The sequence below is a fragment of the Photobacterium sp. ABD4_091 genome (assembly GCF_056160145.1).
The window spans coordinates 1,471,941-1,702,626 of the sequence record NZ_JBSWWQ010000001.1 but is presented as its reverse complement, the minus strand read 5'-3'; the positions used below and the strand labels follow the sequence as shown (position 1 = coordinate 1,702,626).

The 230,686-nt window shown below is 53.0% G+C and carries 194 protein-coding genes, 16 tRNA genes, 12 rRNA genes and 3 riboswitches (2 of these 225 only partly in view); of the genes, 120 read left to right on the top strand and 102 right to left on the bottom strand.

Going from position 1 to position 230,686, the window contains the following annotated elements; translation table 11 throughout:
• Positions 1-223, bottom strand: the beginning of a protein-coding gene (locus tag ACXAGQ_RS07955) for a class I adenylate cyclase (protein WP_475253072.1). It extends 2,336 nt beyond the left edge of the window; only the first 223 of its 2,559 coding nucleotides appear in the window; it begins with the start codon at positions 221-223; the stop codon falls past the left edge of the window.
• Positions 224-634: 411 nt separating this feature from the next.
• On the opposite strand from ACXAGQ_RS07955, the gene hemC reads away from it, so the two are divergent.
• Genes hemC through ACXAGQ_RS07935 form a run of 4 tightly spaced genes read left to right on the top strand, consistent with a single transcriptional unit; the run spans position 635 to position 4,740 of the window.
• Positions 635-1,567, top strand: a complete 933-nt coding sequence (hemC, locus tag ACXAGQ_RS07950) for a hydroxymethylbilane synthase (protein WP_475253070.1) — start codon at positions 635-637, stop codon at positions 1,565-1,567.
• A complete protein-coding gene (locus ACXAGQ_RS07945) occupies positions 1,567-2,334 on the top strand; it encodes a uroporphyrinogen-III synthase (protein ID WP_475253068.1) in 768 nt (255 codons plus the stop codon). Before hemC ends, ACXAGQ_RS07945 begins: the two co-directional genes overlap by 1 nt.
• Positions 2,327-3,556: a uroporphyrinogen-III C-methyltransferase gene (hemX, locus tag ACXAGQ_RS07940; protein ID WP_475253066.1), complete on the top strand. Its 1,230-nt coding sequence runs from the start codon at positions 2,327-2,329 to the stop codon at positions 3,554-3,556. Before ACXAGQ_RS07945 ends, hemX begins: the two co-directional genes overlap by 8 nt.
• Positions 3,553-4,740, top strand: coding sequence for a heme biosynthesis HemY N-terminal domain-containing protein (locus tag ACXAGQ_RS07935; protein WP_475253064.1), 1,188 nt, complete (start codon positions 3,553-3,555; stop codon positions 4,738-4,740). The genes hemX and ACXAGQ_RS07935 overlap by 4 nt, the downstream gene beginning before the upstream one ends.
• A gap of 347 nt (positions 4,741-5,087) precedes the next feature.
• Here the strand turns inward: ACXAGQ_RS07935 and ACXAGQ_RS07930 are convergent, their stop codons facing one another.
• From ACXAGQ_RS07930 to ACXAGQ_RS07920, 3 genes are all read right to left on the bottom strand, one after another.
• Positions 5,088-5,561, bottom strand: a complete 474-nt coding sequence (locus ACXAGQ_RS07930; protein WP_475253062.1) for a hypothetical protein — start codon at positions 5,559-5,561, stop codon at positions 5,088-5,090.
• Between the two features lie 82 nt (positions 5,562-5,643).
• Positions 5,644-6,414, bottom strand: a complete 771-nt coding sequence (locus ACXAGQ_RS07925) for a class I SAM-dependent methyltransferase (RefSeq protein ID WP_475253060.1) — start codon at positions 6,412-6,414, stop codon at positions 5,644-5,646.
• A gap of 60 nt (positions 6,415-6,474) precedes the next feature.
• On the bottom strand, positions 6,475-9,606 hold the full coding sequence (locus tag ACXAGQ_RS07920) for an ABC transporter substrate binding protein (protein ID WP_475253058.1): 3,132 nt from the start codon (positions 9,604-9,606) through the stop codon (positions 6,475-6,477).
• A gap of 137 nt (positions 9,607-9,743) precedes the next feature.
• On the opposite strand from ACXAGQ_RS07920, the gene asnC reads away from it, so the two are divergent.
• Complete coding sequence (asnC, locus tag ACXAGQ_RS07915) at positions 9,744-10,205, top strand: transcriptional regulator AsnC (protein ID WP_107300322.1); 462 nt, start codon at positions 9,744-9,746, stop codon at positions 10,203-10,205.
• Between the two features lie 82 nt (positions 10,206-10,287).
• Here asnC and hemB read toward each other — a convergent pair whose 3' ends face one another.
• The 11 genes from hemB to ACXAGQ_RS07860 all read right to left on the bottom strand — a co-directional run bounded on the left by hemB (position 10,288) and on the right by ACXAGQ_RS07860 (position 18,846).
• Positions 10,288-11,337 (bottom strand): porphobilinogen synthase, encoded by a 1,050-nt coding sequence (gene hemB / locus ACXAGQ_RS07910; RefSeq protein WP_475253056.1) that lies wholly within the window; start codon positions 11,335-11,337, stop codon positions 10,288-10,290.
• A 49-nt stretch (positions 11,338-11,386) separates the two neighbouring features.
• Positions 11,387-12,184: a 3'-5' ssDNA/RNA exonuclease TatD gene (gene tatD / locus ACXAGQ_RS07905; protein ID WP_475253054.1), complete on the bottom strand. Its 798-nt coding sequence runs from the start codon at positions 12,182-12,184 to the stop codon at positions 11,387-11,389.
• A gap of 63 nt (positions 12,185-12,247) precedes the next feature.
• Entirely contained in the window at positions 12,248-13,189 is a 942-nt protein-coding gene (locus ACXAGQ_RS07900) for an ABC transporter permease (protein ID WP_475253052.1), read from the bottom strand.
• A 3-nt stretch (positions 13,190-13,192) separates the two neighbouring features.
• Positions 13,193-14,170: an ABC transporter permease gene (locus ACXAGQ_RS07895; RefSeq protein ID WP_475245718.1), complete on the bottom strand. Its 978-nt coding sequence runs from the start codon at positions 14,168-14,170 to the stop codon at positions 13,193-13,195.
• An 86-nt stretch (positions 14,171-14,256) separates the two neighbouring features.
• The gene (locus tag ACXAGQ_RS07890) at positions 14,257-15,813 is read right to left on the bottom strand and encodes an ABC transporter substrate-binding protein (RefSeq protein WP_475253050.1); all 1,557 of its coding nucleotides are present in this window, start codon (positions 15,811-15,813) and stop codon (positions 14,257-14,259) included.
• Positions 15,814-15,914: 101 nt separating this feature from the next.
• The gene (locus tag ACXAGQ_RS07885; RefSeq protein WP_475253042.1) at positions 15,915-17,633 is read right to left on the bottom strand and encodes an ABC transporter ATP-binding protein; all 1,719 of its coding nucleotides are present in this window, start codon (positions 17,631-17,633) and stop codon (positions 15,915-15,917) included.
• A 577-nt stretch (positions 17,634-18,210) separates the two neighbouring features.
• Positions 18,211-18,287 (bottom strand) — tRNA-Pro (locus ACXAGQ_RS07880).
• A gap of 45 nt (positions 18,288-18,332) precedes the next feature.
• A tRNA-His gene (locus tag ACXAGQ_RS07875) sits at positions 18,333-18,408 on the bottom strand.
• 9 nt (positions 18,409-18,417) lie between these two features.
• Positions 18,418-18,494: transfer RNA gene (locus tag ACXAGQ_RS07870), tRNA-Pro, on the bottom strand.
• 157 nt (positions 18,495-18,651) lie between these two features.
• Positions 18,652-18,727, bottom strand: a tRNA-His gene (locus ACXAGQ_RS07865).
• A 42-nt stretch (positions 18,728-18,769) separates the two neighbouring features.
• Positions 18,770-18,846: transfer RNA gene (locus ACXAGQ_RS07860), tRNA-Arg, on the bottom strand.
• A 290-nt stretch (positions 18,847-19,136) separates the two neighbouring features.
• On the opposite strand from ACXAGQ_RS07860, the gene ACXAGQ_RS07855 reads away from it, so the two are divergent.
• Positions 19,137-19,547, top strand: a complete 411-nt coding sequence (locus tag ACXAGQ_RS07855) for a c-type cytochrome (RefSeq protein ID WP_475253040.1) — start codon at positions 19,137-19,139, stop codon at positions 19,545-19,547.
• 82 nt (positions 19,548-19,629) lie between these two features.
• Here ACXAGQ_RS07855 and rep read toward each other — a convergent pair whose 3' ends face one another.
• Entirely contained in the window at positions 19,630-21,645 is a 2,016-nt protein-coding gene (gene rep, locus ACXAGQ_RS07850) for a DNA helicase Rep (RefSeq protein ID WP_475253038.1), read from the bottom strand.
• Between the two features lie 187 nt (positions 21,646-21,832).
• On the opposite strand from rep, the gene ACXAGQ_RS07845 reads away from it, so the two are divergent.
• The 4 genes from ACXAGQ_RS07845 (at position 21,833) to ubiK (ending at position 27,073) form a co-directional block, all read left to right on the top strand.
• Positions 21,833-22,399 (top strand): TetR/AcrR family transcriptional regulator, encoded by a 567-nt coding sequence (locus ACXAGQ_RS07845; protein ID WP_222939658.1) that lies wholly within the window; start codon positions 21,833-21,835, stop codon positions 22,397-22,399.
• 34 nt (positions 22,400-22,433) lie between these two features.
• The gene (locus ACXAGQ_RS07840; RefSeq protein ID WP_475253036.1) at positions 22,434-23,540 is read left to right on the top strand and encodes an efflux RND transporter periplasmic adaptor subunit; all 1,107 of its coding nucleotides are present in this window, start codon (positions 22,434-22,436) and stop codon (positions 23,538-23,540) included.
• 12 nt (positions 23,541-23,552) lie between these two features.
• Positions 23,553-26,672, top strand: a complete 3,120-nt coding sequence (locus tag ACXAGQ_RS07835) for a multidrug efflux RND transporter permease subunit (RefSeq protein WP_475253034.1) — start codon at positions 23,553-23,555, stop codon at positions 26,670-26,672.
• Between the two features lie 131 nt (positions 26,673-26,803).
• The gene (gene ubiK, locus ACXAGQ_RS07830; RefSeq protein ID WP_317525318.1) at positions 26,804-27,073 is read left to right on the top strand and encodes a ubiquinone biosynthesis accessory factor UbiK; all 270 of its coding nucleotides are present in this window, start codon (positions 26,804-26,806) and stop codon (positions 27,071-27,073) included.
• 123 nt (positions 27,074-27,196) lie between these two features.
• Here ubiK and ACXAGQ_RS07825 read toward each other — a convergent pair whose 3' ends face one another.
• A complete protein-coding gene (locus tag ACXAGQ_RS07825; RefSeq protein WP_475251115.1) occupies positions 27,197-28,633 on the bottom strand; it encodes an IS1182 family transposase in 1,437 nt (478 codons plus the stop codon).
• A 123-nt stretch (positions 28,634-28,756) separates the two neighbouring features.
• On the bottom strand, positions 28,757-30,241 hold the full coding sequence (gene ilvC, locus ACXAGQ_RS07820; RefSeq protein ID WP_475253032.1) for a ketol-acid reductoisomerase: 1,485 nt from the start codon (positions 30,239-30,241) through the stop codon (positions 28,757-28,759).
• Between the two features lie 131 nt (positions 30,242-30,372).
• On the opposite strand from ilvC, the gene ilvY reads away from it, so the two are divergent.
• Complete coding sequence (gene ilvY, locus ACXAGQ_RS07815; RefSeq protein ID WP_475253030.1) at positions 30,373-31,251, top strand: HTH-type transcriptional activator IlvY; 879 nt, start codon at positions 30,373-30,375, stop codon at positions 31,249-31,251.
• Between the two features lie 20 nt (positions 31,252-31,271).
• Positions 31,272-32,477 (top strand): Rossmann-fold NAD(P)-binding domain-containing protein, encoded by a 1,206-nt coding sequence (locus ACXAGQ_RS07810; protein ID WP_475253028.1) that lies wholly within the window; start codon positions 31,272-31,274, stop codon positions 32,475-32,477.
• 197 nt (positions 32,478-32,674) lie between these two features.
• Here the strand turns inward: ACXAGQ_RS07810 and ACXAGQ_RS07805 are convergent.
• From ACXAGQ_RS07805 to ACXAGQ_RS07770, 8 genes are all read right to left on the bottom strand, one after another.
• Positions 32,675-32,751: transfer RNA gene (locus ACXAGQ_RS07805), tRNA-Asp, on the bottom strand.
• Positions 32,752-32,793: 42 nt separating this feature from the next.
• A 5S ribosomal RNA gene (rrf, locus tag ACXAGQ_RS07800) occupies positions 32,794-32,909 on the bottom strand.
• 85 nt (positions 32,910-32,994) lie between these two features.
• A 23S ribosomal RNA gene (locus tag ACXAGQ_RS07795) occupies positions 32,995-35,882 on the bottom strand.
• A gap of 270 nt (positions 35,883-36,152) precedes the next feature.
• A tRNA-Glu gene (locus ACXAGQ_RS07790) sits at positions 36,153-36,228 on the bottom strand.
• A 67-nt stretch (positions 36,229-36,295) separates the two neighbouring features.
• Positions 36,296-37,848: ribosomal RNA gene (locus ACXAGQ_RS07785) — 16S ribosomal RNA — on the bottom strand.
• 417 nt (positions 37,849-38,265) lie between these two features.
• Positions 38,266-38,381: ribosomal RNA gene (gene rrf / locus ACXAGQ_RS07780) — 5S ribosomal RNA — on the bottom strand.
• Between the two features lie 84 nt (positions 38,382-38,465).
• Positions 38,466-41,353: ribosomal RNA gene (locus tag ACXAGQ_RS07775) — 23S ribosomal RNA — on the bottom strand.
• A gap of 328 nt (positions 41,354-41,681) precedes the next feature.
• Positions 41,682-43,234, bottom strand: a 16S ribosomal RNA gene (locus ACXAGQ_RS07770).
• A 393-nt stretch (positions 43,235-43,627) separates the two neighbouring features.
• Between ACXAGQ_RS07770 and ACXAGQ_RS07765 the strand changes: the two genes are divergently transcribed.
• On the top strand, positions 43,628-44,167 hold the full coding sequence (locus tag ACXAGQ_RS07765) for a gamma carbonic anhydrase family protein (protein WP_475253026.1): 540 nt from the start codon (positions 43,628-43,630) through the stop codon (positions 44,165-44,167).
• Positions 44,168-44,170: 3 nt separating this feature from the next.
• Here the strand turns inward: ACXAGQ_RS07765 and ACXAGQ_RS07760 are convergent, their stop codons facing one another.
• From ACXAGQ_RS07760 to tsaC, 4 genes are all read right to left on the bottom strand, one after another.
• Positions 44,171-44,434: a DUF1488 family protein gene (locus tag ACXAGQ_RS07760; protein ID WP_475253024.1), complete on the bottom strand. Its 264-nt coding sequence runs from the start codon at positions 44,432-44,434 to the stop codon at positions 44,171-44,173.
• A gap of 8 nt (positions 44,435-44,442) precedes the next feature.
• Positions 44,443-45,264 carry a shikimate dehydrogenase gene (gene aroE / locus ACXAGQ_RS07755; protein ID WP_475253022.1) on the bottom strand — a complete coding sequence of 274 codons (822 nt, stop codon included), beginning with the start codon at positions 45,262-45,264 and terminating at the stop codon, positions 44,443-44,445.
• A gap of 94 nt (positions 45,265-45,358) precedes the next feature.
• Positions 45,359-46,264 carry an oxygen-dependent coproporphyrinogen oxidase gene (hemF, locus tag ACXAGQ_RS07750; RefSeq protein WP_475253020.1) on the bottom strand — a complete coding sequence of 302 codons (906 nt, stop codon included), beginning with the start codon at positions 46,262-46,264 and terminating at the stop codon, positions 45,359-45,361.
• Positions 46,265-46,274: 10 nt separating this feature from the next.
• The gene (tsaC, locus tag ACXAGQ_RS07745; protein WP_475253018.1) at positions 46,275-46,832 is read right to left on the bottom strand and encodes an L-threonylcarbamoyladenylate synthase type 1 TsaC; all 558 of its coding nucleotides are present in this window, start codon (positions 46,830-46,832) and stop codon (positions 46,275-46,277) included.
• Between the two features lie 199 nt (positions 46,833-47,031).
• On the opposite strand from tsaC, the gene purE reads away from it, so the two are divergent.
• The gene (gene purE, locus ACXAGQ_RS07740) at positions 47,032-47,520 is read left to right on the top strand and encodes a 5-(carboxyamino)imidazole ribonucleotide mutase (RefSeq protein ID WP_475253016.1); all 489 of its coding nucleotides are present in this window, start codon (positions 47,032-47,034) and stop codon (positions 47,518-47,520) included.
• Entirely contained in the window at positions 47,520-48,635 is a 1,116-nt protein-coding gene (locus ACXAGQ_RS07735; protein ID WP_475253014.1) for a 5-(carboxyamino)imidazole ribonucleotide synthase, read from the top strand. The genes purE and ACXAGQ_RS07735 overlap by 1 nt, the downstream gene beginning before the upstream one ends.
• 112 nt (positions 48,636-48,747) lie before the next feature.
• On the opposite strand, the gene ACXAGQ_RS07730 is transcribed toward ACXAGQ_RS07735, so the two are convergent.
• The 4 genes from ACXAGQ_RS07730 to ACXAGQ_RS07715 are packed head-to-tail and all read right to left on the bottom strand — an operon-like array spanning position 48,748 to position 52,050.
• Complete coding sequence (locus tag ACXAGQ_RS07730; RefSeq protein ID WP_475253012.1) at positions 48,748-49,323, bottom strand: DNA topoisomerase family protein; 576 nt, start codon at positions 49,321-49,323, stop codon at positions 48,748-48,750.
• 40 nt (positions 49,324-49,363) lie between these two features.
• On the bottom strand, positions 49,364-49,837 hold the full coding sequence (locus ACXAGQ_RS07725; protein ID WP_475253010.1) for a DUF494 family protein: 474 nt from the start codon (positions 49,835-49,837) through the stop codon (positions 49,364-49,366).
• A 2-nt stretch (positions 49,838-49,839) separates the two neighbouring features.
• Positions 49,840-50,937: a DNA-processing protein DprA gene (dprA, locus tag ACXAGQ_RS07720; protein WP_475253008.1), complete on the bottom strand. Its 1,098-nt coding sequence runs from the start codon at positions 50,935-50,937 to the stop codon at positions 49,840-49,842.
• A gap of 6 nt (positions 50,938-50,943) precedes the next feature.
• Complete coding sequence (locus ACXAGQ_RS07715) at positions 50,944-52,050, bottom strand: LysM peptidoglycan-binding domain-containing protein (RefSeq protein ID WP_475253006.1); 1,107 nt, start codon at positions 52,048-52,050, stop codon at positions 50,944-50,946.
• 264 nt (positions 52,051-52,314) lie between these two features.
• On the opposite strand from ACXAGQ_RS07715, the gene def reads away from it, so the two are divergent.
• The 5 genes from def to ACXAGQ_RS07690 all read left to right on the top strand — a co-directional run bounded on the left by def (position 52,315) and on the right by ACXAGQ_RS07690 (position 58,207).
• Entirely contained in the window at positions 52,315-52,836 is a 522-nt protein-coding gene (gene def, locus ACXAGQ_RS07710) for a peptide deformylase (RefSeq protein WP_475253004.1), read from the top strand.
• 29 nt (positions 52,837-52,865) lie between these two features.
• Positions 52,866-53,810: a methionyl-tRNA formyltransferase gene (gene fmt, locus ACXAGQ_RS07705; RefSeq protein ID WP_475253002.1), complete on the top strand. Its 945-nt coding sequence runs from the start codon at positions 52,866-52,868 to the stop codon at positions 53,808-53,810.
• 97 nt (positions 53,811-53,907) lie between these two features.
• Complete coding sequence (gene rsmB, locus ACXAGQ_RS07700) at positions 53,908-55,188, top strand: 16S rRNA (cytosine(967)-C(5))-methyltransferase RsmB (RefSeq protein ID WP_475253000.1); 1,281 nt, start codon at positions 53,908-53,910, stop codon at positions 55,186-55,188.
• A 188-nt stretch (positions 55,189-55,376) separates the two neighbouring features.
• The gene (gene trkA, locus ACXAGQ_RS07695) at positions 55,377-56,753 is read left to right on the top strand and encodes a Trk system potassium transporter TrkA (protein ID WP_475252998.1); all 1,377 of its coding nucleotides are present in this window, start codon (positions 55,377-55,379) and stop codon (positions 56,751-56,753) included.
• Positions 56,754-56,761: 8 nt separating this feature from the next.
• Positions 56,762-58,207: a TrkH family potassium uptake protein gene (locus tag ACXAGQ_RS07690; RefSeq protein ID WP_475252996.1), complete on the top strand. Its 1,446-nt coding sequence runs from the start codon at positions 56,762-56,764 to the stop codon at positions 58,205-58,207.
• Positions 58,208-58,290: 83 nt separating this feature from the next.
• Here the strand turns inward: ACXAGQ_RS07690 and trhA are convergent, their stop codons facing one another.
• From trhA to ACXAGQ_RS07675, 3 genes are all read right to left on the bottom strand, one after another.
• Positions 58,291-58,950, bottom strand: coding sequence for a PAQR family membrane homeostasis protein TrhA (gene trhA / locus ACXAGQ_RS07685; protein ID WP_475252994.1), 660 nt, complete (start codon positions 58,948-58,950; stop codon positions 58,291-58,293).
• 135 nt (positions 58,951-59,085) lie between these two features.
• The gene (locus tag ACXAGQ_RS07680) at positions 59,086-59,874 is read right to left on the bottom strand and encodes a sporulation protein (RefSeq protein WP_475252992.1); all 789 of its coding nucleotides are present in this window, start codon (positions 59,872-59,874) and stop codon (positions 59,086-59,088) included.
• 163 nt (positions 59,875-60,037) lie between these two features.
• Positions 60,038-60,715, bottom strand: a complete 678-nt coding sequence (locus tag ACXAGQ_RS07675) for a FadR/GntR family transcriptional regulator (RefSeq protein ID WP_475252990.1) — start codon at positions 60,713-60,715, stop codon at positions 60,038-60,040.
• A 347-nt stretch (positions 60,716-61,062) separates the two neighbouring features.
• On the opposite strand from ACXAGQ_RS07675, the gene ACXAGQ_RS07670 reads away from it, so the two are divergent.
• From ACXAGQ_RS07670 to ACXAGQ_RS07650, 5 genes are all read left to right on the top strand, one after another.
• Positions 61,063-61,239 (top strand): hypothetical protein, encoded by a 177-nt coding sequence (locus ACXAGQ_RS07670; protein WP_475252988.1) that lies wholly within the window; start codon positions 61,063-61,065, stop codon positions 61,237-61,239.
• 142 nt (positions 61,240-61,381) lie between these two features.
• Positions 61,382-61,648 carry a YihD family protein gene (locus ACXAGQ_RS07665; protein ID WP_475242984.1) on the top strand — a complete coding sequence of 89 codons (267 nt, stop codon included), beginning with the start codon at positions 61,382-61,384 and terminating at the stop codon, positions 61,646-61,648.
• 252 nt (positions 61,649-61,900) lie between these two features.
• The gene (gene ccoG, locus ACXAGQ_RS07660; protein WP_475252986.1) at positions 61,901-63,325 is read left to right on the top strand and encodes a cytochrome c oxidase accessory protein CcoG; all 1,425 of its coding nucleotides are present in this window, start codon (positions 61,901-61,903) and stop codon (positions 63,323-63,325) included.
• A gap of 110 nt (positions 63,326-63,435) precedes the next feature.
• A complete protein-coding gene (locus ACXAGQ_RS07655; RefSeq protein WP_475252984.1) occupies positions 63,436-64,425 on the top strand; it encodes a serine/threonine protein kinase in 990 nt (329 codons plus the stop codon).
• Positions 64,426-64,497: 72 nt separating this feature from the next.
• Positions 64,498-65,100 (top strand): DsbA family protein, encoded by a 603-nt coding sequence (locus ACXAGQ_RS07650; protein ID WP_475252982.1) that lies wholly within the window; start codon positions 64,498-64,500, stop codon positions 65,098-65,100.
• 81 nt (positions 65,101-65,181) lie between these two features.
• On the opposite strand, the gene ACXAGQ_RS07645 is transcribed toward ACXAGQ_RS07650, so the two are convergent.
• On the bottom strand, positions 65,182-66,711 hold the full coding sequence (locus ACXAGQ_RS07645) for a YifB family Mg chelatase-like AAA ATPase (protein ID WP_475252981.1): 1,530 nt from the start codon (positions 66,709-66,711) through the stop codon (positions 65,182-65,184).
• A 417-nt stretch (positions 66,712-67,128) separates the two neighbouring features.
• Between ACXAGQ_RS07645 and ilvG the strand changes: the two genes are divergently transcribed.
• From ilvG to ilvA, 5 genes are all read left to right on the top strand, one after another.
• Complete coding sequence (gene ilvG / locus ACXAGQ_RS07640) at positions 67,129-68,775, top strand: acetolactate synthase 2 catalytic subunit (protein WP_475252979.1); 1,647 nt, start codon at positions 67,129-67,131, stop codon at positions 68,773-68,775.
• Complete coding sequence (ilvM, locus tag ACXAGQ_RS07635; protein WP_039468244.1) at positions 68,775-69,023, top strand: acetolactate synthase 2 small subunit; 249 nt, start codon at positions 68,775-68,777, stop codon at positions 69,021-69,023. Before ilvG ends, ilvM begins: the two co-directional genes overlap by 1 nt.
• Before the next feature lie 20 nt (positions 69,024-69,043).
• Complete coding sequence (gene ilvE, locus ACXAGQ_RS07630; RefSeq protein ID WP_475252977.1) at positions 69,044-69,979, top strand: branched-chain-amino-acid transaminase; 936 nt, start codon at positions 69,044-69,046, stop codon at positions 69,977-69,979.
• Between the two features lie 66 nt (positions 69,980-70,045).
• The gene (gene ilvD / locus ACXAGQ_RS07625; RefSeq protein ID WP_475252975.1) at positions 70,046-71,887 is read left to right on the top strand and encodes a dihydroxy-acid dehydratase; all 1,842 of its coding nucleotides are present in this window, start codon (positions 70,046-70,048) and stop codon (positions 71,885-71,887) included.
• A gap of 6 nt (positions 71,888-71,893) precedes the next feature.
• Positions 71,894-73,447: a threonine ammonia-lyase, biosynthetic gene (gene ilvA, locus ACXAGQ_RS07620; RefSeq protein ID WP_475254697.1), complete on the top strand. Its 1,554-nt coding sequence runs from the start codon at positions 71,894-71,896 to the stop codon at positions 73,445-73,447.
• 25 nt (positions 73,448-73,472) lie between these two features.
• On the opposite strand, the gene ACXAGQ_RS07615 is transcribed toward ilvA, so the two are convergent.
• The 27 genes from ACXAGQ_RS07615 to ACXAGQ_RS07485 all read right to left on the bottom strand — a co-directional run bounded on the left by ACXAGQ_RS07615 (position 73,473) and on the right by ACXAGQ_RS07485 (position 97,769).
• A complete protein-coding gene (locus ACXAGQ_RS07615) occupies positions 73,473-73,874 on the bottom strand; it encodes a helix-turn-helix transcriptional regulator (protein ID WP_475254695.1) in 402 nt (133 codons plus the stop codon).
• Positions 73,875-74,101: 227 nt separating this feature from the next.
• Positions 74,102-74,482, bottom strand: coding sequence for a helix-turn-helix transcriptional regulator (locus ACXAGQ_RS07610; RefSeq protein ID WP_475252973.1), 381 nt, complete (start codon positions 74,480-74,482; stop codon positions 74,102-74,104).
• Positions 74,483-74,793: 311 nt separating this feature from the next.
• Positions 74,794-76,626, bottom strand: coding sequence for a glutamine--fructose-6-phosphate transaminase (isomerizing) (gene glmS / locus ACXAGQ_RS07605; protein WP_475252971.1), 1,833 nt, complete (start codon positions 76,624-76,626; stop codon positions 74,794-74,796).
• 18 nt (positions 76,627-76,644) lie between these two features.
• Entirely contained in the window at positions 76,645-77,412 is a 768-nt protein-coding gene (locus ACXAGQ_RS07600; protein WP_475252969.1) for a DeoR/GlpR family DNA-binding transcription regulator, read from the bottom strand.
• 188 nt (positions 77,413-77,600) lie between these two features.
• On the bottom strand, positions 77,601-78,959 hold the full coding sequence (glmU, locus tag ACXAGQ_RS07595; RefSeq protein WP_475252967.1) for a bifunctional UDP-N-acetylglucosamine diphosphorylase/glucosamine-1-phosphate N-acetyltransferase GlmU: 1,359 nt from the start codon (positions 78,957-78,959) through the stop codon (positions 77,601-77,603).
• 205 nt (positions 78,960-79,164) lie between these two features.
• Positions 79,165-79,587, bottom strand: a complete 423-nt coding sequence (locus ACXAGQ_RS07590; protein ID WP_475242961.1) for a F0F1 ATP synthase subunit epsilon — start codon at positions 79,585-79,587, stop codon at positions 79,165-79,167.
• A 17-nt stretch (positions 79,588-79,604) separates the two neighbouring features.
• Positions 79,605-81,011: a F0F1 ATP synthase subunit beta gene (gene atpD / locus ACXAGQ_RS07585; protein ID WP_107300832.1), complete on the bottom strand. Its 1,407-nt coding sequence runs from the start codon at positions 81,009-81,011 to the stop codon at positions 79,605-79,607.
• 32 nt (positions 81,012-81,043) lie between these two features.
• Positions 81,044-81,910 (bottom strand): F0F1 ATP synthase subunit gamma, encoded by an 867-nt coding sequence (gene atpG / locus ACXAGQ_RS07580; protein ID WP_475252965.1) that lies wholly within the window; start codon positions 81,908-81,910, stop codon positions 81,044-81,046.
• A 44-nt stretch (positions 81,911-81,954) separates the two neighbouring features.
• On the bottom strand, positions 81,955-83,496 hold the full coding sequence (gene atpA / locus ACXAGQ_RS07575; RefSeq protein WP_475252963.1) for a F0F1 ATP synthase subunit alpha: 1,542 nt from the start codon (positions 83,494-83,496) through the stop codon (positions 81,955-81,957).
• 16 nt (positions 83,497-83,512) lie between these two features.
• Positions 83,513-84,046, bottom strand: coding sequence for a F0F1 ATP synthase subunit delta (gene atpH / locus ACXAGQ_RS07570; protein WP_475252961.1), 534 nt, complete (start codon positions 84,044-84,046; stop codon positions 83,513-83,515).
• Positions 84,047-84,062: 16 nt separating this feature from the next.
• Positions 84,063-84,533 (bottom strand): F0F1 ATP synthase subunit B, encoded by a 471-nt coding sequence (atpF, locus tag ACXAGQ_RS07565; RefSeq protein WP_475252959.1) that lies wholly within the window; start codon positions 84,531-84,533, stop codon positions 84,063-84,065.
• A 49-nt stretch (positions 84,534-84,582) separates the two neighbouring features.
• Positions 84,583-84,840 carry a F0F1 ATP synthase subunit C gene (atpE, locus tag ACXAGQ_RS07560; protein WP_005302247.1) on the bottom strand — a complete coding sequence of 86 codons (258 nt, stop codon included), beginning with the start codon at positions 84,838-84,840 and terminating at the stop codon, positions 84,583-84,585.
• Between the two features lie 67 nt (positions 84,841-84,907).
• The gene (gene atpB, locus ACXAGQ_RS07555) at positions 84,908-85,693 is read right to left on the bottom strand and encodes a F0F1 ATP synthase subunit A (RefSeq protein ID WP_039468196.1); all 786 of its coding nucleotides are present in this window, start codon (positions 85,691-85,693) and stop codon (positions 84,908-84,910) included.
• 8 nt (positions 85,694-85,701) lie between these two features.
• Positions 85,702-86,091, bottom strand: coding sequence for a F0F1 ATP synthase subunit I (locus tag ACXAGQ_RS07550; RefSeq protein WP_107300836.1), 390 nt, complete (start codon positions 86,089-86,091; stop codon positions 85,702-85,704).
• Between the two features lie 178 nt (positions 86,092-86,269).
• Entirely contained in the window at positions 86,270-87,157 is an 888-nt protein-coding gene (locus tag ACXAGQ_RS07545) for a ParB/RepB/Spo0J family partition protein (RefSeq protein WP_475254694.1), read from the bottom strand.
• Positions 87,158-87,171: 14 nt separating this feature from the next.
• Positions 87,172-87,966: a ParA family protein gene (locus tag ACXAGQ_RS07540; protein WP_475252957.1), complete on the bottom strand. Its 795-nt coding sequence runs from the start codon at positions 87,964-87,966 to the stop codon at positions 87,172-87,174.
• Between the two features lie 16 nt (positions 87,967-87,982).
• Positions 87,983-88,603 carry a 16S rRNA (guanine(527)-N(7))-methyltransferase RsmG gene (gene rsmG, locus ACXAGQ_RS07535; RefSeq protein WP_475252955.1) on the bottom strand — a complete coding sequence of 207 codons (621 nt, stop codon included), beginning with the start codon at positions 88,601-88,603 and terminating at the stop codon, positions 87,983-87,985.
• Between the two features lie 9 nt (positions 88,604-88,612).
• The gene (gene mnmG / locus ACXAGQ_RS07530; protein ID WP_475252953.1) at positions 88,613-90,502 is read right to left on the bottom strand and encodes a tRNA uridine-5-carboxymethylaminomethyl(34) synthesis enzyme MnmG; all 1,890 of its coding nucleotides are present in this window, start codon (positions 90,500-90,502) and stop codon (positions 88,613-88,615) included.
• A 433-nt stretch (positions 90,503-90,935) separates the two neighbouring features.
• Entirely contained in the window at positions 90,936-91,379 is a 444-nt protein-coding gene (mioC, locus tag ACXAGQ_RS07525; protein ID WP_475252951.1) for an FMN-binding protein MioC, read from the bottom strand.
• A gap of 175 nt (positions 91,380-91,554) precedes the next feature.
• Positions 91,555-92,922, bottom strand: coding sequence for a tRNA uridine-5-carboxymethylaminomethyl(34) synthesis GTPase MnmE (gene mnmE / locus ACXAGQ_RS07520; protein ID WP_475252949.1), 1,368 nt, complete (start codon positions 92,920-92,922; stop codon positions 91,555-91,557).
• A gap of 137 nt (positions 92,923-93,059) precedes the next feature.
• Entirely contained in the window at positions 93,060-94,667 is a 1,608-nt protein-coding gene (gene yidC / locus ACXAGQ_RS07515) for a membrane protein insertase YidC (RefSeq protein WP_475252947.1), read from the bottom strand.
• A gap of 2 nt (positions 94,668-94,669) precedes the next feature.
• Positions 94,670-94,927, bottom strand: a complete 258-nt coding sequence (gene yidD / locus ACXAGQ_RS07510; RefSeq protein WP_317524633.1) for a membrane protein insertion efficiency factor YidD — start codon at positions 94,925-94,927, stop codon at positions 94,670-94,672.
• On the bottom strand, positions 94,894-95,250 hold the full coding sequence (gene rnpA / locus ACXAGQ_RS07505; protein ID WP_039463498.1) for a ribonuclease P protein component: 357 nt from the start codon (positions 95,248-95,250) through the stop codon (positions 94,894-94,896). The genes yidD and rnpA overlap by 34 nt, the downstream gene beginning before the upstream one ends.
• Positions 95,251-95,263: 13 nt before the next feature.
• The gene (rpmH, locus tag ACXAGQ_RS07500; protein WP_004411068.1) at positions 95,264-95,398 is read right to left on the bottom strand and encodes a 50S ribosomal protein L34; all 135 of its coding nucleotides are present in this window, start codon (positions 95,396-95,398) and stop codon (positions 95,264-95,266) included.
• Between the two features lie 186 nt (positions 95,399-95,584).
• Positions 95,585-96,322, bottom strand: coding sequence for an amino acid ABC transporter ATP-binding protein (locus ACXAGQ_RS07495; protein WP_475252945.1), 738 nt, complete (start codon positions 96,320-96,322; stop codon positions 95,585-95,587).
• Positions 96,319-96,990, bottom strand: a complete 672-nt coding sequence (locus ACXAGQ_RS07490; RefSeq protein WP_475252943.1) for an amino acid ABC transporter permease — start codon at positions 96,988-96,990, stop codon at positions 96,319-96,321. Before ACXAGQ_RS07490 ends, ACXAGQ_RS07495 begins: the two co-directional genes overlap by 4 nt.
• Before the next feature lie 89 nt (positions 96,991-97,079).
• A complete protein-coding gene (locus tag ACXAGQ_RS07485) occupies positions 97,080-97,769 on the bottom strand; it encodes an amino acid ABC transporter substrate-binding protein (protein ID WP_475254692.1) in 690 nt (229 codons plus the stop codon).
• A gap of 373 nt (positions 97,770-98,142) precedes the next feature.
• On the opposite strand from ACXAGQ_RS07485, the gene dnaA reads away from it, so the two are divergent.
• The 5 genes from dnaA to ibpA all read left to right on the top strand — a co-directional run bounded on the left by dnaA (position 98,143) and on the right by ibpA (position 105,194).
• Positions 98,143-99,573 carry a chromosomal replication initiator protein DnaA gene (dnaA, locus tag ACXAGQ_RS07480; protein ID WP_475252941.1) on the top strand — a complete coding sequence of 477 codons (1,431 nt, stop codon included), beginning with the start codon at positions 98,143-98,145 and terminating at the stop codon, positions 99,571-99,573.
• Position 99,574: 1 nt separating this feature from the next.
• Complete coding sequence (gene dnaN, locus ACXAGQ_RS07475) at positions 99,575-100,675, top strand: DNA polymerase III subunit beta (RefSeq protein ID WP_475252939.1); 1,101 nt, start codon at positions 99,575-99,577, stop codon at positions 100,673-100,675.
• 4 nt (positions 100,676-100,679) lie between these two features.
• The gene (recF, locus tag ACXAGQ_RS07470; protein ID WP_475252937.1) at positions 100,680-101,759 is read left to right on the top strand and encodes a DNA replication/repair protein RecF; all 1,080 of its coding nucleotides are present in this window, start codon (positions 100,680-100,682) and stop codon (positions 101,757-101,759) included.
• Positions 101,760-101,778: 19 nt separating this feature from the next.
• Positions 101,779-104,193, top strand: coding sequence for a DNA topoisomerase (ATP-hydrolyzing) subunit B (gyrB, locus tag ACXAGQ_RS07465; protein WP_475252935.1), 2,415 nt, complete (start codon positions 101,779-101,781; stop codon positions 104,191-104,193).
• A 560-nt stretch (positions 104,194-104,753) separates the two neighbouring features.
• On the top strand, positions 104,754-105,194 hold the full coding sequence (ibpA, locus tag ACXAGQ_RS07460) for a small heat shock chaperone IbpA (protein ID WP_039463476.1): 441 nt from the start codon (positions 104,754-104,756) through the stop codon (positions 105,192-105,194).
• Between the two features lie 594 nt (positions 105,195-105,788).
• On the opposite strand, the gene ACXAGQ_RS07455 is transcribed toward ibpA, so the two are convergent.
• The 3 genes from ACXAGQ_RS07455 to glyQ form a co-directional block, all read right to left on the bottom strand.
• Positions 105,789-107,039 carry a valine--pyruvate transaminase gene (locus tag ACXAGQ_RS07455; RefSeq protein ID WP_475252933.1) on the bottom strand — a complete coding sequence of 417 codons (1,251 nt, stop codon included), beginning with the start codon at positions 107,037-107,039 and terminating at the stop codon, positions 105,789-105,791.
• 356 nt (positions 107,040-107,395) lie between these two features.
• Positions 107,396-109,465 carry a glycine--tRNA ligase subunit beta gene (gene glyS / locus ACXAGQ_RS07450; protein WP_475252931.1) on the bottom strand — a complete coding sequence of 690 codons (2,070 nt, stop codon included), beginning with the start codon at positions 109,463-109,465 and terminating at the stop codon, positions 107,396-107,398.
• A gap of 9 nt (positions 109,466-109,474) precedes the next feature.
• Positions 109,475-110,386 (bottom strand): glycine--tRNA ligase subunit alpha, encoded by a 912-nt coding sequence (gene glyQ, locus ACXAGQ_RS07445; RefSeq protein WP_039463466.1) that lies wholly within the window; start codon positions 110,384-110,386, stop codon positions 109,475-109,477.
• A gap of 285 nt (positions 110,387-110,671) precedes the next feature.
• On the opposite strand from glyQ, the gene ACXAGQ_RS07440 reads away from it, so the two are divergent.
• The 3 genes from ACXAGQ_RS07440 to ACXAGQ_RS07430 all read left to right on the top strand — a co-directional run bounded on the left by ACXAGQ_RS07440 (position 110,672) and on the right by ACXAGQ_RS07430 (position 112,643).
• Entirely contained in the window at positions 110,672-111,361 is a 690-nt protein-coding gene (locus ACXAGQ_RS07440) for a YiaD family glycine zipper/OmpA-like lipoprotein (RefSeq protein WP_317524619.1), read from the top strand.
• A gap of 92 nt (positions 111,362-111,453) precedes the next feature.
• A riboswitch (yybP-ykoY riboswitch) is annotated at positions 111,454-111,557 on the top strand.
• 93 nt (positions 111,558-111,650) lie between these two features.
• Positions 111,651-112,208 (top strand): TMEM165/GDT1 family protein, encoded by a 558-nt coding sequence (locus ACXAGQ_RS07435; RefSeq protein WP_475252929.1) that lies wholly within the window; start codon positions 111,651-111,653, stop codon positions 112,206-112,208.
• Between the two features lie 174 nt (positions 112,209-112,382).
• The gene (locus ACXAGQ_RS07430; RefSeq protein WP_475252927.1) at positions 112,383-112,643 is read left to right on the top strand and encodes a hypothetical protein; all 261 of its coding nucleotides are present in this window, start codon (positions 112,383-112,385) and stop codon (positions 112,641-112,643) included.
• A 60-nt stretch (positions 112,644-112,703) separates the two neighbouring features.
• On the opposite strand, the gene tusA is transcribed toward ACXAGQ_RS07430, so the two are convergent.
• A complete protein-coding gene (gene tusA, locus ACXAGQ_RS07425; protein WP_317524616.1) occupies positions 112,704-112,952 on the bottom strand; it encodes a sulfurtransferase TusA in 249 nt (82 codons plus the stop codon).
• A gap of 139 nt (positions 112,953-113,091) precedes the next feature.
• Between tusA and ACXAGQ_RS07420 the strand changes: the two genes are divergently transcribed.
• Both ACXAGQ_RS07420 and ACXAGQ_RS07415 read left to right on the top strand, forming a co-directional pair.
• Positions 113,092-113,274: a hypothetical protein gene (locus ACXAGQ_RS07420; protein WP_044622220.1), complete on the top strand. Its 183-nt coding sequence runs from the start codon at positions 113,092-113,094 to the stop codon at positions 113,272-113,274.
• Between the two features lie 146 nt (positions 113,275-113,420).
• Positions 113,421-114,362, top strand: coding sequence for a LysR family transcriptional regulator (locus ACXAGQ_RS07415; protein ID WP_475252925.1), 942 nt, complete (start codon positions 113,421-113,423; stop codon positions 114,360-114,362).
• 53 nt (positions 114,363-114,415) lie between these two features.
• On the opposite strand, the gene acuI is transcribed toward ACXAGQ_RS07415, so the two are convergent.
• From acuI to fadB, 3 genes are all read right to left on the bottom strand, one after another.
• Entirely contained in the window at positions 114,416-115,396 is a 981-nt protein-coding gene (gene acuI / locus ACXAGQ_RS07410) for an acrylyl-CoA reductase (NADPH) (protein WP_475252923.1), read from the bottom strand.
• 175 nt (positions 115,397-115,571) lie between these two features.
• The gene (gene fadA / locus ACXAGQ_RS07405) at positions 115,572-116,738 is read right to left on the bottom strand and encodes an acetyl-CoA C-acyltransferase FadA (protein ID WP_475252921.1); all 1,167 of its coding nucleotides are present in this window, start codon (positions 116,736-116,738) and stop codon (positions 115,572-115,574) included.
• A gap of 27 nt (positions 116,739-116,765) precedes the next feature.
• Complete coding sequence (gene fadB / locus ACXAGQ_RS07400; RefSeq protein WP_475252919.1) at positions 116,766-118,928, bottom strand: fatty acid oxidation complex subunit alpha FadB; 2,163 nt, start codon at positions 118,926-118,928, stop codon at positions 116,766-116,768.
• 441 nt (positions 118,929-119,369) lie between these two features.
• Between fadB and ACXAGQ_RS07395 the strand changes: the two genes are divergently transcribed.
• The 25 genes from ACXAGQ_RS07395 to thiH all read left to right on the top strand — a co-directional run bounded on the left by ACXAGQ_RS07395 (position 119,370) and on the right by thiH (position 142,221).
• Positions 119,370-119,993, top strand: coding sequence for a YigZ family protein (locus ACXAGQ_RS07395; protein WP_475252917.1), 624 nt, complete (start codon positions 119,370-119,372; stop codon positions 119,991-119,993).
• A gap of 43 nt (positions 119,994-120,036) precedes the next feature.
• Complete coding sequence (locus ACXAGQ_RS07390) at positions 120,037-121,494, top strand: TrkH family potassium uptake protein (RefSeq protein WP_475252915.1); 1,458 nt, start codon at positions 120,037-120,039, stop codon at positions 121,492-121,494.
• A gap of 19 nt (positions 121,495-121,513) precedes the next feature.
• Complete coding sequence (hemG, locus tag ACXAGQ_RS07385) at positions 121,514-122,038, top strand: menaquinone-dependent protoporphyrinogen IX dehydrogenase (protein ID WP_475252913.1); 525 nt, start codon at positions 121,514-121,516, stop codon at positions 122,036-122,038.
• Between the two features lie 332 nt (positions 122,039-122,370).
• Positions 122,371-123,923, top strand: a 16S ribosomal RNA gene (locus ACXAGQ_RS07380).
• A gap of 71 nt (positions 123,924-123,994) precedes the next feature.
• Positions 123,995-124,071: transfer RNA gene (locus ACXAGQ_RS07375), tRNA-Ile, on the top strand.
• A gap of 44 nt (positions 124,072-124,115) precedes the next feature.
• Positions 124,116-124,191: transfer RNA gene (locus ACXAGQ_RS07370), tRNA-Ala, on the top strand.
• A gap of 273 nt (positions 124,192-124,464) precedes the next feature.
• A 23S ribosomal RNA gene (locus tag ACXAGQ_RS07365) occupies positions 124,465-127,352 on the top strand.
• Between the two features lie 84 nt (positions 127,353-127,436).
• Positions 127,437-127,552 (top strand): 5S ribosomal RNA (gene rrf / locus ACXAGQ_RS07360).
• A 383-nt stretch (positions 127,553-127,935) separates the two neighbouring features.
• Positions 127,936-129,488 (top strand): 16S ribosomal RNA (locus tag ACXAGQ_RS07355).
• A 92-nt stretch (positions 129,489-129,580) separates the two neighbouring features.
• Positions 129,581-129,656: transfer RNA gene (locus tag ACXAGQ_RS07350), tRNA-Glu, on the top strand.
• A gap of 1 nt (position 129,657) precedes the next feature.
• Positions 129,658-129,733, top strand: a tRNA-Lys gene (locus tag ACXAGQ_RS07345).
• Positions 129,734-129,763: 30 nt separating this feature from the next.
• Positions 129,764-129,839, top strand: a tRNA-Val gene (locus tag ACXAGQ_RS07340).
• A gap of 30 nt (positions 129,840-129,869) precedes the next feature.
• Positions 129,870-129,945 (top strand) — tRNA-Ala (locus ACXAGQ_RS07335).
• Positions 129,946-130,227: 282 nt separating this feature from the next.
• A 23S ribosomal RNA gene (locus ACXAGQ_RS07330) occupies positions 130,228-133,115 on the top strand.
• A gap of 84 nt (positions 133,116-133,199) precedes the next feature.
• Positions 133,200-133,315: ribosomal RNA gene (rrf, locus tag ACXAGQ_RS07325) — 5S ribosomal RNA — on the top strand.
• Positions 133,316-133,357: 42 nt separating this feature from the next.
• Positions 133,358-133,434: transfer RNA gene (locus ACXAGQ_RS07320), tRNA-Asp, on the top strand.
• A gap of 36 nt (positions 133,435-133,470) precedes the next feature.
• A tRNA-Trp gene (locus ACXAGQ_RS07315) sits at positions 133,471-133,547 on the top strand.
• A gap of 442 nt (positions 133,548-133,989) precedes the next feature.
• Positions 133,990-134,066, top strand: a tRNA-Trp gene (locus ACXAGQ_RS07310).
• Between the two features lie 270 nt (positions 134,067-134,336).
• Positions 134,337-134,400, top strand: a riboswitch (Fluoride riboswitch).
• Positions 134,401-134,483: 83 nt separating this feature from the next.
• Complete coding sequence (locus ACXAGQ_RS07305) at positions 134,484-135,851, top strand: voltage-gated chloride channel family protein (protein WP_475252911.1); 1,368 nt, start codon at positions 134,484-134,486, stop codon at positions 135,849-135,851.
• 110 nt (positions 135,852-135,961) lie between these two features.
• Positions 135,962-136,059: riboswitch (TPP riboswitch) on the top strand.
• Positions 136,060-136,177: 118 nt separating this feature from the next.
• On the top strand, positions 136,178-138,100 hold the full coding sequence (gene thiC, locus ACXAGQ_RS07300) for a phosphomethylpyrimidine synthase ThiC (RefSeq protein ID WP_475252909.1): 1,923 nt from the start codon (positions 136,178-136,180) through the stop codon (positions 138,098-138,100).
• On the top strand, positions 138,100-139,329 hold the full coding sequence (thiE, locus tag ACXAGQ_RS07295; RefSeq protein ID WP_475252907.1) for a thiamine phosphate synthase: 1,230 nt from the start codon (positions 138,100-138,102) through the stop codon (positions 139,327-139,329). The genes thiC and thiE overlap by 1 nt, the downstream gene beginning before the upstream one ends.
• Positions 139,330-139,339: 10 nt before the next feature.
• Positions 139,340-140,101: a HesA/MoeB/ThiF family protein gene (locus ACXAGQ_RS07290; RefSeq protein WP_475252905.1), complete on the top strand. Its 762-nt coding sequence runs from the start codon at positions 139,340-139,342 to the stop codon at positions 140,099-140,101.
• A gap of 7 nt (positions 140,102-140,108) precedes the next feature.
• Entirely contained in the window at positions 140,109-140,327 is a 219-nt protein-coding gene (gene thiS / locus ACXAGQ_RS07285; protein WP_317524683.1) for a sulfur carrier protein ThiS, read from the top strand.
• Complete coding sequence (locus ACXAGQ_RS07280) at positions 140,328-141,098, top strand: thiazole synthase (RefSeq protein ID WP_475252903.1); 771 nt, start codon at positions 140,328-140,330, stop codon at positions 141,096-141,098.
• Positions 141,099-141,108: 10 nt separating this feature from the next.
• On the top strand, positions 141,109-142,221 hold the full coding sequence (gene thiH, locus ACXAGQ_RS07275) for a 2-iminoacetate synthase ThiH (RefSeq protein ID WP_475252901.1): 1,113 nt from the start codon (positions 141,109-141,111) through the stop codon (positions 142,219-142,221).
• 105 nt (positions 142,222-142,326) lie between these two features.
• Here the strand turns inward: thiH and ACXAGQ_RS07270 are convergent, their stop codons facing one another.
• Both ACXAGQ_RS07270 and ACXAGQ_RS07265 read right to left on the bottom strand, forming a co-directional pair.
• A complete protein-coding gene (locus ACXAGQ_RS07270; RefSeq protein ID WP_475252899.1) occupies positions 142,327-144,114 on the bottom strand; it encodes an aminopeptidase P family protein in 1,788 nt (595 codons plus the stop codon).
• Between the two features lie 155 nt (positions 144,115-144,269).
• Positions 144,270-145,217, bottom strand: a complete 948-nt coding sequence (locus ACXAGQ_RS07265) for a LysR substrate-binding domain-containing protein (RefSeq protein ID WP_475252897.1) — start codon at positions 145,215-145,217, stop codon at positions 144,270-144,272.
• A 122-nt stretch (positions 145,218-145,339) separates the two neighbouring features.
• On the opposite strand from ACXAGQ_RS07265, the gene ACXAGQ_RS07260 reads away from it, so the two are divergent.
• Complete coding sequence (locus tag ACXAGQ_RS07260) at positions 145,340-146,536, top strand: multidrug effflux MFS transporter (protein WP_475237724.1); 1,197 nt, start codon at positions 145,340-145,342, stop codon at positions 146,534-146,536.
• A gap of 115 nt (positions 146,537-146,651) precedes the next feature.
• Here the strand turns inward: ACXAGQ_RS07260 and ACXAGQ_RS07255 are convergent, their stop codons facing one another.
• Positions 146,652-147,551: a DMT family transporter gene (locus ACXAGQ_RS07255; protein ID WP_475252895.1), complete on the bottom strand. Its 900-nt coding sequence runs from the start codon at positions 147,549-147,551 to the stop codon at positions 146,652-146,654.
• 266 nt (positions 147,552-147,817) lie between these two features.
• On the opposite strand from ACXAGQ_RS07255, the gene rmuC reads away from it, so the two are divergent.
• From rmuC to ACXAGQ_RS07215, 8 genes are all read left to right on the top strand, one after another.
• A complete protein-coding gene (rmuC, locus tag ACXAGQ_RS07250; protein ID WP_475252893.1) occupies positions 147,818-149,365 on the top strand; it encodes a DNA recombination protein RmuC in 1,548 nt (515 codons plus the stop codon).
• Between the two features lie 98 nt (positions 149,366-149,463).
• Positions 149,464-150,219, top strand: a complete 756-nt coding sequence (gene ubiE / locus ACXAGQ_RS07245; RefSeq protein WP_475237730.1) for a bifunctional demethylmenaquinone methyltransferase/2-methoxy-6-polyprenyl-1,4-benzoquinol methylase UbiE — start codon at positions 149,464-149,466, stop codon at positions 150,217-150,219.
• Between the two features lie 7 nt (positions 150,220-150,226).
• Complete coding sequence (locus tag ACXAGQ_RS07240) at positions 150,227-150,838, top strand: ubiquinone biosynthesis accessory factor UbiJ (protein WP_475252891.1); 612 nt, start codon at positions 150,227-150,229, stop codon at positions 150,836-150,838.
• A complete protein-coding gene (ubiB, locus tag ACXAGQ_RS07235) occupies positions 150,838-152,472 on the top strand; it encodes a ubiquinone biosynthesis regulatory protein kinase UbiB (RefSeq protein ID WP_222551609.1) in 1,635 nt (544 codons plus the stop codon). The genes ACXAGQ_RS07240 and ubiB overlap by 1 nt, the downstream gene beginning before the upstream one ends.
• Before the next feature lie 68 nt (positions 152,473-152,540).
• Complete coding sequence (gene tatA / locus ACXAGQ_RS07230) at positions 152,541-152,798, top strand: Sec-independent protein translocase subunit TatA (protein WP_475252890.1); 258 nt, start codon at positions 152,541-152,543, stop codon at positions 152,796-152,798.
• 3 nt (positions 152,799-152,801) lie between these two features.
• Entirely contained in the window at positions 152,802-153,143 is a 342-nt protein-coding gene (gene tatB / locus ACXAGQ_RS07225; protein WP_475252888.1) for a Sec-independent protein translocase protein TatB, read from the top strand.
• Between the two features lie 11 nt (positions 153,144-153,154).
• Complete coding sequence (gene tatC / locus ACXAGQ_RS07220; RefSeq protein WP_475252886.1) at positions 153,155-153,907, top strand: Sec-independent protein translocase subunit TatC; 753 nt, start codon at positions 153,155-153,157, stop codon at positions 153,905-153,907.
• A 136-nt stretch (positions 153,908-154,043) separates the two neighbouring features.
• Positions 154,044-155,375, top strand: a complete 1,332-nt coding sequence (locus tag ACXAGQ_RS07215) for an IS4 family transposase (RefSeq protein WP_475252884.1) — start codon at positions 154,044-154,046, stop codon at positions 155,373-155,375.
• A gap of 42 nt (positions 155,376-155,417) precedes the next feature.
• Here the strand turns inward: ACXAGQ_RS07215 and ACXAGQ_RS07210 are convergent, their stop codons facing one another.
• Entirely contained in the window at positions 155,418-156,791 is a 1,374-nt protein-coding gene (locus tag ACXAGQ_RS07210) for a hypothetical protein (protein ID WP_475252882.1), read from the bottom strand.
• A gap of 316 nt (positions 156,792-157,107) precedes the next feature.
• A complete protein-coding gene (locus ACXAGQ_RS07205) occupies positions 157,108-158,472 on the bottom strand; it encodes a YjiH family protein (RefSeq protein ID WP_475252880.1) in 1,365 nt (454 codons plus the stop codon).
• A gap of 767 nt (positions 158,473-159,239) precedes the next feature.
• On the opposite strand from ACXAGQ_RS07205, the gene ACXAGQ_RS07200 reads away from it, so the two are divergent.
• Positions 159,240-160,232, top strand: coding sequence for a hypothetical protein (locus ACXAGQ_RS07200; RefSeq protein ID WP_475252878.1), 993 nt, complete (start codon positions 159,240-159,242; stop codon positions 160,230-160,232).
• A gap of 339 nt (positions 160,233-160,571) precedes the next feature.
• Here ACXAGQ_RS07200 and ACXAGQ_RS07195 read toward each other — a convergent pair whose 3' ends face one another.
• From ACXAGQ_RS07195 to ACXAGQ_RS07170, 6 genes are all read right to left on the bottom strand, one after another.
• Positions 160,572-161,030: a hypothetical protein gene (locus ACXAGQ_RS07195; protein ID WP_475252876.1), complete on the bottom strand. Its 459-nt coding sequence runs from the start codon at positions 161,028-161,030 to the stop codon at positions 160,572-160,574.
• Positions 161,031-161,032: 2 nt separating this feature from the next.
• Positions 161,033-163,078 (bottom strand): hypothetical protein, encoded by a 2,046-nt coding sequence (locus ACXAGQ_RS07190; RefSeq protein WP_475252874.1) that lies wholly within the window; start codon positions 163,076-163,078, stop codon positions 161,033-161,035.
• Positions 163,075-164,823: a hypothetical protein gene (locus ACXAGQ_RS07185; RefSeq protein ID WP_475252872.1), complete on the bottom strand. Its 1,749-nt coding sequence runs from the start codon at positions 164,821-164,823 to the stop codon at positions 163,075-163,077. Before ACXAGQ_RS07185 ends, ACXAGQ_RS07190 begins: the two co-directional genes overlap by 4 nt.
• Complete coding sequence (locus tag ACXAGQ_RS07180; protein ID WP_475252870.1) at positions 164,816-166,141, bottom strand: tyrosine-type recombinase/integrase; 1,326 nt, start codon at positions 166,139-166,141, stop codon at positions 164,816-164,818. The genes ACXAGQ_RS07185 and ACXAGQ_RS07180 overlap by 8 nt, the downstream gene beginning before the upstream one ends.
• 96 nt (positions 166,142-166,237) lie before the next feature.
• Entirely contained in the window at positions 166,238-167,596 is a 1,359-nt protein-coding gene (gene gorA / locus ACXAGQ_RS07175; protein ID WP_475252868.1) for a glutathione-disulfide reductase, read from the bottom strand.
• A 175-nt stretch (positions 167,597-167,771) separates the two neighbouring features.
• Positions 167,772-168,611: a 23S rRNA (adenine(2030)-N(6))-methyltransferase RlmJ gene (locus ACXAGQ_RS07170; RefSeq protein WP_475252866.1), complete on the bottom strand. Its 840-nt coding sequence runs from the start codon at positions 168,609-168,611 to the stop codon at positions 167,772-167,774.
• Between the two features lie 210 nt (positions 168,612-168,821).
• On the opposite strand from ACXAGQ_RS07170, the gene prlC reads away from it, so the two are divergent.
• Positions 168,822-170,864 carry an oligopeptidase A gene (gene prlC, locus ACXAGQ_RS07165; protein ID WP_475252864.1) on the top strand — a complete coding sequence of 681 codons (2,043 nt, stop codon included), beginning with the start codon at positions 168,822-168,824 and terminating at the stop codon, positions 170,862-170,864.
• A gap of 343 nt (positions 170,865-171,207) precedes the next feature.
• Here the strand turns inward: prlC and gppA are convergent, their stop codons facing one another.
• Together gppA and rhlB are read right to left on the bottom strand one after the other, a co-directional pair.
• On the bottom strand, positions 171,208-172,698 hold the full coding sequence (gppA, locus tag ACXAGQ_RS07160; protein WP_475252862.1) for a guanosine-5'-triphosphate,3'-diphosphate diphosphatase: 1,491 nt from the start codon (positions 172,696-172,698) through the stop codon (positions 171,208-171,210).
• A gap of 15 nt (positions 172,699-172,713) precedes the next feature.
• Positions 172,714-174,021 carry an ATP-dependent RNA helicase RhlB gene (gene rhlB / locus ACXAGQ_RS07155; protein ID WP_475252860.1) on the bottom strand — a complete coding sequence of 436 codons (1,308 nt, stop codon included), beginning with the start codon at positions 174,019-174,021 and terminating at the stop codon, positions 172,714-172,716.
• A 113-nt stretch (positions 174,022-174,134) separates the two neighbouring features.
• Here rhlB and trxA point away from each other — a divergent pair, with 113 nt between their 5' ends.
• The 6 genes from trxA to fre all read left to right on the top strand — a co-directional run bounded on the left by trxA (position 174,135) and on the right by fre (position 180,279).
• Complete coding sequence (trxA, locus tag ACXAGQ_RS07150) at positions 174,135-174,461, top strand: thioredoxin TrxA (RefSeq protein WP_107298891.1); 327 nt, start codon at positions 174,135-174,137, stop codon at positions 174,459-174,461.
• Positions 174,462-174,657: 196 nt separating this feature from the next.
• Positions 174,658-175,923 carry a transcription termination factor Rho gene (gene rho, locus ACXAGQ_RS07145; RefSeq protein WP_317524705.1) on the top strand — a complete coding sequence of 422 codons (1,266 nt, stop codon included), beginning with the start codon at positions 174,658-174,660 and terminating at the stop codon, positions 175,921-175,923.
• A 224-nt stretch (positions 175,924-176,147) separates the two neighbouring features.
• Positions 176,148-177,179 (top strand): hypothetical protein, encoded by a 1,032-nt coding sequence (locus ACXAGQ_RS07140; RefSeq protein WP_475252858.1) that lies wholly within the window; start codon positions 176,148-176,150, stop codon positions 177,177-177,179.
• 165 nt (positions 177,180-177,344) lie between these two features.
• Entirely contained in the window at positions 177,345-179,201 is a 1,857-nt protein-coding gene (gene ubiD / locus ACXAGQ_RS07135) for a 4-hydroxy-3-polyprenylbenzoate decarboxylase (RefSeq protein WP_475252856.1), read from the top strand.
• 94 nt (positions 179,202-179,295) lie between these two features.
• Positions 179,296-179,559: a 2Fe-2S iron-sulfur cluster-binding protein gene (locus tag ACXAGQ_RS07130; RefSeq protein ID WP_475252854.1), complete on the top strand. Its 264-nt coding sequence runs from the start codon at positions 179,296-179,298 to the stop codon at positions 179,557-179,559.
• A gap of 9 nt (positions 179,560-179,568) precedes the next feature.
• On the top strand, positions 179,569-180,279 hold the full coding sequence (fre, locus tag ACXAGQ_RS07125) for an NAD(P)H-flavin reductase (protein WP_475252852.1): 711 nt from the start codon (positions 179,569-179,571) through the stop codon (positions 180,277-180,279).
• Positions 180,280-180,379: 100 nt separating this feature from the next.
• Here the strand turns inward: fre and ACXAGQ_RS07120 are convergent, their stop codons facing one another.
• Both ACXAGQ_RS07120 and ACXAGQ_RS07115 read right to left on the bottom strand, forming a co-directional pair.
• The gene (locus tag ACXAGQ_RS07120; protein ID WP_475252850.1) at positions 180,380-181,255 is read right to left on the bottom strand and encodes a carboxylate/amino acid/amine transporter; all 876 of its coding nucleotides are present in this window, start codon (positions 181,253-181,255) and stop codon (positions 180,380-180,382) included.
• Between the two features lie 172 nt (positions 181,256-181,427).
• Complete coding sequence (locus ACXAGQ_RS07115; protein WP_475252848.1) at positions 181,428-181,850, bottom strand: universal stress protein; 423 nt, start codon at positions 181,848-181,850, stop codon at positions 181,428-181,430.
• Positions 181,851-182,147: 297 nt separating this feature from the next.
• Between ACXAGQ_RS07115 and ftnA the strand changes: the two genes are divergently transcribed.
• The 4 genes from ftnA to ACXAGQ_RS07095 all read left to right on the top strand — a co-directional run bounded on the left by ftnA (position 182,148) and on the right by ACXAGQ_RS07095 (position 185,266).
• Positions 182,148-182,675 carry a non-heme ferritin gene (gene ftnA, locus ACXAGQ_RS07110; protein ID WP_475252846.1) on the top strand — a complete coding sequence of 176 codons (528 nt, stop codon included), beginning with the start codon at positions 182,148-182,150 and terminating at the stop codon, positions 182,673-182,675.
• 78 nt (positions 182,676-182,753) lie between these two features.
• A complete protein-coding gene (uspB, locus tag ACXAGQ_RS07105) occupies positions 182,754-183,092 on the top strand; it encodes a universal stress protein UspB (RefSeq protein WP_475254690.1) in 339 nt (112 codons plus the stop codon).
• Positions 183,093-183,256: 164 nt separating this feature from the next.
• Positions 183,257-184,444 (top strand): BaiN/RdsA family NAD(P)/FAD-dependent oxidoreductase, encoded by a 1,188-nt coding sequence (locus ACXAGQ_RS07100; protein ID WP_475252844.1) that lies wholly within the window; start codon positions 183,257-183,259, stop codon positions 184,442-184,444.
• Positions 184,445-184,726: 282 nt separating this feature from the next.
• Complete coding sequence (locus ACXAGQ_RS07095) at positions 184,727-185,266, top strand: DUF3332 domain-containing protein (protein ID WP_475252842.1); 540 nt, start codon at positions 184,727-184,729, stop codon at positions 185,264-185,266.
• 82 nt (positions 185,267-185,348) lie between these two features.
• On the opposite strand, the gene ACXAGQ_RS07090 is transcribed toward ACXAGQ_RS07095, so the two are convergent.
• The 3 genes from ACXAGQ_RS07090 to ACXAGQ_RS07080 all read right to left on the bottom strand — a co-directional run bounded on the left by ACXAGQ_RS07090 (position 185,349) and on the right by ACXAGQ_RS07080 (position 188,046).
• Positions 185,349-185,921, bottom strand: coding sequence for a TetR/AcrR family transcriptional regulator (locus tag ACXAGQ_RS07090; RefSeq protein ID WP_475252840.1), 573 nt, complete (start codon positions 185,919-185,921; stop codon positions 185,349-185,351).
• An 18-nt stretch (positions 185,922-185,939) separates the two neighbouring features.
• Positions 185,940-187,376 (bottom strand): coniferyl aldehyde dehydrogenase, encoded by a 1,437-nt coding sequence (locus ACXAGQ_RS07085; protein WP_475252838.1) that lies wholly within the window; start codon positions 187,374-187,376, stop codon positions 185,940-185,942.
• A gap of 88 nt (positions 187,377-187,464) precedes the next feature.
• Complete coding sequence (locus tag ACXAGQ_RS07080) at positions 187,465-188,046, bottom strand: tRNA-uridine aminocarboxypropyltransferase (protein ID WP_475252836.1); 582 nt, start codon at positions 188,044-188,046, stop codon at positions 187,465-187,467.
• Here ACXAGQ_RS07080 and ACXAGQ_RS07075 point away from each other — a divergent pair.
• Positions 187,969-188,190 (top strand): hypothetical protein, encoded by a 222-nt coding sequence (locus tag ACXAGQ_RS07075; protein WP_475254768.1) that lies wholly within the window; start codon positions 187,969-187,971, stop codon positions 188,188-188,190. The two genes, ACXAGQ_RS07080 and ACXAGQ_RS07075, sit on opposite strands and share 78 nt — an antisense overlap.
• Here ACXAGQ_RS07075 and ACXAGQ_RS07070 read toward each other — a convergent pair.
• Complete coding sequence (locus ACXAGQ_RS07070; protein WP_475252834.1) at positions 188,140-189,183, bottom strand: COG3650 family protein; 1,044 nt, start codon at positions 189,181-189,183, stop codon at positions 188,140-188,142. The two genes, ACXAGQ_RS07075 and ACXAGQ_RS07070, sit on opposite strands and share 51 nt — an antisense overlap.
• Positions 189,184-189,252: 69 nt before the next feature.
• On the opposite strand from ACXAGQ_RS07070, the gene ACXAGQ_RS07065 reads away from it, so the two are divergent.
• The gene (locus tag ACXAGQ_RS07065; RefSeq protein ID WP_475252832.1) at positions 189,253-189,711 is read left to right on the top strand and encodes an EVE domain-containing protein; all 459 of its coding nucleotides are present in this window, start codon (positions 189,253-189,255) and stop codon (positions 189,709-189,711) included.
• A gap of 72 nt (positions 189,712-189,783) precedes the next feature.
• On the opposite strand, the gene ACXAGQ_RS07060 is transcribed toward ACXAGQ_RS07065, so the two are convergent.
• Together ACXAGQ_RS07060 and ACXAGQ_RS07055 are read right to left on the bottom strand one after the other, a co-directional pair.
• Positions 189,784-190,584, bottom strand: coding sequence for a Cof-type HAD-IIB family hydrolase (locus ACXAGQ_RS07060; protein WP_475252830.1), 801 nt, complete (start codon positions 190,582-190,584; stop codon positions 189,784-189,786).
• A 94-nt stretch (positions 190,585-190,678) separates the two neighbouring features.
• Positions 190,679-191,620, bottom strand: a complete 942-nt coding sequence (locus ACXAGQ_RS07055; protein ID WP_475252828.1) for an alpha/beta fold hydrolase — start codon at positions 191,618-191,620, stop codon at positions 190,679-190,681.
• Positions 191,621-191,827: 207 nt separating this feature from the next.
• Between ACXAGQ_RS07055 and rhtB the strand changes: the two genes are divergently transcribed.
• Both rhtB and ACXAGQ_RS07045 read left to right on the top strand, forming a co-directional pair.
• Entirely contained in the window at positions 191,828-192,445 is a 618-nt protein-coding gene (gene rhtB, locus ACXAGQ_RS07050) for a homoserine/homoserine lactone efflux protein (protein ID WP_475252826.1), read from the top strand.
• Between the two features lie 77 nt (positions 192,446-192,522).
• Positions 192,523-193,773: an EAL and HDOD domain-containing protein gene (locus ACXAGQ_RS07045; RefSeq protein WP_475252824.1), complete on the top strand. Its 1,251-nt coding sequence runs from the start codon at positions 192,523-192,525 to the stop codon at positions 193,771-193,773.
• On the opposite strand, the gene ACXAGQ_RS07040 is transcribed toward ACXAGQ_RS07045, so the two are convergent.
• On the bottom strand, positions 193,751-194,590 hold the full coding sequence (locus tag ACXAGQ_RS07040; RefSeq protein WP_475252822.1) for a LysR family transcriptional regulator: 840 nt from the start codon (positions 194,588-194,590) through the stop codon (positions 193,751-193,753). The genes ACXAGQ_RS07045 and ACXAGQ_RS07040 overlap by 23 nt on opposite strands.
• 152 nt (positions 194,591-194,742) lie before the next feature.
• Positions 194,743-196,338 (bottom strand): AbgT family transporter, encoded by a 1,596-nt coding sequence (locus ACXAGQ_RS07035; RefSeq protein ID WP_475252820.1) that lies wholly within the window; start codon positions 196,336-196,338, stop codon positions 194,743-194,745.
• 551 nt (positions 196,339-196,889) lie between these two features.
• Between ACXAGQ_RS07035 and ACXAGQ_RS07030 the strand changes: the two genes are divergently transcribed.
• Both ACXAGQ_RS07030 and ACXAGQ_RS07025 read left to right on the top strand, forming a co-directional pair.
• The gene (locus ACXAGQ_RS07030) at positions 196,890-197,612 is read left to right on the top strand and encodes an SDR family oxidoreductase (protein ID WP_475252818.1); all 723 of its coding nucleotides are present in this window, start codon (positions 196,890-196,892) and stop codon (positions 197,610-197,612) included.
• A gap of 154 nt (positions 197,613-197,766) precedes the next feature.
• Positions 197,767-198,771: an acyltransferase gene (locus ACXAGQ_RS07025; protein WP_475252816.1), complete on the top strand. Its 1,005-nt coding sequence runs from the start codon at positions 197,767-197,769 to the stop codon at positions 198,769-198,771.
• 31 nt (positions 198,772-198,802) lie between these two features.
• Here the strand turns inward: ACXAGQ_RS07025 and ACXAGQ_RS07020 are convergent, their stop codons facing one another.
• Positions 198,803-199,135: a DUF2500 domain-containing protein gene (locus ACXAGQ_RS07020; RefSeq protein WP_475252814.1), complete on the bottom strand. Its 333-nt coding sequence runs from the start codon at positions 199,133-199,135 to the stop codon at positions 198,803-198,805.
• Positions 199,136-199,365: 230 nt separating this feature from the next.
• Between ACXAGQ_RS07020 and ACXAGQ_RS07015 the strand changes: the two genes are divergently transcribed.
• The 5 genes from ACXAGQ_RS07015 (at position 199,366) to ACXAGQ_RS06995 (ending at position 202,825) form a co-directional block, all read left to right on the top strand.
• A complete protein-coding gene (locus ACXAGQ_RS07015) occupies positions 199,366-199,731 on the top strand; it encodes a DUF4145 domain-containing protein (RefSeq protein ID WP_107298915.1) in 366 nt (121 codons plus the stop codon).
• Positions 199,732-200,694: 963 nt separating this feature from the next.
• Positions 200,695-201,321, top strand: a complete 627-nt coding sequence (locus ACXAGQ_RS07010) for a lysoplasmalogenase (RefSeq protein WP_475252812.1) — start codon at positions 200,695-200,697, stop codon at positions 201,319-201,321.
• 80 nt (positions 201,322-201,401) lie between these two features.
• Positions 201,402-201,722: a putative signal transducing protein gene (locus tag ACXAGQ_RS07005; protein ID WP_475252810.1), complete on the top strand. Its 321-nt coding sequence runs from the start codon at positions 201,402-201,404 to the stop codon at positions 201,720-201,722.
• 97 nt (positions 201,723-201,819) lie between these two features.
• Positions 201,820-202,065: a YecH family metal-binding protein gene (locus ACXAGQ_RS07000; protein ID WP_475252808.1), complete on the top strand. Its 246-nt coding sequence runs from the start codon at positions 201,820-201,822 to the stop codon at positions 202,063-202,065.
• 169 nt (positions 202,066-202,234) lie between these two features.
• On the top strand, positions 202,235-202,825 hold the full coding sequence (locus ACXAGQ_RS06995) for a YhgN family NAAT transporter (protein WP_039468363.1): 591 nt from the start codon (positions 202,235-202,237) through the stop codon (positions 202,823-202,825).
• 46 nt (positions 202,826-202,871) lie between these two features.
• Here ACXAGQ_RS06995 and ACXAGQ_RS06990 read toward each other — a convergent pair whose 3' ends face one another.
• Positions 202,872-203,138 (bottom strand): DUF1145 domain-containing protein, encoded by a 267-nt coding sequence (locus tag ACXAGQ_RS06990; protein ID WP_446512973.1) that lies wholly within the window; start codon positions 203,136-203,138, stop codon positions 202,872-202,874.
• Positions 203,135-203,740, bottom strand: coding sequence for a 16S rRNA (guanine(966)-N(2))-methyltransferase RsmD (gene rsmD, locus ACXAGQ_RS06985; protein ID WP_475252806.1), 606 nt, complete (start codon positions 203,738-203,740; stop codon positions 203,135-203,137). Before rsmD ends, ACXAGQ_RS06990 begins: the two co-directional genes overlap by 4 nt.
• A 144-nt stretch (positions 203,741-203,884) precedes the next feature.
• On the opposite strand from rsmD, the gene ftsY reads away from it, so the two are divergent.
• From ftsY to glpD, 9 genes are all read left to right on the top strand, one after another.
• On the top strand, positions 203,885-205,216 hold the full coding sequence (gene ftsY / locus ACXAGQ_RS06980; protein ID WP_475252804.1) for a signal recognition particle-docking protein FtsY: 1,332 nt from the start codon (positions 203,885-203,887) through the stop codon (positions 205,214-205,216).
• 3 nt (positions 205,217-205,219) lie between these two features.
• Positions 205,220-205,891 carry a cell division ATP-binding protein FtsE gene (gene ftsE / locus ACXAGQ_RS06975; protein WP_475252802.1) on the top strand — a complete coding sequence of 224 codons (672 nt, stop codon included), beginning with the start codon at positions 205,220-205,222 and terminating at the stop codon, positions 205,889-205,891.
• The gene (gene ftsX / locus ACXAGQ_RS06970; protein WP_475252800.1) at positions 205,878-206,804 is read left to right on the top strand and encodes a permease-like cell division protein FtsX; all 927 of its coding nucleotides are present in this window, start codon (positions 205,878-205,880) and stop codon (positions 206,802-206,804) included. Before ftsE ends, ftsX begins: the two co-directional genes overlap by 14 nt.
• A gap of 122 nt (positions 206,805-206,926) precedes the next feature.
• Positions 206,927-207,787: an RNA polymerase sigma factor RpoH gene (gene rpoH, locus ACXAGQ_RS06965; RefSeq protein ID WP_475252798.1), complete on the top strand. Its 861-nt coding sequence runs from the start codon at positions 206,927-206,929 to the stop codon at positions 207,785-207,787.
• 473 nt (positions 207,788-208,260) lie between these two features.
• Entirely contained in the window at positions 208,261-208,590 is a 330-nt protein-coding gene (glpE, locus tag ACXAGQ_RS06960) for a thiosulfate sulfurtransferase GlpE (RefSeq protein WP_475252796.1), read from the top strand.
• 85 nt (positions 208,591-208,675) lie between these two features.
• On the top strand, positions 208,676-209,506 hold the full coding sequence (gene glpG, locus ACXAGQ_RS06955) for a rhomboid family intramembrane serine protease GlpG (RefSeq protein ID WP_475252794.1): 831 nt from the start codon (positions 208,676-208,678) through the stop codon (positions 209,504-209,506).
• A 268-nt stretch (positions 209,507-209,774) separates the two neighbouring features.
• A complete protein-coding gene (glpT, locus tag ACXAGQ_RS06950) occupies positions 209,775-211,145 on the top strand; it encodes a glycerol-3-phosphate transporter (protein ID WP_475252792.1) in 1,371 nt (456 codons plus the stop codon).
• 167 nt (positions 211,146-211,312) lie between these two features.
• A complete protein-coding gene (locus ACXAGQ_RS06945) occupies positions 211,313-212,074 on the top strand; it encodes a DeoR/GlpR family transcriptional regulator (protein ID WP_475252790.1) in 762 nt (253 codons plus the stop codon).
• 227 nt (positions 212,075-212,301) lie between these two features.
• Positions 212,302-213,816, top strand: a complete 1,515-nt coding sequence (glpD, locus tag ACXAGQ_RS06940; RefSeq protein WP_475252788.1) for a glycerol-3-phosphate dehydrogenase — start codon at positions 212,302-212,304, stop codon at positions 213,814-213,816.
• A gap of 91 nt (positions 213,817-213,907) precedes the next feature.
• On the opposite strand, the gene ACXAGQ_RS06935 is transcribed toward glpD, so the two are convergent.
• Positions 213,908-214,321 (bottom strand): flagellar basal body-associated protein FliL, encoded by a 414-nt coding sequence (locus ACXAGQ_RS06935; RefSeq protein ID WP_475252786.1) that lies wholly within the window; start codon positions 214,319-214,321, stop codon positions 213,908-213,910.
• A 169-nt stretch (positions 214,322-214,490) separates the two neighbouring features.
• Here ACXAGQ_RS06935 and ACXAGQ_RS06930 point away from each other — a divergent pair, with 169 nt between their 5' ends.
• Positions 214,491-215,036: a chorismate lyase gene (locus ACXAGQ_RS06930; protein ID WP_475252784.1), complete on the top strand. Its 546-nt coding sequence runs from the start codon at positions 214,491-214,493 to the stop codon at positions 215,034-215,036.
• Positions 215,033-215,887 carry a 4-hydroxybenzoate octaprenyltransferase gene (gene ubiA, locus ACXAGQ_RS06925; RefSeq protein WP_475252782.1) on the top strand — a complete coding sequence of 285 codons (855 nt, stop codon included), beginning with the start codon at positions 215,033-215,035 and terminating at the stop codon, positions 215,885-215,887. The genes ACXAGQ_RS06930 and ubiA overlap by 4 nt, the downstream gene beginning before the upstream one ends.
• Before the next feature lie 136 nt (positions 215,888-216,023).
• Here the strand turns inward: ubiA and plsB are convergent, their stop codons facing one another.
• Positions 216,024-218,474, bottom strand: coding sequence for a glycerol-3-phosphate 1-O-acyltransferase PlsB (gene plsB / locus ACXAGQ_RS06920; protein ID WP_475252780.1), 2,451 nt, complete (start codon positions 218,472-218,474; stop codon positions 216,024-216,026).
• Positions 218,475-218,753: 279 nt separating this feature from the next.
• On the opposite strand from plsB, the gene lexA reads away from it, so the two are divergent.
• From lexA to ACXAGQ_RS06890, 6 genes are all read left to right on the top strand, one after another.
• Entirely contained in the window at positions 218,754-219,371 is a 618-nt protein-coding gene (gene lexA, locus ACXAGQ_RS06915) for a transcriptional repressor LexA (RefSeq protein WP_475237832.1), read from the top strand.
• 82 nt (positions 219,372-219,453) lie between these two features.
• The gene (locus ACXAGQ_RS06910) at positions 219,454-220,254 is read left to right on the top strand and encodes a class I SAM-dependent methyltransferase (RefSeq protein ID WP_475252778.1); all 801 of its coding nucleotides are present in this window, start codon (positions 219,454-219,456) and stop codon (positions 220,252-220,254) included.
• Positions 220,255-220,537: 283 nt separating this feature from the next.
• The gene (gene coxB, locus ACXAGQ_RS06905) at positions 220,538-221,683 is read left to right on the top strand and encodes a cytochrome c oxidase subunit II (protein WP_475254688.1); all 1,146 of its coding nucleotides are present in this window, start codon (positions 220,538-220,540) and stop codon (positions 221,681-221,683) included.
• A gap of 14 nt (positions 221,684-221,697) precedes the next feature.
• A complete protein-coding gene (ctaD, locus tag ACXAGQ_RS06900) occupies positions 221,698-223,308 on the top strand; it encodes a cytochrome c oxidase subunit I (RefSeq protein ID WP_475254687.1) in 1,611 nt (536 codons plus the stop codon).
• Positions 223,309-223,379: 71 nt separating this feature from the next.
• The gene (locus ACXAGQ_RS06895) at positions 223,380-223,922 is read left to right on the top strand and encodes a cytochrome c oxidase assembly protein (protein WP_475254686.1); all 543 of its coding nucleotides are present in this window, start codon (positions 223,380-223,382) and stop codon (positions 223,920-223,922) included.
• A 9-nt stretch (positions 223,923-223,931) separates the two neighbouring features.
• The gene (locus ACXAGQ_RS06890) at positions 223,932-224,834 is read left to right on the top strand and encodes a cytochrome c oxidase subunit 3 (RefSeq protein WP_475254685.1); all 903 of its coding nucleotides are present in this window, start codon (positions 223,932-223,934) and stop codon (positions 224,832-224,834) included.
• 51 nt (positions 224,835-224,885) lie between these two features.
• On the opposite strand, the gene ACXAGQ_RS06885 is transcribed toward ACXAGQ_RS06890, so the two are convergent.
• Positions 224,886-225,092 (bottom strand): DUF2909 domain-containing protein, encoded by a 207-nt coding sequence (locus ACXAGQ_RS06885; RefSeq protein ID WP_187459952.1) that lies wholly within the window; start codon positions 225,090-225,092, stop codon positions 224,886-224,888.
• 29 nt (positions 225,093-225,121) lie between these two features.
• On the opposite strand from ACXAGQ_RS06885, the gene ACXAGQ_RS06880 reads away from it, so the two are divergent.
• From ACXAGQ_RS06880 to ACXAGQ_RS06855, 6 genes are all read left to right on the top strand, one after another.
• Positions 225,122-225,799 (top strand): SURF1 family protein, encoded by a 678-nt coding sequence (locus ACXAGQ_RS06880; RefSeq protein ID WP_475252776.1) that lies wholly within the window; start codon positions 225,122-225,124, stop codon positions 225,797-225,799.
• On the top strand, positions 225,796-226,344 hold the full coding sequence (locus ACXAGQ_RS06875) for a cytochrome oxidase (protein ID WP_475252774.1): 549 nt from the start codon (positions 225,796-225,798) through the stop codon (positions 226,342-226,344). Before ACXAGQ_RS06880 ends, ACXAGQ_RS06875 begins: the two co-directional genes overlap by 4 nt.
• Positions 226,345-226,356: 12 nt before the next feature.
• The gene (locus ACXAGQ_RS06870; RefSeq protein WP_475252772.1) at positions 226,357-227,385 is read left to right on the top strand and encodes a COX15/CtaA family protein; all 1,029 of its coding nucleotides are present in this window, start codon (positions 226,357-226,359) and stop codon (positions 227,383-227,385) included.
• Positions 227,386-227,434: 49 nt separating this feature from the next.
• Positions 227,435-228,355 carry a heme o synthase gene (gene cyoE / locus ACXAGQ_RS06865; protein ID WP_475252770.1) on the top strand — a complete coding sequence of 307 codons (921 nt, stop codon included), beginning with the start codon at positions 227,435-227,437 and terminating at the stop codon, positions 228,353-228,355.
• Between the two features lie 170 nt (positions 228,356-228,525).
• Positions 228,526-229,875, top strand: a complete 1,350-nt coding sequence (dinF, locus tag ACXAGQ_RS06860) for an MATE family efflux transporter DinF (RefSeq protein ID WP_475254683.1) — start codon at positions 228,526-228,528, stop codon at positions 229,873-229,875.
• A 105-nt stretch (positions 229,876-229,980) separates the two neighbouring features.
• Positions 229,981-230,373, top strand: coding sequence for a 3D domain-containing protein (locus ACXAGQ_RS06855; protein ID WP_475252768.1), 393 nt, complete (start codon positions 229,981-229,983; stop codon positions 230,371-230,373).
• 180 nt (positions 230,374-230,553) lie between these two features.
• On the opposite strand, the gene nfuA is transcribed toward ACXAGQ_RS06855, so the two are convergent.
• Positions 230,554-230,686, bottom strand: partial view of a Fe-S biogenesis protein NfuA gene (gene nfuA, locus ACXAGQ_RS06850; protein WP_107298944.1) — the 3' portion only. Its footprint extends 446 nt past the window's final position; 133 of the gene's 579 nt are visible here — the last part of the coding sequence; its start codon lies off the right edge, out of view; the stop codon is at positions 230,554-230,556.

The window sequence follows — 230,686 nt, the reverse complement described above, 5'->3', positions numbered from 1 at the left end:
CAATTAACTGTTGCTGCTGCTCGGAGGCAGTAAAAGACGCAATCCCCACCGGAACATCCTGATCAAGATAGCCAGGCACCGCCGGGTGATTATAGTGAAGTAGAACCGGTAACAGGTTAAATACCTGTACAGACTGAGGCGTCATAGCGGCACGCGCCCGCTCGAGTCTTAGCTCGTTGAGCTGATCCAATCTACCTTTAAGCGTTTCAATATAGTTCTGCAAATTACTCTTCCAAGAGCTACCAGCTTGAGAGCGGCCCAAATCTTGTCATTAAAGCGGTTGAGATGGCTCGAACCAGGAGTAAAAACGTGATCAATCTAACAGTTTTTGTATTAACCGTAAAGATAGTGGCGTTTTATGACAAATTATGAATGGACTGAAATGTTGCCAGCTGACCTTTCCGTAGTCGCCTTCCCTGAAGCTAGTACAAGTTCACCAAACCGCCACTTTACGATCGGTTATCTGTATGTTGCCAAGGACATATGTGACCAATATCACATTAATTGCAGCTTATAGCAAGACAATATTGCCCCAACGCACTGAGAGCCACACACCAATTACCATCACAGCCCAGTAGTGGTAGGATTAGAAGCAATAATGACAGTGCCCAACTAAATATATGGATCCGATCCTATGACCGATACCCCAATCCGTATTGCCACCCGCAAGAGCCCATTGGCTATGTGGCAAGCCGAATTTGTCAAAGCTGCCTTGGAACAAGCCCACCCGGGCCTACAGGTTAAACTGGTTCCTATGGTCACCAAAGGCGACATTATTCTCGATACCCCGCTCGCCAAAGTGGGCGGCAAGGGGCTATTTGTCAAAGAGCTGGAAGTAGCGATGCTGGAAGGCCGCGCCGATATTGCCGTGCACTCGATGAAAGACGTCCCGGTAGAGTTCCCGGAAGGGTTGGGGCTGGTCACCATCTGCGAGCGCGAAGACCCGCGTGATGCATTCGTGTCCAACCAATACGACAACCTGGAGCAGTTGCCAGCAGGCGCCGTGGTCGGCACCTCGAGCCTGCGCCGCCAATGCCAGCTGCGCGCCCAGCGCCCTGACCTCGTTGTCAAAGATCTGCGCGGCAACGTCAATACCCGCCTGCGCAAATTGGATGACGGTGAATATGATGCCATTATCCTGGCCTGCGCCGGCCTCAAGCGCCTGAAGATGGAAGACCGTATCCGTGATGCCATCGCACCGGAAACCAGCCTGCCGGCTGTCGGCCAGGGCGCGGTTGGTATTGAGTGCCGCCTTGATGACGAGCGTGTCCGCCAGCTGCTGGATGCCCTCAACCACCGTGACACAGAGACCCGTGTACTGTGCGAGCGCGCAATGAACAACCGCCTGCAAGGGGGCTGCCAGGTACCAATCGGCAGTTACTCGCTGCTAGAAGGTGATCAGATCTGGCTTCGCGCCCTCGTTGGCGAGCCTGACGGCAGCCAGATTGTCCGCGGTGAGATCCGTGGCCACCGTAATGATGCCGAGCAGCTCGGTGAGCAGCTCGCCGACCAGCTACTGGCCGACGGTGCCAAGGCAATCCTCGACGAGCTTTACGGCAACGCCTGATGACCATACTGATCACCCGCCCGGCACCCGAATGCCACCAGCTAACCCAACAGCTGACCGCTGCGGGGATCAGTGCTATTGCCCAGCCCCTGCTGGAAATCCAGCCGGGGCAGCAACTGCAAGACCTCCCCAATGCCCTCTCACAATTGCAAAATGGCGATTTCCTGATTGCCGTCAGTGTTCACGCCGCCAACCTAGCGCACAATTACATGATGTCGGTAGGTGCCAGCTGGCCAAAAAACGTGCATTATATAGCGGTCGGCCAGAAAACCGCCGCGGCGCTGCAAGACTATACAGGGCAAGCTGCCCTGACCCCGTCCGAGCGCTGCGACAGTGAGGGGCTGCTGGCCTTACCGGTATTGTCTGATGTGGCTGGGCGCCGAGCGCTCATTCTGCGGGGCAATGGCGGGCGCGAATTAATATACCAGCGCCTTTGCCAGAGTGGGGCCGATGTCTCCTATTGCGAGACTTACCAGCGCAGCTGGATTCCGCTTGATGGCCAGGCCCTTAGCCTGAAGTGGCAGCAGGACGATGTTGACACCCTGGTGGTGACCAGTGGTGAGCAACTAGACCGGCTGGTCAAGCTCATACCAGACAGCGCCAAGGCTTGGTTTCTTAACTGCCAGCTATTCGTACCAAGCCAGCGAATCGCCGATCAAGCCCTCGGGCTTGGTTTTCGTTTAATTTCCAATGTGGGAAGTGCGGCCAACGGCCCACTGTTCACGACCCTAAGCAAAATAGGCACAATGGGAAAATCGGATGACTGATAAAAAAACCAATAATGAAAACCCTGCAGATAAACAACAATCCGCAGCGAACAATACTAATAAGCAAGGACAAGCCAATGCCAAGGCACAAGCGCCCAAGCCTGCCGCTGACAAGAAACCTGCCCCAGAGCAAAAGCCTGCTGCTGAAAAACAGGTAAAAGCCGAGCAGCCAGCCAGCCAGCCGAGTGAAAAGCAGGGCGGCAGCAAAACCGGTGCGATTGCCATCGCCTTGGTCATTGCATTAGGTGCTGGCCTTTACTATCACGGCCACCAGCAGACCCTAGCCCAAAACGGCCAAATGGCCGCCCTGAAGCAGGAAATTTCCCAGCTTCAATCCCAGCTCCAGTCATCCCTAAAGATTTCACAGCAAGAAACACTCAACCAGGTAAACAGCAGCCTGCAGCGTACCGAGACGTCTATCGAGCAGCAGGATAAATCAATCACCGGCTTGCAAATGGCACTGGCTGAAATGAAAGGCCGACGCCCGAATGACTGGCTGCTGGCTGAAGCGGATTACCTAGTCAAGATGGCAGGCCGCAAGCTGTGGCTTGAGCACGACACGGTCAGTGCCACGATTTTGCTGGAATCTGCCGACCACCGCATTGCCGAGCTCAACGACCCGAGCCTGACCCCTATTCGCCAGGCAATGCACACTGATATCACCGCGCTGAAAGCTGTCGCCCGCGTTGACCGTGACGGCCTTGTCCTGCGCCTGACCAGCCTGCAGGAAGAAATTGGCAAGCTGCCACTGGCCAATGCCATCCTGCCAGAAGCGGAAGCGGTCGAGACCACCGAAGTCTCAGCATCGGTAGACGACTGGAAACAGAACCTGAAGACCTCGCTGAAAAACTTCAGCGATCACTTCATCACCTACCGCCAGCGTGACGGCAGTGTGATCCCGCTACTGACTCCAAAACAAGACTTCTACCTGCAAGAGAACATCAAATCCAAGCTGGAAACCGCGATCAAGTCGGTTTACCGCGAGCAGGGCGAGCTGTACACCTCCTCGCTGGCAATGGCCAAAGACTGGGCTGAACAGTTCTATAACATGGAAGATCCTGCGGTTCAGAGCTTCATCGAAACGCTAGAGGCATTGGGCCAAGAGAACATCGAAGCCGACTACCCTAGCAAGCTGCAGTCTCAAGCGCTGATCACCGATACTATCAGCGAGCGCCTACGCCAGCAGGTGAAACCGCTTAGCACAGAGGAGAACCCGGCATGATCAAACTGCTATTGCTGGTTGCCGCACTGATCGCCGGTATCGTTGTCGGCCCAATGCTGGCCGGTAACCAAGGTTACGTGCTGATCTCCGCAGCCAACCAAACAGTGGAAATGAGCCTGACTACCCTGATCATCTTGGTGGTTGTCCTGTTCGGTGCTTTTTTCCTACTGGAGAATATCCTCAAGCGTCTGTTCTCGCTGGGTAGCTCAACCCGAGGCTGGTTCTCGGGCCGCAAGACCCGCAAAGCACGCCTGCAAACCTCAGAAGGCCTTACCAAGGTTATCGAAGGTGACTGGAAGCAAGCAGAAAAGCTGGTTGTAAAATCAGCCAAGCACAGTGATGCCCCGCTGCTAAACTACCTGGCTGCTGCCGAAGCCGCACAAGGCCAAGGCGATGCCAGCCAGCGTGACGAGTACCTGAAACTGGCGGCTGAAATTGATGGCCAGAGCCTGGCCGTTGCCCTGACCCGCGCCAAGCTCCAGTATCGCCAGCAGCAATTCGAACAAGCTGTTGCCACTTTGCAGGACATCAAGCGCGATCACAGCCGCAACCCGGTACTGCTGACCTTACTAAAAGACTGCTACATCCGCCTGGAAGACTGGAAACCTCTTCTAGCCCTGCTGCCTCAACTGGAGAAAGCCGGGGTGGTCGATGCGGAAGAAGCGGCCAAGCTCGAAGCGAAAGCCGAGTGCGGCATCATGCACCATATTGCCAAGCAGCAAGGCAGCGAAGGTTTGATGGGGCACTGGAACAGTCTGGGCCGCAAAACCAAGGCACGCCCTGATCTGGTCGCATGCTTCGTCAAGCTAATGAGTCAGTACAACGCCGACAGCGAAGCGTATACCGTGCTGCGTGATGCGCTGAAAAAGAGCAATGACGAATCGCTGATCAACCTTGTCCCGGCCCTGAAGCTGGCTGACAACCACCCAGCCATTGTTCGCCTGCAGGACTTGCTGCGCTATGACAGCAGCAACCCGAGCACCCACAGTGCACTGGGCCAGTTGTTCATGCGCGAAGGCAAGCTGGAAGAGGCCAAGGAGCATTTCGAGAAAGCTATCGCCCTACGCAGCGATGTCGCTGACTACGGCTACTTAGTTGAGGTGATGGAGCAACTGGATGACAAGCAAGGCGCTGCCGAGCTATCCCGTCAGGCGCTGACATTGGCGCTACCAGCCAAAAGTTAACAAAAAAGCAACATAACATTTTGCAAACAAAAAGCACCCGAATGGGTGCTTTTTTATACTCAAAAGCAATGATTTATGTGTCCTAATACAGATATTTGTTTCTAATTGTTAACAGGCGTTTCAACCTATATCCATCCCATTGCTAGCATTTTGTAAACAGGTTTCAATAGGGCTCCCGTTGCTCAACAGATGGATACCTAACTATGGATATGCTTCCTTGGTTGATCGTTTCTGGCATCATTGTTTCTGTGATCACCTGCCTAATGACTGCAGTACTGATCAAAGAATCATAATTGCCCAGAACAAAAAAACCTCCGCCAGGAGGTTTTTTTATATCTGTCATACGGTCAAATCGATGCTTGCGCCTTCTCCAGCGCCTTGTGGTAGCGGCGGGTTGCCTTCATCGCTTTCTTGAGCTGCTTCTTCTGCTTTTTCGCCAGTTTCTTCAGCTTCTTAAGCTGCTTGGCTTTTTTCTTGGCCTCTTTCCGGCTCGCAGCCACTGCCGGGTGCGTGGCAATCACCGGCGCTGGCGTATCCAGCTCGGCCGCGACGGCAGCAACCTGTGCAGCTCCCCTTGGCAAGGGCGCAACCTTAGGCAGTTCAGATACTGTTGCCGTCTCCACCGATGTCAGGCTCGGTTTCACCGCATGGGCCATGTCGGCAGGGCGCTTCAAGGCACTCGGCTTACACAGGTAAGCTTTCTCCGATGCCACCCGGGTACAGCTGCTGCACATATAATTAGCGGTACTGACAATCCGGCTGATAGTGGAAAACTGGGCCGCGATTTCGACCCGGCGGTATTTACACAACGACTTTGCCATTCCCTCATCTCCGGCTGCCCGGCCAACATCAGACCGGAGTAACTATTCTCATTTACAATATACCGCCGTCATCAAAGGATCGCTACTTCATCGCAGCCTTTACATAGACATCAAAGCGATTTTTCTTGGTCTCAATGGCCATGGCAGGCTTTTGCCCTGCCAGAAACTCCGCATAGTCAGGCCGCTTGACCACGACCCGCCTGGTCGCCAAGGCCAATGCCGGCCCCAACAAGCCATCGGCATCAAGATCAGCACCGACTAGGGTCTGAAATACCCGCATTTCCTTTTTCACCAAGGCTGATTTCTTCTTGTGCGGGTACATCGGGTCAAGGTAGACCACATCCGGCGCGACGAAGTTAGGATCTGCAGCCAGTTGCTCAAGTGCATTATGGCTCGAGGCATGCAGGAGAGTCAGACGCTCGCTGATCCAGCCGCCGATTTCGCTGTCGGCTTTGGCACGCGCCAAACCATCGTCCAGCAATGCCGCGACCACCGGGTGGCGTTCGACCATCTGTACCTTGCAGCCGAGCGACGCCAGTACAAAGGCATCACGTCCCAGCCCCGCAGTGCCGTCAACGACCGTCGGGGTCACGCCGCCTTTGAGCCCCACAGCCTTGGCAATCGCCTGCCCGCGGCCGCCGCCGAACTTGCGTCGGTGCGCTACCGCGCCACCCGCAAGGTCAACATATACTGCGCCCAGCTTGGGTTCGTCGAGCTTGCGCAGCTCCAGTCGCTCAGCCGTCAGGACCAACGCAAACACGCTGTCAGGATCATGGGATAGCCCCCAGCGCTCTGCCAGTAGCTCCAGTTCAGGTTGACGTTCAGGGGACTCACAAATTAAGGCTAGTTGCACACGCACACTCCGGTAAATACAGTGCCTGCCAGTGACACATGACAAGCGATAGGCGGCGGATTATACCACCTCTTCACGCTGGCTCAATTGAGCGACCAGTTGATCCAGTGGCTGGGGACGGCCAAACAGATACCCCTGGGCGTAGTCGACGCCCAGTTCACCGAGTTTGGCAAGGATAGCCTCGTTCTCGACAAATTCCGCCACTGTCTGCTTGCCCATCTTCTTGGCCAGCTCATTGATTGCCTTCACCATGGCAAAATCCACCTCGTCATCGGCGATATCCCGGACAAACATGCCGTCTATCTTGATGATATCGACCGGCATCCGCTTCAAGTAACCAAACGACGACAGCCCGGAGCCAAAGTCATCCAACGAGATCCGGCACCCCAGCTCCTTGAGCAAGGTAAACGAGCGGATCGCCTCGCTCATATTGCCGATAGCTGCCGTTTCGGTAATTTCCAGGCACAGTTTCTCTGCCGGGATAGTGGAGTAGCGGATCTTGTCCTGCAAAAAATGAACGAAGTCATGATCGCCAATCGACTGCCCCGACAGGTTAATGGCACACATGTCCAAGGTCGCGACGGCTGCCGGATGGGCTTCCAGCCAGTCAATCACCGCCCCCACCACATAGCGGTCAATCCGGTGCGCCAGGTTGTAGCGCTCGGCTGCCGGCATGAACAGCCCAGGGGACACCATTTCCCCCTCGTCATTGCGGATCCGCACCAGGACTTCATAATGGTGGCCCTGGTGGCTGGAACTCAGTGGTGATATTTGCTGGGCATAGAGCTCCAGCCGCTGCTCCGACAGCGCCCGGCGGATCAAGCTGACACACTCCATTTCCAGCTCGCGCCGGCGCAGTTCCTCATCCCCTGGATGGTACACATGGAGGCGGTTGCGGCCTTCATCCTTGGCGGCATAGCAGGCAGTATCGGCCTGGGCATGGACCTGCTGGGTCGAGCCTGCGGTCTCATCGATCATCCGCAGGCCAATGGAGGCACTGAAACTAAAGCGGGCAGTCTGCCAGTAGAACTCGCTCTCTTCGAGCAGCTGGAGGATCTCCCGTCCGAACGCTACCGCGTCGGCCAGCTGGCAATCGGCCAGGATCACGGCAAACTCATCGCCGCCGAGGCGTGACAGGACAGCCTGTCCCGGGGTGATCCCCTTAAGCATCATCGCCACTTGTTTGAGCGCCTCATCGCCGGCTTCATGACCGGCGGTATCATTGATCACCTTGAACTGATCCAAATCAATGTACAGCATAGCATGGCGGGCCCCGTGCTCACGGGACTCTGCCAGCGCCTTTTCCAGTGACTGCTCGAAGTGGTTGCGGTTGTATAGGTCGGTCAGGTAGTCATGGCATGCCTGATAGGCAAGCTGCTCCTCCAGCTCACGGGTGGACGTAATATCTTCCCCGACCACCAGCAGCTGACGGTTCTGGGCCTGGCGAATCGTCTCGCGAATCCATACCCTGCGGCCATCGGCACAGCAATAGCGCAGCTGGCGACGCCAAACCCGCTGGCCGCCATTATCCAAAGCAGCACTGATATAGCGTTGCGGCTCAGGCTCGCCGCCCTCATAGAAGCCAGCGACCTTGTGGCCGAGCAAATCCCGCTTGCTGTAGCCCAGCAAGTCGGCGGCAAACTGATTGACCGACTGGATCCGTGACTGGCGATCAACGGTCAGCAGCATGACCGGCTGCTGCTCATAGAGCAAACGGTAACTCGCCTCACGCTCACGCAGCTTTTCCTCCATCTGGTGGCGGGTCGTCACATCCCGGGCCTCCAGCAATAGCTGCACCTCGCCGCTCTCACCCGCCGGCATCCGCTTGATCACCACGTCCAGCATCCTACTGCCGTCTTCATGGCTCTGGATCTCAAGCTCAAGCCGCACCGGCTGACCACATGCTTGGGTCACCGCCCGGCTCAGCTTCAACGCCGTCTCAGGGCTCCAGCAAAACCACCGCCACAGCGGCCGGTCATACTTGACCACCGAACGCCCTACCAGCTCGTGCAGGGCAAGGTTGCCCGATACCAGCATGCCAGCCCTGTCAAAAATCCCGATAAACTGGAAGCTCTGGTCAAACACCCCTTCGAACAAAGCCCGGCTCTGCTGCAGCCGTTGCTCACCTTTGCGCAACCTGCGGATCACCATCACCAGCAGGGCGATAACCCCTCCCATCACGCTCAGGGCAACAGTAAGCACCCGGATTTCATTCTGGTAACGGTGGAACCAGCTCTCCGGCCGATTGATGATCAGGGTTTCGTTGTTATCGATCTCCAGCCCCCAACGGGCAATTTCAGGGAAATTGAAGATTTCCTTGCCGGTACTGCGGATAAAAGTCGGGAAACGGGTCACCTTGCCGTCTAGCAGCTTGACCAGCATCTTGCCGATCTGGCGCCCCTTGTCATAGCTCCCCACCATCACGCCACCGACAACACCATGGTTGAGCATGTATTTATAGGAGGCATACACCGGCGCAGAAGCGCGGTTCGTCAGCTCCTCAAGAAAATCGTCACTGCTCATGTAGTGGCCGAGGCTATCCTGAAAATAGCTGAGGAACAGGATCGCCGAGCGGGGGGGCAATACTTCAGACTCGGCCAGTACCGTCGCAAAGTCAGCGTCTTGTATCCGGATCACTTCGAGGTCGAGGAAATTAACCGAGAGAAATTCATTGACCCCTTTCCACAGCGCCCGCCCGGTGACCGTATTGTCCGCCAGCACATACATAGTGCGCAGATCCGGCTGGACCGACAGTGCCAGGCTAATATTGGCAGAGGCATCGGTTTGGTCGAGGATACCGATGACTTTTTTCAGCCGCCGGTGCTTGTGGGGGTGGTAATCATTGATGCCCGCCAATATCACCGGCGTCTCGCCAACCTCTTCGGCCAGCTGGTTGATCAGCCACAGGGCATTGTCATCAGTGGCCACGATAGCCCGGTAGTTCTCCCGCTTCAGCTTGGTCCGGTAGATATCCAACAGCTCATTGAGGTAGGCCGGCGACTGGTAGCGCTTGCTGTCCATGTAATTAACATGGAGCGAAACCCCTTGGGTACTGGCCACCGATTCCAGTCCGGCCTGGAGCCCATCCGTCCAGCGCATGCCCTTATGGTAGGAGTGGATCACCAAAGTGTCATAGGCCGATGCCTGGAGCGGTAGCCAGCCAAGGAAAAACAAAAAAGCAATCAAACGCATAAGGGTCAGGGGTCCTGTCTATCAGTTGCAGGGCCAGAAGCAGGCCAAACGATAATTTTTTAATATAATTTAGCGACATAGCTGGGCGACAGTATAAGATATGAGCAAGCACGTATAAACCAAGGATTGCTTCTACCATGACCAGCCAGATTCGAATTGATGATCTCGACCGGGAAATCCTCAATACCCTGATGAACGATGCCCGCACTCCCTATGCCGAAATGGCCAAGCGGTTCAATGTCAGCCCGGCCACGGTCCATGTTCGGGTCGAAAAAATGCGTGCAGCCGAAATCATCACCGGCACCGAGGTGATCATCAACCCCAAGCTGCTCGGTTACGATGTGTGCTGCTTTATCGGCATCAACCTCAATGCTGCCCGTGACTACCACTCAGCCCTGCGCAAGCTCAACGAGCTCGACGAAGTGGTTGAAGCCTATTACACCACCGGTGCCTACAATATCTTCGTCAAGCTGATGTGCAAATCGATAGAAGAGCTGCAGTATGTGCTGATCGACAAACTGCAGGCTATCGACGAGGTCCAGTCGACCGAAACCCTGATCTCGCTCCAGAACCCGATCAACCGCAACGTCAAACCCTAGCGCACACCGGAGCTGCCACCATTAAAAAAGGCCAGCACTTTCGCGCTGGCCCTGCAACATCTTATGAGTAAGTGAATACTTACTATTCACCCAGTTTATCCAACTCAGCCTGGCGTGCTGCGGCGTCTTCCGCCAACCACTCGGCAACCGACTTGGCAAAATAAGTCAATACGCCATCGGCACCGGCGCGCTTGAAGCACAGCAACGATTCCATCACGGTCTCGCGCTCTTTGAGCCAGCCATTCTGGATTGCTGCCATGTGCATCGCGTACTCACCGGACACCTGGTAGGCAAAGGTCGGTACCTGCAGCTCGCTCTTCACTCGGCGAACCACGTCCAGGTATGGCATACCCGGCTTGACCATTACCATGTCAGCGCCTTCGTTGACGTCCATCGCGACCTCATGCAACGCTTCGTCAGTGTTAGCCGGATCCATCTGGTAAGTCTTCTTGTCACCGCCTTTTAGGTTACCCGCCGAGCCGACTGCATCACGGAACGGGCCGTAGTAGTTCGACGCGTACTTGGCGGAATAAGCCATGATTTGGGTATGCACATAACCCGCTTCTTCCAGTGCTTCGCGGATAGCACCGATACGACCATCCATCATGTCTGACGGCGCAACAACATCGGCACCCGCTTCGGCATGGGACAAGGCCTGCTTGATCAGCACCTCGGTAGTGACGTCATTGATGACATAGCCGTCTTCATCGATGATGCCATCCTGGCCGTGGATAGTGAACGGGTCGAGGGCAACATCGGTGATCACGCCCATCTGCGGCACGTGCTCTTTGAGCAAACGCACGGCACGCTGGACCAAACCTTCCGGGTTAAAAGCTTCCGCAGCACAGACAGACTTGAAGTCCTGGGATACCACAGGGAACAGGGCAATTGCCGGCACACCCAGTGTCGCCAGGTATTCTGCTTCCTGAAGCATCAAATCAATAGACAAGCGTTCGATCCCCGGCATGGAATCAACGGTCTCACGACGATTCTTACCCATCAGGATAAACATCGGGTAAATCAGGTCATTCACAGAGATCTGATTTTCTGCCATTAAACGGCGGCTGAAATCATGCTTACGCATGCGACGCATACGGCGTGCCGGAAACGCGCCCTGGATAGATACAGACACTGCATACTCCTTTTATGGGTTAAATCGCTTTAGTTGGATCATATCACTCTCATTGGGCTGAAAGTGATCCGATATCGAAAAATGCCTGGGTGGTAACATAAGCATTGGCCATCACCTGCTCAGCCTGCTGGCCACGGCACTCGGCAATGACAGAAGCAATATGGGGCAAGAACTTAGGCTCGTTGCGGCTGGATTTGGGCTTTGGCCGGTAATCCCTTGGCAGCAAATAAGGGCAGTCGGTTTCTACCATCAAGCGGCTATCGGGAATATCGCCGACAATCTCGCGCAACTCGGTGCCGCGGCGCTCGTCGCAGACCCAGCCGGTGATACCGATGTGGAGATCCAGCGCCAGGCAGTCGTGCAACTCCTCGCGGGTGCCAGTGAAGCAGTGAAGGACTGCGGCAGGCAGCTTGTCCCGCCACGGTTTTAGGATCGCCATAAAGCGTTCATGGGCATCACGGCAGTGCATGAACACCGGCATATTGAGCTCAGCTGCCATCGCCAGCTGGGCCTCGAAAACCGCTTCTTGCTGCGGGCGGGGGGAGAAATCACGGTTGAAGTCTAGGCCACATTCACCAATCGCCACGACTTCTGGCCGAGCGGCCAGCTCACGGATTTCAGGCAAAGATAAATCCTGAACGCTTTTGGCGTCATGGGGATGGACCCCTGCGGTACTATAAGTATACCCCGGCCACTGGCGGGCCATCGCCAAAGCCTGCCGGCTTTCCTCGATACTGGTACCGGTAAGAATAAGGCCGTGGACACCCGCTGCTTTAGCGCGTGCCACGACCTCGTCGCGGTCTTTGTCGAACCGGCTGTTGGTCAGGTTGACCCCGATATCAATCATCGTTGTTTCCACTCTTTTTGTTAGCAATGGAAACAACTTAATGAATATCGCTACGTATTGCTATCACCCTTTGTAAATTTTCGGGTTGAATACATCACGCAACCAGTCACCCAACAGATTGATAACCAATACCAAGGTCACCAATACCAGCCCCGGGAAGGCGGTGATCCACCATGAACCAGAGAAGATATAGTTAAAACCGATGCTGATCAGCGAGCCCAGTGACGGCTGGTCAACCGGCAGGCCAAGGCCAAGGAAAGACAGCGCTGCCTCGGACATAATGGCATTGGCCACCTGTACGGTTGAAATCACCAAGATAGGCGACAGGCAGTTCGGCAGGATATGGCGGAACATGATCCGTGGCGCCTTGAAGCCCATCACCTTGGCCGCTTCGACATATTCCTTTTTCTTCTCGGCCAGCACCGAAGCCCGCACGGTACGCGCATACTGCGGCCACTCGGCAATACCAATAATGACCACCAGCATCACCACCGCATACTGGGCAAACAGCTCCGAGCCAAGCGCGGTACGGAAAATCGCCGAGACGATAATCGCCACCATCATGGTCGAGAAAGACAGCTGGACATCGGCAAATCGCATCAGGAAGCTATCAACCCGGCCGCCAAAATAACCGGCACTCAGGCCAATCACCACACCCAGCACCAGCTGCAGGCCCACCGCCAGCAGGCCAATGGTCAGCGACAGGCGCGAGCCATACAGGATAGTCGAGAATATATCCCTACCCTGGTTATCGGTGCCCAGCAGGAAGCGGCTGTCACCCTCCTCCATCCAGGAAGGCGGCAGCTCTGAGTCCATAATATCAATGGTCGACAGATCATAGGGGTTAGTCGGGGCAACTACCGGGGCCAGCAGTGCCGAGACGGCAAACACCATGAAGACGGCAAAGCTGACCATCGCCACTTTGTCACGGCGGAAGTAATAGAGGAAATCTGACTGCTTGAAACGCTCCCAACGGCTTGGGGCAGCGGCTGTGGTACTACTCATGACTTACTCTCCCTTGCCAGTCAGGTTTACAGTTGGGTTTACCAGGCCATACATCAGGTCAACAATGGTGTTGGTAACCACGAAGATCAGGCCGACAAAAATAACGTAGGCAGTGATCAGCGGGGTGTCGACCCGGTTGATCGCCTCCAGGAACAGGAAGCCCATGCCCGGCCACTGGAATACCGTTTCGGTCAAAATGGTATAGGCGACCATGGTACCGATCTGGACACCGCCGACCGTCAGTACCGGCAGCATGGTATTCTTCAACGCATGCTGGTAATAAATTTTGTTCATCGCCAGGCCCTTGGCCTTGGCAAACTTGATGTATTCCGAGCTCAGCACCTCCAGCATCTCGGAGCGCACCAGGCGGATAAACAGCGGCAGCATGATTGACGCCAATGCAATACACGGCAGCACCAAATGGCGCAGCCCATCAAGGGTAAAATAGCCCGACTCCCAACCCAGCAGGTTGGCCGTTTCGCCGCGCCCGTAGGACGGCAGCCAGCCGAGCTCTATCGAAAACACATACATCAGCATAATCGCAGTCAAAAAGACCGGAATGGAAATGCCGATACTACTGAAGGCCATCACCACTTTGGTGAAAAAACTATGGGGGTGGATTGCCGAATAGACCCCAAGCGGGATCGACACCACGATAATAATCAGGGTTGCCCCGAACACCAGCTCCAGGGTAGGCACGAGTTTATCGAGGATCACCTCTGCCGCCGGGCGCTTGAAGAAATAGGATGTACCCAAGTCGCCTTGCAGCGCGTCGCCGACAAACCGGCTGTATTTGACAATAAACGGGTCGTTAAGACCCAGCTCGTCACGAAGTTGTTGACGTTCAGCTTCTGATACCGACTGCCCCACCAGCTCACGCAGCGGGTCGCCAAGGTTATCCTGAATGGCAAACGCCACCAGACTGATCACAAACATCACTATCAGTGCCTGAAACAGGCGCTTGACCAGAAACGTAAACATTCCCTGCCCCTTTATTCATCCTTAAAAACAGCACCGGCCATTGCCGGTGCTGGCAAGCCGCCGGTTACCCGGCGGCAGTATTACCATTACTCTTCAACTACCAGATCACCGAAGTACGGGAAGTTCATACCGTTAACGATCGAGCCAATCTTCAGGTTAGTTTTCGCAGCCCATGATGGGTCCTGCCAGTGCAGCGGCACGAACGCAGCATCGTTGTACAGCAGCTCTTCCACCTTCTTGAGCATCGCACTGCGCTTCTCTAGATCAGTTTCTTTATTGGCATCAATAATCAGCTGATCCACTTCTTTGTTTGAGTAATGGCCACAGTTGTACTGGCCTTTACCTGTGCCTTCATCACGGGTCATGGTCAGGAACTCAGTGAAGTTCGCTGAATCTTCTGTATCCGGGTGCCAACCAATCATCATCATGTCTGCCGCACAGACATCGAACTCAGGCCAGTACTGGGCTTTTGGCAGGGTTTTCAGGTCAACCTTGATGCCAATTTTCGCCAGCATGGCTGCCGCAGCCTGTGAAATCTTGTCATCATTCACATAGCGGTTGTTTGGCGACATCATCGTCAGGGTAAAGCCGTCTTCGTAACCTGCTTCTTTCATCAGCTGCTTGGCTTTTTCAACGTCAAAACGCGGTGCTAGGCTTTCTTCGTAGCCCGCGTAGCCCACAGGGCTCTGCTGGCCTGCAGCGGTTGCAGCGCCTTTCATGACACGCTTGGCAATGCCCTCGTTGTTAATGGCATAGACAATCGCCTGACGAACACGGACATCTTTCAGGGCTTCATTAGAGTTCTGGTTCATCTGGAAAGTGATGATACGGGTACCCGGCATGGTGATCAGGTCAACATCCTTGGCACGCTCGATACGGTTGTAGTCATTTGGGCCAACCGGCGCAATCATATCGACGCCACCAGACAGCAACGCAGCGACACGGGTCGCATCTTCTTTGATTGGAACCAAGGTCAGCTTGTCGACGTTACCCTTCGAGCCTTTGTCCCAATAGTCGGCAAAGCGTTCGAACTCAACTTTTACACCCTGCTCGCGGGATGTAACGATAAATGGACCAGTACCTGAAATGTTGCCAGAAGCAAAGGAGTTACCGTGCTTCACCAGCTCAGCCTTGTCTTTGCCATCTGCCGTTTTACCGGTGTAGAACTTGCTATCCATTGGGAAGATGTAAGTCGCTACGTTTTCTACTAGCGGGTAAGTACCGTCAGTTTTGATCTCAACCGTGTAGTCATCAACCTTGGTCAATGACAGCAGTGGCTCAAAGATACCTTTGAAGTCAGGGGATTCTTTCAGGCGGGCAAACGTCCATACCACATCATCGGCCGTTAGCTCATTGCCGGAATGGAACTTCACCCCTTTGCGCAGGTTGAAACGCATTGTTTCGTTATCAACACGCTCCCAGCTTTCTGCAAGGCGAGGCTCGAACTCCATATCCTGGGTAAAGCGGATAAGTGGGTCAAAAACCATGTGGGATAGCTGCATCGTACCGCCAGATAGTTGCTCATGCGGGTCAAGTGATACCGGGTCAGCATCGTAGGCAACTTTGATTTGGGCAGCAGCGGCACTAAAGCTCAGGCCGGCAGCCATTAGGGCAACGGCCAATTTGGTCTTGATGGTTTTCATTGCATAGCTCCTTTATGCGGGGAGGTAACTCCCTTGCTATTGTGTTTGCTTTTGTTGTGTCCGATTCCCGCTGCACAGTTCGGTGCAGCGGTAAATTTGGATTAAGCTAACTTGAGTCCTTCCTGGCTCATGCCTTTGAATTCGGGCATCAGCGATATCAACTGGCGGCTGTATTCATGCTGTGGGTTGGTAAACAGTTGCTCGGTCGGTGCGACCTCCAACAACGTACCTTTCTGCATCACCCCGATGCGGTCACACATCTGGCGGATCACCGGCAAATCGTGGCTGATGAACAGCATGGTCAGGTTCAGCTCGTCCTGCAGGTCTTTGAGCAGGTTGAGAATTTGCGCCTGAACCGAGACATCCAATGCCGATGTCGGTTCATCACAAATCAAGAGGCGGGGACGGGTGGCCAATGCCCGGGCAATCGAGATCCGCTGGCGCTGGCCACCGGAAAACTCATGCGGGTACTTCACGCCGGAGGCGCTGCCCAAACCAACGTGATCAAGCAGATCATTGACGATCTGGCGAGTCTGGCTTTCGTTGTCGGTCAGTTTATGGAAGCGGATTGGCTCGGCAATGATATCGGCGATCTTCATCCGCGGGTTCATCGAGGTATACGGGTTCTGGAATACCATCTGCATCTGGCGTCGCAGCGGGCGGCGCTCAGCTTCATTCTTGAGGGCTGTCAGATCGACACCTTCAAAGGTGATTTTGCCAGAATTAGGCGGGTACAAGCCAGTGATTGCCCGGGCAATGGTCGACTTGCCGGAGCCTGACTCACCGACCAGGCCAAAGGTTTCACCCTCGAAGATCTCAAAGCTGACATCATTGTTGGCCTGGACGTATTCACGGCGGCTCTCGAAGAAAGAGTCCTTGGTAACAAAGCGCAGGTTGACGTTCTCGACCTGCAGCAGTGCACCGGTATAGCTGCGCTGATCTTCGCTCTGCCCCAGCCAGTGGTTCTTCACGTCCAGCTGGCTCATCTCCTGGGCTTCTTCGATATAGCTCACCAGCGGGAAGCGCTTGAGCTTAATATCAGAGCGCGGCACCGCTGAGATCAGGCTCTGGGTGTATGGGTGGTTAGGGCGGCACAGCACTTGCTCAGTCTCGCCCATTTCAACTAGGTCGCCACGGTACATGACCGCAACCCGGTCGGTAACATTGGAAACGACCCCCATATCATGAGTCACCAACATACAGCCAACGTTTTTCTTCTGGCAAAGCTCACGGATAAGGTTGAGGATCTGATCCTGGATCGAGACATCCAACGCCGTCGTTGGCTCATCGGCAATAATCAAATCCGGCTCACCAGCCAGAGCAATCGCAATCACGACCCGCTGACGCATGCCGCCGGAAAACTGATGCGGATACTGTTTGATGCGCAGCTCAGGCTGCGGGATCCCAACTTGCTCCATCAGGCTGATCGCACGTTTAACGGCTTCTTCCTGGCTTACCTTCAAGTTGGTCACAATGGTTTCGGTCAGCTGCTGCTCAACCGTAAACAATGGGTTGAGTGAGGTCATCGGATCCTGAAAGATAAAACCGATTTTCGACCCACGCACCGAGCGCATCTGCTCAGCCGTCAAACCCGAAATCAGTTCACCATCAAGGTAGACATCACCTTTCGCCACCCGCCCCGGCGGGCTAAGCAAATCAATGACCGCATTCCCCACGGTTGACTTACCGGCACCGGACTCACCGACGACGCCGACAATCTCCCCTCGCTCAATAGAGAACGAGAGCGATTTCACTGCAGCATGAACCCCATGTCGCGATGGGTATTCGATACGCAGGTTTTTCACTTCCAATAAAGCCATTACCAGACCCCAACTGCTTGGCAGCGTTCTGCCCTGTCTGAAAAATTGAATCCCTTCTTTCAGCATAATTCGCTGAATATATGTTCAGGACATAATCTGTCAAAAGTTTCACAAAAAATCAACAAGACATTCGTAAAAACCAGCAAAACGAATAAAAAGAGAATAATTAATCAAACCAAAAGAAAGAAAAGTAGGATGTCAGGAGCAAATGCAGGTAAGACCACCACGTGCAATACAGATAACTAGTAGTGTAAGACACTACAAATCCCGTTATATGATATAGCTAACACTTTCCCATGCTGCATAAATAATCAAACAACACAAAACCCAAGTTAACAATAAAGAAACAAACACCGTGTTATTAAACTGTATCGGCGTGAAATCCCGCATTACTATCACAAAGCAGATGGGTAAGCTGTAACAAAAGATTATTGACAGTAGATCACACTATTCGTTTTGATGGGAGATCGTGTCTGATAACAGCAATCCGACTTCTGCAGGTTCATGGGAAGAGTTAATAGATAATGGGCGGAAGAAATGAAAAAAGCCCCGTCATTTCTGACGAGGCTCTCAATAGTGGTCGGTGAAGAGGGATTCGAACCCCCGACCCTCTGGTCCCAAACCAGATGCGCTACCAAACTGCGCTATTCACCGACAATGTTTTAGGCTGCTGCCAAGGTATCAAGATACCTGAAATAATGGGGTGGCTAACGGGATTCGAACCCGCGACAACCGGAATCACAATCCGGGACTCTACCAACTGAGCTATAGCCACCGCTGTAAGTGGTCGGTGAAGAGGGATTCGAACCCCCGACCCTCTGGTCCCAAACCAGATGCGCTACCAAACTGCGCTATTCACCGACTTAATTCTTTTTCTTGGTTTCACTCCAAGAGGGTTACCCTCTGGTCCGCTATTCCCAAGAGCCGTGATGCACTATCAAACTAGGCAATTCACTGACTTAATTCTGTTGAGGTTTTCACCCCTAGATACTGATATTATAATCAATACCCTAAAATATGGGGTGGCTAACGGGATTCGAACCCGCGACAACCGGAATCACAATCCGGGACTCTACCAACTGAGCTATAGCCACCAATGTTTCTTTGTTACTTTGCCGATACGATCCTGTCCGGAATGGCGCGCCCGAAAGGATTCGAACCTTCGACCTTTGGCTCCGGAGGCCAACGCTCTATCCAGCTGAGCTACGGGCGCATGCCCTATCGGCGGAGGTGAATATTACGGATCACGACCGCAGTCGTAAAGTGTTTTTTTTAGTTTTTTTCTCGTTCGCTGCAAATATAGCCAAATAACTGTTGATTCGTATCATACAAAAGCAGCCCCCTAGTTTATCGCAAGGAAAATAGGGGATATAATCACGTTGTTTTTACATATTAAACATTTTGTAAATAATCACTGCCTTGTCTCAACAGTTTGACTAACAACAAGCACGAATAAGACTGTGGCAATCGCACATAATGATCTGGAAGTGTAAGGTGAGCTCAATGGAATTTTCTCTTCGACAACTTATGGTAGCGGCCGTTGCCGCCCTGGCATTGGCCGGTACTGCGGTAGCAGCCGATATGTCAGATGAAGCTATCGCAGAACGTATCAAACCGGTAGGCTCCGTTTACCTTGAGGGCGATGCCCCGGCAGGCCCAGCAGTTGCTGCCGGCCCACGTAGCGGTGATGCGGTCTACGGTACCTTCTGTGCAGCCTGTCATGGAACGGGAGTTATGGGAGCACCTAAAATTGGTGATGCAACAGACTGGAGCCCTCGCCTTGCCAAGGGCAACGATGTGCTGGCCGACCATGCCATCAATGGTTTCAATGCCATGCCGGCAAAAGGTTCATGTATGGACTGTAGCGATGACGAAATCATTGCCGCCATCGACCACATGATTGAAGGCCTATAAATCAATCCTTTTCCCTACAACGAAAAAAGCGAGTGCCTTGCGGCCCTCGCTTTTTTATTATCTCTAACCAGTAATAACAGCTTTATTTTTTGAACATCGCCCGGATATTGGCGATATGGGCCTGGCCCTTTTGCATCCGCTGCTCCTGAGTCATCGGCTTCTTGTCTGCTTCCCACTCAAGATCATCCTGCGGCAGTTCAAACAGGAATCGGCTCGGTTCAGGCTTTATCAGCTCACCAAACTGCCTGCGCTCCTTACACAAGGTAAAGGTCAGCTCCTTCTGGGCGCGTGTAATACCCACGTAAGCCAGGCGGCGCTCTTCCTCAACATTATCCTCATCGACGCTCGTCTGGTGAGGCAGAATGCCTTCTTCGGTACCCACCAGGTAAACATAAGGGAACTCCAAGCCTTTGGAAGCATGCAGCGTCATCAACTGGACCTGATCGGCATCGTCATCGTCCTCGCCCCGCTCCATCATATCGCGCAGGGTCAGGCGCTGAACCACTTCTTTAAGCGTCTTCTCTTCCTGGTCGTAGTTATCCCCTTCGAGGTCGGCCGTTATCCAGCTATACAGATCCGAAACGTTCTTCATCCGCATTTCGGCCGCTTTCGGGCTGGCAGAGGTTTCGTACAGCCAGTCTTCGTAGTTGATATCGCGCACTAGCTGTCGTACCGCTGCCACGGTATCGCCGCGCTCGGCATTATCAGAAAGCTCGACCACCCAGCGGGTAAAGCGCTGCAGGGACTCCAGACCACGGCCGGACAGGTGCTGCTCGAGCCCCAGCTCAAAGCTGGCGGCAAACAAGCTCTTGCCGCGCATGTTGGCATAGGTACCAAGCTTCTCCAGCGTCACCGGGCCAATCTCACGGCGTGGGGTGTTGACGATACGCAAAAACGCATTGTCATCATCCAAGTTGGTCAGCAGGCGGAGGTAAGCCATGATGTCCTTGATTTCGGCACGCGAGAAAAAGGAGGTACCGCCGGAAATCTTGTAGGGAATCCGGTTTTGCATCAGCGCTTTTTCGAACAGCCGTGACTGGTGGTTACCACGGTAGAGGATAGAGTAATCCTTGTACTGGGTATTATTTAGGAAGCGGTGGGCAATCAATTCCCCCACCACTTTCTCCGCCTCATGCTCCTCGTTCTTGGCCGTGATCACCTTGAGCATCTCGCCGTCGGGGATCTCAGAGAACAAGGTCTTCTCGAACACGTGCGGGTTGTTGGCAATCAAAATGTTTGCGGTACGCAGAATACGACTGGTTGAACGGTAGTTCTGCTCCAGCTTGATCACTCTCAAAGTAGGGAAATCTTTGTTGAGCTGTACCAAGTTTTCTGGCTGGGCCCCGCGCCAAGAATAGATGGACTGGTCATCATCGCCAACCACGGTAAAGCGGGCGCGCTCACCCACCAGCAATTTCACGAAAATATACTGGCTGGTGTTGGTATCCTGGTATTCATCCACCAGCAGGTAGCGGATCTTGTTCTGCCAACGCTGGCGCACTTCCTGGTTGTCCCGCAGCAGCAGCACCGGCATCAAAATCAGATCATCAAAGTCGAGGGCGTTATACGCCTTCATCTGGCGTTGGTACATCTCATAGCAATAAGCAAACATCTGATCGCGCTCGCCCGAGGCACGCGCCTTGGCCTCTGCCGGCGACAGCATGTCATTTTTCCAATTGGAAATGGTCGACAATAGCTGCTTGAGCAAATCCTTATCGCCATCGATCTGCTTCTCAGTGAGCTCCTTGAGCAGGGCCATCTGATCTTGGTCATCGAACAGGGAGAAGCTCGCCTTGAGCCCCAGCGCCTTGTACTCGCGGCGGATGATATTAAGCCCCAGGGTATGGAAGGTCGAGACCATCAAGCCCTTGGCCTCTTGCTTGCCCAGCGTCTGGCCAACCCGCTCTTTCATCTCCCGCGCCGCCTTGTTGGTAAAGGTCAGGGCCGCGATGTTACGGGCTTTGTAGTCACACTGCTGAACCAGGTAGGCAATTTTATTGGTGATCACCCGGGTTTTGCCCGAGCCTGCGCCGGCAAGGACCAAGCACGGTCCGGCGACGTATTTTACCGCTTCGTTTTGCCTTGGGTTCAGTTTCATTGACTTATCCTGTGTTGATCTTCGGGTCAGCAGGCGCATTGTAGCGGGTTCACCGCTATTGTCTATTCGGCGACTTATCAAGCCTGCTTATCCCGACGATATAAAAAATTGCTTGCACATATAATCAGGCACCATAGAATGATGAATGAACATTCATTCATCATTATTTTTTACAACTGCCTTTCTTATGAGTGACAAGAAAAAACGCATCCTCCAAGCAACAGAAAAGTTGCTGGCGGAACATGGCTTTCACGGGATTTCGATGCAAATGGTGGCCAAGGAGGCAGGGGTAGCCGCAGGGACGATTTATCGCTACTTCGAGGACAAAGAAGATCTGTTGCACCAGCTCCATGATCACATTTTGGCCTACGTCGCGAACAAAATCAGCCAAAACGTGTCAGATGACATGCCGTTGCAGCATAGGTTTCGCACTATGTGGTTAAACATCTGGAACATGGCAACCCAAGAAGATGCCCCACTGATCAACCGAGGCCAGTTTGAAAACCTGCCACGGCGCGAAAGCCATGAACAAAAACTATTAGAAAAGAAAATGTTCGCCAAGGTGAATACGTTATTCGAGGAGGGCAAGGCTTCTGGCCTGTTCAAAAACCTCGATAACGAGATCTTGAGCGCACTAAGCCTTGAGCCAAGCGCTTGCTTGGCCCGCAAACATATAAACGGCGTTTACCAGGTCAGTGACGAAGCCCTAGAAGCAGCAATCCAAGCCTCATGGGACGCCATTATTCAGCATTAACATTACATTAGCTAACTTCGGAGCACTCCCAACAATGAAAAAATGGATAGTGATGCTACTGGTCGCGATTCTGCTTTTCGGCAGCGTGATTGGTTTCAATCTCTTCAAACAACAAAAAATCGCCGAGTATATGGCCAATATGCCCGAGCCAGATTTTCCAGTGACGGTAACAACGGCGGCTCCAAGCAATTGGGTACCGGCCATCGAAGCTATCGGCTTTATCGAGCCTAATCAGGGTGTCACCATTACCACCGAAGTATCGGGGGTGATCCAAAGCATCGACTTTGAATCTGGCGCCACAGTGAAAGCCGAGCAGCAATTGCTGGCGCTGGACTCAGACGTGGAAGTGGCCAACCTGAAGAGCTCCCAGGCGCGCCTTCCTGCAGCCAAAGCCAAGTATGAGCGCTACCGCGGCCTATTCAAAAAAGGGTCTATCTCCAAAGAAGCCTTTGATGATGCTGAAGCCTCTTATTTCTCATTGGTTGCCGATATAGAAAGCCTGAAAGCGACAATCGAGCGCCGCACCATCAAGGCTCCGTTTGACGGCGTAGTTGGTCTTCGCAATGTCTTCCTGGGTGAATACATTCAGCCAGGCAAGGACGTCGTCCGTCTTGAAGATACCTCGCTAATGAAACTGCGCTTTACCGTGCCGCAGACCGATATCTCTGAGATCCATTTGGGTCAGCAAGTAGAAATCTTTGTTGATGCTTACCCGGAAACGCCATTTAGCGGTGAAATCAGTGCTATCGAGCCGGCGGTCAACTACCAGAGTGGTCTGGTTCAGATCCAAGCCGACATCCCGAATAACGAAGGCCAACTTCGCAGCGGTATGTTCGCCCGTGCCCACATCATCCTGCCAACACTGGAAGATCAGATCATCCTGCCGCAGACAGCGATCACCTACACCCTGTATGGCGATAACGTCTACCTAGCAAGCGAAGACGAGGACGGTGTACTGCGCGTTAAGCAATCCGTGGTCAAAGTCGGTGAGCGCAAAGGTAACAGCGTCCACATCCTTAACGGCGTGAAAGCGGGTGATACCGTGGTCACTTCAGGCCAGGTACGTCTGAGTAACCACGCCAAAGTCCGTGTGGTTGAAAGCAACTCGCTGGAAGCCCCAGCAGAAACCCCAATGCTGTGATCCGGAGGAGACATGCGCTTTACAGATGTTTTTATTAAACGTCCTGTGTTAGCGGTATCGATCAGCTTTTTGATCGCCCTCCTTGGCCTGCAGGCAATCTTCAAAATGCAGGTCCGGGAATACCCTGACATGACCAATACCGTAGTAACGGTAACCACCAGCTACTACGGCGCCAGTGCCGATCTGATCCAGGGCTTTATTACCCAGCCGCTGGAGCAGGCCATCGCACAGGCTGACAATATCGACTTCATGACCTCGTCCTCGGTGCTGGGTTCATCAACCATCACGGTCACCATGAAGCTGAACACCGACCCGAATGCGGCACTGGCCGATATCCTGGCCAAGACCAACTCGGTCCGTTCACAGCTGCCTAAGGAAGCCGAGGACCCGACCGTAACCATGTCGACCGGCTCGACCACGGCGGTGATGTATATCGGTTTTACCAGTGATGAATTGGTATCAAGCCAGATCACCGACTACCTTGAGCGTGTGATCAATCCGCAGCTATTCACCGTTAACGGTGTATCCAAGGTTGACCTCTACGGTGGTATGAAATACGCCCTGCGTGTTTGGTTGGATCCGGCCAAAATGGCTGCCTACAGCCTGACAGCCTCAGACGTGATGAACGTACTGAATGCCAACAACTACCAGTCGGCAACCGGTCAGGCTACCGGCGAGTTCGTGCTGTACAACGGGACAGCCGATACCCAGGTAACCAACACTGACGAGCTGGAAAAACTGGTTGTTTCTACCCAGGAAGGCCAAGTGATCCGCCTTGGTGATATCGCCAAAGTCACCCTGGAGAAGAGCCACGATGTCTACCGTGCTTCTGCCAACGGTGAAGAGGCTGTCGTCGCCGCCATCAATGCGGCACCAAGCGCCAACCCGATCAACATTGCTGCCGATGTCTACGAGCTATTGCCAGAGCTGCAACGCAACATGCCAAGCAACATCTCGATGAACATCATGTACGACTCGACCATTGCGATTAACGAGTCAATCAATGAGGTTATCAAGACCATTGCCGAAGCGGCATTGATTGTACTGGTGGTGATCACCCTGTTCCTGGGCTCACTGCGTGCGGTTATCATCCCGATTGTCACTATCCCGCTATCACTGATTGGTGTAGCCATGGTGATGCAGGCTTTCGGCTTCTCATGGAACCTGATGACCCTGCTGGCAATGGTGCTGGCTATCGGCCTAGTGGTCGATGACGCCATCGTGGTACTGGAAAACGTCGACCGTCATATCAAGGAAGGGGAATCGCCGTTCCGCGCGGCAATTATCGGTACCCGCGAAATCGCCGTACCGGTTATCGCCATGACTCTGACCCTAGGTGCGGTATACGCCCCTATCGCCATGATGGGCGGGATAACAGGCTCGCTGTTCAAGGAATTCGCCCTGACCCTGGCTGGTGCGGTATTCGTATCGGGGATCATCGCCCTGACGCTATCGCCGATGATGTGTTCGAAGATGCTTAAGGCCAACGAGAAGCCAAGCAAGTTCGAAACTACAGTCCACCATTTCCTCGATCGCATGACCAACCGCTACGAGAAAATGCTGGGCGGGATCATGAAAATGCGCCCGGTGGTGATTGTATTCGCCCTGATCGTATTCGGTACCCTTCCGGTGCTGTTCAAGTTCATCCCGAGTGAACTGGCACCATCGGAAGATAAAGGCGTATTGGTGATGATGGGTACGGCGCCGTCTAACGCCAACCTTGATTACATCGAGAACACCATGGGTGAAGTTAACCGCATTCTGGTTGACCAGCCTGAAGTGGCCTTTGCCCAGGTTTTCTCTGGCGTTCCTAACTCCAACCAGGCTTTCGGTATCGCCTCCATGGTGCCATGGAGCGAGCGTGAAGCGAGCCAGGCTGACGTGGTTAAGCGCGTCACTGACTTGGTGAAGGATGTACCGGAAATGGCAGTAACGGCATTCCAGATGCCTGAACTACCAGGTGCGGGCTCAGGCCTGCCGATCCAGTTCGTGATCACTACGCCGAACAGCTTCGAGAGCCTGTTCCAGATCAGTAGCGATATTTTGGGTAAGGTAAAAACCAACCCAATGTTTGTCTATTCGGATCTCGATCTGAACTACGACTCGGCAACGATGAAGATCAAGATCGACAAGGACAAGGCAGGTGCCTATGGCGTGACCATGCAGGATATCGGTATCACCCTGAGTACCATGATGGCCGACGGTTATGTTAACCGTATCGACCTCAATGGCCGCTCTTACGAGGTGATCCCGCAAGTTGAGCGTAAATACCGCCTCAACCCGGAATCACTCAAGGGTTACTATGTCCGCGCGGCTGACAGCAATGCCATCCCACTGGGTAGCCTAGTGACGATTGATGTGATCTCCGAGCCACGCTCGCTGCCTCACTTCAACCAGTTGAACTCGGCAACCGTCGGTGCGGTTCCAGCACCTGGCGTCGCTATGGGTGATGCGATCAACTGGTTCCAGACCGAAGCGGCTAGCACGCTACCGGCCGGTTACCAGCATGACTTCATGGGTGAGGCCCGTCAGTTCGTAACCGAAGGTAACGCACTGTACACCACCTTTGCCCTGGCACTGGCGATCATCTTCCTGGTTCTGGCAATCCAGTTCGAATCGCTGCGCGATCCGCTGGTTATCATGGTCTCGGTTCCACTGGCTATCTGTGGAGCCCTGATCGCCCTGGCGTGGGGCGCTGCCTCGATGAACATCTACTCGCAGGTTGGCTTGATCACCCTGATTGGCCTTATCACCAAGCACGGTATCTTGATTTGTGAAGTGGCCAAAGAAGAGCAGTTGCACCATAAGAAAGATCGTATGGCAGCCGTCATGGAAGCGGCGAAAATTCGTCTGCGTCCAATCCTGATGACCACTGCGGCAATGATTGCCGGTTTGATCCCGCTACTTTACGCCACAGGCGCAGGTGCGGCTCAGCGCTTCAGTATCGGTATTGTTATCGTTGCCGGTCTGGCGATTGGTACGGTATTCACCCTGTTTGTATTGCCGGTGATTTACACCTACCTGGCTAGCATCCACAAACCGCTACCAGTCTTCGTCGAGGACAAAGACCTGGAAAAGCTTGAGCGTGCCGATGAAGCACGCAATGCCCTGAAAAAAGCGCACGATTGCTAAGCGAATAGACTGCGAACCAAGAGGCCGTTTTAACGGCCTCTTTTATTTTGTACCAACAGCAACGACAATCCTGTTATATTTGAATAAAATAACGACAACAGATGAAATGCCGTTACGGAGTTAACTAAGCTATGTTTGATCCAAAGAAACTTGAGCAAGTGGCCAAGCAGATCCAGGACGCGATGCCTCAGCCAGTCAAAGAGCTGGGTAATGATGTAGAACAGAAAGTTCGCCAAGTGATCCAAGCACAGCTTGGTAAATTGGACGTGGTTAGCCGCGAAGAATTTGATGTACAGACCCAGGTACTGCTACGTACCCGCCAAAAGCTATCAGCCCTTGAGCAGAAGCTTGAAGAGCTGGAAGGCCGCATGGCACCAAAGGCTGATACTGAGCAAGAATAAGCGCTTTGGTAACCAATAAAAAAAGCCCGGATAATCATCCGGGCTCAGATTGCTGACGAACCCCACTTTTTAAGTGGGGTTCTTTTTAGAGAGCGGCCGTAGGCCGCGATCGCGATTTTTTACCTACCAGCTCGGTTGGAGGCTCCTTTGCTCTTCTCGCCTGATATTGACTCGTATTAACCTAATTAGAGCGTTTATAAGGCCTATTTTCTGTAAGCAGCCCAGCACCAAGGCCATCTTCTTGATATTTTGAGCAGCAGCGGCCAACCAACATTGCATCTGCACCTTGTTCAACCCCCGGAACCGTGCATATCGGTGACCATGATGCTGTTTCGCATCTGCGAAGCTTCTTTCTACCGTTTCTCCCCTTCGCCGATAGGTCCTTTTACCATAAGGTGTCAGCCGTATTTTGTTTGCTCGTTCCACAGCCTCCGCGTAGATATGCCGGGTTATCACCTTCTTCATTGTTTTGCTTTGGGTGCAGTCATTTCTCATCGAGCAGAGCTCACACTCCTTGGGGGCCGAGTGGTATTCTCTGTAGCCTTCTCTTGACGTGGTTTTATAGATAAGTTCCTGGCCATTTGGGCACAGGTAAGTGTCTGTTTCTTTGTTATAGATAAAGTGCTTCTTCTTGATAGCATTCTGGGTGCGAGGCGGCCTACGGTAACCAAAGAGGCCAAGGATTTCTCTTCGTTCAAGGCTCTCAGCAACAGGAGCCGTGAAGTATCCAGCATCAAGGCCTACGGCTATAGGATTCAGGTTGAACTGGTTGAGCGTGTAGTCTAGCCGATTGATATAAGGCTGGGAGTCATTGACGTTACCTGCGGTCGCATAGGTATCGACGATAATCCCATGCATGCCATCGACGGTGCGGTGGTCAAGGTAAAAGAACCCTTGCGGCTTGTTATCCCGCGTCATAAAGCCGCTTTCAGAATCAGTCGTGCTCACTTTGGTATTTTTGAGCTTAGGCTCTGATTTTCGCTCAGCTAAAGGTTTTTTCCCTTCGGCTTCCCGCTCCTTGGCCACATCTTCGTTGAGCATCTCAAGGTAGGCACTGGTGCGGACAGCTTGCTGTTCATTGGTAAATTTCTTCTTGTTAGCATTGGCTTTGAGGTGGGTGCTGTCGGTGAATAATTCATTCCCGGCGACGAGCCCTTTATCCATGGCCTGGAGTACGATATTGGTAAAGATGCGTTCAAAAATATCCGTCCCGTTGAAGCGGCGGATGCGGTTTTGGCTGAGCGTCGAGGCATGGATAACTTTCTCTGTCAGTGACATGCGAAGGAACCACCGATAGGCCACATTGACCTCGATTTCTTTGACTAGCTGACGCTCGCTCTTGATGCCAAAGATGTAGCCCAGCAGGATGATTTTAAACAAGCGGACGGGGTCAACAGGAGGCCGGCCATTGTCTTGGCAATATAGGTGAGCGACTTCGTCTCTAATAAATTCGAAATCTATAACTTGGTCGATTTTACGTACGAGATGATGCTTCGGAACCAGCTGTTCCATTGTGACCATTTCGAGTTCGTACTGTTGGGGTGAGGGTTCTTTTAACATGTCGAGATATCCATATTTCGATATCTCTATTAGATCAAAGGCCTAGCTTAAAAGCCAGACCTTTGTCATCAGTCTGAGCCCGGATAATCATCCGGGCTTTTTAATATTCAATCTTCGGGGGGCTTAGCCACCCACAGCGATACGCTTCATGTCTGTCATGTAGCCACGCAGCTCTTCACCGATGTACTCAACCGGGTGGTTGCGGATAGTGTCGTTCACGGCAATCAGGGTTGCGTTATCCACCTGGTTAGATGTCTCGCCTAGGCCCTTACCAATCACATCCGTACCAACCGATGGCATGAACTTCTCACGCAGTAGCGGTGTAGCTACGTTCGCGAACAAGTAGTTACCGTATTCAGCTGTATCAGAGATAACCACGTTCATCTCGTACAGGCGCTTACGGGCAATAGTATTGGCGATTAGCGGTAGCTCGTGCAGCGACTCGTAGTAAGCCGACTCTTCGATGATGCCAGAAGCCGTCATTGCTTCGAACGCCAGTTCAACACCGGCACGTACCATAGCCACCATTAGGATACCGTTGTCGAAGTACTCTTGCTCAGAGATCTCAACATTAGAATCAGGGTAGTTTTCGAATTGGGTTTCAGCCGTTTCGCCACGCCAGCCCAGCAGGTTGGCATCGTCGTTGGCCCAGTCAGCCATCATGGTGCTAGAGAAGTGGCCAGTGATAATGTCATCCATGTGCTTGTTGTAAAGCGGACGCATCAGCTCTTTCAATTCTTCAGACAGTTCAAAGGCTTTTACTTTCGCCGGGTTAGATAGGCGATCCATCATGTGGGTGATACCGCCGAACTTCAGTGCTTCGGTGATAGTTTCCCAACCATACTGAAGAAATTTGCCGGCGTAACCTGCATCCACACCATCAGCAATCATTTTCTCGTAGCATACAATCGAGCCAGCCTGCAGCATGCCACAAAGGATAGTCTGCTCGCCCATTAGGTCAGATTTCACTTCTGCAACGAAAGATGACTCCAACACACCTGCACGGTGGCCGCCAGTCGCAGCAGCCCAGGCTTTTGCGATTTCAAGGCCATCGCCCTGAGGATCATTCTCTGGGTGAACCGCAATCAGCGTCGGCACACCGAAGCCACGCTTGTATTCTTCACGTACCTCAGTACCAGGACATTTCGGAGCTACCATCACAACGGTGATATCAGGGCGAATCTGCATGCCTTCTTCAACGATGTTGAAACCGTGGGAGTAACCCAATGACGCACCTTGCTTCATCAGCGGCATCACCGTTTCAACCACATTGGTGTGCTGCTTGTCCGGCGTCAGGTTAACAACCAAATCTGCTTGCGGGATCAGCGTTTCGTAGCTGCCTACTTCAAAACCGTTTTCTTTTGCGTTCTTGTAAGACTGGCGCTGCTCGTCGATAGCAGCCTGACGCAGGGCATAAGCCACATCAAGACCAGAATCACGCATGTTCAGGCCTTGGTTAAGGCCCTGGGCGCCACAGCCAACAATAACGACTTTTTTACCTTTAAGGTAATCAGCCTCGTTGGCGAACTCGTTGCGATCCATGAATCGGCAACGACCTAGTTGATCTAATTGCTGGCGAAGATTAAGGGTGTTGAAATAATTAGCCATAACAGCAAACTCCGTGAATTCTATTCCTTGGGCCGACAGTGCTTGTCGAATAATCCGATAGTAGATCACGCAGTAAGTTGCGCAAAGTGATATATTCACAATAAGTCATTGCAAAAAGTGCAACACGGAAGATGAACATAAAAACCTTGCAGCTATTCCTACACCTATGCGAGTCAAAAAGCTTCAGCCAGACAGCCCAGGCTATGCATATCAGCCCATCCGCACTTAGCCGGATCGTCCAGCGACTCGAGGAGGATTTAGGGCAAACCCTGTTCGTCCGTGATAACCGAAGTGTCGAGCTGACCTCCGCTGGGCAAACACTATTGCCAACCGCTGCGCTAATTGTCTCCAGCTGGCAGGAAGCCAAAGCAGAGCTTGCTGACCACCATCATAAGCTACAGGGCAAACTCAAGCTCTTTTGCTCCGTCACCGCCAGCTACAGCCACCTGCCAGATATCCTCAACCGTTTCCGCCAACTCTATCCCCAAGTGGAAATACAGCTACTTACCGGTGATCCAGCCCAGGCCATTGATAAAGTTCAGAACGATGAGGCCGATATAGCAATTGCAGCCAAGCCTGACATATTGCCAGGCAGACTAACCTATACCGAGCTCGATAGTGTCTCGATGTCGGTTATCGCACCTCTCGTACCGCCAGCGAGCCTGCAGAAACCTTTAGCGGATCCGCCTGACTGGGCGTGCCTGCCCTTTATTTTGCCAGAGTCAGGTACAGCAAGGGATAAAGCCGACAAGTGGCTAAAAAGCAGAAAAATAAAGCCCCAGATTTACGCACAAGTTGGTGGCCACGAAGCGATTGTCAGTATGGTCGCTCTGGGCTGTGGCGTAGGTATAGCCCCAGATGTGGTAATAGCAAACAGCCCGGTTGGCAATAAGGTCAAACGGCTAGATAAAGAAAAAGTACAACCGATGCAATTAGGGCTGTGCTGCAAGCAAAGCCGACAGAATGAGCCATTACTCTCAGCGCTACTCAACCTTTTTGGCTGCAATTAATTTTCAATGGAATAATAATAATGCCTCACCCAATTTTAACTCATTCATACTACTCTGATTTTTATGCAGCCAAGGGCTATGACTTTCTCAAGCAAATCGCGCAAAGCTACCGCACACCGCCCAACCTGATTATTTTTTCAGTCATGCACTGTTATGAGGGCTCCCTACCCTATATCAACGTCCTGGCAGAGCTTGCCCACCAACTCATTTTTATTCCAAAGGGCGCAACCGCCAGTGGCAACAGTGGCATCAAGAGGACAATTGAAAAGCTCCCGAGCTGTTCTATTGCCAACGATACCGTCACCAAAGAGCAATTACGTGACCCCCTTTTTGCAGAAGCCTTTATTCGCCAACACATCACGGCAAACAGCAAACTCCTTTTGCTCGATCACGGCGGGTATTTCTCCCACTCCATCGAACACCTAGGCAGTGTTTTCCAAGAGCAGCTCATCGGGATCACCGAGCTCACCGCCAATGGGTTGTACAAATACCTCAACCGCACCATGAACCACCCATTGGTAACTGTTTCCCACCTCAGTATCAAAGCACCTGCCGACTATGAAGCCTCGGAGTGCATTGTTCACTATTCCGATCAGATCCTGCGCGAAGAGTTTGGCCTCAAGCTCAATAACGATGGTTTCCTAAAAGTTGGGGTGATAGGGGCAGGAAACCTCGGCTGCGGGGTGATCCAGTACCTCAAAGGCAAAGCAATCGGCAATATTTATGTCGCCGACCTCGATCCTAGACGGTTGACCCATTTTCCCCGCAATGGTGTCCAGGTTTGCTCGATAGAGCGTTTAGTTCGAGAGTGCAACCTCATCTATTGCTGTACCGGTAATGGTGCCATTCCGGAGCACCTGCTCGATACCGTCAGTGATAACAGCTTTATTGCAACCGTCACCTCTGCCGATGATGAGCTTAACCTCCCCACCCTTATTGCCAATGGTGCACTGACTGAGGTTGGAGGCAATAAGCTGATCCGTGAATACCAAACCCGGCAAGGCCATCGCCTCTATCTTTTAGCCGGTGGCGAGTCGGCCAATACACCATTCAAAACAGGTATGGGAGATCCAACGCTCTATCTATTCGAAGCCGCCCATATGCTTGCAGGGCTTCAGCTGCTGTGCGAGCCAGAAAAGTTCAAATCGGGCATCCAGCCATTGAGCGAAAGTGACGAGACCGCCATCGCAGAGCGCTGGTTGAGGCATTTTTATAATTACCAGTAGGTAAAAGCCCGCTCTTCGAAGGGCCTTACGTTTTGCCGAAGGCCTAAACGTAAAAAAGCCCAAGCATTTCTGCTTGGGCTTAGTATAAGTGGCGGAACGGCCGGGCTGGCGCTCCAGCGGGACTCATTCGCCTGCAAGGCGAACATAACCGACAGATGTAAAAAAGCCCAAGCATTTCTGCTTGGGCTTAGTATAAGTGGCGGAGCGGACGGGACTCGAACCCGCGACCCCCGGCGTGACAGGCCGGTATTCTAACCAACTGAACTACCGCTCCACTCAAATCACCGCACGTTCACTGCGATAATCTAAATTGGAAGCCTGGCGATGTCCTACTCTCACATGGGGAGGCCCCACACTACCATCGGCGCTATTACGTTTCACTACTGAGTTCGGCATGGGATCAGGTGGGTCCATAATGCTATGGTCGCCAAGCAAAATTCTTACAATCTTAGAAAGCTGATGTTCTCAACACTCATCCAAGTGTTCGTGGAGTCCGTAAAAACCCCTTGGGTGTTGTATGGTTAAGCCTCACGGGCAATTAGTACAGGTTAGCTCAACGCCTCACAACGCTTACACACCCTGCCTATCTACGTCGTAGTCTCCAACAACCCTTCAGGAACCTTATAGGTTCAGGGATGACTCATCTTGAGGCTCGCTTCCCGCTTAGATGCTTTCAGCGGTTATCGATTCCGAACTTAGCTACCGGGCAATGCGTCTGGCGACACAACCCGAACACCAGAGGTTCGTCCACTCCGGTCCTCTCGTACTAGGAGCAGCCCCTCTCAATCATCCAACGCCCACGGCAGATAGGGACCGAACTGTCTCACGACGTTCTAAACCCAGCTCGCGTACCACTTTAAATGGCGAACAGCCATACCCTTGGGACCGACTTCAGCCCCAGGATGTGATGAGCCGACATCGAGGTGCCAAACACCGCCGTCGATATGAACTCTTGGGCGGTATCAGCCTGTTATCCCCGGAGTACCTTTTATCCGTTGAGCGATGGCCCTTCCATACAGAACCACCGGATCACTATGACCTGCTTTCGCACCTGCTCGACTTGTCAGTCTCGCAGTCAAGCGGGCTTATGCCATTGCACTAACCTCACGATGTCCGACCGTGATTAGCCCACCTTCGTGCTCCTCCGTTACGCTTTGGGAGGAGACCGCCCCAGTCAAACTACCCACCAGGCACTGTCCGCACCCCGGATAACGGGGCGACGTTAGAACATCAACACTACAAGGGTGGTATTTCAAGGACGGCTCCACCATATCTAGCGACATGGTTTCAAAGCCTCCCACCTATCCTACACATGTAGGGTCAATGTTCAGTGCCAAGCTGTAGTAAAGGTTCACGGGGTCTTTCCGTCTAGCCGCGGGTACGCAGCATCTTCACTGCGATTTCAATTTCACTGAGTCTCGGGTGGAGACAGCGTGGCCATCATTACGCCATTCGTGCAGGTCGGAACTTACCCGACAAGGAATTTCGCTACCTTAGGACCGTTATAGTTACGGCCGCCGTTTACCGGGGCTTCGATCAAGAGCTTCGACCGAAGTCTAACCCCATCAATTAACCTTCCGGCACCGGGCAGGCGTCACACCGTATACGTCATCTTTCGATTTTGCACAGTGCTGTGTTTTTAATAAACAGTTGCAGCCACCTGGTATCTGCGACTGCCAGCAGCTTAAAGAGCAAGTCTCGTCACCGCCGGCAGCGTACCTTCTCCCGAAGTTACGGTACCATTTTGCCTAGTTCCTTCACCCGAGTTCTCTCAAGCGCCTTGGTATTCTCTACCCGACCACCTGTGTCGGTTTGGGGTACGATTCCTTACTATCTGAAGCTTAGAGGCTTTTCCCGGAAGCATGGCATCAATGACTTCAGTGCCGTAGCACCTCGACATCGGGTCTCAGCCTAGTGTAATCCCGGATTTGCCTAAGATTACAGCCTACACCCTTGAACCTGGACAACCGTCGCCAGGCCCACCTAGCCTTCTCCGTCCCCCCATCGCAATAGTAAGAAGTACGGGAATATTAACCCGTTTCCCATCGACTACGCCTTTCGGCCTCGCCTTAGGGGTCGACTCACCCTGCCCCGATTAACGTTGGACAGGAACCCTTGGTCTTCCGGCGAGGGAGTTTTTCACTCCCTTTATCGTTACTCATGTCAGCATTCGCACTTCTGATACGTCCAGCACACCTTACGATGCACCTTCAACCGCTTACAGAACGCTCCCCTACCCAATACCATAAATGGCATTGCCGCAGCTTCGGTGTATAGCTTAGCCCCGTTAAATCTTCCGCGCAGGCCGACTCGACCAGTGAGCTATTACGCTTTCTTTAAATGATGGCTGCTTCTAAGCCAACATCCTGGCTGTCTGAGCCTTCCCACATCGTTTCCCACTTAGCTATAACTTTGGGACCTTAGCTGGCGGTCTGGGTTGTTTCCCTCTCCACGACGGACGTTAGCACCCGCCGTGTGTCTCCCGGATAGTACTTACTGGTATTCGGAGTTTGCAAAGGGTTGGTAAGTCGGGATGACCCCCTAGCCTTAACAGTGCTCTACCCCCAGTAGTATTCGTCCGAGGCGCTACCTAAATAGCTTTCGGGGAGAACCAGCTATCTCCAGGTTTGATTGGCCTTTCACCCCTAGCCACAAGTCATCCGCTAATTTTTCAACATTAGTCGGTTCGGTCCTCCAGTAAGTGTTACCTCACCTTCAACCTGCCCATGGCTAGATCACCTGGTTTCGGGTCTAATCCTAGCAACTGAACGCCCAGTTAAGACTCGGTTTCCCTACGGCTCCCCTAAACGGTTAACCTTGCTACTAAAATTAAGTCGCTGACCCATTATACAAAAGGTACGCAGTCACCCCGAAGGGCTCCTACTGCTTGTACGTACACGGTTTCAGGTTCTATTTCACTCCCCTCACAGGGGTTCTTTTCGCCTTTCCCTCACGGTACTGGTTCACTATCGGTCAGTCAGGAGTATTTAGCCTTGGAGGATGGTCCCCCCATGTTCAGACAGGATATCACGTGTCCCGTCCTACTCGATTTCACTCGAAATGCGCTACCGGTTACGGGGCTATCACCCTGTATCGCTGAGCTTTCCAGCTCATTCACCTGTCGCAAAACTAGCTTAAGGGCTAATCCGGGTTCGCTCGCCGCTACTGCCGGAATCTCGGTTGATTTCTCTTCCTCGGGGTACTTAGATGTTTCAGTTCCCCCGGTTCGCCTCAATACGCTATGTATTCACGCATTGATAACTGCTTATGCAGCTGGGTTTCCCCATTCGGAAATCCAAGAGTATAGTGATTCTTACCATCTTCTCTTGGCTTATCGCAGGTTAGCACGTCCTTCATCGCCTCTGACTGCCCAGGCATCCACCGTGTACGCTTAGTCACTTAACCATACAACCCCAAGAGGTTTCGTATGGCTCAACAACCAAGGTTGTTCATCTGAGTATGATGAACTGTGTTTCGCCGGACTCTTACACAAGACACTTGAATGTGTGTTGCTTGAGAACTCGTTTTACTTCTCTTAATAAAGAGAGATAAAACTATTAGTTATTGAATTCAATGAATTCAATTTACTAGTCAGCTTTCCAGATTGTTAAAGAGCATGTGTTTGTCTTTCGACATCCACTTTCTAAAGATTCTTAAGGAAAAAACCTTAGAGAGTGGCGTCCCATAGGGGAGTCGAACCCCTGTTACCGCCGTGAAAGGGCGGTGTCCTAGGCCTCTAGACGAATGGGACACTATGTTGTCTTTTACTATTAACCAAGCAATCTGTGTGGACACTGCATAAAACGCAGTCATATCGTTAAGGAGGTGATCCAGCCCCAGGTTCCCCTAGGGCTACCTTGTTACGACTTCACCCCAGTCATGAACCACACCGTGGTAAACGCCCCCCCGAAGGTTAAGCTATCTACTTCTGGTGCAGCCCACTCCCATGGTGTGACGGGCGGTGTGTACAAGGCCCGGGAACGTATTCACCGTGGCATTCTGATCCACGATTACTAGCGATTCCGACTTCATGGAGTCGAGTTGCAGACTCCAATCCGGACTACGACGTACTTTCTGGGATTCGCTCACTCTCGCAAGTTGGCCGCCCTCTGTATACGCCATTGTAGCACGTGTGTAGCCCTACTCGTAAGGGCCATGATGACTTGACGTCGTCCCCACCTTCCTCCGGTTTATCACCGGCAGTCTCCCTGGAGTTCCCACCATTACGTGCTGGCAAACAAGGATAGGGGTTGCGCTCGTTGCGGGACTTAACCCAACATTTCACAACACGAGCTGACGACAGCCATGCAGCACCTGTCTCAGAGTTCCCGAAGGCACCAATCCATCTCTGGAAAGTTCTCTGGATGTCAAGAGTAGGTAAGGTTCTTCGCGTTGCATCGAATTAAACCACATGCTCCACCGCTTGTGCGGGCCCCCGTCAATTCATTTGAGTTTTAATCTTGCGACCGTACTCCCCAGGCGGTCTACTTAACGCGTTAGCTCCGAAAGCCAGTGTTCAAGACACCAACCTCCAAGTAGACATCGTTTACGGCGTGGACTACCAGGGTATCTAATCCTGTTTGCTCCCCACGCTTTCGCATCTGAGCGTCAGTCTTTGTCCAGGGGGCCGCCTTCGCCACCGGTATTCCTTCAGATCTCTACGCATTTCACCGCTACACCTGAAATTCTACCCCCCTCTACAAGACTCTAGCCTGCCAGTTCCAAATGCTATTCCGAGGTTGAGCCCCGGGCTTTCACATCTGGCTTAACAAGCCGCCTGCATGCGCTTTACGCCCAGTAATTCCGATTAACGCTCGCACCCTCCGTATTACCGCGGCTGCTGGCACGGAGTTAGCCGGTGCTTCTTCTGTCGCTAACGTCAAACACTACCGCTATTAACGATAACGCCTTCCTCACGACTGAAAGTGCTTTACAACCCGAAGGCCTTCTTCACACACGCGGCATGGCTGCATCAGGGTTTCCCCCATTGTGCAATATTCCCCACTGCTGCCTCCCGTAGGAGTCTGGACCGTGTCTCAGTTCCAGTGTGGCTGATCATCCTCTCAGACCAGCTAGAGATCGTCGCCTTGGTGAGCTCTTACCTCACCAACTAGCTAATCTCACCTGGGCTAATCCTGACGCGAGAGGCCCGAAGGTCCCCCTCTTTGCTCCGAAGAGATTATGCGGTATTAGCCATCGTTTCCAATGGTTATCCCCCACATCAGGGCATATTCCCAGGCATTACTCACCCGTCCGCCGCTCGCCGCCCATCAACGCACCCGAAGGATTGTTGATGTCGCTGCCGCTCGACTTGCATGTGTTAGGCCTGCCGCCAGCGTTCAATCTGAGCCATGATCAAACTCTTCAATTAAAGTTTTGGCTCAATGAAATACTGTTAAACCATTACCGAAGTAATGATTGAATTGACTGTGCCAAATAATAAGTAAACTTAAAATTTGTATTGGTCACTCAGTTTCATTGATAATTCTTTTGTTGACTATCATTTCACGAGTGCCCACACAGATTGCATGGTCAAATTGTTAAAGAGCGTTGACTTTCAATACCTTGGCGCCGTGCGCTTCAGCAAGTCAGGAGGCGTATAATACGCGTTTCTGATATCCAGTCAAGACAAAATTTTCATCTTTTTTCGCGGTTGGCGAAAAAGTAAAAACCTTCTGTTGACGTCGCTCACATTGCAATCAGTCGGAGCGAAAGAAAAGCCCGCTGTACCCAGCGGGCTTCCTATCCTTTTGTCTTCACTTTTTCAAAAAGTGAAAGAAAATTGGAAGCCTGGCGATGTCCTACTCTCACATGGGGAGGCCCCACACTACCATCGGCGCTATTACGTTTCACTACTGAGTTCGGCATGGGATCAGGTGGGTCCATAATGCTATGGTCGCCAAGCAAATTCGTTACAATCTTAGAAAGCTGATGTTCTCAACACTCATCCAAGTGTTCGTGGAGTCCGTAAAACCCCTTGGGTGTTGTATGGTTAAGCCTCACGGGCAATTAGTACAGGTTAGCTCAACGCCTCACAACGCTTACACACCCTGCCTATCTACGTCGTAGTCTCCAACAACCCTTCAGGAACCTTATAGGTTCAGGGATGACTCATCTCGAGGCTCGCTTCCCGCTTAGATGCTTTCAGCGGTTATCGATTCCGAACTTAGCTACCGGGCAATGCGTCTGGCGACACAACCCGAACACCAGAGGTTCGTCCACTCCGGTCCTCTCGTACTAGGAGCAGCCCCTCTCAATCATCCAACGCCCACGGCAGATAGGGACCGAACTGTCTCACGACGTTCTAAACCCAGCTCGCGTACCACTTTAAATGGCGAACAGCCATACCCTTGGGACCGACTTCAGCCCCAGGATGTGATGAGCCGACATCGAGGTGCCAAACACCGCCGTCGATATGAACTCTTGGGCGGTATCAGCCTGTTATCCCCGGAGTACCTTTTATCCGTTGAGCGATGGCCCTTCCATACAGAACCACCGGATCACTATGACCTGCTTTCGCACCTGCTCGACTTGTCAGTCTCGCAGTCAAGCGGGCTTATGCCATTGCACTAACCTCACGATGTCCGACCGTGATTAGCCCACCTTCGTGCTCCTCCGTTACGCTTTGGGAGGAGACCGCCCCAGTCAAACTACCCACCAGGCACTGTCCGCACCCCGGATAACGGGGCGACGTTAGAACATCAACACTACAAGGGTGGTATTTCAAGGACGGCTCCACCATATCTAGCGACATGGTTTCAAAGCCTCCCACCTATCCTACACATGTAGGGTCAATGTTCAGTGCCAAGCTGTAGTAAAGGTTCACGGGGTCTTTCCGTCTAGCCGCGGGTACGCAGCATCTTCACTGCGATTTCAATTTCACTGAGTCTCGGGTGGAGACAGCGTGGCCATCATTACGCCATTCGTGCAGGTCGGAACTTACCCGACAAGGAATTTCGCTACCTTAGGACCGTTATAGTTACGGCCGCCGTTTACCGGGGCTTCGATCAAGAGCTTCGACCGAAGTCTAACCCCATCAATTAACCTTCCGGCACCGGGCAGGCGTCACACCGTATACGTCATCTTTCGATTTTGCACAGTGCTGTGTTTTTAATAAACAGTTGCAGCCACCTGGTATCTGCGACTGCCAGCAGCTTAAAGAGCAAGTCTCGTCACCGCCGGCAGCGTACCTTCTCCCGAAGTTACGGTACCATTTTGCCTAGTTCCTTCACCCGAGTTCTCTCAAGCGCCTTGGTATTCTCTACCCGACCACCTGTGTCGGTTTGGGGTACGATTCCTTACTATCTGAAGCTTAGAGGCTTTTCCCGGAAGCATGGCATCAATGACTTCAGTGCCGTAGCACCTCGACATCGGGTCTCAGCCTAGTGTAATCCCGGATTTGCCTAAGATTACAGCCTACACCCTTGAACCTGGACAACCGTCGCCAGGCCCACCTAGCCTTCTCCGTCCCCCCATCGCAATAGTAAGAAGTACGGGAATATTAACCCGTTTCCCATCGACTACGCCTTTCGGCCTCGCCTTAGGGGTCGACTCACCCTGCCCCGATTAACGTTGGACAGGAACCCTTGGTCTTCCGGCGAGGGAGTTTTTCACTCCCTTTATCGTTACTCATGTCAGCATTCGCACTTCTGATACGTCCAGCACACCTTACGATGCACCTTCAACCGCTTACAGAACGCTCCCCTACCCAATACCATAAATGGCATTGCCGCAGCTTCGGTGTATAGCTTAGCCCCGTTAAATCTTCCGCGCAGGCCGACTCGACCAGTGAGCTATTACGCTTTCTTTAAATGATGGCTGCTTCTAAGCCAACATCCTGGCTGTCTGAGCCTTCCCACATCGTTTCCCACTTAGCTATAACTTTGGGACCTTAGCTGGCGGTCTGGGTTGTTTCCCTCTCCACGACGGACGTTAGCACCCGCCGTGTGTCTCCCGGATAGTACTTACTGGTATTCGGAGTTTGCAAAGGGTTGGTAAGTCGGGATGACCCCCTAGCCTTAACAGTGCTCTACCCCCAGTAGTATTCGTCCGAGGCGCTACCTAAATAGCTTTCGGGGAGAACCAGCTATCTCCAGGTTTGATTGGCCTTTCACCCCTAGCCACAAGTCATCCGCTAATTTTTCAACATTAGTCGGTTCGGTCCTCCAGTAAGTGTTACCTCACCTTCAACCTGCCCATGGCTAGATCACCTGGTTTCGGGTCTAATCCTAGCAACTGAACGCCCAGTTAAGACTCGGTTTCCCTACGGCTCCCCTAAACGGTTAACCTTGCTACTAAAATTAAGTCGCTGACCCATTATACAAAAGGTACGCAGTCACCCCGAAGGGCTCCTACTGCTTGTACGTACACGGTTTCAGGTTCTATTTCACTCCCCTCACAGGGGTTCTTTTCGCCTTTCCCTCACGGTACTGGTTCACTATCGGTCAGTCAGGAGTATTTAGCCTTGGAGGATGGTCCCCCCATGTTCAGACAGGATATCACGTGTCCCGTCCTACTCGATTTCACTCGAAATGCGCTACCGGTTACGGGGCTATCACCCTGTATCGCTGAGCTTTCCAGCTCATTCACCTGTCGCAAAACTAGCTTAAGGGCTAATCCGGGTTCGCTCGCCGCTACTGCCGGAATCTCGGTTGATTTCTCTTCCTCGGGGTACTTAGATGTTTCAGTTCCCCCGGTTCGCCTCAATACGCTATGTATTCACGCATTGATAACTGCTTATGCAGCTGGGTTTCCCCATTCGGAAATCCAAGAGTATAGTGATTCTTACCATCTTCTCTTGGCTTATCGCAGGTTAGCACGTCCTTCATCGCCTCTGACTGCCCAGGCATCCACCGTGTACGCTTAGTCACTTAACCATACAACCCCAAGGGGTCTGTCTGTATGGCTCAACAACCAAGGTTGTCCATCTGAGTATGATGAACTGTGTTTCGCCGGACTCTTACACAAGACACTTGAATGTGTGTTGCTTGAGAACTCGTTTTATTTCTCTTAATAAAGAGAGATAAAACTATTAGTTATTGAATTCAAAGAATTCAATTTACTAGTCAGCTTTCCAGATTGTTAAAGAGCATAACGCAAAAGCGTTAATCAATAACTGACGTTATTCATTAGCACTTTTGCTATTTCTAAAACCATTTCACCAAGCAATCTGTGTGGACACTGCATAAAACGCAGTCATATCGTTAAGGAGGTGATCCAGCCCCAGGTTCCCCTAGGGCTACCTTGTTACGACTTCACCCCAGTCATGAACCACACCGTGGTAAACGCCCCCCCGAAGGTTAAGCTATCTACTTCTGGTGCAGCCCACTCCCATGGTGTGACGGGCGGTGTGTACAAGGCCCGGGAACGTATTCACCGTGGCATTCTGATCCACGATTACTAGCGATTCCGACTTCATGGAGTCGAGTTGCAGACTCCAATCCGGACTACGACGTACTTTCTGGGATTCGCTCACTCTCGCAAGTTGGCCGCCCTCTGTATACGCCATTGTAGCACGTGTGTAGCCCTACTCGTAAGGGCCATGATGACTTGACGTCGTCCCCACCTTCCTCCGGTTTATCACCGGCAGTCTCCCTGGAGTTCCCACCATTACGTGCTGGCAAACAAGGATAGGGGTTGCGCTCGTTGCGGGACTTAACCCAACATTTCACAACACGAGCTGACGACAGCCATGCAGCACCTGTCTCAGAGTTCCCGAAGGCACCAATCCATCTCTGGAAAGTTCTCTGGATGTCAAGAGTAGGTAAGGTTCTTCGCGTTGCATCGAATTAAACCACATGCTCCACCGCTTGTGCGGGCCCCCGTCAATTCATTTGAGTTTTAATCTTGCGACCGTACTCCCCAGGCGGTCTACTTAACGCGTTAGCTCCGAAAGCCAGTGTTCAAGACACCAACCTCCAAGTAGACATCGTTTACGGCGTGGACTACCAGGGTATCTAATCCTGTTTGCTCCCCACGCTTTCGCATCTGAGCGTCAGTCTTTGTCCAGGGGGCCGCCTTCGCCACCGGTATTCCTTCAGATCTCTACGCATTTCACCGCTACACCTGAAATTCTACCCCCCTCTACAAGACTCTAGCCTGCCAGTTCCAAATGCTATTCCGAGGTTGAGCCCCGGGCTTTCACATCTGGCTTAACAAGCCGCCTGCATGCGCTTTACGCCCAGTAATTCCGATTAACGCTCGCACCCTCCGTATTACCGCGGCTGCTGGCACGGAGTTAGCCGGTGCTTCTTCTGTCGCTAACGTCAAACACATACGCTATTAACGCATACGCCTTCCTCACGACTGAAAGTGCTTTACAACCCGAAGGCCTTCTTCACACACGCGGCATGGCTGCATCAGGGTTTCCCCCATTGTGCAATATTCCCCACTGCTGCCTCCCGTAGGAGTCTGGACCGTGTCTCAGTTCCAGTGTGGCTGATCATCCTCTCAGACCAGCTAGAGATCGTCGCCTTGGTGAGCTCTTACCTCACCAACTAGCTAATCTCACCTGGGCTAATCCTGACGCGAGAGGCCCGAAGGTCCCCCTCTTTGCTCCGAAGAGATTATGCGGTATTAGCCATCGTTTCCAATGGTTATCCCCCACATCAGGGCATATTCCCAGGCATTACTCACCCGTCCGCCGCTCGCCGCCCATCAACGCACCCGAAGGATTGTTGATGTCGCTGCCGCTCGACTTGCATGTGTTAGGCCTGCCGCCAGCGTTCAATCTGAGCCATGATCAAACTCTTCAATTAAAGTTTTGGCTCAATGAAATACTGTTAAACCATTACCGAAGTAATGATTGAATTGACTGTGCCAAATAATAAGTAAACTTAGTATTTGTATTGGTCACTCAGTTTCATTGATAATTCTTTTGTTGACTATCATTTCACGAGTGCCCACACAGATTGCATGGTCAAATTGTTAAAGAACAATCCGCTACGTTGCCGGCTTAAGTTGCCGTGCTCCGTGTCGGTGAGATGGCATTATAGAGAGTTCGATCACGTTAGCAAGGCTAATTTCAAAAAAAATTCATCTTTTAGACTCGACTGTGCACTATTCAAACAAAAGCGGGCTTTTCCGATATTATTTGCACTACACAGAGGCTAATCTAACGCTATTAACTTAATTTTTTAAGGCTCAACGTTATGGTTTCATCTATCCGCCCTTATAAAGGCACATATCCTACAATGGCTTCCAGCGCCTATATTGATCCATCTGCTGTACTGATCGGTGATATTACCCTAGGGGAAGATGCCAGTATTTGGCCTTTGGTTGCTGCCCGCGGCGATGTTAACTATATAAAGGTTGGTGCGAGAAGCAATGTCCAGGATGGAACCGTCCTCCACGTTACCCGAACCAGCAGTGACAACCCGCAAGGCTACCCACTACTTATCGGGGATGATGTAACCATTGGCCACAAAGCGATGCTGCATGGTTGCCAAATCGGAAACCGAGTATTGGTGGGGATGGGGGCGATCGTCTTAGACGGGGCGAGTGTTGAAGATGACGTAATTATCGGTGCCGGTAGTTTAGTCCCTCCAGGCAAGGTCCTTGAAAGTGGCTTTCTGTATGTAGGTAGCCCAGTGAAACAGGCACGCCCGTTATCCGATAAAGAGCGCGCTTTTTTACCAGGTTCCGCCGATAACTATGTCAGGCTGAAAAACGAATACCTAGCAGAAGAATAGGGCTTAGTTAATTTCGATATCGCCAGCATGATTGAATTCTTCATCCTCAATCATGGTTTCGGCGATATCTTCCAAATCAAAACGGTACTGGGTAAAAGCACTGAGTACAGCAGCCTCACCAACCAGTGCCTGGCCGCACTTTTTCTCCAGCCATGCCAAGCTGACCCAGCAATGGATCAACGCACCGCCTTGCTGGGCAGGGAAATTAACCGCCTGGCGATCACGGTCCCAGGTCTGAAGATCTGCAAATAGGATATCTTGATTCATTGTCTTCTTTATTTCTGTAGGGTGCGACGAAGCTCGCGCTGAACCTGTTTGGCCCCAGGGCGAAGCCCCCGCCACAACATAAAACTCTCTGCAGCCTGGCCAACCAGCATACCCAAGCCATCCAATACAACCCTGGCACCATGTTCTTTGGCCCAGACATTGAAGGTAGTCGGCTCAGCCCCGTATACCATGTCATAGCAGGTCACTTCGGGACGGATCAAACTTGGCGGGATACCCGGTAGCTCACCACTCAAACTGGCAGAGGTCGAATTGATGATCACATCATATTCTTTACCATCGAGCTGGGACAAGGCCGTCGCTTTGACCTGTCCATGTGAGGAAAACAGCTCAACTAACGCCTCTGCTTTTTCCACCGTCCGGTTTGCAATCGTCAAAGAGCTAACGCCTTGGGCTAAGAGCGGCAGTACCACGCCGCGGGCAGCGCCCCCCGCACCGATTAGCAATACCCTCTGGCCTTCAAGCAAGGTACTGTGTTGCAGCAAGTCCTGCACCAAGCCTTCCCCGTCAGTGTTATCACCAAGGATCACACCGTCATCGAGTTTCTTCAGGGTATTGACGGCACCAGCAAGCCTGGCCCGCTCGGTCAACTGGCTGGCGTAAGCAAATGCGTCTTCTTTAAATGGCATAGTGACATTACAACCGCGGCCACCAGCAGCAAAAAACGCCTCCGCAGCTTCTTTGAAGCCATCCACTGGAGCAAGTTGGGCGTCATAGCGCATGTCCTGTCCAGTCTGGCGGGCAAAGAGCGTGTGAATAAAAGGGGATTTACTCTGGGCAATCGGGTTGCCAAAAACAACATACTTATCCATATGCCGGGGTTCCGTGTTATCAAACCAATAAAAAGGGCCAGTATTGCTACTGACCCTATCATTGCCGATTCAATGACTCAAATCCTTTAGGCACTTACCAGCTACGCGGCTTGAGGTAATTGTCATAGAGCTCGGCTTCCTGCGAACCTGGCTCAGGGGAGTAACTGTATTCCCAACGGGCAAGGGGAGGCATCGACATCAGGATAGATTCGGTGCGGCCACCGCTTTGTAGGCCAAACAAGGTGCCACGGTCATATACCAGGTTAAACTCAACATAGCGGCCACGGCGGTAAAGCTGGAACTGGCGCTCACGCTCGCCATAAGGGGTAGGGTAGCGCTTCTCGACAATCGGCAAGTAGGCATCCAGGTAACCATTACCCACAGCCTGCATGTAGGCAAAGCATTTTTCGAAACCCCATTCATTGAGGTCATCAAAGAACAAGCCGCCAACACCTCGAGTCTCGTTACGGTGAGGCAGGAAGAAATACTTGTCACACCACGCCTTGTGCTCGTCATAAACTGACTCGCCAAACGGCTGGCAAAGCGCCTTGGCCGTATCGTGCCAATGCTGGCAATCCGCTTCGAACGGATAGAACGGCGTCAAATCGAAACCGCCACCAAACCACCATACCGGGTCTTCCCCTTCTTTCTCGGCAATGAAGAAACGGACATTGGCGTGAGAGGTCGGGACATACGGGTTGCGCGGGTGGATCACCAGCGAGACGCCCATGGCTTCAAAGCTGCGTCCGGCAAGCTCCGGGCGGTGTGCAGTCGCCGATGCCGGCATTTTCGTGCCAAACACATGAGAAAAGTTAACGCCAGCTTGCTCGAAGATGCGCCCTTCACGGAGCACGCGGCTGCGACCACCACCACCTTGTTCACGCTGCCATTCATCCTGTTCGAAGTTGGCTTGGCCATCCTGCCCGGCAACGGCGTTGCAGATCCTGTCTTGCAGATCCAACAAAAAGGCTTTGACGGCTTCTTTATTCACTTGCTGCATGCTTTGTATCCTATCCTTGGCGGAAAATATTACCGGTAATGGCATCTCGGATTTCTGAAGGGTTATCCCGCCCTCCGGTCTCACCCTGCAAAATCGCCGATAGCTGGGAACCCAGCTGTGCCTCCACTTCAGCGACACTGCGGCCTGGCTCTTGGCCGGTGAGGTTGGCACTGGTCGATGTTAGCGGTTTACCAAAAGCAAGGCAGAGCTGTTGGACCAAAGGATGGTCAGTCACCCGAACCGCGATAGTATCGAACTGCCCGGTCAAGAAACGTGGTACACCAGGCTTGGTTGGCATCACCCAGGTCACAGGGCCAGGCCAAGAGGCAAAAATACGGGCTTTCTGCTCTTCATCCAGAGTGCTGTCGTCAATGTAAGGAGCCAGCTGCTCATAGTTGGCAGCAATCAGGATCAATCCTTTTTCGACCGGACGCTGCTTGAGCGCCAAGAGTTTATTAACAGCGGTTTCACTGTCCGGATCACACCCCACGCCAAACACGGCTTCGGTAGGGTAGGCAATAACGTCCTGCTGCTGCAGGGCTGCAACCACTTGGTTCAGGTTCTCCACAGGTACCTCTTTGAATTTACTGACGTCAGTTTTAACCTTCTGTTTACCTATCTTACCGACTCCTTACTAACAACTCCATGCTCGTTAATCATTGTTGCAATTTACCCGACGCAAACGTTTTCCTTCGCAAAAAATACTCGTATAATGCGCGGCACATGCATTAATACCTCACAGTTTAGTTACCCCAAAGGAGATCGGGATGAAAGTTGGGATCATCATGGGCTCAAAGTCAGATTGGCCAACCATGCAGCATGCTGCTGAAATGCTGGACCGCTTCAACATTGCTTATGAAACCAAGGTTGTGTCTGCCCACCGTACTCCGCATCTATTGGCTGAGTATGCAGAGCAAGCACAAGAGCGTGGTATCAAGGTAATCATTGCCGGTGCCGGTGGCGCTGCTCACCTACCAGGTATGACCGCGGCCTTCACTAGCCTGCCAGTCCTTGGGGTACCGGTTCAGTCCCGCGCCCTAAAAGGCATGGACTCGCTACTTTCTATCGTCCAGATGCCAAAAGGTGTTGCTGTGGGTACTCTGGCAATTGGTGATGCAGGTGCAGCCAATGCAGGCCTGCTCGCCGCACAGATCATCGGTACCCAAGACAGCACTGTCATGGCCGCTATCGATGCTTTCCGCAAAGAGCAAACTGATACCGTTCTGGCCAACCCGAACCCGGCCGAGGAAGCGTAATGAAAGTACTGGTACTCGGTGCCGGGCAGCTTGCCCGGATGATGTCGCTGGCCGGCGCACCACTGAACATTGAAGTTTTTGCTTATGATGTTGGTACAGGCAATGTGGTTCACCCACTGACCCAGCAGGTCATGCTGAAAGGGCTCAATACCGCTATTACCTATTCCGACGTGATCACCGCAGAATTCGAGCATATTCCCCATGAAATTCTCGATATCTGCGAGCAGAGCGGGAAGTTCCTGCCGACCACCGACGCGATCAAGGCCGGCGGTGATCGCCGCCTGGAAAAAGCATTGCTCGACAGTGCTGGGGTGGCCAATGCCAAATACCACCTGATCAACAGCCGTGAAGACTTAGATGCTGCAATAGACACCGTTAGCCTGCCGATGGTACTGAAAAGTGCCCTAGGCGGTTATGATGGCAAGGGCCAGTGGCGCCTGAAGCAACGTGAAGATGCTGACAAGATCTGGCCAGAAATGGCAGAGTTCATGGCGCAGACCGAAAACCAGGCCATTGTGGCTGAAGAGTTCGTGCCGTTTGACCGCGAGGTTTCGTTGGTTGGTGCCCGTGGCAAGGATGGCGATATCGCAGTCTACCCGCTGGCAGAAAACACCCACACTGACGGGGTGCTGAGCCTATCGGTTGCACTGACTGGCAATGAAGCACTGCAGAATCAAGCCGAAGCCATGTTCCGATCGCTAGCCGAATCGATGGACTATGTCGGTGTCTTGGCGATTGAGTTCTTTGATGTCGGCGGCAAGCTGCTGGTCAATGAAATTGCACCACGGGTACACAACTCAGGCCACTGGACCCAGCAGGGTGCCGAAACCTGCCAGTTCGAAAACCACCTGCGTGCCGTCGCTGGTATGCCGCTGGGTAGTACCGCTTTGCTACGCCCGACAGCGATGATCAACATCCTTGGTGAAGACCGCCTGCCAACCGATTTGCTCAGCCATCCGCAGTGCCATATCCACTGGTACGGCAAAGAAAAACGCCCAGGCCGCAAGATGGGGCACATCAATGTCTGCGCTGAGACCCAAAAACAGCTTGATAGCTCACTGGCAACAATTGCTGGCCACCTTGACCCAATAGCATTCCCAGCGTTCAAGCGCTAGTCGACCGCCCAAAGCACCGGGCAAAAGACACAGAGGCTAAACAAAGCAGAGGCCATACAAAAAAGCCAGCATCATCATGCTGGCTTTGCTTTTTACTGCCACCGTCTATGGCTCAGGATTCGTTCTGGGCTTCTTCCTGATAAGCATGGCAACGGCGATCGGCGCACTGGAGCTTGATACCGCTAGCCAGCTTCTTCTCAATCAGCAAACCAAAGCCACATTCCTGGCAAGATCCCTGTACCGGCTTGGCATTGACGGCAAAACGGCACGATGGGTATTGGTCACAGGCATAGAATGCCTTGCCGTATCGCGATTTTCGCTCAACCAAGTTGCCTTTCTGGCACTGGGGGCAGGGGACATGGGTGGATTCGGCTTTTTTCTCAGGTGATTCAATGTGGTGGCATTGCGGGTAGCCGCTACAGCCAATAAACATACCATAGCGCCCCTGGCGAAGCACCAGCTCTTCGCCACAATCGGGACAAGGCTGCCCCAGGTGCTTGACGATGTGGCCATCGTTTTGCGCCAAGGGCTTGATGTAGTCGCACTCAGGGTAGTGGGTGCAGCCGAGGAAAGGGCCGCGCTTGCTGTTGCGCATCGCCAGCGGCGAACCGCACTTAGGGCACAGGTTGTCATGCTCGAGGGCATGCTCATGGGCACTGAATAACTGGTTGTTTATTTTTCCGGACATACTACTCAATCATCTTCAACAACAACCCACCCACACCGTTTTAGTGTATGTAGCCATCTTCCATACCATACAGCAGCTCTTCCATCTGGCTGTAGGCACTTTCGTTGCCCGGGGCATTGAACAATACCATCAGGATAATCCATTTGAGATCATCGAGATTAAAATCCGAGGTTTCCAGCGCCATTACCCGGTCGATCACCATTTCACGGGTGTCAGCGCCGAGCACATGGATTTGTTCTAGGTAGGTCAAAAAACCACGGCACGAGGTATCCATCCGCGACATTTCCTGCGCAGTATAAATGCGCATGGCTGTCACAGAACTGGTGTTCATGTAGGGTGTTTCTTCGGTTTCTTGCAAAGCCGCTAGCTTTTCAAGCCATTCCAGCGCCTTGTAAATATCTTCCTGGTGGAAACCAGCACGAAGCAACTCTTCGGAAAGTTCATCCTGATCAACCATGAGCTCCGCATCGCTGTGGATATAGGTTTCAAACAGGTACATTAGGATATCCATCATAACTAGCCCCTCCTCGTTCTGACATAGCCACCTGGTACGGCAGCGACCACGCCTTGCAGCTCCAACTCGAGTAACTGCATCATGACTTCATGAACGGGTAATCCACTGCGTTCAGCAACTACATCTACGGGTGTTGCCTCATTGCCTACGTTAGCCAACAGCGCTGGAAATGGCAATTTTTCATTTTCAGGATGAGGGGAAGAATGCACCAACCGGCTACTTTTTGCACACTCTGTCAGTACCCCAACGTCCTCAAAGATATCGACCGGAGTTTCTACTAATTTAGCACCGTTTTTTATCAGTGCATGGCAGCCTCTGCTCATCGGGCTGTGGATCGAGCCCGGAATGGCAAAAACGTCCCTCCCTTGCTCAAGGGCATAGCGGGCTGTAATTAATGACCCGCTCTTTTCTTCGGCCTCAACCACTAATACGCCGACCGACAGGCCGCTGATCACCCGGTTACGGCGGGGAAAGTTTTGCGGCCTGGGCACTTCATCCGGCCAAAACTCAGAAACCAGCGCGCCTTGCTCAGCAACCGAAGCCGCCAAATCGCGGTGCTTGGCGGGGTAGACCTTGTCTAAGCCGGAGCCCAATACCGCCACCGTCGCCCCGCCGTTTTTCAACGCGCCATAATGGGCCCGGCCATCAATACCCAGGGCTAGGCCGCTGGTCACCACATAATCTGCTGTTACCATGGCGGCGGCAAATTCGTAAGCCGCCTCCAGGCCGTCAATACTCGCTGCCCGGCTGCCAACCACTGCTAGTTGCGGCTCATGCAGCCACCGAGGCTCACCACGGACAAACAGCAATGGCGGGGGCGAGGGGATCTCTTTGAGCATGGCCGGGTAGCGCGGGGAGTCAAAAGGGATGATCTGCTGGTTGGGCTGCTGGTGCCACTCGAGGCAGCGCTCGATACGCTGCTGGGGCGGAGATGCCAAGTGCTGGCATTGGCGCTCGCTCAAGCCAAGCGCCGCCCGCTCCTTGCCAGGCATCATAGACAATTCAGCAGGCGTGGTACGCTCCAGCAGGCGGCTAATACGGTAGCCGCCGAGCTGTGGCGCAGATGCTAGGGCGAGCCAGTCGCTAAGCGGTGACATCATGCGGATTTAGCCCTTCAGGGGCGATACAACCTGAGAGCCAACCCTGAAAGGTTCGGTCGAACGGGTCACCACCGCCAGGCTGAAATACTCATAAGGGCGGATCACGATAACTTCACCAATAAGGATATCTTGCAAGCGACCGTCCGGCGAGGAAGGGAAAGCGGAATGCAATAGCAGCGGGCTATCGGGGTCACTGTACTCATAGTGCCCCCGGCCACCGGCATAGCCAGCTCCTTTGCGGATGATATTGAGTACATGCCCCGCCTTGAGGCCGTCCAGGTGGCCTTGGTTTAGGACAACCACATCGTGGGTGGCGACATAAGCCATTCCCCCCATGTTAGCAACCACCAGCCCTTCGGCGGTATCCGGGGAAGGGGAAGGGGAAAAGCTCATCCCTCCTTCGGGTTTGGGCAGCGGGGCAGGCAGCAGCACATCATTGGGCTTGATCTCCCGGTAGGCATCAGTCAGCACTACTGCACTGGACTTGCTGCTAGCACTGACGACTTCACCCCGGCCAACCTCTTTCAAACTGGCGATACTAACCTTTTCCCCTGACGCCAGCTTCCGCTCCAGTGCCGGAGCCGGCCGGTAGATCCCCCATCGGTCACCGACTTCCAGCGGCGTGTCGACCCAAACGGTCTCTCCCCTGGCGATATACCCCTGTGCCAGGCTGTCACCAATCACATGGGGCAAGTTATCCAGCTCCCGTTCAGCCAACAGCTTGTCTTCAGACAAATAGGGCATCAGTAATTCGGCTGGCAGGGTCGTCACCGGCTTTGGCGTCACTTTGACCTTCGGCGACAGGTGGCGAAGCGGTTTGCGCGACAGCCGAGGCTGGCCATCGACAAAGTGCAAATAAAGCTGGTCACCGGGGTAAATCCAGTGGGGGTTTGCCACCGTGCTGCGGTTGTTCTGCCATAGCTCTGGCCAACGCCATGGGCTGGCAAGGTAATACGCAGAGATATCCCAGAGGGTATCCCCTTTCTTGACGGTATACACGGCAGGCGCGCCTTCTTTCACACTGAGCGTGGAGGCTTTGGCATGCACTGCCACCAAAGGGCTGGCGGCAACCAGCCACAATCCCCACCCCAGCACCTTCTTCCACTGCTTCATTGTCCCCCCACTACAGCTTAATCGGCTTAAATTGTCAGGCTGTCACTGACCTAGCACAGTGTCCAGCGCGCCGTGCCAGTTCACCCGGAGTTTTCGGCAGGCTTCACTTTTTTGAGCGCCATTGCTGCAATTTATTCAGCAATGGCGCACGGCAAGCCACCATACGCCATGCAACGGGGTACTATTATTTGCCCTCTAAAATGACTAGAATTAGAACAATTCAATGATCCCAGTTATCAGTACTGTCTTTCAAAAAGAGTGTCTATGTCTGTATTGCAAGTATTAACATTCCCTGACGAGCGCCTGCGCACCGTTGCCAAGCCTGTTGAAGCCGTGACCCCAGAGATCCAGAAGTTTGTCGATGACATGCTGGAGACCATGTACGACGAAGAGGGCATTGGCCTGGCAGCAACCCAGGTGGACTTCCACCAGCGCATCGTGGTGATCGACCTGTCGGAAGAGCGCAATGAGCCAATGGTACTGATCAACCCAGAAATTATCGAAAAGCGCGGTGAAGACGGCATCGAAGAAGGCTGCCTGTCGGTACCGGGTGCCCGTGCCCTTGTATCTCGTGCCGCGGAAGTGACCGTCAAGGCACTGAACCGTGACGGCGAAGAATTCACGTTTGAAGCTGACGACCTTCTGGCTATCTGCGTCCAGCACGAGCTTGACCACCTAGAAGGCAAGCTGTTTGTCGACTACCTGTCGCCACTGAAACGCAAGCGTATCCAGGACAAGCTGGCCAAAATCAAGCGCTTCAACGAAAAACACGCGAACAACGCCTAATTCGCCAACCTAATTTTAAGGACGCTACCTTGAGCAAACCTTTGAAAATTGTTTTTGCAGGTACTCCGGATTTCGCCGCCCGTCATCTGGCGGCGTTGTTGTCTTCGGAGCATGAAGTCATTGCGGTTTACACCCAGCCGGACCGCCCAGCAGGCCGCGGCAAAAAGCTGACAGCCAGCCCGGTAAAGAACATCGCGCTCGAGCACGATATCCCGGTTTACCAACCAGAAAACTTCAAGTCGGACGAAGCCAAGCTGCAACTCGTTGACCTGGATGCCGACATCATGGTTGTTGTCGCTTACGGCCTGCTGCTGCCGCAAGCGGTACTGGACACCCCGAAGCTAGGCTGTATCAATGTCCACGGCTCTATCCTGCCACGCTGGCGTGGTGCCGCACCGATCCAACGCTCAATCTGGGCGGGTGATGCCGAAACAGGCGTGACTATCATGCAAATGGATATCGGCCTAGATACCGGTGATATGCTGAAGATTGCCACCTTGCCGATTGAGCCTAGCGATACCAGCGCATCGATGTACGAAAAACTGGCCGAGCTGGGCCCTGTGGCTTTGGTCGACTGCCTGGCTGATATTGCCGAAGGCAAAGCGGTACCGGAAAAGCAGGACGATGCACAAGCCAACTACGCCAAGAAGCTGAGCAAAGAAGAAGCCTGTATTAACTGGGCTGACGATGCTGAGCACATCGAGCGCTGCATCCGCGCCTTCAACCCGTGGCCGATGAGCTATTTCGTGGTCGCCGAGCAGAACGTCAAAGTCTGGCAGGCCAGTGTTGAAGCCGATAACCAAGGCAAAGCACCGGGAACGGTGCTGGCTGCCGACAAGCAGGGGATCCTGGTCGCTACCGGCCAAGGGGCTCTTCGCCTGACCGAGCTCCAGCCGCCAGGCAAAAAAGCGATGAAGGCACAAGATTTGCTGAACTCGCGCCGCGAGTGGTTCGAACCCGGCACGGTACTGTAACCTCCCAAGGGCCAGTGCTTGCACTGGCCTTACTTTTTTCAACCTGCTGCCACGGCAATAAAGTACTGGCAGTAGGTCAACACACCAGGAAATCTGCATGAACGTAAGAGCTGCAGCAGCCAAGGTTATCTATCAAGTGGTTGATCAGGGCCAGTCTCTTTCTACCGCGCTGCCGGCTGCCCAACAAGATATCAAAGAGCGTGACCATGCGCTGCTCCAGGAGATCTGCTACGGTGTCCTGCGCTGGCTGCCACGCCTTGAGTCGATTACCCAGCAACTGATGGACAAGCCGCTCAAAGGCAAACAGCGTGTCTTCCACCACCTTATTCTGGTTGGACTGTACCAGCTGGGTTACATGCGTATCCCGGCCCATGCCGCAGTGGCCGAGACGGTCAATGCCACCAAGAACCTGAAAAAGCCGCAGCTGCGTGGCCTGATCAATGCCATTTTGCGTAATTACCAGCGCCAGCAGGAAAGCCTCGACCAGCAAGCGACCAGCCATGATGCCGGTCGTTACGGCCACCCAGGCTGGTTGCTCAAGCTGCTAAAAGCCAGCTACCCGGAGCAACTAGATAGCATCACCACCGCCAACAATACCAAGGCGCCGATGTGGCTGCGGGTCAACCGCCGGCACCACACCCGCGATGCCTACCGTGCCCTGCTGGATGAGGCAGGTATTGGAACAGACATCCACCCAGAAGCCCCGGATGCCCTCAAGCTCCATGCGCCATGCGATGTCAGCAAGCTGCCGGGCTTTGCCGATGGCTGGGTGTCTGTGCAAGATGCTGCTGCCCAGCTGTCAGTGGAATACCTCCAGCCACAGGCCGGCGAGCTGATCCTCGATTGCTGTGCTGCACCGGGTGGTAAAACTGCCCATATCATGGAGCGCCAGCCGGATACCGAAGTGGTTGCAATCGACTGTGACGACAACCGCCTCAAGCGCGTGCATGACAACCTGCAGCGCCTAAACCTGACAGCCCAGGTGCTGTGTGCCGATGCGCGCTACCCGGATCAATGGTGGCAGGGCGAGCAGTTCGACCGCATTTTGCTGGATGCGCCGTGTTCGGCCACCGGTGTGATCCGCCGCCACCCGGACATCAAGTGGCTGCGCCGCGCCGATGACATCGAAGCCCTGGCCCAGTTGCAGTCTGAAATCGTCGATGCGATGTGGCAGCAGCTCAAGCCGGGCGGCACCTTGGTCTATGCGACATGCTCAATCACCCCGCAGGAAAACAGCGAGCAGGTGAAAGCGTTCCTGGCACGCACGGCAGGTGCCGAGCTAATCGGCAGTGACCGCGAGCAACCCGGCCGCCAGATATTACCTGGCGAACAGGATATGGACGGCTTCTACTATGCCGTGATGCGCAAAGCGAGCTAACAAACCAACAACGGAACTTGATTATCAAGTTCCGTTTTTTTGTTCACGCTTCTGGGGTTTAAATGGGGATTTCAGCCGGTTCGCTTTCTATCGCTGAAAACTAAGTTATTCTAAATGAGCAGAGTTCTGCATGACCCTTATCCCGAAGCGTAGTAACCTACAACGATTCTATTAATCAGGCATATGCTATGAAAATTATCATTCTCGGAGCCGGACAGGTCGGCGGTACCCTTGCCGAAAACCTAGTTGGCGAGAACAACGATATTACTATCGTCGATAAGGACCCAGAGCGCCTGCGCGAGCTGCAAGATAAGTATGATCTGCGTGTCGTGCAGGGCTTTGCCAGCCATCCCCGCACCCTGCGCGAAGCCGGGGCCCAGGATGCCGACATGCTGGTATCGGTCACCAACTCCGATGAAACCAATATGATCGCCTGCCAGATCGCCTTTACCCTGTTCAACACCCCGAACCGGGTAGCACGTATCCGCTCGCCGGAATACCTCAAGGAAAAAGAGCAGCTGTTCCAGTCTGACGCGGTGCCGGTCGATCACCTGATCGCCCCGGAAGAGCTAGTGACCGGTTATATCGAACGCCTGATCGAATACCCGGGAGCCTTGCAGGTCGTTGGCTTTGCCGAAGACAAAGTCGGTTTGGTTGCCGTCAAAGCTTATTATGGTGGCCCGCTAGTCGGTAACGCCCTGTCCGCACTGCGCGAGCATATGCCCCATGTCGACACCCGGGTAGCGGCGATATTCCGCCAGGGCCGGCCGATCCGGCCGCGCGGCACCACCATTATCGAAGCCGATGACGAAGTTTTCTTCGTGGCAGCAAGCAACCATATCCGCTCGGTGATGAGTGAGCTACAGCGCCTCGAGAAACCGTATAAGCGACTGATGATTGTCGGTGGCGGCAACATTGGTGCTGGCCTCGCCCGCCGCTTGGAGCAAAACTACAGTGTCAAGCTGATCGAACGCAATCCCGAGCGTGCCGAGAACCTGTCAGAGATGCTGGAAAACACCATCGTATTCTGCGGTGACGCCTCTGACCAAGAGCTGCTGAGCGAAGAGCACATCGAGCAAATCGACGTGTTCATTGCCGTGACCAACGATGACGAAGCCAATATCATGTCTGCCATGCTGGCCAAACGCATGGGCGCCAAGAAAGTCATGGTACTGATCCAGCGCGGCGCCTACGTCGACCTGGTCCAGGGCGGTACCATTGATATTGCAATTTCGCCCCAGCAAGCCACTATTTCGGCGCTGCTGACCCACGTGCGCAAGGCCGATATCGTCAACGTATCTTCACTGCGCCGCGGCGCTGCCGAAGCCATCGAGGCGATTGCCCACGGTGACTCGAGTACTTCCAAGGTGGTCGGCAAGGCGGTGGGTGACATCAAGCTGCCGCCGGGCACCACGATCGGCGCGGTTGTCCGCGGCGAAGAAGTGCTTATCGCCCATGACCGTACCGTGATCGAGCAAAACGACCACGTGGTAATGTTCCTGGTGGATAAGAAATACATCCCAGACGTCGAACGCCTGTTCCAACCTAGCCCGTTCTTCCTGTAGCAGCCACCATGGTTAACTTTCGTCCCATTCTGTTCGTGATAGGGCTGGTCTTATCCAAGATCGCCCTGTTCATGTACGTCCCGACCCTGGTGGCATTCGCCACCGGGACCGAGGGCTTTATTGACTTCGCCACTGCCGTCATCATCACCCATGTTGTGGCCTTCCTGTGTCTGACATTCGGCCGCACCAGCGAGTTCAAGCTCGGGGTGCGTGATATGTTTATGATCACCACCTTGGTGTGGACCATCGCCAGTGCCTTTGCGGCCCTGCCGTTTGTCTTTATCAACCATATCAGCTTCACCGATGCCTACTTCGAGACCATGTCGGGGATCACCACCACCGGCTCGACGGTACTCAGTGGCCTGGATGACATGGCACCGAGTATCTTGCTGTGGCGTTCCACCCTGCAGTGGCTGGGCGGGATCGGCTTTATCGTGATGGGGGTAGCTATCTTGCCGATGCTCAATGTCGGCGGTATGCGGCTGTTCCAGACTGAATCCTCCGACTGGTCGGATAAAAGCTCACCACGGACCAAGAGCGTGGCCAAGAACATCGTCAATGTCTACCTCAGCCTGACCGGGCTGTGTTTCCTCGGCTACCTGCTGACGGGCATGAACACCTTCGATGCCATCAACCATGCCTTTACCACGCTATCGACCGGGGGCTACTCGACCTCGGACGGCTCGATGAACCACTTCTCCAACAGTGCCCACTGGGTGGCGATTGTGTTCATGTTTGCCGGCGGCCTGCCGTTCCTGCTGTTCGTCCAGGCCCTGCGCAAGCGCGAGGCACGCACCCTGCTGAGCGATGCCCAGGTGAGGGGCTTCACCATACTGGTGTTCACCGCCGGGCTCGCTGTCGCGCTGTGGTTGACCTGGCAGCTGGACTACCGCTTTATCGACGCCTTTAGGGTCTCGCTGTTCAACATTATCTCGGTGGTGACCACCACTGGCTTCGGACTCGATGACTTCACTGCCTGGGGGCCTTTCCCGACGATCATCTTTGCCTTCATCATGCTGGTTGGTGGCTGCTCGGGCTCAACCGCCGGGGGGATCAAGATCTTCCGTTTCCAGGTCGCTTTCGCCCTACTGCGCAAGCAGATGATGCAGCTGATCCACCCGTCAGGTGTATTCATCCAGCGCTATAACGGCCGCCCGGTCACCGACGGTATCGTCCGCTCGGTCGTTGCCTTTGCCCTGACCTTTGTCCTGACCATCGTGGTAGTGGCCGCCGTGCTAGGCATGCAGGGGCTGGATGCCGTCACCAGCATTACCGGTGCCGTCACCGCCGTGGCCAACGTCGGCCCAGGCATGGGCGAGGTGATTGGTCCAACAGGCAACTTTGCCACCTTGCCTGACCTGGCCAAATGGACCCTGAGCTTCGGTATGCTGATGGGAAGGCTGGAAATCCTCACGGTGCTGGTGGTGTTCTTCCCAGCGTTTTGGCGCAACTAGCCCGCCATAGCGCTAAGGCAGAAACCAAAAGAGAGCCAACCGGCTCTCTTTTTTATTGGGGCGAACGAGGACTTATAGCGGCATCATACCGGCTTGACGTAGAAATAGATCGCCAGGAAATGCAACACGGTACCGCCCAGCACGAACAGGTGCCAAATGGCGTGGTTATAAGGGATCCGCTTGTTGACGTAGAACACCACCCCGATAGAGTAAACTATCCCGCCCGCAGCCAGAAGTACCAGGCCACCGGTCGCCAAGGCCATCGCCAGAGGGTACACCGCAATCAGAGACAACCACCCCATAGCCAGATAGGTCGCCAGTGACAAGCGCTTGAAGCGGTAGACAAAGGCAATCTTCAGTACAATGCCGGTCAGGGCAATAGCCCAGATCACAGCCATCAAGGTGATGGCCAGCGGGGTACGCAAGCTGATCAGCAAAAATGGGGTGTAGGTGCCAGCAATCAACAGGTATATCGCACAATGGTCAAAGGTCTTCAGCGCCCGCTTGGCCCGCTCGTACGGGATGGCATGGTAAAGGGTCGATGCCAGGTAGAGCAGGATCATACTGGCGCCATAGATGCTCAGGCTGGTAATACTCAGGGCATCGGCACCGGCATTGACCGCCTGTACCAGCAGCAGTACCAAGCCTATGATACCAAATACCATACCGAGCCCGTGGCTGATGCTGTTTGCCACTTCTTCCGTTACCGAATATCCCGACCCGGTCGCCAACTGCTTTGCCATTGCTGCCATCCCCAATATAGAGTTAATACTCGAAGCAATAGCAGTATGGCACATTTAGCTTACAGGTGTAAGCTGAAATGGGTGATTTTTACTTGCCGCGTTTATTTCACGGCCAGGAGCCCAACCCTAGCCGGGTTAGGTTGCTTGATCTAAAAACGCCAGCACCCGCTCACCGGCTTGCTGCGGGTGCAGGCTGGCAGGGATCTCACAAAAGCGCTTGAGCTCGCCGCGGCCCAGCAGGCCCGATAGCATGCCACTGAACCCACGCTGGCGACGGTCAATCTCGAACCACATCTGCAAACCCGACTCATCGCGGTAGGCAACTACCTCCAGTTCACGCCAGCGGCCATGGTAGGGCCCGGACACAGGCACAAATTCGAATTCCTGGACAAATGGCAGTGCAAACCCCTTGGCGGCCTCGCATTCCACCTGGCGCAGCCGCAATCCAGCCAGCTCCAATGCCGAAAATACACCGTCCAGCAGGGGATCAGGCCTGACGGTCAGCAAGTCTTTGTCCTTGGCATCAAAGGCCTGCGGCATATCAAGGTGGGTTTCGAGCCAAACGTGGGAATCACCGATGGTGATCGGGGTATTGAAGGGCAGGTCCAGGCTCACCTCAAAGTGGCGCTCTTCATTGGCACCGATCACAAACGAGTAGGGCAGTGACCACTCAGCCAAGCGGCAGGTTTGGGTGACTTTTTCCTTGCGGTGCTGGCTGTCCCCACGGCTGGTTTCCATTTCGTCTTCGTAGCGGCAGCACAGGAACAGGTAGATATTGTCAATTTGCTGCTCCACCTTGCCGCCATGGATCTGTACATCGACTGCCAGGGGATCGCCCGGAATCAATACCCCCTGTGGCAATACGGTGTCAACTCGGGCCGAGCCAATACCAAGGCTGGCCAAGCTTTTGCGGAATAATGACATCAGAGCATCTCCTTTGCTGCATATGCACGGCCACATGGCCAAATGCGCATATTCAATATGAAATGATAGTTATATTGCAGTGAACACTGTGTCGCTGCAAGGGGAGACTAGGCGATCTGGTGCACAAACAAAAAAACGAAGCCTTAGCTTCGTTTTTCTCGGTTTAGCGCAACAATTCGATAGTGGCCTGCCTGGCCGCCTCCGGGTCACGGGCCATGATACCGTCGACCACCTTCTGGTGCAGCTCCAGCTTGAGCAGCTTCTCCCGGGTGATCACCCTAAAATAGCTTTCGAAGACGGCTTTGAACAAGTTACCGAACGGGCTGATGAAGTGGTTGCCCGAGGCAAAGTAGATCAGCTGGTGGTAGCGGGTATCGACCTCCACCCAGCGCTCTTTATCAAAATGCTCGCCAAGCGCATGCATTTCTGCCATCAAGCGGCACAGCTCTTCGCGATCAGAATCATTGGCATTGATGGCGGTCAGGGCAGCAGCTTCGGGCTCAAGCGATATCCTTACCCGCTGGAACTCGGTGACCAGCCCCTCATGCTGTTCGAAGTTGAGCCAGGCCAGTAAATCCTGGTCGAGGTAATTCCAGTTCCGCTTCGGCAGTACCCGGGTGCCGATTCGCGGACGGGGCAGAACCATCCCCTTCGCCGCCAGCATCTTGATCGCTTCACGGATCGCCGTCCGGCTCACTCCATACATCTCGCCCAGTTCGACTTCACCCGGCAAGATATCGCCCGGTGCCGTTTCGCCGCGCAAGATCTGTTGGCCGATTGATTCTGCCAGTTTATACGACAGGTTGCGGCTGGTAACCCGTCGCTGCTGATCGTGATCCATTTACTCCCTCCAGAGGCTGTTGTTATTGCCCTGCCTTGCTTGTCTGGCAGGCCAGGCGCTTATTGCCAGCAAGGCTGCATTAGACCACAAAGCGGCACCAGATAAACGGCTTATCTTCACAGATGAAGAGGCGGGTAGCATTTCGCTTGCAAGCACACTTAAAAAACGAGAGGTAAACACCACACGCATGGTCAAATATTACTCGACTTAATCATAGGTTGTTGCTATTCTCGCCGCGGAAATTAAACACTATTTTATTCCCGCAGAGGAACGGCCCAGCCAACAATGCAGATGCGGAAATATTGTATTCACTCTGGCCACGGAAGCGCCTGACCAATAGGTAAATCATGCGCCCAGCCTCGTTCGTCAGGTACAGCACACCTCGCAGCCCATCGCGCCTGCGCAGTACCTCGCACGCCCCAACGCTAAAAAGCAAAACAACCAAAGCCGCAGTTCAATCCCTGCCTGTAACCCCAGCCCCGCAACCGGCTGACGTTACCAACCGCAGCGAAAAAGCCGCGTAGCACCAGCAAGTGTTCAGGGCAGCCTCCGGGCTGCCCTTTTATTTCCCCCTACCTATTTGTATCCGTGCCCGCTTTGTTATAACGTTACCCACAATAAAAATATGACTATAAATTTAACCTGCCTTTACCAAGTGGAGTTGTTATGAAGACCCATCGCGTCAATGAAATGATCGAGCTTATTCACCCAGAATGGCTCAAGGAGCCAGATATGAACCTGGTTCAGTTCTTGCTGAAACTGGCAGAAGAAGCCAAGTTCGAAGGCAAGCTGGAAGACCTGACCGACGATGTCCTGATTTACCACCTGAAGATGCGCAACAGCGAGAAGCAGGAGATGATCCCTGGTATCGCCAAAGACTGCGAGGACGATTTCAAGACCGCTATCCTGCGCGCCCGCGGAATCATCAAGTAATCAAGATGCTGGGCTGTTAGGCCCGGCATAATACCCCTTCCACCTTTTTCATTCCCGTCAGCCACTTAATACCTGTCACCTCACACTCTCGGGCATCTGTTGCCTAAATTATGACCTTGCTAGCGTACTCCGCCTCGTGGCTGGGATATACTCTGCCGGTAACATTTTTTTACCAATTAGATTACAACGCACCGGCCGGCGATGTACTGGCTGCGCGCTGCCTGTGAAGCAGCATCCAAGGAAAGTAATGTCATGACCCAAGAGAAAATCAAAATCAAGGATGTCACCCCGCCAGGTACCAACCCCAAGGCCCACAAGGGGCAAGCGGATCGGTTCAACCCCGGCAACCGGATTTATGTCCGGGCAGCCAAAGGAGTATACCAGCAACTAAGGCGCCGAATGGGATGGCTGCTGATGCTGCTGTTTATGGGCCTGCCATGGATCCCCTACGGCGACCGCCAGGCGATCCTGCTCGATATCGGCCAGCAGCAGTTCAACTTTTTCGGCACCACCCTCTGGCCGCAGGATCTCACCTTGCTGGCGACCCTGTTTATGATCGCGGCCTTTGCCTTGTTTTTCGTCACCACCTTCCTCGGCCGGGTATGGTGCGGCTACTTCTGCCCGCAGACCGTCTGGACCTTCATTTATATCTGGTTCGAAGAGAAACTCGAGGGGCCAGCGAACAAACGCCGCAAGCAGGACAGCCTCAAGCCCAGTGCCAAGCTCATTGGCCGCAAAGCCCTCAAGCACATAGCCTGGCTTGCCGTCGCACTTGCCACCGGCCTGACTTTTGTTGGGTACTTCCTGCCGATCAAATCCCTGGTGGTCGACTTCTTTACCTTCGGTGCCAGTTTCTGGGCCGGCTTCTGGGTGTTGTTCTTTACCGGCTGCACCTACGCCAATGCTGGCTGGATGCGCTCGATCGTCTGTATCCACATGTGCCCTTATGCCCGCTTCCAGTCGGCAATGTTCGACAAAGACACCTATATCGTCGGCTATGATGTGGCCCGCGGCGAAGCCCGAGGCCCAAGGCCGCGCAAGAAAGATCCCAAAGCCCTAGGCCTCGGTGACTGCATCGACTGCAACCTGTGCGTGCAGGTGTGCCCGACCGGCATCGATATCCGTGACGGCCTGCAGTACGAATGCATCAACTGCGGCGCCTGTGTCGACGCCTGTGACGAGACCATGACACGCATGGGCTATGACAAGCGCCTGATCAGCTATACCACCGAGCACAAACTGGAAGGCCACCGCACCCATATCATGCGGCCTAAGCTGATTGGCTATGGCGGCGTGATGGTGGCGATGGTTGGCCTGTTTTTCTACCTGCTCGCTTCGGTGCAGCCGATGGGGCTGGATGTGATCCGCGACCGCAGCCAGCTGTTCCGGGTAAATAACGAGGGCCTGGTGGAAAATACCTATACCCTCAAAGTGCTCAACAAAACCCAGCAAGATACCCGCTACTCCCTGGCCGTCAGCGGTATCGAGGAGATCGAATGGTACGGCCCGCAGCAAATCAATGTCGAGGCCGGGGAGATCTTTACCCTGCCAGTCAGCCTCGGGGTCGACCCGTACCTGCTGCAGGGGAATATTGCCGATATCACCTTTACCCTGACGCGGGAGGGTGACGGCCATCAAGTCCAGACCGAAAGTCGGTTTATCGGTGAGCTTCGCTAGTCCACCGCCACCCAAGCCAGTGAAAAATAATGTAAAGAGAGGGCCATGAAAGGCCCTTTCTTATTATGATGTTATAATTGCGTACATTCTGTACCTAGTGGAAAGTCACGATGACACAACAACACGGCTTCAACTTTGCCGATCTCAACCCAGACCTACTGCTGGATGCCCTCGATAGCATCGGCATCCGGGCTGAATCCGGCCTGCTACCGCTCAACAGCTATGAGAACCGGGTTTACCAGTTTGTCGCCGAGGACGGTGCCCGCTATGTCACCAAATTCTACCGCCCCCAGCGCTGGAGCGACGAACAGATAGGCGAAGAGCACCAGTTCACGCTGGAATTGGCCGAGCAGGAAATCCCCGTTGCCGCCCCAATCGAAATTGCAGGCCGCACCCTGCACCCGTTCCAAAACCACCGCCTGGCCTTGTTCCCGAGTGTGGGAGGGCGCCAGTTCGAGGTCGATAATTTTGACCAGCTGGAATGGGTTGGCCGCTTCCTAGGCCGGATCCACCAGGTAGGCCAGCGCACCGCCTTTGCGCACCGCCCGACTATCGGCCTGGAAGAATACCTCTACCAGCCCCGTCAGGTGCTAGAGCAGTCAGCGATGATCCCCGATCACCTCAAGCATGCTTTTTTTGCCGACCTCGATACCCTGATCCGCGAACTCGAGCAGCAATGGCACTGCGACTGGCAGTCTATCCGCCTGCATGGCGACTGCCACCCGGGTAATATCCTATGGCGTGATGGCCCGTTGTTCGTCGACTTGGACGATGCCCGCAACGGCCCGGCAGTCCAAGACCTGTGGATGTTGCTCAACGGTGAGCGCCACGACCAGCTGGCCCAGCTCGACACCATTTTGGAAGCTTACAGCGAGTTTGCCGATTTCGATCAAAAACAGTTGCAACTGATCGAGCCTTTGCGCGGTCTTAGGATGGTACATTACATGGCTTGGCTGGCCCGTCGTTGGGAAGATCCTGCTTTCCCGCAGGCATTTCCTTGGTTTGCCGATGCCAAATACTGGGAAGGCCAAGTGTTGGCATTCAAGGAGCAGCTGGCAGCCCTGCAGGAGCCGCCATTGCAACTGATGCCGCAATGGTAATAATACTAATCACAACAACAGGGAAATAACCTCGTTATTTCAGACCTTTGCTTTAAGGGAGTAAATTGATCCATGTTTAAGAAAATCCTAGCTTTTGCCAGCGTTGCGCTGCTATCGCTGTCGGTACAGGCGGCGAAGTTTACCGAGGGGGAGTACTACAAGGTGCTTGAGCTGCCTAAATCCAGCAGCCCGGTAGTGATCGAGTACTTCTCGTTCTACTGCCCGCACTGCAACAGCTTCGAGCCAATCATCCAGCAGCTGAAGAAGAACCTGCCGGACAACGCCAAGCTGCAGAAAAACCACGTGTCATTCATGGGCGGCAACATGGGCAAGTCCATGAGCAAAGCCTACGCGACCTCGGTGGTATTGGGTGTCGAAGACAAGATGACACCGGTGCTGTTTGCCCGCGTGCATGACATGCAGAAACCGCCGCGCAACGACAACGAGCTGCGCCAGATGTTCCTTGACGAGGGGGTTAGCGCAGAAGACTTCGACGGCGCCTTCAACAGCTTTGCCGTGAACTCGATGGTCAACCGCTTCAACAAAGCGTTCCAGGACAGCGGCCTGACTGGCGTACCTGCGATTATCGTCAACAACAAGTACCTGGTTGAGGCCGGCAAGGTCAAATCCGTTGATGAGTACTTCGAGCTAGTCAACTACCTGCTGACCAAGTAATCCCGCTCAGCACATGCAACCCAAGACAAAAAGGCCCGGCGGGCCTTTTTTGTTTTATCTTCCCCCAACAACAGCCCCCCGTTACACAGCTTGTGCAGTCAGCTGGCGCAACAACCTGTCCATTGCCCGGTAGCCCAGCGCTTCGGCAAGGTGCTTACGCTCAATCACCTCACTGCCCGCCAGATCGGCAATCGTCCGCGCCACCTTGATGATCCGGTGGTAAGCCCGGATAGACAGGCCAAGCTGGTGCAGCGCTGTTTCGAGAAATTCCGCATCTGGCCTATCGAGCTTACAGTACGAGTCCAGCTCACGTGTACCCAGCAGAGCATTTACCCGGCCGCTGCGCTCCACCATGGCCTGCCGGGCTACCAAGACCCGCTGCCTTACTACCTCACTCGGTTCACCGCGATCCCCCCCGTCTGCCAGTGTCCCGCGGGGCAGAGCCGGGATTTCAATCGACATGTCAAAGCGGTCCAGCAGCGGGCCCGACAAGCGGTTGAGGTAACGCAGTATTGCCTGGGGGTTGGTCCGCGACTGGCTGCCTTCGTAAAAGCCGGTCGGGCTCGGGTTCAAGGCACCTATCAGCTGGAAGCGAGCCGGGAAAGTGGTCTTGCTGGTAGCACGGGAGATCACTATCTCACCGGATTCAAGCGGCTCGCGCAACGAGTCTAGGACCTTACGTTCGAACTCCGGCATCTCGTCCAGGAACAAAATACCGTTATGGGCCAGGGAGATTTCACCGGGGCGGGGCACCGACCCGCCACCGACCAAGGCTGCCATAGAGCTGGAGTGGTGGGGGGTACGGAAAGGGCGCTGGCGCCAGTTTCCCTCGTGGATATGCTGCTGGGTCAGCGAGGCCACTGCCGCGGTTTCCATCGCCTCCCCGACAGACATCGGCGGCAGCAAATCACACAGCCGCGATGCCAGCATGGTCTTGCCGGTGCCAGGCGGCCCCAAGAACAATAAGTTATGGCCGCCTGCCGCGGCAATTTCCAACGCCCGCTTGCCTTGCTGCTGGCCGATGATGTCCTGCATATCACGTTCAGGCTTACTGTCATCAACCGTCTCGGCGTCCTCTGATTGCGCCAATGCCAGCTCGCCCTGCCCATGCAGGTAACTGCAAACTGCCAGCAGGCTCGGTGCCGACTTATGCTTGTCCCTGCCCACCAAAGCCACTTGGTCGCCATTGCCATCGGGCACTACCAGACACCGCATTGCCTGCCCGGCCGCCAAGGCGGCAGGCAATGCCCCCTTCACCGGGCGCAAATCCCCCGACAACGCCAATTCCCCTAAAAATTCATAACTATGCAGCTTATTTGCGGGTATCTGCTCTGAAGCAGCCAGAACCCCAAGGGCAATTGGTAAATCAAACCGGCCCCCCTCCTTGGGTAGGTCAGCCGGTGCCAAGTTAACCGTGATGCGCCGTGACGGAAATTCAAACCCGGCATTGACGATGGCACTTCGGACCCTGTCCTTGGCCTCCTTGACACTGGTTTCCGGCAGGCCGACAAGCTGGAACGCCGGCATGCCATTGCTGATATGCACCTCGACAGTGACGATCGGCGCTTCCACCCCAACACTGGCGCGGCTATGGATAATAGCAAGGTTCATCTGTACTCATCCTGCTGTTATTTCAATCAAAAAAGTTAAAACTTTTCACCTAATAAGTTTCACCAATAGCCTATTTATGCAGCCGGATTGCAAAATAATTTTGATTTTTTTCTTGTCATGCGAGCGATGTCTGTGTTACCACTAGTTCAACACAATGTCTTAACAAGAAAAACCGGACAGACAGTCAATGCAATTTATGACCAACGCCCTCCTACTCATTATCAACGTCATCGTGGTGCTTATTTCACTACGAGGGGGTCGGGCAGGCGTAAATTAGCTGACAAGCATAACAAACGCAGAGAAGCCCCCTAAGCCAACAGGCCAGGGGGCTTTTTTTTGGACTATTTAACGATACTTGCTGGTTAAACAAACAAATCAATCAGCATGTCGCAGGCAAGGAAACAGGGGAGAGCAGCGATGACGGGAGCAGAGTTAGTCGTAGCGGCGCTGCAGAAGCAGGGGATCAAAACGGTATTTGGCTATCCAGGTGGTGCCATCATGCCGATCTACGATGCCCTTTACGACGGTGGTGTTGAGCATATCCTATGCCGCCACGAACAAGGGGCAGCCATGGCCGCAATCGGCATGGCGAGAGCCACCCAGGATGTTGCCGTATGCATGGCAACGTCAGGCCCGGGCGCCACCAATTTGATGACAGGGCTGGCCGATGCCTTCCTCGACTCAGTGCCTATTGTTGCGATTACAGGGCAAGTCGCCAGCTCGCACATCGGCACCGATGCCTTCCAGGAAATGGATGTGATCGGCATGTCTTTGGCCTGTGCCAAGCACAGCTACCTGGTGACGGATATCGATGAGCTGATCCCGACCCTTGCCGAGGCATTCGAAGTGGCCAAGGCCGGCCGCCCGGGGCCTGTCGTGGTAGATATCGCCAAAGATGTCCAGCTTGCCCTCGCGCCTGAGGGCGATCTGACTCCGATTACCCCTCCGGCTATCCCTGTGGTTACCAGTGAACAGATAGCGACCGCCCAGCAGGTTCTCTCCGCTAGCCAGCGCCCAGTATTGTATGTTGGCGGTGGTGTCCAGCTGGCCCATGCGACCGACACGGTTCGTACTTTCCTTGCCATGAACCCGATGCCATCAGTCAGTACCCTCAAGGGCCTGGGCACTATTGAGCGCCACGACCCGCACTACCTTGGTATGCTAGGGATGCACGGCACCAAAACCGCCAACCTGGTGGTACAGGAGTGTGACCTGCTGATCGTCGTCGGAGCCCGCTTCGATGATAGGGTAACCGGCAAGCTGGATACCTTCGCGCCGCATGCCAAGGTGATCCATATCGATATCGATGCTGCCGAGTTCAACAAACTGCGCCATGCCCATGCCCCGCTGCGCGGTGATATCAACGTCATCCTGCCGCAGCTGGAGCTAAGCCAGGATATCAGCGACTGGGTTGACTACACCGCTAGCCTGCGCCAGCAGAACAAGTGGCGCTACGACCACCCGGGCGATCTGATCTATGCCCCGCTGCTGATGAAACAGCTATCCGACATGATGCCGGACTCCTCGATGGTCTCGACCGATGTCGGCCAGCACCAGATGTGGGCAGCCCAGCATATCCAGCCGCGCCAGCCGCAGAACTACATCACCTCGGCAGGACTTGGCACCATGGGCTTTGGTCTTCCGGCAGCGATGGGTGCCAAGGTGGCACGCCCGGATGACGAGTCCATCCTGATCACCGGCGACGGCTCGTTCATGATGAATATCCAGGAGCTGGGTACCCTCAAGCGCCGCCAGATCCCGGTCAAGATGGTCCTGATCAACAACCAGCGCCTCGGTATGGTCCGCCAGTGGCAGTCTCTTTTCTTTGATGGCCGCCACAGCGAAACCATCCTTGATGACAACCCGGACTTCGTGATGCTGGCCAAGGCCTTCGATATCCCGGGCAAAACCATCACCCGTAAAGAAGAAGTAGAGCCGGCATTGAAAGAAATGATGGCAAGCAAAACCGCTTACCTGCTCAATGTATTGATCTCGGAAGAAGACAATGTATGGCCCCTCGTACCACCTGGCGCGGCAAATCAAGATATGCTGGAGAATACTTAATGGACAGATATTTACTCGACATCAAAGCGGATGATAAGCCAGTATTACTAGAGCGGATCCTGCGCGTTATCCGCCACCGTGGTTTTGTGATAAAACAAGTGAATGCAACCCAAAACCACGAAAGCAAAATTGCCAGTATCGAAATCCTTGTCGACAGCGACCGCCCAATAACGACGCTGATCAACCAAATCGAAAAACTCTGGGATATTCGTACCGTAGAAACCACACTCGTAGCTAACCGAGATTAGATTTTAAGGAAGGAACAAACATGGCCAACACAGCGGATTTTATTTGGTTCAACGGTGAAATGATGCCTTGGGGCGATGCCAAGGTGCACGTGCTAACGCATGCCATGCACTACGGTACCTCGGTTTTCGAAGGTATCCGCTGCTACAACACCCCGAAAGGCCCGGCGGTCTTCCGTCACAAAGAGCACATGGATCGCCTGAAGAACTCAGCCAAAATCTACCGCTTCCCGATCCCGTATAGCTCAGACGAGCTAATGGAAGTCTGCCGTGAAACCCTAAGGGTCAACAAGCTAGAGTCTGCCTATATCCGCCCGCTCGCTTATGTCGGCAATGTTGGCCTGGGTGTCTGCCCGCCGGTAGACACCGAAATGGATGTCATGGTCGCCGCTTTTCCTTGGGGCTCATACCTTGGCGAAGAAGCGCTGGAGAACGGTGTCGATGCCATGATTTCGAGCTGGAACCGTGCCGCCCCGAACACCATCCCAACCGCAGCCAAGGCCGGAGGCAACTACCTGTCATCACTACTCGTCGGTGGTGAAGCCCGCCGCCACGGCTATGCCGAAGGTATCGCTCTGAGCGTTGACGGCTACCTGTCTGAAGGTGCGGGTGAAAACCTATTTGTCATCCGCAACGGCATCTTGTCTACACCACCAGCAACCAGTGCCATCCTGCCGGGCATCACCCGCGATACCATTATGATCCTGGCCAAAGAGCGTGGTTATGAAGTCCGCGAGGAAAACATTGCCCGCGAAGCCCTGTACCTGGCCGACGAGATCTTCATGACTGGTACTGCTGCAGAGATCGTTCCGGTCCGCAGTGTTGACCAGATCACCGTAGGCGAAGGCAAGCGCGGCCCGGTAACCAAGGTGCTGCAGGAAGCCTACTTCGGCCTGTTCAACGGCACTACTGAAGACAAATGGGGTTGGCTTGACTACGTTTACCCTGCCGACAAGTAACCACTGACTCAGCGGCCGGTGCCCATACCGCACCGGCCATGCAATACAGCAAAAGGATTTTTCGTTATGCCCAAGTACCGTTCCGCCACCACCACCCACGGCCGCAATATGGCTGGTGCCCGTGCCCTATGGCGCGCCACTGGCGTAAAAGATGAAGATTTCGGCAAACCGATCATTGCGGTGGTGAACTCGTTCACCCAATTTGTTCCGGGCCATGTCCACCTCAAGGATCTCGGCCAGTTAGTCGCGAGGGAAATTGAAGCGGCGGGCGGTATCGCCAAAGAATTCAATACCATTGCCGTTGACGATGGTATTGCGATGGGCCACGGCGGCATGCTCTACTCGCTGCCGTCGCGCGAGCTGATCGCCGACTCGGTCGAGTACATGGTCAATGCCCACTGTGCCGATGCCATGGTATGCATTTCGAACTGCGACAAGATCACCCCTGGAATGCTGATGGCCTCGATGCGCCTCAATATCCCGGTGATCTTTGTCTCCGGCGGCCCGATGGAAGCCGGCAAGACCAAGCTGTCGGATCAGATCCTCAAGCTGGATCTGGTCGATGCCATGATCCAGGGTGCCGATCCAAACGTCTCCGATGAGCAGAGCGAGCAGATCGAGCGCTCGGCCTGCCCGACCTGCGGCTCCTGCTCGGGTATGTTCACCGCCAACTCGATGAACTGCCTGACCGAAGCCCTAGGCCTGAGCCAACCGGGCAACGGTTCTATGCTGGCGACCCACGCCGACCGCGAGCAGCTGTTTATCAATGCTGGCAAGCGCATTGTCGATCTGACCAAGCGTTACTACGAGCAGGACGATGAAAGTGCATTGCCACGAAATATTGCGACCAAGCAAGCGTTCGAAAACGCCATGGCGCTAGATATCGCTATGGGCGGCTCAACCAATACCGTCCTCCACCTGCTCGCTGCGGCGCAGGAAGGCGAGGTTGACTTCACCATGGAAGACATCGACCGTATGTCTCGCCAGGTACCGCACCTGTGCAAGGTGGCGCCGTCGACCCAGAAATACCACATGGAAGATGTCCACCGCGCGGGTGGGGTATACAGTATTCTTGCCGAGCTGGATCGCGCGAATCTATTCCACAATGATTGCTACAACATTTTGGGTGAGCAATTCTCACAAAGCTTCAAGCACTACGATATCGTTCAAACCCAGTCTGAAGAGGTGAAATCATTCTTCCGCGCCGGCCCTGCCGGGATCCGTACTACCCAGGCGTTCTCGCAAGACTGCCGCTGGGACACCCTGGACGATGACCGTGAAAACGGCTGTATCCGTAGCAAGGAGCATGCCTTCAGCCAAGACGGCGGCCTGGCGGTGCTCTCCGGCAACATGGCACTGGATGGCTGTATCGTCAAAACGGCAGGTGTCGATGAAAGCTGCCTGACCTTTACCGGCCCAGCTGTGGTATTCGAAAGCCAGGAAACAGCCGTCGAAGGTATTTTGGGCGGCAAGGTCAAAGCCGGCGATGTGGTAGTGATCCGCTACGAAGGCCCGAAAGGCGGCCCGGGTATGCAGGAAATGCTTTACCCAACGACGTACCTGAAGTCCATGGGGCTTGGCAAAGAATGCGCCTTGATCACCGATGGCCGCTTCTCTGGCGGCACCAGCGGCCTGTCGATTGGCCATGTCTCACCAGAAGCCGCCAATGGCGGTACTATCGGCCTGATCCAGGACGGCGATACCATTGCGATAGATATCCCGAACCGCAGCATTGACCTGCAAGTTAATGAAGCAACACTGGCCAGCCGCCGTGGGCAGGCCGACCAGCGCGGATGGAAACCGTTGGATCGCCAGCGCGAAGTGTCCTTTGCCCTGCGTGCCTATGCCAACCTAGCCACCAGTGCCGACAAAGGTGCGGTTCGCGATAAATCAAAACTAGAAGGATAACGCATGATGAGCGAAGTAACCCTGGCCAAGGATGTAGAGCTGTTAAGCGGAGCCGATTACCTTCGCGATATTCTCCGTGCTCCTGTATATGAGGTGGCGCAAGTCACCCCATTACAAACGATGGATCGTCTGGCTGCACGGATCGGCAACCAGGTACAGCTTAAGCGAGAAGACCGCCAGCCGGTCCACTCGTTCAAGCTGCGCGGCGCCTACAACATGATGTCCCAGCTCACTGACGCCCAGCGCCAGGCTGGGGTGATTGCCGCCTCGGCGGGCAACCACGCCCAGGGCCTGGCGATGTCAGGCAAGCACCTCGGCGTACAGGCGACCATTGTCATGCCGCGTACCACCCCAGATATCAAAGTGGATGCAGTCCGCAGCTTTGGCGGCAAAGTGGTACTGCACGGCGGTAACTTCGACGAAGCCAAGGCCCATGCCGAAATGCTGGCAGGCCAGCACGGCTATACCTTTATCCCGCCTTTCGACCACCCAGCGGTGATCGCCGGGCAAGGGACGATTGGGGTTGAGCTGGTCCAGCAAAACGGCCACCTCGACTATATTTTCGTCCCGGTCGGCGGCGGCGGTATCGCAGCCGGGGTCGCGGTGCTGATCAAGCAGCTAATGCCGCAAATCAAAGTGATCGGGGTCGAAGCTGAAGATTCCGCCTGTCTGCGCGCAGCGCTGGATGCCGGCGAGCCAGTGACCTTGGATCAGGTTGGTATGTTTGCCGATGGTGTCGCGGTCAAACGGATTGGCGAAGAGACGTTCCGCCTGTGCCAGCAGTATCTTGATGATTCCATTACGGTAAGCAGTGACGAGATCTGCTCTGCCGTAAAAGATATCTTCGAAGATACCCGGGCGATTGCCGAGCCCTCTGGTGCGCTATCACTAGCCGGGCTGAAGAAATTTGCCGAGCGCCACCAGCTAAAAGACAAGCAGCTGGCAGCAGTGCTGTCGGGAGCCAACCTCAATTTCCATGGCCTGCGCTATGTGTCTGAGCGCTGTGAGCTGGGTGAAAAACGCGAAGGGCTATTGGCAGTTACCATCCCTGAGCGGCCGGGGGCATTTCTCGATTTCTGCCACATCCTTGGCGGCCGTGCCGTCACCGAGTTCAACTACCGCTACAACAATGACAGCTTGGCCAATGTCTTTGTCGGGGTACGCTTGATCCAAGGGCAGGAAGAGCTCGATGGCATCATTGCTGATCTGCGCAAAGGCGGTTATCCGGTGGTGGATCTGTCCGATGATGAAATGGCCAAGGTCCATGTCCGCTATATGATTGGCGGCCGTCCTTCTAAGCCATTGAAGGAAAGGTTGTACAGCTTTGAGTTTCCGGAATACCCCGGGGCTTTGCTCAAATTCCTCAATACCTTGGGTACCCACTGGAATATCAGCTTGTTCAACTACCGCAACCACGGTGCCGACTATGGCCGGGTGTTGTGTGGATTTGAATTGGAAGAGCAGGATTTGTTGTCCTTTACCAGCCACCTGCGGGAACTGGGTTATAGTTGGAAAGACGAAACTGACAATCCAGCCTACCAGTTTTTCCTCGCGCAATAGCGGCTGGATTAAGTTTACAGCAAGACTACAGGGCAGCCTCCGGGGCTGCCTTGCTTTCCCCGTTGCCCGGCGGGTCGATGTGTTCTAGGAGCGCCTTGAGTTGGGTAATATGGCTCGCCAGCAGCTTGCTGCGAAGCGGCTCTGAAAGCTTCTCATACAGTGAGGAGAGCTGTAGCAATTCCGACTTGAGCTGCTCGTGCTGCATCTCAGGACGCTGGATATCAAACACGAACCAACCCAGCGGCTGATCGGTCAATTCGGCAATCCTTATAAGGGTCGAGACCCTAGGTTCGGTCTTGCCAGATTCAAGATCAAGGTACGTTTGCCTGGCAACATCCAGATGCCTGGCCATCGCTACCTGGGATATTCCTTTCCATTCCCGTGCATCTTTGATTCTTTGTGCAATCCATGATTTGGCATGTTCCATTATATTCACCTATACCTTTTCCTCCCTACACCGCCAAAGCGACATATGGGAGGAGTATCTCACTCCCTTAATGAGCATAATGTCATTCATATGATGATTATTCATTACGGGTAATGATTTACATAATAGGCAAGTTTATAAACTGTGAATTCCTCCCTCCAATGACCAGCATTCAAGACACGGTGCATATGATTATGTCAGCATATCACGACACACCTCTGACCACTTTAATGCTTGTCACGCTGGGTAAGCGCACGGGTGTATTCCGCCATAAAGCCAGCCAAATTAATGCTTTGTTGCAAAATAACGTTCCTAGCAGAGTGGGGTAATCGGCTGAAATACTGCAGCAGGCGATCAATCTCTTCTTTGTATTCGCTTTCGAGAATTTCGATACCCTCGTCACCGTACACAAACCAAGTTAATGGTCGCTCGGTGATCTCGGAAATCTCAGAGAGCATCCTTACCTTAGGCTCGGTCTTGCCGGTTTCCAGATCAAGGTAAGTCTGGCGCGCGACCTTGAGTTGCTGAGCCATATGAACCTGGGTAAGGCCCTTCCATTCCCTTGCTTCTTTAATACGGGCTGCGATTTGAGCTTTCGGATCTGTCATGTCACACCTCCAATACACACAATGAATAATGCCTAGCTTTCATTACTGGATTGCACAACATAAGCCAACTTGAAAGAAATAAAACAAAACCCCAAATAACAACAAGTTAGCTACATCCAATATTTATAATATTGTAATTTGGTTTGCAATTGTTAACTCGGGTGCCTAATTTTCCTAAAACGCAAAAAAATCATTCAGCCCTGTCTAGATAGTAGACCCTACCACCTAAGGGCAATAAAAAAGGCACCCGCTTGGGTGCCTTTTCTCACTTTTGAGACAGTCTGCCAGCCTATTGGCTAACAAGCTGATTTTTATTCAACAGTAACCGCCTTGGCAAGGTTACGAGGCTGATCCACATCCGTGCCTTTGATCAGTGCAACATAGTAAGACAATAGCTGCATTGGGATGGTGTAGTAGATCGCCGCCGTGATCTCGCTAACGTGCGGCAACGTGATGATCTTCATGGTCTCATCACCTTCAAAGCCGGCATCGGCATCGGCAAAGACGTACAGCAGGCCGCCACGGGCACGGACTTCTTCAACGTTTGACTTCAGCTTCTCAAGCAACTCGTTGCTTGGCGCCACCACAACAACTGGCATGTCAGCATCAATCAGCGCTAGTGGGCCGTGCTTCAATTCACCGGCAGCATAAGCTTCAGCGTGAATGTAAGAGATCTCTTTTAGCTTCAGTGACGCTTCCATCGCAATCGGGTAGAACTCACCTCGGCCTAAGAAAAGGGTATGGTGCTTGTCGGCAAAGTCAGTCGCCAATTCTTCGATTTCTTTTTCGAAAGACAGGGCGGCGTTGATCTGCTGCGGAAGCGCATGCAGAGCCTCAACAATCTCCTTCTCTTTCTCTTTGCTAATGCGGTTTTGCTGTTTGCCCAATGCCGTTACCAGCATCAGCAACGCTGAAAGCTGTGTGGTAAACGCTTTGGTTGAAGCCACACCGATCTCAACACCAGCACGTGTCATGAAGGCAAAATCTGATTCACGTACCAGAGACGAGCCCGCCACGTTGCAGATGGTCATTGCCGCCATGTAGCCTTTCTCTTTTGCCAGGCGAAGGGCAGCTAGGGTATCGGCTGTTTCACCAGACTGGGACAGGGTGATCAGCAGGCTGTTCGGGCGGGTCACGAACTTGCGGTAGCGGAATTCAGAGGCGATTTCCACATCACAGCTTACGCCAGCGATATCTTCGAACCAGTAGCGCGCAGTCATACCGGCGTTGTAAGAGGTGCCACAGGCCACAATCTGGACGTGCTCAACCTTGCCCAAGATTTCTGCCGCATTCACACCGATAGCTTCGGTCACCACAGAATCTGCCGTGATACGGCCTTCCATGGTGTTGATCAGCGCGGTTGGCTGCTCGTAGATTTCTTTTTGCATGAAGTGGCGGTACTGGCCTTTATCACCCGCATCGTGCTCTGCGTTTGATTCAGTGATTTCACGCTCGACACGCTCACCCGAAGCATCAAATACCGTAACTTCACGGCGGGTGATTTCTGCAACGTCACCTTCTTCCAGGTACATAAAGCGGCGAGTCACGTTAAGCAGTGCAAGTTGGTCAGAGGCCAGGAAGTTTTCACCGACACCAAAGCCGATGACGATAGGGCTGCCTGAGCGTGCCACAACGATGCGGGAAGGGTCTTTGCGATCCAGCGCAACGGTACCGTAAGCGCCTTCCAGTTGCTTCGCTGTTTTTTGCACCGCTTCTAGCAGCGTTTCTGATGTACGCAGTTCCCACTCAACCATGTGCGCGATAACTTCAGTATCGGTCTGGGATTCAAACACGTAACCGCGAGATTGAAGAAGCTCACGCAGCTCTTCGTGGTTTTCGATGATGCCGTTGTGGACAACGGCGATGTCACCTGACATGTGTGGGTGAGCGTTTGCTTCTGATGGTTCACCATGAGTCGCCCAGCGGGTGTGGGCAATACCGGTACCGCCAATGACTTTGGCCTGGTCTACCGCATCGGCCAGTTCCTGGACTTTACCAAGACGACGAACGCGCGTTAGGTTTGCTTCACCATCTACAACCGCGACACCGGCAGAGTCATAGCCGCGGTACTCGAGACGGCGTAGCCCTTCAACCAGAATTTCCGCTACATCACGCTGTGCTACCGCACCAACAATCCCACACATAGTTTCTTGCTCCTAAAATTATTTCGCTGCCGCGCAGACCACCTGCACGCCATGCTGTTCAATCTGTTGTCTTGCTTCCATGTCCAAGCCGTCATCAGTGATCAACGTACTGATGTTCGCCCACGGCAGCTCAAGGTTCGGGATCTTGCGGCCGACCTTGCTCGACTCCACCATCACCACAACTTCGCGCGATACCTCGGCCATCACCCGGCTCAGTCCCACCAGCTCATTAAACGTTGTCGTTCCCCGGGCGGTATCGATACCATCCGCGCCAATGAAAAGCTGGTCGAAGTCATATGAACGTAGCACCGATTCAGCCACCTGGCCCTGGAACGCTTCGGAATGCGGATCCCAGGTGCCCCCTGTCATCAGCAGGGTGGGCTCGTTCTCCAGGCTATTGAGCGCATTGGCCACGTTGAGCGAGTTGGTCATCACGATCAGGCCGTGCTTGTCATTAAGCAGGCTGATCAGGCTGGCAGTGGTACTGCCGCTATCAATAATGATCCGGTTATGGTCGCGGATGCGGGCTGCAGCCGCGCTGGCAATCGCTAACTTACGAACCGAAACTTGTTCTTCCGGCTCACTGACCATTTCGGTCGGTATCGATACGGCACCACCGTAGCGGCGCAGCAATAAGCCATTTTTTTCAAGCTCAGCCAGATCTTTACGGACTGTTACTTCGGATGTGGCAAAGTGCTTTGCCAGTGAGTCGACACTTACCTCGCCCTGCTCATTGACCATTGAAAGGATGGCATGGCGACGCTGCTGAGTATTACGCTTGGACATAAAATTACGAACTGATAGCTATAAGTTTCGAACTGAAAGAAATACTAGCAGATCAAAACTTTTCTGATCAACTATGTGCAATTAATTTTTTATTCGAAAGAAGAGGGATAGGCACCTGGCAATATTTGCTGCAGGCATGAAAAAGGCAAGGCCGTAGCCTTGCCTTTGGATAAAAGGAGTAACGTGAATTACTTCTTCACTGGGCGCTTCCAGCCCTTGACGGTGCGGGCAGGAGCACGGGTGATCACCAGCTCGCCTTCGCCGACATCGCGGTTGATCGTCGCACCGGCACCGATGGTTGCGCCTTTGCCCACTTTCACCGGCGCGATAAGCTGGGTATCAGAGCCGACGAACACATCATCGGCGATCTCGGTCTTGAACTTGTTGGCACCATCGTAGTTGCAGGTAATGGTACCAGCACCGATGTTCACACGATCGCCTATCTCGGCATCACCTAGGTAAGTCAGGTGATTGGCTTTCGAGCCTTGGCCCAAACGCGCTTTCTTCATTTCGACAAAGTTGCCGACGTGCGAGTCACCCACCAATTCTGCGCCCGGACGCAGGCGGGTAAACGGGCCCACCGTACAGTCTTCACCGACGGTTGCCCCTTCAATCACGCTGTATGGGCGGATCACGGTGTTATCATCAATCTCACAATCGGTCAGGATAGAGCCCGCGCCGATCACCACGTTGTTACCCAGCGAGACGCTACCTTCGATAATGACGTTGACATCGATTTCGACGTCTGTACCGCACTGCAGCTCACCGCGTAAATCAAAACGGCTCGGGTCACGCAGCATTACGCCTTGCTCCAGCAAACGCTCAGCCTGCATGCCCTGGAAGGCACGCTCAAGCTTGGCCAGCTGAACGCGGTTATTGACGCCTTCTACCTCGATAGCCCGTACCGGGTGTACCGCTTCAACCGCACGGCCTTCGTTGTGGGCGATTTCGATTATATCGGTCAGGTAATATTCACCCTGGGCATTGTCATTTTTAAGGGCAGACAACCAACGTTTCAGATCGCCGCCATTAGCCACCATCACACCGGTGTTGATTTCCTTGATTAGCTTCTGCTCTTCAGAGGCGTCTTTCTGCTCGACAATCGCCACCACCGGACCGTTACGGCGCACGATACGACCATAACCAGTCGGATCGTCAAGAACTACAGTCAGTAGAGCAATACCACCGTCAGGCTGGGCATCGAGTAGATTCTCCAAAGTTTCACTGCTGATCAACGGTACGTCGCCGTACAGGATAAGCACCTTCTCGTCTTCCGCCAGATCAGGGCAAGCCTGGTTGACCGCATGGCCGGTACCCAACTGCTCAGCCTGCAATACCCAGTTTACAGGCTCGGCGCTCAAAGCAGCCTGCATCTGATCGCCGCCGTGGCCGTATACCAGGTGGATATTGTTGGCGCCCAGGCCGGCACAGGTGTCAATCACGTGTTTGGCCATCGGCTTGCCTGCCAGTGTATGCAACACTTTAGGCAGGTTGGAGTACATGCGGGTTCCCTTTCCCGCGGCGAGAATCACAGCGCTAAAGCTCATGACTTAATCCTCTTGGTGCATATCAAATAAGTAACCTAGCGCCATTGTATAATGCCAAGGGCAGCGGCGGCAGGAAAAATAGATAATTTTTTACGAGTAATAACTCACAGTGAAAAGGTAAGTTGGCTCGGGGGGGGGGATCGTTGGGAATAGATCACAGGTATAAAAAAAGCGACCCGAGGGTCGCTTTTTGGCTTTGCTGATCTTAGCGGGCTTTCTTGGTCAGTTCGATAACTCGAAGCTGAGCAATGGCCTTCGCCAAATCGCTGGCTGCCTGAGCGAAGTCGATGTCGCCATGCTGGTTGTGGATGCGCTCCTCAGCCTGGCGTTTCGCTTCTTCCGCTTTCGCTGAGTCCAGATCTTCACCGCGGATAGCGGTGTCAGCCAACACGGTAACCGTGCCAGGCTGAACCTCCAGCATGCCACCAGAGATATAAATCACCTCTTCGTCACCATGCTGTTTGGTAATACGGACCATACCCGGCGTGATAGCGGTCAGCAGCGGGGTGTGACCTGCGTGAATACCCAGTTCACCTTCGCTACCGGTCACCTGAATGTTTTCAGCGCGGCCAGAAAACAGACGTTTCTCTGCACTTACTACATCCAGATGGAAGGTTATCGCTGCCATGTCGCCTCCTACTTAGCTTAAAGCTTCTTCGCGTTTTCCAATACGTCTTCAATCGCGCCGCAGTACATGAATGCCTGCTCTGGGATATCGTCGTATTCACCCGCTAGAAGACCTTTGAAGCTACGTAGCGTATCTTTCAGCGATACGTAGATACCTGGGTCACCAGTAAAGACTTCTGCAACGTGGTAAGGCTGAGTTAGGAAACGCTCAATCTTACGGGCACGAGATACAGCTTGCTTATCTTCTTCAGAAAGCTCGTCCATACCAAGGATTGCAATGATGTCTTTCAGCTCTTTGTAGCGCTGCAGGATACTCTGTACGCCACGTGCGATATCGTAGTGCTCCTGACCAACCACTAGCGGATCAAGCATACGTGATGTTGAATCCAATGGGTCGATCGCTGGGTATAGACCCAGAGAAGCGATCTGACGAGAAAGTACAACTGTCGCATCAAGGTGGGCGAACGTTGTCGCCGGAGATGGGTCAGTCAAGTCATCCGCAGGTACGTAAACGGCCTGTACAGACGTGATAGAGCCTGTCTTGGTCGAGGTGATACGTTCCTGAAGAACACCCATCTCTTCTGCAAGCGTTGGCTGGTAACCTACCGCTGATGGCATACGGCCTAGCAGTGCCGAAACCTCAGTACCCGCAAGGGTATAACGGTAGATGTTATCGATGAACAGAAGAACGTCACGGCCTTCGTCACGGAAACGCTCTGCCATTGTCAGACCAGTCAGAGCAACACGCAGACGGTTACCTGGTGGCTCGTTCATCTGGCCGTAAACCATTGCTACTTTCGATTCTTCAGGGTTTTCGATGTTTACAACACCAGCTTCCTGCATCTCGTAGTAGAAATCGTTACCTTCACGAGTACGCTCACCAACACCGGCGAATACTGACAGACCAGAGTGCTGCAGGGCGATGTTGTTGATAAGCTCCATCATGTTAACGGTCTTACCTACACCCGCACCACCGAACAGGCCGATTTTACCACCCTTAGCGAATGGACAAATCAGGTCGATAACCTTAACACCTGTTTCTAGTAGTTCAGTCGCGTTTGACTGCTCTTCGTAGCTTGGTGCTTCACGGTGAATCGCGTAACGCTCTTTTTCACCGATCTCACCACACTCATCAATTGGCTGGCCCAGAACGTTCATGATACGTCCTAGGGTTGCATTACCAACTGGAACCTCAATTGGGCGGCCTGTGTTTTCAACAGACAAACCACGACGCAGGCCATCAGAAGTACCCATTGCGATACCACGGACAACACCGCCACCAAGCTGCTGCTGAACTTCCAGTACTAGCGTACCGTTCTCTTTCGCATCAACGTGAAGGGCATCGTATACCTGTGGTACGGAGTCCTGTGGAAACTCTACGTCGACTACCGCACCGATGATCTGTACGATCTTACCTGTAGCCATCGTTAATCCTCTAAACTTATTTAATCTTTGCCTTAAACAGCAGCTGCACCAGAAACGATTTCAGACAGCTCTTGTGTGATCGCGGCCTGGCGGGCCTTGTTGTACACAAGCTGCAGTTCGTCAATCAAGTTTCCTGCATTATCGGTTGCTGCTTTCATCGCGACCATTCGAGCGGCTTGCTCACTAGCAAGGTTCTCGACCACACCCTGGTACACCTGAGATTCAACGTAGCGAATCAGTAGGGTATCTAGCAGGGCTTTCGGCTCAGGCTCATAAATGTAGTCCCAAGCATGGCTGCGCTTCATCTCTTCGTCTTCTGACTTAGGCAAAGGCAGCAATTGATCAATCACTGGTTCCTGAACCATGGTGTTTACAAACTTGTTGTAAACCAGGTACAGGCGATCCAATTGGCCTTCATCATATTTCTTCAGCATTACGCCAACGGTACCGATCAGCTCGTCCACTGATGGGTTGTCGCCCAGGCCAGAAACCTGCGCGGCCACGTTGCCGCCATAGCTGTTAAAGAATGCCGTTGCTTTGGAGCCAATCAGCGCCAAATCAACATCTGCACCTTGCTCAGACCAGTCCTGGATATCGTGGATAGCTTGCTTGAACAAGTTAATGTTCAGGCCACCACACAGGCCACGGTCTGTAGAAACAATGATGTAACCAACGCGCTTGGCTTCACGCTCCTCAAGATAAGGATGCTTATACTCAAGGCTACCAAGGGCGATATGACCGATCACTTTGCGCATAGTTTGTGCGTATGGACGTGATGACTCCATAGCGTCTTGCGTTTTACGCATTTTAGACGCCGCCACCATTTCCATCGCTTTGGTGATCTTCTGAGTGTTCTTGACACTACCGATCTTGTTACGAATCTCTTTTGCGCCGGCCATCGTTACTCTCCGTTAGTAGGTGATCGCGAGCGATCACCAACCAATTACCAAGTCTGGGTCGCTTTGAAACCTTCAACCAGTTTCACGAACTGGGCTTCGATTTCATCATTCCAAGCACCCGTTTCATCAACCTGAGACACTAGCTCAGCAAAGTGACCTTTGGCATATGAAAGCAACGCGGCTTCGAAATCAGCAAGCTTAGTCAGCTCGATGTCATTCAAGTAGCCTTTTTCCGCAGCAAAGATAACCACTGACTGTTCGAAAACAGACATCGGTGCATACTGCTTCTGCTTCATCAGCTCAGTTACTTTCTGACCGTGATCAAGCTGTTTCTTCGTTGCTTCATCAAGGTCAGACGAGAACTGGGCAAACGCCGCAAGTTCACGGTACTGTGCAAGAGCGGTACGAATACCACCAGACAGTTTCTTGATGATCTTGGTCTGGGCAGAACCACCTACACGCGATACAGAGATACCTGGGTCAACCGCTGGACGAATACCGGCGTTGAACAGCTCTGTCTGTAGGAAAATCTGGCCATCGGTGATAGAGATAACGTTGGTCGGTACGAATGCCGATACGTCACCAGCCTGCGTTTCGATGATAGGCAGGGCAGTTAGTGAGCCGGTGCGGCCTTTCACTTCACCGTTGGTGAATTTTTCTACGTAGTGCTCGTTAACGCGAGCGGCACGCTCTAGTAGACGAGAGTGGAGGTAGAAAACGTCACCAGGGAAGGCTTCACGACCCGGCGGACGACGTAGCAACAATGAGATCTGACGGTAGGCAACAGCCTGCTTAGACAGGTCATCGTATACGATCAGGGCATCTTCACCGCGGTCACGGAAGTATTCACCCATTGCACAGCCAGCGTATGGTGCTAGGTACTGTAGTGCCGCCGCTTCAGAAGCTGAAGCAACAACTACAATGGTGTTTTCCAGTGCGCCGTGCTCTTCCAGTTTGCGAACCACGTTAGCGATGGTTGACGCTTTCTGGCCGATTGCCACATAAACAGAGTAGATACCAGAGTTCTTCTGGTTGATGATGGCATCGATCGCCATTGCGGTTTTACCCGTCTGGCGGTCACCGATGATCAGCTCACGCTGGCCACGGCCGATTGGAATCATCGAGTCAACTGCCTTATAACCAGTCTGAACTGGCTGATCAACAGATTTACGGTCGATAACACCCGGTGCAATCACTTCAACAGGAGAGAAAGTCTCTGCTTCGATTGGACCTTTACCATCGATTGGCTCACCCAGTGTGTTCACTACGCGGCCTAGAAGTGCAGGGCCGACTGGTACTTCAAGAATACGACCAGTACCCGTTACTTTCATGCCTTCCTGAAGGTCAGCATATGGGCCCATTACAACCGCACCAACCGAGTCACGCTCAAGGTTAAGTGCCAGTGCAAAACGGCCACCAGGTAATTCAATCATTTCACCTTGCATTACATCAGCAAGGCCATGGATACGAATAATACCGTCGCTTACCGACACGATAGTACCTTCGTTACGCGCTTCACTTACAACGTTGAAGTTTTCAATACGCTGCTTGATCAGTTCGCTAATTTCCGTGGAATTAAGTTGCATGCTCCAATTCCCCAAATCAAGACTGCAAAGTATCGCTCAGGCGGTCTAGTTTGCCGCGTACTGAGTTATCGATGACCAAGTCTCCAGCTCTAATTACAACCCCAGCAATAAGGGTCTCGTCTACACTGCAATTCAGCTTCACCTTACGGGACAAGCGCTGTTCCAGTTTCTCGCTAATGGCGGCAAGTTGGCTATCGTCAAGCTCGACTGCGGAAACCACAGCAGCATCGATAGTCTTTTCCAGCTCGCTTTTCAGCAGCAGGAACTCGTCGCAGACAGCAGGAAGGGCTTTCAGGCGTCCGTTTTCGGCCATTACCTTAATCAGGTTCTGTCCGGGTTCGTTAAGTTGCTCACCGCACACTGACAGGAAGATTTCTGTCAGCTTGTCCGCCGCGTAACCACTGTCCAGGATGTCCTGGATAGTCTCGTTACGGGTGACTTCGGCAGCAAAGGTTAGCATTTGTGCCCATTGGGCCAGCTCACCTTTCTCAACCGCAAGATCAAAGGCTGCTTTAGCGTAGGGGCGTGCGATAGTAGTCATATCCGACATGTGCTTGCCCCTTTAATTACAGTTCTGCAGTGACTTTGTTAAGAAGATCAGCGTGCGCATCTTTATCGATAGAACGCTCAATGATTTTCTCAGCACCAATCACAGCCAGAGTTGCAACTTGTTTTCTTAGCTCATCGCGAGCGCGGTTACGTTCGGCTTCGATCTCTGCAAGACCTTGGGCCAGAATTTTGTCACGCTCAGCCAGGGCTTCCGCCTTCGCTTCGTCGACGATCTGAGCTTTACGCTTATTCGCTTGCTCTACGATCTCAGTTGCAGTGCGTTTTGCTTCTTTCAGTTGGTCCGAAGCATTCGACTGCGCCAGGTTCAGGTCTTTGGCAGCGCGATCAGCCGCTGCCAAACCGTCAGCAATTTTTTTCTGACGCTCTTCAATCGCTTCCATGATTGGTGGCCATACATATTTCATGCAGAACACCACAAACATAAAGAAGGCGATAGCCTGACCCAGCAAAGTTGCATTCATATTCACAACGCATCTCCTTAAAAAGGGTTGCTATGGGTCCGTTCGTTTTTATTGATTAACCAGCTAGCTGGCCAACGAATGGGTTTGCGAATGTGAATAGTAGTGCGATTACGATACCGATCATTGGAACCGCATCAAGCAGACCTGCGATGATGAACATCTTGACCTGTAGCATTGGAGCCATTTCAGGCTGGCGTGCAGCACCTTCAAGGAATTTACCACCAAGAAGGGCGAAGCCGATCGCAGTACCCAGTGCAGCAAGACCTACAATGATGCCCACGGCAATTGCAGAAAAGCTTAGTAAAGTTTCCATCACTATCTCCAGTTTATAGTTGTCGGCTAAAGTGCCAGTAAAAAATTGAATAATTTACAAATAATCGTTAATGATTGTCTTCATGCGCCTGAGACAGGTACACAATAGTCAACATCATAAACACGAATGCTTGAATTGTAATGACTAGAACGTGGAAAATTGCCCACGGTACCGAGCCCAGCCATTGTGCCCACCACGGCATAAGTGCCGCGATTAGGATAAACACCACCTCACCTGCGAACATGTTACCGAACAAACGCATACCTAGTGAAAGCGGCTTCGCCAGTAGCGAAACGATTTCAAGAAGCAGGTTGAACGGGATCATGACCGGGTGATTGAACGGGTGAAGAGCCAGTTCTTTCGCAAAGCCACCGAGACCTTTCACTTTGATGCTGTAGTAAATCATCAAGGCGAAAACGCCCAGCGCCATTGACATGGTGATGTTGACATCAGCACTCGGTACAACCTTAAGGTAAGGAATACCCAACCAATGTTCAGCAGGATACGGAAGAAAATCAATTGGCACTAAGTCCATGATGTTCATCAGTAGAATCCAGCAGAAAATGGTAAGAGCCAAAGGAGCTATCAGCGGGTTGCGGCCATGGAAGGTTTCCTTGACGTTGTCGTCAACGAACTCTACTACCATTTCCACAAAACACTGTAGTTTCCCAGGAACTCCTGATGTCGCTGTTTTCGCAGCCTTACGGAATACCCAAAGAAAGAGTAGACCGGTCAGGGCTGAGAAAAACAGGCTATCTATATGTACCGCCCAGAATCCTTCACCGACTGACAGGTTTGTCAGGTGGTGAGTGATGTAACCTGACGGCGTTAGCGCTTCACCTGGCGCAGCCATAACTCATCCTATTTGTTGTTGTTAATGAATAAAACCGGCCCAAAGATATTGATTCCAAGAGCCAGCAAATAGGTCAGTTTGAGGGGAACAAGTTCCACCTCGACATACAGGTAAACAATGGCAAACAAGATGACCGTAATGAGGATTTTCAGCACTTCACCACCATAGAATGACGCCATGACCAGCCGGGCCTTGCGGGCACCGCTGAACAAAAACGCACAGGTCGCGAAGACAGCGTTGGCAATCACAAAGATGCCGCCACCGATTAATGCAGAGATTCCCCAGTCAACACTGACAGCAAAAACTGCCATGATTGCCGTTATCAAAACGACGCCAGATTGTAGCAACAGCAACCGCTTCGCCAACTGGCGTCCTGGTCTAACTAGCGCCGATACCATGTATTCGTTCCTCGAGTCCGTTCCACTGCACTTACGACGTGCTGGGAAAACAGCGAAAATTATACGGCTCATTAGATTGAATGCAATCTAATCGCAGCAAAAAAAGATGTTAGATTTTACAACACAATAACTTGATCACGATGTTGTAATTTTTGCAACAAAATATGCACGTTTTATATCACATATCGTGACCTAACATTGCAACAATTTGCTCTAACTTGTCAGCCTGATCAAAACTGATAACGATCTTTCCTTTACCGTTTTTCTGCTGATTAATCGCCACCTGGGTGCCAAACTGCTCACTTAGCTGGTTTTCTACCGCTTCGATTTGCGGGTTGGCAACCGCCACTTTAGGCTCGGGTTCAGGCGTCAGCATCTTCTTCACCAAGCGTTCGGCGTCACGCACCGTTAACATCTTGGCTACAACAATTTGCGCCGCTTCAAGCTGGCGTTCATTCGGCAGGGCAAGCAGAGCTCGGGCATGGCCCATTTCCAGCTGTCTTTGCTCCACCATTCGCTTGACCGGCGCTTCCAGCTGATTGAGGCGCAGCAGGTTCGATACCGCCGCACGGGACTTGCCCACCGCCTCGGCCACCTGCTGGTGAGTGAGTGAAAACTCACTCTGTAGCCGTTCCAGTGCCTGGGCTTCCTCAATCGCGTTGAGATCTTCACGCTGGATATTTTCAATCAGGGCAATGGCAACTGTTGCCCGATCGTTAACATCCTTAATAATACAAGGGACTTTCTGAAGGCCCGCTTGACGCGAAGCACGCCAGCGCCTCTCCCCGGCAATGATCTCATATTGTTGCGGCGCGGTTTCACGCACTACAATCGGTTGGATCACCCCTTGGGCACGGATAGACTCGGCCAGCTCGGCCAAGGCTTCATCCGACATATCTTTACGCGGCTGATAGCGGCCCGGTACCAGCTGGCTGATGGCCAGCTCCTTGAGGGTGCCGTCAGCCGACAGTGTTTGTGCTTTGTCTGCCTGCTGCCGCTTGGTCGCGGCAACAGAGCTGGTGGCCAGCAAGGCATCAAGGCCCTTTCCCAGGCCCCGTTTATTCATGTTCATGGTTACCCTTATGCATCGACCGCGCCGGCATTCGTTGCCAGCTCGTCTCGGCGGATGATTTCACCGGCCAAGGCCAAATAGGCTTTGGCACCGCTAGAATACTTGTCGTAGTACATAGCCGGTCTTCCGTGGCTAGGTGCTTCGGCAAGACGTACATTGCGCGGGATCACGGTGCGATAGACCTTGTCGCCAAAATGCTTCTTGAGCTGCTGCGACACTTCGTTCGCCAGACGGTTGCGCGGGTCGTACATGGTCCGCAGCAACCCCTCAATTTTCAGCTCGCTATTGACGACAGCGGTCAGTTTGCTGATGGTGTCCATCAATGCCGTCAGTCCTTCGAGGGCGAAATATTCGCACTGCATCGGAACCAGAACAGAGTCTGCAGCTGTCATTGCATTGATTGTAAGAAGGTTTAAGGCAGGAGGACAATCAATAAAGATGAAATCATAGTTATCACGAACTACCTCTAAGGCGTTACGCAGCCTTACCTCGCGGGCAAAGACTTCCATCAGTTTGATTTCTGCCGCCGTGACATCACCGTTGGCAGCTATCAGGTGATAGCCGCCAGTGGTATCGGTGATCACGACATCATCGAACGGGGTTTCTTCGACAAGAAGCTCATAAGCCGTTGCATCGACTTGGTATTTATCCACGCCGCTGGCCATGGTGGCATTGCCCTGGGGATCCAGGTCGATGACCAGGACCTTGCGCTGGGTGGCCGCCAGTGACGCCGCCAAGTTGACACATGTTGTGGTTTTACCCACGCCTCCCTTCTGGTTGGCTACCGCTATGACTCTTCCCACAAAAAAACCTCATCCGTTAATCCTTTGCCGTCAAGATTACTAGATGGCGTTCGCCTTCTAACTCCGGAACTTGCAAAGATTTGACTTCCGTCACAGAACACCATTCTGGCAGTTCTGTCACTTCCTGCTGATTGAATTGCCCCTTCAGCGCCAGGAAGCACCCGTTGCTGGCAGGGAGGTGGTGGCACCAGGAGACCATGTCATTCATCGAGGCAAATGCACGGCTGAGGACAGCATCAAAGCCATCCTCCGGCTGAAATTCCTCGACCCGGCTCTGAACCGGGGTAACATTGCTGATCTTCAGTTCATGGAGCACCTGGCGGATGAAACGGATCCGCTTGCCCAGGCTATCCAGCAAAGTGAACTGCTTATCCGGGTTCATGATCGCCAGGGGGATCCCCGGCAGGCCCGGACCGGTACCGACATCGATAAACCGCTCACCTTCAAGGTGAGGGCTTACCACAATACTATCCATAATATGTTTCACCAACATCTCATACGGATCACGTACCGATGTCAGATTATACGCTTTATTCCATTTATCCAGCATGGCTACATAGCCGACAAGCTGGTCAATTTGCTGTTCTGTGACTGTGAGATCAGTTTGCGCTATCAGTTGCACCAGACGTTGTTTCACAAATTACTCCTATTCGCCTTTTTTCAGCAGGCCTTGCTTCTTGAGATACACCAGCAACAAAGAAACCGCGGCTGGGGTGATGCCTGAAATCCGCGATGCCATGCCGATGGTTTCCGGTTTAGCATCATTGAGCTTGGCAATCACTTCGTTCGACAAGCCTTTGACCACACTGTAATCGAGATCCAATGGGAGTTTGGTCTTCTCGTGGCGCAGGGATTTTTCCACTTCTTCTTTCTGGCGGTCGATATAGCCCTGGTACTTCACCTGGATTTCAACCTGCTCGTTGGCCTGGCTATCTTCGTGGGCCGGGCCGAACATCTCGATGTCGGTAAGCTGGTTGTAGGTCACTTCAGGGCGGCGCAGCAGATCTTCGCCGCTCGCCTCGCGCGCGATAGGCGTTTTCAGGATCTGGTTAACCGTTTCGACCTGTTCTGAATTCGGGTTTACCCAAATACTTTTCAGGCGCTGGCTTTCCTGCTCCATATTCTCCAGTTTCTGGTTGAAACGCGCCCAGCGCTCATCATCAACCAAACCGAATTCACGGCCAATTTCAGTCAGGCGCAAATCGGCGTTGTCTTCACGCAGCAACAGACGGTATTCGGCGCGAGACGTGAACATGCGGTACGGCTCTTTGGTTCCCATGGTCGACAAATCGTCAATGAGCACGCCCATGTAAGCCTGATCGCGGCGCGGGCTCCAGCCTTCGCGGTCCTGAGCCAAGAGGGCGGCGTTCATACCAGCGAGCAAGCCTTGGGCGGCCGCTTCTTCGTAGCCGGTTGTGCCGTTGATCTGGCCGGCAAAGAACAAGCCGTTGATGAACTTGGTCTCAAACGTCTGCTTCAAATCACGCGGATCGAAAAAATCGTACTCAATCGCATAACCCGGGCGGATGATATCGGCATTCTCGAAGCCTTTCATCGAGCGGACAATCTGCATCTGGACGTCGAACGGCAAGCTGGTGGAAATACCGTTCGGGTAAAGCTCATGGGTCGTCAGGCCTTCTGGTTCGATGAAGATCTGGTGGCTGTCCTTATCGGCAAAGCGCATGACCTTGTCTTCGATCGACGGGCAGTAACGCGGGCCGATCCCTTCGATCACCCCAGAGTACATCGGGCTGCGATCCAGGTTGCTGCGGATCACATCATGGGTTTTCTCGTTGGTATGGGTGATAAAGCATGGGATCTGACGCGGGTGATCCGAGGCTTTGCCCATGAAAGAGAACAACGGTGTCGGGTTGTCGCCATGCTGGGCTTCCAGCTGGCTGAAATCGACACTGCGCGCATCGATACGCGGCGGTGTGCCGGTTTTCAGGCGATCAACACGGAATGGCATTTCACGCAGGCGAGAAGCCAAGGTGATCGATGGTGGATCACCGGCACGACCGCCGCTGTAGTTTTCCAGGCCAATATGGATCTTGCCGCCAAGGAAGGTCCCAACGGTTAACACGACCGCTTTGGCACGGAACTTAAGGCCCATTTCGGTTACGGCACCGACAACACGATCGTTTTCGATGATCAGGTCATCTACCGCCTGCTGGAACAACTTCAGGTTCGGCTGGTTCTCCAGTGCCTCGCGAACAGCTGCCTTGTACAGGGCACGGTCTGCCTGGGCGCGCGTTGCCCTCACGGCAGGGCCTTTTGACGAATTCAAAGTACGGAACTGGATCCCGCCTTTGTCGATCGCCCGGGCCATCAAACCTCCAAGAGCGTCAACTTCTTTAACCAGGTGTCCTTTCCCGATCCCGCCGATTGCTGGGTTGCATGACATCTGTCCCAACGTATCGATGTTGTGTGTCAGCAGTAGGGTATTTTGTCCCATACGGGCTGCTGCCAATGCCGCTTCTGTTCCGGCATGACCGCCACCTACGACGATGACATCAAAATTTTCCTGGTAAAACATGAAACTACCTCGGGTATTCAAAATTGCCAGTGAGTTATCTTTGAGCAAAGGTGGAATATTCTATCCTGTTTCCGCCGTTGAGAGAATCTTTCCTGAAGATCATTTGATCCTAGGGGGATACCGCTTTTGAATATAGATAAGATCTTTTAAATAGATCTTCTGTTAGATCTATTATATAGATCCGCCGATCGTGTGGATAAGTGATAAATGATCCTAATGATCATGATGTTAGGAAGGATCATTTGTTGTGGAGCAGCATGGATCAGCGCAAGGATTAGCTGGGATCAAAATCGCTAGTTATCAACAGCTGGATAATGACTGAGAAGTTATTAAATGGATAACTATTGGTTGATCACCGTTTAGATCTATAGTTATCCACAGAAAAAAGTTTATTGGTCGCCTTAAATTGAGTAAAAAAGTGGCTGTTTTTTGCTCATTCCAAGGTGTTTTTCCAGTTTTCCAGCCACATTTCTGCCGGATCTTCCGGTACCGGATCCTGCGAGACATCGATTTCCAACCGTTCGCCGAGGCGGATCGCCCCCAATTTTGTCAGTTGCTGATCAATGTTCCTGGCGGCAGCACAGAAAGTATCGTAGCTGGAGTCACCCAGCCCGATCACGCCGTAGCGCAGATTGTTTAGATCCGGCTTCTGGCTGGCCAACTGTTCGACGAAAGGCTGGAAGTTGTCTGGAAACTCACCGGCGCCATGGGTGGAGCAGACCACCAGCCAGATATTGTCAGTGGGAAGCTGCGCGAGTTCGGCCTGATTGATGATGTCCGTGCTGTGGCCGGCTTGTTCGAGCAAGTCACTGAGGTGATCTGCAACATATTCGGCGCCGCCGAGGGTGCTGCCGGTAATAAGGGTGATATGGCTCATGGTCTTGACACCTGTGTAGATATTCACAACAAATTTATACACAGCATTGTACTGGCTCAGGGCAGGGATGAAAGGCTGATCTTGCGGTAGGGAGGATCTTTTTCGAAAGGTTATTCACAGCCTGCCCCGAGGATCTGAAACAGGCTGTGGAAGGGGATCATATTGGCTGGATCGGTTATTTACCGATACAGAAAGAGGTAAAGATCCGGCCGAGCAGATCATCGGAGGTGAACTCACCGGTGATCTCGCTGAGGTGTTGCTGGGACAGGCGCAGCTCCTCGGCCAGGATTTCACCTGCCATAAAGCCTTCTAGCTGCTCCTTGCCGGTCTCCAGGTGGCTGGCTGCGCGCTCCAGGGCATCGAGATGACGCCTGCGTGCCATGAAGCCGCCTTCGGTGGTACCGGCAAAGCCCATACACTCCTTGAGGTGCTCACGCAGCGGCTCGACGCCATCACCGGTGCGGGCGGAAAGGCGAATTAGAGTCGGGTTGTTGACGTGGCAGATCCCGGCGTCTTCGCCTGTTAGCTCGACCTTATTGCGGATCACCGTGATACCCAGCCCTTCAGGCAGGCGCTCGACAAACTCCGGCCAGATCTCCGTCGGGTCGGTGGCGTCGGTAGTGGTACTGTCGACCATGAACAGCACCCGGTCTGCCTGCTGGATTTCTTCCCATGCGCGCTCGATACCGATACGCTCAACTTCGTCTGACGCCTCGCGCAGGCCAGCGGTGTCGATAATGTGCAGCGGCATGCCGTCAATGTGGATATGCTCGCGCAGGACGTCGCGGGTGGTACCGGCGATGTCGGTGACAATCGCGCTGTCTTTGCCTGACAGCGCGTTGAGCAGGCTGGATTTACCGGCATTGGGACGGCCGGCGATGACCACCTTCATCCCTTCGCGCATAATCGCACCCTGGTTGGCCTCGCGGCGTACGGCATCAAGGCGGTCGATGATGCCATTCAGGTCGCCTGCGACCTTGCCGTCGGACAGGAAGTCGATTTCCTCTTCCGGGAAGTCGATGGCTGCCTCGACGTAGATACGCAAATGGATAAGCGCTTCAACCAGTTCATTGACCCGGGTCGAGAAGGCGCCCTGGAGCGATTTGAAGGCACTTTTCGCGGCTTCCTCTGAGCTGGCATCAATCAGGTCGGCAATCGCCTCTGCCTGTGCCAGGTCGAGTTTGTCGTTCATGAAGGCACGCTCCGAGAACTCGCCCGGACGGGCGGCACGGATGCCGTCGATTTCCAGGATGCGGCGGATCATCATATCCATCAGTACTGGGCCACCATGACCTTGCAGCTCCAGTACATCTTCGCCGGTAAAGGAGTTCGGCCCCTTGAAGAACAACGCGATACCCTGATCCAGTGCCGTGCCGTCCTCATTCTTGAAAGGCAGGTATTCGGCATAGCGTGGCTTGAGTTCTCGACCGGCTACGGCAAGGGCGACTTCTTTGGCTTTCGGGCCCGAGACGCGGATAATGCCGACGCCGCCACGTCCCGGCGGGGTGGCTTGGGCAACAATGGTATCTGTATGTTCAGTCATAATTTTGGCTTAGCTTGATAAATACGCTGCAATTGTAAACAGAGTAGTGGCGATTGCCCAGTAATGGCAAGCGCTTGGGGTTAAGGGAATAAAAAAGGCGGCCCGCAGGCCGCCTTTTATCTCAACATGGGTCTGCACTATTTGGTATGCAGGCCTTTCTTCTCCAGCGAGCGGTAAATCAGCGTCTGCTGGATAAGCGTTACGATGTTCGATACTAGCCAGTACAGCACTAGACCTGACGGGAAGAACAGGAAGAAGAAGGTGAACATCACCGGCATGAAGGTCATGATCTTCTGCTGCATCGGGTCTGTTACCGTCGTCGGGCTCATCTTCTGGATCATGAACATGGTCGCACCCATCAGGATCGGCAGGATGTAGAACGGGTCCTGTGCTGACAGGTCGTGGATCCAACCGAAGAACGGCGCGTGACGCAATTCAACCGATTCCATCAGCGCCCAGTATAGGGCGATGAAGATAGGCATCTGTAGCAAGATAGGTAGACAGCCACCCAGTGGGTTCACTTTCTCTTTCTTGTACAGTTCCATCATTTCCTGGCTCATGCGCTGGCGGTCGTCGCCTAGGCGCTCACGCATTGCCTGCAGTTTTGGCTGCAGCATACGCATTTTCGCCATAGAGGTGTACTGCGCTTTAGTCAGCGGGTACATCGCACCACGAACGATGAAGGTTAGGATGATGATCGCCAGACCCCAGTTCACCACGATACCCTGGATGAACGACAGTAGGCTGTGTAGCGGGCTTGCGATAAACCATAGCCAGCCGTAATCAACGGTTAGGTTTAGGTTGTTTGCTGTAGCAGCCATCTGGTCTTGTAGTTTAGGACCAACCCATAGCGTTGCTGTTAGTGATTCCTCACCACCTGGTGCAACCGTTGTGGTTGGCATGCGAACACCGATGTAGCCCTGGCCATTGCTGGTACGGGTGTACAGGTTGCTCGCTTGTTCAGCACGCGGGATCCATGCAGTCACGAAGTAGTGCTGCATCATTGCCGCCCAGCCTTGATTCATATCCAGATTCAGGTTCTTGTCCTGCATATCATCGAAGCTGTATTTTTTGTACTTCACGTTGTCAGCCGAGTAAGCACCGCCGCGGTAAGTCGGCATAGTCAGGCTGCCACCGTCATCCATCAGGTTCTGCTTCAGCTGAGCATACATCTGCACGCTGGCTGGCTGCTCTGATTGGTTGTTGATGCTGTATTCAACATCAACCGCGTAGCTGTCGCGTTTAACGATGATGGTTTTGGTGTAGCTGATGCCGTCCTGCTCGTAGGTCATCGGAACACGTAGTTCGTCCTGGCCATCTTCAAGCGTGAAGCTGTCAGCAGATACCTGTAGCTGGGCACGGCCGGCTGCAGTATCGATACCCTGGGCACCGATAAGACCTGATTGAGCTGTGTAGCTGTGGCCCTGGTCATTTTTCAGTAGAACGAATGGGTCTTCCGATTCCAATTCGTTGTCGTAAGCCAGTAGTTTGGCTTCGATGATGTCACCACCAAGCGTATCGACAGTAAGCGCCAGTACATCAGTGTTAATGGTGATAAGGTTGTTTGACGTGCTTTGGTCAGTGATAGGCTGGCCGTCAGCGGAATGCGAAGGGACATCACCACTGTGAGTTACTTGTTGCGCTACACCCTGCGGTTGCGGGTTGCTGTCGGTATTCCACTGTTGGAACAGTAGGAAAGAGACAAACAGTAGAGCAATTAACAGAATATTGCGTTGGGAATCCATCGTTACTTATCTCTGTCGTTATGCTTGGTTGGCGGAACGGGGTCATAACCACCGTCGTTTAAAGGATGACATCTTAATAGACGTTTCGCCGCGAACCAACCTCCTTTTATTGCTCCGTGCGTTTTTATGGCTTCGATCGCGTATTGGGAACAGGTAGGGGTGAAACGACAACGCGGCCCGATGAGAGGGCTAATTGCCAGTTGGTAAAAGCGGACTAGTCCAATGACTAGCCACGCGAAGGGCGAGACAGGCGATGCCATAATTTATCTAGCAGCTTGAAAAGTTCTTCGTTGCTCAACTCACTGGCACTCTTCTTGGCGATAACGACAAAATCCTTCGCCGGCAGATCGTGTTGCTTCTGGCGGAAACTCTCACGCACGATACGTTTGAATTTATTACGGCCAACGGCGGTTTTGATCTGTTTCTTAGGGACAGCCAAGCCAAGACGCGGATGGTCAAGGTTGTTATTGCGGGCAAGAATAGTTAAGTGGGGAGAGCCAGCACGATGAGCTTGCTGGAAGACTTTTTTGTAATGTTCGGGAGTTAACAGACGTAACTCCCGAGAGAAAGCGAGCTTACTCAAAATAATCTAATGATTACTTAGAAAGACGCTTACGGCCTTTAGCGCGACGAGCATTGATTGTTGCGCGACCGTTCTTAGTAGCCATGCGTGCACGGAAGCCGTGAGTACGCTTGCGCTTTAGAACTGAAGGTTGAAAAGTGCGTTTCATGGGTTTTACCTTAAATTAACTGATCAGTTTTTAAGTTTGGTTAGAGTTTAGCGACTGTTTTCAGTCGTTGCCTCTAATCAAAGAGGCGGAATTGTAATCACTGACTCTTAAATAGTCAATAATTATGCCCAGCAGAGAACTGCGGGCGCTGAATTATACTTCCTATACGCTGGAGTGCAAGGATCCTTAACGGATCCCGACCTGGCTCAGGAACTTTTTCAGCCTCGGATCTTGCGGGTTACCGAAGATCTGATCCGGTGGACCTTGCTCGACGAAGCTGCCATCGGCCATAAAGATCACTCGATCGGCCACTTCGCGGGCAAATTGCATTTCGTGGGTGACCACCAGCATGGTTTGGTGGCGTGTTGCCAGTTTCTGCATCAGGCTAAGCACTTCGCCGACCCATTCGGGATCCAGCGCTGACGTCGGCTCGTCAAACAGCAGCAGCTCGGCTTCGAGCGCCATGGCCCGGCCGATGCCGACCCGTTGTTGCTGCCCGCCTGACAATGCGGCTGGGTAGTGATCGCCTTTATCACCCAGGCCAATATCATCCAGGATCTGCTGTGCTTTGTTGTAGGCTTCTTCTTTGTTCCAACCTTTTACCGTGATCAACCCTTCGGCAATGTTTTGTCTCGCCGTTAGGTGGGCAAACAGGGCATAGTTCTGGAACACAAAACCGGTTTTGCGGCGCAGTGCCAAAATATCTTTCTGGCTGGCCTGCATACTCTCAACCGAGACATCACCGAGGGTCAGGTGCCCTTCATCAGCAGTTTCGAGGAAATTAATACACCGCAGCAAGGTGGACTTACCGGTACCTGATGGGCCGATGACCACCACGATCTCCCCTTTGCTGATCGTCAGATCCAAACCGGAGAAAATCGTTGCATCACCAAATCGTTTGGTCAGGTTTTCAATCTTAATCATCGTGTGTAAGCCCTGTTGAGTTTAGCTTCTGCCCAGTTTTGCACCCGGGTCAGGACTAGGACGATACCCCAGTAAATGAGGGCAACGGCAAGGAAGGCTTCGAAAAACTTGAAGCTAGAAGAGGCTTCCATCTGAGCCGTAGCCATGATTTCTGCCACCCCGAGGGTAAAAGCCAGCGAGGTAGATTTGATCATGTCGATAAAATAGTTCATTAGCGAAGGCAGGGCGACCCGGGTAGCCTGTGGCAGGATGATCCGGCGCATGGCTTGCAGCTCGGTCATGCCTATCGACAGGCTGGCTTCCCGTTGACTGCGGTCGATACCAATAATGGCAGCACGGATACTCTCGGCCATATAGGCGGCAAAGTGCAGGCTTAGGCCGATAATGGCTGCGGTAAAGGCATCGAGGCCGACGAAAACCGGCATCACTTGCGGCAGACCGTAGTAAAGCAGGAACAGCTGTACCAGCAGCGGGGTGCCGCGGAAGAAGCTAATATATAGCTGGCTCAGCTGATTGAGCACCGGAATACGGTAAATACGAAGCAGGGCCAGTACCAATGCAATGATCAGGGCGAATGCCAGGCCCCAAAGTGCCATTCCCATGGTGGTGCCGAGGTAGTTGAACAGGATCGGCATCAGGGAAAGCATGTAGTCAAAATCAAAACCCATAGTGGTGTCTTCTTATTTACCGTGGTTTATCAGGCGACAAAGACCCACCCGGGGGTGAGTCTTGTGATTATGAAGGATAGCAGTTGGACTTAGTGGGTGATGTCGGCATCAAACCACTTGATAGAAATCTCTGCCAGGGTGCCGTCTTGGCGCATGGCCTCAAGGGCAACGTTAACCTCGTCACGAAGCTTCTCACCTTTTTCGCCTTGAACGAATGGCCAAGCGTTTTCAATCTTCTCGAATGGTTCGCCTGCCAGTTGAAGCGGTAGGTTCGCTTTCTTGATCAGCTCAAGCGACGATAGGCGGTCCATTACGAACGCATCGGTACGGCCCAGAGCCACATCGTGTTCGATACCGGTGTCGTAGGTTTTGATCTTGATGCTGCCGTCGGTATCGAACTGGCGCAGTAGTTGCTCGTAGTTTGAACCCAGGTTAACACCGACTGTCTTGCCATCTAGATCATCTGTACTGGTGATCTTGTCATTACCTTTGCGAACCACCAGCTGTGCACCATCAACCACATAAGGCTGCGAGAACAAGTATTTGGCCTTGCGTTCTTCAGTCATGGTGATCTGGTTGGAGATGGTGTCGATACGGCCGGTTTCCAGCAATCCGAACAGGCCTGAGAAGTTAGCGGTAACAAACTCGACGTTGTAGTCATTGCGTTTGCCGATTTCGTTCCACAGATCGACCTCAAAGCCTTGCAGCTGATCTTGCTTAACAAAAGTAAAAGGGAAATAGCGTCCTGACATTCCTACTTTTACATCGGTGGCAGCCATCGCTGCTTGGCTAACAGACAAGGTTAGAGCGATTGCGGTCAATGATTTTGTTACCCAGCTTTTCATCCTGTTTACTCCTCAGGTTGCTGTGATGATGTTCTGTTGGAATTATCCTATCTGTTAATAACAGGTTTCTATAAATAACTTGGAGTTATTTTAAATAACAAAAAGTATGAGTTGTGAATAGCTGATGTTCATGGATTTGTGGGTAAGCAGGGGTAAAATTGTGGTGATCACACGTATAATTGTGCGATCCATGTGAATAAGTCGGATCTTATTCACTTGATCTGCGATCTCTTTGCTGGCGATCCTGAGCCAGCGGGTATAAAATTGCATCCCTTTTAGTGTTTAGTTATTCAGTGTGGAGTCGAGCTTGTCATCTTCGCTTTGGTTGCAGTGCCTTCAACGCCTTCAAGAAGAACTCCCTGCAACAGAATTCAGTATGTGGGTTCGACCGCTTCAAGCCGAGTTGAGCGACAATACGTTGACCCTGTTCGCACCCAACCGCTTTGTGCTCGATTGGGTCCGCGATAAGTACCTCAACAATATCAACCGCCTGCTCAACGAGTTTTGCGGCAATGATATGCCGATCCTGCGTTTCGAGGTCGGTAGCAAGCCGGTTACGGCTCCGCCGCCGCAGCCTGCTGTGACGCCGCCGCCGATCTTGAACCCGGCTCCGGCGCCTATACAGGCCGAGCGCGCCCCGGCGCTGGATGACGATGCGCCATCGCGTACCTGGGAGCCCGCTCCCTCGCCGGTCCAGCCCGAATCGCAGGCCGGTTATCGCTCGAACGTCAACCCTAAGCACAATTTCAACAACTTCGTTGAGGGTAAGTCGAACCAGCTGGGCCTGGCGGCCTGCCGCCAGGTAGCCGATAACCCGGGTGCGGCATATAACCCGTTGTTCTTATATGGTGGTACTGGCCTGGGTAAAACTCACTTGTTGCACGCTGTGGGTAATGCCATTGCCGATCGCAAGCCCAATGCCAAAGTGGTGTACATGCACTCCGAGCGTTTTGTCCAGGATATGGTCAAGGCGCTGCAGAATAATGCTATCGAAGAGTTCAAGCGCTACTACCGCAGTGTTGATGCCTTGCTGATCGATGACATCCAGTTCTTCGCCAACAAGGAGCGCTCGCAGGAAGAGTTCTTCCACACGTTTAATGCGCTACTGGAAGGCAACCAGCAGATCATCCTGACATCTGATCGCTACCCGCGTGAGATCAACGGGGTAGAGGATCGCCTTAAATCACGCTTTGGCTGGGGCCTGACGGTGGCGATTGAGCCGCCTGAGCTGGAAACCCGCGTGGCGATCCTGATGAAGAAGGCAGAAGACCACAATATCCGCCTGGCAGACGAAGTGGCGTTCTTCATTGCCAAGCGCCTGCGCTCCAATGTCCGTGAGTTGGAAGGGGCACTGAACCGGGTGATTGCCAATGCCAACTTTACTGGCCGGGCAATCACCATTGATTTTGTCCGTGAGGCACTGCGCGATTTGCTGGCCTTGCAGGAAAAACTGGTCACGATTGATAATATTCAAAAGACCGTGGCCGAGTACTATAAAATTAAGATGGCTGATATGCTATCCAAGCGCCGTTCCCGCTCGGTTGCCCGCCCGCGCCAAATGGCGATGGCGCTGGCCAAGGAGTTGACCAACCATAGCTTGCCGGAAATCGGCGATGCCTTTGGTGGCCGGGACCATACCACGGTGCTTCACGCCTGCCGCAAGATCGAGCAGCTGCGTGAGGAAAGCCATGACATCAAAGAAGATTATTCTAACCTAATAAGAACACTGTCATCTTAATATGAAATTTACAGTTGCACGCGAACAGCTACTAAAACCCCTGCAGCAGGTCTCTGGTGCATTGGGTAGCCGTCCTTCATTGCCGATCCTCGGCAATATTTTGTTGGTTGTCGAGCAGGGTTGCCTGTCGATGACAGGTACCGACCTCGAAGTTGAGATGATTGCCAAGCTAGCCTTGGAAGGTGACTTCGAAGAAGGTGCGGTGACAGTACCGTCACGCAAATTCCTGGATATCTGCCGTGGCCTGCCTGACAGTGCCAATATTGCGATTTCCCTGGAAGGGGACCGCGCGATCATCCGCTCTGGCCGCAGCCGTTATACGCTTTCTGTATTGCCAGCAGCAGATTTTCCGAATATCGAAGATTGGCAGAGCGAAGTGGAAATTACCCTTCCTCAAGGCCAGATGCGCCAGCTTATCGACAGCACCCAGTTTTCGATGGCCCACCAAGATGTGCGTTATTACCTCAACGGTATGCTGTTTGAGACCGATGGCCAGTTGCTTCGTTCGGTAGCGACTGATGGTCACCGTATGGCGGTGTGCGCCGTCTCAACCAGTGCAGAGCTGCCAGCCAAACAGATCATTGTTCCGCGCAAAGGCGTGATGGAACTGATGCGCCTGCTTGATAGCCCTGAGGAAGAGGTTCGCCTGCAGATCGGCCATTCCAATATCCGCGCCGAAGTGAACAACTTCGTATTTACTTCTAAGCTGGTAGATGGCCGATTCCCTGATTACCGCCGAGTGATGCCGCAGAATAGCACCAAGGTTGTGGAAGCGAGCTGTGACGAGCTGCGTAAGGCATTTTCCCGTGCGGCTATTCTGTCTAACGAGAAATTCCGTGGCGTCCGATTGAATCTGTCACAGGGTGAAATGCGCATTACCGCCAATAACCCTGAGCAGGAAGAAGCGGAAGAGTTCCTGGATGTCGACTACCAGGGCGAGCCGCTCGAAATTGGTTTCAATGTGAGCTACGTGCTTGATGTTCTCAACACCCTCAAGTGCGAGCAGGTACGTTGGTCGCTGACTGATGCCAATGCCAGTGCCTTGCTGGAAGACAGTGCCAGCGGTGAAGCCATGTACGTGGTGATGCCAATCAGGCTATAAGGCCATGTCGTTAACACGCCTGATCGTAAAGGATTTCCGGAACATCGAAGCCTGTGACTTGTCTTTGTCACCAGGCTTCAATTTCCTTGTTGGTGCCAACGGCAGCGGCAAGACCAGTGTTTTGGAGGCAATCCACTTTCTCGGCCATGGCCGCTCTTTCCGCAGTCACCTGACTGGCAGGGTGATCCGCCATGATCAGCAAGAGCTGTTTGTCCACGGTCGTTTGCAATCCTCTTCGTCTTTCGAGCTGCCTGTTGGCATCAACAAAAAGCGCGATGGTACGACCGAGTTGAAAATCGGCGGCGAAGGAAGCCAGAAGCTGGCCCAGCTCGCCCAGATGCTGCCGTTGCAGCTGATCACGCCGGAAGGTTTTGACTTGCTCATCGGCGGGCCGAAGTTCCGCCGATCTTTCATTGACTGGGGTGTGTTTCACGTGGAACCCCAGTTCTATCATGCCTGGGCGAGGGTAAAGCGACTGACTAAACAGCGCAATGCCTTGCTCAAAACGGCCCGGCATTACCGCGAGCTGAGTTACTGGGATCAGGAGCTTAGCCTGCTGGCTGAAGAGATTTCGCAATGGCGCCATGATTATCTCGAGGCGGTAAAACTAAAAGCCAAAGAGATCTGCGAAGTCTTTTTGCCTGAATTTGATATCCAACTCGGGTACTACCGGGGTTGGGAAAAAGACACCCCTTATGCTGAATTGCTTCAGCGTAATTTCGAACGGGATAGCCAACTGGGTTACACCGCCAGCGGCCCGCATAAAGCGGACTTGCGGGTTAAGGTAGCCGGCACCCCAGTAGAGGATGTGCTTTCCCGCGGTCAGCTCAAGCTGATGATGTGTGCTTTGCGCCTTGCGCAAGGATTGCACCTGACCGAAGCAACGGGTAAGCAGTGTATATATTTAATTGATGATTTTGCTTCCGAGCTGGATAGCCATCGTCGGGCACTGTTGGCGCAACGGTTGAAAGAGACCGGGGCACAAGTCTTCATCAGTGCAATCAGCATTGAGCAAATAGCGGAAATGCATGATGAAAATGGCAAGATGTTTCATGTGGAACACGGTAAAATAACCGCAGGATAATTTAAGCGAGAGTAACTCAATGTCCAACAACTACGATTCATCAAGTATCAAGGTACTTAAGGGCCTTGATGCGGTACGTAAGCGCCCAGGGATGTATATTGGCGATACCGATGACGGTACAGGCTTGCACCACATGGTATTTGAGGTAGTCGATAACTCTATCGACGAAGCTCTTGCTGGCCACTGTGAAGATATCATCGTCACTATCCACGAAGATGGCTCTGTGTCAGTGAGTGATGATGGTCGTGGTATCCCGACTGAAATGCACCCAGAGGAAGGCGTTTCGGCAGCAGAAGTTATCATGACGGTACTGCACGCTGGCGGTAAGTTCGATGACAACTCGTACAAGGTTTCCGGTGGCCTGCACGGGGTAGGTGTGTCGGTTGTTAACGCCCTGTCTGAAAAAGTCGAGCTGACGATCAACCGCGGTGGCTCTGTACACCAGCAGGTATACAGCCATGGTGAGCCTCAGGCGCCACTAGGCATTATTGGTGAAACTGAGAAAACCGGTACCCGTATCCGTTTCTGGCCAAGTGCTGAAACCTTTACCAATATTGAGTTCCAGTATGAAATCCTGGCAAAACGCCTGCGCGAACTGTCGTTCCTGAATTCCGGTGTGTCGATCAAGCTGATTGACGAGCGCGAGGAAGACAAGCAGGACCACTTTATGTACGAAGGTGGTATCCGCGCTTTCGTTGAGCACCTTAACCGCAACAAAACCCCAATCCACCCGAAAGTCTTCCATTTCGAATTTACCCGCGAAGACGGTATCGGTGTAGAAGTGGCGATGCAGTGGAACGATGGTTTCCAGGAAAACATCTACTGTTTCACCAACAACATCCCGCAGCGCGATGGTGGTACCCACCTTGCAGGCTTCCGTGGTGCATTGACCCGTACCCTGAATAACTTCATGGACAAAGAAGGCTATTCGAAGAAAGCCAAAACGGCGACATCCGGTGATGATGCACGTGAAGGCCTAACGGCGGTAGTATCGGTGAAAGTGCCAGATCCTAAGTTCTCAAGCCAGACCAAAGACAAGTTGGTATCGAGTGAAGTGAAGCCGGCGGTTGAATCGACCATGGGTGAGAAGCTGAGCGAGTTCCTGTTGGAAAACCCAGCTGACGCTAAAACGGTATGTACTAAGATCATCGATGCTTCACGCGCTCGTGAAGCAGCGCGTAAAGCGCGTGAAATGACCCGCCGTAAAGGTGCGCTGGATTTGGCCGGCCTACCGGGCAAACTGGCAGACTGCCAGGAAAAAGACCCAGCTCTTTCTGAACTCTACATAGTGGAGGGTGACTCTGCGGGCGGTAGTGCCAAGCAGGGTCGTAACCGTAAAAACCAGGCTATCCTGCCGCTCAAAGGTAAGATCCTGAACGTTGAGAAAGCACGCTTCGACAAGATGCTGTCTTCTCAGGAAGTGGCAACGCTTATCACGGCTATGGGCTGTGGTATCGGCCGTGACGAGTACAACCCGGATAAACTGCGTTACCACAACATCATCATCATGACCGATGCCGATGTCGATGGTTCCCACATTCGTACGCTGCTGCTGACGTTCTTCTATCGTCAAATGCCAGAGCTTATTGAACGTGGTCATATCTATATTGCTCAGCCACCGCTTTACAAAGTGAAGAAAGGCAAGCAGGAGCAGTACATCCAGGATGACGAGGACATGGGTCAGTACCAGGTTGCCTTGGCACTGGACAACGCTGCGTTGTTTACCGCTGAAGGCGCACCAGCGATTTCTGGCGAAGCGTTGGAGTCACTGGTTAAGCAGTTCAACGGCGCGAACAAGCTGATTGAACGTATGAGCCGTCGTTACCCGACCTTGATGCTGAACGAGTTTACTTACCAGCCTCGCTTGTCGGCAGAGATGCTTAATAACGAAGGTGATGTTGAAGCTTGGACTAAGGCATTGGTTGCTGCGTTGAACGCCAAGCAATCTGGCGAGAGCCAGTACACTTATGCAGTGGTTCGTGACGAAGAGCAGAGCCTGTACCTGCCGAAAGTGACGGTTCGTACCCACGGTGTTGAGCATGAGTACCTGCTAAGTGCTGACCTGCTTAACTCGAAAGAGTACGGCAAGCTGGCATCATTGTCTGAAGCGCTATTCGAGCTGCTTGAGGAGTCTGCCTACGTACAGCGTGGCGAGCGCAAGCAGCCGGTAAGCAGCTTCAAGGAAGCATTGGAATGGTTGATCAAAGAATCTCGCCGCGGCCTGTCGCTACAGCGATACAAAGGTCTGGGTGAGATGAACCCTGAGCAGCTTTGGGAAACCACCATGGATCCAGAAACGCGCCGTATGATGCAGGTAACCATCAACGATGCAGTGGCGGCGGACGAGTTGTTTACCACGCTAATGGGTGATCACGTTGAACCGCGTCGTAACTTCATCGAGGCAAATGCCCTGAATGCGAACCTGGACGTGTAATTAAACGCGCACAGCTCTCTAGTTACAAAACTCTCTAGTTGTAAAGCGCCGCACTCAGTGCGGCGTTTTTTTATCTCTGCTAGTTAGGGTTATGATGGCCCTGAGTCACAAGAGCAGGGGAGGCGAGTTATTCCTTTGGCAAAACCGCTCGCGCCATTATTCGGCTTCTCATTATTCAGGGCATCTCTTCCTTTTAATCGGAATCCAATTTATCTAGCACTGATCTCACCTAGAACTCATCACTCCACATCCACATGAACAGATAACTTCGAGCTGCTGGTTACAAGAGACACCTCCGAATAAACGTCTAGTGCTTTTCATGCTCGCTAAACGATTTAAGCTCGATAAACGATCAGTGTGGCAGCTGGTGGCTGTACGGAATTAAGGTGTATGGAAAAAATTTTTTCTATCGGGGTTGGAAAATTATTGCGCTGACCCTATATCTATTTATGAAGAGCAAGGTGCCAAAAATTGGGCCGGCGACCGGCTTGTCCGCAGAAGGAAAGCCACTTCGACAATTCAATCGTTTAATATATTGCTTCATAAGAAGGATAAAGTTTATGCGTAACCTAGATTTCACTCCTCTATACCGCTCTGCTATCGGCTTCGATCGTCTGTTCAACCAAATGGAAAAATCGGCAACCAACGCCAACGCTGGTTACCCGCCATACAACATCGAACAGCAAGATGAAAACCATTACCGTATTACCATGGCAGTGGCAGGCTTTGCCGATGAGCAACTGGATATCACCCAGCAGCAAAACAAACTGATTGTCCGTGGTACCCGCGAAGCCAACGGTGAGACAGAACGCCAGTACCTGTACCAAGGCATTGCCGAGCGTGATTTTGAGCGTAAATTCCAACTGGCTGATTATGTAAAAGTTGTCGGTGCCGAGATGGAAAATGGCCTGCTGCATATTGATCTTGAACGTGAGATCCCTGAAGAGCAGAAGCCGCGCAAGATCGCGATCAACGGTCGCCGCTTGCTTGAAAGCGAGTAGTTCTATACAGGAACATTACTCCCTTTAGAGGTGTGAAAGGTCAGCCAGGATGCTGGCCTTTTTTATTTTCACATCTTGTTTTATTTCCCCCTTTCCTCAGTCTTTGCTTTCGTCGCTGTCCCATCATGGTCATCCAAAGCAACAGGTATATCAGCCAGAGCAGCTCAAAGTCATTAATGCATCTTTCATTCTGAAGTCCGTTAAGTTGCCCGTGTGTGGTGATGAGGGAGTGTTTGTAACTCTGTGCGCTGTCGCTCTGTTTCACGTGAAACCTTGGACAAGAAAATGTGCCATCTAGTAAAGGTAAAATGACCTAGCAAGAGCACTGCGTTTATCACCAAGCTAAGTTAATACTGTTGCGAAGGAAAAATAAAACTGGCCAAACAGGCGATCTTTAAAGCTTCTATATGAGTGAAATATCAAAAGCAAAGAGAGTTGCGTATAGGTATAGATTGCTTTCGGATTGTTTAGTTGTGAAGTAATTGGTTGTGGAATGAGTGGTTGCGGATTGATTGGCTTCGCATTAGCTGGTAGAGAAAAACAGGCTACCCGAGGTAGCCTGTGTATGTTGCTAAGTCTTATGCCCTGAGTGGGTTAGCGTTCTTGGTAGGCTTTTTCCACTTCCTCGGCAATGATTGCGATGCCTTTTTGCATCACCTCATCTTCCTGAACGTAGTTCATCCGCAAACACTCGTGGCCATGCTGCCAGTCTTCATCCAGGCCAATGAAGAAATACTCACCAGGTACAATGAGTACGCCACGGGCTTTCAATCGGCGGTAAAGCTCTATGGTGCTGATGGGCAAATCCTTGAACCAGAGCCATAGGAACATTGCACCTTCAGGCTTATGGATCCTAAAGCGGGGATCAGTAATAGCCTGTTGCAGCATCTCAACAGCATGCTTGGACTTGCGCAGGTAGAAAGGTTTGATGACATCTTCGCTCAAGCGCATTAGATCATTTTGCTCAATCATCTTATAACCAATGGCAGGGCCGACACTACCCGGTGCTAGGCTGAGCACGCCGTTCATGTTGGCGATGGCAGTGGCGATTTCTTCGCTGGCAACCACAATCCCGCAGCGCACGCCAGGGAGGCCAAGTTTCGACAAGCTCATGCACAAGATAGTGTTGTCGTTCCAGAATGGGGTGACATCTTCAAAGATGATATCCGGGAACGGCATGCCATAGGCATTGTCGATGATGAGTGGGATATTGTGTTCGCGAGCCAGCTGATCAAGGTGGTGGATTTCCTCGTCAGTCAGGACATTGCCTGTTGGGTTGGTAGGGCGCGAGGCACAAATAGCACCGATGCTGTCATCTACGACAAGGTGGTTGAAGTCGACATGGTACTTGAATAGGCCATTGTCGAGCAGGCTGATTTCCGGCTTGTAGGAGATAAACATATCCTCACTCAAGCCTGAGTCACCATAGCCAATATATTCAGGTGCCAATGGCAGCAGGATTTTTTTCTTCGTACCGTCTTTGAAATCACCGGCCAGTAAGTTGAACAGGTTGAAGAACGCACTTTGGCTACCGTTGGTCAGGGCGATATTCTTGGCACTGATATTCCAGCCATAGCGATTGTTGAGCAGTTGGGCGAGGGCATTGATGAAAACATTTTTACCCTGGGGGCCATCGTAATTGGTCAGTGCTTGGGTGAGCTCGCCGGTGGCTGCCATCTGGCTGCAGAGCTGATTGAAGTACTCTACCATTTCAGGGATCTGGGCAGGGTTACCGCCGCCGAGCATGATGGCATCGGGGGTGCGTAATCCATCGTTCAAATCATCCATCAACTGGGTGATACCTGAGTAGCGGGCGAACTTGTCACCAAATGTAGAAAACTCCATCTTTACTTCTGACCTCGGGGCGTTGTGTTTATCTTATTCGATATGGTTATGGTTTATGTTGTGCTGTTCGTCAACATACCTCAACGAAGCGTTTTATTAAACCCTTTGTAACACCGGATCTCCATCCCACTCATTTCCGTATATCTTCACGCGGTAATCAGCTGGTATATATAGTCTAGCGGTACCTGTTCGCAGATGAGTTTTCTAGTGTTTCACGTGAAACCGTGATGACTTGGAGTGCCGTTTATATCCGTGGGGGAAATAGATTTGATTACAGTTCGGGGAAAACCTAAGGGCGCATATAAAAAAGCCCCGGTATAAACCGGGGCTGTAATATCGTTATTGCTCTATCGCAATTACTTTTGCAGTAGCGAAATATCAGCCACTTTTAGGAACTCGTTACGCAGTTGGTTCAGCATGGTTAGACGGTTCACTTTTAGCTTCTCGTCATCAGCCATCACCATTACGTTGTCGAAGAACGCATCGACTGGCTCACGAAGGTTTGCCAGCTCAGAAAGTGCCTGCTGGTAGTCACCTTCGGCAAAGACAGGGGCAAGCTGTTCTAGCGTTGATGCGATATCCGTCGCCAATGCTTTCTCTGCATCTTCAACCAATAGGCTACTATCAACACCGGCTGCTAGCTCACCGTCGAATTTCGCCAGGATGTTACCTACACGCTTATTCGCGGCTGCCAGTGATTCAGCTGCGTCTAGAGAGCGGAAGTGTGATACCGCCTTAACACGTTTGTCGAAATCAGCAGGCTGGGTAGGGCGAAGTGCCAGTACCGCCTGGATAACGTCAACGCTGTGGCCTTCGTCTTGGTACCAAGCGCGGAAGCGGCCTAGCATGAAGTCGATCACTTCGTCTGCCACATTGGCGTTCGTCAGCTTGTCGCCGAACAGTGATTGCGCTTTGGCAATCAGGTCAACCAAGTCTAGGTTGTAGCCTTTCTCGACGATGATACGCAGAACACCTAGCGCAGCACGGCGCAGGGCAAATGGATCAGAACCTTTAGGTGCCTGGCCAATGCCGAAGATACCCACTAGCGTATCTAGCTTATCTGCCATTGCAACTGACGCTGACACGCCTGTGCTTGGTAGTTCGTCGCCGGCAAAACGTGGCATGTATTGCTCGTTTAGCGCCAGGGCCACTTCTTCTGCTTCACCGTCATGGCGAGCGTAGTGCATGCCCATCACACCCTGGGTATCGGTAAATTCGAATACCATGGAGGTCATCAGGTCACACTTGGCCAGTAGGCCTGCGCGCTTAGCGTTAGTCACATCAGCGTCGATCTTCTCGGCAATGTAACCGGCCAGCTCAGTAATACGGTCAGTCTTGTCTTTGATCGTACCTAGCTGCTTCTGGAAGATAGCCGTTTCTAGTTCAGGCAGGCGATCAATCAGCGGACGCTTACGGTCGGTGTTGAAGAAGAACTCTGCATCGGCAAGGCGAGGGCGGACAACCTTCTCGTTACCTTCGATGATTTGCTGAGGATCTTTCGAAATGATGTTGGTTACGAAGATGAACTTAGGCACTAGGTTGCCTTCTGCATCGTAAACCGGGAAGTATTTCTGGTCACCTTTCATGGTGTAAACCAGCGCTTCAGACGGTACGTTCAGGAAGTCTTCTTCGAAAGATGCAGTCAGTACGACAGGCCATTCAACCAGAGACGTCACTTCTTCAACCAGCTCGTCTTCAAGGTCGGCTTTACCGCCAACCGCTTCAGCTGCTTTCTGGGCGTCAGCCAAGATGATGGCTTTACGTGCTTCGTAATCAGCCATTACCTTGCCGCGCTCTTCCAGGATAGCTGGGTACTGATCGGCATTGTCGATAGTAAATTCAGCTTCGCCCATAAAGCGGTGGCCACGGATAGTGCGTGCAGATTCCACACCCAGGATAGTACCCGGGATCAGCTTGTCACCCAGAAGCATGGTCAGGGTTTTCACCGGACGGATAAACTGGGTATCTGTGTCGCCCCAGCGCATCGGCTTAGGGATAGGCAGTTTAGCAAGTGCGTTAGCTGCCATGTCGCATAGCAGTGCATCAGCCGCCTGGCCTTTGACTTCTTGCTTGAACAGTAGCCATTCGCCTTTGTCAGTAACTAGGCGGTCAGCTTGTTCAACGGTGATGCCATTACCACGTGCCCAGCCTTGAGCCGCTTTGGTTGGGTTGCCGTCTGCATCGAATGCCACTGAAATCGCCGGGCCGCGCTTTTCAACTACCTTGTCAGGCTGGTTTTCAGCAAGGCCAGCAACTTTAAGTGCCAGGCGACGAGGGGAAGCAAACCACTTCACACCTTGGTGTGGCAGGTCAGCTGCTTTCAACTCAGCTTCGAAGTTCGCTGCAAAGGCTTCAGCCAATGTGCGCAGTGCCGTTGGCGGTAGCTCTTCGGTACCAAGTTCAATAAGGAAATTGTGTTCAGCCATGCGTGATCCTTACTTGTCTTTTTTGCACATAGGGAAGCCAAGAGCTTCACGAGAAGCGTAGTAGGCTTCAGCCACTTGCTTGGTTAGGTTACGGATGCGCAGGATGTAGCGCTGACGCTCTGTAACAGAAACGGCTTTGCGTGCATCAAGAAGGTTGAATGCATGGCCTGCTTTTAGAATACGTTCGTAAGCAGGTAGAGGAAGTGGTTTCTCTAGTGCTAGCAGCTCCTGACATTCTTTTTCGCACTGGTCGAAGAAGGTGAATAGGAAATCAACGTCTGCGTATTCGAAGTTGTAAGTTGACTGCTCAACTTCGTTCTGGTGGAAGATATCACCGTATGTCACTTTGCCTAGCGGACCGTCTGTCCATACTAGGTCGTAAACGGAATCAACACCCTGGATGTACATTGCCAGGCGCTCGATACCGTATGTGATTTCACCGGTTACCGGCTTACACTCAAGGCCACCTACCTGCTGGAAGTAAGTGAACTGGGTCACTTCCATGCCGTTTAGCCACACTTCCCAGCCAAGACCCCAGGCACCCAGGGTAGGGTTTTCCCAGTTATCTTCTACAAAGCGGATGTCGTGGACTTGGGTGTCGATGCCAAGAGCTTCCAGCGAGCCTAGGTATAGCTCCTGGATATTGTCCGGTGATGGCTTGATGATCACCTGGAACTGGTAGTAGTGCTGAAGGCGGTTCGGGTTCTCGCCGTAGCGGCCGTCAGTAGGACGACGTGATGGTTGCACATACGCTGCTGCAATAGGTTCTGGACCCAGAGCACGAAGACATGTCATCGGGTGAGAGGTACCTGCACCTACTTCCATGTCCAGAGGTTGCACAATAGTACAACCCTGTTGGCCCCAGTAATCCTGCAGCGCGAGGATCATGCCCTGAAAGGTTTTAATATCGTATTTCTGCATTGTCAGCTTCGCGTGATTAATGGATTGAGAGATTTTTAGTAACTATCCAGTATACCTCGGCAGCCCCGTGGCTAGTAGGGGGAGTGCATGTTTTTTGGTCATCTTTGTTTAATTTGCTTAAATTAATGTGCCTAACTTGTCAGGGTATGAAGTTTTTTGACATTGTTCTGATATCTGGTTTTGGCGGGTAGATACAATACGGCCGCCAATGAACTGCTTTGGCTTGCCAAAGACGCTGCACACAATGACATCGGCCCAGAGCCGAGAAGAAGAAAGGTAAACAATATGGATTTGACTAATCGCGCTAAATCTAGCAAATGGATTCGTAACCTGGTGTTTGCTACGGCAACGGCTGTGGTTGCGACAGGCTGTTCAACAACCAACCCTTACACAGGTGAAGACCAAACGGCGAAAGCGACCAGTGGCTCAATCATCGGTGCGGTGGCGGGTGCTGCTATCGGTGCCGCATCTTCGAGCAAGAGCGACCGTGGCAAGGGTGCCTTGATTGGCGCGGCTTCCGGTGCTGCTCTGGGTGGCGGTATCGGTTACTACATGGATGTGCAGGAAGCGGAGTTGCGTAAGCAATTGCAATCGACCGGGATCAGCGTAACCCGTGACGGTGACAATATTATCCTCAACATGCCGAACACCATTACTTTCGCTGTGGACGATACGGCGTTGAGCGGCCAGGCTAAAAACGCCCTGAGCAGTGTGGCCTTGGTAGCTAAAGAATACGATGAGACCATGCTGAATGTTTACGGTTTTACCGATAGCACTGGTGCTGCGTCTTATAACCTGCGCCTGTCTCAGGTTCGTGCCAGCGAAGTGAGCAACGAGCTAATGCGTGGTGGTGTGGCTAGCAACCGTATCGTGACCAAAGGCATGGGTGAGTCACACCCAATTGCTTCGAACGATAACGAGCAAGGCCGTGCCCAGAACCGCCGTGTAGAAATCGTGCTTTCTCCACAAGGTTAATTTCACCAAAATAACCTTGATTGGATAAAAGGGCCTCAAGCAGGCCCTTTTTTGTGCCTTGCGATCCGTGTTGCTGCTGTGTAGAATTGCCGCACCTTTGGGGAGTAGCCTCTTGTTCTGGCAAGACAAGCGTCAACATAATTGAAGCAAAATCTTCATGGCGTTTGTGACTCACGTTTATCCTACTAGTGAGTTTGGCGAGACCATCGGTAAACCAGCATGAACCGGGGTGGGGCATGTGCGTTTACCTGTGGTTTTTTATCGTATTCCTCGCCCCAAAGAGCATGTCGTGAGTGTTTTAGCTATCTCTATTACGTCGGTTGCCTTGGCAGAAATTGGCGATAAGACCCAGTTGCTGTCCCTGTTGCTTGCTAGCCGCTACCGCAAACCTATACCTATTATCCTGGCGATCTTCTTAGCCACGATTGCTAACCATGCATTGGCAGCCTGGTTGGGTGTGGTTGTTGCCGACTACCTAACGCCTGAAGTACTTAAGTGGGTATTGGTGGTGAGCTTTGTCGCGATGGCGGGTTGGATACTTATCCCCGATAAGCTTGATGATGACGAACAGATCTCTAACCGTGGGCCGTTTGTCGCCAGCTTCATTGCTTTCTTCATTGCCGAAATCGGTGACAAGACCCAAGTGGCGACCACTATGCTGGGTGCGAAATACAGTGATGCGCTAGTGTGGGTGGTATTGGGTACCACGATTGGTATGTTGCTGGCCAATGTGCCAGTGGTCTTGATTGGTAAGTTGTCAGCCGAGCGTATGCCGTTAAGTTTGATCCGTAAAATCACTGCGGCGTTGTTCTTTGGCCTCGCTCTTGCCGCCGTGTTTGGCATGTAATCTCCGCTAGCTGTGTTCCACGTGGAACACGGCTATTTGAGCCTTGCTCACAAGCCATTATGACACTGTGATAACAACCACTTAAATTGTGAGCATGGCAGCAGTGCCGGGAAGGTTGGCGTGATATGTTGGTACCAGTACCTTAGGACGGTTACCGCTGTATAGGAGGGGGTTATGAACCGTTTTCTTGCAATATCGCCCCAGAGCCAATTCTGGTTATTCAACTTTGCGTTGGTGCTGAATATTCTCGGTATGGTGCTGACGGACATGTGGCTGCCGATGGTGGTCGGTGCCATTGTCACGACGTACCTATCGGTCGATGCCTTGGTTCGCTTGCGTTATGTCCTCCCGATGAAGAAGGAAATCCGCGACCTGCGCCACGAACTCGATAAAGCCAACCGCCAATTGCGGGATTCGTACCGTAATGAGGATTAGCCGTTAGCCGGTAACAGGACAGTAAAAAGGCAGCTCAATGAGCTGCCTTTTTTTGATCGTTTAGTTAGTGCCTTTTTTTATCAAGTAACGGTAAGGCAGGCTGTCGGTTTCTGCCGCAACCAAGGTGTGATCCATGAAACGGCAAAAGCTTGGAATATCCCTAGTAGTTGAAGGGTCATCGGCAGTGACGAGCAGGGTATCGCCTTCGGCCATTTTCCTTACGGTTTTACGCACCATCATCACAGGCTCAGGGCAGCGGAGTCCTTCAGCTTCCAAACTGTGGGTGGGGTTGTCAAAAATAGCGGTCATAGCATCTACATCTTCTGTTGAAGATTGTGATCATACTTATGGGCAAGAATTAATCAATAAGGGTTGGCAAATCAAAATAAAACGTGTAACGTATTTAACAAGTCATTAACGTTTATCTTCTGAAGGATTAGGAGGAACTATGTTGACTCAGATGGATCGCCTGACAATTTATAGCGTACTGTGCTTCATTACGTTTTGCTCTTTGATGCTACGTTCACCGAATGAGACCAGTTTTATCGCGTTGGGTGGCCTTATTGCCGCCGCGCTAGGACTTTGGCTCGAGCTCACCAATTCTCCCGAGCTCGAGGAAGAAGAAAGCTAACATTGCACATCTACTACACTCCCCCAGTTTTCTTGGGCTTCCCCGCTTTTATAGCGGGATTTTTTTTATCTGGACGATAAAATAATACCAAACTAAGTAATATGTTGTTTGGTATTACTCCCAATATCTTGCCAAGGTAGCTCGAAGTGGAACTAGAAGACATCTATCGCCGTGATTTGAATTTGCTGGTGGCATTGCGGGTACTGATTGAAGAGAGCAGTGTCAGCAAGGCTGCCACGCGCCTGAACCTGAGCCAGTCGGCGATGAGCAGGGTGCTGGGTAGGCTGCGCGACTTGCTTGGCGATCCGCTTTTTACCCGCCAGGGCCAGCATTTGATCCCCACTGAAAAGGCGTTGGAGTTTGATCGGGCATTGGGTGAGCCATTGGAATCCCTGCGCCAGTTGCTGTCACCGGTTGAGTTTGATCCGCGCCGCTGCGATCAGACCTTTGCCATCGCGACCACAGACTACGCGATGCAGACGATTTTGCCATTTGCCCTGCCGCGAATTTACCAAGAGGCACCGGAGGTCTCGTTTGAGTTCCTGCCGCTCCAGCATGACAGGCTAGCCGACCAGCTGACTTATGAAGGGGCGGATTTGGCGATCTGCCGCCCGACCGGCCCTGTTGAGCCGCTACGCAGTGAGATTTTGGGGCGCGTCGGCGTGCTATGCCTGCTATCAAAGCATCATCCGCTGGCTGATAAAGAAATGAGCCTGGCAGACTACCTTGCCCATCCCCATGCGATGATTGCAATCAGTGATGGGGTCAAAGCGCTGATTGAGCAAGCGTTGGTTGGCTGCCCGAAACGGAAAATGGTCTTGCGGGCTTACCACCTTGAAGCGGCATTGGCGATTGTCGATACCATGCCACTCATCATTACTGTGCCGGCGGATTTGGCTTACTTGGTGGCAGAGCGCTATGACTTGGTGGTCAAACCGCTACCGTTTGCCTTTACCCCGTTTGACTACTCGATGATCTGGCATCCGCGCTGCGAGCATTCGCCAGCCCAGGAGTGGCTGAGGGCGATTGTCAAAGAGGAGTGTAGCCGCCTGATCGCCAAGCGCATCGATGATATGGGATTGGAATAAAAAAGCCGGGATAAACCCGGCTTTAGTCATTGGTGTTACGTTCGCAATCGCGGTTATAGCTTGATCACGACTCGGCCGGTTACTTGGCCGTTGGTAATATCTTCCGCGTACTTAGGTGCAGCATCTAGCTCAACCTCGGTACACGCTTGCTCGTAGTAGCTCTCAGGTAGTAGCTCGACCAGTTTTTCCCAAGCCGCGATACGCTTCTCTGTAGGGCACATTACCGAGTCGACACCCTGCAGGCGCACGTTACGCAGGATGAACGGCATCACTGTTGTCGGCAAATCAAAACCGCCAGCCAAACCACAAGCGGCAACAGCGCTGTTGTAGTCCATCTGCGCCAGTACTTTTGACAGCACTTTGCTACCCACGGTATCGACAGCACCTGCCCACACTTGCTTCTCTAGCGGACGTGCTGGCTCTTCAAATTCACTACGGTCGATAATACGGCTGGCGCCAAGTTTCTCTAGCAGTGGACCGTTTTGCTCTACGCGGCCAGTAACAGCCGCAACCTTGTAGCCAAGCTGGGCCAGCAGGGTAACTGCAACTGAGCCCACACCACCGCTGGCACCGGTTACTAGGATTTCACCCGCGTCTGGTTTGACATCGGCATCCAATAGCGCCTGTACACATAGCATGGCGGTGAAACCTGCTGTACCGACCATCATGGCTTTTTTGCTATCTAGGCCTGTTGGAAGTGGCACTAGCCAATCTGCTTTTAGGCGGGCACGCTGTGACATGCCGCCCCAGTGGTTTTCACCGACACCCCAGCCAGTGAGTACGACTTTGTCACCCTCTTGGTAGCGGGCATCTTCGGAGCTGACGACAGTACCGGCGAGGTCGATACCCGGCACCATAGGGAAGTTACGGATGATCTTGCCTTTACCTGTGATGGCCAAGCCGTCTTTGTAGTTCAGGGAAGAGTAGTCAACATCAATCAGAACATCGCCTTCAGGAAGATGGCTGTTGTCCAACTGTTCAATTGTCGCAATTGTTTTTTTCTCTTCTTGGTTTAGAACCAGTGCCTTAAACATAGGGATGCTCCGAATTAATACAAGCGTCTTAAGTGGTTATGAGTGTAGACCTGAAATAACTATGAATAAAATGAAAGTTAATCATTTTATCTATGTAATTCATACATGTTTGGTGCCGATCAAAAAAAGCCCGCCGAAGCGGGCTTTCTTATACGATTCCTGTTATACGAATATATTACTCAACCCGTTCAAAAACAGTCGCAATCCCTTGGCCTAAACCAATACACATTGTAGCCAGGCCAAATTGGACATCATGGTGCTCCATCAGGTTGATCAGAGTGGTGGAGATACGCGAACCTGAGCAGCCTAGTGGGTGACCGAGCGCGATGGCGCCGCCATTGAGGTTGACCTTTTCCTCGACCACATCCAGCAAACCGAGATCTTTGGCACAAGGGAGTGACTGGGCAGCAAAAGCTTCGTTGAGCTCCACCATACCGATATCTTCGATGGATAGTCCGGCACGTTTCAGAGCCTTCTGACTGGCCGGTACCGGTCCATAACCCATGATAGAAGGATCGCAACCGGCAATTGCCATTGCTTTAACCCGGGCACGGATAGTCAGGCCGAGCGCCTTGGCTTTGTCTTCGCTCATTACCAGCATGGCTGATGCGCCATCCGATAGGGCGGAAGACGAACCGGCAGTGACGGTACCGTTGGCCGGATCGAACACCGGACGCAGTGCTGATAGCGACTCTGCGGTTGTTTCTGGGCGAATAACCTCGTCATGGCTCAACAGGGTTAAACGGCCATCCGTATCATGACCTTCGGTTGGATAGATCTCATTTGCAAATCGACCTTCGATGGTGGCGGCATGAGCACGCTGGTGGGAGCGGGCGGCAAAGGCGTCCTGCATCTCACGGTTAATGCCATGCATCCGGCCGAGCATTTCGGCAGTGAGCCCCATCATCCCCGCAGCCTTGGCGACAGATTTCGACAACCCCGGGTGGAAGTCGACACCATGGTTCATCGGCACGTGGCCCATGTGTTCGACACCGCCGATCAGGCAGGTCTCGGCATCGCCGACCATGATGGCGCGGGCAGCATCGTGTAGCGCCTGCATTGAGGAGCCGCACAAGCGGTTGACGGTTGTCGCGCCCACAGTGTGGGGGATACCGGCCAACAGCGCTGCATTTCGACCAACATTGAAGCCTTGTTCCAAGGTTTGCTGGACACAGCCCCAGTAGATATCTTCTATGCTGCTTGGGTCGACCTGTGGATTACGTGCCAGCAGGCCTTTCATTAGATGGGCTGATAAGTCTTCAGCGCGTACATGGCGGAAAGCGCCGCCTTTGGAGCGCCCCATCGGGGTACGGATACAATCAACGATTACAACGTTATTCATTTTCAATTCCTCATCCTTAAGCCATGGTTACGCGTTGCTCGGTACAGGGTAGTATCGACCATCTTGCTCTGCTTTCTCGCGCAGGCCTGCCGGTACCTGGTAAACGGCACCAAGGTGGGCATAGCTATCTGCCAGCTGAACATAGTTGGCAAGGCCGAGGGTATCGAGGTAACGGAAGACACCGCCACGGAATGGAGGGAAGCCGAGGCCGTAGACCAATGCCATATCAGCTTCTGCTGGGCTGGCGATGATCCCTTCCTCGAGGCAGCGCACCACTTCGTTGATCATCGGGATCATCATCCTGGCAATGATCGCTTCTGCATCATAAGGGGTTGCACTGCCGGTAACTGGGTCAATTAACTCAGCAACGTCAGCATCGGCAGTTTTCTTCGGCTTGCCTTTGCGGTCTATGGTATAGGCGTAGAACCCTTTGCCGCTCTTTTGTCCGTAGCGGCCGTTTTCGAACATCACATCTACACCATCTTTGTAGTCTTTGCCCATACGCTCAGGGAAGCCTTCGGCCATCACGGCCTGGGCATGGTGCGCGGTATCAATACCGACCACATCCAGCAAGTAGGCTGGGCCCATTGGCCAGCCGAATTGTTTTTCCATTACTTTGTCGATTTGCTGGAAGTCAGCCCCGTCACGCAATAACAGGCTGAAGCCAGCAAAATAAGGGAACAAGACGCGGTTGACGAAGAATCCCGGGCAGTCATTGACCACGATTGGGGATTTGCCCATCTTGGCCGCATAGGCCACAACGCGGTTGATGGTTTCATCCGATGTATGTTCGCCACGGATGATCTCAACCAGCGGCATACGGTGAACCGGGTTGAAGAAGTGCATGCCGCAGAATTTGTCTGGGCGTTTGAGCGACTTGGCCAGCAGGTTGATAGGTATGGTAGAAGTATTTGAGGTGATAACCGTATCTTCACCCACCAACCCTTCGACCTCACTGAGCACAGCGGCTTTGATTTTCGGGTTCTCGACCACGGCTTCGACCACAACATCAGCTTCTTCTGCGCCGGCGTAATGCAGGCTCGGGGTGATCCCCGCAAGTACTTTGGCCATACCAAGGCCATCAATACGGCCGCGCTCTAGCTGCTTGTTCAGCAGTTTGGCGGCTTCGCCCATGCCCAAGTCAAGCGATGCGTCGCTGATGTCCTTCATCAATACCGGTACCCCTTTGAGGGCGGACTGGTAGGCGATGCCACCCCCCATGATCCCGGCACCCAGCACCATTGCCTTGCTGGTGGGCTGCCCGGCTTTCGCAGCTTGCTTGGCCTGGCCTTTGATGTACTGATCGTTGAGGAAGATCCCGACCAGCGACTGGGCAACACCGGTTTTGGCAAGAGTGACAAAGTGTTTGTTTTCTACCTTCAGTGCTTCGTCGCGCTCACAGCGTGCCGCTTCCTCGATGGTTTTGACGGCCGCCATCGGGGCTGGGTAGTGCGGGCCTGCCACTTGGGCGACCATAGCTTTAGCCATGGTAAAGCTCATGGTCGCTTCTATTTTGTTTAGGGTTAGTGGCGCTTTTTTCTGTGCCCGGCGGGATTGCCAGTCCAGTTTGCCGGCGATAGCGTCTTTGAGCATAGCCAGTGCCGCAGAGTGCAGTTGCCCCGGCTCGACAACCCCATCGACAATACCGAGCTTGAGGGCATCGAGGGCTTTCTTGTCTTTACCGGCAGTAATGATTTCCATTGCCGAGTCAGCGCCGATCAGGCGCGGCAGGCGGACGGTGCCGCCAAATCCCGGCATGATACCGAGTTTGGTTTCAGGTAGGCCGATACGCGCTTTGCTATCAGCCAGGCGCAGATCGGTTGCCAAAATACATTCGCAGCCACCACCTAAGGCGTGGCCGTTTACCGCTGACAGGGTCGGAACAGGCAAGTCTTCCAATTTATTGAAGATGTCGTTGGCATGGGTGACCCACTGCGACAACTCCTCAGCAGGTTTAGCAAATAGGCCAAGGAATTCGGTGATATCGGCTCCCACCACAAAGGCATCTTTGCTTGAGGTTACTAGCAGCCCCTTTAAATCACTCTGGTGGTAGAGCGCATTCAGGGCTTCATTGAAGCTTTCCAGGGTTTTGAGGTCGAACTTATTGATTGCGCCGGGTGCGTTGAGGTTAAGCTCGGCGATGCCATCTTCCAGATAGCGAACGGATAGGGTTTCACCTTGGTAAATCATCTTCTATCTCCATGAGTTCCAGTCTGTGCCGGATTTGATTTAACTGGTTTGACCTGTCAGTAGGTTAAATAATAGTCTGAACCTGTTGTGCAACGATTACAATACCTATTTTAAACATTTGTTTAACTTTTGCTGTGAGGTAGAAATTCTTTTGATTCGGAAAATTATCTGTGCTGGAGGTTATTTGTTTTATTTTCAGTGGCTTGGTTTGGGTGGTGAGTTAGATAGATAGAAGTTGCGTTATGTTGTTTTTTTGTTGTAATGAGCAAGTTGTAGATAGTCAGCCGCTTATTCATATGCTTGGGCGATGGTTGCTGATCCACCGAAGAATTTTTATTGCTACAACCCCTTTTTGCTCTTGTACTGTCCAGTAGATACATCCACAACCGGTGATATGGTATCCTGAGAGATTCCATTGATTACAGAGAAATACGGCAGCATATGAGCGTCAGTGAGCCATATTTGATCCCTGCAGACAGTGCGACTTTCGAAGAAGAAATAAAGAAAAGTCGCTTTATTACCTATCTGGCACACACTCCGAATGTCGAGGCTGCCAAGGCGTTTGTCCATCACATCAAAGACAAGCATCATGATGCGCGGCACAATTGCTGGGCGTTTGTTGCCGGACGCCCCGAGGACTCAATGAAGTGGGGCTTTAGCGACGATGGTGAGCCATCGGGTACGGCGGGCAAGCCGATCCTTGCTCAGCTGACAGGCTCTGGGGTCGGGGAGATCACCGCAGTAGTGACCCGTTACTCTGGCGGTATAAAACTCGGTACCGGTGGTTTGGTCAAGGCGTATGGCGGAGGGGTCCAACAGGCCCTAACTGTGCTGCAAACCAAAGAAAAGTTAATAACTTCAGAACTGCTGATTAGCTGCGAGTATAATCAGGTATCGCTGGTGGAGTCATTGGTTGCTGAGTTTTCTGGTCAGCAGGTTGAGGCTGACTATGGTCAACGTGTCACTGTGGTGGTTGAGTTGGATCGCCGTCAGGTCGAGGCATTCAGTGCGACGCTGTTCAGTCGCAGTGGTGGGCAGGTGAGTGCGGTCGACCGTTCTGAATAGTCCCGTTAACTTTTTCAAAATATAGATGAGAGCCGAATAGGCAATGCAATTTCGTTCCATTATCAGGATTGTCGGGCTTTTGCTCGCCTTGTTCAGTGTCACCATGCTGGCACCCGCCCTCGTGGCATTTATTTACCGTGACGGTGCCGGTCTACCGTTTGTTGTGACCTTCTTCCTCCTTTTTGCTGGTGGTGCATTGTTGTGGGTGCCTAATCGGCATTATCGCAAGGAACTTAAAGCGAGGGACGGCTTCCTTATTGTTGTCTTGTTCTGGACCGTAATCGGCAGTGCCGGTGCTGTCCCTTTTATACTGGCAAAAAACCCTGATCTCTCGGTGACCGACTCCTTTTTCGAATCCTTTTCGGCCCTGACGACAACTGGGGCGACGGTGATTGTCGGGCTGGACTACCTACCTAAGGCGATATTGTTCTATCGCCAGTTGCTACAGTGGTTTGGCGGCATGGGGATCATTGTATTGGCGGTCGCCATTCTACCGGTACTGGGAATCGGTGGTATGCAGTTGTACCGGGCTGAGATCCCGGGGCCGGTCAAGGACAGCAAGATGACACCGCGTATTGCCGAGACCGCTAAGGCTCTGTGGTACATTTACCTTGCCTTGACGATTAGCTGTGCCTTGGCCTTCTGGTTGGCTGGAATGACGGCATTCGATGCCGTAGCCCATAGCTTCTCGACGGTGGCTATCGGTGGCTTTTCTACCCATGATGCCAGCATGGGGTATTTCAACAGCCCGACGATAAACATGATCACCGTGGTGTTCCTGCTGATTTCGGCCTGTAACTTCTCATTGCACTTTGCGGCTTTTGCCAATGGTGGCATTCATCTGCGGACCTATTGGCGTGACCCTGAATTCCGAGCTTTCTTTGCATCCCAGTTGATTTTGTTCTTGATTTGTTTTGGCATGCTGCTCAAGCACCATTCCTATAACTCGTATCATGATGCATTTGATCAGGCCCTGTTCCAAACGGTGTCGATTTCAACCACGGCAGGCTTTACCACTACTGGATTCTCGGAATGGCCTTTGTTTTTGCCTGTCTTACTGCTGTTCTCATCGTTTGTTGGTGGCTGTGCCGGTTCAACAGGTGGTGGTATCAAGGTGATCCGGATGTTCTTGCTGTTGCTGCAAGGGGTCAGGGAGCTCAAGCGATTGGTTCACCCGAGGGCGGTTTATACCATCAAAGTCGGCAATAAAGCCCTGCCGCAACGTGTTGTCGATGCGGTATGGGGATTCTTCTCGGCGTATGCTTTGGTGTTTGTGATTTGTATGTTGGCCTTGATAGCGACTGGGCTGGATGAGCTCACCGCTTTCTCTGCTGTAGCGGCAACTTTGAATAACTTAGGCCCTGGTTTGGGGGAAGTGGCGGTACACTTTGGCGAAATCAACGATCCTGCCAAGTGGGTATTGGTGATTGCGATGCTGTTTGGCCGCTTGGAAGTCTTTACCTTGTTGGTGCTATTTACCCCTACGTTTTGGCGTAGTTAACAATTAATAAGGAAATGTCTTGGAAAAAGTCCTTTTTCTTCATTCGAGCAGTGATGGGCAAACCATCAAAATTATGCGCCATATAGAAAAGACGCTGGGTGAAGGGTATCAGTGCGAACTGGCAGACCTCAACCAGCTACCAGCCATCTCTTTTGACCAGTATGGCCGCATCTTGGTTGGAGCCTCAATTCGTTATGGCCACCTTAATAAAAAGCTGTATCAATTCATTGATCAGAACCTGGCCGCGCTAGAACAACATAAAGTGGGCTTTTTCTGTGTGAACCTGACTGCTCGTAAAGAAGGTAAGAATACGCCGGAAACGAGCGTGTATATGAAAAAATTCCTAACGAAGTCGCCATGGCAGCCTGGCTTGCAGGCGGTTTTTGCTGGCGCACTACGTTATCCGCGCTATAGCTGGTTTGACCGGGTTATGATCCAGTTCATTATGCGCATTACGGGTGGTGAAACAGATACCAGTAAAGAAGTCGAATATACCGATTGGCAAAAAGTAGAGGCGTTTGCAGGCCAGTTCAAAGCCTTTTAAGCTGGCTTTTTGATGGTTTTGGGTGTTTTTTGTTCGAACTGTCAGGTTTGGCCATTTTTTTTAAAAAAGCCCCTTGCCAACGTGATCGAACTCTCTATAATGCCACCTCACTGACACGGAGCACGGCAACTTAAGCCGCTAACCAATCAGTATTGTTCTTTAACAATTTGACCATGCAATCTGTGTGGGCACTCGTGAAATGATAGTCAACAAAAGAATTATCAATGAAACTGAGTGACCAATACAAATACTAAGTTTACTTATTATTTGGCACAGTCAATTCAATCATTACTTCGGTAATGGTTTAACAGTATTTCATTGAGCCAAAACTTTAATTGAAGAGTTTGATCATGGCTCAGATTGAACGCTGGCGGCAGGCCTAACACATGCAAGTCGAGCGGCAGCGACATCAACAATCCTTCGGGTGCGTTGATGGGCGGCGAGCGGCGGACGGGTGAGTAATGCCTGGGAATATGCCCTGATGTGGGGGATAACCATTGGAAACGATGGCTAATACCGCATAATCTCTTCGGAGCAAAGAGGGGGACCTTCGGGCCTCTCGCGTCAGGATTAGCCCAGGTGAGATTAGCTAGTTGGTGAGGTAAGAGCTCACCAAGGCGACGATCTCTAGCTGGTCTGAGAGGATGATCAGCCACACTGGAACTGAGACACGGTCCAGACTCCTACGGGAGGCAGCAGTGGGGAATATTGCACAATGGGGGAAACCCTGATGCAGCCATGCCGCGTGTGTGAAGAAGGCCTTCGGGTTGTAAAGCACTTTCAGTCGTGAGGAAGGCGTATGCGTTAATAGCGCATGTGTTTGACGTTAGCGACAGAAGAAGCACCGGCTAACTCCGTGCCAGCAGCCGCGGTAATACGGAGGGTGCGAGCGTTAATCGGAATTACTGGGCGTAAAGCGCATGCAGGCGGCTTGTTAAGCCAGATGTGAAAGCCCGGGGCTCAACCTCGGAATAGCATTTGGAACTGGCAGGCTAGAGTCTTGTAGAGGGGGGTAGAATTTCAGGTGTAGCGGTGAAATGCGTAGAGATCTGAAGGAATACCGGTGGCGAAGGCGGCCCCCTGGACAAAGACTGACGCTCAGATGCGAAAGCGTGGGGAGCAAACAGGATTAGATACCCTGGTAGTCCACGCCGTAAACGATGTCTACTTGGAGGTTGGTGTCTTGAACACTGGCTTTCGGAGCTAACGCGTTAAGTAGACCGCCTGGGGAGTACGGTCGCAAGATTAAAACTCAAATGAATTGACGGGGGCCCGCACAAGCGGTGGAGCATGTGGTTTAATTCGATGCAACGCGAAGAACCTTACCTACTCTTGACATCCAGAGAACTTTCCAGAGATGGATTGGTGCCTTCGGGAACTCTGAGACAGGTGCTGCATGGCTGTCGTCAGCTCGTGTTGTGAAATGTTGGGTTAAGTCCCGCAACGAGCGCAACCCCTATCCTTGTTTGCCAGCGCGTAATGGCGGGAACTCCAGGGAGACTGCCGGTGATAAACCGGAGGAAGGTGGGGACGACGTCAAGTCATCATGGCCCTTACGAGTAGGGCTACACACGTGCTACAATGGCGTATACAGAGGGCGGCCAACTTGCGAGAGTGAGCGAATCCCAGAAAGTACGTCGTAGTCCGGATTGGAGTCTGCAACTCGACTCCATGAAGTCGGAATCGCTAGTAATCGTGGATCAGAATGCCACGGTGAATACGTTCCCGGGCCTTGTACACACCGCCCGTCACACCATGGGAGTGGGCTGCACCAGAAGTAGATAGCTTAACCTTCGGGGGGGCGTTTACCACGGTGTGGTTCATGACTGGGGTGAAGTCGTAACAAGGTAGCCCTAGGGGAACCTGGGGCTGGATCACCTCCTTAACGATATGACTGCGTTTTATGCAGTGTCCACACAGATTGCTTGGTTAATAGTAAAAGAACGTGAAAGACTTGGGTCTGTAGCTCAGGTGGTTAGAGCGCACCCCTGATAAGGGTGAGGTCGGTGGTTCAAGTCCACTCAGACCCACCACTTTCTCTCCCAGAGGAAGTGAGTGTGAAGTCTTTCAAATCGTTGGGGCTATAGCTCAGCTGGGAGAGCGCCTGCCTTGCACGCAGGAGGTCAGCAGTTCGATCCTGCTTAGCTCCACCACTCTCTAAGGTTTCTTCCTTAAGAATCTTTAGAAAGTGGTTATCTGACGATAAACACATGCTCTTTAACAATCTGGAAAGCTGACTAGTAAATTGAATTCTTTGAATTCAATAACTAATAGTTTTATCTCTCTTTATTAAGAGAAGTAAAACGAGTTCTCAAGCAACACACATTCAAGTGTCTTGTGTAAGAGTCCGGCGAAACACAGTCCATCATACTCAGATGGACAACCTTGGTTGTTGAGCCATACAGACAGACCCCTTGGGGTTGTATGGTTAAGTGACTAAGCGTACACGGTGGATGCCTGGGCAGTCAGAGGCGATGAAGGACGTGCTAACCTGCGATAAGCCAAGAGAAGATGGTAAGAATCACGATACTCTTGGATTTCCGAATGGGGAAACCCAGCTGCATAAGCAGTTATCAATGCGTGAATACATAGCGCATTGAGGCGAACCGGGGGAACTGAAACATCTAAGTACCCCGAGGAAGAGAAATCAACCGAGATTCCGGCAGTAGCGGCGAGCGAACCCGGATTAGCCCTTAAGCTAGTTTTGCGACAGGTGAATGAGCTGGAAAGCTCAGCGATACAGGGTGATAGCCCCGTAACCGGTAGCGCATTTCGAGTGAAATCGAGTAGGACGGGACACGTGATATCCTGTCTGAACATGGGGGGACCATCCTCCAAGGCTAAATACTCCTGACTGACCGATAGTGAACCAGTACCGTGAGGGAAAGGCGAAAAGAACCCCTGTGAGGGGAGTGAAATAGAACCTGAAACCGTGTACGTACAAGCAGTAGGAGCCCTTCGGGGTGACTGCGTACCTTTTGTATAATGGGTCAGCGACTTAATTTTAGTAGCAAGGTTAACCGTTTAGGGGAGCCGTAGGGAAACCGAGTCTTAACTGGGCGTTCAGTTGCTAGGATTAGACCCGAAACCAGGTGATCTAGCCATGGGCAGGTTGAAGGTGAGGTAACACTTACTGGAGGACCGAACCGACTAATGTTGAAAAATTAGCGGATGACTTGTGGCTAGGGGTGAAAGGCCAATCAAACCTGGAGATAGCTGGTTCTCCCCGAAAGCTATTTAGGTAGCGCCTCGGACGAATACTACTGGGGGTAGAGCACTGTTAAGGCTAGGGGGTCATCCCGACTTACCAACCCTTTGCAAACTCCGAATACCAGTAAGTACTATCCGGGAGACACACGGCGGGTGCTAACGTCCGTCGTGGAGAGGGAAACAACCCAGACCGCCAGCTAAGGTCCCAAAGTTATAGCTAAGTGGGAAACGATGTGGGAAGGCTCAGACAGCCAGGATGTTGGCTTAGAAGCAGCCATCATTTAAAGAAAGCGTAATAGCTCACTGGTCGAGTCGGCCTGCGCGGAAGATTTAACGGGGCTAAGCTATACACCGAAGCTGCGGCAATGCCATTTATGGTATTGGGTAGGGGAGCGTTCTGTAAGCGGTTGAAGGTGCATCGTAAGGTGTGCTGGACGTATCAGAAGTGCGAATGCTGACATGAGTAACGATAAAGGGAGTGAAAAACTCCCTCGCCGGAAGACCAAGGGTTCCTGTCCAACGTTAATCGGGGCAGGGTGAGTCGACCCCTAAGGCGAGGCCGAAAGGCGTAGTCGATGGGAAACGGGTTAATATTCCCGTACTTCTTACTATTGCGATGGGGGGACGGAGAAGGCTAGGTGGGCCTGGCGACGGTTGTCCAGGTTCAAGGGTGTAGGCTGTAATCTTAGGCAAATCCGGGATTACACTAGGCTGAGACCCGATGTCGAGGTGCTACGGCACTGAAGTCATTGATGCCATGCTTCCGGGAAAAGCCTCTAAGCTTCAGATAGTAAGGAATCGTACCCCAAACCGACACAGGTGGTCGGGTAGAGAATACCAAGGCGCTTGAGAGAACTCGGGTGAAGGAACTAGGCAAAATGGTACCGTAACTTCGGGAGAAGGTACGCTGCCGGCGGTGACGAGACTTGCTCTTTAAGCTGCTGGCAGTCGCAGATACCAGGTGGCTGCAACTGTTTATTAAAAACACAGCACTGTGCAAAATCGAAAGATGACGTATACGGTGTGACGCCTGCCCGGTGCCGGAAGGTTAATTGATGGGGTTAGACTTCGGTCGAAGCTCTTGATCGAAGCCCCGGTAAACGGCGGCCGTAACTATAACGGTCCTAAGGTAGCGAAATTCCTTGTCGGGTAAGTTCCGACCTGCACGAATGGCGTAATGATGGCCACGCTGTCTCCACCCGAGACTCAGTGAAATTGAAATCGCAGTGAAGATGCTGCGTACCCGCGGCTAGACGGAAAGACCCCGTGAACCTTTACTACAGCTTGGCACTGAACATTGACCCTACATGTGTAGGATAGGTGGGAGGCTTTGAAACCGAGTCGCTAGATTCGGTGGAGCCGTCCTTGAAATACCACCCTTGTAGTGTTGATGTTCTAACGTCGCCCCGTTATCCGGGGTGCGGACAGTGCCTGGTGGGTAGTTTGACTGGGGCGGTCTCCTCCCAAAGCGTAACGGAGGAGCACGAAGGTGGGCTAATCACGGTCGGACATCGTGAGGTTAGTGCAATGGCATAAGCCCGCTTGACTGCGAGACTGACAAGTCGAGCAGGTGCGAAAGCAGGTCATAGTGATCCGGTGGTTCTGTATGGAAGGGCCATCGCTCAACGGATAAAAGGTACTCCGGGGATAACAGGCTGATACCGCCCAAGAGTTCATATCGACGGCGGTGTTTGGCACCTCGATGTCGGCTCATCACATCCTGGGGCTGAAGTCGGTCCCAAGGGTATGGCTGTTCGCCATTTAAAGTGGTACGCGAGCTGGGTTTAGAACGTCGTGAGACAGTTCGGTCCCTATCTGCCGTGGGCGTTGGATGATTGAGAGGGGCTGCTCCTAGTACGAGAGGACCGGAGTGGACGAACCTCTGGTGTTCGGGTTGTGTCGCCAGACGCATTGCCCGGTAGCTAAGTTCGGAATCGATAACCGCTGAAAGCATCTAAGCGGGAAGCGAGCCTCGAGATGAGTCATCCCTGAACCTATAAGGTTCCTGAAGGGTTGTTGGAGACTACGACGTAGATAGGCAGGGTGTGTAAGCGTTGTGAGGCGTTGAGCTAACCTGTACTAATTGCCCGTGAGGCTTAACCATACAACACCCAAGGGGTTTTAACGGACTCTGTGAGCACTTGGATGAGTGTTGAGAACATCAGCTTTTTAGATTGTAAGAATTTTGCTTGGCGACCATAGCATTATGGACCCACCTGATCCCATGCCGAACTCAGTAGTGAAACGTAATAGCGCCGATGGTAGTGTGGGGCCTCCCCATGTGAGAGTAGGACATCGCCAGGCTTTGATTTATAGGAAGCCCGCTGGGTACAGCGGGCTTTTCTTTCGCTCCGACTGATTGCAATGTGAGCGACGTCAACAGAAGGTTTTTACTTTTTCGCCAATCGCGAAAAAAGATGAAAATTTTGTCTTGACTGGATATCAGAAACGCGTATTATACGCCTCCTGACTTGCTGAAGCGCACGGCGCCAAGGTATTGAAAGTCAACGTTCTTTAACAATTTGACCATGCAATCTGTGTGGGCACTCGTGAAATGATAGTCAACAAAAGAATTATCAATGAAACTGAGTGACCAATACAAATTTTAAGTTTACTTATTATTTGGCACAGTCAATTCAATCATTACTTCGGTAATGGTTTAACAGTATTTCATTGAGCCAAAACTTTAATTGAAGAGTTTGATCATGGCTCAGATTGAACGCTGGCGGCAGGCCTAACACATGCAAGTCGAGCGGCAGCGACATCAACAATCCTTCGGGTGCGTTGATGGGCGGCGAGCGGCGGACGGGTGAGTAATGCCTGGGAATATGCCCTGATGTGGGGGATAACCATTGGAAACGATGGCTAATACCGCATAATCTCTTCGGAGCAAAGAGGGGGACCTTCGGGCCTCTCGCGTCAGGATTAGCCCAGGTGAGATTAGCTAGTTGGTGAGGTAAGAGCTCACCAAGGCGACGATCTCTAGCTGGTCTGAGAGGATGATCAGCCACACTGGAACTGAGACACGGTCCAGACTCCTACGGGAGGCAGCAGTGGGGAATATTGCACAATGGGGGAAACCCTGATGCAGCCATGCCGCGTGTGTGAAGAAGGCCTTCGGGTTGTAAAGCACTTTCAGTCGTGAGGAAGGCATATGCGTTAATAGCGCATGTGTTTGACGTTAGCGACAGAAGAAGCACCGGCTAACTCCGTGCCAGCAGCCGCGGTAATACGGAGGGTGCGAGCGTTAATCGGAATTACTGGGCGTAAAGCGCATGCAGGCGGCTTGTTAAGCCAGATGTGAAAGCCCGGGGCTCAACCTCGGAATAGCATTTGGAACTGGCAGGCTAGAGTCTTGTAGAGGGGGGTAGAATTTCAGGTGTAGCGGTGAAATGCGTAGAGATCTGAAGGAATACCGGTGGCGAAGGCGGCCCCCTGGACAAAGACTGACGCTCAGATGCGAAAGCGTGGGGAGCAAACAGGATTAGATACCCTGGTAGTCCACGCCGTAAACGATGTCTACTTGGAGGTTGGTGTCTTGAACACTGGCTTTCGGAGCTAACGCGTTAAGTAGACCGCCTGGGGAGTACGGTCGCAAGATTAAAACTCAAATGAATTGACGGGGGCCCGCACAAGCGGTGGAGCATGTGGTTTAATTCGATGCAACGCGAAGAACCTTACCTACTCTTGACATCCAGAGAACTTTCCAGAGATGGATTGGTGCCTTCGGGAACTCTGAGACAGGTGCTGCATGGCTGTCGTCAGCTCGTGTTGTGAAATGTTGGGTTAAGTCCCGCAACGAGCGCAACCCCTATCCTTGTTTGCCAGCACGTAATGGTGGGAACTCCAGGGAGACTGCCGGTGATAAACCGGAGGAAGGTGGGGACGACGTCAAGTCATCATGGCCCTTACGAGTAGGGCTACACACGTGCTACAATGGCGTATACAGAGGGCGGCCAACTTGCGAGAGTGAGCGAATCCCAGAAAGTACGTCGTAGTCCGGATTGGAGTCTGCAACTCGACTCCATGAAGTCGGAATCGCTAGTAATCGTGGATCAGAATGCCACGGTGAATACGTTCCCGGGCCTTGTACACACCGCCCGTCACACCATGGGAGTGGGCTGCACCAGAAGTAGATAGCTTAACCTTCGGGAGGGCGTTTACCACGGTGTGGTTCATGACTGGGGTGAAGTCGTAACAAGGTAGCCCTAGGGGAACCTGGGGCTGGATCACCTCCTTAACGATATGACTGCGTTTTGCGCAGTGTCCACACAGATTGCTTGGTTGAAATGTAAAGAACATGTCTAGGTTCCCAAACCTAGAAAACACTTAGTCCCATTCGTCTAGAGGCCTAGGACACCGCCCTTTCACGGCGGTAACAGGGGTTCGACTCCCCTATGGGACGCCACGGGTCGTTAGCTCAGTTGGTAGAGCAGTTGACTTTTAATCAATTGGTCGCAGGTTCGAATCCTGCACGACCCACCATCTTCTCCTTTGAGGATGTAAAATATCGGAGGGCGATTAGCTCAGTTGGGAGAGCACCTCCCTTACAAGGAGGGGGTCACTGGTTCGAGCCCGGTATCGCCCACCACTCTTTCTTCTTGAAAGACACCATTTCGATGGGGCTATAGCTCAGCTGGGAGAGCGCTTCGCTGGCAGCGAAGAGGTCTGCGGTTCGATCCCGCATAGCTCCACCACTCTCTAAGGTTTTTTCCTTAAGAATTCTTAGAAAGTGGATATCGAAACCTATTCGTTTAGGTAGAGAAATACACATGCTCTTTAACAATCTGGAAAGCTGACTAGTAAATTGAATTCATTGAATTCAATACTAATAGTTTCTACTTGAATAAGTAGGAACGAGTTCTCAAGCAACACACATTCAAGTGTCTTGTGTAAGAGTCCGGCGAAACACAGTTCATCATACTCAGATGAACAACCTTGGTTGTTGAGCCATACAGACAGACCCCTTGGGGTTGTATGGTTAAGTGACTAAGCGTACACGGTGGATGCCTGGGCAGTCAGAGGCGATGAAGGACGTGCTAACCTGCGATAAGCCAAGAGAAGATGGTAAGAATCACTATACTCTTGGATTTCCGAATGGGGAAACCCAGCTGCATAAGCAGTTATCAATGCGTGAATACATAGCGCATTGAGGCGAACCGGGGGAACTGAAACATCTAAGTACCCCGAGGAAGAGAAATCAACCGAGATTCCGGCAGTAGCGGCGAGCGAACCCGGATTAGCCCTTAAGCTAGTTTTGCGACAGGTGAATGAGCTGGAAAGCTCAGCGATACAGGGTGATAGCCCCGTAACCGGTAGCGCATTTCGAGTGAAATCGAGTAGGACGGGACACGTGATATCCTGTCTGAACATGGGGGGACCATCCTCCAAGGCTAAATACTCCTGACTGACCGATAGTGAACCAGTACCGTGAGGGAAAGGCGAAAAGAACCCCTGTGAGGGGAGTGAAATAGAACCTGAAACCGTGTACGTACAAGCAGTAGGAGCCCTTCGGGGTGACTGCGTACCTTTTGTATAATGGGTCAGCGACTTAATTTTAGTAGCAAGGTTAACCGTTTAGGGGAGCCGTAGGGAAACCGAGTCTTAACTGGGCGTTCAGTTGCTAGGATTAGACCCGAAACCAGGTGATCTAGCCATGGGCAGGTTGAAGGTGAGGTAACACTTACTGGAGGACCGAACCGACTAATGTTGAAAAATTAGCGGATGACTTGTGGCTAGGGGTGAAAGGCCAATCAAACCTGGAGATAGCTGGTTCTCCCCGAAAGCTATTTAGGTAGCGCCTCGGACGAATACTACTGGGGGTAGAGCACTGTTAAGGCTAGGGGGTCATCCCGACTTACCAACCCTTTGCAAACTCCGAATACCAGTAAGTACTATCCGGGAGACACACGGCGGGTGCTAACGTCCGTCGTGGAGAGGGAAACAACCCAGACCGCCAGCTAAGGTCCCAAAGTTATAGCTAAGTGGGAAACGATGTGGGAAGGCTCAGACAGCCAGGATGTTGGCTTAGAAGCAGCCATCATTTAAAGAAAGCGTAATAGCTCACTGGTCGAGTCGGCCTGCGCGGAAGATTTAACGGGGCTAAGCTATACACCGAAGCTGCGGCAATGCCATTTATGGTATTGGGTAGGGGAGCGTTCTGTAAGCGGTTGAAGGTGCATCGTAAGGTGTGCTGGACGTATCAGAAGTGCGAATGCTGACATGAGTAACGATAAAGGGAGTGAAAAACTCCCTCGCCGGAAGACCAAGGGTTCCTGTCCAACGTTAATCGGGGCAGGGTGAGTCGACCCCTAAGGCGAGGCCGAAAGGCGTAGTCGATGGGAAACGGGTTAATATTCCCGTACTTCTTACTATTGCGATGGGGGGACGGAGAAGGCTAGGTGGGCCTGGCGACGGTTGTCCAGGTTCAAGGGTGTAGGCTGTAATCTTAGGCAAATCCGGGATTACACTAGGCTGAGACCCGATGTCGAGGTGCTACGGCACTGAAGTCATTGATGCCATGCTTCCGGGAAAAGCCTCTAAGCTTCAGATAGTAAGGAATCGTACCCCAAACCGACACAGGTGGTCGGGTAGAGAATACCAAGGCGCTTGAGAGAACTCGGGTGAAGGAACTAGGCAAAATGGTACCGTAACTTCGGGAGAAGGTACGCTGCCGGCGGTGACGAGACTTGCTCTTTAAGCTGCTGGCAGTCGCAGATACCAGGTGGCTGCAACTGTTTATTAAAAACACAGCACTGTGCAAAATCGAAAGATGACGTATACGGTGTGACGCCTGCCCGGTGCCGGAAGGTTAATTGATGGGGTTAGACTTCGGTCGAAGCTCTTGATCGAAGCCCCGGTAAACGGCGGCCGTAACTATAACGGTCCTAAGGTAGCGAAATTCCTTGTCGGGTAAGTTCCGACCTGCACGAATGGCGTAATGATGGCCACGCTGTCTCCACCCGAGACTCAGTGAAATTGAAATCGCAGTGAAGATGCTGCGTACCCGCGGCTAGACGGAAAGACCCCGTGAACCTTTACTACAGCTTGGCACTGAACATTGACCCTACATGTGTAGGATAGGTGGGAGGCTTTGAAACCATGTCGCTAGATATGGTGGAGCCGTCCTTGAAATACCACCCTTGTAGTGTTGATGTTCTAACGTCGCCCCGTTATCCGGGGTGCGGACAGTGCCTGGTGGGTAGTTTGACTGGGGCGGTCTCCTCCCAAAGCGTAACGGAGGAGCACGAAGGTGGGCTAATCACGGTCGGACATCGTGAGGTTAGTGCAATGGCATAAGCCCGCTTGACTGCGAGACTGACAAGTCGAGCAGGTGCGAAAGCAGGTCATAGTGATCCGGTGGTTCTGTATGGAAGGGCCATCGCTCAACGGATAAAAGGTACTCCGGGGATAACAGGCTGATACCGCCCAAGAGTTCATATCGACGGCGGTGTTTGGCACCTCGATGTCGGCTCATCACATCCTGGGGCTGAAGTCGGTCCCAAGGGTATGGCTGTTCGCCATTTAAAGTGGTACGCGAGCTGGGTTTAGAACGTCGTGAGACAGTTCGGTCCCTATCTGCCGTGGGCGTTGGATGATTGAGAGGGGCTGCTCCTAGTACGAGAGGACCGGAGTGGACGAACCTCTGGTGTTCGGGTTGTGTCGCCAGACGCATTGCCCGGTAGCTAAGTTCGGAATCGATAACCGCTGAAAGCATCTAAGCGGGAAGCGAGCCTCAAGATGAGTCATCCCTGAACCTATAAGGTTCCTGAAGGGTTGTTGGAGACTACGACGTAGATAGGCAGGGTGTGTAAGCGTTGTGAGGCGTTGAGCTAACCTGTACTAATTGCCCGTGAGGCTTAACCATACAACACCCAAGGGGTTTTAACGGACTCTGTGAGCACTTGGATGAGTGTTGAGAACATCAGCTTTTTAGATTGTAAGAATTTTGCTTGGCGACCATAGCATTATGGACCCACCTGATCCCATGCCGAACTCAGTAGTGAAACGTAATAGCGCCGATGGTAGTGTGGGGTCTCCCCATGTGAGAGTAGGACATCGCCAGGCTTCCAATTTAGATTATCGCAGTGAACGTGCGGTGATTTGAGTGGAGCGGTAGTTCAGTTGGTTAGAATACCGGCCTGTCACGCCGGGGGTCGCGGGTTCGAGTCCCGTCCGCTCCGCCACTTATTCAGACAAAGTTAAGTCTTTAAAACAACTACAGGGGTGTAGCTCCAATTGGCAGAGCAGCGGATTCCAAATCCGCGTGTTGGGAGTTCGAATCTCTCCACCCCTGCCATCTTCGAAGCCTCAGCAGAAATGCTGAGGCTTTTTTACATCTGTTGCTTCTGCGAAGCAATGTTGGGAGAACTAGGCGTCCCCTTGGCCAGCTAGCCCGATCGAATCCTCCATCCCTGCCATATTCAAGGCTCTAGACTGCGCGTCCCGGCAGAAATACTGGAGCCTTTTTCGTATGTGCAATTGGCAGAGCAGCGGATTCCGCCAATACCAAAACAGCGCGTGTTGGGAGCCCAAACCTCCGGGATACCGGCCCAGTCCACACCTGTCATATTCGAAGCCTCAGCAGAAATGCTGGGGCTTTTTTGTATCTGTAGCTTCTGCCAAATAGCCGATCGCTACTACTTATCTTTCTATTATTTCTTTATTTATCAATACTGTGACTGGCCTAGATAATTTATGATTGATCTCGACCGATTTGTTAGTAGAATGAATAACACATTAGGGGTGTAGCTCCAATTGGCAGAGCAGCGGATTCCAAATCCGCGTGTTGGGAGTTCGAATCTCTCCACCCCTGCCATATTCTAAGGCCTAGTCGAAAGACTAGGCCTTTTTCGTATTATTGCTTCGGATTCCGCTAATACCAAAACAGCGCGTGTTAGGCGTTCGAATCTCCGGGATGCCGGCCCAGTCCACCCTTGCCATCTTCGAAGCCTCAGTCGAAAGACTGGGGCTTTTTTACATCTGTTGCTTCTGCAAAGTGATGTTGGTCTTTCATTTCCTAATTTATTATTTCTCTTGTTGTTATTAGGGATAAGCGGTAGCATTTGTCTATTGCCTTGGTGTTACCGCCATGGCGGGTGATGGAGTTCCACCTTTAACCGCTCAACCGAGATAATGACTCCTGCTGTAGTAGGATAGATCCGTCTATGGTGGGGCTTGTTATTTGCCATAGCATCTATCCTTGAGAGTAATTCGAGATAAAGATAGAAATGGTATGGCGCATCCATTAAGTTCAAATCCTAAAATATTCGTCCAGATCCTCCGTTGGACGCTACTCATCATTCCCGTAGCCGTTATTGTCGGCTCGCTCAATGCCTTTTTCCTTTGGATCCTCAGTGTGGCAACTGCGACCCGGATTGATAACCCGTGGCTTATCTACCTGTTACCACTGGCCGGTATCGTGATCGTTTACTGCTACCGCAACTTGGGGAAAAACTCCGAGGGTGGTAACAACCTCATTATGGATGAGATCCATGAGCCCGGTGCCGGTATTCCTGCCCGAATGGCACCCTTGGTATTGATTACCACTGTGATCACCCACCTGTTTGGTGGCTCGGCAGGTCGTGAAGGAACTGCAGTGCAAATCGGCGGGGCATCGACCCACTGGCTGGCTCGCAAGTTCAAACTCAATGAAGCGGATACCCGGCTGATTTTGATTGCCGGTGTAGCGGCAGGCTTTGGTGCCGTATTCGGCACGCCGCTAACAGGCGCTATCTTTGCCCTGGAAGTGCTAGCGATAGGCCGCCTGCGCTATGATGCAATTATCCCAGCTTTGTTTGCTGCTATCTTGGCTGATGTCGTTTGTTCAGCCTGGGGCGTGCACCATACCCACTACCGGATAGATTTCCTCGAAACCATTACCCTGTTTGAACATGCCGTCAAAGTAGACCTGCTGATGATCGCCAAGATTGTGATTGCTGCCGTGGCTTTTGGTTTGGCGGGATACCTGTTTGGTGAGCTGACTCACGCCTTTAAAGATATCTTCAAGGCGACACTCAAAAACCCGTATTTGATTGTGGTCGTCGGTGGCTTGATTGTTATCGGTGCGGTTCAGCTGATAGGTAACTACGATTACATAGGCTTGGGTGTTTATTCGAGCCGTGAAGGGGGAGTGAGTATCTTGACTGCCTTTCAGGAAGGGGGTGCCGAATGGTATAGCTGGTTGCTCAAATTGCTGCTGACGGCAGTTACCCTGGCTGCTGGCTACAAGGGCGGGGAGGTGACTCCGCTATTCTTCGTTGGGGCGACTTTGGGCAATACCATGGCATGGGTGCTGGGCGCGCCGGTCGACTTGTTTGCCGCCCTGGGCTTTCTTGCTGTTTTTGCGGCTGCGACCAACACACCGTTGGCTTGTACCATTATGGGGATCGAGCTTTTTGGCGCAGAGCACATGCTGTACTTTGCCATTGCGTGCTATACCGCTTACTACTTCAGTGGCCACACGGGCATTTACTCGTCGCAGCGAGTCGCGGTACCCAAGCTATTTGACTTGGATGGGGCTCCAAACATTGCCCATAAGCTTGGTGAGCTGAGGGAGACCCATTCGTCTCTGCTCAAGTCTCTTGTGAAGCGTTTCAAATAAATTTGTCGTGCTCAGTGATGTTATGCAAAAAGAGCAAGGTTTTTGCTGATTGAGGGTTAAATCTGGGGGATCTGCCTTGCCGAGGCCGACCCCCTTTCATATACTGCTAAATCAACTTGTCGGAGTGCCATTTGGCTGAGACCGCATTGCGGGATCCGTAGAACCTGATCAGGCTAATACCTGCGAAGGGAACAAGAGAGACTCTTCTGTATCACTGTATTCACAGTGGCAGTATCAGACGACACTATACACCCTACGTATAGCCTCTTGTTTACGCACCCATCCGCCAAGCAACTTCCCTGTTATGGACAAAAAAGGAAATTGCTATGTCGAATCGCAAACAAGCGAGACTGGAAGCGAAACAATTTATCGACTCACTAACCACCCAGGCTTACCCGAATTCGCGGAAAGTTTATGTCACTGGGAGCCGTGAAGATATCCGCGTACCGATGCGCGAGATTGCCCTGGCTGATAGCCTAGTTGGCGGTACCAAAGAATCCCCTGTTTTCGAGCCTAATGAACCGGTACGGGTCTATGACACCTCTGGTTTCTATACCGATCCTGAGCAGCCAGCTGATATTTATGCTGGCCTGCCTAAGCTCCGTGAAAGTTGGATTGAGGAGCGGGGGGATACTGAACTGCTGGACGAGCTAAGTTCTCAGTATTCCAAAGAGCGCTTAGCTGATGACACCCTTGATGAACTGAGGTTTGAACAACAGGCTCGCATTCGCTGTGCCAAGCCAGGCAAAAATGTCACCCAGCTTCATTATGCCCGCCAGGGGATCATCACGCCTGAGATGGAGTTTATTGCCATTCGCGAAAACATGGGGCGGGCGAAATACCGCGATGAGGTGCTAAACCAGCAGCATCCGGGAATGGCATTTGGTGCCAACCTGCCACAAGAAATCACCCCTGAATTTGTCCGCCAAGAAGTCGCTGAAGGCCGGGCTATTATCCCATCGAATATCAATCACCCTGAAACCGAGCCGATGATCATCGGCCGCAACTTCCTGGTCAAGGTCAACGCCAATATCGGTAACTCGTCAGTGAGCTCGTCGATTGAAGAGGAAGTAGAGAAGCTGGTGTGGTCAACCCGCTGGGGCGGCGATACCGTCATGGATCTCTCAACCGGCCGTAATATCCACGAAACCCGTGAATGGATCATCCGCAACAGCCCGGTACCGATCGGTACTGTGCCTATGTATCAGGCGTTGGAGAAGGTCAATGGTATTGCCGAGAACCTCAACTGGGAAGTGTTCCGTGACACCTTACTCGAGCAGGCCGAGCAGGGGGTTGATTACTTTACTATCCATGCCGGTGTCCTGCTGCGCTATGTCCCGATGACGGCCAAAAGGGTGACGGGAATTGTCTCGCGCGGCGGTTCAATTATGGCCAAGTGGTGCTTGGCGCATCACAAAGAAAGTTTCCTGTACGAGCATTTCCGGGAGATTTGTGAAATCTGTGCCCAGTACGATATTGCCTTGTCACTGGGTGACGGCCTGCGTCCGGGCTCGGTGGCTGATGCCAACGATGAAGCGCAGTTCAGTGAATTGCGTACCTTGGGTGAGCTGACCAAGGTTGCCTGGGAATATGACGTCCAGGTAATGATTGAAGGACCGGGGCATGTGCCAATGCACATGATTAAGGAAAACATGGAAGAGCAGCTCAAGCACTGCCATGAAGCGCCGTTTTATACCCTTGGGCCACTAACCACAGATATTGCACCCGGCTATGACCATATTACCTCCGGCATTGGTGCTGCCATGATTGGTTGGTATGGCTGTGCCATGCTGTGCTATGTCACGCCGAAAGAACATTTGGGCCTACCTAATAAAGAAGATGTAAAGGTGGGGCTGATCACGTACAAGCTGTGTGCCCATGCGGCAGACTTAGCAAAAGGCCACCCTGGTGCTCAAGTGCGTGACAATGCTTTGTCAAAGGCGCGCTTTGAGTTTCGTTGGGAAGATCAATTTAACCTGGCTTTAGACCCTGAAACGGCTCGAGCCTACCATGATGAAACCCTCCCTCAGGAATCCGGCAAGATCGCTCATTTCTGCTCGATGTGCGGACCGAAATTCTGTTCGATGAAGATCTCGCAAGAAGTCCGTGAGTACGCTAGCGGGCTGGAGAAAGACGGTGAACTGGCCGTGCGGATGTTGGATGATCCCCTTGAGGGCATGCAGCAAAAAGCCGATGAATTCCGGGCCAGGGGGAGTGAGTTATATCACCCAATCAAAGAGGAAAGTTAATGAACGCGTTGTGTTTACCCGATCACTTGGCGCCATTACTGATGCATATCGAGCCGTTGTTGGCAGCGGCCGATAAATACCAGCTCGGTGAAGCGGTCAGTATGGAGTGGAGTGGATCGGAGGTGGTAGACATTCATCTTGAAGGGGCAACTTTCAAGGTGGCGTTTAATCCGTCCGAGAGTGTGGTACAGGGCTTGGAGGTGCGCGATCAGTGGATTGCCCCTTATCCGACTCTGGCCGAGATGCAGCAGCAGGTTGCGGCTAACCCAGCGTTGGTGGTCTGTGGCCTGCCGACAGAGCAAGGCTGTGTCGATATCTGGCATCACCTTGGTGAAGCCCGCGCAGTGTATTGCCACCATGCCGGGGCAAGTGAGCCACAGCGCGCCATGTTGCTGGCTGCATTGGCTTTGGATTACCCGCTGGAAGATGCGGTCACGCTATCGCGCGCCCATGCCCGAGGTTACCTGGAGAGCCATGCTGATGGCTATGGTGAAACTGGCTGGCCGATGACTCGCGCATTGTTCCCGCGTCCATTGACGGCTAACCACCCTGAGTGCGATGAACTTGGCTGGGCCAGTAAAGAAGTGGCCGTTTCGCCGTTTGCCACGGTGGAGCGCGATAAGTTGGCGCTGTATCCGGTTGTCGATACGGCCCAGTGGGTGACCCGCTTGCTTGATTTGGGCGTGAAAACGACCCAGCTGCGGATCAAAGATCCCTCTGAGCCTACGTTGCCTGTCCAAATCACCACGATCGTTGAGGCCGGCAAGCAGCATGGTGCCCAGGTATTCGTGAATGACTATTGGCAACTGGCGATTGATAACCAGGCTTATGGCGTCCACCTTGGGCAGGAAGATCTGGAAACCGCTGACCTAGCAGCGATTCAGCAGGCTGGGCTGCGTCTTGGGCTATCGACTCACGGCTACTACGAAATTCTACGTGCGGCGGAGTTTGCTCCTAGCTATATCGCTTTGGGCCATATCTTCCCGACAACCACTAAGGATATGCCATCTAAACCGCAGGGGCTTAACCGCTTGGCCCTTTACCAAAAGCTGATTGGTGACGCGTTCCCGACAGTCGCGATTGGTGGCATCGACTTGTCCCGTGCTGAGAGAGTCTGGCGAACAGGAGTAAGCAGTGTCGCGGTTGTCCGTGCTGTTACCCAAGCCGATGACCCGGCGAAGGCTATTGCGGCGTTTGAAGATATCTTAGTGCACAACCCGGCCGAATAGGATGGCAACCATGCTCAGTGATCAGGAATTTCTTCGTTATAACCGCCAGATCATGCTGCCGCAGATCGGTGAGCCAGGCCAGCAGTCACTCTCTAATGCGCAGGTGTTGTTGGTGGGTGCCGGCGGTTTAGGCTCAGCTGCGGCTTTGTACCTTGCTGGGGCGGGTATCGGCAATTTGGTGATCGCCGATGACGATACGGTCGATAGCTCAAACCTGCAGCGCCAGGTGATCTATCGCGATAGCGATCAGGGTAAAGCCAAGGCACAGATGGCAGCGGAGCAGTTGCAGGCATTAAACCCGCATATCCGTATCCGGGCAGTGAAAGCTCGGCTGGCCGATCAGCGGTTGGCAATGGAGGTATCGCTGGCTGATGTCGTGCTTGACTGCTCTGACAACCTAAAAACCCGATATGCCGTCAATCAGGCCTGTTTCAAGGCCAATAAACCATTGGTATCGGGAGCTGCGATTCGTTGGCAAGGGCAACTGATGGCCTTTGATTTCCGTCAGGGCAAAGGACCTTGCTACCACTGTTTGTTCCCGCGCCAGGAAGGAGCGGTCGAAGAGCCGCAGAACTGCAGTAATTCCGGTATTGCCGGGCCGGTGGTCGGTACTATCGGCAATTTGCAAGCATTAGAAACTATAAAACTACTGACCAGTGCTGGTGAGGTGGGCTTTGGCACGCTACGCCAGTTCGATGGTCTGACGATGGGCTGGCAAGCCTTTCAACTTCCAACAGATAGATCGTGCCCGGTTTGCGGGACGGGAGAATAGAACCACTATGACGACTGCGACTCTGATCCAGGTACGGGTCAATGATAAACCGGTAGAGGTGCCAGAGGGCCAGTCTCTCAGCGCACTGTTGACGCAACTCGAGATGCCGCTACAGGCTACAGCTGTAGCCTTGAATGAAGATATTGTTGCCCGCAGCGAGTGGGAAACAACTGTACTGAGCGCTGGCGATCGCATCGCCCTGTTCCAAGCGATTGCAGGAGGATAAATGCTAACTATCGCTGATAAGACGTTCTCGTCACGCCTGTTTACTGGTACCGGTAAGTATGCCAACCGCCATGCTATGACTGAATCGATTATTGCCTCGGGCTCCGAGCTGGTGACCATGGCACTTAAGCGCGTAGATATTGAAAACCGTGATGACGATATCCTTGCGCCGTTGATTGATGCCGGGGTAAACCTGCTACCAAATACGTCTGGTGCCAAAAATGCCAAGGAAGCGGTATTTGCCGCCAAGCTTGCCCGAGAAGCACTTGGTACGAATTGGCTTAAGCTAGAAATCCACCCAGATCCGAAGTATTTGATGCCTGATCCGATCGAAACATTGGCGGCTGCAGAAGAACTGGTTCGTGAAGGTTTCATCGTGTTGCCATACTGCCATGCCGATCCTGTGCTGTGTAAGCGCCTGGAAGAAGTGGGCTGTGCGGCAGTGATGCCGCTGGGTGCACCGATTGGCTCTAACAAGGGTTTGGCTTCGCGCGATTTCCTCGAAATCATCATTGACCAAGCCAAGGTGCCAGTAATTGTTGATGCGGGTATTGGTGCACCATCCCATGCTGCTGAAGCAATGGAGATGGGGGCTGATGCGGTATTGGTCAATACTGCCATTGCGGCAGCTGCTGACCCTATCGCCATGGGCCGTGCCTTCAAGCTGGCGGTTGAAAGTGGCCGTATGGCGTATGAAGCTGGATTGGCGGGGACGGTTAACCATGCTATTGCTTCTAGTCCGCTGACGGCGTTCTTGGATCAGCCGGCCTAAGGAGCTTGCGATGAGTTTTGTTGATGAGTGGAAGCAGCTGGACTGGGATGATATCCGCTTGTCCATTTATGGCAAGACCGCGGCGGATGTCGAGCGGGCACTGCGTAAACCCAAGCGTGATTTGGAAGATTTCAAAGCCCTGATCTCGCCAGCGGCCGAGCCTTACCTCGAGCAGATGGCGCAGCAGTCGGCTGCGTTGACCCGCAAGCGTTTCGGTCATACGGTGTCGTTTTATATTCCGCTATATCTGTCGAACCTGTGTGCCAATGCGTGCACCTACTGTGGTTTCTCGATGGAAAACCGCATCAAGCGCCGTACCTTGGACATGGCCGAGATTGAACGTGAGTGTGAGGCCATCAAGGCCAAGCAGTTCGACAGTATCCTGCTGGTGACCGGTGAGCACGAGCGCAAGGTCGGGATGGAATATTTCCGCAAGGCGCTGCCGGCGATCAAATCCCATTTCAGTTATCTGGCAATGGAAGTCCAGCCGCTGGAGCAAGGCGAATATGCCGAGCTCAAAACCCTCGGCTTGGATGCGGTCATGGTGTACCAGGAAACCTACAGTGCACCGACCTACGCCCAGCACCACCTGCGTGGCAGCAAGATGGACTTTGAGTACCGGCTGGAAACACCGGATCGCCTGGCCAAGGCGGGTATCGACAAGATCGGTATCGGTGCATTGATCGGCCTTGAAGAGTGGCGTACCGACTGTTTCTTTGCCGCTGCACATTTGGATTATCTTGAGCGTACCTACTGGCAGACCCGTTATTCGATCTCCTTCCCGCGCCTGCGCCCGTGTGAAGGCGGCTTGCAGCCCAAATCGGTGATGGATGACCGCCAGTTGGTACAGCTGATCTGTGCTTATCGGTTGTTTAACCCTGAGGTTGAGCTGTCGCTGTCAACCCGGGAGTCAGCGCAGTTCCGTGATAACGTGCTGCCACTAGGGATCACCACCATGTCGGCAGAATCCAAGACCCAGCCAGGCGGCTATGCCAATGATGAGCCGGAGCTTGAGCAGTTTGCTATCAGCGATGAGCGGCCAGCTGCCGATGTTGCCGCTGCGGTTAAGCAGCGCGGCTTTGAGGTGGTGTGGAAGGATTGGCACCACGCTTATTCCGGCTAATTGCCAAGATAAAGTGATGAAAATAAAAACGCCCGTAAAGTATAGCTTTGCGGGCGTTTTCTTTATGCTGTTGGTGATGTGCCAACAACAGATGTCAGCTGGCTATTAGCGGGCTAGCGGCGCGGTTGCCTGCTCAAGCCAAGCCAGGTCATCACCTTTCAGCGATGGGCTCAGTACGTCGAACACGGTCTGATGGTAGTTGTTAAGCCAGGTTAGCTCGGCGTCTGTCATCAGGGACAGGTCAACCAGGCGGCGGTCGATAGGCGCGCGGGTCAGTGACTCGAAGCCCATGACTGTCATATCGCCAGCGGTTTCCACTTCGACAACCAGCTCCAGGTTTTCGATACGAATACCGAAGGCATCGGCACGGTAGTAACCCGGCTCGTTAGACAGCACCATGCCCGGCAGCAGGGCCGTTGGGTTGTGTACTTTGGCAATGCGCTGCGGGCCTTCGTGCACGCTCAGGAAGTGGCCGACACCATGGCCAGTACCGTGGTCGTAATCAAAGCCGTATGCCCATAGGTGCTGGCGGGCAAGGGCATCAAGCTGTGAGCCAGTGGTCCCTTTCGGGAAACGGGCCGAAGCCAGGCCAATGTGGCCTTTAAGTACCAAAGTGAATGTTTTCTTCACTTCATCGCCCGGCTCGCCGATGGCGATAGTACGGGTGATATCGGTAGTGCCGTCTGGGTACTGGCCGCCTGAATCCACTAAGTAGACGTTGTCCATTTCCAGCACGCTAGGCTCTGGCTGGTTGTTGTGGTTGTAGTGGCACATCGCCGCATTGCCGGCAGCAGCGGAAATCGTATCGAAGCTGACATCGGTGCAGCTGCTGTCTTCGCTGCGGAACTGCCACAGTTTGTCGGACAGAGTGCCTTCATCAAGCAGGTTGCCCTGGGCTACTTGGCTGTCTACCCATGCCAGGAATTTGCTGACGGCAACGCCATCGCGGATATGGCTGGCTTTCATACCGGCAATTTCCGTCGGGTTCTTGGCCGCTTTCGGTAGCAGGCATGGATCAGCCGCTTCCAGCAGCGTGGCTCCTGCATCGCGTAGGGTTTGGCTGGCCCAGGCGTTGCTGGTGGCTGGGTCAACTAATACAGCTTTGCCTGCTAGTTGCTTCAGGCCTGCTTCTAGTGCCTCCGGTGCGTTGACACGGACGCCTTCGCCCACATGGTCGGCAAAGCCTGCCGGCAAGCGGCTTGGGTCAATGTAGAAATCGACGCTTTGATCGGCATGAAGCAGAGCAGTAGAAAGCAGTACTGGCAGGCTTGGTACATCGCTGCCACGGATGTTCAGTAGCCAGGCAATGCTATCGAGCTGGGTTAGCAGCACGGCATCGGCTTTTTGCTTGGTCAGCTCGGCAGCAATGAGCTCACGCTTGTCGCTGCTGCTCTGGCCGACGAAGTCCAATCCCATTAGCTTGGCCTGAGACAAGGTCGCTTCTGGACGATCTGCCCAGAATTGCTCGATTGGGTTGTCGCTAATGCTGACTAGCTCCAGCTCGCCTGCTACTTGCGCCTGGGTGCGGGTTAGCCATGCTGCGCTATGAAGGCGCGGGTCAATCGCCACTTTGCTGCTTTTCGCCAGGTTGTCCAGCGCCCACTGCATCGGCGGCTCGTCGATCAGGTGGCGGTATTCGTAGACATCCCCCGGTACTTGCTTGCGTACCTGGACCACGTAGCGGCCATCGACAAACATCGCTGCTATGTCGCGGGCGATCACTGCCATACCGGCAGAGCCGGTGAAGCCGGTCGCCCAGTGCAGGCGCTCGTTGTGGGCAGGAATATATTCGCCCAGGTATTCATCTTCGTGCGGGATCAATAGGGCGTCGAGCTGGTTTGCTTCCAGCCATTGGCGGATCTGCGCGACGCGTTGCGAGATAACTGCTTGCATGTGTTTATTTTTCCTTTCACTGAGTCACCGTCCGTGTGACGGCTATAAGGGCAGCCTGAATAACAAATAACCCTGCCTGTTACTTACGGTGGGCAGGAAATATTGGCTGTTCAGGCTGATCTCCCTAAATTAGCGCTTTTGCGTAATAGCTGCAATTAGCTAACAGGCAAATCACGGCAGCGCGAGGTGATAATTTGTCGTAACCAGCTATGCCCGGGGTCTTTTTCTTGATGTTGATGCCAGAAAAGGGTGTAGGCCATAGGAGGAAGTGCTGACGGCAGCGGCAACACTGCCAAGTCGAGCTGGGCACTGATGTATGAGGCAAAATGGCTCGGGGCGGTAAACACCAAGTCGGTATGGGTGCACAGGCTGGCAGCGCTGTTGAAGTCCGGGACATACATCGCGATATCCCGCTGCAACCCCCGCTCGGCCAGCTTGTAGTCGAGCAGCCAGCGGTCGTCATTGCCGCAGCGCACTTGGATATGGCGCTGCTGGAGGTAACTAGCCTCGTCCCAGGCCTGCGACAGGATAGGGTGGCCCTTGCGCACCAGGCAGCATTGGCTATCGCGGCAAAGCTCGGTAAATACGATCCCCTTTGGCGGCATCAGCGTCATCATCGCATCCTTGGGGTTGAGATCCTTGCCGGTGATCCCGAAGTCAATTTCGCCGTTGATCAGCTTGTCAAAGGTATTCGGCTCCCATGCCTGGGTGTCGAGGATGATATTCGGCCCTTCGGCGAAAATATCCCCAAGAAACTGTGGCAGAAACAACGGGTAAGCACTTTCGACCAGCGCCATGCGAAAGTGGCGGTCACTGGTGTGGGGCACGAAACTGGCCGGTGCTGTCAGGTGCTCGATATCCCTCAGCAGTTGCTCGAGCATGGGCATCAAGGCCATGGCTCGCGGGGTAGGTTTCATGCCATGAGCCGTACGAACAAACAAAGGATCATCGAATTGTTCACGCAGCCGGTTGAGGCTTTTGCTGACGGCTGACTGGCTCAAGCACAGCCGCTTTGCGGCCAGTGTGACGCTGCCTTCTTCGAGCAGAACATGGAGGCAGACCAATAGGTTGAGATCCAACCTGGCGAGTTTTTCAAATGACACGGCACCTTTCTCCTCGTAAGAGATATGATATTCCTAAATGGAAAATCGGTGTTGAATATATACCATTTCTATTCATATCTCGAACGCCGTAAACTGCCGCCATTGCTCAACAGGATAATACTATGCAACCGAAACACTCTGCGGATAAACGGCTGGTGGCCTTGATGGTAACCCTGGTGCTGTTCAGCCCGCTAGCCATTGATATTTACCTGCCAGCGCTACCGGCGATGGCGGAGACCTTTGCGGTCGATTTGACCCGGGTTCAGGATACCGTGACTTGGTTTATGTTCAGCCTTGGCCTCGGCCAGTTGCTGGCAGGCCCTTTGGCTGACCGTATCGGACGTCGCCCGATTGCCCTTGGTGGCATCGCGATTTACGGTGCGAGCGCCGCTCTGGCCTACGTAGCCCAAACCCTGGATATGCTTTTGGTTGCCCGCTTACTACAGGGCTTCGGTGCCTGCGCGACCTCGGTTGCCGCTTTTGCAGCAGTACGTGATAGCTTCGGCCCGGAGAAAAGCGGTCGGATGATCAGTTACCTCAATGGTGCGATCTGCTTTATCCCGGCATTGGCACCACTCTTGGGCACTTGGCTGACTCACCAGTTTGGCTGGCGCGCCAACTTCAGTTTCATGGCTGGTTTTGCTTTGGTCGCAGGCTTGTTTATTTTGCTGCTGTTCCGCGAGACCCGCCCGGCAGATACCGATGTCTCGGGCTCGGCGATAAGCCTGTCTCGTTACTGGTCTGTCCTTCGTGAGCCGACTTTCTTGTACCATGCCAGCCTCTGCATGCTAGCAATGGCTGTGATTCTGGCCTACGTAACTTCTGCACCTGCATGGTTGATGGTTGAGCTTGGCCAGAGCATGAACCAGTTCACCCTATGGTTTGGTATCAATGCTGCATTGAATATCCTGGCGTGCATGGTTGCGCCTAAATATATCGACCGCTTCGGTTCGCGCAAGACGCTGAATACAGGCTTGGTGATCTTGGTGCTGGCAGGTGTGTTGATGCTGCTGGTGGGCCATATTGCCGAGGCATGGGCCTTTATGGTGCCGATTTTCATGTCTTCGTTCGGCTTTGCCTTTGTGCTTGGCTCGGCGGCGGGCAAAGCGCTGGCCCCGTTTGGTGACCGTGCTGGTACCGCAGCGGCGCTGTTGGGCCTGTTCCAGATGAGTGGTGCCGGTGCCATGGTTAGCCTGACTCAGCGTTTGGGTTTGAGCTCACCGGATTTGATGGTGCTGCAGATGTGGCTGCTGATCCCTGGCTTGTTCCTGCTTTGGACGAAGATGGGCCGCCGCTGGCACGCCCCGGTTACCGCCTAATACTCTCGATAATAAAAAGACGCCGTCCCTTTTAAGGCGCAGGGTCTCGACAACCCTTACTCACTAGTTTGCCTGCCACATAGTGGCAGGCTTTTTTTATTCTGCTGTCAAAGGGCTATGCGGCAGACTCTGTCTGTTGCTTTTTGCCTTTCCATTGCTGGATCACCAGCCCGCAGACAATCAGTACCAAGCCGACCAGCGTTGAGCTGTGGATCTCTTCACCGATAATCGTTGCCAGCAACATCAGCGAGATGAACGGGGAGATAAAGATCAGGTTGCTGATCCGTGCGGTGTTTCGGGTCAGCTTGAGGGCATTGATCCATAGCACGAACGTTACCCCCATTTCGAACAGACCGACATAGCTCACCGCCGCCCAGCCTTGCCAAGGGATAGCCGTCCAGCCACCGGTGTAAAGGCTCAAACCGATGGAGAATGGCAGCGATACCAAAAAGCCAAGCAAAACACCCAATACCGCATCGGCCTGGTTTTTGGTATTGAGGATCCAGTACATCGCCCACAGAATGGTCGATAGCAGCGCCAGTGCGACGCCGGTTGGGTTATCGAACTGCAATGCCATCACATCGCCCTTGGTCGCAATTACCACCACGCCAAGGTAGCCCAGTGCACAGGCAGCCCAGTCTTGTTTGCGGATTTTCTGACCGAGGAATACCGCCGCCATCAGTGTCAGGGTGATCGCCCAGCTATAGTTGAGCGGCTGGGCTTGGGAAGCGGGCAGTAGCTCGTAGGCTTTGAACAGCACCAAGTAGTAGGCAAATGGGTTGATCAGTCCCAGCAGCAAGTAATAGAGCGGCCTTGCCATAAAGGTTCGCCCCAAAAGATGCAGCTTGCCTTGGTAGAGGGCAATACCGGCAAGGGCGAGGGCGGATACCACACTGGCGGCAACCAGCATCTGGATCGGGGTAAAGAAATCAAGGGTGATCTTAAAAGCGGTGGCAACGGTCGACCACAGCAGGACGGCCGCCAGGCCATACCCGAGCGCATAACGTTCGTTCATTGTTCATCCATAATCAATAGCTGCGCCGGCAAGGCTGCAGGGAATATCAGGTTAGGACGTCAGTGTATGCGATTGCACAGGAGCCGACCAGATAATTGCTAAAAAGGAATGTGAGCGCATTATTGGAATGAAGAGTGGGGTGTGCAATAGAAGGGCAGTGGTGTGGTTTTCTGCGCGAGTGAAACTGGACATTTATCCAGTATCCTCTTAGCCTTATTGGCAAAAGCAGATCAATTGCTGGTTAATCAAAGGGTCAGGAACAAAGCATGATGAATGAGTGGATGTCGGGGTACGGCTTGGCGATGGTGACGGGGGTCTCCGGCGCCGTGGCGGCAGGGGGTATCGCGGCATGGCTGGTGAAAAACCGCTGGCAGCAGCAAATGGCGCTGTTGCGCCAGCAGGCAGAAGCCGAGTTGAAATTGGTCCAGAGTAAAATACAGCATTTCCAAGGCCAGATTGATGAGCGCAACCAGGAGCTGGACGAAATGGATATCGAGCGCGATAGGCTAACTGCCGAGTTGCGCCAGATGCATGGCCGTTTGGCCGCCGCGCTGGAAAAGATGCGCCACTTCGAAGCGCTCAGGAACGAAAAGCAGTACCTGACTGAGCAGCTGGAAAACAGCCGGATGGCTAACGCCGGCCTCGAAGCCGATTTGCGCGAGCAGGAAGCTCGTCATTTTGAAGAGCAGAAAGCGGCGGATGACAAAATTGCCTTGCTGGAAAATGCCGAAGAGAGGCTGCGGATTCAGTTCGAGAGCTTGGCCAACAAGATGTTCGAGCACAAAACCCGGACCGTCGACCAGCAGAACCGTATCAGTATGGAAGGCCTGCTCGGGCCGCTGCGCGAGCAGCTCGAAGGCTTCCGAAAGCAGGTTAACGACAACTTCAGCCAGGAAGCCCGCGAGCGCCATACGCTGGTGCATGAGATCAACAACCTCAAACAGCTCAACGAACAAATGGCGCGCGAGGCCGTCAACCTGACCCAAGCACTCAAAGGTGACAACAAAGCGCAGGGCAACTGGGGGGAAGTGGTGCTTGCGCGGGTGCTGAGCGAGTCTGGCCTGCGGGAGGGGCATGAGTACCAGACCCAGATCAGCCTCGAGAACGAAGAGGGCAAGCGTTACCAGCCCGATGTAGTGGTACATCTGCCGCAGAACAAAGATGTGGTGATCGATGCCAAGATGTCACTGATTGCCTATGAGCGCTTTTTCAATGCCGATAATGTTGCCGAGCAGGAGTTGGCGCTGGGCGAGCATGTTGCTTCTGTCCGCAGCCATATCCGCGGCTTGAGCCGCAAGGACTACCATCAGCTGCACGGGGTCGAGAGCCTCGATTATGTGCTGATGTTTATTCCGGTCGAGCCGGCGTTCCAGGCAGCCATCGCAGCTGACCCTAGCCTGATCCGCGATGCGATGGATCAGAACATCATGTTGGTCAGCCCGACCACCTTGCTGGTGGCGTTGCGTACCATCAATAATCTCTGGCGCAACGAGCGCCAGAATCAAAATGCCAAGCAGATCGCCGAGCGGGCTAGCAAGCTGTATGACAAGCTGCGACTGTTTGTTACTGATATGGAAGCTATGGGTGCGTCGCTGGAGAAGGCCAACCAGAGCTACCAGGGCGCCATGAACAAGCTGGTGACAGGTCGCGGCAACGTGATCCGCCAGGCCGAGGGCTTCCGCCAGTTAGGCGTTGAGGTCAAGCGCGATATCAGCCCATTGTTGACCGAGCGGGCGATGCTGGGTGCAGCTGATGACAATGCTTCGTCCGAGGACGCGTTGGCCGCAATTGGCGAGGATAGCCCGACAGCGTAATTGTACGCTGTGGACATAGATGCAGGTTGTGCTTTGAGCAAACCTCAACCATCAAGTACACTAGGGCGAAATAATACGTTAACCGTGACGGAAGTAGCATGACGGACACCACACTAGAGACGACCCATTTTGGCTACCGGACTGTAGCCAAGGAAGACAAGGCAGAAATGGTTGCTGAAGTATTTCACTCGGTAGCAGCCAAGTACGACATTATGAATGACTTGATGTCGATGGGAGTTCATCGCGTGTGGAAGCGCTTCACCATAGATTGCAGTGGTGTTCGCCGTGGTCACAAGGTTCTTGACCTCGGTGGTGGTACCGGTGATCTGACAGCCAAGTTCTCGCGCATTGTCGGTGATGACGGCCAGGTGATCTTGGCTGATATCAACAACTCGATGCTTAAGGTTGGCCGTAGCAAACTGCGTGATAACGGCATTGTCGGCAACGTCGGCTATGTTCAGGCCAACGCCGAAGAGCTACCGTTCCCTGATGATTACTTTGACTGTATTACCATCAGCTTCTGTCTGCGTAACGTGACCGACAAGGACAAGGCGCTGCGTTCGATGTATCGCGTGCTGAAGCCGGGTGGCCGCCTGTTGGTGTTGGAATTTTCCAAGCCGATTATCGAGCCGCTGTCTAAAGTCTATGACGCTTACTCTTTCCACCTGTTGCCAAAAATGGGTGAAGTGATTGCTAATGATGCCGAAAGTTACCGTTACCTGGCGGAATCCATTCGCATGCACCCGGATCAAGACACCCTTGAAGGGATGATGCAGAACGCCGGCTTCGAGCAGACCAACTACTACAACCTGACCGGTGGCATTGTTGCCCTGCACCGTGGCTACAAATTCTGAGGAACCCATGCCTGTTGACGCGTTTGTAACCGGGGCGATCGAGACCTCGCTCAATACACTGCTGAAAGATGATGAAGACAGCCAGCGTCGCCTTGCCCGTCTGAAAGGTAAGGTGATTGGCGTCACCATCAATGAGTTCGGCAAGCAGCTGTATTTTGTCTTCAGCCAGCAGATCGATGTGTTGGGAGCCTATGAGGGCGAAGCTGACTGCCAGCTTGCCCTGAACCTGTCGGTGTTGCCTGAGCTCCGTCAGCAAGCCAACCTAACCCAGCTGATCAAGGCCGACAAGCTGTCGCTGGACGGTGATATCCAGTTGGCCCAGCAGTTTTCAGCACTGCTCAGTGGGTTGAAACCGGATGTCGAAGAAAAACTATCGCAATATACCGGTGATATAGTTGCCCACACCCTGGTGAGTGGTGCCAAACAAGGCGCACGCTTTATCCAGCAAGGAGTGGCCAAACGCCAGCGCGACTTGGCTGAAGTGATCACTGAAGAGTGGCGCTTGGCACCGCAGGCGTTGGAAATTGCCTATTTTGCCGATCAGGTCGATGACCTGAAGATGGACGTAGCACGCTGTGAAGCACGCCTGAACCGCCTAATGGAGCAAGCGCCTCGATGATGGTGTTGTCAGAAGTAAAGCGTTTATACCAAATTACCGCTGTTCAGCTGCGTTATGGGCTGGACGAGCTGTTGCCGGAAGACCCTCGGCTCAAATTGCCAAAGGCAATGCGTAAATCCCTGTTCTGGCTGCGCAACGAGCATCCGGAAAAGCCATTGGGCGAGCGCTTGCGCTTGGCGTTGCAGGAGCTTGGTCCGGTATGGATCAAATTCGGCCAGATGATGTCGACCCGTCGTGATCTGTTCCCGCCGCACATTGCTGACCAGCTGGCGCTGCTGCAAGATCAGGTCGCGCCATTCGATGGTCGCTTAGCCAAGCAGCAGATGGAAAAAGCCTTGGGCGGCCCGCTCGAGACGTGGTTTGATGATTTTGACGAGGTGCCACTGGCATCGGCGTCGATTGCCCAGGTGCATACCGCGACCTTGAAGGAAACTGGCAAGGAAGTGGTGCTCAAGGTGATCCGCCCGGACATCCTGCCGGTGATCAAGGCTGATATTACCTTGATGTATCGCATGGCAGGTTTGCTGGCCAAAGTGCTGCCGGATGCACGTCGCCTGCGCCCGGTTGAGGTTGTCCGTGAGTATGAGAAAACCTTGCTCGACGAACTGAACCTGATGCGCGAGGCCGCCAACGGCATTCAGCTAAGGCGTAACTTCGAAGACAGCCATATGCTGTATGTCCCAGAGGTGTATACCGATCTTAGCCGGGAAAACCTGCTGGTGATGGAACGCATCTACGGCATTCAGGTGTCGGATATCGATGCGCTGGTGGCCAACGGTACTGACATGAAGCTGCTGTCGGAAAATGCGGTGACGATTTTCTTCACCCAGGTGTTCCGTGACAGCTTCTTCCATGCTGACATGCACCCGGGCAATATTTTTGTCGCCCGGGAAAACCCGGAAAACCCGCAGTGGATCGCACTAGACTGTGGCATTGTCGGCAGCTTGAACCGCGAGGACAAGCGCTACCTGGCCGAGAACCTGCTGGCGTTTTTCAACCGTGACTACCGCAAGGTGGCCGAGCTGCATGTTGATTCTGGCTGGGTGCCGGAAGATACCAACATCGACGAGTTTGAATTCGCCATCCGCACCGTGTGCGAGCCGATTTTCGAAAAGCCGCTGGCCGAGATCTCGTTTGGCCATGTGCTGCTTAACCTGTTCAATACCGCGCGCCGCTTCAATATGGAAGTGCAGCCACAGTTGGTATTGCTGCAGAAAACCTTATTATATGTAGAGGGATTGGGGCGCCAGCTGTATCCGCAGCTCGATTTGTGGGATACCGCCAAGCCTTTCCTGGAAGACTGGATGTCTCGTCAGGTCGGCCCGCAGGCCGTGATTGACGGGGTGAAAACCCGGGCGCCATTCTGGGCGGAGAAATTACCGGAGCTACCGGAATTACTTTACGATAGTTTGCGCCAAGGCAATGCGCTGAACCAACGTATCGATAAACTCTATGACAACTTCATGGAGAGTCGACGTTACCAGGGCCAGGCAAGGTTCTACTTTGGCATTGGTGCAACTCTGGTTGTATGTTCTGCCATACTTTTTAGTAATCATATTGAAAACTATTCAGCTATCAGTGCTGCAATGGGGGTCACGTTTTGGTTACTTGGGTGGCGTGCTTGCCGCAAATAGGCGGTAAAGTATGCGGCCAACACATAAACGATTTGTTATTAACCACAATTAGCTGAGGTAAAACAAGCATGGGTGGTATCAGTATCTGGCAATTGCTAATCATTGCACTAATCATTGTTCTGCTGTTCGGAACCAAGAAGTTGCGTACACTGGGCGGTGACTTGGGCTCTGCCGTGAAAGGTTTCAAGAAGGCTATCGGCGATGACGAGCCTTCGACTGAGAAGAAAGATGCAGCAGCTGATGCAGACTTCGATCAGAAGAAACTGGCTGACGAACAGCAGGGTGATCAGGCTCAGAAGAGCCAGAAAGACAAAGAGCAGGTTTAACACGTGTTTGATATCGGGTTCTGGGAACTAATACTGATCTCCGTGGTGGGATTGGTTGTACTGGGGCCGGAACGCCTACCCGTCGCGATACGTACCGTATCGCGCTGGATTGGGGCTGCACGTAATATGGCGAACTCGGTTAAGGATGAACTGAACCAGGAACTTAAGATCCAGGAACTTCAGGAAAACTTGAAAAAAGCCGAGCAAATGGGGATGAAAGACCTCTCGCCAGAGCTGAGGGACACTGTCGAGGAGCTGAAGAAAGCAGCCTCCGATGTGCAGCGTCCTTATGGCGACAAAAAAGACGAGCAGCCTTCGGCGACGACCTCTCAAAAGCAGGATTAATATAAGTCACTATGTCTACAGTTGAAGATACGCAACCGTTATTCAGCCACTTGCTTGAGCTGCGTAACCGCTTGTTGCGTTCAATCCTGAGTGTCATTGTGGTTTTTCTTGGCCTGGTGTGGTTTGCCAACGACATTTATGCCTTCATCTCCGCGCCTTTGGTAGAACGTTTACCGGAAGGCGCGAGCATGATCGCAACGGATGTGGCATCGCCATTCTTTACGCCAATTAAGCTCACCTTGGTGACCTCGGTGTTTATTGCTGTGCCGATGATCTTGTATCAGGTTTGGGCCTTTGTGGCACCGGGGCTGTACAAGCATGAGCGCAAGCTGATCATGCCGCTGCTGTTTTCCAGCTCGCTGCTGTTCTATACGGGTATGGCTTTTGCGTACTTTGTGGTATTCCCACTGGTATTTAGCTTCTTTACCAACACAGCACCGGAAGGGATCACGGTCGCGACAGATATCGCCAGCTACCTGGATTTTGTTCTGGCATTGTTCTTGGCATTCGGTATTGCGTTTGAAATCCCGGTAGCCATTATCTTGCTGTGCTGGACAGGGGCGACGGATCCGCAAAGCCTACGTACTAAAAGGCCGTACATCATCGTGGGTGCCTTCGTGGTAGGTATGATGCTGACACCGCCAGATATGATTTCGCAGACTCTGCTGGCCATTCCGATGTGCTTGCTGTTTGAGGTCGGTTTGTTCTTCTCGCGCTTCTACGTCCGCGAGCAAGAAGAAGACGATGCGGCCGAAGAGCAGTAAGGCATATGATAGCCTGTGACGCAGGCAAGAAAAAACCGGCCAAGGCCTAACACCGATCAGTTAAGCCATTGATCAGTTGAATGATCCTACGGTTGAGTGAAAATACCCCCAGACATTAAGTTTGGGGGTATTTTTTATGTTGGCACATTGGCTTATAGATGTTGATGATTTTGCTTCACCTGACTCACTCTCTTTGTTTCAGAAAGAGTTGCCGCTTGAGTGGATTCAGCAGGCACTCGATGACACCAATAAAGCAAGCTTGAGGCGACGGAAGTTACCGGCTGAGCTTGTGGTCTGGCTCGTTGTCGGGATTGGTTTATACCGCGATAGACCGATTACCGATGTACTTGATAAGTTAGATCTGAAGCTTTCCAGTTCTCTAGGTGAATCCATTGCTCCAAGTGCGATCCCCCAAGCAAGAAAACGGTTAACGGCTAAGCCTCTCGAAGCTTTATTTACATTAACTGCACAACATTGGGCACAAACAGAAGATAGTGATGATACATGGTTCGGATTAAAGCTTTTCTCTGTTGATGGTACGCAATTTAGAACCCACGATACCCCAGCTCTTGCAGAGCATTTTCAATACGTTAAGCACAGTAAAACACGCCATACTGAATACCCAGTTGTAAGGCTATGTGCACTTTGCTCCCTTCGAAGTCGCCTAATCCATAATGTCGCTTTTGGCCCTAGCTACAACGGTGAAGAAAGCTACGCCAAGCAACTCATTTCCTCTGCAACGGCCAACTCTCTTACTATTTTCGACCGATGTTATTTAGGTGCGGAGTTAATGATTAACTGGCAAAACCAACATGGTTCTAGCCACTGGATGACCCCCATAAAATCCAATACAAAGTACACAATCATAGAGCAGTTAGATGAAGACGGGCGTGACTTGATAGTCGAAATGAATGTTTCTCAACACGCTCGCAAAAAAGATCCTCATCTGCCTGAAAAGTGGCAAGCTAGGCTTGCGCTTTATCCAGAAAAAGAGCAACCCAATCATATAAAAGGGGTTTTGACGTCCCTAACAGACAAAAAATATGACCTGCAATCCTTACTTGATGTTTACTTCGAACGATGGGAAATCGAAAACAGTTATGGGGAGATAAAGCATGACATGCTTGAAGATGAGATCCTACTCCGTAGTCAATCAATCGAAGGTGTTGAGCAGGAGATCTGGGGCATTTTAATTGCTTATAACCTAGTCCGGTTGGAAATAAGCAGGATAGCAAAAGAAGCTAAAGTGTCGCCTTTACGGATCAGTTTCATGATGGCGTTGAGGGATATCCAGGATGAACTAATGTGGTGTGCAATCGCATCGCCCGGTTCAATACCCAAGAAGTTAAGGGCAATGCGGGAAAGAGTGAAACGTTATATTTTGCCGGAACGAAAAAAACGGCCCAAATCAAGGACCGTTCGTATCAGTAAAGCCCGCTATGTGGTTCGCTCCAAACATCTTAATTGATAGGAGTTAGGCCAAGGCCGGTTTTTTATTGGGGGAAGCGAATTAAATCTGCTCGCCCCACTTAGCAAGAATAGAGTCGGCAAGGGTTTTGTCTTTTAGCATCAAGCTGAATTTCGCCTTATAGCCGTTAGTGCTAGCGATAGTCATGATGTTGCTATCTTTAGCGACAATTTTAACCTCTAGGTCATTGTCGCCTTCAGGGAAGTCAATCGAAAGCGTACCGTCCTGCTTGACTTGCCAAGGAAGGCGCATATTTTCCTCTTCTTCGGTAATAAGAACCATACCGTCAGCGTCAAATGTCATAGCTGCCAACATGCGGTCAGTTTCCTTGTCCGTAGAGTCATCATCAAGGTAATACCATGTTTGCCCTTCAAGAATGGCACTGTTGAAGCTCTGCATCTCGTAGTCTGGTGCATTGAGGTTTACTGTCGTCCAAAAGTTAAGGTCATTTTGGGGGGTAACAGCAAGGCTTGTTTGTGTAGAGACATAAATAAACTCTTCTTTGCTCTCATTACCGTCTTCTTTATGGACGAGTGAGTTGCCTTCAATACGATACTCTTCCTGTGATGGCGTTGGATCTTTATCGCCCTCGACAGTCAAGATGCCATCCTTGAAGCTAATCTTGAATATTCCCTCTTCAGCAGCGTAAGCATTATTTAAGCTAGCAAAGTAAAGTGTATTGCCTTCAAGGTAATCGCTTAATGATGCGATCATTTCAGTTTTTCCTGCGGTACCGTTTTCATCAATTTCAATGACAATGTCGTCTAGGTTGTCGTCATTGTTGATGCTGGCATTGATCGCCTCGGTGATTTTCTCGGCCGACTTTGTCAGCTTTTCAGCATCATTATCCGTTACTGTTGGTGCCAGTTCGTTCGTCATGCTACGGGCCATAAGATGGGCTTTTTGTGCTGCATCTTTATTTTCTGCAGTTTGCTTAGCTGCAATATAGTCGCCAGAGATAATGCTGGCATCTAGGTTTAGTTCAGCCGCAAGTGTGGTTACTGTTTTATCCTGAATTTCAGCCATAGTAGTGAATGGTGTGACAACTTTGCTGTCGGTATCAGCGATAAGCTCATAACTGTTGCCAAGTAGACCTGCCTTATCACTATCACTGGTTTTACCCGCAATAGCTTGGGCGATAACAGCGTATTTTGCATCTTCAGCTTTGATAGTAATAGCACCATTACTATCTGTTAGTCCGACGACTTCGTTGGCGTCACAAGCGCTATTACTATTTCGGTCTACGCAAACCTGTGCTTGAGATAGATAGCCGTCAATCACTTTGATCTGCTTGGCTGTCGGCTCTACTGGGTTCGTGGTGTCGTTGTTTTTTGAATCAGAAGAATCACTGCCACAGCCTGTTAGCGATAGGGCGGCAATCATCGAAGCTGCAATAGCTGAGTATCTGAAATGCATGGGTTTTCCTTGTAATGCAATAATGAGTATTGATGATTAGTTGTTGTTGTTTTATTGATTGCCCGAATGCTTTTGGGCGCAGTGATATATATTTATTATTTCAAATTACATCAACCACTTAGGAGCTGATATGTGATTGCTGGCACAATATTGCATGGCTAATGGCTCAAAAATGAACTCTTTGATTTTAATTAATAAAATTAATGGCTTACGTGGGTTTTTTTGATGGTGGGAAGGGGAGTATGGCGCAGGGGTGGGCACAAAAAAGCCAGCGGCAAATGCGCTGGCTTTGTAGGTTCTAAATGATGGCTTTCTGTTAGAAGAAGATGTGCGCCATCAGTGCAATCACTGGCAGGGTAACCAGGGTACGCAGGATGAAGATCATGAACAACTCCCACGGCTTGACCGGGATTTTACTGCCGATCAGCAGCGCACCGATTTCCGACATGTAGATCAGCTGGGTTACCGACATTGCCGCAATCACAAAGCGGGTCAAATCGCTCTCAATGCCCGATGCCAAGATAGAAGGCAGGAACATATCGGCAAAGCCAACCACGATAGTTTCAGAGGCGGCAGCGGCTTCTGGAATACGCAGTAGCTCAAGGAACGGGATAAACGGCTGGCCAAGCAGGCTGAATACCGGCGTGTTCTCGGCAATCACCAGGGCAATGGTACCAATGGCCATTACCACAGGCAGGACGCCGAAGATCATATCAATCGCGTTCTTCACCCCTTCAACCACCATGCTGCGCAGGCTTTTCACCTGAGAAGCTTTCTCCAGCGCTTGCTCCAGGCCAAAACCAATCACGGTTTTGCCTTCCGGCAGGGCTTCGATATCGCCATCTAGCGGCTGGCCGTCGATGTAGCGGTCTTTCTTCCACGATAGTGGCGGCAGGCGAGGGACAATTACCGCCGCTGCCAAACCTGCCAGACAAACGGTCAGGTAGAACGGGGCGAACATGTGCTCCAGGTTCACCTGGGCAATCACCACGAGGCTGAACGTGATAGAGACCGCCGTGAAGGTGGTACCGATCACCGCTGCTTCACGCTCGGTGTAGATTTTGCTTTCGTACTGCTTGCTGGTCATCAGCACGCCGACACTGCCGTCGCCTAGCCATGAGGCGATACAGTTCACTGCCGAGCGGCCCGGAAGGTTGAACAATGGGCGCATCACGCGGGTGAACAGGGCGCCGACAAACTCCAGCAGGCCGAAGTTAAGTAGCAATGGCAGCAGCAAACCAGCAAAAAGGAAGACAGAAAAGAGTACCGGTAGCAGATCATTCAGAACCAGGCCGCCGGTATCACCGTGGTGGATCATCTCAGGGCCGATACCGAAGTAGGTCATCACCACAAAGATGGCACCAAGCTGCTGGACCACAAACCATGGCAGGGACGGGTTAAGCAGGCCGCTCAAAAAGCTGCTCTCTAGCACCTCTTTTGGCTTCAATAGCTTGGTGGCGATCGAGGCGACACCGGTTAGGGCGATCACGAAGGTCACCATGGCCGGCAGCATGCCGTCGAACAATGCCTGAACCGATTTGGCCAGAATAGCGATAGGGATTGTCAGTGAATCCTGGTAACTGATAGGTGCCATGAAAAGGAAGACACCGAGGAGCGACGGTAGGATGAACATGAGCCATGGGCTCTTTTTACCGTTTTGGGAAATAACCTGATCCTGCATATTTGGCCTTTAACTGATTGATAAGCTAAGAGTAAATAAATGCTTTATCCTCTAGGGAATAAATATTCACTGATCTTCCATAATCAGGTCGGGCAAGATTACAGTTTTTCACCTTGAAATGGAATTATTTTCGCCAATATCTGCGCTTTTATTCATTATTATTCGCTATCGCACGATATTTATGGTTTAGGATCCTGTTTGTGCTTGTATGGTTGTTGCATGATCTGCAACCCCAAGCACAGCAAAAAGGCAATAAAAAAGGAGCGATGATTGCTCCTTTTTTCATTTAGCTTTGTGGCTAGGCACTGTCGTTAATACCGAGTGCGATTAACGTGACTTATAGCGCCATTTATCGTTATCAACGCATAGTCGCAAACTACCAACACAGGTGGATTCTGAAATAAATCTGGAAAGGTACAAGGGAAGAGGCATTCGAGCCTTTTCCAGAAAAATTGCATTTTGGAACGAATTTTCCTAAAAACGTTAGATTCAATATACCACTTTCCAGAAAATTAACCACATTCAAGAACTCGGTCTATACCTGCCCTAAATGATTTATGCCCCTAACTTTGTTACGAATATAGAGGTTAATCATAATAACTTCTTATGCTTTAGAACCCATGAAAAACTCTTGCTCTGCTACTCAAAACAAGTGATTCACCTTAGAAATCTACAAATAGTTACAATAACTCAATGGCTTACCGCTTGTTATGCCTGTATAAGCATAGTTGGCCTTTTTGATTACTAATAATACACGGAAGTATATGATGAGTAAGGGATTATTTGCTATTACAGTAGCGTCAACTATTTTAGTTGGCTGTGCAAGCACACAAAGTCATGATGAGCTTTTATACTCAAACCAGTTTTCGCATACTCATTCTACTGAGCATAGCAAGGCTATGAATATCATGATGAAGGCCTACAACATCGAGCCTATGAACCCAAATAACCTCGATGAGTTTACCGGTGACTATCATAACCGATTGGCTCGCCGCAGTAACATTACTAGTGGTACATTCACCGCGATGAGTTTGTTAAGCGGTGCAAGTATAGGTAGCAGCCTGCTTTCTGGTGCAGCGACTACTGTTAATGATCAAATGGCCACACCGATTAAATACCACTCCGTAATACGTTCTATTCCATTAGATTCTCATGATGATCTTATTAATGTTAGGAAGAGAAACAGGCAAGAAGTTCTAGAGTCATTAAAGATATCCCTGGATAGCCTTGATTATGACACTACTCATTATCAGTATGAGCTTTCACGTTATATGAACGGTATGTCTGGATCTTATCCAGAAGTGCTCGATTTATTTGTACGAAATGACATTGAACAATGCCAAGAGTTCCATAGTAAGCTTGAGGATGGAAGCTTTACAAACTTTGATATAATGCGTACTAAAAAGCAGCGAGATTTCTTTTTCTCTTGTGCGATAGTCGTTGAAGATACTGGGTCGCGACTAGTCAATACATACAATGACTCAACTAATGAATCACAGCTAAAATATGTGTGGACTAATTGGACATTATTAGATGTTTCTGGTTCGTGGCACATTGAGGTTTATAACAATTTATCCTTGGACAACGCTTATCTGTATTCACCGTCATACTATTGGCTAACATCTCGAGCAAATTGGGGAGAGGTTGATAAGAGCACGTTGGATAGAGCAATGGAACACGGGGTCATCACACCGACACCGATACTAAAAATTCTTGATGGTTCAAATTCTGTTTTGCCATTCTCTCTCGATGACGTTTAATCGATAGTTTGAGCTCTTCATCAGCTTGTCCTGATGGAGAGCTTTATCTTTTACTGAGCACTAACGCAATATACCCCTCTCACAACTAAATATGTAGCGTCAACCTCTGAACAGTCAACGACTAGACAGGCATGCCTTAGCTTGACTTTGGTTCGTTTCCCCAAAGTCAGCTTATCTGAAGTTGCAAAATTCGAAAATCAACCCTAACGCGTTTTTGTCCAAAAATGAGTTTCAAAGCGTTGGTTAGGGCTGTTGGTTAGGGCTGTGTTGAGTGGGACAAGGTGTGATTGGTTGGTAAGCCCACTCAGTTATCTTCCAAGTGGGCAATGCTAGCATTACTTACTTAATTGACACGACCTGGCTTCTTTTTAACTTGGCCAGTTCCTCTCGAAGCTCTGCATTTTCATACTCCAACTCATCAATACGAGCTAATGCTTGAACTAGCTTATCGTTCAGGTGGTGCTGAGAGGCTGCAAACAAGGCCAACTGTTCCCGGGCCTCGTTGTACTTTTCTTTGTAGTTGCTCTTTATTCGTTTCTGCTCATTGAGCTTTGCTCGTACAGTCTGAATTTCTGGCTGAACATGCTCACCTTTGCCGGCTGCGATCTCAGCTTTGGTTTGTTTAACTTTCTCAACAAACTCAGGGTAGTAATAACCGCTACCATTACCCAAATTTGCCTCTTCCTCAACGGCCCTGACGCTTAGCTTCCTGGTCGTTGGTATACGTTTAGCGTTACCGTGTGCTATGCGCTGTAAGGCTGCCTCAAGAGCGATAAGGGTGTTTTCACTTTTTCCCATGCCTAAATCTCCCTCACGGTTAGTTCTGCTTCAAAGGCCGTAAATGCCATCCCAAAGTCTCGCATCACGTTTTCTGCCGCCCTAATTTGAGTAATATAATGACTTCTATCTGTGACCGAGGTGTCTTCACCCAGCGCCATGTAAGCCGATAAGCTGCGATGTTTTTTCTGCCACCACTTCGCCTGTTGTTCATCAATAATGCTGCTGCCAGAGTCGCAATCTACGCAAAACTGAGGGGCAATTACCCCATCCATATCGCAGTCATACCCGCTCTTGCAGTAGCTATGCATTGAACCATGAAGTGTTAATTTTCCATCTTTGACGGCTTTGTATATAACATCCCAAGAGCTGTAGATGGTCGGCACATCGCCACGCATTTTCATAATCGCTTTTCCATGGGTGCCAGATAAGGTTTCGTCCGAATGCCATTGTTTGAAGATTTTATTGGCGGTGGTTTCAGCGTTAATCTCTTCGAGCGCTTGCTGTATTTTTGTATCCACCTTTAAATCTAGCAGGCTCGCCAGCTTACCTCCGTTGGTATACCATTCTGTCATTGAAAGGTAGAGGTGCTTAAATTGCTGCTTGAGCGCAACCAATGTCCCTAAACGGTTCTTCACACAATAAAACGCGAGGCTACGTCTAAATTGGTGAGTGGCCATAGGCCAAGGTTTGCCGACAACAACCTGTCTCTTCACTCTGTCTAAAGAGCGAGGATTGGAGGTTAAGCATTCTTGATAATCGTCTTCAGTCACCACAAAATCAAACTGCTGACAAAAACTCTGCAAGCGGCTATTCCAGTTGGTGATTAATCTCGGTGGCACTGAGCGAGCGCCTTGGTTTACCCATAATGAATTGGTGTACTTCTCATCGGGGTAAGTCACTTCGCTCCGCCAGCGTTTAGTGAGCATTGTCATTAAGTCTATGGCTGTTTTGGAAGAGGCTGCTGTCACCCACGTTTCGCGTTTTTCTCCGAGCTTAAAGGTATGAGATTGCAACATGTGGTGAACTCGCCCACTCAGGGTGTCTTTGTAATAACTGTTGGGCGTCAGCTTATCCAATTCTGAATATCGCATTCCACTGAACCCACCGCAGACAATAAAGCTCGCGGTAATGAGTTGCCCTAAATAGCGTCGAAATTCAGTGGCATTGTTAAGTGGGATGTCAGGAAGCTTATCAGCCAATGGAGCAATAAGAGTACGAGGCTCATGGGGTTGGTTACCTTTAATCGCAAGTGCGTATTTTTGGCTATCAATACTCCCATCACCATTCATAAAAGCATAAGCGCGACCTTGTTGAACTTTGCCATCTAAAATTCTCTTACCTTCAATATAGTTGTCTTGAAGCGCGCTCTCGGTATCGGCCAGCAGTTTGGCATAAGGCAACGCCCCTTCAATGAGTGCTATCGCTTTGCCGTAGATTGCGTGACATAGCCGATCAGGAATGACCAAGGTTTGCTGCTCATCTCTATCACTCAGTCTTTGGGCTTCTTTTGTTGCCTTTATAGGTTCGATGCCCAGCGGTATGTTGTGCCAGCCTGAATCACCGATTGCTCCATTGATAGCAACAAATGTTCTCTCAAGTGTACCTTGAACATAATCTTTCTCTTGAAGGTCGTCATTAAGCTTTGCCATCAGTGGCGAAGAGGAGAGCGCAGCCAGTGATGCTTGATTCTGCTGCATTAAGAATAAGTAAATTTTGATTATGTCGTTTTGTCGAGAATAAACGCCTGAAAACTCCGGTGCTTTTTTCCCTTTTGGGCAGGCGTTAAAAAGCCAACCAAAGGTAAATATCTTGAGTTCACGTTGCAGCTCGGGTGCGGCGTCCAAGCTTGAGAAGTTGAGGTTATTTCTCTCCTTCTTTCGCGAAAAAGGTGCGCAATCCCAATTACTTTGCCCAAACGTTGCCGTCACGTTTCCGTCTCTATCTTTGCAGATAACAACAGCATCCAACTCTTCAAATCGCCCTTCGTGATATAGCGATATAATGTCCACGACTTGCACCTTGTGCGCTTCGGGGAAGTCCGCAGTGTATAAGTGGCTGGTTTTCATGATGATAACTCCTGAGATGGCACAGGGATTAAACCAAGAACGGAATCAGTATCGTCCCAATTAGGGTGATAGCCTTCATCATCAAGCTTGGCTTGTGCTTGTTTGAGTAGTTTTCTGGCAATGTGGGGTAAGATTTTTTCTTCTATGAACACTATGATATTTTCAAAGTTCTGGCGGTAGTGGCTGGCGTCGAGGTGTCGGTAGAGTGATTCCTCAATGCACGCCTTAAAACTAAGTAGGCACCAGATATCTGATAGCGATTGAACGATGACCTGACTCGGACAGCCGAAACAACCGAGCAAATCAGCACAAGCCAATTTTTCCCCTTCACTTAGCAACCCTTGTTTGAATGCTTTCCTTGTGTATTTTTCTGACTTCTCGCCAAAGGGAGTTGCGCAACTCGCACCGTTGGGCGTGCGACTTAAATCAGGCAGATTGATTTTGTTTTCTTCCTCTATGACCAAAACATCAATACCTAAATTGGTCTGCGCCTTTTTCGGGTTTACGCCACTTTTAATCTGCTCTTCTCGTATCGACATCGTATCTTGCATCATGGCATTGTTGGTTATTCGGTTTCCTTCGCTATAGCTTATCTTTCTCGTGTTAGGCTTATTGCCTAGCATGATGTCATTCATCATTTCGCCTTGGTGATAGGCGGTAATCTGTGCGCCCGTTTCACGAAAACGGCTAATCGTCGGGCGTAGTCTACGTCCCGTTTGGTCAGTGAAGGTAAAATGCTTTTCAACCCACCGTAGGAAAGGCTGAAGAACAGCGCTTTTCATTGGTGTGGCTTGCTGCGCAGCGACGGTTTGAAGCAGTGTGGCGTTTTTATCGGTTGAAATTGAGCGTGACGCATTGAGTAAGTTGTCGAAGAAAGGCATGGCGTATTTCGGTATATCCAGCTCATGCTCACCCATCTCAACTTGAATGGTTTTGAACGCTCGGCGCTTAAATGCGGGCATGGTGTACCACGTTTCTCCTACTGACGTAGAGGCATTACTTGGCTGTGGTAACTGAAATAAATCACTGGTGTTTGCGTAGGTGTAATAAGACAAAAGGTATGTGCCTGCGGACATCATTTTCGATATCGCACCACCTAGCTTATAGGTTTGACCTTTCCACGAGAAGGTCATGGTGTGCGTTATCTTATGAGCCTTGATATGCGTTTCGGGCGATTCAATAAATTGGTGGTAGGTTTGCTTAAACAGACTGCGGAGGAAGGGGAGCAGTTGGTTTAAATCACTGCGAGTATAGGCTTCGAAAGATTCTCTATCACTTTTATCCATCACTGTTATCGTGCTGAAATAGCTTGATGGACAATCCAAATAATCACGAAATAGCACCAACATAGCAGAGTGAAGTTGGAGATAACCACTACTTTTAAGAGTCCCTTGCATAACCCTAATATGCAGATGAGACATATAACTTTCCAGTGACTCTTGGGTAAAAGCTAACGCATTATTTAGGTCGCACCACCGAAGGTATTGAGACAGTTTAAGGTAATGCGTATACAGAGTGTAATGACTCTCCCCTTCTTCTATCCTTTCACAAAAACGGTCTTTGATTTGGAGCACAAAGCCTTCACGGTCGGCATCCTCAAATTGACCGCCTTGCTGTAGTGTTTTCGTAGCAGGCCAGTGCTTGACCAGCAAGCGATTAAAATCAGCGAGATGATTATTTTCAGTATTTAGCTGAAAACAAAGCTCTGACTTCCAGCCGTGGAGGTATGAAACATTATTACTCATCCTCACCACCTAGCGCTTCGTGCATGATGGCATCCAAGATGCCAAATTTAACCTTGAAGGCGTCCCTGCGTTTTAAGAATTTCACATACTTCATGGTGGTACTTTCATCTTTATGTCCCATCCAGCCCATCAGAAGCTCAATACAATCGCCAACAGGCAATTTAGCATCTAGCAGGTCACTGAGGCGGTAGGTGGCATAGGTGGCGCGTAAATCATGGAAACGATGGTTAAATGAAGGTTCTGCCTCTTTTATTTCTGCCCTGAACTCAACCCACCGAGCTTCAATGGACTTCCCCGTAGCAGGGTTACCTTGCTGGCTAATAAAAAGCGGTTCGTGGCGTTCACTGCGCTCTAGTATTTCAATGCTCTTCTGGGCGAAAGGAGGAGTGTCGCTATCCAACCGCTCAATTTTCTCACTCATCTTGGCGACACGCTTCAGGCGGCGCTCTGAAGTTCGATATTCATTCAATGACTGAAGTAAATCCGATGAAATCTCGACAGCCCGAGTTTTTAGGAATTTGGTTTGCACCCCTGTGGAGCGGGGGCATAACAGAATCTCTAGACGATGCTCGCTCTCTGCAAGCGGGGTTGCGGTGTCTAGTGCATCTAGCGTTAGGGTTGCCACTTCTTCAACTCGCATTCCGGTATCAATCGCAAGCAAGGCTTGTAAGCGCAGCTCTTCAGATGTTTGTAGTAGGTGTCGGGTCAAAATGCTCAGGGCATCACGGCTTAACGGGGATAGCGGTCTGATGTTTTTGCTATCCGCATCCCTCGGCACTTTTATGCGTAAATCACTGGTCTCAACAATGAAGGTTGGAGATAAATGGGCAAGCATCCCCGTGTTCTGAACAGAGACAAACTCCATTTTGAAAGGGGCCTCTTTCTCATTTTTTATGCGTAGATAACCATCGTGCATCAACCATTTATAGTAATTGACGATTTGGTTCATACGAACGCTGGCTGTGCTATGAGCAAGCTCGCCTTGCTTTATTTGCTTGAGCAGGTGGGAACGGAACAGATAAGTCGGTTTGAGTCGTTTGACAGGTGGGAATTTATCCCAATGTAGCCCCTTGTCCTCAAGAAACTGGTGGTAGGCACGTAGAGCTTGTGCGCAGGGAGATAGGTCTTCCGCCTTCTTTACGGCCTTGAGATAAAACAGATAGCTGTTGGCTTCCTGATTGAATACGCCATCTTGCGAAAAGAGCGTCGGTAGCGAGCCTATATTGTCAGTGGAGGGTTTGCAATGGAATGACCCATCATCCAGTTTTTTTAGCTCAGTCTCTTTGAAAACATCGCTGGAGTGTACAAGGTACGTCATAAATCATCCTGAAAATATCACTGTCCATATATACAGTATGGACAGTGATTAATTATTTTCCAGATTTATTTACGTGTGTAAGATGCTTTTCCTACACTAACCCCTCATGGTAACGAACTCTTCCGAGCCCGTTGGGTGGATAGCCACGACTGAGTCGAAGTCTGCCTTGGTCGCGCCCATCTTCATCGCGACACCGAAGCCCTGGATCATCTCGTCGACGGTGTAGCCGATGCCGTGAAGGCCAACCACTTTCTCGTCAGGGCCGGCACAAACCAGTTTCATCTTGCATGGCTGGCGGTGTGCGGTAACTGCAGTGTACATGGCGGTGAAGCCAGACTTGTACACTTTCACGTTCTCTTTGCCAAACTCGGCAATGGCTTCTGCTTCTGTCTGGCCGATAGTACCGATTGGCGGGTGGCTGAACACTACGGTTGGAACCAACTTGTAGTCCATCTTGGCTTCAGGCTTGTTGTTGAACAGGCGCTCAGACAGTTGGCGACCGGCCTTAACCGCAACCGGTGTTAGCTCGATACCGCCTTCCATGATATCGCCGACACAGTAGATGCCTTCGACATTAGTACGCTGGTACTCGTCAACCTTGATGTAGCCGCGAGCGTTGGTTTCAACGCCGGTCGCTGCCAGGTTGATCTTGTCGGTAGTCGGGTTACGGCCGATGGCCCAGATCAGTACATCGGTGTTGTGCGACTCGCCGTTTTCGAAATGTAGAGTCACTGAGCCATCAGCTTCCTTAATCACTTCTTTCGGTACGCTGTGGGTGTGCAGTGTTGGGCCTTCTTTGTCCATCACTTCAACCAAGGTCTCGATGATCATTGGGTCAAAGCTGCGTAGCGGTGATTCCTTGCGGACGAACAGGTGGGTATCGGTACCCAGAGCGCTCAGAACGCCTGCGATTTCAACCGCGATGTAGCCAGCACCAATAACGGCTGTACGCTTAGGCTGTTCGTTAAGCTCGAAGAAGCCGTTTGAATCGATACCGTGCTCGGCACCTGGTACGTTCGGGATAGTCGGCTCACCGCCAACGGCGATCAGGATATGGTCGGCAGTGTAGTGCTCGCCGTTTACTTCGATAGTCTTCTCGTCTACGAACTTGGCGAAACCGTTGATCACTTCAATCTTGTTGTTGCCCAGTACGTTGTCGTAAGCAGTGTGGATACGGCTGATATAAGCTTCGCGGCTCTCGACCAGCTTGCCCCAGTCAAAGCCTTTAACGTCGACGTCAAAGCCGTAGTCCTTGGCGTAAAGATGCATAGCTTCAGCAATTTGGGCACCATGCCACATGACTTTCTTTGGTACACAACCGACGTTGACACAGGTACCACCCAGTGCCTTGGCTTCGACCAGTGCCACCTTGGCACCGTACATAGCCGCACGGTTTGCCGAAGCAATACCGCCACTGCCGCCGCCGATACAGATGTAATCAAAATGCTTTGCCATGACTTTACTCCAATATTGTTTTGATTTGGTAACAGCTCCTGCTGTGCTAGCCCTAGTGTAATCAAGAATGGGAAGAGTTACGAGAGGGGGAGTTCGAGAAAGTTGGAACAAAAAATAACAGCCACAAAAAAGGCGGGAACCCCCGCCTTACAAGCTGTTAGCGCTAAATCGCCGCTTATTCCGGAACGATCCACTCTACTTTGTAGTGGCCGTGGTTAGGGGCGATGGCCTCTTTTAGCCATGGCAGAATTACCTTCATTTGGCTCTCCAGTTTCCACGGCGGGTTGATCACAATCATGCCCGAGGCGGTCATGCCGCGCTCTTCGGTATCCGGCTCGACACCCAGCTCGATTTGCAGGATCTTGCGGATCCCCAGCTCTTCCAGCCCCTTGAGCATCTTGTCGATATTCTCGCGGTAAACGACCGGGTACCAGATGGCATAGGTGCCCGTCGCCCAGCGCTTGTGGCTCTCTTTGATTGCCTTGACCACATCCATGTACTCGTGCTTGAGCTCGTACGGTGGGTCAATCAGGATCACGCCGCGGCGCTCTTTCGGTGGCAGGCTGCCTTTGAGGCGGGCAAAAGCATCTTCTTTGTAGATGCGCACCTGGCGGTCGCCACGGAACTCCTGCAGCAGCAGCGGGAAGTCGCTAGGGTGCAGCTCGGTCAGCACCATGCGGTCCTGTTCGCGGATTTGGGCGCGGGCGACTTTCGGCGAACCTGGGTAGTAACGCAGCTCGCCACCGTCATTCAGCACCTTGATGGCGTCGATGTAGCTGGCGATCTCGGCCGGGATATCGTCACGCTGCCAGATCCGGGCAATACCTTGCTTGAACTCGCCAGTTTTCTCACTGCGCTCATCCTGAAGGTCGTAACGGCCGACACCGGAATGGGTGTCGTGGTAGACGAAGGGTTTGTCCTTTTGTTTCAGGGCATCCAGGATCAGGCTCTGGACAATGTGCTTGACCACATCGGCATGGTTGCCGGCATGGAAACTATGGCGGTAGCTCAGCATGGCTGGGATCTCGACAGGCTAGGGATAAATTGGGTCAGTATTATCGCCAATTGGCAGGGAATAGCCAGCAACCGTGATGACTTTCATGCTTAAGGTGTTAAATCTAGGTTAAAATTAGATGGCTGCGTTACGATTTAGTGCGATGAAAGGATTGAATTTACGCTGTTCAAGACGCATTTATTAATGGACAACTAATTTAAGGAATTGCGCATGACTAACCCATTACTTTCGATGACGGGCCTGCCTCCGTTTTCGCTAATCCAGCCTGAGCATGTCAAACCTGCCGTCGAGCAGGCTATTGCTGACTGCCGCGCGGCTGTGGAGCAAGTGCTGGCAGCTGATACCGCACCAAGCTGGGACACCATCTGCGTACCGCTGGCAGAAACGGACGACCGTTTGAGCCGCATTTGGTCGCCAGTCGGCCACCTCAACGCAGTGAAGAACAGCAACGAGCTGCGCGAAGCCTACGAGAGCTGCCTGCCGATGCTGTCGGACTACGGCACCTGGGTTGGTCAGCACAAGGGGCTGTACGATGCCTTCAAAGCGATCAAGGCTGATGATAGCTTTGCCGAGTTGAGCCAGGCACAGCAAAAATCGATCACCGATGCGCTGAAAGAGTTTGAACTGTCGGGCATTGGCCTGCCAGCCAAAGAGCAGCACCGCTACGGTGAGATCAGCAAGCGCCTGTCCGAGCTGTCTTCTACATTCAGCAATAATGTATTGGATGCCACCATGGGCTGGAGCAAGCTGGTGGCTGACGAAGCCGAGCTTGGCGGTTTGCCCGAGTCGGCCCTGCAGGCGGCAAAGGCGGCTGCTGAAGCCAAAGAGCAGGAAGGCTACCTGTTCACCCTGGATATCCCATCTTACCTGCCGGTGATGACTTACTGTGACAACCGTGATCTGCGCCAGGAAATGTACGAAGCCTTTGTTACCCGTGCGTCTGACCGCGGCCCGAATGCCGGCAAGTGGGACAACAGCGAAATTATTGCCGAGAAGCTCAAGCTAACCCACGAGATTGCCCGCCTGCTGGGTTTCAATACCTATAGCGAGAAATCTCTGGCGACCAAGATGGCGGAATCTACCGAGCAGGTACTGGGTTTCTTGAACGACCTCGCCAGCCGCGCCAAGCCGCAGGGCGAGCGTGAAGTGGCTGAGCTGCGTGAGTATGCCAGCACCGAGTTTGGCGCCGAAGACCTGGAGCCTTGGGATTTTGCCTTCTATGCCGAGAAGCTCAAGCAGCACCGCTACAGCATCTCTGATGAGCAGCTGCGTCCGTACTTCCCGGAGCAGAAAGTCGTTGCTGGCCTGTTCGAGGTACTCCTGCGTGTATTCGGCATGGACGTCAAAGAGCGCACCGGTGTCGATACCTGGCATGAGTCGGTGAAGTTCTACGATATCTTCGATGCCCAAGGCGAGCTGCGCGGTAGCTTCTACCTTGATTTGTATGCCCGTGAGCACAAGCGCGGCGGCGCGTGGATGGATGAATGTATCGTCCGCCGTACCCGCCAAGATGGCAGCTTGCAGGCGCCGGTGGCATACCTGACCTGTAACTTCAACAAGCCGGTGGGCGACAAGCCTGCGCTGTTTACCCATGACGAGGTGGTCACCCTGTTCCACGAAACTGGCCACGGTATCCACCACATGCTGACCCAGATTGAAGTCCCGGCAGTCTCGGGGATCAACGGTGTGCCTTGGGATGCGGTTGAATTGCCGAGTCAGTTCCTGGAAAACTGGTGCTGGGAAGAAGAGGCCCTGGCGTTTATCTCCGGCCATTACGAAACTGGCGAGCCGCTGCCAAAAGAGATGCTGGACAAGATGCTGGCTGCCAAGAACTTCCAGTCGGCGATGGGGATCCTACGTCAGCTAGAATTTGGCCTGTTTGACTTCACCCTGTACACCCAATACGACCCTGAAGTGGGTGCCAAGGTGCTAGAGACGCTAGCAGATATCAAATCCCGTGTATCGGTGGTACCAAGCCCTGAATTCGGCCGCTTCCCGCATAGCTTCAGCCACATCTTCGCCGGTGGCTACAGCGCAGGCTACTACAGCTACCTGTGGGCAGAAGTGCTGTCGTCGGATGCGTACTCGCGTTTCGAGGAAGAGGGGATCTTCAATACCGAAACCGGGGCTGACTTCCTCGATTGTATCCTTGAGCGCGGCGGCAGCGAGGAGCCGATGGACTTGTTCAAGCGCTTCCGTGGCCGTGAGCCGCAGATCGATGCATTGCTCCGCCACAGCGGCATCACCGGATAATGAGCTGACTGGGCTGGTTATTTCACCCCAGCCCAGCATCGGACATGCTCATTGATAATTATCAACTCCGCGTGTCCTCTTTGCTCTGGGGTGAAATCCCTGCGCCGAATCAGCCATTATGCTTGAGTTTTGTTGGTGAAGTTTTTGGTCGTGCTCATTGATGATTATCAACTCCGCGCGCCCTCTTAGCTATGAAGCGAAATCCCTGCGCCAAAGACGGGCAATTAAGAAAGTGAGAGTTTGAAGATGCTTTTCTTTGAATCTAATTTGAATTACACATTAGATTTGTAGACGAGCAATAAAAAAGCACCCCGCGGGGTGCTTTTTTTATGGGTGGTGCGTGTTACTCGCTGGCGATGATAGCCAGTGGCCAGCCCATGTCGCTCTGGCGGGTGGCCTCCTGGTGCAGTTCGGCATCGGTCAGCGGGTTGGCCGCCAGCCAGCTGGCTGGCAGTGACAGGCTCAGCGCGTTGTCCTGTGCTGCCAGGGTGAACGGCGGCTGGTGGCTGCTGTTGCGGCGGTGGCACAGGATCACAGCCAGGCGCAGCAGGCGCAGCAGGCGGGTTGCGCTCTGGGCCGACAGGGCGTGTTGCTCCGGCAGGCTGGTCAGGTTGTCGCGGTAGCGGCGCAGCAATTCACCGATAAGGTGCTTCTGGGCACGGGTGAAGCCGGGTAGGTCACTATGGTGGATCAAGTAGGCCGCGTGCTCGCCGCTCTTCTTGAACTCGATCATGGTGCCGATTTCATGCAGTGCCGTGCTGGCATCGAGCAGGTAGTGCGCCTGAGGTTCCAGGGTCCATTCCGATAGGCAGCTAGCCAATAGGGCACGGGCGGTATCGCTGACGTTGCCGGCATGGGTGCTGTCGAGCTGGAAGCGGGTCTGCAGGCTCTGCAGGGTGCGTTCGCGGACATCATTGTGTCGCATCTGGCTCATCATCTCGTATACCATGCCTTCGCGCAGGGCGCCGCCGGCAAGGGTCATCGATTCGATACCCAGAGATTCGAAAATCGCGATCAGGATAGACAGGCCGCTCGGGAAGACCAGCGCGCGCTCAAGGGTCAGGCCCTCAATATCGAGATCTTCCAGGCGCTCGTACTGCATGGCCTGGCGCTGCATCCGCTTGAGCTTCTGCAGGGTAATTATTTCATCCATCCCCTGGGCCAGCATGATTTCCTGCAAGGCCTGGACGGTACCGCTGGCCCCGACACAGGTTTGCCAGCCCAGCGTCTGGTATTGCTCAACGATAGGGGCAATAGCCGCTTTGGCGGCCGCGATCGCGGCATCGAAGTTGGCCTCGGTAAGGTAGCGGTCTTTGAAATAGCGCTCAAGCCAGGTGACACAGCCAATTTTGAGGCTGGTCAGGGCACTGGCATCAAACCCCTCACCAATGATGACTTCGGTGCTGGCTCCGCCGATATCGACTACCAAGCGCTTGCCACAGCCGCCAGAGGTGTGGGCAACGCCCTGGTAGATGATCCGGGCTTCTTCTTCGCCAGGAATGATATCGACCGGGTAACCGAGGATAGTCTCGGCTTTGGAAAGAAATGCCTCGGCATTGACGGCCGTGCGCAGTGCAGCGGTGCCGACAATACGGATGTTGCTTGCCGGGATATCCTGCAGGCGTTCGGCAAACAGGCTCAGGCAGTCCCACCCCCGTTGCATTGCCTCAATGCTCAGCTCGTTTTCGCTGTTGAGGCCGGCAGCCAGGCGGACTTTGCGCTTGATCTTGGCTAAGGTCTGGACGGTGCCTGCGACCTCCCGGACTATCCACATGTGGAAGCTGTTGGAGCCAAGGTCAATGGCGGCGTACAAGGGTGATACTGTTCTTTCCATAGGCATATCTTTCTTTTACTGCTGTTTGTTCTGCGGCGGACGGCGACGGCTGCGCTGGCGCGACTGGCCTTGACGCTGTGAGCCACCGCCACTGCGACGGTTGCCACCTTGGCGCGGAGAGCGAGGAACGCTCAATGGCGGCGGCAGGTCATCTAGCAGGGCTTCCGAGTCGTACTTCGACAGCGGGATAGCATGTTCAATGTAGGTTTCGATAGCTGGCAGGTTAATGGCATATTGCTCACAGGCAAAGCTGATCGAATGGCCGCTGGCACCTGCACGACCGGTACGGCCGATACGGTGAACGTAGTCTTCGGCATCGTCAGGCAGGTCGTAGTTGAATACGTGTGTCACCTGAGGGATGTGCAGGCCACGTGCCGCCACGTCTGTTGCTACCAGGATATCGACTTCACCTTGGGTGAACTGCTCCAGGATGCGAACACGTTTCTTCTGCGGTACATCGCCGGTCAGTAGGCCAACACGGTGTTTATCTGCTGCAAGGTGTGCCCAGATATCTTCACAGCGGTGCTTGGTGTTGGCAAAGATGATGGCGCGGTCTGGCCATTCTTCTTCGATCAGGCTCTGAAGCAAACGCATCTTTTCTTGGTTCGATGGGTAGAACAGCTCTTCCTGGATACGGTGGCCAGTCTTCTGCTCTGGCTCGACAATCACGCTTTCAGGTGAGTTCATGTGCTCGAACGCCAGCTCTTTCACGCGGTAAGACAGCGTTGCCGAGAACAGCATGTTCAGACGTTCCTGCGGTGCAGGCATACGGCGGAACAAGAAGCGGATATCCTTGATAAAGCCAAGGTCGAACATACGGTCGGCTTCGTCCAGCACCACGGCCTGGATAGAGCGTAGGTCAATCACACGCTGCTTGTAGAAATCGATGATACGGCCACAGGTGCCAATCAGGATATCTACGCCGGCCTCGAGGGTTTTCTGCTGTTTCTCGTAGGCTTCACCACCATAAGCAAGTCCCGCTTTTAGACCGGTGCTTTCAAGCAATGGCTTGGCATCGTTGTAAATCTGGATCGCCAGTTCACGTGTTGGTGCCATAATAATGGCACGAGGATGGTTTTGCTTACGATCCTCTTTTGCTGGGTTTAGCAGCAGGTAGTTAAAAGTCGCAGTCAGGAAAGCCAGGGTTTTCCCTGTGCCTGTTTGAGCCTGACCAGCAATGTCACGGCCGGAGAGCACTACCGGCAATGCCAGCGCCTGGATCGGCGTACAATTATGGAAGTTTTTGGCTTCCAATCCTTGTAAAACCTGAGGTTCTAAACCCAGGTCGGCAAATTTTTGCTCTGTGATGTGAGTCGTCTTCATTCGTATAGAATATCAGCTTAGGGTTGCAATACGAAACGGATTCCATTCAAATAGGGCATCGATTTGCTGGTTAAAATCAAATCAGCTAACAAAATCAACCATTGGAGTGGAAGATGAGCGACAAGATTGTGCAGCTGACAGACGCAAGTTTCGAAAGTGATGTCATTACTGCTGCAGGCCCGGTACTAGTCGATTTTTGGGCTGAATGGTGTGGTCCATGTAAAATGATTGCCCCAATTCTTGACGAAATCGCGGACGAGTACGAAGGCAAGCTGACTATCGGTAAATTGAATATCGACCAGAATGCAGCGACACCACCGAAATTCGGTATCCGTGGTATCCCGACACTGCTGCTGTTCAAAGACGGCGGTGTAGCGGCAACCAAAGTGGGTGCCCTGTCAAAGAGCCAGCTTAAAGAGTTCCTAGACGCGAACCTGTAAGCGACTCTGTCTCGAACCGTGCACAATTTCTCGTTGTGCATGGTTTGACTTGCGTCTATGCTAGACGGATGAGATCTTTAGTGCTAACTTATTGCACGTAATCTGTAATTTTGTTCATTCCTTGACCAGCCCCATTGGTCAGCTTTATCTCAATTAACATAGAACCCCAATTTTGACTGACAAGAAACCCACCACTATGAATCTTACTGAACTGAAGAACCAGCCTATTTCTAAGTTGGTTGCGCTTGGCGAAAGCTTAGGACTGGAAAACCTGGCGCGTTTGAGAAAACAAGACATCATCTTTGCAATTCTCAAACAGCATGCGAAAAGTGGTGAGGACATTTTTGGCGATGGTGTTCTAGAAATCCTTCAAGATGGCTTCGGCTTCCTCCGCTCTGCAGACAGTTCTTACCTCGCCGGTCCAGATGATATCTACGTTTCCCCTAGCCAAATCCGCCGTTTCAACCTTCGCACTGGTGACACAATTGCCGGCAAGATCCGCCCGCCAAAAGACGGTGAGCGTTACTTTGCCCTGCTGAAGGTCAACGAGGTTAACTACGATAAGCCGGATAACGCGCGTAACAAGATCCTGTTCGAAAACCTGACGCCGCTGCACGCCAACGAGCGTATGCGCATGGAGCGTGGTAACGGTTCGACCGAAGACATCACGGCCCGTGTACTGGACTTGGCTTCGCCAATCGGTAAAGGTCAGCGTGGTTTGATTGTTGCACCGCCAAAAGCGGGTAAAACCATGTTGCTACAGAACATTGCCCAGAGCATTGCCTACAACCACCCAGAGTGTGAGCTGATGGTATTGCTGATCGATGAGCGTCCGGAAGAAGTAACCGAGATGCAGCGCCTGGTTAAGGGTGAAGTGGTTGCCTCTACTTTCGATGAGCCAGCGTCACGTCACGTTCAGGTGGCTGAGATGGTGATTGAGAAAGCCAAGCGTCTGGTTGAGCACAAGAAAGATGTTGTGATCCTGCTTGACTCCATCACTCGTCTGGCACGTGCTTACAACACCGTGATCCCGTCATCGGGCAAGGTACTGACCGGTGGTGTGGATGCCAACGCCCTGCACCGTCCGAAGCGTTTCTTCGGTGCGGCCCGTAACGTTGAAGAGGGCGGCAGCCTGACTATCATCGCAACCGCACTGGTTGATACCGGCTCTAAGATGGATGAAGTTATCTACGAAGAGTTCAAGGGTACAGGTAACATGGAACTGCACCTTTCGCGTAAGATCGCTGAAAAGCGTGTCTTCCCAGCGATTGACTTCAACCGCTCTGGTACCCGTCGTGAAGAGCTGCTGGCGAAAACTGACGAGCTGCAGAAGATGTGGATCCTGCGCAAGATTGTTCACCCGATGGGCGAAACCGATAGCATGGAATTCCTGATCGACAAGCTATCGATGACCAAGACCAACGACGAGTTCTTCGACGCGATGCGCCGCCAGAAGTCGTAACGGCTGTCAGCATAATTGCTGGATGAGTCACAGAATTGAAAAACGCCACCGCTTGTGGCGTTTTTTATTTTTGGTACACTGGCAGCCTTAATTGATCGTTGTTCAATTAAGGCTTTGCTGGTAATTCGAAGCAAAAAATCGATATACTGTTTTTGTTATCAATTTGTGATATCGGATCAGGATGATCCGGGAACCGACATATCTTTGTTCACCAAGGAGGTGACATGCGACTAGGAAAGTGCATGCAAATAGGTTTGCTGGCGGCAGGGATGGTGACGGCCCAGGTGATGGCTGAGGCTGCCTTGCCGGCGACAGAAACCACCGAGCAGGAAGTCGAACAAGTCCAATCTTCCCTTCAGGTGCGAAACCGGGTGTCAGCCCTGCGCCAATACTACGATGCCAGTGACTTTGCGACGCTGGAAACCCAATTATCCTCATTGCCCCTGCTGCAGCAAGAAGCGGTGCGTAGCCAGTTGATTGATCATGCTAGCGATATTGCGGATAAGCCCGGTGGGCTGGATCAGGCCAAAGCCGGTTGGCTAGAGGCTCAGGCGGCGCGCACGCCGGCGTTTAACGTTGTCGAGCAGGGAGATGGCTATCTGGTGACCCAATCTGCTTTTCATTATGGCGCCAAGGCTCGCAGTCTTGTGGTGCGCTGGCAGCAGCAGCTGTTAGCTCTGCAGATGGTCGAGCAAGCCGAGCGTGGTGAGCTGCAGCTATCAGATTGGCTGGCCGGGGATATCCAAACCCAGGCTGCCCGCCGCGATATTTTTCTCGCGCAGCTACCTCAACTATCGGCCACAGCAGTGGACGAGCTGGCTGAACAGTTTACCTCGGACAGCAAATTGCTGTGGTTGCCGGACAATGCGGTGATTGCCGCGGTGGCGGCCGCCTCTGGCGATGAAGGGGTCTACCATTTGCTGTGGCGCCGTCGCAGCGACCAATATAGCCTGGCCGAGCTCAACCGCCTGGCTGGGCTGGCACCGCAACAAGCGGCTACCAAGCAGCTGATGGCGGCGACAATGAACCCAACCTTGAAGCTCCAAGCGTACCGAGCCCTTATCACCCTAAAGCCGTTGCCAGTGGCTGCCCGGGACTTCCTCAGCGGCAAGCTGAGCGAGGTTGACGACGGCGAGCTGGTGGCGACCGAGCTTGCCCGCAGCGGCTACTTAGATTGGCTCGAGCAGCTGGCATCGGTCAGCCGCAGCCAGGTGTTGCAGAAGAACTTACGTTCGGCAGTGGCCAATCAGCCGTAAACCGGCAGGCCCGTGGCTTCGGCTGGGGCTGGATCGCAGTGGTCGGATTTTCCGCTGTCCTACCGTTAACAAGTCGTTATAATGTTTTGATAATGATTATTTGTACCCGGTGGCTGTAACCAGCACCGGGTGCTGGTGTATTTAGGATAGGTAACCGCGAAACCGATGAAGTTCAAGGATCTGCGAGAATTTATTGACTATCTGGAGCAACAGGGCGAGCTCAAGTGTATCAAGCAGCCTGTCGACCCGGATCAGGAGATCACCGAAATCTGTGATCGTACCCTGCGTGCCGGCGGGCCGGCCCTGCTGTTCGAAAACCCGGTGGGCTACGATGTCCCGGTGCTGGCGAATCTGTTCGGTACCCCGGGCCGGGTGGCAATGGGAATGGGGCGGACAGATGTCCGTGAACTGCGGGAAGTCGGCAAGTTGCTGGCCTACCTGAAAGAGCCCGAGCCGCCGAAAGGTTTCCGTGAAGCGCTGGACAAGCTCCCTGTGTTCAAGCAGGTGCTCAATATGCCGGTCAAGCGGCTGCGCAGCGCGCCGTGCCAGGACATCGTCTGGCAGGGTGATGAGGTTGATTTGGATAAAATTCCGGTGATGAGCTGTTGGCCGGATGATGTGGCACCGCTGCTGACCTGGGGCCTGACCATCACCAAAGGGCCGAACAAAAAGCGCCAGAACCTGGGGATTTACCGCCAGCAGAAGATCGGCAAAAACAAAATCATCATGCGCTGGCTGGCCCACCGTGGCGGTGCGCTGGATCTGCGTGACTGGATGGAAACCAACCCGGGCAAGCCCTTTCCGGTGAGCGTAGCGTTTGGCGCCGATCCGGCGACCATCTTAGGTGCAGTTACCCCGATTCCCGATACCTTGTCCGAGTATGCCTTTGCCGGCTTGCTCCGTGGCCGCAAGAGCGAAGTCGTCAAGAGCCTGAGCAATGACCTGGAAGTGCCGGCCAGTGCGGAGATTGTCCTTGAAGGCTATATCGATCCGAACGAGTTTGCCGACGAGGGGCCGTATGGCGACCATACCGGTTACTACAATGAGGTCGAGCGCCACCATGTATTCACTATTACCCATGTGACCATGCGCAATGAGCCTATCTACCACAGTACCTATACGGGCCGCCCGCCCGACGAGCCAGCTGTACTCGGGGTCGCATTGAACGAAGTGTTCGTGCCTATTTTGCAAAAGCAGTTCCCTGAGATTGCCGATTTCTACCTGCCGCCGGAAGGGTGCTCCTACCGCATGGCAGTGGTGTCGATGAAGAAGCAGTACCCTGGCCATGCCAAGCGGGTGATGATGGGCGTCTGGTCTTTCCTACGCCAATTCATGTACACCAAGTTTGTCATCGTGGTGGATGAAGATGTCGATACCCGTGATTGGGGTAGCGTCGTCGCAGCAATGGCCCGTGATATGGACCCGGTGCGCGACACCTTGTTTATCGACCAAACCCCGATTGACTCGTTGGACTTTGCCTCACCGGTGGTGGGTCTGGGCTCCAAGATGGGGCTGGATGCCACCCGCAAGTGGGAGGCGGAAACCGCCAATGCTGTTGCTTATCCCCGCCCGCAAGCTGAACAGAATCACCACGCCTTGGAGCAGGAAATCAAGCAGCTCCCGGCAGTGATTGATTGCTACCTGCCGTCAACGGCAGAATGCGCTGGCGTGGCGATTGTGACCATCGATAAAGACCAAGAGGGCCAGGCATTGCAGGTGATGGACAGTATCTGGACGATACTGGCCGGTAAAGCCGACACCAAATTCATCATTGCCTGCGATGGTGATGTTAATGCCCGCGATTGGAATGATGTGATTTGGGCGGTGACCACCCGGATGGATCCGAGCCGTGATACCCTGATGGTTAACCAAACAAAAGAGCATGGTGCCAGGATTGGCCTTGATGCCACCAACAAACTGCCGGGCGAAGCGAGCCGGGAGTGGGGCACGCCAATCGTCAAGTCTCCGGAGGTGGTTGCCAAAGTGGATGCCATCTGGGATGAACTGGGGATCCTGGGTTAACCTTGTTGTAAGCCAAATTTGGACGTCGAATAGATTCGTCATCCAGAACAATTAACCAAGGCCCGGTAAGAAAGCCGGGCGTGAGAAATTAAATATGTACCAAGTCCGCCTGCTGCCCCATGATGTGGTGTTTGCCACCGACGGTGAACAAACGCTGCTAGAGGCTGCGCTCAACGCAGGCATTGCTTTTCCCAACCGCTGTCAGGTCGGCGCCTGCGCGATGTGCATGTGCCGCAAGCAGCAGGGGGAGATCCGCTACCAGCTCGAGCCTATGCTCACCGAGAAGGAGCAGGCCGAAGGCTGGATATTTGCGTGTCAGGCAATGGCAAACAGTGATTTGGTACTCCAGCTAGATTAGAGGAAGAGAATGTCCATCAAATGCGAAGTAACATCCGTCGAGCCGCTGGCCTGTAATACGTTTCGTATCCTGCTGCGCCCGGAGCAACACATTGAATTCAAAGCGGGCCAGTACCTATTGGCCGTGATGGGCGAGAAGGACAAGCGTCCGTTTTCTATTGCCAGCAGCCCATGCCGCGAAGGCGAGCTGGAGCTGCATATCGGCGCTGCCGAGCATAACCCGTATGCCATCGAGGTGGTTGAGCGCATGAAAACTGCGCTTGAGGACGGCACTGCCGTTGAGATCGAAGCGCCGCACGGCGAAGCCTGGGTACGGGAAGACAGCGACAAGCCACTGCTGCTGATTGCGGGTGGTACCGGGTTCTCGTACGTGCGTAGCATTTTGGACAACTGCCTGAGCCGCGGTGTCAGCCAGCCGATCTTCGTATACTGGGGCGGCCGCGATGAGTGCCAGCTCTATGCCAACGATGAGCTCAAGGCATTGGCTGACAAGCACGGCAACCTAACGTATGTCCCTGTGGTTGAGAGCGCGCCGGAAGGCTGGCAGGGTAAAACAGGTAATGTGCTGGAAGCGGTAAGCGATGATTTCGTCAGCCTGTCTGCTTACGATATCTACATCTGTGGCCGTTTCGAAATGGCCGGTGCCGCCCGCGAGCAGTTCTCGGCCGAGAAGGGTGCCGAGCGCGAGCGTATGTTTGCCGATGCGTTTTCGTTTATCTAAATGCAGTTCCTAGGTTCTAGATTCTAGTTCCTAGGATCTGGGAATAACAAAGGCGAACCCAAAAGGTTCGCCTTTGTTGTATTTGAGCTTGGGATATCGCTTATGCCGCGCTTGCCTGTGCGACCTTGCGCTTGACCCAGGTTTCGTTGAACCACAGCGATGCGACAATGATCGCCCCGCCGATGGCTAGCCGTACCATGTCGACATCCCGGTTCCAGATCAGGATATTGACGATAAGCCCCGCCGGTACCAGCGCATTGTTCATGATCGCCAAGGCACCGGCATTGACCAGCGTTGCCCCCTTGTTCCACAGGTAGTAGCCGAGGCCGGAGGCGATAGTGCCTAGGTAAATCAGGATACCCCACTGGGTATGGGTGGTCGGCAGTTGCTCGGTATTGCCAAACAGCAGGAACATCGGCAGCGCAACACACACCGCCCCGAGGTAGAACAGGCCAAACACGGTGTGCTGCGGCAGGTCGTCTTTTTGCTGCTCCATGATGCGCTTGTAGCCGACCTGGCCGATGGCAAAGCTCAGGTTGGCGCCTTGGACAATCAAAAAGCCGGTGATGAAGTCCTCGTTGATCCCCTCGAACTTGATCACTGCCGCGCCCAATACCGCAATGGCTGCGGTGGCCAGGTACCATGCCGAGAACCGGCGGTGCAGCATGTCGTAGATCAAGGTGACGTAGATCGGGGTGAAGATGGTGAATAGCAGCACTTCAGGTACGCTCAGGTACAGGAATGACTGGTAGTAGAAACAGTACATGATGCCGAGCTGGAACGCGCCAACCAGCATGATTTTGAGTGCCAGCGAGCGGTTCAGGTGCTGGCGGCGCAGGAACGGCAGGAACAGCAGGGCGGCCAGGCTGACGCGGGTCAGCACCGAGAACCAGGCGTCGACCTGCCCGGCCAGGTAGACCCCGATCAGGCTAAAGGAAAAAGCCCATAGCAGGGTAACAGCGGATAAGTATCCCATAGTGGTTTGTCAGGGTTATCAATTGAATGGTGGGGCAAGTGTAGCGAAAAAAACGCAGGGGAAATACAGCCAATTGGTGGGGTTACCGTCATCGGATCTGTGGCTGGTACAAAGGCAGGCACGGTGATCGGACCGTGCCTGGCCGGCGTAACTAGGAAGGATTACGCTTGGGCTATTTGAGCGGGATCATCAGCATATCGACCGGAGAGCGGTTGATCAGCTGCTTGGCCGAGCTGAGGATTTTGCTCCAGAAGTCCTGGTGGTGACCGCAAACGACCAGTTCGATATCCATGTCATCGATAGCGTGGCAGATCTCCTCGCTGAGATCACCACTGCCTACCAAGGTATGGGACACTGGGTAATTGGCCTTGTCGGCCAGTGACTGCAGCTGCTTTTGGGCCTCGTCGGCCATGCGGTTTTGGGCATCGGACAGGTTGATATCAATCAGTCCGGTATACAGCTCGGCATAATTGACGTCGATGTGGATCAGTGACAATTTGGCGTCCAGTGCCTTGGCGAGATCGGCGGCTTTGCCGACGATAACGTGGCTGTCATCGGACAGGTCGATAGCAACCAGAATATGTTTGTAAGCCATAGTTTTCACTCCTTGACTTAGGGGCTTTGCTTCATGCTAGCACCTAATTTTAGGAAAAAATATTACCGGGATCGCAACTTGTTCTGCTGTTTTACGAAATAATTTTAGCAGTGGAATTAGTTGAATTATTGAAACTTTTTAACTTATTTCGCTGGACTGACGAAAACATGTCATAGATTGTTTGCCGCTGGGCACGATGAGTTGCATTCTCACTTTTGCATTGTGACAATGGTGACAACAGCGTTTTCATACCACCCGATGAGATTGGTATACACTAGAATAGAAAGGAGTAGTGCGATGTTAGCTCAAGCAATGGTCGATAAACTCAACGAGCAAATTAACTTAGAGTTCTTCTCTTCCAACCTTTACCTGCAGATGAGTGCATGGTGTGAAGACAAGGGCTTTGAAGGTGCGGCAGAGTTCCTGCGCAAGCATGCCGTTGAGGAAATGGAGCACATGCAGCGACTGTTCACTTATGTCAGTGAAACCGGTGCATTGCCAATTCTTGGCGCCATCGAAGCACCAAAGCACGAGTTTGCATCCCTGGGTGACGTGTTCCGTGAAACTTACGAGCACGAGCAGCTGATCACCGATAAGATCAACAAGTTGGCTCACGTTGCATTCACAGCCCAAGACTACTCGACGTTTAACTTCTTGCAGTGGTATGTGGCAGAGCAGCACGAAGAAGAAAAACTGTTCAAAGGCATTCTTGATAAGATCGAGCTGGTTGGCGAAGACGGCAAGGCCTTGTTCTTCCTTGACAAAGATCTCGCCGAGATGGCGAAAGCTGGATCGACATCAGTTATGGATACAGCAGCTGGCTAATTAGCTGAGGGGCATGTCGCCATGCCCCCTTCTCACCAAAATATGGCCAGCTGACCAGTCACGTTGTTCGGGGGCTATATTATGAGTGGTGACGCAATCTTACTCGCACTTTTTTTGGTCGCTGTGGTGAATGTTTCTCGCTATATCAGTACCTTGCGTACTTTGTTAGCGGTCATGCGCGAATGCGATCCTCTTCTCTACCAGCAGGTCGACGGCCGTGGGTTTTTCTCATCCCAGGGGAATGTCACCAAGCAAATCCGGTTGTTCCATTACATCCGCAGCCATCAGTACCATAACCACCATGATCCGGTGTTCATGGAAAAATGCGCCAAGGTGCGGCGGCTGTTTATCCTTGCCAGTACCTACCTGATGATATTTCTGGTATCTATCTTTGTGGTGGCCTTTATGGGGATTTAACCCCGGGTGAGCACATGGTGGCATTCAGCCTGCAGGGCAGGTAGAATTGCGGCCCTGTGGCGATGGTAAGCCAGCTTTATGACTAAGGGATGCAGGCCAACTGGCCCCTGCGTCCCTTTTTTGTTGGGTGTGCACTTTTGATTTTGACCGATAGCGGTGGCGTAATGGCAGTGAAATTTGATGTAGTGGTAATTGGTGCCGGGGCGGCTGGCCTGATGTGTGCGGCTGAGGCCGGCAAGCGTGGGCGCTCTGTATTGGTGGTTGACCATGGCAAGAAACCAGGGCGCAAAATCCTGATCTCCGGTGGTGGCCGCTGTAACTTCACCAATTACGATGTGACAGCCAGCAACTATGTCTGCCGCAACCCGCATTTCGTCAAATCGGCCCTGTCGCAATATACCAACTGGGACTTCATCTCGATGATTGCCAAGTACGGTATTGCTTTTGAAGAGCGTGACCATGGCCAGCTGTTCTGCGAAGAGTCAGCCAAAGATATCGTGGCGATGCTGCTGGCCGAGTGCGACCTGCCGACGGTGCAGCAACGCTACCAGGTGGACGTCCATGGGATCACCAAGACCGAGAGCGGCTTTAGCCTCAATCTCAATACCGAGCAGGTCGAGTGTGAATCGCTGGTGGTGGCGACCGGCGGCCTGTCGATGCCAAAGTTGGGCGCCACGCCATTTGGCTACCAGGTTGCTGAGCAGTTTGGCTTAAAGATGGTGCCGACCACTGCCGGCCTGGTGCCGTTCACCTTGCACAAGGAAGACAAAGACGCTTTCGCCGAGCTCTCTGGGATTGCGATCCCGGCGGTGGTGGAAGCCGAAGACGGCACCACGTTCCGCGAGAACCTGTTGTTTACCCACCGCGGCCTGTCGGGTCCTGTGGTGCTGCAGATTTCCTCTTATTGGACGCCGGGCCAGAAGGTGACGGTGGATTTGCTGCCTGACTTGGAGCTGGCTGAGACCCTCAATGCAATGCGCGATAAGCACCCGAACCAGAGCCTGAAAAACTCGCTGTCCCGTTTGTTGCCGAAGCGCTTGATTGAAGTATTGATTGAGCGGGGTGACCTAGTGGACAAGCCGCTCAAGCAGTTCAACCCGAAAGATATCACGGCGATGGCGGACTATTTCCATAAGTGGACTATTGCGCCGAACGGTACCGAAGGCTACCGCACCGCCGAGGTAACCTTGGGCGGCGTCGATACCGACGAATTGTCGTCGAAAACCATGGAAACCAAGAAGGTGCCGGGTCTGTACTTTGCTGGCGAGGTCATGGATGTTAGCGGCTGGCTGGGGGGATATAACTTCCAGTGGGCTTGGAGCTCTGGCTTCGTGGCCGGGCAGAATGCCTAGCCGGTAAACAGCCTCCGACTGCCCCTTCAAATACAGCGGTGCCATGCACCGCTGTGCTTACGGGGGGCTATACTGATGTGATAGCTGCACCTATGTTTTCAGTTTTAACCATTTCAAACCATGTTGGTTGTTAACCTTTCTTTTACCCAAACCTCCCGCTAATTTTACGACTTTTAGGTAGCAGTAAGTTTTTGCTAAATTTGCTAGCAACTTGCCATAAAATGCCTATAATCCGCGCACTTTTTTATGATTTTATCCATCTCTTAGCGGAGCAGAGCTTAAATGAAAAAAATCGCATCAAAAGCGATCGTAATGACCCTTCTTGCGACGTCGCTTTCTGGTTGTATTGGTCAAATGGGCACCTCTCAGTTGGTAACTAAAGCCAACCTGAGTGCGGTAGATAACCGTTACGGCCGTGCTGGCCTGTTTGTCCTGCTAGGCCCGGTGTACGGTATTGCGGCGACGGCGGATCTGTTCATCTTCAATACCATAGAGTTCTGGACCGGCAAAAACCCGATCACCGGCAAGTCCCCGGCGGTAGCGGATACCCCGGTTGATGCAATCTTCAAGGTAAACAGCCAGCTTGATCCTTCACTGACGACGGTGCCATTGGCGAGCGTGCAGAACAGCGATATCTTCGCGGCAAGCTTCCGTCAAATCGACGAGCGCACGTTGGAGATGAACGTGGTTTACCAAGGTGGTGAGGAGGCCGTGCTGCGTGGTGAGCGTGCCGGTGATGATGTGAACTTCTACCTAGACGGCGAGTTCATTACTGCTGTCAGCATTGCGGAGCTGAGCCAGTACGCCAACAATCAGGCGTAACAGCGGCCAAAGGCGCATATACATCAAACGGGAGCCAGCAGGCTCCCGTTTTTTTATCCGTTGCAGTGCCCGTTTTAGCTAATCAGCTCGGATTGGCAGGCTGCAGGCCCTGCCAGAGGATATGGAAAGCCCCTTGCCGGTAGTTTGGATCCTGCGCCAGTTCGGGTTGCTCAATGAACAGCTGGGCGGTGCTGAGGAAATGCTGGCGGAAAAAGCTCAGTACCAATGGCATCGGCAAGGGGGCCAGCAGACCCTGCTGCTGGGCTTGCTCGACCCGGTCGCCAATGAACCCCATGGTGGTCAGCATCAGATCCTGATGGCGGCTGATGGTGTAGGCCGGGTCGTGGTTGAGCTGCAGCATCAGCTTGAGCTGGTTGGGGTTGGCCGTGGCCCATGCCAAAGCCTGTTGCCAAAGCTGGTGGAGCTGCTCGCGCAGTGCCTGTGTGTCCGATGGCGGGGCTGAAAGGGCCTGGGCCAGCTCTTGCTTGGCCTCGAGGTAGAGGGTATCGACCAGATCCTGCTTGCTGGGAAAGTGGTGGAACAGGGTACCGGTGGCCACCTCGGCCTCGCGGGCAATACTGGCCGTTGATGTGGCCTGCACCCCGTTGGCCACGAACAGGGCCAGGGCGGTATCGAGCAATTGTTGTCTTTTCATGGTTATCCTTGAACTGACTCAGCGCATGAAGAAGCCGAGCATCAGCTTTTGCCACCAGCGGTTATACGGTGGCTTGATCAGCCCGGTGGTCGCGTATTTATGCTGGGTCAGCACGGTTTTGGCCTTGGAGAAGGCCAGGAAGCCTTCCTTGCCGTGGTAGTGCCCCATCCCCGACGGGCCAATACCGCCGAACGGCGCATCGTCGGCTGCCACATGGAGCAGGGTCTCGTTGATGGCCATGCCGCCCGAGATGGTATTGTCACGGACCTGCTGCTGGACGGCAGGATCCTGGCTCATCAGGTACAGGGCCAGCGGGCGCGGGCGCTGCTGTATGAAGCGGATGGCATCATCCAGGTGGTCATATTCAATTACTGGCAGCAGCGGGCCAAAAATCTCCTCGTTCATCAGCGTAGCTTGTTCAGGGACGCTGCTGAGCAGGTGGGGGATCAGGCGGTGGCGGTCATCACTGCGGGCGTTGTCGTGGCATGGGTAAACATCGGCACCAAGCTGTTTGGCTTCATCCAGCCACTGGCACAGGCGCTGGTACTGGCGTGGGTTGATCACCGAGGCAAAATCCGGGTTGTCTACGCCGCCGGGGTAGTGGCGGTTGAACTGCTCGATAAAGCTGTTGATAAAGGCTTGGGCTTGGCCCTTGGGCACCAGGATGTAGTCGGGAGCAACACAGATCTGGCCGGCGTTCATGCATTTCCCGAATAGGGTTCGTTCCACGGCTAAGTCGATGGGCATGTCTTCGGCAACGATCACCGGCGACTTGCCGCCTAGCTCCAGGGTGACCGGGGTCAGGTTACCGGCTGCTGCCCGCATGACATGGTGGCCGACCGCCGTTGAGCCGGTAAACAGCAAGTGGTCAAACGGCAGCTGGGTGAAATGGGCTGCGGCATCGGCCTCGCCTTCGAACACGGCGACCTGATCGGGCTGGAAAGTCGTCTCTATCAGGGTACGCAGCACCTTGTTGGTGGCTGGGGTAAACTCGCTGAGCTTGATCATTGCCCGGTTGCCTGCCGCCAATGCGGCGATCAGCGGGCCAAGGCTCAGCATTACCGGGAAGTTCCACGGCACCACAATGCCGACCACACCGACAGGTTGGTAGTGCACTGTGACCTTGGCCGGGGTTAGCATTAACCCGGCATGGCGGCGGGATGGCTTCATCCAGCGCTTGAGCCTTTTCAGGGTGTAGTTGATGTTGTTGATGCAGGGAACAATATCGGCCACGAGGGAGTCTTGGCGGTGGCGCTGGCCATAGTCTTCAGCGAGGGCTTGGCAAAGGGCCTCACGGTGCTGCCTGATGGCTTTTTTCAGCGCAGTGAGTGACTGCTTACGCTCGTCAAGCGAAGGCATGGGGGCTTCCCTGGAGGCCGCCTGCTGGATATGAAGCGTGCGGTCCATCTCGGTGAGGTGCTCTGGCTGGATCTGGATCTTTTCGGCTACGGTCATCGGTTGGTCTCCCTCTCTATAAAACCGACTAGTCAGTCGGTTTCAGTATAGAAGACTTTACCTGACTGTGAGCTGGTATTGTAGCCTGTTATTTTTTGTGGCCGCTTTTTTCGGCCTTGAACACATCCATAAAAAGGTTGAAGTAGCCTTGCAGCTGCTGAGCATCCTGGGGGTAACCTGCTGTTTCAAGGAGGGCTATCCCTGCCTCGCAGGTGCACAGGTTGCCCGGCTGCTGGTTACGCCGCAGGGCGTAGGACGAATCAGTGCCTGGTGTTAATTCAAGCCGGGGCAGGGAAGCCAGCCAAGGGCTGCGCCGGATCATCTTGCGCGCTTCCTGCCAGGTGGCATCGAGCAGGATGAACAGCGGCGTTTTGCCGCCATTGGCTTTGTAGGGCATGGCCGGGACGGCGTCATCACCGGGGAACAGAAGCCAAGGCTGGTATTGCGGGTCGGCCAGCATTTCCAGCAGCGCCTGGGGAGGATTGACCCGATCCCATACCTGGCGCAGGCAATGTGGCAGGCTGCGCTCCATCAGCAGGCCGGTATTGGTGTCCTTGCCCATTTCCCTAGGGTGGGTGAGTAGGACAAAGACATGCGGGCAGCCAAGGGTAGGCTCGGCATGGCAGATACAGTTGTGCTGGAAGCCGCAGCGCGGGCAGGGGGTGGTCATGGTGCTTGGGTACTGGCCTGTGGGTTATGCCATGCAGTGTGGCATAACCCAGGCCGGAAAGGGAGGGGTTTCGTTCCGCAGGGCAACCTTTGCCTAGTCTTGCACCGGGCTGAGTTTGTCCAGCGTCAGGCCGCTTTCACCTAATTCGTAAGTTTCTCCGTTGATGACTTCCTGCCGGGTGGTGAGCTGGCCATCCTCGCGGGTAAACAGCCTTTCGCTGATCAGCCTGCGGCCCTGGTATTGTGCCATGGTGACCTTCACCTTGCCGTCGCCAGCCTGCTGCCAGAAGCCTTTCTCTTTCAGGCCCGGTTGGCCGTCGCTGTAGCTGTACTCGGTCACCGCCGAGTGGTCAGGCAGCAGGTTCAGTGTGGTCGTCAGTACCGTTGCGCCCAGGTCGCTGTGGCCCTGGTAGCTGCCGACCCAGTGCTGGGTGACGTCGGTTGCCCCGAGGGTGGCGCAGCCGGTGTATTCGATGCCTTGCCAGGTGAGGGTCGACTGCCAGCCATAGAGCGCATCGCTCATGGTGTCGTTGCACTGGGCCAGGGTCATGGTCAGGGTAAAATCACGCCCAGTGTATACCTGCTGGCCGGCGCGGATATCACGGCGGGTAATGGTTTGCTGCTGGGTCGGGTAGCTGATCCGGTTGAGGGAAACAGTGTCCCCTGCCACATCGATACTCCAGCCGGGCTCGTTGCCGAAGGCCCGGGTGGTGCGCGGAGGCTGCTGGCAACCCTGGCCCATTTCAGCCGACAGCAGGTTGATTTGCCTGACGTTGAAGCGGGCATCGTAATCGGCGGCAAAGCCTTCTTCCGGCGCAGGCTCAAGGTAGCCGATAAACTCCCCGTAGATCGGGTCGTAGCCACGCGGGGCGACCGCGTTGGCGGCCGGGAGGTCACCTGCCGGCAAGTGGAGCCAGTATTGCTGGTTGCTGCCGCACGGCTGGATGCTGCGGCTTTCGTGGCCGATCACCACCTGGCCGCGCAGCATGAAGGCTTGCACCTTGCCGCTGCTGGTGGTCACCTCAGGTGTGGTGAGCGCTTCTTCCTCCGCTGTCGGGGCGGAAGAAGGGTCACTGGCACACCCTGCCAGCAACAGCACGGCAGCGAAGGGGGCTAGGGGAAGTTGTCGGCGTATCATCGGGATCCCTCGTTGTGATAGGCTGGGGTATAGAGTCAGTTATACCAGATAAATAAAAAGAGTATCAGAATGGCGTATTGGTTATTCAAGACAGAGCCGGACACCTTTTCGATAGACACGCTCAAGCAGCAAAAAGTTTCCTGCTGGGAAGGTGTCAGGAACTATCAGGCACGAAATATGATGCGTGATGACATAAAGTTAGGGGATCAGGTACTGATTTACCACTCCTCTTGCAAGGATGTCGGTGTGGTCGGCATTGCCGAGGTGGTGCGCGAAGCCTATCCGGATCATTTCCAGTTTGATCCCGAAGGGCCTTACTTCGACCCGAAATCGGACCCGGATAACCCGCGTTGGATTATGGTCGATATCGAGTACCGTCGCCATTTGCGCCTGGTGTCATTGAAACGGATGAAAGCTAACCCGGCATTGGCTGAGATGCTGCTGGTCAAGCGCGGCAACCGCCTCAGCATTATGCCGGTGACCGAGGGGCAGTGGCAGGAGATCCTGCAGATGACCGGGCAGTTCTAGCTGTGGTGGGAAAATAGAAAAAGGAAGCCGCGGCTTCCTTTTTCTATTTTCAGTGCGATCTATCAACCCGCTTTACTTTAGCAGCAGGGCACTCAGGTAGTGTGCCACCGCCTCATCACTGCAGCAGCCGATCACTTCATTCTCAGGCAGGGCAGCCTTGACCTTGGCATGCGAGGTGCCCATCACCAGGCCCTTGCCGGCCATTGTCAGCATCTCAACATCATTCATCCCGTCACCGAAGGCAATGCAGTCAGCCAGGGCGTAGCCTTTCTCTTTGGCTACGGCTTCCAGGGCATGGCCCTTGGACACATTAGCATCCATCACTTCCAGGCACCAAGGGGTTGAGAACGCCACATTGGCCTTGTCACCGAACTGGGCGTTGATCTTGTCTTCCCACTCGACCAGTTTGTCATGGTCGCGGTCGTCGCGGGTGAAGAAAATCTTGGCGACGCCTTCGAGCGGCGGGTTGTCAACGTCAAACAACTGGTAGCTGAAGCTGTCGTGGAATTCACGCAAAGTCGGGTCTTCTTTGTTTAACAGCCAGTCGTCGTTGCGGTAGATATGGATCAAGAGCTCCGGATCCTGCTTGGTCATGGCGATAATGCCGGAGATAACCTCAGGCTGGACATCCTGCTTGAAGATCACTTCGTTCTTGCAGTTGTGCACCCGGGCGCCATTGGAGGTGATCATGTAAGCCGGGATCCCCAGTTGCTCGCGCAGCCCTGCCACATCTACGTGGTGGCGACCGGTGGCAAAGATAAAATCTTTGCCCTGGTGGTGGAGCTGGTTGAGGGTATCTTTGGTAAATGGGGCAATTTTATGGTCTGGCGTCAGCAGGGTGCCGTCCAGATCCGATGCAATAATTTTGTACATGAAACCTCTCGCGGTAGGAACAGAGGCCCAATACCGTGGCATTGGGGAAACAGGGCAATTTTAAACCAGTTCCCCCAATAGAAAAGAGGCTAATTTATGCGTTGGGTATTTCCGCTTTCCTGAAGTGCTCGAGCGTCGAGGCCAAAGCCGGGGTACGGAAGGTATCGGCCTCGAACAATAGTTCGTGGCGGGCGCCCTCGATGACCTTGAACTGGCAGTCACGGCTGGCCTGCTGCATAGCCTGGTGGAACTGCTGTTGGGCCGCGTTATCTATGATGGTGTCCTCGCTGGCTTGCAGCAGCAGGACGGGGGTCGTGATATTGCCCGCCTCGCTGATGCAGCATTTGGCAGCAGCGAGCCCTTGCCATACCCAGCGGGCGCTGGGGCCGCCTATCTTCAGCTCAGGCTTGTGTTCGTAAAGATCGCGGAACCATTGGTAGCGAACCTTGCTCTGGGTCAGCGGGTTGTTGTGGAAAGGCTTGGGGTAGTATGGAGCCTGCCCCGGGGCATAGCTTGGCTGGCGCTGCAGTTGTTCCATCACCCGGGCGAGCGGGGAGGCAATTGGGCGCATCCATTTGTTGATGTTGATACCGTGCATCGGCGCGCTGAGTACGGCGCGTTCAATCGTGCCGGGATGGCGGGCCAGGTACAGGCTGGTAATGGTGCCGCCCATGGAATGGCCGAGCATAAATAACTGCTGGTAGCCCCTAGGCTTGACCACTGATTCGATAAAGGTATCCAGATCCGACACGTAGTCATCGAAATGCCCTACATGGCCAAGCTCGGTGTCGTCGGCCAGGCGGTCGGATACCCCTTGCCCACGGTGGTCGAGGGCGAAAACATCGTAGCCCTGGCGGGTCAGGTCATAAAAAAGTTCCTGGTATTTCCAGTAGCTTTCGATCCGGCCATTGACGACAATAATGGCCTTGTCCGGATTATTGCCGGTGAAGGCAGCCCAGCCGATATTGGTGCGGTTGACCCCTCCGAACATGCCTTCTTGGCGTTGCTGCCACAGTTCGGCTGCCGGTCCGGCCATGGTTTGCTCGAATCGGTTTTCCTGGGATAGGTCAAAAAAATGTGGGGGCTGGACAGTCATTGAACATCTCGGTTAACAGCATCTGGGGCAAGTATAACCCAATGCCATACAATATGTTGCCATAAGGCGTGAACAGCTGTTAACGTGTAGCGTTTTTATGCGGCTAGCAGCATGGTTTGTTAGAATAGCAGAAAAGGAAATGGGCTTATGGCGCTTGAAATTTGGTTGGCTTACCTGGCGACGGCGGTCGTGTTTAGCATTGCACCGGGGTCGGGTACCGTGAACTCGATCAGCAACGGGATGGCCTATGGCTGGCGCAAGTCGCTGGCCTCGATTGTCGGGCTGCAAATTGGCCTGGGAATTTACATTGTGCTGGTGGGGGTTGGCCTTGGCGCCCTGCTGGCCCAGTCGGCGACGGCATTTGCGGTGATCAAATGGGCCGGGGTCGGGTACTTGGTCTGGCTTGGGGTACAAAAGTGGCGAGAGCGGGGACAATGCCTGATTGCCGGGGAGAGCCCGCAGGTGTCGGCCCGGCAGCTGTGCCGCCAGGCGGTGCTGGTCAATTTGACCAATCCTAAAACCGTGGTTTTCCTGGTGGCTTTGTTCCCCCAGTTTATTGATCCTGCCCAGCCGCAGGCACCCCAGCTATTGGCTTTGGGGATCACCACGGTTGTTGTCGATACCTTGGTGATGCTGGGCTATGTGGTACTGGCTTCCCAGTTGGCAGGTTATATCCGCTCTGCAAGGATAATGGCAGCCCTGAACCGGGTGTTCGGTTCAATGTTTATTGGCTGCGGGGCGTTGCTGGCAACCGCCAAAGCCTGATTATGGGGCAGCCTGCATTAGGCTGCCGTTGAGGGCCTGTGGTATTTGCCCTCTGTTGTGGAGACTCGTTCAGATTTATGTATTCCTACGTTGCACGCCAGCCTATTTTCAACCGCCATCAAAAGACGGCAGGGTATGAGCTGTTGTTTCGCGCGGGTGAGAGCAATGCCTTTCCAGCCGGTGTCGACGAAAACAAGGCGACTTGCCGCTTGCTGGTCAATAGCTATATCGCCGATAGCGACGGCATGGCACAGCCGGGCAAGCGGTGTTTTATCAACTTCCCCCACCAGAGCTTGGTCAGGCTGCTGCCAACCCTGCTGCCGAAAAAGCAGGTCGTTATCGAGGTGCTGGAAACGTGCGATCCCAATGACGAGTTACTGCTGGCTATCCGCCATCTAAATCGGTTGGGGTATATGATTGCCCTCGATGATTTCAATATGGATCCCCGCTGGCAGCGCTTCTTGCCCTATGTCCATATTATCAAGCTCGACCTGCTCAAGATCGGTACCGATGCCGCCTGCGAATACGTCAAGCAGAACCGCAGCAGGAAGCTGATGTTCCTGGCCGAAAAAGTCGAGACCCACACTGACTATACCCAGGCCCACAACGCCGGGTTTCATTTCTTCCAGGGTTACTATTTCAGCCGCCCCGAGTTGCTCAAGAGCCGCAACCTCAAACCTGAGCGGCTATCGACGTTGCGCCTGCTGCAGGAAGTTTGCCAGGATCAGGTCGACTTTGAACGGGTAGAGCAGATCGTCGCATCGGATCTGTCGCTGTCCTACCTGCTGCTTCGCTACGTCAACACGGCGGTGGACCGGCTCAAGGTTCCGATTAGTGAATTCAGGCAGGCGCTGTTATATCTCGGTGAGGAAAAGCTCAAGGTGTTTGTCAGTGCCGTGGCCACGGCGCAGGCTTCGTTTGACAAGCCTCACGAGCTGTATGCCTTGTCGCTCCAGCGCGGTCGGATGTGCGAAATCCTCGCCTCGGCCTGCGGGCAGAATGTTGAGACCAAACCCGCCTTCATGACCGGCTTGCTATCATTGCTCGATGCCCTGCTTGACCAGCCCTTGGAAGAGTTGTTGGCCCAGTTGCCGCTAGAGGCAGAAATCCGCCAGGCCCTATTGAGCCAGAAAGGCCCGTTGGGGCAGTTGCTGGAGCTGACCGTCGCCTACGAACAGGCACGATGGCCTGAGGTCAATAGCTTGGGAGAGGTGCTGGCGATCGATGCGCCGCGCATCGGCCAGAGCTACCAGTTAGCCTTGCAGTGGTCGTCAAAATATACCCTCCAAGCGCCACCGCGCCACTTCACTGCCGCACAAACTGGCTAAGTGCCTTCACTGTTTCGCTCAGGGCCGGGTTGAGGGTCTTGTTGGCCGGGTAGCATAGCCCAAGGCGGCGGAACATCCTTGGCCCGTCAAGCGGGACGGTAACCAACTCCCTGGCTGTTTCCAGCACCCCGGTTGGCAGGAAGGAGATCCCAAGGCCCGCCTGGACCAAGTGCATCACCTGGGTTTTGTGCTCGGCTTTGGCCACGAGGTTGACCGCCAAACCGTCGCAGGCCAGCAGACCGATAGTCTGCTGGTGGGCCTCGCACGGCGGGCACTCGATGAAGTCATGCTGGTGGAGCTGCTCGGGCTTGACCTTGTCCAGCTTGGCCAGTGGGTGGGACGGTAGCATGCAAAGTACGTAGTCCTCCTCCCATAGAGGCAGAAAGATCTCATCATCCTGTTTGAACATATCCAAGGTCAGACGCGCATCGGCAGGCGCCTCATGATCGACCAGCTCTAATAGTAAGCTAGGAATATGCTCACGCAGGCAGCCGAATACTTCGGCCAGCGCGCTCTGGCTCAGATCGGGGAAATTGCCCAGTTTGAGTGGCAGGCACTCGGTGCGCTGCTGGAATAGCGATGGCAGGCGGTTGACATCGCCCAGCAGGCGGACGGCCAGCGGGTAGAGGTAATGGGCCTCGTCGGTCAGGTTGACCCCTTTCTTGTGGCGCTCGAACAAGGTGGTGCTGAGCTCCTCCTCCAATTGCTTGATGGCATTGGAGATCGAGGGCTGGGAGACAAAGCAGCGCTCGGCAGCAAGGGTAATGTTTTTTTCTTCGTAGACCGCGACAAAAAAGCGCAGCAGGCGGAGGTCCATGGCATTACTCTGCAGGCAAGTGATGGGGCTATGATAACAGAGAATGGATAGCAAAAAATGGACAGCAAAGAATACGTTCAGGGAATTAAATGGGCGGGGAGGGAAAAACACAAAGCCGGGCAGAAGCCCGGCTTTGGTAACAGAGAGTTGGATTAGCCTACGCTGTAGTAAGTAGCAGCGCCAGGGCCGACTGGGATACCGAATACGAATACCCACAGGTAGAACATCACGCTCCAACCAACGATGAAGACGAGTGAGTATGGCAGCATGGTTGAAATCAGCGTACCCAGACCCAGGTTTTTCTTATAGCGAGTTGCAACCGCCAGGATCATACCGAAGTAGCTCATCATCGGGGTGATGATGTTAGTCACGGAGTCACCGATACGGTAAGCCGCCTGGATGGTTTCAGGCGCGTAGCCAACCAGCATCAGCATCGGAACGAAGATTGGTGCTGTTACAGCCCACTGCGCCGACGCTGAACCTAGCATCAGGTTGATAAAACCACACATCAGGATGAAGGCGAAGAACAGTGCTGGACCTGTTAGGCCAATTGACTGTAGGAAGTCTGCACCGGCAACCGCGAAGACCTGACCGAAGTTGGTCCAGCTGAAGAAGGCAACGAACTGGGCAGCGAAGAATACCAGCACGATGTACATACCCATTGAAGACATGGATTTTGACATCGCATCGATAACATCGCGGTCGTTCTTCATCGTGCCGACAACTTTACCGTAGACAAAGCCAGGGATAGCGAAAAAGACGAAGATAAAGGCAACGATACCTTTCAGGAACGGTGAACCTGCAACCAAGCCTGTGTCAGGGTGGCGTAGGATACCGTTTTCAGGGACGATAGTCAGAGCCAGCAGGCCAGCAACGACTAGTGCCGCAAGACCAGCCATTTTCAGGCCTTTCTTCTCAAGATCGGTGATCTTACCAAGTTTATCGCCACCTAGCTCTTCGCTGGCTTCCTCTGGGTTGTACTTACCCAGTTTAGGCTCAACAATCTTTTCGGTAACGAAGGCACCCATGATGGTGATGGCAAACGTCGATGCGAACATGAAGTACCAGTTAACCTCAGGGCCAACTGCGTAGTTCGGGTCGATCATTTGTGCTGCTGTCTGGGTAATACCTGACAATAGCGGGTCAACGGTACCTAGCAGTAGGTTGGCACTGTAGCCACCGGATACACCGGCAAACGCTGCGGCAAGACCTGCTAGCGGGTGACGGCCCAACGAGTGGAATAGCATCGCCGCTAGTGGTACCAATACCACGTAGCCTAGCTCAGAAGCGGTGTTAGAAATGATACCTGCGAAGACAACGACCAAGGTCACCATGCGGCGCGAAGCGCCCATGACCAGGCCACGCATAGCAGAAGACAGCATGCCTGAGTGTTCGGCAATCGCCACACCCAGCATCGCAACCAGTACGGTACCTAGCGGGGCAAAGCCAGTGAAGTTGGTCACCAGGTTGGCAACGATTTTTTGTAGGCCCTCTGCATTGAACAGGCTGACCACATGGATCATACCGTCGGCAGCTCGGCCGGCAGCACCTTCCGGACGCGGGTCAACGACAGACACGCCGAAGTAACCAGCAATACCAGAGGCGACCAGGATAGCCACACAGAAAAGGGCAAAAAGAGTAATTGGGTGTGGTAGCAGGTTACCCAGCCACTCGACGGTATCTAGAAAACGGGTAAATAGCGTTTTCTTCGGTTGTTGTTGTGTTTGCGGTGAAGCAGATGAATGCATCACGACCTCCATTTATCGTTTTAATCCCATCAATGGGTACATCTCTTGTCGCGGGGAAGGTTACGTCATTGTTAACGCCATAAACAAGATATAATTGTGTCTAAATGTGTCATTTGCTCATTTTTTGTCTGGTTTTTGTTAATTTTTGGTGGTTATATGCTGTTTTCGTGATGGTTGTTCCGGTTGTCATTGTTGATTTTTATGAAATCAGTTGTCCATTTTCGGTTTGTTAACCTTTGCTCAATAACCGGATATCAATTAATTAGAAATCGCAGCCCGAAAATAGCGTGCTAAAACTCACAAAAAGGATAATTTATCGCCTATAAATTCCTGTGTGATAGCATTTCATTAACCACCTTGTAGCATTTTGAGCGTCGGGATTTCAGTTGGTATGGCTATCCATAGCTAATATTTATGATAAACAGAGGTAATCGATATTTTTCACTAAGGGATTAGGCCGATATAGTAGCGCCCATCTGCTGGTGGCCACTGGTACGGACCTGGCGGGCAAAAGCCCGAGGTGATGTTCTCTCTATATATAAGGTGAAACTATGTCTAAGTCTCTTGTTGTGATCACTGGTGCAAGTTCTGGTATTGGCGAAGCAACGGCAAAAACGCTATCTGCACAGGGACACCCGTTACTGTTGCTGGCACGCCGTGTTGACCGATTGACTGCACTGGGCCTGCCAAATACGATGTGCCGCCAGGTGGATGTTACCGATGGCCCGGCGTTCGCAGCAGCAATTGAGGAAGCAGAAGCCCAGTACGGCCCGGTTGATTGCCTGGTCAACAATGCCGGTGTCATGCTGCTTGGCCTTGCCCACGAGCAAGATCCGGCAGAGTGGAAAACCATGTTCGATGTCAACGTGATGGGGCTGCTTAACGGTATTCATGCGGTTCTGGCCAAGATGAAAGCTCGCCAGGGAGGAACGGTGATCAATATCAGTTCGATTGCCGGGCGCAAGACGTTCCCGAACCACGCAGCCTACTGTGGCACCAAATTCGCCGTGCATGCGATCACCGAAAATATTCGCGAGGAAGTCGCTGATGACAACGTGCGCTTTATTACCATTGCCCCTGGTGCGGTAGATACCGAGCTGCTGAGCCATACCACTAGCGATGATATCAAAGCAGGTTACGAGGAGTGGAAAGACGGTATGGGCGGAGTGATTGCCCCGCAGGATATTGCCAATGCCATCAATTACGCTTACCAGCAGCCGCAACACTTGTGTATCCGTGAAATTGTGCTGGCGGCAACGCGACAGCAGCCATAAGCAGCGTTTGGCGGTTGCAGGGCTGAATGTCAGCATTAGGTGATTTATGCGGTAAATCTATTCTTATTCAGTTACTTAATAAAAATCGCCTGCTATATTCAAAAGGGTATCCACGAGGGATACCCTTTTTTGGATCGACGGTTAGGGGGAAGGTGTGAGGGAGAAGGTTCGCTTTTTTGATGTACTGCGCTGTGTCGCAGCCGTTGCCGTGGTGGTGATCCACGTCCTTGGCCCATACCGCGATCAGTTCGGTATCATGCCCGACAGCGGCTGGATAACCGCAACGACCTTCAATAGCTTTAGCCGCTGGGCAGTGCCTGTCTTTATTATGATCACCGGCGCCCTGATGCTGACCGATACCCGCCCGTTCGAACTTGGCTATTATATCCGCCGCCGGCTCGGCAAGGTATTGGTGCCTTTCCTGGTGTGGTCGGTGTTCTATGCTTGGCTCTCCGGGGTATCACCGGCAGGTTTCGATGGTGCCGTGGCTCTCGGGACGCTAAAGGCCCTGCCGGTGCACGAAACCTACTACCACCTCGGCTTTTTCTATTATTTTATCCCGCTGTATTTTGTCATTCCTTTCCTGCGCTATTTTGTCCAGCAATATGACAGGCAGGCGACACTGGCCCTGACGCTGGTATGGCTCGCCCTGACAACCTTGTTCTTGTTCAAAATTGACGGCCCATGGAGCCATGAGCTGGTGCTCTATAGTGGGTACTTACTGTTGGGCTACTGTGTTTACCAGTTGCACTGGCCAAGCCTGAAGTGGCTGCTGCCACTGGGTATCGTAGCCTTGTTACTGACCGATGCCATGGTACTTAGCAACAGCTTTGCGGCCGGGGAGTACAAAGTCGGCCGTTGGATGTCGTACAAAACTCTCAATACCGCCCTGATCGCTGCCATGGTCTTTGCGCTGGGGCGCTATGTGGCGGGCAAGATCAGCGAAGGCTGGCTCGATAGGCTGGCTTTCATGAGCCGCTACAGCCTTGGGGTTTACTTGCTGCACCCTATATTTTTATGGCCGGTAAAGGCCTACGGCTGGTACTTCCTGCCACCGGTATTGATGATCCCGCTTTGGACTGTGGTTATCACAGCCTTGGCCCTGGCTGCCAGTTGGCTGCTGGCCAGGAGCCCGAAAACGGCCTGGTTGGTTCCTTAGCAAGCCGCCTGGCTATTGATGTAAACCGTGTTTAGTCGCGCGTGAGCGCAAAATGGCGGAAGGTGACACCCTGGTAGGTCATTACCCCTTTATCCCCCGGGTTTAGGGCATGGTAATAGTGGATACCCACCATAAACTCTCGTTTCGGACCGCCCTTGGTTGGCTGGACATAAATCCAATACTCTTCGTCATCTTCCCCGGGGCGCGCTCCCATGACCGGAGTGCTCTGTTTGTCGAGGATTTCGACCTCGATCTGCCGCTCCAGGGCATTTTCCCCCTGCGTATGTTTGCGGTAGACGTGGACAAAGCAATAGAGGGCAACCGCCAGCAGGGCAATAATGATAACGGGGATGGTAATAGGCATCAGGACTTCCTTGTTGCAGAAAACGGGGTTTCATTATTGTGCAACTCGAAGGGGCTGAATATGCCCGGCGGCAAAAAGCGTGATCATGGCTGGGTTACAGGCAAGGGCTATGTCATTCAGTGAAGCGGTTATCCCCTCAGGGAATTCCCCGCCAAGGCGAAACGCGGTACTTTGCTTTCAGGCAAAGTCGAGGTAAGTTAGTAGAAATAATAGGCAAGGAAAGAGAGTCGATGGCAAACATAGAGTTAGTGGTAACACGTTCAAGGCGGATCGAAAGCCTGCTGCGTGAACATTACCATGCTGAGGGCAAAGGCTTGCACCAGCTGATCACTAGCTGTGAAGAACGCCTACCCCATGAAATTATTCCCAAGCTACGCTTTATTGCTTCGGTCCGTAACAAAACGGTTCATGAAGAAGGGTACAAACTCGACGATAAGAAAGGCTTTATCGCAGCCTGCAATGCCTGCGAGAAAGAGCTGACTCCGCGTAGCGGCCGGTTTGTCTGGACGGCGGCCGCCCTGTTGGTGGTTGGTGTCACGGCACTGGCTATCTGGTTCTATTCTATCCACTGGCACCGGATTGACCTGACGCCTTGACCAGGCAGGGGAGACAACCGGTGGGTATAATCTGGACAAAACAAAAAAGGTGCCGATAAGGCACCTTTTTTTTGAATTTTTTTTGCTTAATAAATCACTGGCAGCGTCATTAATCCGACAACCACTGCGATCATCATAAGCCCTTGTTTTTGAGAAGGTGTGAACATGTTAAGGCTCCTTTTAGCTGCTGATTTGATGTTGTAAATAAGAATAGCATTAATTTTATGCGATTATCAAGCTGTATTGTCATATTCTTGTCATAAAAATAATTTATGGAGCCGATAAACCGCCTTTTATAACTAAGTGAACTGTGTTTTTTGAGCTGTTTGAAAAGTATTCTGATTTGGTTGTTAGTGTTGTATGTTGATTTAAATTATTGTTTTTAAATGTTTTATTTTTTTAATTTCTTCGTTTGATTTGTGCTTTATTTATTTGTTGTTGAAAATGAAGCTTGGTGCTTTGGTGGATCATCATTAGGGGTAAATGTGGTGTTTTGTCTTTTCTGGCTAATGCCAAGCAACAATTAATGGGAGGTGGATTGAATAAACCGGCAGGTTTTATGCCAATTTACAGTTATAGATGCTTGAGTGGTCCGTTAGCTAGTTGGGCAATGTTTTTGGTGGGGTAAAGGTAAGTTTTTGTTTTTATCTGTTTGTTTTTTTATATTTTTATTTATTTTTCTGTAAGTGTTTTTTGTGTTTGAAATAGGCGGGTTTGCCTTGTATACCTTACACTCTTGGCCAAGACTCCCCCTGCTTGCCAGTCAAACGTTTGCCATTTGGGTTTTTCAACCGGCTCAATAAGCGGGTTCACAGAACGGCTATTGGGAGCGTGATTAATATGATTCTCCGCTAGTTATTGGCCTTCGTTGCTAGACAATCGCCTTTCAGATCCTAAACTGTGCTTGCCGCTGAGAGTCCGGTTCATTGCCAGCGGCATCTTTATAATAATAACGGTGAAACTATGTGGGTTTGGTTAGCCATTGCTCTTTCTGCTCTTCTACATATAACGGCGGCCTATCACGGCCCCCGTTGGCAATTTTACATTTTCAAGCCTTTCACCATGCTGCTGCTAGTCGGTGTGGCCTGGCAGGCTGGTGATGGCGGTTTCTACCACAGAGCTATCTTGCTTGGCCTGATGCTGTCAGTGGTGGGTGATGTGTGCTTGATGTGGCCCAAAGACCGTTTTGTGGTGGGTTTAGGCGCGTTTGCCCTGGCGCATGTCGCTTATTCGGTGGCTTTCTGGTCGCAGCTCGGTAGCGAGATCCTGTGGTGGCTGCCAGCGATGCTGGCGGCAGTGGGGGTGATCGTGTTTCTGCTGTTATTGCCTTCATTGGGCAAGATGATGATACCCGTTGCTGCCTATATTGCAGTGATCGTGCAAATGGCTTGGGCGGCCGGTGAGTTTTGGCTGACGACCTCGACAACGATGGCGCTGTTGGCTTTTGCCGGTGCGGTGGTATTTATGTTTTCCGATCTCTGTTTGGCCATTGACCGTTTCCGGGGGGCGTTCAAGTCGGCGACGACAATGGTGATGACCAGCTATTTCCTTGCCCAGTCTTTAATCGTTGCCACGTTACTGGCTATTTAGTGACTGATTCCTGAAACTTTTCCGCCTCTTAATCTGTCTTTAGATCATACTGGAGATAAGCAAAATCAATGGGGATGGTCATGTCGGAAAACTGGTGCAAAATATACAGTGCGGCTAATGCCCTGGAGGCGCATAGCCTCAAGGGGATGCTGGAAGCCCAGCATATAGCCGTGCACCTCAGCGGGGAAGGGTTAGGTGCCGCGGCGGGTGAGCTACCTGCCAACGTGGTCGAAGTCGGCCTTTGGGTAAAGGATTGCCAGCAGGCCAGTGCCCAGCGGCTGCTGGCCGAGTATGAGCAGGCCGACCAATCCGGTTGGGTGTGTGCGGGCTGCGGGGAGCAAAATGGCAGCCAGTTTGAACTTTGCTGGCAATGCGGCCGAGACAGGGTCGCAGGAAATTAAACATACATATAAAATGCACTAATTTGTTTTTGGTCAATCTTTCCCCACCATCATGGCGCTACAATGCTGCTATTGTTCTGTGAAGAGAATGCCTACCATGAGTGATAACCAAGTCCATGCCCATAACCTGTTGAACATGCTATTGGCAGCGGAAACGCCATATACCTTTGCCAGCCTGAAGCAGGCCATTGTGGCGGAATACGGTGAAGATGTACGTTTTTATACTTGCAGCCAGCAAGACCTGACTTTTGATGCTCTGATGAGCTTTTTGCTGGACCGCCGCAAGGTCGTACAAGACGGCGAGTATGTAGCGGCTAACCGCGAGCGTATGTGTAATCACTAACGTTGGTTAGAAGCGGTTGGCGCCTGCCAGCCGCTGAAAGTTGCGGGTGGTAAAATATCGCCACCACGCTGATGGTTTGTTATACTCTCCCGCCTCCGGTCGGCATTCTGGCTGATCGTCCTTATTTCTTGATACTTCTTTAATTTATTCGCTATCTGAGGTCTGCTCTGTGGAAATTATTTCTGCGGCGGTCATGCTATTTCTGATCATGGATCCGCTCGGCAACTTGCCGGTTATGTTGTCTATCCTGCGGCACATTGAGCCCAAGCGCCGCCGTTTTATCATGATCCGTGAATTGTTGATTGCCTTGGTGATCTTGCTGTTGTTCTTGTTCGGCGGCCAGAAAATGCTGAACTTCCTGCATGTCTCGACCGAGACCGTCAGTATTTCCGGCGGTATTATCCTGTTCCTTATAGCGATCAGGATGATTTTCCCGCAGCCGGGTGGCGTGACCGGCCTTGCTGCCGGTGAGGAGCCGTTTATCGTGCCGATGGCGATCCCGATGATTGCCGGGCCTTCGGTATTGGCTTCTTTATTGCTGTTGTCCAACCAGGAGCCGGGTCGCACCACAGACTGGGTGATCGCCGTATTGCTGGCGTGGGGTGCATCGTTTGTGATCCTGATGTTTTACGAGGTGTTCAACCGCCTGCTGGGCGAGAAGGGACTCAAGGCTGTCGAGCGTTTGATGGGTTTGTTGCTGATCATGATTTCGACCCAGATGTTCCTGGACGGCATCCGCAAGTTTTTCATGATGGGCTAGCATAAAGTGTGAGTTGGAAAAAACGAGGCCATTTGGCCTCGTATTTTTACATCATGTGCTTGCGGCGGATATCAAGCAGGGCAAAGATGCCGAAGATCAGGATGGACCATTTTTCCCACCGGGTCATAGTGATCTTGTCGCCGAAGGCGCCGATGAAAATGAGCATTTGCAGGCCATGCATCATGAACAGGAACCCGGTCATGATATAGAGCGCCATCGCCGCGACGCCCGGGAACGGGTGAAAAATGTTGATCAGCAAAACCAGCCAGACAAAGCCGATCGCCGCTTTGGCAAGTAAAATCAGTGCTTTCATGCTTCCTCTCTTTCGAATAAGCGGTAACAGACCTGTCCCGCTGTTTTTTCCCTGTGGAGATGCCAATGTGCTGGTGTCACTGGCTCCCCGAATTCTTTCTCGGCCTCAATGTAAATGACGGCGTGGGGTGATAGCCAGTTATTCTGCTCGAGCAGGGTGATCACCTCATCAATCAGGTCTTTGCGGAACGGTGGGTCGATAAACACCACGTCGTGCGGGGTACCGGCCTGCTTCAGGAAAGCCAGGCTGTCGGTATTGAGGACGTCGGCATTGTCTGCGCCGATGGTCGCCCGGTTTTTTTCCAGTTGCTCGGCGGCTTTTTTGTCAAGCTCAAGCATGGTGACATGGCTGGCACCGCGCGATAGGGCTTCGAAGCTCAGGCTGCCGCTGCCGGTAAACAGGTCAAGGCAGCGCGAATCGATAATATCTTGTGCCAACCAGTTGAAAACGGTCTCTTTGACGCGATCTGTGGTTGGGCGTAGGCCTTCGACGTCGTGGACGGGAAGTTTACGCCCACGCCAGCGCCCGCTGATGATCCTAACGAACCCGTCACGGCGGCTGTTTGGCATATTTCGCCCTGATTGTTGTCTGCGTCTTGTCATAGATTTCTTCGACCGTTTAGAAAATGATAGTATACCTAAACCCCTTGGCTGTAGGCGAAAACATGTATGCCGAAATCATGCCGCTGGGGGTATACACCTGTGTTTAGGCCGCAAATTGTACCAATCAAGCTCTAGGATTTGCCAATGGCAGAAAAAAAGAAACGCGGATTATTTTCGTGGTTGGGTTTTGGCTCTGAGGAGCAGACCGAGCAAACCGAACAAAATCAAGAACAATCAACGGTTTCAGCTGAGGCTGAAGCAGTAAAAGAACAAGCAACAGAACAAGAAGCCGAAGCTGCTGCGAAAGTTGCGGCGGAAGCAGAAGCGGAAGCCGAAGCTGCTGCGAAAGTTGCGGCGGAAGCAGAAGCGGAAGCCGAGGCAGCCGCCAAAGCAGCGGCAGAAGCGGAAGCCGAGGCCGCCGCCAAGGCAGCGGCAGAAGCAGAAGCCGAGGCTGCCGCCCAAGTCATTGCGGAAGAAGAAGCCAAGGCCCAAGCGGTACAGCTGGAAGAAGAGCAGTTGCAGCAAGCCGAGGCATTGCAGGAAAAACCTAAGAGCGAAGGTTTCTTTGCCCGCTTGATGCGCGGCCTGAAGAAAACCAAGACCAACTTCGGCTCGGGGTTTGCCAGCTTGTTCCGTGGCAAGAAAATCGATGACGATCTGTTCGAGGAGCTGGAAGAGCAGCTGTTGGTGGCCGATGTCGGTATGGACACCACCCTCAAGATCATTGAGAACCTGACGGACAAGGCGGACCGCAAGTCGCTGAAAGACGGTGATGCCCTGTACGGCCTGCTGAAAGAAGAGCTGTCTGGCATGCTGGCCAAGGTCGAGCAGCCGCTGGTGATTGACGAAGCCAAGCAGCCTTACGTTATTCTGATGGTGGGCGTAAACGGTGTCGGTAAGACCACGACTATCGGTAAGCTGGCCAAGCAGTTCCAGGGCCAGGGCAAATCTGTGATGCTGGCAGCCGGTGATACCTTCCGTGCAGCGGCGGTTGAGCAGCTGCAGGTCTGGGGCGAGCGCAACAACGTACCGGTTGTTGCCCAGCATACCGGCGCAGACAGTGCCTCGGTGATCTTCGATGCGATCGAGTCTGCCAAGGCGAAGAATGTGGATGTCGTGATTGCCGATACTGCAGGCCGCCTGCAGAACAAAGGCAACCTGATGGAAGAGCTGCGCAAGATCGTCCGTGTGATGAAGAAGGTTGATCCGCATGCGCCGCATGAAATCATGCTGACGGTGGATGCCGGTACCGGGCAGAATGCGATCAGCCAGGCCAAGTTGTTCAGCGAGGTTGCCCCGGTGACCGGTATTACCCTGACCAAGTTGGACGGTACGGCCAAGGGGGGTGTTATCTTTGCCATTGCCGATCAGTTCAATATCCCAATCCGCTACATCGGTATCGGGGAAGGGATTGAAGACTTGCGCCCGTTTGCGGCGGATGAGTTTATCGAAGCGCTGTTTAGTGACGAGGATTAAGGTGTGATTCGGTTTCAGCAGGTAAGTAAGGCTTATCGGGGCGGGCGCCAGGCCCTGCAAAAGGTCGATTTCCATCTGCAGCCAGCAGATATGGCGTTCCTGACCGGGCACTCGGGTGCGGGTAAGAGTACTCTGCTGAAACTGATCTGTGCCATCGAGCGGCCGAGTGACGGCAAGATCATCTTTAACGGGCATGATATTACCCGGATTGACAACAAGCAGATCCCGTTCTTGCGCCGCAATATCGGCATTATCTTCCAGGATCACAAGTTGCTGATGGATAGAACCATCTACGACAACGTGGCCCTGCCGTTGCGGGTTGAGCAGGCCACCGAGAACGAGATCAAGCGCCGGGTATCGGCGGCCCTCGACAAGGTCGGATTGCTCGACAAGGCTCGCTGTCTGCCGGTGCAACTATCTGGCGGTGAGCAGCAGCGGGTGGGGATTGCACGGGCGATCGTCAATAAGCCGATGCTGCTGCTGGCCGATGAGCCGACCGGTAATCTCGATGCGGCGCTGTCCCGCCAGATCATGGCGTTGTTCGAAGAGTTCAACCGGGTAGGGGTCACGGTGCTGATGGCAACCCACGATACCTCGCTGTTGACCACCCACAATTACCGTCGATTGGATTTGTATCAGGGACAATTAAGGGAGCTAGCCAGTGGCGCAAAATAAAACCGGCTTTTTTGCCTTGCACAAGCAGCAATGTAAGCAGTCACTTGCAGATATGATGCGCCGCCCGCTCGGCAACATCCTGACCTTGGCGGTGCTGGCGTTTGCCCTGACGCTACCTGCGAGTTTTTACCTGTTTGCCAAGAACGTCACCGTGGTGGCACAGGTGTGGCAGAACCCGACCCAGATGACTATCTATCTGGAGCCGGGCACTTCAACAGGGCAGGCAAAGCAACTGCATGACGAGTTGGCGCAGTGGCCGGAAGTCGATAGCCTTGAGGCGATTTCGCCTGAGCAGGGGCTGGCCGAGTTCCGCCAGCAGGCCGGCTTTGAGCAAGCGCTTAGCCTGCTGGATGACAATCCGCTGCCGGCAGTACTGGTCGTCAAGCCAACCGAGGCGTGGCAGCTTGATGCCAAGGCTACCGAGCTGGCTTCGCGTTTGCGGGTGCAAAGCGGAGTGGACGAGGTGCGGCTCGACAGTGATTGGCTCCAGCGTTTGGCTGCGATTAAGCAACTTGTCATTATTCTGGCTATGATTATTTCCGGGTTGATGCTGTTTGCGGTCTTTTTGATTGTCGGCAACACTCTGCGCCTGCAGGTGCTCAACCAGCGTGATGAGATCCAGGTGATGAAACTGGTCGGGGCGACCGACAGTTTTATCCTCCGCCCTTATCTCTATACCGGGGTTTGGTATGGTTTGATTGGCGGTGTAGCTGCCTGGATGTTGACCGCATTGGTGGCGATGCTGCTCGATGGCGCTGTGGCCCATTTGGCGGATCTGTATGACAGCCCGTTCAGAATGATCGGCTTAGGTTGGGATGAGTCTTTGATCTTATTGATGATCTCGGCATTCCTTGGCCTGCTTGCTGCGCGTTTGTCGGCTGGACGTCATTTGAAAGAAATTGAACCTATCTGACATTTTTAACTCTACAAATAGGGTAAATTACGCGGCTTGCTTGCAATGAGGCCTGTTTTACAGGCATCATTGTCGGTTCATGCAATTTCGCATTGGTACAAAAAATAAACGAGGTTTGTTGAATGGCACAAGAGATGACTTCAATGGCTCTGGTCACTGCAGATAGTCTGGATAGCTATGTCCAGAGCGTCAACAGCTATCCTATGCTGTCGGCGGAGCAGGAGCGCGAGCTAGCTGAGCGTCTTCATTTTGATGGTGATCTCAATGCGGCAAAGGCATTGGTGATGTCCCATCTGCGCTTTGTTGTTCACATTGCTCGTGGCTATTCAGGCTACGGCTTACCAATGGCTGATCTGGTTCAGGAAGGCAATATTGGCCTGATGAAAGCGGTCAAGCGCTTTAACCCTGAAGTCGGCGTCCGCCTGGTATCTTTTGCTGTTCACTGGATCAAAGCAGAGATCCATGAATACGTACTGCGTAACTGGCGTATCGTCAAAGTGGCGACCACCAAGGCCCAGCGCAAACTGTTCTTCAACTTGCGCAAGGCAAAAAAACGCCTTGGCTGGTTCAACAATGACGAAGTGCAGATGGTTGCTGACCAGCTTGGCGTAGAGGCTAGCGAAGTGCGCGAGATGGAATCCCGTCTTGCTGCCCAGGATCCGGCTTTTGAAATGCCGACCGAAGACGATGATCGCGAAGCCAGCTACAGCGCGCCGGCGTATTACCTCGAAGACAAATCGTCAGATGTTGCGCTGAGCGTAGAGGAAAACAACTGGGAAGCCCACGCCAACAACCGTTTGTCGAATGCCCTGTCTGGCCTCGATGAGCGCAGCCAGCACATTGTGCGTTCGCGCTGGCTGGAAGACAGCAAGGCGACCTTGCAAGAGTTGGCTGAACACTACCAGGTATCCGCAGAGCGGATCCGCCAGCTAGAGAAAAATGCGATGAAAAAGCTCAAGGAAGCAGTGGGTGATTTCGCCTGAGGATCCTCGGCAAACTATCCACAAATCGCAACAAGAGAAAACCAGCCAAGGGCTGGTTTTTTTATGCCTAAAATCTGGGATATACATCACAAAATCAATGGTAAATGTGAAGTTGAAACAAGTTTATCCACAGCTTTTTACATGATCCTACCTACATATAGTGGATCCATATTTGTGGAAACACATTATCAACGCAATTCACAGTCTTTTCCACAGCTGGTGGTATTTTGGCCAGTGGCGCTGTCGGGGATACGGTGAAGGTATTGCAGGCCCTTGCCCTGTGGGGCTTAGCTGCATTTTGGTCTTGCCGGTTTACCCTTATTTTTTCGATGGGGTTGTGAGTAACTTGATCGGTTACAATAGTGAAATAAGGCGGCGCGTGGTGGTTTTGGCCAAAACGGACGATCGTCACATTTTTATCAGGTAGGACGATCTTGCCTGTTGATCAATTCCAACAAGAGTCAGCGTAAATTATGGATCAATTTGAACATCTTTCTGCCGAGCAGGCTTATCAGTTGCTCTCGCAGGGGGGCAGCGAAGCGGTACTGGTCGATATCCGTGATCCCCAGTCTTATGCCCTGAGCCATCCCGAAGGCGCGTTTCACCTAACTAATGATACAATGGTGGCGTTTATGGATGAGGTTGATTTCGAGCAACCAGTGATCGTGATGTGCTACCACGGTATCAGCAGCCAGGGTGCTGCTCAATATCTTATCCACCAGGGGTTCGAATGTGTCTATAGCCTCGATGGCGGCTTCGAGGCCTGGAAGCGCAACGCTTATCCCTGTGTCCAGATGGCTTGATCCAAGCCAGCCTGGGGGCGGCGGGGGGATATCACTACCACTATGATCTGATGTTGCCGAATAGCCTTTCACTGTGGAGACCGATATGCACCGCTTAGCCGGATTGAACAACCCACGCCAGGCGCAGGCGTTTATTGACTATATGGCCTCGCGAGGCATTTCGCTGGTGATGGCCCCGGAGCCAGAGGGCCTGTTTGCCCTGTGGCTTGAAGATGGTCAGTATTTGGTGGAAGCTGAGGCTGAACTCAACCAGTTCCTCTCCAATCCTTATGATCGCAAATACCAGGCGGCATCATGGGAGGTGGCCGAGAGCCGTACTGCCCAGTTCCAGTACCGCAGCCCGAGCCTTGTTGGCCTTGTCCGTGCCCAGGCGGGCCCCTTTACTCTGCTGGTGATGGCTGTATCGGTGGTGGTTTACTTGCTGTGGTTGCTCGGTATGCAGCAGCCCGTCTTTCGCCTGATGCACTTCCCGGTGATGGACGGCGATGAATGGCAGTTATGGCGGTTTTTCTCCCATGCGCTGATCCATTTCTCGACCTTGCATGTGATTTTCAACTGCCTGTGGTGGTGGATCCTCGGTGGGCAGCTGGAAAGGCATAGCGGGAGCGCCAAGCTGCTCCAGGTGTTCTTGATCTCGGCGTTGGTGTCGGGCTTTGCCCAGTTCTGGTTCCACGGCCCGAACTTCGGCGGCCTGTCCGGCGTGGTTTATGCACTGCTGGGCTATATCTGGTGGATGGGGGGGCTGGCACCCAGCCGTGGCCTGTCTATCCCCAAGCCTTACGTGGTCTTCATGTTGGCGTGGCTGGTGCTAGGCTTTGCCGATGTGCTGGGCATGTCGGTGGCTAACATGGCCCACCTTTTTGGCCTGCTTAGCGGCTGTGCCTTGGGCTGGGTGGACGCCAAGCTGCGTCGCTAATTCGCTTGGGGTACAAAAAGAGGTGAATATCCGTCCCCGGATGTTCACCTTTTTTGTTGATATGCCAAAGTAGTTCGTAATTCCGGTAAAATCCCCTGATTTTTGCCGCTAACCCAGCGACTAAATCTACCTATTTGACACTATTCACATTTTCTTACCTTCATTAGAGCAATAATTTGCATACCTTGAGCGAAATTGATTATTTTCGCTCACCCTGTACTCGTTTGTACTCATACCATCGCAAAAGCACTATAAAAAGGTACATTCTATGTTTGGTATTTTTAAACCGGCTATGCATCGGGAGCGTCTGCCCGATGGCAAGGTTGACTCCACCTATCAACGCCTGCGTTGGCAGTTGTTTGCCGGGATTTTCATTGGCTACGCTGGCTACTACCTTGTTCGAAAAAATTTCAGCCTGGCAATGCCTTACCTCATCGAGGAATACGGCTACAGCCGTGGTGATCTGGGTGTCGCCCTGGCTGCGGTATCTATCGCTTATGGCCTATCGAAATTCCTGATGGGCAGTGTGTCCGACCGCTCCAACCCGCGCTACTTCCTGGCCGCTGGCTTGAGTATGTCGGCCATCGTCATGCTGTGTTTTGGCTTTATGCCGTGGGCAACGGGCAGTATTGCAGCGATGTTCATCCTGCTGTTCCTGAACGGTTGGTTCCAGGGAATGGGGTGGCCTGCCTGTGGCCGGACCATGGTGCACTGGTGGTCGCGCAAGGAAAGGGGTGAGGTAGTTTCGGTCTGGAACGTGGCCCATAACGTCGGTGGCGGCTTGATCGGCCCGATGTTCCTGCTTGGCCTGTGGGCATTCAACGATGACTGGCGGGCGGCTTTCTATGTCCCGGCATTCTTTGCCCTGTTGGTAGCGGCATTCACCTTGCTGGTCATGCGTGACACGCCTCAGTCTTGCGGCCTGCCTTCTATCGAAGAGCACAAAGATGATTATCCTGATAGCTATGATGCCTCTCACGAAAAAGAGATGACGGCGAAAGAAATCTTCTTCAAGTATGTGTTCAACAACAAGTTGTTGTGGTTCATCGCGGTGGCGAATGCCTTCGTATACCTGATCCGCTACGGGGTATTGGACTGGGCTCCGGTTTATCTGAGCGAAGTGAAGGATTTCACCGTAGATAAATCGTCTTGGGCTTATTTCCTCTACGAGTGGGCCGGTATCCCGGGTACCCTGCTGTGTGGTTGGATGTCGGATAAATTCTTCAAGGGCCGCCGTGCGCCGGCAGGTATCCTGTTTATGGCCTTGGTTACTGTTGCGGTATTGGTTTACTGGTTCAACCCTGCCGGCAACCCTGCGGTTGATATGGCTGCGCTGGTGGCTATCGGCTTTTTGATCTACGGCCCGGTTATGCTGATTGGCCTGTACGCCCTTGAACTGGCACCGAAGAAAGCAGCAGGTACGGCTGCTGGCCTGACGGGTCTGTTCGGTTACTTGGGCGGGGCGGTAGCTGCGAATGCTATCTTGGGCTACACCGTAGACCACTTCGGCTGGGATGGCGGCTTTATGGTGCTGACTGCATCTTGTGGCCTATCTATCTTCTTCCTGACATTGGCACTGATTGGCGAAAGCCGTCTACACCGTGAGAAAGAAGCGGATCAGCAAGCACAAAATGCATGATTGGGAGCGCCATCATTGGCATCTTGATTAGACCCTAGGTAATATGACAAGGCTTCGCATTGGGCGGAGCCTTGTTGTTTTGCAAGCTATTCTTGCCTTAATGATATCGATTTCATAAGAGTGCTTGTTAGGGTACCAGGCCACAGCGAAAGGGAGCCGCGTCAGTCGTGAAGCAGAGTAAACGTCACCAGGAAATTATTGATCTTGTCAAAACCCAAGGCTATGTCAGCACCGATGACTTGGTGGAGCGGTTCAATGTCAGCCCGCAGACAATCCGGCGGGATCTCAACGAGCTGGCGGAAGACAACAAAATCCGCCGTCACCACGGTGGGGCGACGATCCCATCGAGCTCGGTCAACACGTCCTACAGCACCCGGAAGGTGATGCAGCTGACGGAAAAGGACAATATTGCCCAGGCGATGGTGGCTCATATTCCGGACGGGGCGACGCTGTTCATTGATATCGGTACCACCCCGGAAGCGGTAGCCAGGGCGCTGCTGAACCATAACGATCTGCGTATCGTGACCAACAACCTCAATGTGGCGAGTATCTTGACCGGCAAGGATGATTTCCGGGTGATCTTGGCTGGCGGTGAAGTGCGCAACCGCGATGGCGGTATCGTCGGTGAGGCAACCTTGGATTTCATCTCCCAGTTCCGCCTTGATTTCGGCATCTTGGGGATCAGCGGGATTGATCTCGATGGCTCACTGCTTGATTTCGACTACCATGAAGTCCGGGTCAAGCAGGCGATTATTGAAAACAGCCGCTGCGTGATGCTCGGTGTCGATCATACCAAGTTCGGTCGTAATGCCATGGTCAACCTTGGGGATATCAGCCAGGTTGATATGCTGTTTACCGACCAGACACCGCCTGAAGAGCTGGCCAAACGCCTGGCAGAGCATGAAACGCACATAGAAATCATCCGGTAGCGCTTTTATTTCATAGGCTTGCCGTCTATATAAGCAAGAACACCCCGAACGGGCTGCTGAATAAGCAGCCCGTTTTTTTTCGTAAAAATGCCAGTTCGATCATATTTACCTAAATATTCGAGCATAATAATGATGATCTTAATCAATTTATTGTCTATAGTGCTCGTTATCGAGCATTTGTGCGCGAAAAAGAACATTAAACGAAAGTCGGTAGTCGAGGTGGTGAAATGGCAGCAAAAAACGAAGTGTTGGATCTGATTGTCGTCGGTGGCGGTATCAATGGGGCAGGTATTGCTGCGGATGCCGCTGGCCGCGGCCTGAAGGTTGGCCTATACGAAGCACAGGACTTCGCGTCGGCAACATCGTCGGCCAGTTCGAAGTTGATCCATGGTGGCCTGCGCTACCTCGAACACTACGAATTTCGCTTGGTCGGTGAAGCACTGGCTGAGCGTGAGGTACTACTGAAAAAAATCCCCCATATCGCCCGCCCGATGCGTTTTCGTTTGCCGCACCGCCCGCACTTGCGCCCGGCGTGGATGATCCGCGCTGGCCTGTTCTTATACGACCACCTTGGCAAGCGTACGACACTGCCGGCAAGCTGCGGCCTGAAGTTCGGTGCTGATTCCGTATTGGTACCGGAAATTACCAAGGGTTTCGAATACTCTGACTGCTGGGTCGACGATGCGCGTTTGGTGATCCTCAATGCGATGGAGGTGGCCCAGCGTGATGGCGAAGTGCGCAACCGCTGTACGGTCGAAGCTGCCGAGCGAGAGGGTGAACTGTGGCGGGTAACGGTGCGCAACACCCTGACCGGCGAGGTGTTCGAGCGCCGCTGCCATGCATTGGTCAATGCCGCAGGGCCATGGGTGAAAGCGTTCTACGACCAGAGCCTTGAGCTGCCATCGCCACGCAATATCCGCTTGATCAAAGGCTCCCACATTGTTGTTCCTCGCGTCCACGGCGAGGAGCAGGCGTATATCCTGCAAAATGAAGACAACCGGATTGTGTTTGTGATCCCTTACCTTGACCGCTTCTCGATCATTGGTACTACGGATGTTGAATACAATGGCGACCCGCGCGAGGTGGCGATTGATGACAATGAAATCGGCTACCTGCTGGATGTCTACAATAACCACTTCGTCAACAAGCTAAACCGCGGCGATGTGGTATGGACCTACAGCGGGGTGCGCCCGCTGTGCGATGATGAATCTGACTCACCGCAGGCCATCACCCGTGACTACACGCTGGAACTGGAGCAGGAGGGCAGCCAGGCGCCGCTGCTGTCTATCTTCGGTGGCAAGTTGACGACTTACCGCAAGCTTGCCGAGACGGCGATGACCAAGCTGGCACCGTTCTTCCCGCAGATGACCCAGCCGTGGACGGCTGATGCTTACCTGCCGGGCGGCGAAGCGGGTTATGATGCCAGCCAAAAGGCTGAGCAGCTGCAGCAGCGTTTCCCATGGCTGGAATCGGTCGCTGCCGTGCGGATGGCGACGAACTATGGCAACCGCTGCGAAGATATTTTCACCGGTGTAGCCAGCGAGGCTGACATGGGGCAGCACTTTGGTGCCGGTTTCTATGCCAAGGAGCTGGAATACCTGATGCGCTTCGAGTTTGTCCAGCAGGCTGAAGATGTGCTGTGGCGTCGCAGCAAGCTGGGCTTGTACCTGGACATGGAGCAGCAGCAGCAAGTGGCTGAGTTCATTGCCAACTGGCAGGCTGGCCACGAAAGTGCGGCGTAATTGCGATAACCACTTAAACCCCAGTGCAGCAATAAAAAGCAAAAAGAACAAAGGCGCCTAGGGCGCCTTTGTTGTATCTGGTGTGGTTAACTTACTGGTAGAGGTACTTGGTAAACAACAGCTCGGTCAGCAGTCGTTTGTTGGTCTCGATCAGCAGCAGCTCGTTGACCTTGTTGAGGCAAGCCTGGCGGATTTCCTCGCGCCCTGCCAGCGACTTGATTCGTGCCTCTGGCTGTTGGCCGATAATACTGATAATGGCATCGCGGATCAGCGGGGCATGGTGCTCGACGTCTGGGATGAGGGAGGGATCAGCCACCATCAGGTCGACCTGCAGGCGGAGGTAGCCGATTTTCTTGCCCTGGGTGACATAGTTGGTGGTGATGTCAGGGGCAAGGGTGTAATAGGTATATTGCGGGTTGGCCGGGGCGCCGTCATTGGCTTGGGCAGACATTGGCACCAGCAGGCTCGCCAACAGGAACAGTAATCCAGATAAAGTCAATTTCATTATGGTGCTCATAGAGTTATTGGTTTTTATGGCTGCAAATGAGTTTCTTTCGATCGTAACGATATTCGTACTGGTTACAGCTTGCTACAATAGTGTTTCTTCATGGTAATAAATTAACCTTGATCTACCAAGCCCTAGCGGCCGATTGGGTAGATATTTTGTTGGAAAGATGTCGAAATTCAAACAGTTGTACAAGCCCATGCTAGACAGTGCCCAATGGCAGGCACCGGAAGAAACAGTCATTGAAGGGACTGAATTTGGGCATTGGTTGTTGGAGTTGGACTCCTTGTCGCGCCGGTTCGAGCGCCATTGCCGGGCATTTACCGTTTCTCTGGAAGAGCAAGGGCAGATAAGTCGCGAGCGCTTGACGGATGATGAACGTGCCCTGATCGGTGATGTCGACTGCCTGCTGCGCAAGGTCGTGCTCAGGGGGGACGGGGTGCCATGGGTGTTTGCCAGGACCTTGATCCCACTGACGACGCTGACAGGCCAGGAGCAGGACTTGGCACAACTGGGGGAAATGCCACTTGGGTTCCGGGTGTTCACCGATCGCACTGCACGCCGCGATGCGCTGGTGGTCGCCAACGTCGGAACCGAACAGCAACCGGTCTGGGCGAGGCGCTCGCGGTTGTGGCTCAATGACAAGCCGCTGCTGGTGGCGGAGCTGTTTTTGCAGGAAGCACCGATTTATAAGGAGACCCTAAGTTGGAAATGACCAAGATGAAAGCGTTCTGGCAACTGGCGCGCTTCGATCGCCCTATTGGTAGCCTGTTGCTGCTGTGGCCGACGCTGTGGGCGTTGTTTTTGGCTGCCGAGGGCATGCCGAACCCCCATGTGATGGGGGTGTTCGTCCTCGGGGTGATTTTCATGCGCGCGGCGGGCTGCGTGATCAACGATTTTGCCGACCGCAACTTTGACGGCCATGTCAAACGTACCGCCCAGCGGCCGATGCCCTCGGGCAAGGTTTCCGAGCGCGAGGCGCTAGCCTTGTTTGGGTTGTTGGTATTGGTGTCATTTTTGCTGGTGCTGACCATGAACACCCTGACCATCATGCTGTCGGTAGTGGCGGTGGTATTGGCAGCGGCTTATCCTTTCATGAAGCGTTATACCCACTTGCCGCAGCTGGTATTGGGGATGGCGTTTGGCTGGTCTATCCCGATGGCCTATGCGGCCCAGGCCGGTGAGCTGCCGGCGGTGGCCTGGCTGCTGTTTGTCGCCAATATCCTGTGGACCATTGCCTATGATACCCAGTACGCCATGGTTGACCGTGATGATGACGTCAAGGTCGGTATCAAGTCGACGGCAATTTTGTTCGGCCGTTTCGACAAGATGATCATCGGCTTGCTGCAGCTGGGTACCCTGGTGTTGCTGATTGCGGTTGGGGCACTTGAAGGCATGTCGCAAATCTATTACTGGTGCCTGCTGCTGGCTTCGTCGCTGTTTGTGTACCAGCAGATGCTGATCCGTGGCCGCGAGCGCGAGCCATGCTTTAAAGCATTTTTGAACAACAACTATGTCGGCATGCTGATCTGCATCGGTATCGCTGCCAGCACCTACCTAGCCTAGGTCACCGGTCAGAGCCGAACCCTCCTAGTTTTTGAAAAGCGCCGCTAGCGGCGCTTTTTTTGTGCCTGGGCACAGGAAAACCGACAGATAAAAAAAGGGCTGCCACTGGCAGCCCTGGGTACGAGATAGCCTGTGATTAGGCTTCGCTTTCGGTGTCTTCGAGGCGCTCCTCGCGGTTCATTACCGCTTGGATGGTCAGTTTCACCTCAGGTGATACCAAGGAAGCAAGCTGTTCGGCAAGTTGCTCGACAGGCTGCGATACCGCGTGGCACTCCTCGTTGAGGTAGCCTTCGCTTCGCAGGGTCTTCACCAAGGTGGCAAACACGCCCTTGTCGAAAAACTCCGGCGCGTTGATGCCGTGCAGGCGGCTTAGGCGCTGGGCCATCATCTGGCTCTGCTGCTCGAGATCGCTCTTCATCAGCTGCGGCTCGGAGTTGAGCAGGGTCAGTGCAATGGCATAACGCTGCAAAGTTTCCGTGATAGTACGGGCCAGTAGGTGAAGCGGGCCGATACGGGCGCTGTTGAGGGTAATCGTATCGCCGTCACGCAGTACCAGGCGCTGGCGAACCAGCTCTTCTACTTGGCCTTCAATCACCGATTCCAGCTCTTCTTTGCCAAAGCGCAAGAATAACTCGGCCTGCAGGAATGGGTACAGGCGGCTGACTTGCTCGACAATCTCGGCCACCGTCAGTGTCTGGTGGTGGATAACAATATTGGCGATCAGCGATGGCATCGCAAACAAATGGATGATGTTGTTGCGGTAGTAGGTCATCAGGATCGCCTGCTGGCGGTTCAGCGATACCATTTCACCCAGGCTGTCACGTTCGACCACGAACTTGTCCATTTCGATGGCGTGTTTGACCATCGTCTTGGCATCTTCGTCCGGCACCGTGAACTGACCAGAGTAAGGGACATTGCGCAGCAACTGCAGGTAGCAGTCGATTTGCTGTTCCAGATCCTCACGGCTCAGCGCTCGCTGGCGGGCAGCAAGCAGGGCAACACCGCACAGGGTCAGGGCGTTGGTTGCCGCAGCGTCGTTGATATGGGTCATCATCTTCACTGCCAGATCGTTTACAACCGGGTTCAGCCATTGCGGGCGCTGCGGTTCGATAGGGTCGATATCCTTGTGCCACTCAGGAACATGTTCGTTAAGGTAGTGGTTGAGCGGGATAGGTTCACCGAAGTTGACATAGCCCTGACCAAGGTTGCGCAGTTTGCGTAGGGTACGGATCACCTGGCCGAGGTTTTCCTTCTCCTTGCGCTTGCCGCGCAGCTCTTTGGCGTAGGTCGCCACTTCCATCACATGCTCGTAACCGATGTAAACCGGGACCAGGGTTACCGGGCGGTTGAGGCCGCGCAGCATCGCCTGAATCGTCATCGACAGCATACCGGTTTTGGCCGGCAGCAAACGACCGGTACGGGAGCGGCCGCCTTCACTGAAGTATTCCACCGAGTAACCTTTGGCAAACAGCTCGGCCAGGTATTCACGGAATACGGTCGAGTACAGGCGGTTGCCCTTGAAGCTGCGGCGGATAAAGAACGCGCCACCACGGCGGAAAATCGGGCCGGCAGGGAAGAAGTTCAGGTTAATACCCGCTGCAATATGCGGCGGCACCAAGCCTTCACGATAAAGTACGTAAGATAGTAGCAGGTAATCCATGTGGCTGCGGTGACACGGCACGTAGACAATCTCGTGGCCGTCTTGGGCCAGCTTGCGCACCTGCTTGGCATTGTTGATATTCAGCCCTTGGTAGAGCTTATTCCACAGCCAGCCGAGGAAACGCTCACCGCGCTTGATCAGTGAATAGGAGAAATCGGCTGCAATTTCTTCCATCATATCGACGGCTTCTTTGCGTACCTTCTCGATGGGTACATCGCGGCTTGCCGCTTCTTCAGCCACCACTTTTTCAATCGCCTTGGAGTTAAGTAGGCGGTTGAACAGCACCTGGCGGTCCGGCAGTTTCGGGCCAGATGCAGCCAGCTGCTGGCGCGAGAAGTGGATACGCGCCACCCTTGCCAGCTTATTGGCAATCGAGTCGTCGGTACCGTGGTGATCAGCCATGTAGCGCAGTGACACTGCCGGGCTCAGGCGCACCATACAGTCGCGGCCGTGGCCGAGAATGGTGAAGAACTTCTCCGGGCCATTGAGTGGGCGCAATATCGGCTTGTGATTTTCTTCTTTGCCCGGCTTGCGGCCCCACAGAATGGAAGCAGGGACAACCTGGATATCCAGCTCGCTGTCTTGCTTGTGGTGCTCGAGCAGGGCGGTGAACAGATCAATCGATTCCTGCGGCAGCTCGGTCTTGTCACCGAAGACGCTTGGGCCATCGGAAATATAGACATAGCGAACAAACTGTTGTCCATTGAGCTCTAGCGGCGACAGCGGATCGGGCAGCCCTAGTTTCTGGGTGCTGCTGCGCAGTGTCATCAGGTCGGTGTTGGAGCGAAACGGCAGGATGTAAACAATCGGGCGTTCCAGGTCCAGTTCCAGATCCGCAACCGGATCGGAAGGGATAGAGTGGGTTTTAACCAGCAGAGAAAGCGGCAAATCCAGTATTTTTTGGTAGATTTTCTGCCAACTTGACATATCTTTTACTAGCCTCGAATTCTTAATGCGTGGCAAGGATAGCAGAAAAAAACCAGTTATAAGCAGCGAAATAGCACAGACTTGCCGTTATATGACATTTTTATTGATTTGCGTACCGTCTTTGCCATCCCTTTTGGGTATGGGAAAGAGAGGCTTGCTGCAAATCGGTGCGGCTGGTGAATTTACGCCAAAATTGTTGTTTTCCTAAACAATAGCCTTTTCAAGCGTGGTAACACTGGATATACTCACAGTGAACTGTATAAAAAGACAGGGTGAGTTATGAAGCCGTTAACGCCGCGCCAACAAGAAGTCTTTGATTTGATCAAAGCAAAAATTGAAGATTCTGGAATGCCGCCAACACGTGCTGAAATAGCCCGTGAACTCGGCTTCCGTTCTGCCAATGCCGCCGAGGAGCACCTCAAGGCACTGGCCCGAAAAGAAGTGATTGAAATTATCCCCGGCGCCTCGCGCGGGATCCGCCTGCTTGGCAGCAATGATGACGAAGAAAGCGGCCTGCCGCTGATCGGCCAGGTTGCTGCCGGTGAGCCTATCCTGGCCCAGGAACATGTTGAAACCCACTACGAGGTGGATCCGTCACTGTTCAAGCCGCGTGCCGATTTCCTATTGCGGGTCAACGGCATGAGTATGAAGGATATCGGGATCATGGATGGCGACTTGCTCGCTGTGCATAAAACCCAGGATGTCCGCAATGGTCAGGTCGTAGTGGCCCGGGTTGAAGATGATGTGACGGTAAAGCGCCTCGAGCGCAAAGGCGCGCAGGTCTTGCTGCATGCTGAGAATGAGGAGTTTGCCCCTATTGTGGTTGACCTCAATACCCAGCATTTGTCGATTGAAGGTATCGCCGTTGGGGTGATCCGCAACACCGACTGGATGTAACCGGCCGTTTAAAAAATATCCATTACCGCTTTACAAAAGGTAATGATAGTCATTATCATCTTCTTGTCAGAAGGAGATGATAATGACTGAGAACGTCCGCCACGATATTCCCGCCGACCTGCTCCAGCCGCTTTGGCTCCGAAGCCGTGAAAGCTTGGCTGATGATCGCTTGATTTATGATCCCGTTGCCGCTGCTGCCTGCAGCCAATGCAGCCTCAAGCCAGAATGCCTCTCCGGCAATGTCTCCCAGCAGCAACTCCTGCATGCCAGCCTGGCATTGATTTGTGACCGCCAAATCCAACAGTTCCTGCGCCGCCACCCCGATGGGCGGATCATCAACCTTGGCAGTGGGCTGGATACCCGTTTCTACCGGGTGGACAATGGTCGCTGCCGCTGGTTTGATATCGATGTGGGCGAGAACCTGCTGTGGCGTCAGCGCCTTTTCCACCGCAGCGAGCGCTACCGGATGCTGCCTGGTTCAACCTCGGATTTATCCTGGCTGCAAGCACTGCCTTCGATGTCCGGTGCGCCGGTTATGGTATTGTGCGACGGGGCATTGCTGGCCTCGGGCGAGCCTGAGCTCGCGCATGTTGTCCAGTCATTGGCCTGGCATTTTGGCCGTTTTGAGCTTTGTCTGGTTGTTGCTGGGGATCTGTGCCAGTCGCCGTTGGCAAACAGTATGGGGGTTGGAAAATCCGTCGCCCACGCCTTGCGTAACCCTCAGCGTAAGTTGCTGCAATGGCTGCCGTGGGCATCGTCAGTAGGGCGGTACAGCCCGATGGACAGCGCATGCTCCCGTTGGCAACGCTGGCAGCGCTGGTTAGCGCGGATCCCTGGCTTGAAATTCCGCATGCTGCCGGTATTGCTGCATATTCATCTGTAAATCTAAGAGCTGGCATAGCTTTGCTGCTAGGTGTTTGTTATTTATATCTAGCATGCAATATGCCAGTTTGGATTTTTTCTCTACTTTTCCTTCCTATTTTTTTGCTTAATCTCACGATCCTGTCCTAAGTTAAAATGTAAATAAACTGTTAACCGTGTAACTGCGGATGACATTTCATCTGCAGCGTCTGCAGGGAAGACTCTGATCATTTTGCGCTGTCCCCATGAACTATTTTGCGTTCTAGGGGGTATTTGATAGGAAAAGGATAGGAGGGAGCCGGGTGATGATTCGCCGTCTGATGTGCTGTCTGTTTGTTTTGCTGGCTGTGCCAGCCCAGGCAGAAGTCCAACCCATGCCACTGAATATGACTCAGGGAGTGACCGAAGTCAGCCAGCGGGTATTTGATCTCCACATGACAATTTTCTACATCTGTGTGGCGATCGGTCTGGTGGTTTTCGGGGTGATGTTCTGGTCTATCATCCACCACCGCAAGTCTAAAGGGGCGGTAGCCGCTTCCTTCCACGAAAGTACCAAAGTTGAAATTCTCTGGACGGTGATCCCGTTCGTTATCCTCATCATTATGGCTGTACCAGCCACCAAGACCCTGTTGGCGATGGAAGATACGACCCAGGCTGACATGACCATCCAGGTGACGGGCTCTCAATGGAAATGGCATTACAGCTATTTCGGCGAGGATGTCGAGTTCTTCTCGTTGCTGGCGACCACGCCGGCGCAAATTGCCAACGAGCGTGAAAAACGCACCAACTACCTGCTGGAGGTTGACCGCCCGCTGGTGCTGCCTATCGGTAAGAAAGTACGCTTTTTGATCACCTCGCAAGACGTGATCCACTCCTGGTGGGTGCCTGATTTTGCGGTGAAGAAAGATGCCAACCCCGGGTTTATCAACGAAGCCTGGACCCGCATAGACGAGCCGGGGATATACCGCGGCCAGTGTGCCGAGTTGTGCGGCAAGGATCATGGTTTTATGCCAGTGGTGGTGATTGCCAAGCCTCAGGCGGAGTACGAAGAGTGGTTACAGGCCACCAAGGTTGCCCAGCAGCAGGCACGCGAAGAAGAGCAGCGTTTGCTGTCGATGCAGATGGATATGGATGAGTTGATGACTTTGGGCGAGCAGGTTTACAACACCCGCTGTGCCATGTGCCACCAGGCCAATGGCCAGGGGATCCCTGGGGCCTTCCCGGGATTGGCGGGGCAGGGGTTATCGGTTGACCCTAATGCCAAGCTGGAGCACATCAGCATTGTTGTGCATGGCAAGCAGGGAACAGCAATGCAGGCCTTTGGTCCGCAGCTGAGCCTCAAGGAGCTGGCGGCAGTGATCACTTATGAGCGCAACGCCTGGGATAACAATACCGGAGACACCGTGCAGGCTGCCGAAGTGCAGGCTGTCATGGACGGTCAGGATCTATAGGGGAGAGAGTGGCGATGACGGATATGTTGCGTGAGCAAACCGAGGTCGAGGAAACCCAGACCGAGCAGCATGAACATCACGAGCACCACCAGACCGGTCTCAAGCGCTGGCTGTTTACCACCAACCACAAGGACATCGGCTCGCTGTACCTGATGTTCAGCTTTGCCATGTTCCTGATTGGCGGTGCGATGGCGATGGTGATCCGTGCCGAGCTATTCCAGCCCGGCCTGCAGTTGGTCGAACCGAATTTCTTTAACCAGATGACCACAGTCCATGGCCTTATCATGGTCTTCGGCGCGGTCATGCCCGCCTTTACCGGCCTTGCCAACTGGATGGTGCCCTTGATGATCGGCGCGCCGGATATGGCATTGCCGCGGATGAACAACTGGAGCTTCTGGATCCTGCCTTTTGCCTTTACCATGCTGCTAGCCTCGTTGTTCATGGAAGGCGGTGGCCCTAACTTCGGCTGGACCTTCTATGCTCCGCTATCGACGACTTATAGCCCGGAAAGCACCGGACTGTTTGTTTTCGCTATCCATATCATGGGGATAAGTTCGATTATGGGGGCGATCAATGTCATCGTCACCATCGTCAACATGCGTGCGCCGGGCATGACCTACATGAAGATGCCGCTGTTCGTTTGGACCTGGCTGATCACGGCATTTCTGCTTATTGCCGTCATGCCGGTACTGGCCGGGGCGGTGACCATGGTGCTGACTGACAAGTACTTTGGCACCAGTTTCTTCGATGCCGCCGGCGGTGGCGATCCGGTTATGTTCCAGCACATCTTCTGGTTCTTCGGCCACCCGGAGGTGTATATCATGATTTTGCCGAGTTTCGGTATCATTTCGGCGATTGTCCCTGCCTTTTCGCGCAAGAAGCTGTTCGGTTACAGCTCAATGGTGTATGCCACCGCGTCGATTGCCGGCTTGAGCTTCCTGGTATGGGCGCACCATATGTTCACGACCGGGATGCCGGTGGCCGCCGAGCTGTTCTTCATGTATTGCACCATGCTGATCTCGGTGCCGACCGGGGTTAAGGTGTTCAACTGGGTGGCGACGATGTGGCGCGGCTCGCTGACGTTCGAAGTGCCGATGCTGTTCGCCATTGCCTTTATCGTGCTGTTTACTATCGGTGGTTTTTCCGGGCTGATGCTGGCGATAACTCCGGCGGACTTCCAGTACCATGACACTTATTTCGTGGTGGCCCACTTCCACTATGTCCTGGTGTCCGGGGCGATATTCTCGATCATGGCGGCAGCCTATTACTGGTTACCGAAATGGACCGGCTACATGTTCGACGAGAAGTTGGCCAAGTGGCATTTCTGGTGCTCGATCATTTCGGTCAACATCTTGTTCTTTCCGATGCACTTCCTTGGCCTGGCGGGGATGCCGCGCCGGATCCCTGATTATGCGCTGCAGTTTGCCGACATCAATGCGGTGGTGAGTATCGGCGGGTTCCTGTTCGGGTTATCCCAGCTGATCTTCCTTGCGGTGGTGGTGAAGTGTGCTCGCGGCGGCGAGAAAGCGGCAGCCAAACCGTGGGATGGTGCCGAAGGGTTGGAGTGGACGGTGGCTTCACCCGCTCCCCACCATACGTTCTCGACCCCACCTAAAGTGGATTAACGGGAGGGATGGCGATGGATAAGCCCCAGTTTGACCAAGACCCTGGCAACCAACCTGACGTACAGGATGGCATGGAGCCGGCAAAGAAAAAACAGCGCTCTATCTGGTCACTGACCCTGATGGCAGTGGCGATGTTCGGTTTTGCGTTTGCCTTGGTGCCTTTGTACGACGTGTTCTGCGATATCACTGGTATCAACGGTAAAACCTCGGATACCCAGGCAGCGGCCAGCGAGCGGGTCGACACCAGCCGCGAGGTCACGGTGGAATTCGTGTCGTACATCAACCCCGGTGTGCAATGGACCTTCGAGCCAGAGGTCAAGACACTGGTGGTTAACCCCGGCCAAACCCATACCATTACCTACCGGGCAAAAAACCTGACCGGGCAAGAGACAGTTGGCCAGGCAGTCCCTTCAGTTAGCCCCGGCCAGGGTGCCCGCTACCTCAACAAAATCGAATGCTTCTGTTTCAACCGCCAGCCGCTGGCCGCGGGCGAAACAGCCAGTTTGCCTCTGATTTTCTATGTCGACCCGGAACTGCCAGAGGACATCAATACCTTGACTCTGGCCTACACCCTTTACAACGCCCAGCCGGATGCGCCGGCTCAAACGCAATGAGGTTGAATGATGGCGAATCCTTATTCTGAACATGATCAATCTGTGACACCCCCGCACGAGAATTACTATGTGCCCGAGGCCAGTGGCTGGCCGATAGTGGGTGCGATAGCCTTGTTCCTTATCGCCATGGGGGCGGGGGCAACGGTCGGGGATCTGTTCGGTGGGCAGGGGCCGTGGATTTTGCTATCCGGGGTCGGTTTGCTGCTGATCATGCTGGTGGGTTGGTTCCGGGATGTGATCCGCGAGTCGATGGCCGGGCTGTATAGCCGCCAAATGGACCGCTCGTTCCGCCAGGGGATGAGCTGGTTCATCTTCTCCGAGGTGATGTTCTTCGCCGCCTTCTTCGGGGCGCTGTTCTATGCCCGGATGATAGCTGTGCCATGGCTCGGCGGGGCGAGTAACAATGCCATGACCCACGCGGTGCTGTGGCCGGATTTTGTCGCCCAGTGGCCTTTGGTAATGACCCCGGGCGGAGCAGAAACCACTGCGATGGGGCCGATTGGTCTGCCGCTTTACAATACGATGATCCTACTGGCGTCATCGGTCACCGTCCATATCGCCCATACTGCCCTGGAGCAGGATAACCGGCCCAAGCTCAAACTCTTCTTGCTATTAACCGTGCTGCTGGGTTCACTGTTTATTTACTTGCAAGGGGTGGAGTATGTCCATGCCTACCAAGATATGGGGCTAACTCTGGATGCGGGGATCTACGGTAATACCTTCTTTATGCTGACCGGGTTCCATGGCCTGCATGTCACCCTCGGGACAATCATTCTGTTTGTTGTCTGGCTGCGGGTATTGCGCGGCCACTTTACTCCCGAGAAGCATTTTGCCTTCCAGGCCGGTGCTTGGTACTGGCACTTTGTCGACGTGGTTTGGCTCGGGCTGTTTGTGTTCGTTTACATCTTGTGAGGCTAGAGGCTAGAGGCTAGAGGCTAGAGGCTAGGGGGCTAAACAAGGCCCCTAGTATGGCCTTGGGTTGGGGGTGATGTAGCCGCTGGCCAACGCAATCAACAGCAGGGCGAACAGAAAGACGGAGAACAATACCCTGCGCCCTAGGTGGCGGGACATTGGCTGACCCTGCTTGCCTTTGAGCATCACGGGCAAGGCTCGGAATAGGTTCAGCACGATAAAGATCAGCAGGCAAACAATCAGGGCTTTCAGCAACATAGGTGTCTCCGGTCAGGACTGGGTGAATCATGCGTCGGATAGGTTTTATTCTTTTTACTGTGGCGGTACTGGCGACATTGGTCAAGTTGGGTTTTTGGCAAATGACCCGCGCCCAGGAAAAAGAAAGCCTTGGTCATGCGCTGAAATTTCGCAGTGAGCAGATGTACTACAGCCTGGCAAGCCTGCCCTCAGATCCTCGTTGGTACAGCCTGACCCTGCGGGGGGAGTTTGACCATAGCAAGGCGGTGCTGCTGGATAACCAGCTTTACCAGGGCCGCCCGGGTTACCACGTGCTGTACCCCTTTGAAGTTGATGAAGGTTGGGTGTTGGTGAATTTAGGCTGGATTGCGGCACCGGCCTACCGCGAACAGATTCCTGTGTTGCCGGAGCACCATGGCGAGGTGTTGGTGAGCGGTATCATTGCGCCCCCCTCGGCACTACTGGAGCTGGCTCCCGAGGTGATGGGGCAGGGTTATCCGCTCAGGGTACAGAATATCAGCATGACTGATTTGGCCGAACATATGGAATTAACCCTGCCTTCCTGGGTCTTGCAGATTGATCCCGATAGCCCGCTGGCGCTCAATCAAACTTGGATCCCGGTGGTGATGGGGCCGCAGAAACATTATGCCTATGCGCTGCAGTGGTTCTTGATGGCGCTGGCAGTATCAGGACTTGCCTTTTGGTGGTTGAGACGGAGTAAACCATGAAGAAACAGGGAACGTTGCTACTACTTTTCGGTGCCTTCGCCTTGCCGGTGATTCTGGCCAAGCTGGTGCTTGATCTCAATTGGTACCAGGGCGGTGTGACCAACCGCGGTGAATTGCTGGACTCGCCCATGGCCTCGGAGTGGCTGGGCGAGAGCAAGCAGTGGCAGCTGATATACCTGCTGCCGCAACAATGTGACGAATTGTGCCAGGGGGCCTTGTTCAATTTGCGCCAGGTCCCGCAGGCGGTGGGTGCGGAGCAGGACAGGCTGAGCAGTGTCCTGCTGATTGACGGTGATACGCTCGATGAACAGCCTGTGGATGTTATCAAGCAACTGGCCGGTATCGAGCAGCGCAAGGTGCCCGCCAATGTTGTGAGCCAGCTAAAGACCCTGGAGTACGGTGCCAAGGCTATCTATATTGCTGATCCCCTCGGCAACGTGATGATGGCCTATCCCTTGGTTAAGGGAGAGGTCGCTGTTCTGGCACAGGGCAAGGATGTGCTGAGGGATCTCAAGCGGTTGCTGAAGATTTCCAAAATCGGCTAGGGGGAGCATGTGATGAAACAGGATAACTACCGTATCTGGGTGGCAGTGACCTTTGCCTTGGCGCTGTGTGTCATTGCCCTCGGGGCGTTTACCCGTTTGACCGAAGCTGGCCTGGGGTGCCCGGACTGGCCGGGCTGCTATGGTTTTGCCGGGGTGCCGAAAGGGGAAACCCAGCAGGCGCTGGCCGCCTCCCGCTTCCCGGATGCGCCGCTCGAAGCCGACAAAGCCTGGAACGAGATGCTCCACCGCTATGTTGCCGGCACATTAGGCGTGATGATTTTGGTGCTCAATATCATGGCATGGCGAAAACCTTCCCGCCCCAAGGGGCTGCCTGCCTTGCTGCTGGTGACCGTTATCTTCCAGGCATTGCTCGGGATGTGGACCGTCACCATGGTGCTGATGCCGGTGGTGGTGATGGGGCATTTGCTTGGCGGATTTTCCACGGCATCGCTGCTGTTCTTGCTGTGGCTGAGGCTCGGGCAGGTCTCTGTGCATCCATCGGCTACGAATACCACTACCGGGCTGCAGGCTTTTGCCCTGTTCGGCTTGCTGGTTGTCGTGGGGCAGATCGCCTTGGGGGGCTGGACGGCAGCAAACTATGCCGCGGTGGTCTGTACCCAGTTGCCGCTATGTGAAGTGGATTGGCGGCAGGGCTTTGATACCTCTGCTTTTGCCTTGATCCAGCCAGAGCATGATACCTACCAGTATGGCGTGCTCGACTACCAGCAGCGGGTCACTATTCATGTCACCCACCGCATTGGGGCAATGGTCACAGCGCTGGTGCTGGTTGCCCTTGCCGTTGTGCTGTGGCGGCAAAGGGCGTTGAGGGGCGTTTCTGCAATGATGCTGCTGGTGCTGTCAGGCCAAATAGGCCTTGGCATTACCAATGTTGTGGCCAGCCTGCCGCTGTCGGTGGCGGTAGCCCATAACGTCACAGGGGTTTTATTGCTGCTGACGCTGGTGGCGGTGAATGTGAAGGTATACCGGATGCGGCTGTCGAGCCGTTATCCCAATCGAATCGCCTCCCGGATGGGAAGTTGATAGGCATACGGATGAAAGGCATGTGAAATAGCCAGAGGAGGGCCTGAGTATGGCAAAGAGTCAGGTTGTAGCAAAAGGGGGCTACAAGCCCCTGTCATCAGGAAGGGTGTGGCAGGACTATTTGACCATGACCAAGCCCAAAGTGGTTGCCATGCTGTTGCTGACCGCATTGGTCGGGATGTGCCTGGCGGTTCCCGGGATCCCACCACTCAAAGCGGTCGTCTTTGGCTTGGTGGGGATAGGATTACAGTCGGCAGCGGCAGCGGCATTCAACCATGTGCTCGACCGCCGATTTGATGCCAAGATGGCTAGAACCTACCATCGCCCGCTAGCAAAGGGGCGGGTCGAAACCCACAAGGCGGTAATTTTTGCCAGTGTATTGATGGTGGCCGGTTTTGTGGTGCTGTGGCAGCTCAATGCGCTGACCGCGTGGCTAACGTTTGCTAGCTTGATTGGTTATGCCTTGGTGTACACCGTTTGGCTCAAGCACGCCACGCCGCAGAATATTGTGATCGGTGGCCTTGCCGGGGCTGCGCCACCCCTGCTAGGCTGGACAGCGGTAACCGGTGAATTGCATTCCCATGCCTTGCTGCTGGTGATGCTGGTCTTTACCTGGACCCCGCCGCATTTCTGGGCTTTGGCTATTCATCGCCGGGATGATTATGCCAAGGCGGGGATCCCGATGCTGCCGGTGACCCACGGCATAGGCTATACCAAGACCATGGTGCTGCTTTATACCTTGATGTTGGCACTGGTTGGCCTGTTACCTTGGTTGACAGGGATGAGCGGTTGGCTGTATCTGATAGGAAGCAGTGCGCTCAATCTTGGTTTTATCGGTTATGCCGTGAAGCTTAAGTTTGCCGATGAGCCCGGCCATGCATGGGCAACCTTCAAGTATTCGATCTGGCATTTGCTGGCACTGTTTGTGGTGTTGTTGGCAGATCACTGGCTGGCTGCGTTACTGGTTTAGTAGTAATGCCGGTCTGATAATGGCGGCTTGATAGAGATATCAGGCGGCTTACCCGAATATTCCCATTCTGCAGACTGGGGATGGCCCCTGTGGATTATGTCCATGGGGGCTTTTTATTTGTGGCCAGACATCTGATAATCGCCGGCCAGATGTCGAGAATTGAGGTTGTTGTGCTGCAAGCGTTGCGAGATAGAAACTTACACCGCCAGGTGTTTGCCCTAGCCCTGCCGATGGTGCTGTCGAATATTACCGTTCCCCTGCTGGGTTTGGTTGATGCCGCGGTGATCGGCCACCTTGAGCATGCTTGGTATCTCGGCGGCGTTGCAGTGGGCGGTACCATGATCAATGTGACCTTTTGGTTGCTGGGTTTTTTGCGTATGGCAACAACCGGCCTTAGCGCCCAGGCTTATGGGGCTTCGGATCGTGACGCCCAGGCGACGGTATTTATTCAAGGTTTGGCACTGGCATGGTTGATGGCACTGGTGCTGATTGTTTTCCATAAACCGGTGGCCGATCTGATTTTCCATTTCAGTGCTGCTAGCCATGAAGTGAAAACTTATGCCGAGCAGTATTTTTCGATCCGGATCTGGGGCGCACCGGCTGCATTGGCGAACTTCGTCATCATGGGGTGGTTGCTCGGTACCCAAAATGCCAAATTGCCAATGTGGTTATTGATAGTGACCAATATCGTCAACATAGGCTTGGATGTCCTGTTTGTGCTTGGCTTTGGCTGGAAAGTGCAAGGGGCTGCCGCCGCGTCGGTATTGGCAGAATACAGCGGACTGATTTTGGGGCTGTGGTTTGTTTCATGCCAGTGGCGCAGCCATGCGCTGCCAGCCTTGCGCGCCAAGTTAGGGAGTGCCCGCCAGGGGCTAGGCCGTCTGCTCAAGCTGAACCGCGATATTTTCTTGCGCAGCCTATGCCTGCAACTAACTTTCACTTTCATGACATTCCAGGGCGCGGCACTGGGCGATAATGTGGTGGCTGCCAATGCGGTGCTAATGAGCTTTCTGATGCTGGTCTCCTATGCGATGGATGGCTTTGCCTATGCCATGGAAGCCATGGTCGGCAAGGCGATTGGTGCCCGCAACCGCGATGAACTCGGGCGCAGCCTGGTGGGGACAACATTCTGGAGCCTGGTGATCTCCTTGGTATTGACCCTAGCCTTTGCCCTATTCGGCCGTGAGATCATCGCTTTGATTTCCGATATCCCGGCGGTGCAGCAAGAGGCTGGTCAGTACTTGCCGTGGCTGGCAGCGGTGCCTCTGGTGGCGATGTGGTGCTTTTTGCTTGATGGTATCTTTATCGGGGCGACTCGGGGGCGCGAGATGCGAAACAGTATGTTTGTCGCAACCTGCTGTTATTTCATCATTTGGTGGTTACTGTCCGGTTTTGGCAACCATGCGCTGTGGGGGGCGATGCTCGGGTTCATGGCGATGCGCGGAGTTGGCTTGGCGGTTATTTTTGCCATTCAGTGGCAAAAAAATATTTTCCTGCAACCAGCTAGTACAAACAAATAGTTAGGATTAGTTGACTTAATTTGTTCAGTTTTGCGGCAAAAAAAGCTATCCAGGTGCAGCATGATCTGTTTAAAATGCGAGCAATTCTGTCACCTGGAGGAATAAATGAAAAAAGCAGTACTGGCACTTTTTTTAGCGGTTATGACGATGAGCTGGGTAGCGCCGGCAATGGCTGCTATCCAGGGAAAGTCATACAAGGTAAGTGCAACGGCGTATAATTCGGTACGGGCCCAGACCAACTCCAACCCAACGATTGCGGCTTGGGGAGATAGGCTGAAACCGGGCATGAAAGCCATTGCGGTATCAAGGGATTTACTCGGTCGAGGCTTCAAGCGCGGTACGGTGGTGAAAATCTCCGGGCTGCCAGGCGAGTATGTGGTACTGGACAAAATGAACAAGCGATGGCGCAACAAGATAGATATCTATATGGGCCAGGATGTTCAAGCCGCAAGGAACTGGGGTCGCCGCAATGTGACCATTACCGTTGTGAAGTCATAATAGCGGTATCAAAAACCTGAAAACATAACTGTTCTAGCACGTTGATAGAACCGCTATCTTTTCAGATTCGAGAGCATACCAAGCGGGTTAACAGTTTTATCAACAGCACTATTTGTTTGGTATACAAAAAAGCGAGAGCCTTGGCTCTCGCTTTTTATGTGCTTGGCAGCAGTGGGCGTCTTAGTAGTAAGAGTGCTCACCACGGGCGTGCTCAGTCACATCGCGAACGCCAGTTAGCTCACCAGCAAACTGGGCTAGCAGCTCTTTTTCGATACCTTCTTTCAAGGTCACATCAACCATTGAACAGCCGTTA

Excerpts from the sequence above, each read along its gene's own strand:
- ACXAGQ_RS07485 (WP_475254692.1), bottom strand. The coding sequence starts at position 97,769 with ATGGCTGCCACCGATGTAAAAGTAGGAATGTCAGGACGCTATTTCCCT.
- prlC (WP_475252864.1), top strand. The coding sequence starts at position 168,822 with ATGACTAACCCATTACTTTCGATGACGGGCCTGCCTCCGTTTTCGCTA.
- ACXAGQ_RS07140 (WP_475252858.1), top strand. The coding sequence starts at position 176,148 with ATGCGACTAGGAAAGTGCATGCAAATAGGTTTGCTGGCGGCAGGGATG.
- ACXAGQ_RS07280 (WP_475252903.1), top strand. The coding sequence starts at position 140,328 with ATGCTAACTATCGCTGATAAGACGTTCTCGTCACGCCTGTTTACTGGT.
- ACXAGQ_RS07305 (WP_475252911.1), top strand. The coding sequence starts at position 134,484 with ATGGCGCATCCATTAAGTTCAAATCCTAAAATATTCGTCCAGATCCTC.
- glyQ (WP_039463466.1), bottom strand. The coding sequence starts at position 110,386 with ATGCAGAAATACGATATTAAAACCTTTCAGGGCATGATCCTCGCGCTG.
- ACXAGQ_RS06855 (WP_475252768.1), top strand. The coding sequence starts at position 229,981 with ATGAAAAAAGCAGTACTGGCACTTTTTTTAGCGGTTATGACGATGAGC.
- ACXAGQ_RS07430 (WP_475252927.1), top strand. The coding sequence starts at position 112,383 with ATGAACCGTTTTCTTGCAATATCGCCCCAGAGCCAATTCTGGTTATTC.
- ACXAGQ_RS06910 (WP_475252778.1), top strand. The coding sequence starts at position 219,454 with ATGACTGAGAACGTCCGCCACGATATTCCCGCCGACCTGCTCCAGCCG.
- ACXAGQ_RS07930 (WP_475253062.1), bottom strand. The coding sequence starts at position 5,561 with ATGGCAAAGTCGTTGTGTAAATACCGCCGGGTCGAAATCGCGGCCCAG.
- ACXAGQ_RS06990 (WP_446512973.1), bottom strand. The coding sequence starts at position 203,138 with ATGAAAGCACTGATTTTACTTGCCAAAGCGGCGATCGGCTTTGTCTGG.
- thiC (WP_475252909.1), top strand. The coding sequence starts at position 136,178 with ATGTCGAATCGCAAACAAGCGAGACTGGAAGCGAAACAATTTATCGAC.
- ACXAGQ_RS07190 (WP_475252874.1), bottom strand. The coding sequence starts at position 163,078 with ATGAAAACCAGCCACTTATACACTGCGGACTTCCCCGAAGCGCACAAG.
- ACXAGQ_RS07070 (WP_475252834.1), bottom strand. The coding sequence starts at position 189,183 with ATGATACGCCGACAACTTCCCCTAGCCCCCTTCGCTGCCGTGCTGTTG.
- ACXAGQ_RS07085 (WP_475252838.1), bottom strand. The coding sequence starts at position 187,376 with ATGACCGTAGCCGAAAAGATCCAGATCCAGCCAGAGCACCTCACCGAG.
- acuI (WP_475252923.1), bottom strand. The coding sequence starts at position 115,396 with ATGTTTAAGGCACTGGTTCTAAACCAAGAAGAGAAAAAAACAATTGCG.
- ACXAGQ_RS07690 (WP_475252996.1), top strand. The coding sequence starts at position 56,762 with ATGGTTAACTTTCGTCCCATTCTGTTCGTGATAGGGCTGGTCTTATCC.
- ACXAGQ_RS07055 (WP_475252828.1), bottom strand. The coding sequence starts at position 191,620 with ATGGCCGGACCGGCAGCCGAACTGTGGCAGCAACGCCAAGAAGGCATG.
- ACXAGQ_RS07095 (WP_475252842.1), top strand. The coding sequence starts at position 184,727 with ATGAAAAAAATCGCATCAAAAGCGATCGTAATGACCCTTCTTGCGACG.
- ACXAGQ_RS07615 (WP_475254695.1), bottom strand. The coding sequence starts at position 73,874 with ATGGAACATGCCAAATCATGGATTGCACAAAGAATCAAAGATGCACGG.
- ACXAGQ_RS07270 (WP_475252899.1), bottom strand. The coding sequence starts at position 144,114 with ATGCAAGCAGTTATCTCGCAACGCGTCGCGCAGATCCGCCAATGGCTG.
- ilvY (WP_475253030.1), top strand. The coding sequence starts at position 30,373 with ATGAACATAAAAACCTTGCAGCTATTCCTACACCTATGCGAGTCAAAA.
- ACXAGQ_RS06930 (WP_475252784.1), top strand. The coding sequence starts at position 214,491 with ATGTCGAAATTCAAACAGTTGTACAAGCCCATGCTAGACAGTGCCCAA.
- ACXAGQ_RS07610 (WP_475252973.1), bottom strand. The coding sequence starts at position 74,482 with ATGACAGATCCGAAAGCTCAAATCGCAGCCCGTATTAAAGAAGCAAGG.
- ACXAGQ_RS07655 (WP_475252984.1), top strand. The coding sequence starts at position 63,436 with ATGACACAACAACACGGCTTCAACTTTGCCGATCTCAACCCAGACCTA.
- ACXAGQ_RS07100 (WP_475252844.1), top strand. The coding sequence starts at position 183,257 with ATGGCAGTGAAATTTGATGTAGTGGTAATTGGTGCCGGGGCGGCTGGC.
- dnaN (WP_475252939.1), top strand. The coding sequence starts at position 99,575 with ATGAAATTTACAGTTGCACGCGAACAGCTACTAAAACCCCTGCAGCAG.
- ACXAGQ_RS07675 (WP_475252990.1), bottom strand. The coding sequence starts at position 60,715 with ATGGATCACGATCAGCAGCGACGGGTTACCAGCCGCAACCTGTCGTAT.
- ACXAGQ_RS06885 (WP_187459952.1), bottom strand. The coding sequence starts at position 225,092 with ATGTTGCTGAAAGCCCTGATTGTTTGCCTGCTGATCTTTATCGTGCTG.
- ACXAGQ_RS06935 (WP_475252786.1), bottom strand. The coding sequence starts at position 214,321 with ATGAAATTGACTTTATCTGGATTACTGTTCCTGTTGGCGAGCCTGCTG.
- rhtB (WP_475252826.1), top strand. The coding sequence starts at position 191,828 with ATGGCGCTTGAAATTTGGTTGGCTTACCTGGCGACGGCGGTCGTGTTT.
- dprA (WP_475253008.1), bottom strand. The coding sequence starts at position 50,937 with ATGATGTCACCGCTTAGCGACTGGCTCGCCCTAGCATCTGCGCCACAG.
- ACXAGQ_RS07060 (WP_475252830.1), bottom strand. The coding sequence starts at position 190,584 with ATGTACAAAATTATTGCATCGGATCTGGACGGCACCCTGCTGACGCCA.
- glmU (WP_475252967.1), bottom strand. The coding sequence starts at position 78,959 with ATGAGCTTTAGCGCTGTGATTCTCGCCGCGGGAAAGGGAACCCGCATG.
- trkA (WP_475252998.1), top strand. The coding sequence starts at position 55,377 with ATGAAAATTATCATTCTCGGAGCCGGACAGGTCGGCGGTACCCTTGCC.
- lexA (WP_475237832.1), top strand. The coding sequence starts at position 218,754 with ATGAAGCCGTTAACGCCGCGCCAACAAGAAGTCTTTGATTTGATCAAA.
- ACXAGQ_RS07490 (WP_475252943.1), bottom strand. The coding sequence starts at position 96,990 with ATGGGTTTTGATTTTGACTACATGCTTTCCCTGATGCCGATCCTGTTC.
- ftnA (WP_475252846.1), top strand. The coding sequence starts at position 182,148 with ATGTTAGCTCAAGCAATGGTCGATAAACTCAACGAGCAAATTAACTTA.
- tusA (WP_317524616.1), bottom strand. The coding sequence starts at position 112,952 with ATGACCGCTATTTTTGACAACCCCACCCACAGTTTGGAAGCTGAAGGA.
- ilvD (WP_475252975.1), top strand. The coding sequence starts at position 70,046 with ATGCCCAAGTACCGTTCCGCCACCACCACCCACGGCCGCAATATGGCT.
- ACXAGQ_RS07545 (WP_475254694.1), bottom strand. The coding sequence starts at position 87,157 with ATGAATAAACGGGGCCTGGGAAAGGGCCTTGATGCCTTGCTGGCCACC.
- ACXAGQ_RS07090 (WP_475252840.1), bottom strand. The coding sequence starts at position 185,921 with ATGAAAAGACAACAATTGCTCGATACCGCCCTGGCCCTGTTCGTGGCC.
- ftsY (WP_475252804.1), top strand. The coding sequence starts at position 203,885 with ATGGCAGAAAAAAAGAAACGCGGATTATTTTCGTGGTTGGGTTTTGGC.
- ACXAGQ_RS07005 (WP_475252810.1), top strand. The coding sequence starts at position 201,402 with ATGTCGGAAAACTGGTGCAAAATATACAGTGCGGCTAATGCCCTGGAG.
- ACXAGQ_RS07040 (WP_475252822.1), bottom strand. The coding sequence starts at position 194,590 with ATGGACCTCCGCCTGCTGCGCTTTTTTGTCGCGGTCTACGAAGAAAAA.
- ACXAGQ_RS07715 (WP_475253006.1), bottom strand. The coding sequence starts at position 52,050 with ATGAAGCAGTGGAAGAAGGTGCTGGGGTGGGGATTGTGGCTGGTTGCC.
- trhA (WP_475252994.1), bottom strand. The coding sequence starts at position 58,950 with ATGGCAAAGCAGTTGGCGACCGGGTCGGGATATTCGGTAACGGAAGAA.
- ACXAGQ_RS07045 (WP_475252824.1), top strand. The coding sequence starts at position 192,523 with ATGTATTCCTACGTTGCACGCCAGCCTATTTTCAACCGCCATCAAAAG.
- thiE (WP_475252907.1), top strand. The coding sequence starts at position 138,100 with ATGAACGCGTTGTGTTTACCCGATCACTTGGCGCCATTACTGATGCAT.
- rpmH (WP_004411068.1), bottom strand. The coding sequence starts at position 95,398 with ATGAAACGCACTTTTCAACCTTCAGTTCTAAAGCGCAAGCGTACTCAC.
- ACXAGQ_RS07390 (WP_475252915.1), top strand. The coding sequence starts at position 120,037 with ATGCAATTTCGTTCCATTATCAGGATTGTCGGGCTTTTGCTCGCCTTG.
- rho (WP_317524705.1), top strand. The coding sequence starts at position 174,658 with ATGAATCTTACTGAACTGAAGAACCAGCCTATTTCTAAGTTGGTTGCG.
- ubiD (WP_475252856.1), top strand. The coding sequence starts at position 177,345 with ATGAAGTTCAAGGATCTGCGAGAATTTATTGACTATCTGGAGCAACAG.
- rmuC (WP_475252893.1), top strand. The coding sequence starts at position 147,818 with ATGATGAATGAGTGGATGTCGGGGTACGGCTTGGCGATGGTGACGGGG.
- ACXAGQ_RS07115 (WP_475252848.1), bottom strand. The coding sequence starts at position 181,850 with ATGGCTTACAAACATATTCTGGTTGCTATCGACCTGTCCGATGACAGC.
- ACXAGQ_RS07825 (WP_475251115.1), bottom strand. The coding sequence starts at position 28,633 with ATGTTAAAAGAACCCTCACCCCAACAGTACGAACTCGAAATGGTCACA.
- fadB (WP_475252919.1), bottom strand. The coding sequence starts at position 118,928 with ATGATTTACCAAGGTGAAACCCTATCCGTTCGCTATCTGGAAGATGGC.
- atpB (WP_039468196.1), bottom strand. The coding sequence starts at position 85,693 with ATGGCTGCGCCAGGTGAAGCGCTAACGCCGTCAGGTTACATCACTCAC.
- ACXAGQ_RS07760 (WP_475253024.1), bottom strand. The coding sequence starts at position 44,434 with ATGAATCAAGATATCCTATTTGCAGATCTTCAGACCTGGGACCGTGAT.
- atpG (WP_475252965.1), bottom strand. The coding sequence starts at position 81,910 with ATGGCCGGCGCAAAAGAGATTCGTAACAAGATCGGTAGTGTCAAGAAC.
- ACXAGQ_RS07210 (WP_475252882.1), bottom strand. The coding sequence starts at position 156,791 with ATGCATTTCAGATACTCAGCTATTGCAGCTTCGATGATTGCCGCCCTA.
- ACXAGQ_RS07495 (WP_475252945.1), bottom strand. The coding sequence starts at position 96,322 with ATGATTAAGATTGAAAACCTGACCAAACGATTTGGTGATGCAACGATT.
- glpE (WP_475252796.1), top strand. The coding sequence starts at position 208,261 with ATGGATCAATTTGAACATCTTTCTGCCGAGCAGGCTTATCAGTTGCTC.
- ACXAGQ_RS07020 (WP_475252814.1), bottom strand. The coding sequence starts at position 199,135 with ATGCCTATTACCATCCCCGTTATCATTATTGCCCTGCTGGCGGTTGCC.
- ubiA (WP_475252782.1), top strand. The coding sequence starts at position 215,033 with ATGACCAAGATGAAAGCGTTCTGGCAACTGGCGCGCTTCGATCGCCCT.
- ACXAGQ_RS07670 (WP_475252988.1), top strand. The coding sequence starts at position 61,063 with ATGCGCCCAGCCTCGTTCGTCAGGTACAGCACACCTCGCAGCCCATCG.
- ACXAGQ_RS07180 (WP_475252870.1), bottom strand. The coding sequence starts at position 166,141 with ATGACGTACCTTGTACACTCCAGCGATGTTTTCAAAGAGACTGAGCTA.
- ccoG (WP_475252986.1), top strand. The coding sequence starts at position 61,901 with ATGACCCAAGAGAAAATCAAAATCAAGGATGTCACCCCGCCAGGTACC.
- ACXAGQ_RS07205 (WP_475252880.1), bottom strand. The coding sequence starts at position 158,472 with ATGCAGGATCAGGTTATTTCCCAAAACGGTAAAAAGAGCCCATGGCTC.
- ubiB (WP_222551609.1), top strand. The coding sequence starts at position 150,838 with ATGGTGTTGTCAGAAGTAAAGCGTTTATACCAAATTACCGCTGTTCAG.
- mnmG (WP_475252953.1), bottom strand. The coding sequence starts at position 90,502 with ATGTTTTACCAGGAAAATTTTGATGTCATCGTCGTAGGTGGCGGTCAT.
- atpH (WP_475252961.1), bottom strand. The coding sequence starts at position 84,046 with ATGTCGGATATGACTACTATCGCACGCCCCTACGCTAAAGCAGCCTTT.
- purE (WP_475253016.1), top strand. The coding sequence starts at position 47,032 with ATGAAAGTTGGGATCATCATGGGCTCAAAGTCAGATTGGCCAACCATG.
- ACXAGQ_RS07260 (WP_475237724.1), top strand. The coding sequence starts at position 145,340 with ATGCAACCGAAACACTCTGCGGATAAACGGCTGGTGGCCTTGATGGTA.
- ACXAGQ_RS07730 (WP_475253012.1), bottom strand. The coding sequence starts at position 49,323 with ATGTCCGGAAAAATAAACAACCAGTTATTCAGTGCCCATGAGCATGCC.
- ubiE (WP_475237730.1), top strand. The coding sequence starts at position 149,464 with ATGACGGACACCACACTAGAGACGACCCATTTTGGCTACCGGACTGTA.
- ilvC (WP_475253032.1), bottom strand. The coding sequence starts at position 30,241 with ATGGCTAATTATTTCAACACCCTTAATCTTCGCCAGCAATTAGATCAA.
- ACXAGQ_RS07590 (WP_475242961.1), bottom strand. The coding sequence starts at position 79,587 with ATGGCAGCGATAACCTTCCATCTGGATGTAGTAAGTGCAGAGAAACGT.
- ACXAGQ_RS07890 (WP_475253050.1), bottom strand. The coding sequence starts at position 15,813 with ATGAAAACCATCAAGACCAAATTGGCCGTTGCCCTAATGGCTGCCGGC.
- plsB (WP_475252780.1), bottom strand. The coding sequence starts at position 218,474 with ATGTCAAGTTGGCAGAAAATCTACCAAAAAATACTGGATTTGCCGCTT.
- ACXAGQ_RS07935 (WP_475253064.1), top strand. The coding sequence starts at position 3,553 with ATGATCAAACTGCTATTGCTGGTTGCCGCACTGATCGCCGGTATCGTT.
- ACXAGQ_RS07735 (WP_475253014.1), top strand. The coding sequence starts at position 47,520 with ATGAAAGTACTGGTACTCGGTGCCGGGCAGCTTGCCCGGATGATGTCG.
- ACXAGQ_RS07725 (WP_475253010.1), bottom strand. The coding sequence starts at position 49,837 with ATGATGGATATCCTAATGTACCTGTTTGAAACCTATATCCACAGCGAT.
- tatD (WP_475253054.1), bottom strand. The coding sequence starts at position 12,184 with ATGATTGATATCGGGGTCAACCTGACCAACAGCCGGTTCGACAAAGAC.
- ACXAGQ_RS07065 (WP_475252832.1), top strand. The coding sequence starts at position 189,253 with ATGGCGTATTGGTTATTCAAGACAGAGCCGGACACCTTTTCGATAGAC.
- ACXAGQ_RS07080 (WP_475252836.1), bottom strand. The coding sequence starts at position 188,046 with ATGACCACCCCCTGCCCGCGCTGCGGCTTCCAGCACAACTGTATCTGC.
- ACXAGQ_RS07600 (WP_475252969.1), bottom strand. The coding sequence starts at position 77,412 with ATGTCCAAGCGTAATACTCAGCAGCGTCGCCATGCCATCCTTTCAATG.
- asnC (WP_107300322.1), top strand. The coding sequence starts at position 9,744 with ATGACCAGCCAGATTCGAATTGATGATCTCGACCGGGAAATCCTCAAT.
- ACXAGQ_RS07945 (WP_475253068.1), top strand. The coding sequence starts at position 1,567 with ATGACCATACTGATCACCCGCCCGGCACCCGAATGCCACCAGCTAACC.
- ACXAGQ_RS07765 (WP_475253026.1), top strand. The coding sequence starts at position 43,628 with ATGGTTTCATCTATCCGCCCTTATAAAGGCACATATCCTACAATGGCT.
- tatC (WP_475252886.1), top strand. The coding sequence starts at position 153,155 with ATGTCTACAGTTGAAGATACGCAACCGTTATTCAGCCACTTGCTTGAG.
- tatA (WP_475252890.1), top strand. The coding sequence starts at position 152,541 with ATGGGTGGTATCAGTATCTGGCAATTGCTAATCATTGCACTAATCATT.
- ACXAGQ_RS07845 (WP_222939658.1), top strand. The coding sequence starts at position 21,833 with ATGAGTGACAAGAAAAAACGCATCCTCCAAGCAACAGAAAAGTTGCTG.
- hemC (WP_475253070.1), top strand. The coding sequence starts at position 635 with ATGACCGATACCCCAATCCGTATTGCCACCCGCAAGAGCCCATTGGCT.
- ACXAGQ_RS07240 (WP_475252891.1), top strand. The coding sequence starts at position 150,227 with ATGCCTGTTGACGCGTTTGTAACCGGGGCGATCGAGACCTCGCTCAAT.
- ACXAGQ_RS06890 (WP_475254685.1), top strand. The coding sequence starts at position 223,932 with ATGGCGAATCCTTATTCTGAACATGATCAATCTGTGACACCCCCGCAC.
- ubiK (WP_317525318.1), top strand. The coding sequence starts at position 26,804 with ATGTTTGATCCAAAGAAACTTGAGCAAGTGGCCAAGCAGATCCAGGAC.
- mnmE (WP_475252949.1), bottom strand. The coding sequence starts at position 92,922 with ATGACTGAACATACAGATACCATTGTTGCCCAAGCCACCCCGCCGGGA.
- mioC (WP_475252951.1), bottom strand. The coding sequence starts at position 91,379 with ATGAGCCATATCACCCTTATTACCGGCAGCACCCTCGGCGGCGCCGAA.
- gorA (WP_475252868.1), bottom strand. The coding sequence starts at position 167,596 with ATGGCAAAGCATTTTGATTACATCTGTATCGGCGGCGGCAGTGGCGGT.
- ACXAGQ_RS07650 (WP_475252982.1), top strand. The coding sequence starts at position 64,498 with ATGTTTAAGAAAATCCTAGCTTTTGCCAGCGTTGCGCTGCTATCGCTG.
- ilvM (WP_039468244.1), top strand. The coding sequence starts at position 68,775 with ATGGACAGATATTTACTCGACATCAAAGCGGATGATAAGCCAGTATTA.
- ACXAGQ_RS07215 (WP_475252884.1), top strand. The coding sequence starts at position 154,044 with ATGTTGGCACATTGGCTTATAGATGTTGATGATTTTGCTTCACCTGAC.
- glpD (WP_475252788.1), top strand. The coding sequence starts at position 212,302 with ATGGCAGCAAAAAACGAAGTGTTGGATCTGATTGTCGTCGGTGGCGGT.
- ACXAGQ_RS07665 (WP_475242984.1), top strand. The coding sequence starts at position 61,382 with ATGAAGACCCATCGCGTCAATGAAATGATCGAGCTTATTCACCCAGAA.
- ibpA (WP_039463476.1), top strand. The coding sequence starts at position 104,754 with ATGCGTAACCTAGATTTCACTCCTCTATACCGCTCTGCTATCGGCTTC.
- gppA (WP_475252862.1), bottom strand. The coding sequence starts at position 172,698 with ATGGAAAGAACAGTATCACCCTTGTACGCCGCCATTGACCTTGGCTCC.
- ACXAGQ_RS07035 (WP_475252820.1), bottom strand. The coding sequence starts at position 196,338 with ATGCATTCATCTGCTTCACCGCAAACACAACAACAACCGAAGAAAACG.
- ctaD (WP_475254687.1), top strand. The coding sequence starts at position 221,698 with ATGACGGATATGTTGCGTGAGCAAACCGAGGTCGAGGAAACCCAGACC.
- glpG (WP_475252794.1), top strand. The coding sequence starts at position 208,676 with ATGCACCGCTTAGCCGGATTGAACAACCCACGCCAGGCGCAGGCGTTT.
- ACXAGQ_RS07855 (WP_475253040.1), top strand. The coding sequence starts at position 19,137 with ATGGAATTTTCTCTTCGACAACTTATGGTAGCGGCCGTTGCCGCCCTG.
- yidC (WP_475252947.1), bottom strand. The coding sequence starts at position 94,667 with ATGGATTCCCAACGCAATATTCTGTTAATTGCTCTACTGTTTGTCTCT.
- glyS (WP_475252931.1), bottom strand. The coding sequence starts at position 109,465 with ATGGCTGAACACAATTTCCTTATTGAACTTGGTACCGAAGAGCTACCG.
- ACXAGQ_RS07030 (WP_475252818.1), top strand. The coding sequence starts at position 196,890 with ATGTCTAAGTCTCTTGTTGTGATCACTGGTGCAAGTTCTGGTATTGGC.
- ACXAGQ_RS07130 (WP_475252854.1), top strand. The coding sequence starts at position 179,296 with ATGTACCAAGTCCGCCTGCTGCCCCATGATGTGGTGTTTGCCACCGAC.
- glmS (WP_475252971.1), bottom strand. The coding sequence starts at position 76,626 with ATGTGTGGGATTGTTGGTGCGGTAGCACAGCGTGATGTAGCGGAAATT.
- ilvE (WP_475252977.1), top strand. The coding sequence starts at position 69,044 with ATGGCCAACACAGCGGATTTTATTTGGTTCAACGGTGAAATGATGCCT.
- rsmB (WP_475253000.1), top strand. The coding sequence starts at position 53,908 with ATGAACGTAAGAGCTGCAGCAGCCAAGGTTATCTATCAAGTGGTTGAT.
- ACXAGQ_RS07120 (WP_475252850.1), bottom strand. The coding sequence starts at position 181,255 with ATGGGATACTTATCCGCTGTTACCCTGCTATGGGCTTTTTCCTTTAGC.
- thiS (WP_317524683.1), top strand. The coding sequence starts at position 140,109 with ATGACGACTGCGACTCTGATCCAGGTACGGGTCAATGATAAACCGGTA.
- fre (WP_475252852.1), top strand. The coding sequence starts at position 179,569 with ATGTCCATCAAATGCGAAGTAACATCCGTCGAGCCGCTGGCCTGTAAT.
- thiH (WP_475252901.1), top strand. The coding sequence starts at position 141,109 with ATGAGTTTTGTTGATGAGTGGAAGCAGCTGGACTGGGATGATATCCGC.
- hemX (WP_475253066.1), top strand. The coding sequence starts at position 2,327 with ATGACTGATAAAAAAACCAATAATGAAAACCCTGCAGATAAACAACAA.
- ACXAGQ_RS07185 (WP_475252872.1), bottom strand. The coding sequence starts at position 164,823 with ATGAGTAATAATGTTTCATACCTCCACGGCTGGAAGTCAGAGCTTTGT.
- atpD (WP_107300832.1), bottom strand. The coding sequence starts at position 81,011 with ATGGCTACAGGTAAGATCGTACAGATCATCGGTGCGGTAGTCGACGTA.
- ACXAGQ_RS07170 (WP_475252866.1), bottom strand. The coding sequence starts at position 168,611 with ATGCTGAGCTACCGCCATAGTTTCCATGCCGGCAACCATGCCGATGTG.
- fadA (WP_475252921.1), bottom strand. The coding sequence starts at position 116,738 with ATGAATAACGTTGTAATCGTTGATTGTATCCGTACCCCGATGGGGCGC.
- trxA (WP_107298891.1), top strand. The coding sequence starts at position 174,135 with ATGAGCGACAAGATTGTGCAGCTGACAGACGCAAGTTTCGAAAGTGAT.
- ilvG (WP_475252979.1), top strand. The coding sequence starts at position 67,129 with ATGACGGGAGCAGAGTTAGTCGTAGCGGCGCTGCAGAAGCAGGGGATC.
- ACXAGQ_RS07840 (WP_475253036.1), top strand. The coding sequence starts at position 22,434 with ATGAAAAAATGGATAGTGATGCTACTGGTCGCGATTCTGCTTTTCGGC.
- ACXAGQ_RS06895 (WP_475254686.1), top strand. The coding sequence starts at position 223,380 with ATGGAGCCGGCAAAGAAAAAACAGCGCTCTATCTGGTCACTGACCCTG.
- ACXAGQ_RS07010 (WP_475252812.1), top strand. The coding sequence starts at position 200,695 with ATGTGGGTTTGGTTAGCCATTGCTCTTTCTGCTCTTCTACATATAACG.
- ACXAGQ_RS07200 (WP_475252878.1), top strand. The coding sequence starts at position 159,240 with ATGAGTAAGGGATTATTTGCTATTACAGTAGCGTCAACTATTTTAGTT.
- ACXAGQ_RS07255 (WP_475252895.1), bottom strand. The coding sequence starts at position 147,551 with ATGAACGAACGTTATGCGCTCGGGTATGGCCTGGCGGCCGTCCTGCTG.
- ACXAGQ_RS07395 (WP_475252917.1), top strand. The coding sequence starts at position 119,370 with ATGAGCGTCAGTGAGCCATATTTGATCCCTGCAGACAGTGCGACTTTC.
- recF (WP_475252937.1), top strand. The coding sequence starts at position 100,680 with ATGTCGTTAACACGCCTGATCGTAAAGGATTTCCGGAACATCGAAGCC.
- ACXAGQ_RS07680 (WP_475252992.1), bottom strand. The coding sequence starts at position 59,874 with ATGTCATTATTCCGCAAAAGCTTGGCCAGCCTTGGTATTGGCTCGGCC.
- rhlB (WP_475252860.1), bottom strand. The coding sequence starts at position 174,021 with ATGAAGACGACTCACATCACAGAGCAAAAATTTGCCGACCTGGGTTTA.
- ACXAGQ_RS07810 (WP_475253028.1), top strand. The coding sequence starts at position 31,272 with ATGCCTCACCCAATTTTAACTCATTCATACTACTCTGATTTTTATGCA.
- atpE (WP_005302247.1), bottom strand. The coding sequence starts at position 84,840 with ATGGAAACTTTACTAAGCTTTTCTGCAATTGCCGTGGGCATCATTGTA.
- ACXAGQ_RS07440 (WP_317524619.1), top strand. The coding sequence starts at position 110,672 with ATGGATTTGACTAATCGCGCTAAATCTAGCAAATGGATTCGTAACCTG.
- ACXAGQ_RS07420 (WP_044622220.1), top strand. The coding sequence starts at position 113,092 with ATGTTGACTCAGATGGATCGCCTGACAATTTATAGCGTACTGTGCTTC.
- ACXAGQ_RS07550 (WP_107300836.1), bottom strand. The coding sequence starts at position 86,091 with ATGGTATCGGCGCTAGTTAGACCAGGACGCCAGTTGGCGAAGCGGTTG.
- ACXAGQ_RS06880 (WP_475252776.1), top strand. The coding sequence starts at position 225,122 with ATGCGTCGGATAGGTTTTATTCTTTTTACTGTGGCGGTACTGGCGACA.
- glpT (WP_475252792.1), top strand. The coding sequence starts at position 209,775 with ATGTTTGGTATTTTTAAACCGGCTATGCATCGGGAGCGTCTGCCCGAT.
- atpA (WP_475252963.1), bottom strand. The coding sequence starts at position 83,496 with ATGCAACTTAATTCCACGGAAATTAGCGAACTGATCAAGCAGCGTATT.
- ACXAGQ_RS07195 (WP_475252876.1), bottom strand. The coding sequence starts at position 161,030 with ATGGGAAAAAGTGAAAACACCCTTATCGCTCTTGAGGCAGCCTTACAG.
- rsmD (WP_475252806.1), bottom strand. The coding sequence starts at position 203,740 with ATGACAAGACGCAGACAACAATCAGGGCGAAATATGCCAAACAGCCGC.
- ACXAGQ_RS07920 (WP_475253058.1), bottom strand. The coding sequence starts at position 9,606 with ATGCGTTTGATTGCTTTTTTGTTTTTCCTTGGCTGGCTACCGCTCCAG.
- ACXAGQ_RS07000 (WP_475252808.1), top strand. The coding sequence starts at position 201,820 with ATGAGTGATAACCAAGTCCATGCCCATAACCTGTTGAACATGCTATTG.
- ACXAGQ_RS06870 (WP_475252772.1), top strand. The coding sequence starts at position 226,357 with ATGAAACAGGATAACTACCGTATCTGGGTGGCAGTGACCTTTGCCTTG.
- ACXAGQ_RS07075 (WP_475254768.1), top strand. The coding sequence starts at position 187,969 with ATGCGGGCAGCCAAGGGTAGGCTCGGCATGGCAGATACAGTTGTGCTG.
- def (WP_475253004.1), top strand. The coding sequence starts at position 52,315 with ATGTCTGTATTGCAAGTATTAACATTCCCTGACGAGCGCCTGCGCACC.
- ACXAGQ_RS07455 (WP_475252933.1), bottom strand. The coding sequence starts at position 107,039 with ATGGAGTTTTCTACATTTGGTGACAAGTTCGCCCGCTACTCAGGTATC.
- gyrB (WP_475252935.1), top strand. The coding sequence starts at position 101,779 with ATGTCCAACAACTACGATTCATCAAGTATCAAGGTACTTAAGGGCCTT.
- ACXAGQ_RS07885 (WP_475253042.1), bottom strand. The coding sequence starts at position 17,633 with ATGGCTTTATTGGAAGTGAAAAACCTGCGTATCGAATACCCATCGCGA.
- ACXAGQ_RS07645 (WP_475252981.1), bottom strand. The coding sequence starts at position 66,711 with ATGAACCTTGCTATTATCCATAGCCGCGCCAGTGTTGGGGTGGAAGCG.
- cyoE (WP_475252770.1), top strand. The coding sequence starts at position 227,435 with ATGGCAAAGAGTCAGGTTGTAGCAAAAGGGGGCTACAAGCCCCTGTCA.
- ACXAGQ_RS06875 (WP_475252774.1), top strand. The coding sequence starts at position 225,796 with ATGAAGAAACAGGGAACGTTGCTACTACTTTTCGGTGCCTTCGCCTTG.
- rep (WP_475253038.1), bottom strand. The coding sequence starts at position 21,645 with ATGAAACTGAACCCAAGGCAAAACGAAGCGGTAAAATACGTCGCCGGA.
- ACXAGQ_RS07290 (WP_475252905.1), top strand. The coding sequence starts at position 139,340 with ATGCTCAGTGATCAGGAATTTCTTCGTTATAACCGCCAGATCATGCTG.
- ilvA (WP_475254697.1), top strand. The coding sequence starts at position 71,894 with ATGAGCGAAGTAACCCTGGCCAAGGATGTAGAGCTGTTAAGCGGAGCC.
- ACXAGQ_RS07015 (WP_107298915.1), top strand. The coding sequence starts at position 199,366 with ATGGCAAACATAGAGTTAGTGGTAACACGTTCAAGGCGGATCGAAAGC.
- ACXAGQ_RS07900 (WP_475253052.1), bottom strand. The coding sequence starts at position 13,189 with ATGAGTAGTACCACAGCCGCTGCCCCAAGCCGTTGGGAGCGTTTCAAG.
- hemF (WP_475253020.1), bottom strand. The coding sequence starts at position 46,264 with ATGCAGCAAGTGAATAAAGAAGCCGTCAAAGCCTTTTTGTTGGATCTG.
- rpoH (WP_475252798.1), top strand. The coding sequence starts at position 206,927 with ATGGCACAAGAGATGACTTCAATGGCTCTGGTCACTGCAGATAGTCTG.
- coxB (WP_475254688.1), top strand. The coding sequence starts at position 220,538 with ATGATTCGCCGTCTGATGTGCTGTCTGTTTGTTTTGCTGGCTGTGCCA.
- ACXAGQ_RS07835 (WP_475253034.1), top strand. The coding sequence starts at position 23,553 with ATGCGCTTTACAGATGTTTTTATTAAACGTCCTGTGTTAGCGGTATCG.
- aroE (WP_475253022.1), bottom strand. The coding sequence starts at position 45,264 with ATGGATAAGTATGTTGTTTTTGGCAACCCGATTGCCCAGAGTAAATCC.
- yidD (WP_317524633.1), bottom strand. The coding sequence starts at position 94,927 with ATGGCATCGCCTGTCTCGCCCTTCGCGTGGCTAGTCATTGGACTAGTC.
- ACXAGQ_RS07895 (WP_475245718.1), bottom strand. The coding sequence starts at position 14,170 with ATGTTTACGTTTCTGGTCAAGCGCCTGTTTCAGGCACTGATAGTGATG.